A 226,966-nucleotide genomic window follows, 5' to 3' on the forward strand; every position below is an offset into this window, starting at 1 on the left:
GACCGCTGAAACACGCGGGGCTGTCATTGTCGATTGGTCTGGCGGCCTGTCTGAACGCCGGGCTGCTGTACTGGCAGCTGCGCAAGCAGGATATCTTCACACCGCAGCCGGGCTGGGCAAGCTTCCTGCTGCGTCTGGCGATTGCGGTAGTGGTGATGGCGGCCGCGCTGGTTGGCATGTTGTATGTCATGCCTGAGTGGGCGCAGGGCACCATGCCTTACCGCCTGATGCGTCTGATGGCCGTGGTGGTGGTCGGTGTGGTGGCGTACTTTGCCACGCTGGCAGTGCTTGGCTTCAAAGTGAAAGAGTTCACCCGCCGCACGGTATAAACGCCAAAAGGGGAGTTCACCAGAAGGTGCTCCCCGCTTCATGACGTGCCGCTACTGCGTCAAATCGAAATCTTTTTCCCGCCCGTGATACGTGCCGTGGCCGTCTGACCATCCGCACCGTACAGCCCCGGCTCTTTATAGGGCTTTAACACCTCAAGCGCCTGCTGATTACGGATAATCTGACCTTCCAGCAGCCAGCCGTTATGCTGGTTGAGATCGCGAAGATGCTGGGTTTTTTCTGTAATGGTCTGCCAGCGTTCATTGATCTCATCATTGGCGCTGCGTTTCGCGTCTTGCTCAGCGCGTCGCTGTTTTTCCAGATAATCCAGGGTCGCCAGCAGCGAGCTTTTATCTTCAGTTATGCGTTGCAACGCGCTGCCGTTGATTTGACCAGAAGAGAGGTGGTGCTGTTCTGCATCCATCACCGTTTTCAGGTCGTTCAGGACCACCGTCATCTGATCCAGTATTTCTGACAGTCGACTCATACGGTTAGTTACTCTGGAGGAAACTCTGTGCGTCCTGAATCAGCGCATCAGCGATTTTGCTGGTATCCATTTTCAGTTCGCCGTTACGGATAGCCGTTTTCAGCGCTTCAACACGTTCCATGTTGATATCGCTGCTGCCTGGCTGCATCAGCTTCGACTGGGCATCGCTCAGCGTGACGCTGGTGCTGTTAGCCGTCGACGTTTTTTCCAGACGCGTTTTTTGCGGGGCAGCCTCATTCGTTTCGCGAGGTTGTACAGTGCTAACCGGCTTCAGGGCTGATGTACGATCAATGCTCATAGTGTTGTCCTCATCGAGGGTTCGCGGCGTTTGCGCCTGACATCATCATTTGTTGAATATTTATCGGCAGTCGCCGCGAAATCTTTAAAAAGATTACAGGTTAATCAGAATATTCCCATCAGGACCGACCGTGCCGCTGACCACCTGGCCTGAGGACATTCTGACCCGGGCATTTTGCGCCACTGCGGCATTATTCAGCGCTTTTCCTTCACTGTTGATACTAAAGCCTTCGCCATTGGCGACCACCATCACCTGTTGACCCGCTTTCACCCGCCACGCCTGGCGCAGCATGGATAGCTGTATCGCCTGTCCAGGGGCGACATCGCGCAGGCTGACCGCCTCCTGAGCCTGGTTGATATCCAGCATCGTCCGCGGTGGAAGCTGATCCAGACGGCCTCGCTTCAGCGTTACGCTGTCAGGTTGCAGCAGGCTGCCCCGGGGAATGGGAACGGCGGCGACAACATAATTGCCCGTCGCCTGAACCGCAACCTGTAAGTAGCGTTTTTCATTGGCGCAACGCGCCAGCACGTTCACGTTGCCCCATAAGCGGGTGCTGCCGGTCACGCTAAATGACGGGGCTTCGCAGGAAGGGTAAAGGTTAGGCGGGGTGCGCACGGTCACGCGTACGTCATCGCTGAAACCGGCCAGCTTCTGCGCAAAGAATGCATTGAGCTGGTCCTCTAACCCCTCAGCCTGCACCAGAGGGCTTAAAAGCAGTAGGGTCGCCGCCAGGCCACGTTTAAAAGTCCGCATCGCACGTTCCACCATGTCCAGAATTTAGCAAATTCTACCCGCAGTGGTTTTCCATCAACGCAACAAATAGCGACGCATTTTGCGCTTATTCCGTCGATAGGGGAGACGGGGTGAGATTTAAGCTGTGAACTGAAATTTTCTCATCAGCGGAGGAGACATGCTCGATAAACTCGACGCCGCGTTACGTTTTCAGCAGGAAGCGCTCAATTTACGCGCCCAGCGGCAGGAGATTTTAGCCGCCAATATCGCCAACGCGGATACCCCCGGGTATCAGGCGCGCGATATTGATTTTTCCAGTGAACTCAAAAAAGTGATGGAGCGTGGACGTGCCGAAGGAACGGGTGTCTCACTGGCCCTGACATCCTCACGTCATATTCCCGCTCAGGCGATGACCGCGCCAACGACCGACCTGCTTTACCGTATTCCCGATCAGCCCTCGCTTGATGGTAACACCGTCGACATGGACCGGGAGCGCACACAGTTTGCCGATAACAGCCTGCAATACCAGACAGGTCTGACGCTACTCGGCGGGCAAATTAAAGGCATGATGACCGTCCTACAGGGGGGCAATTAGTAAATGGCCTTGCTGAATATTTTTGATATCGCCGGTTCGGCATTAACGGCGCAGTCCAAACGACTGAACGTGGCCGCCAGTAACCTGGCCAACGCCGACAGCGTGACCGGCCCTGACGGGCAACCGTATCGCGCTAAACAGGTTGTCTTCCAGGTTGATGCTGCACCGGGTGCGGCAACGGGCGGCGTAAAAGTGGCGGACGTGGTTGAGAGCCAGGCACCCGACAAGCTGGTTTACGAGCCTGGCAACCCGCTCGCGGATGCCAGCGGCTACGTGAAAATGCCGAACGTGGATGTGGTCGGGGAGATGGTGAACTCCATGTCCGCGTCGCGCAGCTACCAGGCAAACGTCGAAGTGCTTAATACCGTGAAGAGCATGATGCTCAAAACACTCACTCTCGGCCAGTAAAGGAGACACGCATGTCCATCGCCGTAAACGTGAATGACCCGACAAATACCGGCGTCAACAGCACCAGCAGTGCGACCGGTTCCAGCTCTCTCACCGGGAGCAATGCCTCCGATTTACAGAGCAGCTTTCTGACCCTGCTGGTGGCGCAGCTGAAAAATCAGGACCCGACCAATCCGATGCAGAACAACGAACTGACCACGCAGCTTGCGCAGATCAGTACCGTCAGCGGCATTGAGAAACTGAACACCACGCTCGGCTCGGTCTCCGGTCAAATCGATAACAGCCAGTCCTTGCAGGCCGCCAACCTGATCGGTCACGGGGTGATGATCCCGGGGACCACGATTCTGGCGGGCACCAGCACTACCGATGGCACGTCTACCACCACCACGACGCCGTTTGGCGTTGAGTTGCAGCAGCCGGCCGACAAAGTCACCGCCACAATCAAAGACGCCAGCGGCAACGTGGTGCGCACGATTGAGATTGGCGAGCTTAAAGCGGGCGTTCATACCTTTACCTGGGATGGCAGCCTGACCGACGGCACTAAAGCGCCTAACGGCTCGTATCAGGTTGCGATTAGCGCCAGCAACGGCACCACTCAGCTGGTGGCTCAGCCGCTACAGTTTGCCCTGGTTCAGGGCGTCATCAAAGGTAGCGATGGTAACAAACTGGATTTGGGTACCTCCGGTTCCACCACACTCGACGAAGTTCGGCAGATTATCTAAGCCTTCATACTTATCAGGAGTAAGTCATGGCCTTTTCTCAAGCGGTCAGCGGCCTGAATGCTGCGGCCACCAACCTGGACGTCATTGGCAACAACATCGCCAACTCCGCGACCTATGGTTTTAAATCCGGTTCTGCGTCTTTTGCAGATATGTTTGCAGGCTCTAAAGTGGGCCTGGGCGTGAAGGTGGCGGGTATCACCCAGGACTTCACCGACGGGACGACCACCAACACCGGTCGCGGTCTGGACGTCGCCATCAGCCAGAACGGTTTCTTCCGTATGGTGGATGCCAACGGTTCCGTGTTCTACAGCCGCAACGGCCAGTTCAAGCTGGATGAAAACCGTAACCTGGTGAACATGCAGGGGCTTCAGTTAACCGGTTATCCGGTTGCCGGCACGCCTCCTACGGTGCAAACCGGTGCGAATCCGCAGGCGATCTCCATCCCAACGACGCTGATGGCGGCGAAGTCCACCACCACGGCCTCTCAGCAGATCAACCTGAACTCCACCGATACCGCGCCAACCGTCGCCTTCGATCCGTCCAACCCTGACTCTTACAACAAGAAAGGCACCGTGACGGTGTTTGACAGTCAGGGTAATGCGCACAACATGAACCTGTTTTATGTCAAAAACGAGACGCCAGCTAACTCCTGGAAGGTGTATTCGCAGGACGGCAGCGTAGCGGGAGATGCAGCGAAACTGGCAACCACGCTGACCTTTAACGAGAGTGGTGTGCTGACGGGTGGCGATGATATCAAGATCACAACGGGCACCGTTCCGGGCGCGACGCCAGCCACGTTTGACATGAGTTTCGCCAACTCCATGCAGCAAAACACCGGTGCGAACAACATCGTGGCGACGAGCCAGAACGGCTATAAGCCGGGCGATCTGGTGAGCTACCAGATCAACGATGACGGTACCGTTGTCGGTAACTATTCGAACGAACAGACCCAGGTGCTGGGCCAGATCGTGCTGGCAAACTTCGCCAACAACGAAGGCCTGAAATCCGAAGGGGATAACGTCTGGTCTGCCACGCAGTCTTCCGGGGTTGCCCTGCTGGGAACCGCGGGTTCCGGTAACTTCGGCACGCTGACTAACGGTGCGCTGGAAGCCTCCAACGTCGATCTGAGTAAAGAGCTGGTGAACATGATCGTCGCGCAACGTAACTACCAGTCCAACGCGCAGACCATCAAAACCCAGGATCAGATCCTCAACACGCTGGTTAACCTGCGTTAAGCAGCTGACGGGAAAGCGCAATGGATCACGCAATATATACAGCGATGGGCGCAGCAAGCCAGACGCTCAATCAGCAAGCTGTTACCGCCAGCAACCTTGCGAACGCTTCCACGCCAGGTTTTCGTGCGCAGCTCAACGCGCTGCGTGCGGTGCCGGTAGAAGGGCTGTCATTGCCCACGCGTACGCTGGTCACCGCCTCCACGCCGGGCGCCGACATGACGCCAGGTCAGATGGATTACACCGCGCGTCCGCTGGACGTTGCCCTTCAGCAGGACGGCTGGCTGGCGGTGCAAACGGCTGACGGCGGGGAAGGGTATACCCGCAACGGTAATATCCAGGTGAGCGCCACCGGGCAGCTGACGATTCAGGGGCATCCGGTGATGGGCGAAGCCGGTCCGTTGACGGTGCCGGAAGGGTCAGAGCTGACCATTGCGGCAGACGGGACGATCTCGGCGTTAAACCCGGGCGACCCGGCGAACACCGTTGCGCCTGTCGGTCGTCTGAAGCTGGTGAAAGCGGAAGGCAACGAAGTGCAGCGTGGCGATGACGGGATGTTCCGTCTGACCCAGGCGGCGCAGGCCACGCGTGGCGCCACGTTACAGGCCGACCCGACCATCCGCGTGATGTCCGGCGTGCTGGAAGGCAGTAACGTCAAACCGGTGGAAGCCATGACCGACATGATCGCCAGCGCCCGCCGCTTCGAAATGCAGATGAAAATCATCAGCAGCGTCGATGAAAACGCAGGCAAGGCTAACCAACTTCTGGCTATGAGTTAACAGGACTCCCTATGATCAGTTCTTTATGGATCGCGAAAACCGGTCTGGACGCACAGCAAACCAATATGGATGTGATTGCCAACAACCTGGCAAACGTCAGCACCAATGGTTTCAAGCGCCAGCGTGCGGTTTTCGAAGATTTGCTTTATCAAACGATTCGTCAGCCAGGGGCGCAGTCTTCTGAGCAAACCACGCTGCCGTCCGGTCTGCAAATTGGTACCGGCGTGCGCCCGGTCGCCACCGAGCGTCTGCACAGCCAGGGCAACCTGTCCCAGACCAACAACAGTAAAGACGTTGCCATTAAAGGTCAGGGTTTCTTCCAGGTGCAGCTGCCTGACGGGACCTCCGCCTATACCCGCGATGGTTCGTTCCAGGTGGATCAGAACGGCCAGCTGGTGACGGCGGGCGGTTTCCAGGTTCAGCCTGCGATCACCATCCCGGCGAACGCGCTGAGTATCACCATTGGTCGTGACGGCATCGTCAGCGTCACTCAGCAGGGTCAGGCCGCGCCGGTCCAGGTTGGACAGCTCAACCTGACCACCTTCATGAACGATACCGGACTGGAAAGCATCGGCGAGAACCTCTACACCGAAACGCAGTCTTCCGGCACGCCAAATGAAAGTACCCCGGGCCTGAACGGGGCGGGGCTGCTGTATCAGGGGTATGTGGAAACCTCGAACGTTAACGTGGCGGAAGAGCTGGTGAATATGATCCAGGTCCAGCGCGCCTATGAAATTAACAGTAAAGCAGTGTCGACGACCGACCAGATGCTGCAAAAACTGACGCAACTCTAAGGTGTAGCCCGGTGCGGTAAACGTCGCACCGGCTCCCTGTTTTCGAAGATGAAGGCAATGCAAAAAAACGCGGCGTTTCGTTATCCGATCCTGACTGTTCTGGCCGTCACCCTCAGCGGGTGTGCCTGGATCCCGTCTAAACCATTGGTACAGGGTGCGACTACCGCCCAACCCGTTCCCGGCCCCGCGCCGGTGGTGAACGGCTCTATTTTCCAGACCGCGCAGCCGATTAACTACGGTTATCAGCCGCTGTTTGAAGACCGTCGTCCGCGTAACGTTGGCGATACGCTGACCATTGTGTTGCAGGAAAACGTCAGTGCGAGTAAGAGTTCGTCGGCGAACGCCAGCCGCGACGGCAAAACCAATTTTGGCTTCGACACCGTGCCGCGCTATCTGCAAGGGCTGTTCGGCAACGCCCGTGCGGATGTGGAAGCCTCCGGCGGCAACACCTTTAACGGTAAAGGTGGTGCGAACGCCAGCAACACCTTCAGCGGAACGCTGACGGTTACGGTTGACCAGGTTCTGGTGAACGGCAACCTGCACGTGGTGGGCGAAAAACAGATCGCCATTAACCAGGGTACGGAATTCATTCGCTTCTCCGGTGTGGTTAACCCTCGCACCATCAGCGGCACCAACACCGTACCGTCCACCCAGGTGGCGGATGCGCGCATTGAGTACGTCGGCAACGGCTACATCAACGAAGCGCAAAATATGGGCTGGCTGCAACGCTTCTTCCTTAACTTATCGCCGATGTAAGCGAGGTGACCTATGTATAAATTTCTCTTCGCCGTGGCGCTGTCGCTGGTCGCTACCGTTGCGCAGGCCGATCGCATACGCGATCTCACCAGCGTGCAGGGCGTGCGCGAAAACTCCCTGATTGGCTATGGCCTGGTGGTGGGGCTGGATGGGACGGGTGACCAGACGACCCAGACGCCGTTCACCACCCAGAGCCTGAACAATATGCTCTCGCAGCTCGGTATTACCGTACCGGCCGGGACCAACATGCAGCTGAAAAACGTGGCGGCCGTGATGGTGACCGCGTCTTATCCGGCCTTTGCGCGTCAGGGGCAGACCATCGACGTGGTTGTCTCGTCGATGGGTAACGCCAAAAGCCTGCGCGGCGGTACGTTGCTGATGACGCCGCTGAAAGGCGTCGACAGCCAGGTGTATGCTCTGGCGCAGGGCAACATTCTGGTTGGCGGAGCAGGCGCGTCGGCGGGCGGCAGCAGCGTGCAGGTGAACCAGCTGAACGGGGGACGTATTACCAACGGCGCGATCATCGAACGTGAGCTGCCGACCCAGTTCGGCACCGGCAACACCATTAACCTGCAACTGAATAACGAAGACTTTACGATGGCGCAGCAGATCGCTGACACCATCAACCGCAGCCGGGGCTACGGCAGCGCCACCGCGCTGGATGCCCGTACCGTACAGATCCGCACGTCAACCGGCAGCAGCAACCAGGTGCGGTTGCTGGCCGATATCCAGAATATGGAAGTGAACGTGCCGGTGCAGGATGCGAAAGTCATTATCAACTCCCGTACCGGCTCGGTGGTGATGAACCGCGAAGTGACGCTGGACAGCTGCGCCGTGGCGCAGGGCAATCTCTCCGTCACGGTTAACCGCTCGGCCAACGTCAGCCAGCCGGATACCCCGTTTGGTGGCGGTCAGACGGTAGTGACCCCGCAAACGCAGATTGATTTGCGACAGAGCGGCGGTTCGTTGCAGAGCGTGCGCTCCAGCGCCAACCTGAACAGCGTGGTGCGTGCTCTGAATGCGCTGGGTGCAACGCCAATGGATCTGATGTCCATTCTGCAATCCATGCAAAGTGCAGGCTGCCTGCGCGCCAGACTGGAAATCATCTAAGTGCTGACCGATAGCAAACTGTTGACCAGTGCCGCCTGGGATGCCCAGTCGCTCAACGAGCTGAAAACCAAAGCGGGCAAGGATCCGGCGGCGAATATCCGCCCGGTGGCCCGTCAGGTGGAAGGCATGTTCGTACAAATGATGTTGAAAAGCATGCGTGAAACCCTGCCGAAAGATGGCATGTTCAGCAGCGATTCCACGCGGCTTTACACCAGCATGTACGATCAGCAGATTGCCCAGCAAATGACCGCCGGAAAGGGGCTCGGCCTGGCGGACATGATTGTGAAGCAGACCGCAGCCGCTCAGGGGCTCCCGCCTGAAGAGGCCCCGCCGCAGGTGCCGCTGAAGTTTGATCTGGAAAAGGTGACCAGTTATCAAAATCAGGCGCTGACGCAGATGGTGCGTAAGGCGATGCCGAAGCCGGCAGAAACGCGTGACGAGCCGCTCTCCGGCGACAGCAAAGACTTCCTGGCGCAGCTCTCCCTGCCGGCGCGTCTTGCCAGTGAAGAGAGCGGCGTGCCGCACCATCTGATTCTGGCGCAGGCGGCGCTGGAGTCGGGCTGGGGGCAACGTCAGATCCGCAGGGAGAACGGTGAGCCGAGCTTCAACATCTTTGGCGTGAAGGCCACCTCCAGCTGGAAGGGGCCGACCACGGAAATCACCACCACCGAATATGAGAACGGTGCGGCAGTGAAGGTGAAAGCCAAATTCCGCGTCTATAGCTCGTATCTGGAAGCGTTGTCGGATTATGTCGGGCTGCTGAGCCGGAATCCGCGCTACACCGCCGTGACCCAGGCCGCCACGCCAGAGCAGGGCGCTCAGGCATTGCAGAATGCTGGCTACGCGACCGATCCAAATTATGCGCGCAAGCTGACCAGCATGATCCAGCAGCTGAAATCCATGTCTGAGAAGGTCAGCAAAGCGTATAGCACAGATCTCGAAAATCTGTTCTGAAAGTTCTCAAGTCCCGGTGGAGGTTGCCGATAACCTTCATCAGGACTCGTGTCTGAACGTATAAAAGGAACCCCCATGTCCAGTTTGATTAACAGCGCCATGAGTGGCCTCAGTGCTGCGCAGTCGGCACTCAATACCGTCAGTAATAATATTTCAAGCTACAACGTGGCAGGTTATACCCGCCAGAGCACCATTCTGGGGGCATCAAACAGCACCCTGACCGGCGGTGGCTGGGTGGGTAACGGGGTCTATGTCTCCGGTGTTCAGCGTGAATATGATGCGTTTATCACCAACCAGCTGCGCGCGGCGCAGAACCAGAGCAGTGGGCTGACCACGCGCTACCAGCAGATGTCAAAAATTGACGACGTGCTTTCTGATACCACGAACTCGCTTTCTGCCAACCTCCAGGATTTCTTTAAAAGCCTGCAAACGCTGGTGAGTAACGCAGAAGATCCGGCTGCACGCCAGACGGTACTCGGGAAGGCGGATGGTCTGGTAAACCAGTTTAAAACCAACGATCAATATCTCCGCGATCAGGATGCGCAGGTCAATACGGCGATTTCTACCAGCGTCGATCAGATCAATAACTACGCGAAACAGATTGCCAATCTTAACGATCAGATCTCCCGGCTGACTGGCGTCGGTGCGGGCGCATCCCCGAATGAACTGCTCGATCAGCGCGATCAGCTGGTGAGTGAACTGAACAAGATTGTCGGTGTGGACGTCACCGTACAGGACAGCGGCACCTACAACATCTCTATCGCCAATGGTTACACACTGGTACAGGGCAGCAACGCCAGCCAGCTGGCGGCGGTGAAATCCAGTGCGGACCCAGCGCGTACAACAATTGCGTATGTGGATACCGCAGCGGGCAACGTGGAGATCTCAGAAAAACAGATCACCACGGGGTCGCTTGGGGGGTTGTTAACGTTCCGTTCTCAGGATCTGGATCAGGCGCGAAACACCCTTAACCAGATGGCGCTGGCGTTTGCGGATGCCATGAATACCCAGCACCAGGCTGGCTTTGATGCCAACGGGGATGCAGGCGGCAAGCTGTTTGATTTTGGCTCGCCGGCAGTGCTGAGTAACGGTAAAAACACCGGAAGCGCGTCCGTTACGGCCACGATGACGGACAGTACAAAGGTTCAGGCGACAAACTATAAAGTTGAGTACAACGGTACTGACTGGACAATCACGCGTCTGTCGGACAACACCAGCTTCACGGCCAAGCCTGACGCCAGCGGTAATCTGTCGTTTGATGGTCTCAACGTTAAGATTAGCGGCTCAGCCGATAATAAAGACAGTTTCATCGTCAAACCGGTGAATGACGTCATTGTGAATATGGACGTAGCGATCAGCGACGAATCCAAACTGGCGATGGCCTCCGCGAAAGGAAGCGGCGAAAGCGACAATACCAATGGCCAGAAGCTGCTGGATTTACAGAGCGCCAAATTGGTGGGAGGGAACAAAACCTTTAACGATGCTTATGCCGCGCTGGTCAGTACGGTGGGCAGCACCACGGCGTCGCTGAAAACCAGCAGCGAAACCAAAGTTAACGTGGTGACGCAGCTGACCAAACAACAGCAGTCAATCTCCGGGGTTAACCTGGATGAAGAGTATGGCAACCTGCAACGCTATCAGCAGTACTATCTGGCGAATGCGCAGGTGCTGCAAACGGCGAGCACGCTGTTTGATGCATTGATCAATATCCGCTAAGGCTGAGGCATAAAAAATGCGTATTAGTACTCAAATGATGTATGAGCAAAGCATGCGCGGCGTGACGAACTCCCAAAGTCTCTGGCTCAGCTACGGCGAGCAGATGTCTACGGGGAAGCGCATCAACCGTCCGTCTGACGATCCGATTGCCGCCTCGCAGGCCGTTGTGCTCTCTCAGGCCCAAACGCAAAACAGCCAGTATGCGCTGGCACGTTCTTTCGCTACGACGAAAGTCTCGCTGGAAGAGAACGTGTTATCGCAAGTGACAACCGCCATCCAGGCTGCTCAGGAAAAGATTGTCAATGCGGGCAACGGTACGTTAAGTGACGATGACCGCGCTTCGCTGGCCACAAACCTGCAAGGTATTCGCGATCAGCTCATGAACCTGGCTAACAGCACGGACGGTAACGGTCGCTATATTTTTTCCGGTTACAAGACCGAAGCGGCGGCTTTCGACCAGGCTACGGGTGATTATAAGGGCGGCGGAACGCCAATCAGCCAGCAGGTTGACTCCGCGCGCACGATGCAAATTAGCCATACGGGCACTGAAGTTTTCGATAGCTTCACCAGCAATGCGAAGCCAGAGCCAGATGGTAGTGCGCCGGAAACGAATTTGTTCAAGATCCTTGACTCCGCAATTGAAGCGCTGAATACGCCGATTGGGGAGGATGAAACGAAAGCCGAGGCGTTTACGGCGGCTATTGATAAAGCCAACCGTGGCCTGAGCAACTCCCTCAACAACGTGCTGACCGTGCGCGCCGACCTCGGCATCAAGCTGGATGAACTGGGCAAGCTGGATGCTCTGGGTGAAGACCGCGCGCTGGGTCAGACGCAGCAGATGAGTAACCTGGTTGACGTGGACTGGAACTCGGTGATTTCGTCCTACACCATGCAGCAGGCGGCGTTGCAGGCCTCGTATAAAGCCTTTAGCGATATGCAGGGTATGTCTTTGTTCCAGATGAACAAATAAGACTCTGACCTGTTTGACATGTCTTGAAACTGGGCATGTTTTGACTGCCCAACCCGTCCGGGTTGGGCATTTTTTTTACACACTTTCTGCCTGTGCGGACAGCACCCGGGCGCTTTCAATCACTCTGATAGCCAGCGCAATGGCACCACACAGGGTTGCCAGAGCCACCACGCCAGACCAGCCTGCCAGCGTATAGATATTGCTGCCTAATGCCGAACCCAGCGCCATTCCGATGAAAATGACGGTAAACAGCAGGGCGTTCAGGCGTCCGCGGGCCTGCGGCTCAAGGCTATAGACCAGGTTCTGGTGGGCCACGAGGCTGGACTGCAAGCCGAGATCGAAACCGACCGCGGAGAGGGCAATCAGGATCAACTGACCGTGTACACCCAGTGCCGGCATCAGGAACATCAGGGCAAACGAGAGGGTCACCAGCGCGGCACCCAGCTGGGTCACTTTACCGGCGCCCAGCTTATCGGCAAGACCACCCACCAGCGGTGCGGCCAGCGCGCCAGCGGCTCCGGCAATACCAAAACCACCCGCTACGGCGCTGCCAAGGTGATACCGTTCCAGCAGCATGACCGCCAGCGTTGACCAGAATGCGCTAAAGGCAATCGACAGAGAACCCTGGGCCAGCGCGGCCCGACGCAGTGCCGGGTAACGACGCCAGAGGTGCTCCATGGAGCGCATCAGCGCCGGGTAGCTCAGCGTGGAGTGAACGGCGAAGCGGGGAAGCAGGGCCCACATCACCACGCCGATAAAGGCAATACTTGCGGCGGCCAGCTGATACATCACCCGCCAGCCAAAGGCCTCACCCACCACGCCGCTCACGGTTCTGGAGAGCAAAATCCCCAGCAGCAGGCCGGTCATCACCGTGCCGACCGTTTTTCCCTGTTTACCTTCCGGCGCGAGGATCGCTGCGGCCGGGACAATATCCTGCGCCATGGTGGCGGCCATGCCAATCAGCAGGCTGGTGAGCAGCAGGGAGTGCAGTTGTCCGGTCAGGCTACAACCCAGCAGGAACAGCGCCAGGGCCGCACTTTTTATCAGGATCAGCGTTCTGCGGTCATGACGATCGCCGAGCGGGAGCAGAAACAGGATGCCTAAGGCATAACCCGCCTGGGTAAGCGTCGGGACCATGCCCATGCCTTCGATGCTCAGATGCAGGTCTGAGCCCATCAGCGGCAGCAGAGGCTGGGCATAATAGATGGATGCCACGCTAAAGCCCGCACCGAGCGCCAGCATTAGGATTACCCAGCGGCTTACGGCCCGGGTGGTGGTTGTGTTCATAAGATGTTCCTCATTCGTCGTGTGCGGCTATTTTTTATCAGTACGCCTTGCGACGGTAGCGGGCGCGGTGGTAAAACGCTTATACGTGTGGCGTATGGGTAAAAATGGTATGAAAAGGTCTGAGCGTATAGATCGGGTAGAACTGATGCGAACGTTTGTTCGCATTGTGGAGGCGGGGTCTCTTTCTGCGGCGGCACGTCAGCTGGCAACAACCCAGGCCACGGTGAGCCGACGGTTGCAGTCGCTTGAGACCATGCTGGGAGTACGCCTGATGCTGCGCACAACCCATACGACCCGGCTGACCGATGACGGCGAACGCTGCTATCAGCATGCCCGACGGGTGATTGACAGCTGGCTGGCGCTGGAAGACGAGGTAGGGCAGACGGAAGATGAACCGGTTGGGGTGCTGAGGGTGCGCGCCCCGCACGCGTTTGGCCAGGATCAGCTTCTGAAACCGTTAACCGAATTTTTACAGCGCTATCCCCAGCTTTCTGTAGAGTGGATGCTCAACGATCGCTCGGTTGATTTCCTCGGCGACAACCTTGACTGTGCTATTCGGGTGGGTGTGGAAGTCGATCCGGCAACCGTGTCCGTGCTGCTGGCTGAAGTGCCGCGCTCGGTGGTGGCTTCACCGGAATTACTGGCCCGTTATCCCGCGGTTAAAACGCCGGAAGATTTGCAACCGCTTCCCTGGATTGCCATCAGCTCTTTTTATCAACGCCATGTGGAGCTTTTCCACGATGCATCATCTGCCCCGGCGCGGGTTACCATTACGCCACGGCTGAGTACCGACAGCCTGTATGTGGCGCGCAATACGGCACTCACCGGGCTGGGCGTGGCGGTGGTATCCAGCTGGACAGTACAGGATGATATTCAGGAAGGACGACTGGTGCATCTACTGCCAGAGTGGCAGCCGGCAGCGTTACCGGTACATCTGGTTTACCCCTGGTCTCGTTATTATCCGGCGCGCTTGCGGCGTTTTCTGGAGCTGATGCGGAAGATAATGCCGGAGGTCACCGGAATGAGAAAGCCCCTGCAATAGCCATAAAAAAGCCGACCCGAAGGTCGGCTTTCAGTCTTAGCGTGCGTTATTCAACAGGCTGAGGACGAGTAGCTGGCGCAGTAGCCATGTGCGTTGCACTGTGACCACCGGCAGCACCTTTGCCTTCGAAGTTGAATGCCGGACGAACCCAGTCGCTATGGCGTGGCGCTTCAGGTACATACTCAGGTGCCGGGGCGCGAGTCATCGGCGCGGTAGCAACGTGAGCAGGCGCTGGAGCGGCAACGACCTCAACCGGCTCGGATTTCACTTCAGCCTCATTGACCTCTTCGACAACAGGCTCAACCTGAATCTCGACGTCCTGAACAACCTCTTCCGTCACCGTTTCGACGGCAACGTCTGCGGGCTCTTCTGCTGTGGAGACTGGTTCAGCTTCCTCCGCGACTTCTTCAGCCACCACGGTATCTTCTTCGGCAATGATCTGCGGGGCGGCATCAACCGGCGCAGCAATCACTTCAGGATGGGTCGTTTCCACTTCCACAGCCTGCGGTGCCGCCGTGTCAACAACTTGCGGTTCAACCACGGTTGCCGCTTCAGTCACGACGTCTTCCACCGCTGCTACCGGTGCAATCACCTCTTCGGTCACAGCCTGTTCTTCAACAGCCTGCTCTGAGCGAGCAACCGGATAACGGATCCAGACTTTACCGGATGCCATCTCAGGTGACGCGCACGCCACGGTCAGCGGCATTGGCGACTGAGTCGGGTAACGCTCGTCACGGTAGCGACGACGACGCTGGCCGCTCACGCGCAGGTGACGTGGAGAACGGCGGGAGCGACGCGGCATACCTGCGTTGTCACGGTTTTCGCTGCTTTCGTCCTGCTCAACCTGATTTTCCACTACGGCTGGCAGGTCAACTTTCGCGACCTGGGTACCCGTTGTGCTTTCTGCTGCTTCAACCGCGATAACGTCGTTTTCTTCCGTCTGAACAGCACCCACACGTACTTTCTGGGCCAGCTGACGCTGCTTGCGACGCGGCATAACCTGAGTACGCTCTTCCTGCTCCGTGTCCTGCTGTTCAACAGGCGCTTCGCGGTTCAGGTTTTTGACTTCCTGCTGGGCCTGGCGTTTCTCGTCGTTACGACGACGGTTACGCTCGCGGCGAGGCTGCTGCTCGTCACGCTGTTTGCTCTTCTCGGACTCATCGCCCGCCTGCTGGCGAATCTCACGATCTTCAACGTTCTGCTGTTGCTTCTCGCGACGGTTGCGACGGTTGTCCTCGCGTTGTTCACGACCTTCGTTGTTCTCGGAACGATTATCACGGCGCTCGTTACGATCGCTACGGTCGTTGCGGTCATTACGATCGCGACGATTGTTCTGACGCTTACGACGGTCCTGCTGACGCTCTGGTTTCGCTTCTTTTGGCGCTTCTTTCGGCTGCTCAGGCTGAACTTCTTCGCCAGCAAACATTTTTTTCAACGCGCCGAAGATGCGGCTCAGGAGACCCGGCTGCTCAGGCTGCGCTTTTGGCGCGGCAGGGGCCGCCTTTTGCACGGCAGGTTTTGCCGCTGGTTTTTCCAGCGTCGCTTCCGGTGGGGCTTCAGGCATGATGAAGGTTGCTAATGCAGGCTGCTCAGGCAGTTTACGCTCGGCAGGCTCTTCATCCGATGGCAGCGCCATTTCTTCTTCATGCAGCTTCGGCAGCAGGTAGCTGAGGGTGCTTGTCTCTTCGCCTTTACGCACGCGCAGCACGTGATAGTGCGGGGTTTGCATCTCGTCGTTTGGCACGATGATGCAGCGAACGCCGCCCTGACGCGCTTCGATTGCGCTCACCGCTGCACGTTTTTCGTTCAGCAGGTAGGAGGCAATCGGCACCGGAACGATGGCGTGAACCTCTTTGGTGTTCTCTTTCAGCGCTTCTTCTTCAATCAGACGCAGAATAGAGAGGGAGAGCGATTCATTGTCACGCACGGTACCCGTACCGGAACAGCGCGGGCAGACGTGATGGCTGGACTCGCCGAGTGACGGGCTCAGACGCTGACGGGACATTTCCAGCAGGCCGAAGCGCGAGATATGGCTAATCTGGATACGTGCGCGATCCTGGCGTACCGCTTCACGCAGACGGTTTTCAACCGCACGCTGGTGGCGAACCGGGGTCATGTCGATGAAGTCGATAACAATCAGACCACCCAGGTCGCGCAGGCGGAGCTGGCGGGCGATTTCATCAGCGGCTTCAAGGTTGGTGTTGAAGGCGGTCTCTTCGATGTCGCCGCCGCGGGTTGCACGCGCGGAGTTGATGTCGATAGCGGTCAGCGCTTCGGTAGTATCGATAACGATAGAACCGCCGGACGGCAGACGCACTTCACGCTGGAAGGCAGACTCGATCTGGGATTCAATCTGATAGTGGCTGAACAGCGGGATTTCACCGGTGTACAGTTTAATTTTGCTGGTGAAATCCGGGCGACCCAGCGCGGCGATGTGCTGGCGAGCCAGCTCAAGCACTTTCGGGTTATCAATCAGAATTTCACCGATGTCCTGACGTAGATAATCACGGAAGGCACGCACAATAACGTTGCTTTCCTGGTGGATCAGGAACGGAGCAGGACGGCTCTCAGCCGCTTTCTTGATGGCTTCCCAGTGCTTCAGACGGAAGCTCAGGTCCCACTGCAACGCTTCGGCAGATTTGCCGACGCCTGCGGTGCGCACGATAAGGCCCATGCCGTCTGGCAGCTCGAGACTTGCCAGCGCTTCTTTCAGCTCGGTACGGTCATCGCCTTCGATACGGCGAGAGATGCCACCCGCACGCGGGTTGTTTGGCATCAATACCAGATAGCTTCCTGCCAGGCTGATAAAGGTGGTCAGTGCGGCACCTTTATTGCCACGCTCTTCTTTATCGATCTGGACGATAACTTCCTGACCTTCACGCAGAACATCTTTAATGTTCGGACGGCCATGGGAGTTGTAGTTTGCAGGAAAATATTCGCGGGCGATTTCTTTGAGAGGAAGGAAACCGTGACGCTCAGCACCGTAATCGACAAATGCAGCTTCAAGGCTTGGTTCAATGCGGGTGATTTTGCCTTTGTAAATGTTCGCTTTTTTCTGTTCGTGTCCAGGACTTTCGATATCCAGATCGTACAGGCGCTGCCCATCCACAAGGGCGACACGCAACTCTTCTTGCTGAGTTGCGTTGATTAACATTCTTTTCATCGTAACTTACTCGTTATTCTTACATTGACGACAAAGCTGCGGGCAAGGTGACGCTTTCCGGGGTATGAACCGATGGCCTCGTGTCTATTCACGTCGCCAACCTCACGGTTGTCGCTCGCTTAAGAGGCGCAGAGTGTCGGTTGCCTGTGTTTCATACGGAAACACAGCGCAATTATCAGGGGAATTGCCTGGGAAAACTCTCCAGAGAACAATCCTTATACCGGGAAGTACTGCAACCCGCAGCCCGCTAACTGCCTGAAAGATCAATACGTCTTACGCCATTGCTGCGTGGATGATCGGTCAGACAAAATTGGTCATTCCGTCGACATCCTTACAAAACCCGGATTTAACGCGGAAAACGGATTCATTATTCCACTGCTCGCCGGGTTATAGCAAGATGACTTTTACCAATTATCACCCGGTTACTCACAGTTTCTTCACTTCAACGGGGTGATTGGTTTAATAACCACCAAATCGATTGCGCGAAAGGGGAGTGGTCCGGATAAAAGTAAATATAAGCATAGAAAAATGAGTGGCGCTAATGTCTGACGCTATTTAGAATCGCCAACCATGAAAACAGAGACTCCAGCCGTAAAAATGGTTGCCATCGCCGACGACGAGGCGGGGCAACGTATCGATAATTTTTTGCGCACCCAGTTGAAGGGCGTGCCAAAAAGTATGATTTATCGCATCTTGCGTAAGGGCGAGGTGCGGGTGAACAAAAAACGCGTGAAGCCAGAGTATAAGCTCGAGGCGGGCGATGAAGTCCGGATTCCACCGGTACGTGTTGCAGAGCGTGAAGAAGAGGTCGTTTCTCCGAAGCTGCAAAAAGTCGCGGCCCTGAGCGACGTTATCCTTTATGAGGACGACCACATTCTGGTGCTGAATAAACCGTCCGGAACGGCGGTACACGGGGGGAGCGGTCTGAGCTTCGGCGTGATTGAAGGGTTACGCGCGCTGCGCCCGGAAGCGCGTTTCCTCGAACTGGTTCACCGTCTTGACCGCGATACCTCTGGCGTGCTGCTGGTGGCGAAAAAACGTTCTGCGCTGCGTTCTTTGCACGAGCAACTTCGTGAAAAAGGGATGCAGAAAGATTACCTGGCGCTGGTTCGCGGCCAGTGGCAGTCCCACGTGAAAGTGGTGCAGGCGCCGCTGCTGAAAAATATTCTGCAAAGCGGCGAGCGCATTGTTCGTGTTAATCAGGAAGGGAAACCGTCTGAGACGCGCTTTAAAGTTGAAGAGCGCTACGAATTCGCCACGCTGGTGCGCTGTAGTCCGGTGACGGGGCGTACCCACCAGATTCGCGTCCATACCCAGTTTGCGGGCCATCCGATTGCGTTTGATGACCGCTATGGCGATCGCGAATTTGATAAGCAGCTGGCGGGAACAGGGCTGTCGCGTCTGTTCCTGCACGCGGCAGCGCTGAAATTTACCCATCCTAATACCGGCGAAGTTATCCGTATTGAAGCGCCGCTGGATGAGCAGCTCAAACGCTGTCTGAAAGTTCTGCGCGGCTAAGGTAAATGTAAAACGGCAATGTATATTGCCGTTTTTTATGTTTGCCCCCTCTCCCTGTGGGAGAGGGCCGGGGTGAGGGCATCAGGCCACAGGGATCACATCGTCAGCGGATTACACTCTTCTCGCCTTAACATCTGGCACAGCGCAATCAGCGGCAACCCCACCAGCGTGTTGGGATCGCGGCCATCGAGCTTGTCGAACAACGCAATCCCTAGTCCTTCACTTTTAAAGCTCCCGGCACAGTTCAGCGGACGTTCCCGACGAACATAATCCATAATCTCCTGCTCGCTAAGATGACGGAAGTGCACATCAAACGGCTCGCACTCGGTTTGCAGATGACCGGAAGCCGAATTATAAAGCGCCAGGCCGGTATAAAAGGTCACGATACCGCCTCGCGCACGCAAAAGTTGCTGGCAGGCGTTTTCTTCCGTATGCGGTTTGCCGGTGATTTCGCCGTCCAGCACACAAACCTGATCGGAGCCTATAATCAGATGTGCGGGGTAACGTACGGCCAGCGACTGTGCTTTCTCTTTCGCGAGACGGGTAACCAGATGACGCGGTGACTCGCCCGGCTGTGGCGTTTCATCCACCTCCGGCGCAGCGCATTCAAACGGGATCCCGAGCTTTTCCAGCAGCATTCGGCGATAAGGTGAAGTGGAAGCAAGGACGAGATTTGGCATATTTTTATCACCAGATATAGCGTATCGATGCCAGCCATTTTAAACTACAGGCCGCAATGTGTGCGAATAATTGGCAAAAGGCAGCTCTGGTTGCCTTTTTCTTTGACTCTATGACGTTACAAAGTTAATATGCGCGCCCTATGCAAAAGGTAAAATTACCCCTGACTCTTGATCCGGTTCGTACGGCTCAAAAACGCCTCGATTACGAAGGAATCTATTCTTCCGATCAGGCTGAGCGTATTGCCGAATCTGTAGTCAGTGTGGACAGTGATGTAGAATGCTCCATGTCGTTCGCTATCGACAACCAGCGTCTCGCCGTGTTAACCGGTGATGCAAAGGTGACGGTAACGCTCGAATGTCAGCGTTGCGGGAAACCGTTTGTACAGCATGTTCACACAACGTATTGTTTTAGTCCGGTTCGTTCTGACGAACAGGCTGAAGCACTCCCGGAAGCGTATGAGCCGATTGAGGTTAACGAATTCGGTGAAATCGATCTTCTGGCGCTGGTTGAAGATGAAGTCATCCTCTCCCTGCCAGTCGTTCCGGTGCATGATTCTGAACACTGTGAAGTGTCCGAGGCGGACATGGTCTTTGGGGAACTGCCTGATGAAGCGCAAAAACCAAACCCATTTGCCGTATTAGCCAGCTTAAAGCGTAAGTAATTGAGGAGTAAGGTCCATGGCCGTACAACAGAATAAACCAACCCGTTCCAAACGTGGCATGCGTCGTTCCCATGACGCGCTGACCGCAGTTACCAGCCTGTCTGTAGACAAGACTTCTGGTGAGAAACACCTGCGTCACCACATCACCGCTGACGGTTTCTACCGCGGCCGCAAGGTTATCACTAAGTAATCACGCGTCAGCGTGATTAGGCTTAGTGAGGAACTTCCCCGTGCAAACGGGGAGTTTACCGAACCAGGCTGCGACGATACCTTGACACGTCTAACCCTGGCGTTAGATGTCATGGGGGGAGATTTTGGCCCTACCGTGACAGTGCCTGCAGCATTGCAGGCACTGAATTCTAATTCGCAACTCACACTTCTTTTAGTCGGTAATCCCGACACAATCACGCCATTACTTGCAAAAGCTGACTTTGAACAACGTTCGCGTCTGCAGATTATTCCTGCGCAGTCAGTTATTGCCAGTGATGTCCGGCCATCGCAGGCTATTCGTAATAGCCGCGGCAGCTCTATGCGAATGGCGCTGGAGCTGGTGAAAGAAGGGCGAGCGCAGGCTTGCGTCAGCGCGGGAAATACTGGCGCGCTGATGGGGCTGTCGAAATTATTGCTCAAGCCGATTGAGGGCATTGAGCGTCCGGCGTTGGTGACGGTATTACCGCATCAGCAGAAGGGCAAAACGGTGGTGCTGGATCTGGGCGCTAACGTGGATTGTGATAGTACAATGCTGGCTCAGTTTGCCGTTATGGGGTCGGTGCTGGCTGAAGACGTGGTCGGGATTAACAATCCCCGCGTTGCTTTACTGAATATTGGTGAAGAAGAGACCAAAGGCCTGGACAGTATCCGCGACGCTGCGGAAATACTCAAACAGGTCCCCTCCATCAACTATATTGGTTATCTCGAAGCCAATGAGTTGCTGACGGGCAAAACGGATGTATTAGTGTGTGATGGCTTCACCGGAAACGTGACGTTGAAGACCATGGAAGGGGTCGTACGAATGTTCCTTTCTCTGCTGAAATCGCAGGGAGAAGGTAAAAAAAGGTCCTGGTGGCTGATTTTATTAAAGCGTTGGTTACAAAAAAGCCTGACGCGGCGATTCAGTCACCTCAACCCCGACCAGTATAATGGCGCCTGTCTGTTAGGATTGCGCGGCATCGTGATTAAGAGTCATGGCGCCGCCAATCAGCGAGCATTTACCGTCGCGATTGAACAGGCAGTGCAGGCGGTGCAGCGACAAGTCCCTCAGCGGATTGCCGCTCGCCTGGGATCTGTATTAGCTAAAAGTGACTGAGCGTACATGTATACGAAGATTTTAGGTACCGGCAGCTACCTGCCAAAACAAGTGCGTACCAACGCCGATCTTGAAAAAATGGTAGATACGTCTGACGAGTGGATTGTCACGCGCACAGGTATCCGTGAACGTCGTATCGCCGCGCCAGACGAAACTGTGTCCACCATGGGCTACGAAGCCGCTCAGCGAGCGCTTGAGATGGCTGGCATTGATAAAGAACAGATCGGGCTTATTGTGGTGGCGACCACCTCTGCCACGCATGCCTTCCCAAGCGCAGCGTGCCAGGTGCAGAACATGCTCGGCATCAAAGGCTGCCCGGCATTTGATGTTGCAGCAGCGTGCGCGGGTTTCACCTATGCGCTGAGCATTGCCGATCAGTATGTAAAATCGGGCGCCGTAAAATATGCGCTGGTGATCGGCGCTGATGTGCTGGCGCGTACCTGCGATCCAACCGATCGCGGCACGATCATTATTTTTGGCGATGGCGCGGGCGCGGTGCTGCTGGGGCAGTCCGAAGAGCCGGGCATCATCTCCACGCACCTGCATGCCGATGGCCGCTACGGCGAGCTGTTAACGCTGCCTAACGCCGATCGCGTTAATCCGGACAGTTCGATTTACCTGACAATGGCAGGTAACGAAGTGTTTAAAGTGGCCGTGACTGAACTGGCTCACATCGTTGATGAGACGCTGGAAGCGAACAATCTGGACCGCGCCGCACTCGACTGGCTGGTACCGCATCAGGCGAACCTGCGTATCATCAGCGCGACGGCGAAGAAGCTGGGCATGTCTATGGATAACGTTGTGGTGACGCTTGATCGCCACGGCAACACCTCTGCGGCATCGGTACCGTGCGCATTTGACGAAGCGGTACGCGATGGACGAATTAAACGGGGCCAACTGGTCTTGCTTGAAGCCTTTGGTGGCGGTTTCACCTGGGGTTCCGCGCTGGTTCGTTTCTAGGATAAGGATTAAAAAATGACGCAATTTGCTTTTGTGTTCCCGGGACAGGGCTCGCAAACTGTTGGGATGTTGTCTGAAATGGCAGCAAACTATCCGGTTATTGAAGAGACTTTCCGTGAAGCCTCTGACGCGCTGGGTTATGATCTGTGGGCGCTGACCCAACAGGGCCCCGCTGAAGAGCTGAACAAAACCTGGCAGACTCAACCGGCACTGCTGGCAGCCTCCGTCGCATTGTGGCGCGTATGGCAGCAGCAGGGCGGCAAAGCGCCGACGCTGATGGCGGGTCATAGCCTGGGTGAATACTCTGCGCTGGTCTGCGCAGGGGTGATTGCCTTCGCTGACGCGGTACGCCTGGTTGAATTGCGTGGTAAATTCATGCAGGAAGCGGTGCCAGAGGGCACGGGCGGCATGTCTGCCATCATCGGTCTGGATGATGCTTCTATCGCTAAAGCCTGTGAAGAATCTGCTGAAGGTCAGGTCGTTTCTCCGGTAAACTTTAACTCGCCAGGCCAGGTGGTTATCGCGGGTCATAAAGAAGCGGTTGAGCGTGCAGGCGCTGCCTGTAAAGCTGCGGGCGCAAAACGTGCACTGCCCCTGCCGGTGAGCGTACCGTCTCACTGCGCGCTGATGAAGCCCGCTGCCGATAAGCTGGCGGTTGAGCTGGAAAAAATGACCTTTAACGCACCGACGATTTCCGTTGTGAATAACGTCGATGTGCAGTGCGAAACCGCGCCGGAGGCTATCCGTAACGCGCTGGTTCGCCAGCTCTACAGCCCGGTTCAGTGGACTAAAACCGTTGAATTTATGGCGTCTCAGGGCGTTGAACATCTGTATGAAGTTGGTCCAGGTAAAGTACTTACCGGTCTGACAAAACGTATTGTAGACACCCTGACTGCCTCGGCGATTAACGAGCCGGAAGCCATGAAAGCGGCACTCTCGCAATAAAAGAGGAATACCATGAGTTTTGAAGGAAAAATTGCCCTGGTGACCGGCGCAAGCCGCGGTATTGGGCGCGCTATTGCTGAAACACTGGTTGCGCGCGGCGCGACGGTGATCGGGACTGCGACCAGTGAGAATGGCGCACAGGCCATCAGCGACTATTTGGGTGCGAACGGTAAAGGTCTGGTACTGAATGTGACTGAACCAGCATCTATCGAATCTGTTCTGGAAAATATTCGCGCAGAGTTTGGCGAAGTGGATATTCTGGTCAATAATGCCGGGATCACTCGCGACAACCTGCTGATGCGAATGAAAGACGACGAGTGGAACGATATTATCGAAACCAACCTGTCATCTGTATTCCGTCTGTCAAAAGCGGTAATGCGCGCTATGATGAAAAAGCGTCATGGTCGTATTATCACTGTAGGTTCTGTGGTTGGTACCATGGGAAATGCTGGTCAGGCTAACTACGCTGCGGCGAAAGCAGGTCTGATCGGTTTCAGTAAGTCGCTGGCGCGTGAAGTCGCGTCCCGCGGAATTACTGTAAACGTTGTTGCTCCGGGCTTTATTGAAACGGACATGACGCGTGCGCTGACTGATGAGCAGCGTGCGGGTACGCTGGCGGCAGTTCCTGCGGGTCGTCTTGGCGACCCTAAAGAAATCGCCAGCGCGGTTGCATTTTTAGCCTCTGACGAAGCGGGTTACATCACTGGTGAAACCCTCCACGTCAACGGCGGGATGTACATGGTTTAATCACGATCGAAAATATTTGCGTTATTTGGGCAAATGGCCTCAAAATAACGTAAAATCGTGGTAAGACCTGCCGGGATTTAGTTGCAAATTTTTCAACATTTTATACACTACGAAAACCATCGCGAAAGCGAGTTTTGATAGGAAATTTAAGAGTATGAGCACTATCGAAGAACGCGTTAAGAAAATTATCGGCGAACAGCTGGGCGTTAAGCAGGAAGAAGTTGTGAACTCCGCTTCCTTTGTTGAAGACCTGGGCGCAGATTCTCTTGACACCGTTGAGCTGGTAATGGCTCTGGAAGAAGAGTTTGATACTGAGATTCCGGACGAAGAAGCTGAGAAAATCACCACCGTTCAGGCTGCCATTGATTACATCAACGGTCACCAGGCGTAAGTGAACATCTCCAGGCGGTCATTCGACCGCCTGAGTTTTATCTTTTGTTGTCCCACGAATCTCTTTTTTTATCCCTCCCTGGAGGACAAGCGTGTCTAAGCGTCGTGTAGTTGTGACCGGACTTGGCATGTTGTCTCCTGTCGGCAATACCGTAGAGTCCACCTGGAAAGCTCTCCTTGCCGGTCAGAGCGGCATCAGCCTAATCGACCATTTCGATACTAGCGCCTATGCAACGAAATTTGCTGGCTTAGTAAAGGATTTTAACTGTGAAGAGATCATCTCGCGCAAAGAACAGCGCAAGATGGATGCCTTCATTCAATATGGAATTGTCGCTGGCGTTCAGGCCATGCAGGATTCTGGCCTTGAGATTACGGAAGAGAACGCGACCCGTATCGGCGCCGCTATCGGCTCCGGGATTGGCGGTCTTGGTCTGATTGAAGAAAACCATACATCTCTGATGAATGGCGGCCCGCGTAAAATCAGCCCGTTCTTCGTTCCGTCTACGATTGTCAACATGGTGGCAGGTCACCTGACCATTATGTTCGGCCTGCGTGGCCCAAGCATCTCAATCGCGACAGCCTGTACGTCTGGCGTGCATAACATCGGCCAGGCCGCGCGTATCATTGCGTACGGCGATGCAGATGCTATGGTTGCGGGCGGCGCTGAAAAAGCCAGTACCCCGCTGGGCGTCGGTGGCTTCGGTGCAGCGCGTGCGCTCTCTACCCGAAACGATAATCCCCAGGCGGCGAGCCGTCCGTGGGATAAAGATCGTGATGGTTTCGTGCTGGGTGACGGTGCAGGCATGATCGTACTGGAAGAGTACGAACACGCGAAAAAACGTGGCGCAAAAATTTATGCTGAAGTTGTTGGCTTTGGCATGAGCAGCGATGCTTATCACATGACGTCTCCTCCAGAGAACGGTGCAGGCGCTGCGCTGGCGATGGAAAACGCCATCCGCGATGCGGGCATTACGCCGGCACAGATTGGCTACGTTAACGCCCATGGGACGTCTACCCCTGCGGGCGATAAAGCAGAAGCGCAGGCTGTTAAGTCTATCTTCGGCGAATCTGCTGGCCGCGTAATGGTAAGCTCCACGAAATCCATGACCGGTCACCTGCTGGGTGCTGCGGGAGCAGTAGAGTCAATCTACTCTATTCTCGCGCTGCGCGATCAGGCGGTACCGCCAACCATCAACCTGGATAATCCGGATGAAGGTTGCGATCTGGACTTCGTTCCTCACGAAGCACGCCAGGTTAGCGGTATGGAGTATACCCTGTGTAACTCCTTCGGCTTCGGTGGGACTAACGGTTCTCTGATCTTCAAAAAGGTCTGAGTCTGGTTAGTCGCTGACGATAAAAAAGGTCCGCTTGCCGGGCCTTTTTTATTAGGTGAAATCCCCTTGTCCGGCTGCTCACATCCTGCCAGACTGAGCCTCCACGCATAAGGAGCCACCATGTTTTTAATTAATGGCCTTGAGCAAGAAACGCTGCCGGCAAGCGACAGGGCGACCCAGTTTGGCGATGGCTGTTTCACGACTGCGCGTATTCTCGACGGTGGCGTGTGTCTGCTCGGGGCCCATATCCTTCGTTTACAAAAAGCCTGCGAAGTATTACTGATCCCCTTCTCGCAGTGGGACATTCTTGAAAGTGAAATGCGTCGGCTGGCGTCAGATAAAGCAAGCGGCGTCCTGAAAGTCATTATTAGCCGCGGGAGCGGTGGCCGGGGCTATAGCGGTTCTGCCTGTCTGCATCCTACGCGGGTCCTTTCCGTTTCAGATTATCCTTCCCATTATGCGCACTGGCGTGAAGAGGGCGTAGCCCTGGCGTTAAGTCCGGTACGTCTGGGGCGAAACCCGATGCTCGCTGGCATAAAACATCTCAACCGCCTTGAACAGGTGCTTATTCGTACTCATCTTGAGCAGACGGAGGCCGGGGAGGCGCTGGTTCTTGACAGCGAAGGGTACATTACGGAATGCTGTGCGGCTAATTTACTCTGGCGGAAGGGCAGTGACGTGTTCACGCCTTCGCTGGAGCAGGCCGGCGTCAACGGTATTATGCGGCAGTTTTGTCTGCACCAGCTGGCACGCGCAGGCTTTCGCGTTGTCGAAGTCCACGCTAAGGAAGAGGCGCTGCTGGCTGCCGATGAAGTTGTTATCTGCAATGCGCTGATGCCCGTTGTCCCCGTTCGCGCTTATGGCCGCAAATGCTGGTCATCCCGCGAGCTGTTCCAGTTTCTGGCCCCGTTATGTGAGCAAACCAGGTAGTCATGAAGAAAATGTTACGCTTTGTCCTCCTTCTTATCGTTGCGTTCGGTATCGCTGGCGGAGCGGGAGTGTGGAAAGTCCGTCAGCTGGCGGAGAGTCAGATCCTGATAAAAGACGAGACGATTTTTACCCTGAAAGCGGGGACCGGGCGGCAGGCGCTTGGTCAGCAGCTGTATAACGACAAAATTATCAATCGCCCACGCGTATTCCAGTGGCTGCTGCGTATTGAACCGGACCTGTCCCATTTCAAGGCCGGCACCTATCGCTTTACCCCTGGCATGACCGTGCGCGAGATGCTGCAACTGCTGGAGAGTGGTAAAGAAGCCCAGTTCCCGCTGCGTTTTGTGGAAGGTATGCGTCTGAGCGATTACCTCAGGCAGCTGCGGGACGCGCCATACATTAAGCATACGCTGAAAGATGACCGCTACCAGACCGTGGCAGACGCCTTAAAATTCGAACATCCCGAGTGGGTGGAAGGCTGGTTCTGGCCCGATACGTGGATGTATACGGCAGGCACGACGGATGTGGCCATTCTGAAGCGCGCGCACAACAAAATGGTCGCGGCGGTAGACGCTGCCTGGAAAGGGCGAGCAGAGGGCTTGCCTTATAAAGATCAAAACCAGTTCATGACGATGGCCTCGATCATCGAGAAAGAGACGGCCGTTGCTGCCGAACGTGACCAGGTTGCCTCGGTGTTTATTAACCGTCTGCGCATCGGCATGCGTTTGCAAACCGATCCTACCGTCATCTACGGCATGGGCGAAAACTACAACGGCAGGATTTCCAGAAAAGATCTGGAGACGCCAACGGCGTATAATACCTACGTGATTAGCGGCCTGCCGCCTGGACCGATCGCGACGCCGAGTGAAGCATCGTTGAAGGCCGCCGCGCACCCGGCCAAAACGCCGTATCTCTATTTTGTGGCTGACGGAAAAGGGGGGCATACGTTTAATACCAACCTGGCCAGCCACAATCGCTCCGTTCAGGACTATCTGAAGGCACTTAAGGAAAAAAATGCGCAGTAAATACATTGTCATTGAGGGACTCGAAGGGGCGGGAAAAACAACTGCCCGTAACGTGGTGGTGGATACGCTTACGTCGCTTGGCGTCGCCGACATGGTCTTCACCCGCGAGCCGGGCGGTACGCAGCTGGCGGAAAAACTGCGCAGCCTGGTTCTGGATATCAAATCCGTTGGCGATGAAGTTATTACCGACAAAGCGGAAGTGCTGATGTTCTATGCGGCGCGCGTTCAGCTGGTGGAGACGGTGATCAAACCCGCTCTGGCAGAAGGGAAATGGGTGATCGGCGATCGCCACGATCTCTCAACCCAGGCGTATCAGGGCGGTGGCCGGGGTATCGATCAGGCCATGCTGGCTACGCTTCGCGACGCGGTTCTGGGCGATTTCCGTCCTGACCTGACGCTGTATCTGGACGTGACCCCAGAGGTGGGCCTGAAGCGCGCCCGTGCCCGCGGCGAACTGGACCGCATTGAACAGGAGTCTTTTGATTTCTTTAACCGCACCCGTGCGCGTTATCTGGAACTGGCCGGGCAGGACAAGACCATTCGCACCATCGATGCGACGCAATCCCTTGAAGACGTTACGCGTGATATTCAGCAGACCGTTACGCAGTGGCTACAGGAGCAGCAGGCATGAAATGGTATCCATGGTTGCGCCCACACTTTGAACAGCTGATCGGCAGCTATCAGGTTGGTCGGGGGCATCATGCGTTACTGATCCAGGCGCTGCCGGGAATGGGTGATGATGCGTTGATTTACGCCATAACCCGCTTTCTGATGTGCCAACAGCCGGAAGGACATAAAAGCTGCGGTAAATGCCGGGGTTGCCAGCTCATGCAGGCGGGCACGCATCCAGACTATTACACCCTCGAACCCGAGAAGGGCAAAAATACGCTCGGTATCGACGCGGTGCGTGAGGTCAGTGAGAAACTGTACGAATATGCGCGTCTGGGGGGGGCGAAAGTGGTGTGGCTGAAAGACGCTGCGCTGCTCACGGAAGCCGCAGCCAACGCCCTGTTAAAAACCCTGGAAGAGCCGCCAGAGAATACCTGGTTTTTCCTCTCCTGCCGCGAGCCGGAACGCTTGCTGGCGACGCTGCGCAGTCGCTGCCGTCTTCACCACCTCGCTGTCCCTCAGGAATCCTGGGCGCTCGCCTGGCTTGAGCGAGAAGTGACGGTGTCACCAGATGCGGCGCGTTCGGCGTTGCGCCTGTGCAGCGGTGCGCCTGCGGCTGCGCTGGCCTTATTGCAGCCGGAGGTGTGGTCCCAGCGTGAAACGCTGTGTCGTGCGGTTGAATCAGCCCTCGACAGCCATGACTGGCTGAGCGTGCTGCCAGCGCTGAACAGCGATCAGGCTCCTGAACGGCTGCACTGGCTGGCCGCACTGCTGCTGGATGCGCTCAAAATCCAGCAGGGGGCGACGCTTCTGACTAACCCTGACGTGTGGGCGCTGGTCACCACGCTGGCGAATCGCCTGTCAGGGCAGTCGCTTCACGCAATCCTTCATGATATCTGCCAGAGTCGTGAACAACTTTTGACGGTAACCGGTCTCAATCGCGAGCTTTTACTGACCGACCAGTTACTGCGTATCGAACACTACCTGCAACCGGGTGTCATACCGCCGGTTTCCCACCTCTGAGAGAGACATTATGTTTTTAGTCGACTCACACTGCCATCTCGATGGCCTGGATTATCAATCCCTGCATAAAAATGTGGACGACGTGCTGGCGAAAGCCACCGCGCGCGATGTGAAATTTTGCCTGGCCGTGGCGACCACGTTGCCGGGTTACCGCTCCATGCGTGAACTGGTAGGCGAGCGCGATAATGTCGTCTTCTCCTGCGGCGTGCATCCGCTGAATCAGGATGAAGCGTACGACGTTGAGGATTTACGCCGTCTTGCCGCAGAAGAGGGCGTAGTGGCGATGGGCGAGACCGGCCTCGACTATTTCTACACCCCGGAAACGAAACCTCGCCAGCAGGAATCCTTCCGCAACCACATCCGTATTGGCCGTGAACTGAATAAGCCGGTTATCGTTCATACCCGCGATGCGCGCGCCGACACGCTGGCGATCCTGCGGGAAGAAAAGGTGACGGATTGCGGTGGCGTACTACACTGTTTCACTGAAGACAGAGAAACGGCGGGTAAGCTGCTTGATTTAGGCTTTTATATCTCGTTCTCGGGGATTGTAACGTTCCGGAATGCTGAGCAACTTCGTGATGCGGCGCGATATGTTCCGCTGGATCGTATTCTGGTGGAAACCGATTCCCCGTACCTGGCACCGGTGCCTCATCGCGGCAAAGAAAATCAGCCAGCGATGACCCGGGATGTCGCTGAGTATATGGCCGTTCTGAAAGGTGTCAGTATTGAAGAGCTGGCTCGCGTGACAACGGAAAACTTCTCCAGTCTGTTCCATATCGACCCCGCCCGCCTGCAATCTGTCTGATACGCCTGTTATTTTTAGGCTCGTAATTAATAAGTAAAACGAGTAAAGTTCACCGCCTCATTTGGGGCGGTGATGGCGTTTTTAGACACATCCAGACATGCTTTATGTAAATATCTGCAAGTTTTTTGGCCGTCTTGAACTGAAACGTGATAGCCGTCAAACAAACTCAGAGGGAATTATTTTACTCTGTGTAATAAATAAAGGGCGCTTAGATGTCCTGTCCACGGCGCGGTACTCCCCCCGGGCCAATGCGTGAAAACGTAAAAAAAGCACAAATACTCAGGAGCACTCTCAATTATGTTTAAGAATGCATTTGCTAACCTGCAAAAGGTCGGTAAATCGCTGATGCTGCCAGTATCCGTACTGCCTATCGCAGGTATCCTGCTGGGTGTCGGTTCTGCAAACTTCAGCTGGCTGCCAGCCGTAGTTTCCCACGTGATGGCCGAAGCAGGCGGTTCTGTTTTTGCTAACATGCCGCTGATCTTCGCTATCGGTGTTGCTCTGGGCTTCACCAATAACGACGGTGTATCCGCGCTGGCGTCCGTTGTTGCTTACGGCATTATGGTGAAAACCATGGCTGTGGTTGCGCCGCTGGTACTGCATTTACCTGCTGAAGAGATTGCCGCTAAGCATCTGGCGGACACCGGTGTTCTCGGTGGTATCATCTCCGGTGCGATTGCAGCGTATATGTTTAACCGCTTCTATCGCATCAAGCTGCCTGAGTATCTGGGCTTCTTCGCGGGTAAACGTTTTGTGCCGATCATTTCTGGTCTGGCCGCGATTTTCACCGGTGTGGTTCTGTCTTTCATCTGGCCACCAATCGGTACGGCAATCCAGACCTTCTCTCAGTGGGCGGCTTACCAGAACCCGGTTGTGGCGTTCGGTATCTACGGCTTCATTGAGCGCTGCCTGGTACCATTTGGTCTGCACCACATCTGGAACGTTCCATTCCAGATGCAGATTGGTGAATACACCAACGCAGCAGGCCAGGTGTTCCACGGCGACATCCCACGCTACATGGCGGGTGACCCAACGGCAGGTAAACTGTCTGGTGGCTTCCTGTTCAAAATGTACGGTCTGCCGGCCGCCGCAATTGCGATCTGGCACTCTGCTAAACCAGAGAACCGTGCAAAAGTGGGCGGTATCATGATCTCCGCAGCGCTGACCTCGTTCCTGACCGGTATCACCGAGCCGATCGAGTTCTCCTTCATGTTCGTTGCGCCGATCCTGTACATCATCCACGCGGTACTGGCAGGTCTGGCATTCCCAATCTGTATCCTGCTGGGTATGCGTGACGGTACGTCCTTCTCTCACGGTCTGATCGACTTCATCGTTCTGTCCGGTAACAGCAGCAAGCTGTGGCTGTTCCCAATTGTGGGTGCGGGCTACGCAGTGGTGTACTACACCGTCTTCCGCGTGCTGATCAAAGCACTGGACCTGAAAACGCCGGGTCGTGAAGATGCAACGGAAGACAGCAAAGCCGGTGCGACCAGCGAAATGGCGCCTGCTCTGGTAGCTGCCTTCGGTGGTAAAGAGAACATCACTAACCTGGACGCGTGTATCACTCGTCTGCGTGTGAGCGTTGCCGACGTTGCGAAAGTAGACCAGCCGGGTCTGAAAAAACTGGGCGCAGCGGGCGTCGTTGTTGCAGGTTCTGGTGTTCAGGCAATCTTCGGTACGAAATCCGATAACCTGAAAACCGAAATGGATGAGTACATCCGCAACAACTAAGCTGTGACCTGGGGAGACTAAGGCAGCCGAATGGCTGCCTTTTTTATTACTGCGGTTTGTGGTGCCGGGTGGCGCTGCGCCTTACCCGGCCTACGTGATGGGTAGGCCCGGTAAGCGCAGCGCCACCGGGCTTCTGTCACTCAGAAGTCGTAGCTCGCGCTCACCGAGACGTTCAGCGGCGCGCCATAAACCGCATACGATCCGACGTAGTCGTAATACTCTTTGTCGAACAGGTTGTTGACGTTCGCCTGCACCGCAAAATCTTTGGTGACCTGATAACGGCTGAACAGGTTCACCAGCCCATAGCTGCCTTGCTCCGCGCGGGAACGTCCTGCCGGGCCACCTTCCACGTCCGTCCACACTTTGTTCTGCCAGTTTACGCCACCGCCCACGGTCAGTTCCGGCAGCATTGGCAGCTGATAGCGGGTGAAGAGCTTCATGGTTGTGCGCGGCTGATCGGAGCTGACGGCGTTGCCATTCTTATCTTCTGCGATGTAACGCGTCGCGCCGAAGGTCAGCTGCCAGTTATCGGTCAGGGCACCGTTGAGCTCGAACTCGACCCCTTTGCTGACCACCCCGTCCAGCGATTCATAGATCGACTCACCGCTCGGCATGTAGGTATAGGTGTTGCTGGCTACGTTATCCTGCTCAATACGGAATATCGCCAGCGAGGTGGTGAGGCGGGTATTAAACCAGTCCGCCTTCACCCCGGCTTCGTAGCTTTTACCCGTGGTAGGGTCGAGATAACGTCCGCTGGCATCGCGCTTATCCTGCGGCTGGAAGATAGAGGTATAGCTGACGTAGGTCGACCAGTCCTCGTTGATGTCATACACCAGGCCGGCGTACGGCGTGACATCATCTTTGGTGCTTTCCAGACGGGTATTCGGCGATCCTGCCGGGTTATAACGAATGTTATATTGGGTGTAGCGCGCGCCCAGGATCAGGTGCAGCGGATCGGCCAGCGAGAAACGAGCCGACGAATAGGCTGAAGACTGGCGAATATCATCCTTGCTGTAGAGTTTCCACGGCGTCCACTGGGGATCGGCGATGTTCCCGTTCCAGTTCTTAAAGTTGCCGACATCAACCATGCCGTATACCGCATCCGGCATGGAGTTGTCGTAATGGTTACGCTGACGGCTGAAGCTGCCGCCGAACATCATTTCGTGCTGACGGCCAAAGAGATCGAAGCCGCCGCGCAGGAAGGCGTCAACCGCATCCTGTTTACGTTCCCCACGGTTCCAGCCGCCGTAACCCACCAGGCCCGCACCGGTCTCTTTATCCGGATAGCCGGACATATACATCAGTTTGGAGTCGAAGTTAGTTTCAGCGTGCATGCCGTTGATGTGCGCTTCCCAGCCATTATCGAAACGCTGAGTCAGGTTAGCGAAGATGCGGGTGCTGTCTTTATCTGAATAAGCCCAGTCAGGTGCGACGGTCTGGCTGCGATTGTAGTGGGTCTTACTTCCGTCGCTGTACCAGGTCGGCAGCCCACCCCATGTCGGGTCGGCGGTATGGCTTTCCTGATATTCATACCCTACCGAGAGGGTGGTGCTGTCGGTGACATCCGCGTCCATCACGCCGTAGAGGAATTTCTTCCGGTAGTGGTAGTTATCCACGAAGCTGTCGTTGTCCTGATAACCGGTGATCAGACGGCCTCGTACCTTACCTGACTCTACCAGCGGCGCCTGGAGATCCAGCACGTAGCGCTGCTTGTCCCAGCTGCCGTAGCTGGCGGAGACGTTACCTTTAAATTCCGGGCTGTCCGCGTGCTTACGCACCATATTAACGTACGCCGCCGGGTTGCCGGTGCCGGACATCAGGCCGGTGGCGCCGCGAACCACTTCGATGCGGTCATAAATCGCGGTATCCGCGGCGGTATCACCAAAGTTCCACACTTCACTGATGGAGGTTGGCAGGTCGTCATAGGCGTAGTTGCTGACGAAAAAGCCGCGTGAGTAAAACACGGTACGGTCGCTGTCCTGCACCTGGGCCGTAATGCCCGTGGTATTCGTCAGCACCTGTCCGATGGATTGCAGATTCTGGTCAGCCATACGTTGCTGGCTGATAACGCTGACGGACTGTGGGATGTCGCGGGGAACCAGCAACAGTTTGGTGCCGGTGGTGGTGGTTTTTACGCTGTAATCCTGATCCTGGCTGGCAGAAAGATCCTGTGTGTTGTCAAAACCCCCGTCTACGACGACGGTATCTTCGGTGGTTGAAGCAGCGAAAGCGGCGGTTGGCGTCAATGCCATAGCAATGCAGGCGGCCAGCAACGAAGGTGTTGCGGCAGGCTGATGTTGCCCATCCCTGGTGTGATTAATGAAAGACATCATCAAACCCTTAGTGAATGGTGAAGGTAATTCGCGACAGTCCCGCTAGCACGGGCTGACGTCGTTTTCTATGTTAAAAATGCGCATGAAAATGCAAATGCGAAATATACGCATTGTGATTAACGCTGTAAACAGATGTTTCGGAATGAACTGAAATAAGGTTTCAGAAAAGAAATGTCCTAAAGCGATGCCTCTTAAGCCAGATGGCGGATAATCAGGAAAGAAATCACGGGAGAAGGTTGAAAGGACAGGAGAAACTCGCTCATACTCTTGTCTTGTGTCACGCAGTAAATCAGACAATGTGTGTTAACAACGGACGCACGACGCCAGATTAAACTTAAAAGGAAAAGGTCATGGCTGAAGAAACGATTTTCAGTAAAATTATCCGCCGCGAAATTCCGTCGGATATTGTCTATCAGGATGAACTGGTCACGGCTTTCCGCGACATTTCTCCCCAGGCGCCGACGCACATCCTTATTATTCCCAATATTCTGATCCCGACCGTTAATGACGTTAAAACCGAGCATGAAGTGGCGCTGGGCCGTATGCTTACGGTAGCCGCGAAAATCGCAGAGCAGGAAGGGATTGCTGAAGACGGATACCGTCTGATCATGAACTGTAATCGCCATGGCGGCCAGGAAGTCTATCATATTCATATGCATCTGCTGGGTGGACGTCCACTGGGACCGATGCTGGCACATAAAGGTCTTTAATATGTTAACTGGGCGTATTGCAGCGCTGATCGTGACGCTGGTAATGGTTGGGTGCAGCGCGCGTCCCGCCATCCCGGTCAGTGAAGAACAGACGCTGGTGATGGAGTCCTCAGTGCTTGCTGCGGGCATCACGGCGGAGAAACCTTCGCTGACCATAAGCGAAATCCAGTCTTCAGCCTCCTCTACGCTCTATAACGAAAGGCAAGAGCCAGTGACGGTGCATTATCGCTTCTACTGGTATGACGTGAGAGGTCTTGAGATGCACCCGCTTGAGGCGCCGCGCAGCGTGACCATCCCGGCAAGATCGTCGGTCACGCTCTACGGCAGCGCCAGCTATCTGGGTGCACATAAGGTGAGACTTTATCTTTATTTGTAAGGAGTGAACCTTGATTAAAACAATGAGCCGTTATGCGCTCCTGAGTGCTTTTGCACTCTTTCTGGCGGGTTGTGTGACGCGAACGGAAGAACCAGCACCGGTAGATCAGGCGAAGCCGGGAACGGAACAGCCAACAACGCCAGCGCAGCCTGTTCCAACCGTGCCGTCTGTACCGACCATTCCGGCGCAGCCTGGCCCGATCGAACATCCGGACGACAGTGCACAGCCTGCGCCGCGAGTACGCCACTATGACTGGAACGGCGCAATGCAGCCGATGGTGGGCAAAATGTTGCAGGCACAGGGCGTTACGCCCGGCAGCGTGCTGCTGGTGGACAGTGTGAACAACCGTACAAACGGTTCCCTGAATGCGGGAGAAGCGACGGAAACCCTGCGCAACGCGCTGGCAAACAACGGTAAATTTACGCTGGTCTCAGCTCAGCAGCTCGCGGTCGCCAAGCAGCAGCTTGGTCTGTCGCCTCAGGACAGCCTGGGTTCGCGCAGTAAAGCGATTGGTATCGCCCGCAACGTTGGCGCGCAGTATGTCCTTTATTCTAACGCGACAGGCAACGTGAACACGCCGTCGTTGCAGATGCAGTTAATGCTGGTTCAGACCGGCGAAATTATCTGGTCAGGTAAAGGTGCCGTTACGCAACAATAAGCGCACGCGTCATGATGTCCTGACGCGTTATTTCCCTCAGTACCATGTTATCGCGCCGCAAGCCCCCGCCGGGCTTGGCGGCGCGAGTTGCATTATTGAGCGTGGCGACCATCGGCTGGTTTTACGTCAGCATCACGATGCCGCCGCGCCTGCCTCCCATTTTCGTCGCCAGTTCCGCGCCCTGAAGCGCCTGCCCGCCGACCTTGCGCCACAACCTCATCTCTTTATCAGAGACTGGATGGCGGTGGCGTTTATTGCGGGTGAGATCAAAAGCGAGCTTCCCGATACGCCTGCACTTGCAGCCATGCTGTATCATCTGCATCGCCAGCCGCGTCTGGGCTGGCGGGTAACGTTACTTCCTTTGCTGGATCACTACTGGCAGCAGGCTGCGCCTGGACGACGCACGCCCTACTGGCTGGCGCAGCTTAAGCGGCTGCGTAAAGCGGGAGAGCCGCAGGCGTTACGTCTGGCGCCGCTGCATATGGATGTCCACGCGGGGAATATCGTTCATACCACGGCAGGCGAGAAACTTATCGACTGGGAATATGCCGGAGACGGTGACGTGGCGCTCGAACTCGCAGCGGTCTGGATGCCTGATGAGGCGTCGCGCGAGCAGCTGATAACCGCCTATGCCCGAAACACCAACATCAATGCGCTCACCCTTGCGCGGCAGGTCGCGCGCTGGCGTCCGTGGGTTTTGATGCTGATGGCGGGATGGTTTGAAATGCGCCTTCAGCAGACAGATGACAAACAATTTATTGCGCTGGCAAATGATGCCTGGCGTCAGTTACAAACGAAAGGATAAGAGAGGTTGGTGTGGGTCCAGTAATGTTGGATGTTGAAGGGTTTGAGCTGGATGCGGAAGAGCGCGAAATTCTGGCGCACCCGCTGGTAGGGGGGCTGATTCTTTTCACCCGCAATTATCATGATCCGGCACAGCTACGCGAGCTGGTTCGCCAGATCCGTGCGGCGTCGCGCAATCACCTGGTGGTGGCCGTAGACCAGGAAGGTGGGCGTGTGCAGCGTTTCCGCGAAGGGTTTACTCGTTTACCCGCCGCGCAATCTTTTGCTGCGCTGCTGGGGATCGAAGAGGGCGGTCAACTGGCGCAGGACGCCGGCTGGCTGATGGCCAGCGAGATGATCGCCATGGATATCGACATCAGCTTCGCCCCGGTGCTGGACGTAGGACACATTAGCGCGGCAATTGGTGAGCGTTCGTATCATGACGATCCGCGTATTGCGCTGGCAATGGCGACGCGCTTTATTGACGGTATGCATGCTGCGGGCATGAAAACCACCGGCAAACATTTCCCGGGCCACGGGGCGGTGACGGCGGATTCCCATAAAGAAACCCCGCGCGATCCGCGCCCGGAAGCAGACATTCGCGCTAAAGACATGTCGGTTTTCCGCTCGCTGATCGCGGATAACAAGCTGGATGCCATCATGCCTGCGCACGTCATCTACAGTGAGGTCGATCCGCGTCCGGCCAGCGGCTCTCCACACTGGCTGAAAACCGTACTGCGTCAGGAATTAGGCTTCAATGGCGTAATTTTCTCTGACGATTTATCCATGGAGGGGGCGGCGATTATGGGTAGCTATGCCGAACGTGGGCAGGCTTCGCTGGATGCGGGTTGCGATATGATCCTCGTCTGCAATAATCGTAAAGGGGCGGTGAGCGTGCTGGATAACCTGTCGCCGATCAATGCTGAACGTGTTACACAATTGTATCATAAAGGTTCATTTAGTCGTCAGGAGCTGATGGACTCGGCGCGCTGGAAAACGGTAAACGCCCGGCTTGAAGCCCTGAACGAGCGCTGGCAGGCACATAAAGCAGCCCTTTAATTCATCCCGGAAGGCGTAGCGTGGTGAGACGATGATCATTTATTTACACGGTTTTGACTCAAACAGTCCTGGTAATCATGAGAAAGTGCTGCAATTGCAGTTTATCGATCCGGATGTCCGGCTGATCAGTTACAGCACACGTCATCCGAAGCATGACATGCAGCATCTGCTTAAAGAAGTGGATAAAATGTTGCAGCTCAATATCGACGATCGCCCGCTGATCTGCGGCGTGGGGTTAGGAGGATACTGGGCAGAGCGCATCGGTTTTTTGTGCGATATCCGTCAGGTCATTTTTAATCCTAACCTGTTTCCGAACGAAAACATGGAAGGCAAAATCGATCGCCCGGAGGAGTACGCCGACATCGCAACTAAATGCGTGAGCAATTTCCGTGAAAAGAACCGCGATCGGTGTCTGGTGATCCTCTCCCGCAACGATGAAGCGCTGAACAGCTCCCGCGCCGCCGAGCTTCTGCACCATTACTACGAAATTGTCTGGGACGAAGAGCAGACCCACAAGTTCAAAAACATTTCCCCGCACTTGCAGCGTATTAAAGCCTTTAAAGCGCTGGGCTGATCTCCCTGAACCTGATAAAGGCCCGGTACGTGAAAGCGTACCGGGCCTCTTTTTTGTCAGAGTTGTCTACTTTTAAACCATCAAAACTTGATACATATCAATTTTGGTATGACCAATGCGCCTGACGTGCTATTCTCAATGAATCTGAATGGTTTCAGTGCAGTAACCTGTTGTTAATTAAGGGTTATTTATATAACTTTTAATTAACAATTGGTTAATAATTTGAGGGGGTCACGTTGACTACGCCATTGAAAAAGATAGTGATTGTCGGCGGTGGTGCTGGCGGACTGGAGCTGGCGACACAGCTGGGTAAGAAGCTGGGTCGCGGTAAGAAAGCCAAAATCACGCTGGTGGATCGTAACCACAGTCATCTGTGGAAGCCGTTACTGCACGAAGTGGCGACCGGGTCGCTGGATGAGGGCGTGGATGCGCTGAGCTATCTGGCGCATGCGCGTAACCACCATTTCCAGTTCCAGCTGGGTTCGGTGGTGGATATCAATCGTGAAAACAAAACCATCACGCTGGCTGAGCTGCGTGATGATAAAGGCGAGTTGCTGGTTCCTGAGCGCAAGCTGGCCTATGACACGCTGGTGATGGCCCTGGGCAGTACCTCCAATGATTTCAACACCCCAGGCGTAAAAGAGCACTGCATCTTCCTGGATAACCCGCATCAGGCGCGTCGTTTCCATCAGGAGATGCTTAACCTGTTCCTGAAGTACACCAACAACATGGGTGCTAACGGCAAGGTCAACATTGCTATCGTGGGCGGCGGCGCAACGGGCGTTGAATTATCGGCGGAGTTGCACAATGCGGTCAAACAGCTGCACAGCTACGGCTACAAAGGGCTGACTAACGAAGCGCTGAATGTGACGCTGGTGGAAGCTGGTGAACGTATACTGCCTGCGCTGCCGCCGCGTATTTCCGGCGCGGCGCACAACGAGCTGACCAAACTGGGCGTGCGCGTGCTGACCCAGACCATGGTGACCAGCGCGGATGAGGGCGGCCTGCATACCAAAGACGGCGAATACATCCAGGCCGACCTGATGGTCTGGGCTGCGGGGATCAAAGCGCCTGATTTCATGAAAGATATCGGTGGGCTGGAGACGAACCGCATTAACCAGCTGGTGACAGAGCCGACGCTGCAAACCACGCGCGATCCGGACATCTTCGCCATTGGCGACTGTGCCTCCTGCGCACGTCCGGAAGGCGGATTTGTACCGCCTCGCGCTCAGGCCGCACACCAGATGGCAAGCCTCGTGCTGCATAACATCCTGGCACAGATGAAAGGCAAACCGATGAAAGCCTATGTCTACAAAGACCACGGCTCTCTGGTGTCGCTCTCAAACTTCTCCACCGTGGGCAGCCTGATGGGTAACCTGATGCGCGGCTCCATGATGGTGGAAGGGCGCATTGCCCGCTTCGTGTACATTTCTCTGTACCGTATGCACCAGATTGCGCTGCACGGCTACTTCAAAACCGGCCTGATGATGCTGGTTGGCCGCATCAACCGCGTGATCCGTCCACGCCTGAAGCTGCACTAATTTCTCTCTCCCTCCGGGCCCTCCGGAGGGAATTCTTAGCACATCATGCTGTGCATTTCCCTCCTGACGCTTAAGAGTTCTCTTAAACCCACGTTGTCCCGGCCAACAGCCCTGATTTTGATCCTTTATCTTATTGGCGAAGCGTTTATTGCGCTGCAAAATTGCTACCAATTGCAACAAAGGAGGAAGTCCCGTGAATAAATCAATGTTGGCGGGTATAGGGATTGGCGTCGCAGCTGCGTTAGGTGTGGCTGCCGTTGCCAGTCTGAACGTACTTGATCGTGGCCCGCAGTATGCGCAGGTGGTTTCCGCTACACCGATCAAAGAGACGGTCAAGACGCCTCGTCAGGAGTGCCGTAATGTTTCTGTCACCCATCGTCGTCCGGTTCAGGATGAAAACCGTATCGCTGGCTCCGTGCTGGGCGCGGTTGCTGGTGGGGTGATTGGTCATCAGTTTGGTGGCGGCCGTGGTAAGGATGTCGCGACGGTGGTTGGTGCGCTGGGTGGCGGTTATGCCGGTAACCAGGTACAGGGCGCGATGCAGGAAAATGATACCTACACCACAACGCAGCAGCGCTGTAAAACCGTGTATGACAAGTCTGAAAAAATGTTGGGCTACGACGTAACCTACAAAATTGGCGATCAGCAGGGCAAAATCCGCATGGATAAAGATCCTGGCACGCAGATCCCTCTCGACAGCAACGGTCAGCTGATACTGAATAACAAAGTGTAAAAAAGATGTTCTCTGAACTTAGCTCCTCATGCGCTCAGGCTGAGGAGCTTTTTTTTTGCGTCAGAGTTTAAGAAGTTCAGGCCACAGGCGCAGCGTTGTTTGCGTAATCCCCTGCAATTTTTCCAGCGTCGCGCCTTCACGGGCGCTGATGGACATCCCCTGTAAAATACAGCTCAGATACTGGGAAAGCTCCTGCGGACGGCAATGCGCCGGTATTTCGCCGCGCTGCTGACGCTGAGCCAGAAACGTGCTGAGCGTCTCCTCCTGCATCGCATGTCGCGATTTGACCGTGTTGGCAATCTCTTTAGACGATGCCGCGAGGGTCGCGGAGGTGTTGATCATAAAACAGCCCGCAGGCGTGTCCTTGCTGGTATAGCAGGTCGCGATTGCCGTGAAATAATCCTGCAATGCCTGCTCAACCGTTTTTTCTTCGCAGAACAGCTGGGCTTCATGTTTTGCCGCGAAGCGCGCGATGTATCTGTCCAGAACGGCCCGGAATAAGCCTTCTTTGTTGGTGAACTCTGCGTACAGGGTAGGGGCTTTCGCGCCCGTTGCTTCCACGAGATCGGAAAGCGACGTAGCTTCATACCCATGCTGCCAGAAGAGCGTCATAGCCTTATCGAGCGCCGCATCCCTGTCGAACACTTTTGGTCGGCCACGGCTTTTCTTCGCGCAACGCGTAACATCGGTTGTCATGTGCCGTTGGTCCTCTGTTGTTTTGTTGAATAGTCATTATAAAAATAAACGTCTGCAACGACCAGCGGTGATTTCTGAAAAATAATTTAATTTTATCTTTATGAAATATAAGGCAAATGAAATTAATTTAACGACCATTATAAAAATGGATTGACGTGTGACCTGGATCACATCTATCATTTACCTATCGATCGTTAACTAAATAACTAACGACCACTACATCATCTGCCTAAAGGTATAAAATCATGAAAAACGTTAAAACCCTCATCGCTGCCGCCGTTCTGAGTTCACTCTCTTTCGCAAGCTTCGCTGCTGTTGAAGTGCAATCCACGCCAGCAGACCAGCAGAAAGTCGGTACCATCTCAGCCACTGCCGGGACTAACCTGGGCTCTCTGGAAGATCAGCTGGCACAAAAAGCTGACGAAATGGGTGCCAAATCATTCCGCATCACCTCTGTGACCGGTCCTAACACCCTGCACGGTACCGCTGTTATCTACAAATAAGCGTAACGCAACCCTCCGTTATGCCACTGCAATAAAAACGCCCTGCTGATGCAGGGCGTTTGTCGTTATTACTGCTTTACATTGATTGCTGAGCAACCTCATGATGCCGCGTGACATCGGTTGGCATCCCCGAGCGCGCTTCCATCGCCCGCTCCATCACCGCGCCATCGGTATTGGCATTCGTTTTAAAGCTCACCATCGAGGCATTCAGATTAATCGGCAGCGTCTGCGGATCGTCATTGATGTTTTTCGATAGCGGCTGGTGGATCTCAACCAGACGGACGCCACCCGGCTCTTCAGACACTTTAATCGGCGTATTAATGATATTCACTTTCGTGCCAGGGGCGATCACGCGGTAGAGCGTTTTGATATCGTCATCGCGCAGGCGAATGCAGCCGGAGCTGACGCGCATCCCGATCCCGAAATCCGCATTCGTTCCGTGCAGAAGATAAACCCCACCGTATGCCGCCAGGCGAATCGCATGGTGCCCCATCGGATTATCCGGGCCAGCAGGCACCACGGCAGGCAGGTCGATACCTTGAGCTTTATAACGGGCGCGAATGTTTGCCGTCGGGGTCCAGGTTGGATTAGCGCGCTTATCAGAGACGGTGGTGACCATGGTAGGCGTGAGCGTATCGCCCCCCAACTGACCAATACCGATAGGGTAGACGGTCACTTCGTTCTTGCCCGGCGGGTAGTAATACAGACGCAGCTCGGCGAGGTTAATCACAATGCCCTGACGCGGCGCGTCCGGCAGGATGGTTTGCAGCGGAATCGTCAGTACGCTGCCTGCCCGGGGCACGTATGGATCTACGCCCGGGTTGGCCTGCAACAGCGCCAGGAACCCGACGTTATATTTTTTGGCAATCGCTTCCAGCGAACCGCCATCGTTTTCAACCACGTGAAAGCGGTTTTCACCTACGACGTTGCTGCCGGCAGGCGGAAGAGGCCAGGTATTGGCGCGAGCAGGGAGCGCGACGGCAACCGTCGCGGCCAGCGCAAACAGAGTTAACCAGCGGGTAAAACGCGAAGAAATCATCATTATCATAATCCATACAAATGATAAGGTTATTGTTTTATAAGGCGTTAATGATAATTATGGCGAATGTATAGTCGGGAAGTTCGGGCGAAGTGCAAAGAGTTTGTAAATTGTCCCCCCGCCAGCCGGGCGCTGGCGGGGGATACCGTTATGCGATGGCGTTCTCTTCCAGCTGACGCATAAAGTTACGCACCCAGTCCATGCGGGTTTTACGTTCCGTCAGATCCTGAGTAAATTTCAGACGCGTCGGGCCATCAAGACGGAAATGCTGCGGCTGTTTTTGCAGGAGGCCAATCAGCCACATCGGATCGACGTGGTTCTTCTCGGCAAACTCAATGACGCCGCCTTTCTCATTGCCTTCAAGTTTGCGAATGCCCAGCTTCTGCGCCTGTTGACGCAGGCGGGCAATATCCAGCAGGTTGCGCGCCGCATCGGGCAATATCCCAAAACGGTCAATCAGTTCGACTTTGATCTCTTCCAGCTCGCCTTCGCTTTTCGCGCTGGCAATGCGTTTGTAGAACGACAGACGGGTATTCACGTCAGGAATAAAATCATCCGGCAGCAGAGAAGGCATGCGCAGTTCCACTTCGATCTGCTGGCTGGTGAGATCTTCCAGAGACGGTTCACGTCCGGCTTTAAGCGCGTCGACGGCATTTTCCAGCAGCTCCATATACAGCGAGAAACCGATGGTTTCCATGGAGCCGCTCTGGTCTTCACCCAGCAGCTCACCGGCGCCGCGGATCTCCAGGTCGTGGGTCGCCAGCGCAAAGCCAGCGCCCAGATCTTCCAGCGAGGCGATAGCTTCCAGACGCTTTTGCGCGTCGGTGGTCATCGCCTTCGGATGCGGCGTCAGCAGCCAGGCGTAGGCCTGATGGTGTGAACGCCCGACACGCCCGCGCAGCTGGTGCAACTGGGCCAGGCCGAAGTGATCCGCACGTTCGATGATGATGGTGTTCGCCGTTGGAATGTCGATCCCGGTCTCAATGATGGTGGTACACACCAGCACGTTGAAACGCTGGTGGTGGAAATCGTTCATCACCCGCTCCAGCTCGCGCTCGCGCATCTGACCGTGACCAATGGCGATGCGCGCTTCCGGTACCAGCTCTGCCAGCCTGTCGGCGGCTTTCTGAATATTTTCAACGTCGTTATACAGGTAATACACCTGGCCGCCGCGCAGCACTTCGCGCAGGATCGCCTCGCGCACCACCAGATTGTCGTACTCGCGAACAAAGGTTTTCACCGCCAGACGGCGCGCCGGTGGGGTGGCGATTATCGACAGATCGCGCATGCCGCTCATCGCCATGTTCAGGGTGCGCGGGATCGGCGTTGCGGTCAGGGTCAGAATGTCGACGTCGGCGCGCATCGCTTTGATGCGCTCTTTATGGCGCACCCCGAAGCGGTGCTCTTCATCCACGATCAGCAGCCCCAGATCTTTCCACTTCACGTCGCTTTGCAGCAGCTTGTGAGTGCCGATCAGAATATCAATTTTGCCTTCGCTTGCCTGTTCCAGGATTTGCGTCTGCTCTTTGGCGCTGCGAAAACGCGACAGCATCTCTATGCGTACCGGCCAGTTGGCGAAGCGGTCGCGGAAGTTGTCGAAGTGCTGCTGGGCGAGGAGGGTAGTCGGCACCAGCACCGCCACCTGCTTGTTGTTTTCCACCGCCAGGAAGGCGGCACGCATCGCCACTTCGGTTTTGCCGAAGCCCACGTCACCGCAGACCAGGCGGTCCATGGCCAGCGGCTGGCACATGTCGCTCAGCACGGCGTTAATGGCCTGGGCCTGATCCGGCGTAGTTTCAAACGGGAAGCTGTCGCAGAACAGCTGATACTGCTCTTTATCATGCTTAAACGCATAGCCCTCTTTGGCCGCACGCTGGGCGTAAATATCCAGCAGCTCGGCGGCCACGTCGCGCACTTTTTCCGCCGCCTTCTGGCGCGCACGCGCCCAGGCATCGCCGCCCAGCTTATGCAGCGGCGCGTTGTCTTCCGCGCCCCCGGCGTAGCGACTGATCAGGTGCAGGGACGACACCGGCACGTACAGTTTGGCGTCGTTGGCGTAGGTCAGCATCAGGTATTCACCTTTGATGCCACCTGCTTCGAGGGTGGTCATCCCCTGATAGCGACCCACCCCGTGTTCAAGGTGAACGATCGGCTGGCCGGGGTGCAGTTCGGCAAGGTTACGGATCAGGGTGTCCGGGTTGATGGTGCGACGGCTGTCCTGACGACGGCGCGCGACGCGCTCGCCCAGCAGGTCGCTTTCACAAATCAACGCCAGGTTATTGAGCGTATCAATGAATCCGTGCTCGGCGGCGCCGATCATCAGGTAACGGCCATTTCCGGTCGCTTCGCTCAGACGAAGAATGCGCTTCGGCGCAACTTTGATCCGTCCCAGCAGTTCGCCCAGCGCTTCGCGGCGACCCTCACTTTCAACGGAGAAGACCACCGGCCCGGTGAAGGACTCAAGAAACTTGCGCAGATTATCAAGCGGGGATTTCTGCTGCGCCTGGACGGCCAGGTCAGGCAGCGTCCGGAACGCGAGATTGGTGTTCGCCGCCTTCTCGGTAAGCGCGTCGGTTTTGAGCTGCATGCGCGGCCAGCGTTTCAGCTCTGCGTTGAGCTCGTCGGTACGTAGCCACAGCATTTCCGGCGGCAGCAGCGGACGCATCGGGTCAACGCCCCGATTTTCAAAGCGGGCGCGCGTTTCGCTTTCAAAGCGGCTGGCGCTGGCATCGATATCCCCGGTGTTAACAATCAGTGTATTCGCCGGGAAGTAGCTGAACAGCGCCGGCAGCGGTTCGTTAAAGAACAGGGGCTGCCAGTACTCGATCCCGGCCGGAAGGGTGCCCTTGCTGACCTGCTGGTAGATATGTTCGGCATCACGCTTCACGTCGAACCTGTCGCGCCACTGGCTGCGGAACAGCTCGATGGCGGTTTTATCCGTCGGGAACTCATGGGCGGGCAGTAGGTTAATGGAGTCCACTTCCTCCAGCGTGCGCTGGGTGTCAGCGTCGAACACGCGCAGGCTGTCGATCTCATCATCAAAGAAATCCAGACGATATGGCCGATCGCTGCCCATCGGATAGAGATCCAGCAGCGCACCGCGCGTCGCGTATTCGCCGTGCTCCATCACCTGGTCGACATGTCGATAGCCGGCTCCGTCCAGCTGCACGCGCAGGGCATCGCGCGACAGGCGCTGGCCTTTTTTCATCACCAGCGCATGGCCGTGCAAATAGCTGTGCGGACAGACGCGCTGCATCAGGGTATTCACCGGCACAATCAGCACGCCGCGCTGCATGGTGGGAAGCTGATACAGCGTCGACAGGCGCGAAGAGATGATCTCCTGGTGCGGAGAAAAACTGTCGTAGGGAAGCGTTTCCCAGTCGGCCAGGCTGAATACCAGACTGTCGGTGAACTGACGAATTTCGTCGTGCAGGCGCAGAGCGTTTTGCATGTCCGGGGCAACCAGCACCACCGGCCCTGGATGCCGCTCAGCAATTTCCGCCACCAGGGTGGCGCAGGCCGCGCCCGTGAGTTCGCCCAGCTGGCGCTGGTCGCCCGCTTTGACAGGCAAGGAGTAACGATAGTGTTCAGGCATGGCTATGTCAGAGTCTCTTGGGGATATACCAACAATATTGGGGCATATCACTGATACGCAATGTCTTTATTATCCTCGATCGTTTTACATAAGCAAATCGTAACCGCACAAGAGGGAAAGTGCCCCCGGATGGGTAGAGGGTTCCTCAGTAATTTGAAAGCAGAAGCAATAACGTTGTCTTCAGACTAACTGAGGGCTTTCAGCGATGCCCTGGTCCGGCTGTAAATCGCTGAGGCGTTTCCTGAAGGCCGGGGCGAGGCGCAGGGATGCGCCGAGAGGGCGTGGCCTGCATGGATGCAGGCTCATGCCCGACCCGACAGCCGGAAGGAATAAGCCGAGGGTATCGCGAAGCGACGATTTACCGCCGGGAGCCCGGGTTGCCAGGGTGGTGGCGACTGAGCCACCCTGGCACGTTCACCGCTCGTGCGGTTATAGAATAGCAAGGAACATAAGGTGAACGGAACGAGCACCACAGCTGTATGTTCACCCTCACCCCAGCCCTCTCCCATAGGGAGAGGGAGCCGTCTGTGCAGGCCTTATTTTGTAGCCCGCATGGGACAGGGTTAGTTAGCGGGTCGTGGGCACGGGCGAAAGCCGCGCGGGAGGGGAGAAGAAAAGATCGCCAAAGAGGGCGGTTGAGAGCTTACGTGCCCCCAGCCCAACCAGCGTGCAGACGAGCAGGCTGATAAACGGGTAGACCAGAATCAGCGTTAACTCTGCCCAGATCGGCCAGTACGCCGCATTCATTTCGCGGATCATGAGCAGGCTAAACGCCTCAATTAAAATGCGGTGGGTGGTATAAATCGCGATGGTGTTTGAACCGATGACGTTCAGCAGATTATTGGGATGAACGGCATAACGCTGCTCGAAGCTGTAAAAGAGCTTCATGATAACCACGATTGACAGCAGAGAGAGCGGCAGAGGGACATTAGCGAACCACAGCACCACCGACACCGCACCAGAGGCGATGAGGATCAGCCAGCTGCGGCGCAAATTCATCCCTTTCATCCACGCCATCAACTGCGCGCCATACCATGCGCCGAGGCTGTAGTAGACCATGTTGCGCACCACGCTGTTCATTCCCCACCACGGTAACGGCAGGAAGTTGATGGCGATGCTTGCCAGCGCCAGAAGCCCCAGCATCGGCAGTTTCCAGCGGCTCAGCAGCTTACAGAGCGTAAAGTAGACCACTAAGGCGTACAAATACCATAGGCTGGTGCTGGCCGTGAGCATTCCCCGTACAAACCCTGAAACGGAATCGGCGTAGGCCGCATTGGATGCTGTCGCCAGCTCTCGCTCGGGGGCGAGCCAGGCATTCAGATGAGTCAGCGCCTGCCATTGCAGGACGCCCCACAGGGCCAAAACCCAGACAATGCTCCAGATCCGCTTGTCGAGACTGGTGCGCCAGTTCACCTCGTCAATATATCGACGGATCAAATAGCCGGAGATAAAGAAAAACACCGGCATACGGAACGGGGCAAGGTAAAGATTAAAGTAGACCCAGCATTTGGCGAGCAGGCCCGATAACGGATGCTGTAGCCCGTCCAGGTGAGGATAAAAGGTGATCACCGAGTGGTAAATCACCACCAGGCAGATACACAGACCTTTTATCTGGTTAATCCATAATGCTTTTTGTTTCATTGTGCGTGACGACCTTGTTGCCATAAACGAAAGGTCGATTGTTGTAAAATGAAACCCTGATGTAACGGGTAACAGTCTGTATCAGGACGATTTTCGGAAAAGGTGGAGGCTGTCTGGCGGAAGTTCAGTCAGTAGCATGATGATTTATCTGAATTTTTCGGAAAAATGATTACCGAATCTTACGGTTTCAGTCATTTACGCTTAGCGGATTCGCTTATATACTCGTGGGTCTGCTATCAGCAAACAGACGGATTTCATGTATCAACCTGTCGCACTCTTTATAGGCTTACGTTACATGCGTGGGCGCGCCGCGGACCGCTTCGGTCGCTTTGTCTCCTGGCTTTCGACTATTGGCATTACGCTTGGCGTGATGGCACTGGTGACGGTGCTTTCCGTCATGAACGGCTTCGAGCGCGAGCTGCAAAACAATATCCTGGGGCTGATGCCGCAGGCCGTTCTCTCTTCCACTCAGGGTTCCGTTAATCCGCAACAGCTGCCGGAAAGCGCGGTGAAGTTACAGGGTGTCACGCGCGTTGCGCCGCTCACGACGGGCGATGTGGTGCTGCAAAGCGCCCGTAGCGTGGCGGTCGGGGTGATGCTGGGTATCGATCCGGCGCAAAAAGATCCGCTGACGCCGTTCCTGGTCAATGTGAAACAAACCGACCTGGAAGCGGGTAAATACAACGTCATCCTCGGCGAGCAGCTTGCCGGGCAGCTCGGGGTCAACCGTGGCGATCAGCTGCGTGTAATGGTGCCGTCAGCCAGTCAGTTTACGCCGATGGGGCGTCTGCCAAGCCAGCGTCTGTTCAACGTGATTGGCACGTTTGCGGCGAACAGCGAAGTTGATGGTTACCAGATGCTGGTGAACATTCAGGACGCCTCGCGTCTGATGCGCTACCCCGCGGGGAATATCACCGGCTGGCGTCTGTGGCTTGATGCGCCGCTGAAGGTGGATACCCTTAGCCAGCAGACGCTACCGGAAGGGACGAAATGGCAGGACTGGCGCGACCGGAAGGGCGAACTGTTCCAGGCCGTGCGCATGGAGAAAAACATGATGGGGCTGCTGCTGAGCCTGATCGTGGCCGTTGCCGCGTTTAATATCATCACCTCGCTCGGGCTGATGGTGATGGAGAAGCAAGGCGAAGTCGCCATTCTGCAAACCCAGGGGCTGACTCCGCGCCAGATCATGGCGGTATTTATGGTCCAGGGCGCCAGCGCCGGCATCATCGGCGCGCTGCTCGGCGCGGCGCTGGGGGCGCTGCTCGCCAGCCAGCTCAACAATCTCATGCCGATTATCGGCGCGCTGCTTGATGGCGCGGCGCTGCCGGTGGCAATCGAGCCGCTCCAGGTGGTCGGTATTGCGCTGGCCGCGATGGCCATTGCGCTGCTTTCTACGCTTTATCCTTCCTGGCGGGCTGCCGCCACTCAACCCGCTGAGGCTTTACGTTATGAATAAGATCCTGTTGCAGTGCGACAACCTGTCCAAACGCTATCAGGAAGGCACTGTGCAGACCGACGTGTTGCACAATGTGAGTTTTAGCGTGGGTGAAGGCGAGATGATGGCGATTGTCGGCAGCTCCGGTTCCGGTAAAAGTACGTTGCTGCATCTGCTTGGCGGGCTGGACACGCCAACCGAAGGCGATGTGATCTTCTCCGGGCAGCCGCTGAGTAAAATGTCGTCTACGGCGAAAGCCGAGCTGCGTAACCGCGAGCTGGGCTTTATCTATCAGTTCCACCATCTGCTGCCGGACTTTACGGCGCTGGAAAACGTCGCAATGCCGCTGCTGATTGGTAAAAAGAAACCCGCTGAAATTAATGCCCGCGCCAGCGACATGCTAAAAGCGGTAGGGCTGGGTCATCGCGGAAATCACCGTCCGTCTGAGCTTTCCGGCGGTGAGCGTCAGCGTGTGGCCATCGCTCGTGCGCTGGTCAACAACCCGCGCATGGTGCTGGCGGATGAACCGACAGGTAACCTCGATGCGCGTAACGCAGACAGCATTTTCCAGCTTCTCGGCGAACTGAACGCCGCGCAGGGAACCGCGTTTCTGGTGGTCACCCACGATTTACAACTGGCTAAGCGGATGGGGCGTCAGCTGGAAATGCGCGACGGTCGTCTGAATGCTGAACTGACGCTGATGGGAGCGGAGTAATGGCTTCACCGTTATCGTTACTCATCGGGTTACGCTTTAGCCGCGGTCGTCGCCGGAGCGGGATGGTATCCCTTATCTCCGTGATCTCCACCATCGGTATCGCCCTGGGCGTGGCGGTGTTGATCGTGGGCTTAAGCGCCATGAACGGCTTTGAGCGTGAACTGAATAACCGCATTCTGGCCGTTGTCCCCCACGGTGAAATCGAGCCGGTTAACCAGCCGTGGTCCAGCTGGCGTGATGCCCTTAACAAAGTGGAAAAGGTGCCCGGCATTGCGGCGGCTGCACCTTACATCAACTTTACCGGGCTGGTAGAGAGCGGGGTAAACCTGCGCGCCATTCAGGTGAAAGGGGTAAATCCTCGTCAGGAAGAGCGTCTGAGCGCGCTGCCGCGCTATGTGCAAAATGGCGCATGGGCAAACTTTAAGGCTGGCGAGCAGCAGATCATCATGGGCAAAGGCGTTGCCGATGCGCTGAAGGTGAAGCAGGGCGACTGGGTCTCGATCATGATCCCGAACGCCAGCGCTGATCACAAATTGCAGCAGCCTAAGCGCGTCCGTCTGCACGTCACCGGTATTTTGCAACTGAGCGGCCAGCTCGATCACAGCTTCGCGATGGTGCCGCTGGAAGATGCGCGCCAGTATCTGGATATGAGCGACAGCGTGACGGGCATTGCCATTAAGGTCAACGATGTCTTCAACGCCAATAAACTGGTGCGTGACGCCGGCAGCGTGACCAATAACTATGTCTACATCAAAAGCTGGATCGGCACTTACGGGTATATGTACCGTGATATCCAGATGATCCGCGCGATTATGTATCTGGCGATGGTGCTGGTGATTGGGGTGGCGTGTTTTAATATCGTCTCGACGCTGGTCATGGCCGTTAAGGATAAGAGCGGCGACATCGCCGTGCTGCGTACCTTAGGGGCAAAGGACGGTCTTATTCGCGCCATCTTTGTCTGGTACGGTTTGCTGGCGGGGCTGTTTGGCAGCCTTTGCGGCGTGGCGATCGGCGTGGTGGTTTCCCTTCAGCTGACGCCGATTATTAACGGGATTGAAGCGCTTATTGGCCATCAGTTCCTGTCAGGCGATATCTATTTTATTGACTTCCTGCCGTCTGAACTGCACTGGCTGGACGTTATTTATGTGCTGGTTACAGCACTTTTACTGAGTCTGCTGGCAAGCTGGTATCCGGCGCGTCGCGCAAGCCGAATTGATCCGGCGAGGGTATTAAGTGGCCAGTAATTTCGTCATGGTTTAGCGGTCTTTTGGCCGCTGAATCAAACAGAGGAATGCATCATGTATTACGGATTTGATATTGGCGGCACCAAGATTGCGCTCGGCGTGTTCGATAAAGACCTTAAGCTACAATGGGAAACCCGCGTACCCACGCCGCGCGAAAGCTACGATGAATTTTTAACCGCCATTGCCGCGCTGGTGGCGCAAGCGGATGAACGCTTTGGCGTCAAAGGCAGCGTCGGCATTGGTATTCCGGGTATGCCCGAAACCGACGATGGCACGCTGTATGCTGCCAACGTTCCTGCTGCCAGCGGCAAACCGCTGCGTGCCGATCTTTCTGCTCTCCTTGAGCGCGACGTGCGCTTAGACAACGATGCCAACTGTTTTGCTCTCTCAGAGGCCTGGGACGACGAGTTTCGTCGCTATCCGCTGGTGATGGGGTTGATCCTCGGAACCGGTGTGGGGGGCGGGATAGTCATTAACGGTAAGCCCATTACCGGGCGCAGCTACATTACCGGCGAATTTGGTCATATCCGTCTGCCGGTGGATGCGCTGGATGTTGTCGGACGTGATTTCCCGTTGATCCGCTGCGGTTGTGGTCAGCACGGCTGTATTGAGAGTTACCTTTCAGGCCGTGGGTTTGCATGGCTTTATGAACACTTCTATCATCAGAAACATGACGCCCCCGAAATCATTACCCTGTGGGAACAAGGGGATGCGCAGGCGCGAGAGCACGTTGAACGCTATCTCGACCTGCTGGCCGTGTGCCTGGGGAATATCCTGACCATCGTCGATCCGGATCTGCTGGTGATCGGGGGAGGGCTGTCAAATTTCACTGCGATTACGGAACAGTTGTCCGGGCGTCTGCCCCGACATTTATTGCCGGTCGCCCGCGTGCCGCGCATTGAACGCGCGCGACACGGGGACGCAGGAGGCATGCGCGGAGCCGCATTCCTTCATCTCACCGATTAGTTTACGAGGTTATTATGCTGTCGCGTCGCCAGGGTCGACTCAGCCGTTTTCGCAAAAATAAACGCCGCTTACGTGAACGCCTGCGTCAGCGGATCTTTTTCAGAGACAGGATGATGCCAGAAGCGATGGATAAACCCAGAGTGGTGGTGTTGACCGGGGCGGGGATCTCCGCCGAATCCGGTATTCAGACCTTCCGCGCGGCGGACGGACTGTGGGAAGAACACCGAGTTGAAGATGTGGCGACGCCGGAGGGTTTCGCCCGCGACCCGGCGCTGGTACAGGCGTTCTACAACGCCCGCCGTCGCCAGCTTCAGCAGCCGGAGATTGCGCCGAATGCGGCGCACCTGGCGCTGGCAAAGCTGGAGGAAGCGCTGGGGGATCGTTTTCTGCTGGTCACGCAGAACATCGACAATCTTCACGAAAGGGCCGGAAACCACAACATCATTCACATGCACGGCGAACTGCTCAAGGTGCGGTGCGCATGGAGTGGTCAGGTGCTGGACTGGAAAGAGGACGTGCTGGACGAAGACCGCTGCCACTGCTGTCAGTTCCCTTCGCGTCTGCGTCCGCATGTGGTCTGGTTTGGCGAAATGCCGCTGGGAATGGATGAGATCTACAGCGCCCTGGCTATGGCGGACGTCTTTATCGCCATTGGTACCTCAGGACATGTCTATCCGGCGGCAGGATTTGTTCACGAAGCGCGACTGCAAGGTGCCCATACGGTGGAGCTTAATCTGGAGCCAAGCCAGGTTGGGAGCGAGTTTGAAGAGAAACATTACGGTCTGGCGAGCGAGGTGGTGCCAGCCTTTGTGGATAAACTCCTGAAGGGGCTGTAAGAGTAACGGGCGACATTGCGTCGCCCGTTATGCATTAACGGCCTGCTTTTAGCTTCTGATAATACTCTTCATACAGGCGGCTCGCGTCACCGACGTCGTTCTGCCATTCCCCTTTGCTGATGGTTTCAGCGTCCGGATAAAGCGATTTATCATTTGCCACTTCAGGGCTGAGCAGCTTCCGCGCGGCCAGGTTTGGCGTCGGGTAGCCGATGGTTTCCGCCACCTCTTTTGCCACATCCGGGCGCAGCAGGAAATTGATCAGCTTCAGAGCGCCCTCGACGTTTTTCGCATTCGCCGGGATCGCGAGGCTGTCCATCCAGAAGATGCCGCCCTCCTTCGGCCAGACCACCTCCAGCGGCGTCCCGGCCTGACGCGCCACAAACGCAGAGCCGTTCCAGACCATACCCAGATTCACTTCACCTTCCATATACGGGTTAGCCGGGTTATCCGAGTTGAACGCCGCCACGTTTGGCATCAGCTTTTTCAGTTCGTTATACGCCGCTTCGATCTCTTTCGGATCGGTGGTGTTACCGGAATAGCCGAGTTTACGCAGCGCAACCTGGAACACTTCGCGCGCATCGTCGGTTAACAGCAGGCTGCTTTTGTATTCCGGCTTCCACAGGTCAGCCCAGGATGAAACCGTTTTTGGATCAATGGCATCGCTGTTGACGCCAATTGCCGTCGCGCCCCAGATGTACGGAATGGAGTAGTCGTTGTTCGGGTCGAACGGCTTGTTTAGCATCTCAGGATCGAGGTTTGAAAAATTGGTTAGCTTCGTTTTGTCGATCTTCTGGATCATGCCTTCTTTGCGCATCTTGTCGACGAAATAGGTCGACGGCACCACCAGGTCATACGCGCCATCTTTATAGGTTTTGAGCTTGGCGTACATGGTTTCATTCGACTCGTAGGTCGAATAGATCACCTTGATGCCCGTCTCTTTGGTGAACTGCTCCAGCAGGCCCGGCGGCACATACTCGGTCCAGTTGTAGAAATAGAGCGTTTTGCTGTCATCAGCATGCGCGGCGCCCATTCCGAGCACTAATGCCGCAGCGGCAAGCATTTTTTTCATTTCTGTGTCCCCTGAGATTTTGTTTTATCACGAGCAATAACCTGGCTGGCAATCACCAGAACCAGCGATAACACCAACAGAATAGTCGCCAGCGCGTTCACTTCGGGTGAAACACCGACTTTAACCATTGAGTAGATCTTCAACGGCAGAATTTCATAGCTCGGCCCGGTGACGAAGGAGGACACGACCACGTCGTCCATCGACAGGGTAAAGCTGAGCAGCCATCCTGCTGCCACGGCGGGCATCGCCAGCGGCAGAATGATTTTGCGCAGAATGGTCATCTCGCTCGCACCCAGATCTTTCGCCGCTTCCAGCATGCGTACGTCGAACCCTTTCAGACGCGCGTAGACGGTTACCACCACAAACGGCAGACAGAAGGTGATATGCGAGAACAGCAGCGACCAGAAACCGAGCTGGACGCCCAGCAGCATAAACAGCACCAGCAGTGAAATGGCCATCACGATATCCGGGGACATCATCACCACAAACAGCATGCCACTGACGAACGGCTTACCGCGAAAACGGTAGCGGTACAGCGCCACGGCGGTCAGTGAGCCAATCAGCGTCGCGAAGGTGGCAGAAAATACCGCCATCGTCAGCGAGTGCTGAGCGGCCTGTAGCAGGCTGTCATTGTTCATCAGCAGGCCATACCATTTGGTGGTAAACCCTTGCCAGTTGATCCCAAAGCGTGAGCTGTTAAAGGAGTTCACGATCAAAATGATTATCGGAATATAGAGATACGCATAAATGGCGGTCATAAAACCGCCGCGAAGCAGTCGACCGATCATTCCAGCTCCACCTTCTTATTCAGCAGGCGTGAGGCACGCCAGTAAACCAGCAGCATCAGCCCCATCACCACCGTCAGCGTTATGCTGGTGGCCGAGCCGAACGGCCAGTCGCGGATATTCAGGAACTGGCTCTTAATCACGTTACCGATCAGCAGGTTTTTCGCCCCGCCCATCAGATCCGATACGTAGAACAGGCCCATCGCAGGCAGCATGACCAGCAGACAGCCGGCGATAATACCCGGCATGGTCAGCGGAATAATGATGCGGACAAAGGTTTGTAACTTACTGGCGCCCAGGTCTTTCGCCGCTTCCAGCAGCGGTTTATCGAGCTTTTCAATGCTGGAGTAGAGCGGCATCACCATAAACGGCAGCAGGATATAGACCAGGCCGACAATTACCGCGCCCGGGGTGAACATGATGCGGATCGGCGTCTCGATCACCCCCAGCCACAGCAGAAACTCGTTCAGATAACCTTTGGTGCTGAGGAAGATTTTCAGCCCGTAGATGCGGATTAACGAGTTGGTCCAGAAGGGTACAATCAGTAAAAACAGCAGCAGCGGCCGTACTTTTTGCGGCAGGCGGGCCAGGAACCAGGCGAATGGATACCCCAGCACCAGACAGGCGAGGGTAGCAATCAGCGCCATATTGAGCGAGTGCAGCAGCACGTCAAAATAGAGCGGATCGAGCAGGCGCGCGTAGTTGTCCAGCGTAAAGACCATCGCGACGAAGTTCGCGTCGTCGCGGGTCAGGAAGCTGGTTACGATGATCATCAGGTTGGGTAGAAAGACAAACAACACAAGCCAACCGACGATCGTGGCAATCACCACATTCTGGAACTTACTTGTGTTCTTCATCAGCCAGTACAACCTCCCAGCTTTCTACCCAGTTGATGACCATTTTCTGATCCAGCGAGTGGTCGAAGTCCGGATCGTCCTCGTTAAAGAACTCGCTGACCATCACCATTTTGCCGTTTTCCAGTTCCACAACGGATTCGAGGGTCATTCCCTTGTAGTTGCGTTCGCGAACGTAACCGATCAGACCTTCGACGTCAGCCGTGTCGTGGATCTCATCAACGCGGAGATCTTCCGGGCGCAGCAGGACGTTGAGCTTTTGACCCTTCTCGACGGCAAAGTTGACGGTAATATTGCATTCGCGGCCTTCCACGTTCGCGCGAACGCGCCGATCGTCCAGATGCTCGATCACCGTGGCGTTAAAGATATTGATTTCGCCAATAAAGCTGGCGACGAACAGGTTTTTCGGCTCTTCGTAAATTTCACGCGGGGTGCCATCCTGCTCAATCTTGCCGTCGCGCATCACCACGATACGGTCTGACATGGTCAGGGCTTCTTCCTGATCGTGCGTGACAAACACGAACGTGATGCCGAGCTTACGCTGAAGCGCTTTCAGCTCGTTCTGCATCTGCTTGCGTAGCTTGTAGTCCAGCGCGGAGAGGGATTCATCCAGCAGGAGCAGGCGAGGTTTGTTGACCACGGCGCGGGCAATGGCCACACGCTGCTGCTGACCACCGGAAAGTTGATGCGGCTTGCGCTGGGCGAACGCCTCCAGCTGTACCATACGCAGGGCTTCGGTAACCCGAGGTGGGATCTCGCTGGCCGGTGTTTTTTGCATCCGCAGGCCAAACGCCACGTTCTCAAACACGGTCATGTGCGGGAACAGGGCATAGCTCTGAAAGACGGTATTGACGTGGCGATCTTCGGCTGGAACCTGGGTTATGTCCTGGTTCTCAAGATGGATATGGCCGTTATCGACGCTTTCCAGCCCGGCGATAAGGCGCAGGACGGTGGTTTTGCCGCAGCCGGAGGGGCCGAGCAGCGTGAGAAACTCACCGTCATTGATGGTCAGATTAAGGTCGGAAATGACATCTTTGCCATCGAAACTTTTACGAATTCGTTCCAGTTGCACCAGCGGTGAAAGGGAACGGGGTTGTGTATTCAATTTTCGCGCTGTCCCATATAGACGCCTCAGGCAGCAGACTGAAGCGGGGTTTGTGTGTAACCACCTTGGTGACTCGTAATGAGGGCGGACATTCTACGGCAAACCCATTGAATCGCCAATCCTTCTCACTTATTCATAAGCTACATTTATTAACGCACAACGATATAAACGTAAAAAGTTCTCGTTTGCGGGATAAAAGTGACCTGACGCAATATTTGCGTTTTGCTGCTTAATGATAATGTTGTCACAAAAAGTGAGGGTGACTGCATGGATAAACTACTTGAGCGTTTCTTACATTACGTTTCGCTGGATACCCAATCTAAGCCGGGGGTCCGACAGGTGCCAAGCACCGAAGGCCAGTGGAAGCTGCTAAATCTGCTGAAAGAGCAGCTGGAGGCCATGGGGCTGGTTGATGTCACGCTCAGCGAAAAAGGGACCGTGATGGGAACGCTGCCGGCGAATATTGACGGCGATATCCCGGCAATTGGCTTTATTTCTCATGTCGATACCTCACCTGATTTTAGCGGTAAACACGTAAACCCGCAGATTGTTGAAAACTACCGCGGCGGTGATATTGCGCTGGGCATTGGCGACGAAGTGCTGTCGCCGGTGATGTTCCCGGTACTGCATCAGCTGCTGGGGCAGACGTTAATCACCACTGACGGCAAAACCTTGCTGGGGGCCGATGACAAAGCGGGCATCGCCGAGATCATGACGGCGCTGGCGGTGCTGAAGGGCAAAAATATCCCACATGGCGATATCCGCGTGGCCTTCACGCCGGATGAAGAGGTTGGAAAAGGCGCGAAACACTTTGACGTTGAGGCGTTTAACGCGCAGTGGGCCTACACCGTCGACGGTGGCGGCGTAGGTGAACTTGAGTATGAAAACTTTAACGCGGCATCGGTGACGATCAAAATCGTTGGGAATAACGTGCACCCGGGGTCTGCGAAAGGGGTGATGGTGAATGCGCTGTCGCTGGCTGCGCGTATTCATGCGGAAGTGCCCGCCGAAGAGAGCCCGGAGATGACGGAAGGGTATGAGGGTTTTTATCATCTGACCAGCATCAAGGGGACCGTGGACAGCGCGCAGATGCACTATATTGTCCGCGATTTCGACCGCAAAGCCTTTGAAGCACGCAAACGTAAGATGATGGAGATCGCGAAAAAGGTCGGCAAGGGGCTACATCCGGATTGCTATATTGAACTCATCATCGAAGATAGCTATTACAATATGCGCGATAAGGTGATGGAGCATCCGCATATTCTTGATATCGCCCAGCAGGCGATGCGCGATTGTGACATCGAGCCGGTGATGAAACCGATCCGTGGCGGTACCGATGGTTCACAGCTGTCGTTTATGGGCCTGCCGTGCCCGAACCTGTTTACTGGTGGATATAACTACCACGGCAAGCATGAATTCGTGACGCTGGAAGGGATGGAGAAAGCGGTGCAGGTGATCGTGCGGATAGCGGAGTTAACCGCGAAGCGGTAATGTTTTATGCCGGGTGGCGGCTACGCCTTACCGGGCCTACGGGTGCAATATGTAGGCCGGGTAAGGCGTAGCCGCCACCCGGCACATGAACAGGGAGTTCAAATGTCAAACTACCGCCGCCACTACATCCCCGGTGGGACCTGGTTTTTCACCGTCAATCTGCAAAACCGCCAGAGCGATTTACTTACTCGCCACATCGACAGCCTGCGTTCCGCTACCGCCACGGTTAAGCGTGCGAAGCCCTTTACCATTAACGCCTGGGTTATCCTGCCTGAACATATGCACTGTATCTGGACCCTGCCGGAAGGAGACAGTGACTTTTCAGCGCGCTGGCGCGACATCAAAAAAACGTTTAGCCGCAACATTGAAATGCGCCACGTCTGGCAAACGCGTTTCTGGGAGCACACTATTCGCAATGAGCAGGATTATCGGCGGCATATGGATTACGTCTACATCAATCCGCTGAAGCATGGCTATGTCGGGAAAGTCGTCGACTGGCCATATTCAACGTTTCATCGGGACGTGCGGGAAGGGTTATATCCGGCAGACTGGGCGGGTGAGATTGAGGATTTTGCGGCGGGGGAGCGGAAGTAAAACAAAGCCGGGTGGCGGCTACGCCTTACCCGGCCTACATTTCGATCGTAGGCCCGGTAAGCGCAGCGTCACCGGGCATTAAAGCGGCTCAGTCCTCAAAAAACCAGTACCCGCTGTTCACCAGCGCAGCCAGCATGGCGAGGAAGGAGGGATCGTCCAGTGCGTCGCCAAAGGTATCCGCAGTCAGCACCATATGGCTGGCAATCGCTTCCAGCGCCGGGCGATGAGGAGAGTCCAGGCGCTCGCCGTTGACGAATACCTCTTCGCCAATGCGCAGTACGCGTAATCCGCCCATACGAACCAGCTTATCGCCCTGCTGGAGCGCATCATAAATTTCATCTGCCTGATAAGGCGGCTCTGGCGGTGCGACGTCCAGTTCGTGACGCGACTGGCTGATAAACTCGCCAAACCACTGTCTGAAGTGCTCCGGTTCGTTGATCAGATCCAGCATCATCCCGCGCAGCTTATCCAGCTCCTCTGGCAGAATATCCGCCGGGTGTTCACGCGCCGGAACGTCCGGATCGCTGTAACGGTAGCTGCCCAGCTCACGCTGTAAAACATAGTCAGCAAATCCGCTGATCATCTCGCGCCCGCTTGGCGCGCGGAAACCAACCGAATAGTTCAGCGAGTTTTCCAGGGAATAACCTTCATGCGGGAAGCCCGGTGGGATATAAAGAATGTCGCCTGGCTCCAGCTCTTCATCAATGATCCCTTCAAACGGATCAACCTGGAGCAGATCCGGGTGCGGGCAGTGCTGCTTCATTGGCACTTTTTCGCCCACGCGCCAGCGACGGCGACCGGTACCCTGAATGATAAACACGTCGTACTGATCCAGATGCGGACCCACGCCGCCACCGGGAACGGAGAAGGAGATCATCAGATCGTCCATGCGCCAGTCTGGCAGGGCGCGGAAGGGACGCATTAAGGCTGCGGTGGGTTCGTGCCAGTTGTTGACCGCCTGCACCAGTAAAGACCAGTTGTTTTCGCCCAGGTGATCGTAGCTTTCAAAGGGACCGTGGCTGACCTGCCATTTCCCGTCCTGGTGGCTCACCAGACGGCTGTCTACCTCGTTTTCCATCGCCAGACCAGCGAGTTCGTCAGGAGAAATAGGGTCGATAAAATTGCTGATCCCGCGTTTAAGAACGACCGGGCGTTTTTGCCAGTAACGTTCAATAAATTCGGGCCAGTTAAGCGTTAATTGATAATCCATATTTTTGTATTCCGCAGGCTCTTACTGAGACGGATTATAACGGAAGCACCGCCCCCTGACTGCGAGATCCGCGTATTTTTCACATTTCGGGTCAACTATCGTTCGATACGGGATGCTGGCGGCCAAAAATGACTTCCATACGGGCACCGCCCAGCAAACTTTCACCGGTTTCAATCTTGCCCTCGTACTGATCGACAATTTCCCTGGCGACGGATAATCCGACGCCCTGGCCTGGCCGCAGCGTATCGGCGCGCTGGCCGCGATCGAACACCACTTCGCGTTTATTACGGGGAATGCCAGGACCATCATCCTCAACGATAATATGCAGTTCGTTATCCGTTACCCGCGCGGACACCTCGACAAACTCCAGACAATATTTGCAGGCGTTATCGAGCAGGTTTCCCATCACTTCCATAAAGTCATTTTTCTCACCGACAAAGCTAATTTCCGGTGAGATATCCAGACTGATGTTGACCCCTTTACGCTGGTACACCTTGTTCAGCGCAGAGGTGAGGTTATCCAGCAGCGGGGCTACCGGGTGCAGTTCACGGCTCAACAGGGCGCTTCCGGAACGCATGCTCGCGCGGTGCAGGTAATAGCCGATCTGCTGTGAAATACGGCTGATTTGTTCCAGCATCACCGGCTCGGCGTCATCCACGCTCATTTTCGAACTGCGCATGGAACGCAGGGTACTCTGCATCACGGCCAGCGGGGTTTTCAGGCTGTGCGTAAGGTCGGTGAGCGTCGTGCGATACTTGTCGTAGCGTTCACGTTCGCTTTTCAGCAGGCGGTTGAGGTTGCGCACCAGGCTGGTCAGCTCACGCGTGGTCTCCGGGTTTAGCTTCTCGCGGTGATGTTCCTCCAGCTCGCGCACCTCTTTGGCAAGGGATTCAATCGGGCGGAGGCTCCACCACGCAGCAACCCACAGGAGAGGGATCACCAGCAGCAGGTTGGCAGCCAGAACATACACAAACCAGTTCCAGACCATATACGAGCGTTTCAGCTCAACCGGTATGGTATCGATCACCACAATGGTTAACTGCGGCATGTTCAGGGTGGCGGGGTAAAGGTTGATGGCCACAGAGTGGGTCATCTCCGTGTCGTCATCTTCGGCACGGATCTCATTAAGCTTAATCTGTAAGGCACGATCGTCACGCAGCAGGCTGCTGGTGGAGTTGAGGTCGGCTTCTATTTCATGAAAACCGTTGGTTTTCAGCCATTCCGGACGGATGCGCTTTTTCAACCACGGGACATCGCGCTGGGCCCACAGCAATTTCCCTTTTTCATCATAGATCAGCGCCAGCGTCGGGCTCTGCTGATTCAGGTTTTCCGGCATCTCGACGGTGATTCGGTTGTTCTCCCACTTCGCCAGGGTATAAAACAGGTTACTTTCGCCGCGAAGCAGGCGGAAGGTGGTTTTATCGAAGCTCACGCTATAACCGACCAACGCCACCATCCCGTAAGAGAGCGACAGCACCAGCACGACGGCGGCGGTTGCCAGCAAAAAGCGAACCCGCAGCGAAAGGGGTAAAATGTGGCGCAATATCCCTTTCATTTAGCGTAATTCGAACAGGTAGCCCTGACCACGCACGGTGGTGATTACGTCATGCGGGTACTGCGCCTGAATTTTTTTACGCAGGCGACCCATCAGCACGTCAATGGTGTGGCTTTCGCGCAGCTCGGCATCCGGATAGAGCTGAAGCATCAGGGAATCTTTGCTCACCACTTTACCGTTGTTACGGATCAGCGTTTCCATGATGGTGTATTCGAATGCGGTCAGCTTGATCACTTCATCATTAATAGAAAATTCGCGGCGAGAGAGATCCACCTGGAACGGCGGCAGAGAGATAACCTGTGACGCCAGCCCGCTGTTGCGGCGCAGCAGCGCCTGCATACGCGCGGCGACTTCTTCAATATGGAAGGGTTTGGTCACGTAGTCATCCGCGCCAGCGCTCAGGACTTCAACCTTGTCCTGCCAGCCTTCGCGGGCAGTCAGCACCAGCACCGGCAGGGAAACGTCATGGCTACGCCAGCGGCGGATAAGGGACAATCCGTCTTCATCCGGCAGCCCTAAATCGACAATGGCGATGTCCGGCAGGTGTTCATTGAGATAATAATCGGCCTCTTTTGCGTCTTCAGCATCATCCACCTGATGACCCATCTCCTGAAGTTGAACTTTCAGGTGATGACGTAGCAATGCGTTATCCTCAACAACCAGTACGCGCATCATCACTTCTCCCTTTATAAATGGTATGAACAGTTTAACGCTGATTATCCAGGTTGACACCAGCGTGATGAAATTAAATGATTTTTTTCATGCTCCCGTACACAGGGGCATGACGCCAGGCATCTGATTATTAAGTATGTTGACCTGAGCCCGGTTCATATCGCCCACCCACCTCACGTAAGCCTCATGCGCCCCCAGCAGGGGCGGGTAATATAAACTGACTTGTTTTCGCAAGCTTTCGCAATCCCGATAAAACAGCCATCCGTTTATGAACTGTTGAAGGCGAGTCGCTTTTTAGACAGCACGGGCACGCCAGTTTTGTAAATATTGCCCTTTTTTTTGTAAGGATGTTCTCACTATGCCTGGCTTTGTCTACGCTTATTTTATGGTGCGAAATTAGATTTGCATAAGATGTGCCAGAAAAGCAGCATTTTTACACAACAAAACAGCAATATAGCGAGTAAAGAGGATTTTATGGAATGGAAGGTTGTTGAGACTATTGCGAGCCCGGAAAGCGGAACCATCTTTTGCAAAGTTGAAACACAGTATGGTCTGAATTATATCCTGTGGTTAAAGGGAGATTATTACGTTCGTACAGGTGAAATCATCACCACTTCAAACCAGGGGATCCTGATTAACGATCGGCGGCGTAGAGTATGGATAGCGCAGGCAATGCCCTTTACATCAATAGGCTGGATGGGGTTCAAACAGAAAAACGCGTGTCCAGGCAACCGACAGGAGATGGATCGCCCGTGCACGGCTGAAACCCCGTGCCAGTTCAAACTGTGCCCGTTCGGCTTAAAACGGTATATTCCGGAAAGTTATTCCACGGCAAAAAATAACATTCAGCCTGACGGCAGGCTCTAATCCCGGCAAAACAGATAATGTGACGTGAAATGTCGGCTCGATGATGTAAAGCAGCCCCCTTTCCAGGTGGAAAGGGGGAAGGGCGATTACTTCAGCTCGTCAACCATAGCGATAGCACGGCCAATATAGTTTGCCGGGGTCATCTCTTTCAGGCGCGCTTTTTCTTCTTCTGGCAGCGCCAGACCGTCGATAAACTGTTTCATACCTTCAGCATCAACGCGTTTACCGCGGGTCAGCTCTTTGAGTTTCTCGTACGGTTTTTCGATGCCGTAACGACGCATCACGGTCTGAATCGGCTCCGCCAGCACTTCCCAGTTGTGATCCAGCTCGTCCAGCAGACGGTCGCGGTTAACTTCCAGTTTGCTCACACCTTTCAGGGTGGACTGGTAGGCGATCAGCGCGTAGCCAATACCTACGCCCAGGTTACGCAGCACCGTGGAGTCAGTCAGGTCGCGCTGCCAGCGGGATACCGGCAGCTTGCTCGCCATATGCTGCAACACGGCATTCGCCAGACCCAGGTTACCTTCGGAGTTTTCGAAGTCGATTGGGTTCACTTTGTGCGGCATGGTGGACGAACCGATTTCCCCGGCGATAGTCTTCTGCTTGAAGTGGTTCAGAGCGATGTAACCCCATACGTCACGATCGAAGTCGATCAGGATGGTGTTGAAGCGCGCAATGCAGTCAAACAGCTCGGCGATGTAGTCGTGCGGCTCAATCTGGGTGGTGTACGGGTTCCACTGGATCCCCAGAGAGGTCACAAACTCTTCGCTGAACTGGTGCCAGTCCACTTCCGGGTACGCGGCGATGTGGGCGTTGTAGTTACCCACCGCGCCGTTGATTTTGCCGAGGATCTCAACCTGCTCCAGCTGACGATACTGGCGCTCCATGCGGTACGCCACGTTCGCCATCTCTTTACCCATGGTGGATGGGGTTGCTGGCTGGCCGTGAGTACGGGACAGCAGCGGAATGTCGCGGTATTCCACGGACAGCGCTTTCACCGCATCAATGATTTTACGCCAGTAAGGGAGTACTACCTCTTTCCGCGCGGTAGAGAGCATCAGCGCGTGAGACAGGTTGTTAATATCTTCAGACGTACAGGCGAAGTGAATAAATTCAGATACCGCGTGCAGGGCAGGGACGCTTGCCACTTTCTCTTTCAGGAAGTATTCAACCGCTTTCACGTCGTGGTTGGTGGTGCGTTCGATGGTTTTAATGCGCGCGGCATCTTCTTCGCTGAACTCAGCAACGATTTTATCAAGGTAATCGTTTGCCTCTGCGTCAAAAGCAGGAACTTCCTTGATTGCTGTCTGGGCGGCCAGCTTTTGCAGCCAGCGTACTTCAACCTGAACACGGAACTTCAGCAGGCCATATTCGCTGAAGATCCCGCGCAGCGCGCTGACTTTATCGCCGTAGCGTCCATCGACAGGGGATACGGCGGTCAGTGAGGATAATTCCATAATTCGCAACTCCGGGAGGTTAACAATGAGCAAGAATTTGTTTTGCCTGAGTCGTCAGGCGATGACGAGAAAACATTAACTGTAGGCGGCCACCGCCGACCTGTTGCCACAGCACGGCGGCACGGATGCCTGCCAGCAGCGAAGCGCGTACCTTCGCCTGTACCTGTGGGCTTTGCAATACGGCAGGCGAACCGGTGACCTGAATACGCGGGCCTAGCGGGCTAATCACGTCAACGTAGATACCGGCCATCGCGCTGAGCAGGGTCTCAGACTGGAGGTCAAAGTGGTCGAGCTGGCGCTGTAGCCCGGCGATGCGGTCGCCCAGGGTATTCATTGCGCCTTTTGCCGCATTAAGCTTACGTTCCAGTACCATCAGGCTTAAGGTGTAGCGGGTCAGTTCCGCGTTCAACCCCTGACGGTTGCTGGCGTTGAGCACGCCGAGCAGAGTTTCAAGACCGAGACGAAGATTGGTTTCACTGCCGCCAAAGACGCCCAGCGTGGAGCCTGGGTTAAGATCGATAACGCTGTTGAGTGAAACGTGCAGGGCATCAGCGTCGCAATGACCCTGATGCGCCAGCTGTTGCACCAGACGGGCTGACTGGCAAATTCCCGCCAGCGCCAGGGTGATGTCATAATAGTTCTTCGCCACACGGTCTCCTTTATGTGTGCAAACGGTTTAAACAGCAGGCAGCGGCAGGCGCTGTTCAATGATCCCACCGCCGAGGCAAATTTCGCCGCTGTAGAAAACAGCAGACTGGCCAGGGGTAACGGCGGAAACCGGCTCGTCGAAACGCACGTCAATGCGATCGTCATCCAGTGCGGTTACGGTGCAAGGGATGTCCGTCTGGCGGTAGCGCGTTTTCACTGTGCAGCGTAGCGTGCCTTTCAGCGGCTCGCGATCGACCCAGTGCAGCTGTTGCGCGATCAGTCCAACGGACATCAGGCGCGGGTGGTCGTGACCCTGAGCCACAACCAGAATATTGTTTTCGACGTCTTTGTCGACCACGTACCACGGATCTTCGCTGCCCTCTTTGGTGCCGCCGATACCCAGACCTTTACGCTGGCCGAGAGTGTGGTACATCAGCCCCTGGTGCTGACCAATCTCATCACCGTCAACGGTGACGATTTTGCCCGGCTGTGCAGGCAGGTAGCGCCCCAGGAACTCGCGGAATTTACGCTCGCCGATAAAACAGATACCGGTGGAGTCTTTTTTCTTCGCGGTGATCAGATCCAGATCTTCAGCAATCTTACGCACTTCCGGCTTTTCAAGCTCGCCGACCGGGAACAGGCTCTGGGCAATCTGTTCGTGGCTCAGCGTATAGAGGAAGTAGCTCTGATCTTTGTTGCCGTCCAGGCCGCGCAGCAGCTGGCTTTTGCCATTCACATCCGCGCGACGCACGTAGTGGCCGGTCGCAATGTAGTCTGCGCCCAGGTCTTCCGCGGCGAATTCCAGGAAGGCTTTGAATTTGATCTCTTTGTTGCACAGGATATCCGGGTTTGGCGTGCGGCCCGCTTTGTACTCTTCGAGGAAGAGTTCAAAAACGTTGTCCCAGTATTCTGCGGCAAAGTTAACGGTGTGCAGTTCGATGCCGAGCTTATCGCACACGGCCTGCGCATCGGCGAGATCCGCAGCGGCAGTGCAGTATTCCTCGCCATCGTCTTCCTCCCAGTTCTTCATGAACAGGCCCTCCACCTTATAGCCCTGTTGCTGCAACAGGTAGGCGGAAACGGAGGAATCGACACCGCCGGACATGCCGACGATTACTTTTTTCTGGCTGTTATCTGACATGGAATACTCACGACATTGAACTTCAAGGCGGCGTATTCTATCACGCCCCCCCACCATTGACACCCTCTCTAAACGGCCAGTTAAATTCTGCAATGACATCCAGCGGCAGGCGCGCCGCAGACTGCCAGCAGCGGATGCTTTCCGCCACCAGCGGTGAACGCAGGTTTGGCGCGTTCAGGATCTCCTCGGCAGTCACCCACAGGCAGCGATCGATATCGTCGTCGTGCGGTTTAGTGGCGCACGTTTCGTTAAGTTCAACGGCGAATAAGAAGCGCAGGAAAGGCGTCTGGTCAGGCGCTATCCACTGATGCATACGGATAAAATGCTGCGGTTCGGCGCGGATACCCGTCTCCTCCCACAGCTCACGGGCTGCCGCCTGGCGTAAGGTTTCATTGGCTTCAAGATGCCCGGCAGGCTGGTTCCACAGCGCTTTGCCGTTGATGGTCTCTTCCACCACCAGGAATTTCCCCTGCGCATGGACCACGCAGGCGACCGTAACATGAGGTTTAAACATCAGTTCTCCTTAGGGGTAACATCCCGCCATTCCCCGTTTGCCAGCGAGTCCAGCGTGTAGCTGCCCATGGCATAGCGAATGAGTCGCAGGGTAGGGAAGCCCACATGCGCAGTCATGCGCCTGACCTGTCGGTTGCGGCCTTCATAAAGGGTGATTTTAAGCCAGCTGGTGGGAATGGATTTCCGCTCACGAATCGGCGGGTTGCGCGGCCACAACCACTCGGGTTCATTCACGCGCTCAATACCAGCCGGCAGGGTGGGACCGTCGTTCAGCGTTACGCCGTTACGCAGTTTTGCCAGCGACGCGTCGTCCGGCTCGCCTTCAACCTGCACAAAGTAAATTTTCCCGGTACGCTTGCCCGGCTGAGTGAGCCTGGCCTGGAGCACGCCGTCATTGGTGAGCACCAGCAGCCCCTCGCTGTCACGATCCAGACGTCCCGCCGCGTAGACTCCCTGTACAGGGATAAAATCCTTCAGCGTGCTGCGCCCGGCCTCGTCGGTGAACTGCGGCAATACATCGTAGGGTTTATTGAACAGTATGACCCGCGTTGGCTGGGGTTCTGGCGTTCTTCTGGTGGCTTGTCGTGAGCTGAATCGCTCAACCCGGTGTTTTCTAAAAGAAGTTTTCGTCATGGTATTTTCAGGCGTTATCAATTGCCGCATTATAGCCTAATAACGAAGACCTTTCATGGCGTCGGACAATCAGGTACTATCGGAAGGCTCATTACAATTTATTAACATAAGATCAGTAACAACCAGAAGCGCTCGAAGGAGAGGTTAATGGAAAGCAAAGTAGTTGTTCCGGCGGAAGGTAAAAAGATCACCCTGCAAAACGGCAAGATTAACGTTCCTCACAACCCGATTATCCCGTTCATTGAAGGCGACGGTATCGGCGTAGACGTTACCCCGGCAATGCTGAAAGTGGTTGATGCCGCTGTTGAGAAAGCCTACAAAGGCGAGCGTAAAATTTCCTGGATGGAAATTTACACCGGTGAAAAATCGACTCAAGTTTATGGCCAGGACGTCTGGCTGCCAGCCGAAACGCTGGACCTGATCCGCGACTATCGCGTTGCTATCAAAGGCCCTCTGACCACGCCAGTTGGCGGCGGCATTCGCTCCCTGAACGTGGCGCTGCGTCAGGAACTGGATCTGTATGTGTGTCTGCGTCCGGTGCGTTACTACCAGGGCACCCCAAGCCCGGTTAAGCACCCGGAACTGACCGACATGGTTATCTTCCGTGAAAACTCAGAAGACATCTACGCCGGTATCGAATGGAAAGCGGACTCTGCTGATGCAGAAAAAGTGATTAAATTCCTGCGCGAAGAGATGGGTGTGAAGAAAATTCGCTTCCCTGAGCATTGCGGCATCGGCATCAAGCCGTGCTCCGAAGAAGGGACCAAGCGTCTGGTGCGTGCCGCCATCGAATACGCTATCACCAACGATCGTGACTCTGTGACCCTGGTTCACAAAGGCAACATCATGAAGTTCACCGAAGGCGCGTTCAAAGACTGGGGCTACCAGCTGGCGACCGAAGAGTTCGGCGGTGAACTGATCGACGGCGGCCCATGGCAGAAAATTAAGAACCCGAACACCGGTAAAGAGATCATCATTAAAGATGTGATTGCCGATGCGTTCCTGCAACAGATCCTGCTACGACCTGCTGAGTATGACGTGATCGCCTGTATGAACCTGAATGGTGACTACATCTCCGATGCGCTGGCCGCACAGGTGGGTGGTATCGGTATCGCCCCGGGCGCGAACATCGGTGACGAGTGCGCCCTGTTCGAAGCAACTCACGGTACTGCACCTAAATACGCAGGCCAGGACAAAGTCAACCCAGGCTCTATCATTCTGTCCGCAGAGATGATGCTGCGTCATATGGAATGGTTCGAAGCCGCAGACCTGATCGTTAAGGGTATGGAAGGCGCGATTAACGCGAAAACCGTCACCTATGACTTTGAACGTCTGATGGAAGGCGCTAAACTGCTGAAATGCTCAGAGTTTGGCGACGCGATTATCGCGAACATGTAATCCACTCGCTGGGTTAAATGACAACGGGAGCCTGAGGGTTCCCGTTTTTTATGCACACAAGACGGAAACAACGCTATGACCCATGATATCCCGCTCAAGTATTATGACATCGTCGACGAGTATGCGACCGAAACGGCGAAACCGGTAGAAGAGGCAGAGCGTACGCCGCTGGCACACTATTTCCAGCTGCTGCTCACTCGCTTATACAATAATGAGGAAATCAGTGAAGAGGCGCAGCGGGAGATGGCTGTCCAGGCGGAGATAGACGAAGCGCGCATTGACGATATTGCGAACTTCCTGAATCAGTGGGGCAATGAATAACGCGTCATCGCGCTGAGTCTGCCAGCAGCCTGGCGAGGTCGTGCCGGGTTAGCGACTTTGAAAAGTACCAGCCTTGTACGAGGGCATCGGGGTATCTCTGCGCGATGAACTGATATTGCGTTTCGCTTTCAACCCCTTCAAAAACCAGGGTTTTGTGCAGTTTAGCGAGCGCGTCGCTGAAGATCACCAGGATATCCTGTTTATAGTGCTCGCTGATGCCGTCCACTAACGACTTATCCACCTTGATTTCGTCATATTTGAGATTTGATAGCCTGGCCAGATTAGAGTTTTGCACACCAAAATCGTCTATTGAAATTTTGACGCCTGCCGATTTAAGCTCCTCACAAAACTCTTCAAGGATGGCCGCGGTGGAAACGCCATTCTCGGATAACTCAACTTTGATTAGCGATAAGGGAATCGCGTTCTCTGAGCATTCATGACGTAATACCGCCAGGAATTTGCCATCTTCAATTTCCGTCCGGCCAACGTTCAGTGAAATCATTAACTGATGTTCAGCGGCCAGCGCGGCAATTTCCGCCAGGGATTTCTTTATCATGTTCTGATAATAAACGTTATACAGGCCAATTTTTTTAATTAACGGGATAAACAGCTCAGGAGAAACCTCTTTGTGATTGTTATCCTGCCATCTTGATAACACTTCAACCCCGACGATTTTCTTATCAGCAACCCGAATAACAGGCTGAAAATGAACGCTGATGGTATTCGCTTTTACCGCTTTGACCAGCGTTCGCTCCAGAGAACGTCGGTCTTCATAAAGTCGAAGAGAAAACAGCGTCAGGGATACCCAGATAAAGTATAAAAACAGGCACAGAAGCACCATCACTACGTGGGAGAGCGAAGCCAGTCCGGCATCATGGTGTGTGACGGTAACGCACAAATCCCAGCGTGTACTGCACTCCGTCACAGCCAGCGTAAATAACAGAGACTGTAAGCGGCTGAGGTTTTCTGATGGCGGCGTAACGGTGAAAAAGGTGCGGCCGAAATCTTTAGTGGAAGAAAGAAGCGAATAGTTGGCGGTAACGGGGGCAAATTTATCGTAGGCTGAACGGGAGGTGAAGATAATAAGGTGGTTATAGATTGTCGCATTGCCGACAAAGAAATCTTTCTGCGAAAACTGCGCCAGGCTGAATCCGTTCTGGGTATTATGCAGCTCAGAGGGAAGGGCGATGGGATTTGCCAGCTTGCCCCAAAACGCGGTGCAGGTGATTTTCCCCTTTTCAATAAACCCCACATCGGCGAAATAGAGACTTCGCATCTTTAATTTTCGGTAGACGTTCAGACTGGCGCTATCGCATCCCTGCGCGGAGGTATTTTTAAGCGTACTGGCGATATTTTGCGTTAACTCTTCAGAATAGCTTAAGAGCGTGTGGGAGATCTCCCTCTGCCGGTTCTTTTGCTGCTCAGCGATAATGGCGTTAACCGCATACAGCGACAGGACGACCATAAAGGTTGAGATGATAGCAACGGCAATGGCCTTCTTCATTTTCCTGTTGTCCCACCACGTCCTGAGGTGCAGGGATCTTAACACAGGTCATAAAAGCTACAAGTATGAGAGTTGAGGCTGCACGGAATCGAAAGGAAAGCCACCATGCCAGGCTCCTTTCATCTCAGAACCACTCAAACCGTGTTGAGAGCAGTAGCAGTAACGTACTGGCAGAAACAAGATTAAGGCAGATGACAAACTTGCTTGATACGTTCATGTTATCAACGTTTTTGTTGTTCAGTAGCCACAGAGAATAGCGTTTCACCTCCACTGAAGAAACGCCAGATTTTGGTGGGTTCGGGCAAAAAAAAGCCCACTCAAGAGTGGGCAAGAAATACTGGAAGCAATGTGAGCAATGTCGTACTGAATACCTGAGTGATTTCCTCAACTATTCAGTAATGAGAAAGATAATCTTTCTCAGTAAAAGATGCAACCCCACGATGAGTGTGGAACGGCATTTTTTTACTGCTCATATTTTAATCAAACGAACCGTGTGATTCTTATCACAAATTTCCTTTCTCAGATCCTGTGCTATCCTTTTCTGTGTCGTTGATTTAATGACAAAAACCATACAGAGAGGAAAGCTATGGGAATTTTATCCTGGATTATCTTTGGGCTGATTGCGGGGATCCTGGCGAAGTGGATTATGCCGGGCAAAGATGGCGGCGGTTTCATCGTCACGATCATTCTGGGGATTGTGGGTGCAGTCGTCGGTGGCTGGATCAGTACCCTGTTCGGCTTTGGCAGAGTTGATGGCTTCAACTTCGGCAGCTTTGTCGTCGCGGTGATTGGCGCCCTGGTTGTTCTGTTTATCTACAGAAAAATCAAAAGCTAAATCTGACCTGAGTTAAAAAAGGCTGCCTGACGGCGGCCTTTTTACTTTGGGCGTTACCACCAGCCCAACTGCGTACCGGCGACGGCCACGATGGCGACAATCAGCATGATGATGGTCGTTTTTCTCATTTAAGCCCCCGGCGCGGCGTAACCACCAAGGAAAAACCAGCCTAAAAACACCACCGCCGTGATAAAAATAACCACCGGAAAGAGGATCCCTATTCTCATGCCATCACCTGTTTGAGTTTGTATAAGGCCGTAGAGTGTACGATTTTAATCTAACGCGACAAAGCCTGTTTTGCTTTTTCCTTTTTTATCCTGATACATCGCGAGGTCTGCGGTGCGCAGGGCGCTATCTTCATCAGTGCGGTGAGGATCAACAATAACGACGCCAAGGCTTGCGCCGGGATAAATAATAGTGGCATTACCCAACCCGTATTCGCCCGCGATGAGACCATTGAGGCGGGTTTTGATTGCGTTGACCCCTTTGCTGGCGTCGCCATCATCGCTGTGACTCAGGCTGGCAACCAGAAATTCATCGCCGCCGAGCCGGCCAATAATCTCATCCTGCGTTTGCTCGTGAGTCAGCCGCTTGCCGACCTGTACAAGGAAGCGATCGCCCGCCTCATGCCCGTACTGGTCATTGATTCGCTTGAAATCATCGAGGTCAATAAAGGCCATCATGACGTTGTGGTTAAGGTGGCGCGCCAGTGAGAACAGGGTGGTAAGGTTTTCAAAAATGGCGCGACGATTCGGCAGGCCGGTGAGGGCGTCGGTGTAAGAGTGGGCAATGAGCGCCGCATTTGCTTCGCGAAGCTGAAGCACAAGCGACTCTTTCTGAATGTACTGACCAATTAAACCGGCAAAGAGTCTGATCACCTGCTCGCCACGCTCGCTGAACTGTTTCTGTGCGGTGCTGGCCGCGCAAAGCGTGCCATACAGAGAACCGTCAGCCAGGTGAACCGGCACGCTCATATAGGTTGTAATGCCCAGTGCTTTGGCCGCTTCACACTCCGGCCAGCGGTCGGGCACCTCGTTACTGAACAACGTGTCGCTGTCGATGGCGCGCTTACACAGTGTTTCGTCCCAGGGCACGCTGAACCCTTCAGGGATCTGCATTTGCTTGCTGTTACGGGCATATAAAATGTGCTGCAAACGCGCATTGATATCGACTTTCGTCAGGTAGGTTGATTCCATATCCGTCACAATTTCCAGCATTTCCAGTAGCTGACGCACCAGACTGTCGAGAGATTGCTCAGTGGAGAGGGTTTCTGAAACACGGGCAAGAATGATATCTGACATGAGGCAGGATGACTCCCATGCAGAAGACCTCTGTATCTGCATGTTATGCTGAAAATATAGACTCCAGCCATAGTAAAACATGAACAGGATTAATTTTATAGATTCTTCTGGAGGCGGATGAGGGTGAGGCTAAAAAAAGCCCCGATGTTGAGATCGGGGCAAAACATCTTGATTACGGAATGATGTTCTCTGGTCAGTGTGAGAACAGGCATCACTATAAGGGGGAATCGTGCAGGTTTAATGGAGAAATCATGGAGAAAACGGCGATGACCCGTTACTCTGACGTTTTTACACCCTGAAGGATCACGATAATGAAATATCTTCTCCTGGCGCTGGTTTTACCGCTGGCCGCCTGCTCAACAAAGACAACCCCTCCTGATGCGCCTCAACCGCCGCACGCTATTGGTATGGCAAACCCGGCGTCAGTGTACTGTCTGGAGAAAGGGGGAGAGCAAATCCCTGTTCAAAGCCCGCAGGGCGTACGTACCGAGTGCAAATTGCCAGGCGGGGAAGTGATCGATGAATGGGATCTCTACCGCCGCGATCACCCGCAACCGACCAGATGACAACGGCAATAAAACTGCGATACACTTCTCTTTAGGATTATTCTTAGCCAGTTTCTGGCAGTACGTTTGCGAGAAGAAGTATGTTTCAGTTAAAACCGGGCAGCATGGCGATGATCGTGGGTGCGCGTACGGCGGCAGGCCGTCGAAATATCGGTAAATCCGTCGAGCTGTTTGGACTTTGTCAGCCGGGCCAGCGTTTTGTGAACCCGGTTAACGGCGTCATGACGCAATTACCCGCCACGTCAGCGCGTGCGCTGTGGCTGGTCACTGGTGATGTTTATGCCTTTGATAACCAGCACGGTTTTGCGTTTGTTCGCCCGGAACATCTGATGCCGCTTACTCCCGACGAGATGCCACACAACGTGGATGAGCTGGCGATCGGTTAATCACAGTTTACGCAGCCAGTCCGCCAGAACCTGCGCGTGATTCTGCTCCGTATTTTTCGCCCCATAGAGTAGCGTCACGGTCTGCTGTTTGGCGAGAGCCGCCAGGCGTTTGCCTTCATCCTGATGCTGCGCCAGCTCTTTACGATAGGCTTCACTGAACGCGGTGAAATCTATCGTTTCACTGTGAAAAGCTTTTCGCAGTTCGCTGGACGGCGTTAGCGCTTTACACCACTCATCGCAGGCGAGGTCGGTCTTTTTTATCCCTCGCGGCCAGAGTCTGTCGACCAGGATCCGGTAACCGTCTTTTGAGGTCGCCTGCTCATACACGCGTTTACATTGAATCATGGGTCCTCCTCATTTCCTTACGACGTTCTGCAAGAACACTATAGCACCCGGCTTTTATCCACCCAATTTAAGGTATTGTGATAATTGCAAAAGATCGGTAGTCTGAGGTTCCTTATGTTATCTGAAAATCCTCCGGCATAAGGAATCTCTGATGGAACTCTCCCCGGTTAAAACGACGCTGCGCATTGCGCTGGTTGGTGATTACAATCCCGATGTTATTGCGCACCAGGCGATCCCGCTGGCGATTGACGACGCCGCTGCGGTTCTGGATCTCACCGCTGATTATGACTGGCTCGCCACGCCTGAGCTGACCAGCGCCGAAGACCTGGTCGGGTATGATGCCATCTGGCTGGTACCGGCAAGCCCGTATAAAAACACCGAGGCGGCGTTTATTGCGGCCCGTTACGCGCGTGAGAACAGCATCCCCTTTCTCGGCACCTGCGGCGGGTTCCAGCATGCGCTGATTGAGTATGCGCGTAATGTACTGGGCTGGCACGATGCAGGCCATGCCGAAACCGACACCGAGGGAAGGATGGTCATTGCGCCGCTGACCTGCTCGCTGGTGGAAAAAACCGACGCGATCGAGCTGCGGAATAACACGCTGATTGCTAAAGCGTATGGCAAGCCGGAAATTCAGGAGGGGTATCACTGCAATTACGGCGTCTCACCTGAGTTTGCCGACCAGCTTGAGCGGGGCGACATGCGCGTAACGGGCTGGGACGAGCAGGGCGAGATCCGCGCGGCAGAGCTGGTAACCCATCCTTTCTTTGTCCTCACCCTGTTCCAGCATGAGCGGGCCGCGCTGCAAGGGCGCCCGGTCGTGCTGGTACAGGCCATGCTGCGGGCGGCGCAGGGATAAAAAAAGCAGACCTCCGGGTCTGCCTTGAATGTCAGCGGGGTGTGATCTCCCGGTCACGCCCGGCAAGCATACCGCATAACGCCATCACCACCGCGGCCAGCGCGCAGGCGAGCAGCGGAATGCGCCAGTCTCCGGCGGTATCATGAATTTTCCCCATCAGCGGTGGGCCACAGGCCGCCAGAAGATAGCCAATCGACTGTGCCATGCCGGAGAGCGCTGCGGCCTGATGGGCCGAGCTGGCGCGCAGCCCGATAAACGTCAGGCCGAGGATCATGGTGGCGCCGGATCCAAAGCCAAACACCAGCGTCCAGACGACGGCCAGCCCCGGCGCGAACCAGAACCCGGCCGCGCTGACGGCGCACATCAGGGCGACTAGCCCGGCAATGCCACGCTGATCGTTAAGACGGTGCAGGATCAGCGGAATGGCGAGACCGGGAACCGCGGTCGCCAGCTGGAGAAGCCCGTGCATGGAGCCAGCCTGCGTTTCGCTGTAGCCATGGCTAAGCAAAATCGCGGGTAACCAGCCGATAATGACGTAGTAAATCAGCGAGTTAATGCCCAGAAAAAGCGTCACCTGCCAGGCGAGCGCCGAGCGCCAGATAGCCCGATTGTGCAGCGCGCCCGCTCCGGTCAGGGTGGCGGCCGGCTTCTGGCGCCATTGCGGTAACCACAGCAGCAGCGCCACCAGCGGGAAGAACATCAGCATCAACAGCGCCCCGTGCCAGCCACCACTCCCCAGCGACAGCGGGACGATCAGCGCCGACCCTGCGGCGGCAGCGGCTCCCATCGTCAGCGAATAAGCCCCCGTCAGTTTTGCGACCTGGCCCGGAAAATCACGTTTGATTAAGCCAGGTAACAGGACATTGCCCAGCGCAATCCCACAGCCCACGATCGCCGTACCGATAAACAGCAGCGAGGCCGACGGCAGCGAACGTACGCCAATCCCGATGCAAATCAGCAGCAGAGCGATAAAAAGGCTGCGCTCCATGCCCAGGCGCCGGGCGACGCCTGCGGCAAGGGGAGAGATAAAGGTGAAGGCCAGCAGAGGCAGCGTCGTGAGCAGGCCGGTTTGCGCCGTGCTTAAGCCATAGTCCTGTCGGATAGTGTCGAGCAGGGGGGCGACACCGGTAAAGGTGACGCGCAGCGTCGTGGCAATCATCAGGATGCCTGCAATCAGCAGCGCACCCTGTTTCCCGGAAGGTTGAATAGCAGTAGTCATTATTGTCTCTTACGTTCAGGCGAGCGCATACCATACCGATTTAAGTCGTGGTTGAAATCAGGCTAAAATGACAGTTTATCGCTAATATCGGACAACTTTATGTACGGACTGGGGCTCGACGGCTACGATCCCGATAGCCAGCACGACGCGGCGGTGGCCTTTCGCATCCGCGTGGTGGCACAGGAACAATATATTCCGCTGCATCAGCACCGCAAAGGGCAGCTGATTATGGCGCTGGGTGGCGCGATCACCTGTGAAGTGGAGAACGCGATGCTGATGGTGCCGCCCCAGTATGCGGTGTGGATCCCAGGACAAACGCCGCACAGCAACAAGGCGACGCCCGGCGCGCAGCTCTGTCTGCTGTTTATTGAACCCGGTGCGCTCGAATTACCGACGCGTACCTGTACGCTGAAAATATCGCCTCTGGTGCGGGAGCTGGTGCTGGCGCTTGCGGACAGGTCACGGGAGGAACTGCCTCTTCCCGCTACCGGAAGGCTGGTTGACGTCCTGTTTGATGAACTGCCCCTGCAACCGCAGGAGCATCTACAGCTGCCGGTATCTCCGCATCCAAAAATTCGCCTGATGAGTGAGACCATGGCAAACGAACCTGCCGCCTGGCAGACGCTGGCGCAGTGGGCCAGCCACTTTGCCATGAGCGAACGCAATCTGGCGCGGCTGGTGGTGAAAGAGACTGGCTTGAGCTTTCGCCGCTGGCGGCACCAGCTCCAGCTGATTGTCGCATTGCAGTTTTTGATCGGCGGAAAGTCGGTTCAGCAGGCGGCGCAGGCGCTGGGGTATGACTCCACCACCGCCTTCATCACCATGTTTAAGAAAGGACTGGGACAGACGCCCGCCCGCTATATCGCCAGCCTGACTACGACTTCCCGATAAACAGCGAAACCAGACCGGCAGCAATCAGCGGGCCAACCGGCACGCCACGAAACAGCGCCACGCCTAACACGGTGCCCACCAGTAGCCCGGCCACCAGCGAAGGCTGGCTGCTCATCAGCGTCACGCCGCGCCCGCCAAGCCACGAAACAAAAACGCCCACCGCAATCGCCACCAGCGATTTCCAGTTTACAAAGGAGTGCAGCAGCGTTGAGGCCGGTAGCGTTCCGCTGGCAATCGGGGCCATCACGCCGATGGTCAAAATAATGATCCCGATGGTAAGCCCCTGTTTTTCTATCCACGGGAAGAAGGTATTCAACGGTGTGACGCGAACAATGATCAGGACCAGAATAGAAATCGCGACGGTGGTGTTGTGGCTGACAAAACCCAGAGCAGCCAGGGCCAGAAGTATGAGCAGAGTAGGGTCGAACATGACGGGATCCTTGCCAAAAATAGTAAGCCTGCTTACTTTACGCGCAAACGCGACGGCAGGCAGGCTTTACTGAAAAAATTGTCTATTTTTGGGCACTTGCCTGACGTCAGTCCACCAGCTGCTGGATAAGTGGACTTCCTTCGCGGATAAACACCGGGATGGTTTCCAGCGCCGCAGGCACCCGGATATGCTCCCCACCGGCGTAGCGCTCACCGTTGAGAGCGATCCAGCTATTGCCCGTCGGCAGCCAGACATCGCGCTCACGCTGACCGGCCTGCATAACCGGCGCCACCAGAAGATCTTCGCCAAACAGATACTGATCTTCACACGTCCAGCTCTGCTTATCCTGCGGATAGTGCCAGAACAGCGGACGCATGAGAGGGTCTCCGTGCAGATGAGCCTGCTGGTACAACGCGTCAATATACGGGCGCAGGGTTTCGCGCACGGTAAGCCAGTGCTGCATGATGGCGTAATTCTCTTCTCCGTAACTCCACAGCTCATTAGGCGAACCGCTGTTACACTGAGGAATGCCGTCACGGTAGCGCTCCGGGGGCTGGATCTGCGGTACGCGATAGCCGTGCATGCGCAGAACCGGTGTAAACACCGCCCACTGGAACCAACGGATCAGCAATTCGTGGAACGCCGGGTCGTTAACGTTCCCTCCCTGGAAGCCACCGATATCGGTTGTCCACCATGGGATCCCCGCCAGCCCCATATTCAGTCCCGCGGCGAGTTGATTGCGAAAAGCATGGAACGAGGAGTGGACATCACCCGACCACGCCAGCACGCCGAAGCGCTGGCTGCCTGCCCAGGCGCAGCGTACCAGGTTAACAATGTCGGTTTCACCATTTGCCTGGAGCCCATCGTAAAAGCACTGCGCAAAGTCACGCGGGTAGCGATTGCCCACTTCCAGCACCGGACCGGCGTGGTAGCGATAGTTGTCAAAATCATAGGCGCGGTATTCCGGCTCCGCTTCGTCCAGCCAGAACAGCTTAATGCCCATGTCGTAGTAATTTTTCTTCACCGTATCCCAGACGAATTTCCGCGCCTCAGGATGGGTCGCATCAAAGAAGGTGGTATTGCCCATAAAATCGAGGTTGACCTGCACGCCACGTTCACTGCTGACCAGCCAGCCTTTGGCTTTCATCAGCGGGTAGAGAGGGCTGCGCGCCTCTACCGTTGGCCACACCGACACCATCAGCGCAATACCCATTTCGCGCAGCTCGTCGACCATCCCTTCAGGATCGGGCCAGTCTACGGGGTCGAAGCACCAGGTGCCCTGATTCGGCCAGTGGAAGAAGTCAATGACCATCACCGACAGCGGCAGATTACGGCGGCGATACTCCCGCGCAACCTCCAGCACCTCCTGCTGGGTGCGGTATCGTAATTTGCACTGCCACAGCCCGCTGATAAACGCCGGGGCGGGGGGCGGAGTACCGGTGGCTTTCACATACTGGCGGGTGATATCCGCCACCGTGTCGGCGGCGGTGATCCAGTAGTCCATTTCTCCTGTGACGCGGGCGCGCCATTCCGTCTGATTTTTTGCAAAGCTGGCTTCACCAATCGCCGGGTTGTTCCACAGCAGGCCATAGCCAAGGCTGGACTGCATAAAGGGCACGCTGGCCTGGGAGTTGCGCTGCGCCAGTTCCAGCGTACAGCCTTTCAGATCCAGCCACGGCTGTTGATACTGACCCATGCCATAGATGCGTTCATCCGGACGCGATTCAAACCGGACGGTGAGCTGATATTTGCCCCCCATTAGCGGCTTAAATTCGCGGCCATCCAGCTTCAGGGCGCTGACATATTTATCCTGGCTCTTCTCGCTGGCACCGATACCCACCGTTGAACGCTGGCGCCACATCTCTTCCAGCAGCAGTTCGCCGCGCTGATTGTAGAAGGCCAGCTGACCTTTAAGGTTCAGCGTCGCGGTAATATTGCCGTTGCGCAGCGTCAGGCTTTCCGCTTCGGCGACAATCTCAGCCTGGCAAGGGGCGGCGGGCAACAGTGCCTGTAAGGCGTCATCAAAAGCCGGGGAGCAGGTGGCCCTGACGCGCAGGCTGTTTTCACCCCACGGTTCAATACGCAGGATCTGGCGTTCAAAACGCCATTCGATACTGTTGGAATGTTGGATCAGCTCACTCATGGAAAACGCGTCCTTCTAAACAGGGTGTTTGGCAAGATGGATGGATTGCATTGTGCTGTCGTCGAGCTTGTACCAGCGCAGCGTGGCAAACGCGCAGAGTGACAAGACGCCAGGCACGACGGTGAAGAGGGCGATGATGCAGTACATGGCCGTGGTGGTCTGTTCCGGGGCGTTGGCGACATAGCCGCTTAAGCCCAGCGTCCAGCCAACAATCGCGCCGCTGATCGCCATTCCCAGCTTGAGTACGGCGAGGAAGGTGGAGAAGATCACGCCGTCCATGCGTTTGCCCTGTTTCCATTCGCCGTAATCGGCGACGTCCGCCATCATTACCCACATCAGCGTGGTGGTGGCCTGGTAAAGGGTGGAGACGATAAACGTCATGGGCACCAGAATAAGCACTGACTTAGGCGCAAAGAACAGGGCGATGCTGAGTACCCCCGCCAGTACGGAACAATATCCAAACATCTGTACTTTGCTGACGTTCTGCGTCAGACGTTTGGCCAGCGCACTGCCTGCGGCTTTCCCGAGAATATGCGCCCCGAGCATCTACATAAAATAGCTTGCGCTACCGAGATAATAAGTGACGAAATACATCATTGCGCCAAGGCGAATAACGCCAAAACCAATGTTGGTTATTACCAGGACGGCGACAACCCGCCATTGGTCGTTTCGTAATAAATCCCGCAGTTCCGCAAGATAATTATTGTGGGTAGCGGGAGCCTTAATTCGTTCACGCGTATTGGCGAAGCAGATCCAGAACATGATGACCGCGATGGTCGCCATAATGGCCATCGCCCAGCGGTAGCCCAGTAATTTATCATCGCCGCCTAAAAACTCTGCCAGCGGCATCATAAAGAATGTCGACAGCGCGCCACCCAGCGTGGCCAGGAAAAAGCGATAGGACTGGAGGGAAATTCGCGCATCGTTGTCGGGCGTGATCACCGCGCCCATGGAGCAATAGGGAATATTGATTGCGGTATACATCAGCATCATCAGGGTATAGCTGACGGTGGCGAAAATCATTTTACCGTGCAGATCGAGCGATGCCGGCACGGCGTAGGTCAGCAGACAACTTGCGCCAAAGGGCAGCGCCAGCCACAGCATCCAGGGGCGGAATTTGCCCCAGCGCGTGCGCGTCCTGTCTGCGATATAGCCCATCGCCGGGTCTATGACGGCATCGGCGGTTCTCGCCAGAAGAAACATGGTGCCCACGAATGCGGCAGGTAGCCCCACCACGTCCGTATAGTAAAACGTCAGAAAAATAATGACGTTATCCAGCCCAATATGGCTCGCCATATCGCCTAACCCATAACTGATCTTTTCTTTACGGGTAATTATTTCGGTCATTGTATTCACCTTGCCAGTGTAAGGTTTATTTTTGAGGTGCTCCGTAAACAAGGTTAACCATGATGAAAAGGTTAACAATTGCGAGATCTGGCATCGGGGTTACGTAAATTTCTTTTCGTGATACCGGTAACAAATAAAGTATTTAAACAGTGACTTTATACGGTGGAGGATAGGTAACAGCGAATCGTTTCAGCGAAAAAATAGTCATTTCACGGACGCGTCATTGTCATTTAACTGTCATTGTGCAGGGGTAAAAAAGAGGCAAATGGGCAAAGCAGAGGGCATCATGAACGATCCTATGTTTGTCGAAACGCTGATTATCTCCTCATCGTTTTTTATTATCGCGATTATTTTGATTGCTTCCGTGCTGCTGCTGGAAAACGGCTGACCGTTAGCCAGCCGCTGTATTTATTGTTTACGGAACGTCACCAGTTCAGGACGGGCGATACGCAGATAGTCCTGGGTGTCCATAATCACCGACTTTTCCAGCAGGCCGGCGTTAAAGGCGATCTCGTCGAAGCGCTCAAACAGCAGCGGATCGGCGACCAGCGTCAGATCCGGATGAAAGCTGAAGGGGGGAATGGCGCCGAAAACGCAGCCGGTAAGCGCATCCACTTCTGCCGGACTGGCGAGCGAGGCCTTTAGCCCACCGAAATGACTGGCCAGCAGGCTCAGATCGGCCTGCCGATCGGCGGCGAGGATTGCCAGAATATGTTTCTTAACACCGTTGCCTTTTACCTTGCAGACCAGTGCTTTTGCACCCTGTCGCAGATCGGTTCCGCGAATTTCACTGACCGCTTCGCATTTCCCAACGGCCTCATGCGCCACCATGCGAAAGCGCGCCTCCTGCTCGGTTAATAAGCTGATTAGCCGCTGATGGGGCGTCGTCCCGATCACGTCATCAGACATAACGATTTCACCTGTGATTTGCCAATACGTAGCTTGCTACATTAGCACGGGACGGAGAGGGCTGAAAGAAAACAGCCAGCGGGTGCGCTGGCTGTTGGGTCATGCGTTGCTGGTGGACGACTGTTTCTGGAACAGTTCCCGGAAGACCGGGTAGATGTCATCCTGGTCACGAATGTGCTGCATCGCAAAGTTATCGAACATCGCTTGCAGATGCTCATACTCACGCCACAGCGTCTGGTGGGCGCGACGGGTAATTTCAATGTAGCTGTAGTAACGCACCACCGGCAGGATCTTCTTCGCCAGAATTTCATGACACAGCGGCGAGTCATCCGCCCAGTTATCGCCATCCGATGCCTGCGCGGCGTAGATATTCCACTGCGCCGGATCGTAGCGCTCCTTCACCACCTCGTCCATCAGCTTCAGGGCGCTCGACACGATGGTGCCGCCGGTCTCCTGCGAGTAGAAGAACTCATGTTCATCCACCTCTTTCGCCTGAGTGTGATGGCGGATGTAGACCACCTCCACGTTCTTATACGTTCTGCTCAGGAACAGATAGAGCAGAATATAAAAACGCTTAGCCATATCCTTGGTGGCCTGATCCATTGAACCTGATACGTCCATCAGGCAGAACATCACCGCCTGACTGGAAGGCTCCGGCCGTTTTTCGTAGTTCTTGTAGCGCAGGTCGAACGTGTCGATAAACGGCACCCGGTCGATCTTCGCCCGCAGTTCGGCGATCTCTTTTCGCAGGCGCTCCTCTTCCAGCAGTTGCGCGGGTTCCGTGTTTTCCACCACTTTCAGGCTGGTTTCCAGCTCGCGCAGTTCGCGCCGTTTGCCTGCCGTCATCGCCGTGCGTCGCGCCAGTGAGTTTTGCAGTGAACGCACCACGCTGATGTTGGCGGGTACCCCGTTTGCGGTATAACCCGCGCGATGGGTTTTGTATTCGTTGAGCTGACGGTGCTGATTCTTTCTCAGATTCGGCAGGGCCAGATCCTCAAACAGCAGGTCGAGATATTCGTCTTTTGAAATCTGGAAGACGAACTCGTCCTGGCCTTCACCGTCCTGGCTGGCCTGCCCCTGACCGCTGCCAGAACCGCCGCCTCCGCCTTGGGGCCGCTCGATTCTGTCATTCTGGACGAAGTGGTCATTACCTGGGTGCACGCGATGGCGAAGGCCGCCACGCCCCTGATGAAACATCGGTTCGCTGATGTCATCGTTAGGGATGGAGACGGATTCGCCGCTGTCGACGTCGGTCACCGAGCGTTTGTTGATGGCCTCGGAGATCGACTGTTTAATTTGCGCTTTATAACGGCGCAAGAAGCGCTGGCGATTCACCGTGCTCTTGTTTTTGCCGTTAAGACGCCGGTCAATAAACCAGGTCATATATCCCCCGTACTGCATTTGCCAACTTGCAGCGTCCGTAAGTACCGGACATTTTGTTGGCCCGGTAAGCGCGTTACCGGGCACTTGTTTTAAGACGATTTACGCACGCGCAGATACCATTCACAGAGCAGGCGGACCTGTTTGCGGGTATAGCCTTTCTCCATCATACGGTCGACAAAATCGTCGTGCTTTTTCTGCTCGTCGGTTGAGGTTTTGGCGTTGAACGAGATGACCGGCAACAGCTCTTCCGTGTTAGAGAACATTTTCTTCTCTATAACCGTGCGCAGTTTTTCGTAGCTGGTCCAGTTCGGATTGCGGCCGTTGTTATGCGCTCTGGCGCGCAGCACGAAGTTCACAATCTCGTTTCGGAAGTCTTTCGGGTTGCTGATCCCGGCTGGTTTCTCGATTTTTTCAAGTTCCGCGTTCAGGGATTCACGGTCAAACAGCTGGCCGGTATCCGGGTCGCGATACTCCTGATCCTGGATCCAGAAGTCAGCGTAGGTGACGTACCGGTCGAAGATGTTCTGGCCGTATTCGGAATAGGATTCCAGGTAGGCGGTCTGGATCTCTTTGCCGATAAACTCGGCGTATTTCGGGATCAGGTAGCCTTTCAGGAACTCCAGGTAGCGTTCAGCCTGCTCCTGTGGGAACTGTTCACGTTCAATTTGCTGTTCCAGCACGTAGAACAGATGTACCGGGTTGGCGGCCACCTCCGCGTGGTCGAAGTTAAAGACGCGGGAGAGGATCTTAAACGCGAAACGCGTCGACAAACCGTTCATCCCTTCGTCGACCCCGGCGTAATCGCGGTATTCCTGGTACGATTTCGCTTTCGGGTCGGTATCCTTCAGGCTTTCGCCGTCATACACGCGCATTTTTGAGTAGATGCTGGAGTTTTCCGGCTCTTTCAGGCGCGACAGGATCGAGAAGCGCGACAGTGTTTCCAGCGTTCCCGGTGCGCAAGGGGCATGGACCAGCTCACTGTGGTTGAGCAGTTTTTCGTAAATCTTGATCTCCTCGGAGATTCGCAGGCAATAAGGCACTTTGACGATGTACACACGGTCAAGGAACGCCTCATTGTTTTTGTTGTTACGGAAGGTCACCCATTCAGATTCGTTAGAGTGGGCAAGGATAATCCCGTTAAACGGCAGGGCGGAAATGCCTTCCGTCCCGTTGTAGTTCCCCTCCTGGGTGGCGGTCAGCAGCGGATGCAGCACTTTGATTGGTGCTTTAAACATCTCGACAAATTCCATAATCCCCTGGTTGGCGCGGCACAGCGCACCGGAATAGCCGTAGGCATCCGGGTCGTTTTGCGCGTGATGCTCCAGCTTACGGATATCGACTTTACCCACCAGCGCCGAGATATCCTGGTTGTTCTCGTCACCGGGTTCAGTTTTAGCGATGGCGATCTGCTCGAGGATAGACGGCCACACTTTCACGACGCGGAATTTGGTGATGTCCCCGCCAAACTCGTGCAGACGTTTTGCCGCCCACGGCGACATGATCGTACCGAGATAGCGATGCGGAATGCCAAACTCTTTTTCCAGAATTTGCGCATCCTCTTGCGGATTAAACAGGCACAGTGGATGGTCATTGACCGGGCTGCGTTCGCCGTTGGCGCTCAGCACATAGATCGGCACGCGCTGCATCAGCGCTTTCAGCCGTTCAGCCAGGGAGGATTTACCCCCACCGACAGGACCCAGCAGATAAAGGATCTGTTTCTTCTCTTCCAGCCCCTGAGCGGCATGCTTCAGGTAGGAGACGATCTGCTCAATGGCGTCTTCCATGCCATAGAACTCTTCAAACGCCGGGTATCGGGCGACCACCCGATTCGAAAATAGACGGGAAAGCCGTGGCTCCAGGGCAGTATCAACCATGTTTGGCTCACCAATAGCCATCAATAGCCGTTCTGCCGCATTGGCATAGGCACTGCGATCTTGCCGACAAATGGTAAGAAACTCCTGCAGTGTGAACTCTTCGTCCTTGGCAGCTTCGTAGCGCTGGCGATAGTGATCGAATATATTCATGGCATGCCGTCCTTTCGTTTTTTAGCACAGGATAAGAGCCGTTCGTATGAGTAGTGGAGGCTCCCGGAAGAGAATTTTTCGCACCTCACTGCCAGAGCAGCAACCTGTGTGCCAGGTCGAAGGCTATGAACCGCAGGGTGTTCAGCAAAATCTCTTCTTAAATTAAAGCGTAGATGGCAATTGCAAAACTTGCATACGGATAAAATCTACTTTCAATGACATATCAATAACTCATCCAAAAATTTCCACTGCGGTTATAAGCGAAAAGTGGGTTTTTCATTTATCGGTCACATAAATGAAAGTGGGATGTCATCTGAAAAATGAAAAATAACGGGTTAATCAAACGGATTAGCGCGCAAAAAATTTTGGGATGTACGGGAATGGCGGTTACACTTCACCCGCTGATTATTTGACTACAGGAAAGAATGGATTGTGACCAAACTCAAACTTCTGGCATTGGGCATCCTTGCCGCTACCGCAGCGAGCACCGTACAGGCTAAGAGCCAGTGGACTGTTGGCGCGGGTGCTGGCGTGATTAACAGCCCGTACAAGCAGTATGACCGCGACGTTTATCCTGTCCCCGTTGTCACCTATGAAGGCGATAACTTCTGGTTCCGTGGGTTGGGCGGTGGCTACTATCTGTGGAACGATACGGCCGATAAGCTCTCCATCATGGCCTATTACGATCCAACGCACTTTAAACCAGGCGATAGCGACAGCAATGCGCTTCGTCAGCTGGACAAACGCAGAAGCTCACTGATGGCGGGGCTTTCTTATGTCCATAATACCGAGTATGGCTTCCTGCGCACTGCGCTGGCGGGCGATACCCTGGACAACAGCAACGGCTTTATCTGGGATCTGGCGTGGCTTTATCGCTATACCAACGGCGCAGTGACGCTGACGCCGGGTATCGGTGTGCAGTACAGCAGCGAGAATTACAACGACTACTACTATGGCGTGTCTAAAGCGGAGTCTCGCCGCAGTGGTCTGAAGAGCTACAGCGCGGATGATGGCTGGGACCCGTACCTGGAACTCACCGCTTCGTATAACTTCCTCGGTGACTGGAATGTGTACGGTACTGGCCGTTACATTCGTCTGAGCGATGAAGTGAAAGACAGCCCGATGGTCGACAAGTCCTGGTCTGGCATCTTCTCCGTGGGTGTGACCTACAAGTTCTGACCAGAACGTGATGCATTAAAACGGGGCGCTAGCGCCCCGTTTGTTTTTTTATGATGCCTGAACAATATTAGCGCTTCACAATCTTGATCGTCTGGCCTAAGCGGGACGGTTTTTCTTCGCTGGTTTTCTGCGGCGCGGTCACGCACGCGGTTTCCACGCACACGAAGGTCTTGTAACCGTCATCCGGAATATCCGCCATGCTGACGGAAAGGGCAGGGCCCGGGTTCCAGCCCACCACGTTGCTGTGGTGGTGATGAACCACATCAATACCGCGGTTCAGCGCGCTGTCGTGGATGACGCTACAGGCTTCCGGGTGCAGATACACGCGGTCGGTACGATCCGGGAAAGTCTGCACGCCGTCGTCCAGCTTGCCTTCTTTCGCGTTATCCACTTTGTCGATAAAGGTATCGCCAAGTCCGCTCACCTTAATGGCCTGAATGTCGCCTACGTTGAAATAGGTGTGCAGGGCGGACGTTGTTTCGAACTCGCCGTGCGCTTCCAGTTCAATCTCGCAGGTTTTACCCAGCTTGAAGCGGGCATACAGGGTGAACTCGTGTGGCCACAGGGCACGCGTTTCATCATTCGCCTGGAGTTCAAAGGTCAACACCGCACCGTTTTCATCTTCGTTGTGGGCTTTCAGCGTCCACTGCTGGTTACGGGCGAAACCGTGAGACGGTAATCCCTGCTGCGCTGACGGGCCAAACCATGGCCAGCAGATCGGTACGCCGCCGCGGATCGCCGCCCCTCTTTTGAACGAGGTGGCCTCGCTCAGCCACAGGCCTTCTTCTTCACCTTCTGGTTTCCAGGAGAGCAAGTGGGCACCATTGAGCGCTACGGAGGCTTTAACGCGCGGATGATCAACGACGATGATATCGGCACCGTCGATCTGACGGCGGGAGAGCACAGGGGTAAGTTGTTCGACTACCGGAAGTGCAAAAATTTTATTAATCATTAAGCAATCCTCTGTCTAAAAACAATAAAAAAGGCGACCGAAGTCGCCTTTTAGGATCAAGCACTCATCTCAACTTATTTGGAGATGTGAGCGATCAGGTCCAGTACTTTGTTAGAGTAGCCAGTTTCGTTGTCGTACCAGGAAACCAGTTTCACGAAGTTGTCGTTCAGTGCGATACCTGCTTTAGCATCGAACACGGAAGTGCACACTTCGCCGTTGAAATCGGTAGATACAACGTCGTCTTCGGTGTAACCCAGAACGCCTTTCATTGGGCCTTCGGAAGCAGCTTTGATTGCTTTCTTAATTTCTTCATAAGAAGCAGCTTTTTCCAGACGAACGGTCAGGTCAACAACGGATACGTTAGGAGTTGGAACGCGGAACGCCATACCAGTCAGTTTGCCATTCAGTTCTGGCAGTACTTTACCTACTGCTTTAGCAGCACCGGTAGAAGATGGGATGATGTTCTGAGCCGCGCCACGGCCGCCGCGCCAGTCTTTGTGAGACGGGCCATCAACGGTTTTCTGAGTAGCGGTGGTTGCGTGAACGGTAGTCATCAGACCTTCGATGATGCCGAAGTTGTCGTTGATAACTTTAGCCAGCGGTGCCAGGCAGTTGGTGGTGCAGGATGCGTTGGAAACGATGTCCTGGCCAGCGTAAGTTTCGAAGTTTGCACCGCGAACGAACATTGGGGTGTTGTCTTTGGAAGGACCAGTCAGAACAACTTTCTTCGCACCCGCAGTGATGTGTTTACGTGCAGTTTCGTCGGTCAGGAAGATACCGGTAGCTTCAGCTACAACGTCAACACCGATTTCGTTCCATTTCAGGTTAGCTGGGTCTTTCTCAGCAGTAACGCGGATGGTTTTGCCATTAACAACCAGGTGGCCGTCTTTCACTTCAACGGTGCCGTCGAAACGACCGTGAGTTGAGTCGTACTTCAGCATGTACGCCATGTATTCAGCGTCCAGGAGATCGTTGATACCAACGATTTCGATGTCAGAACGTTTCTGAGCAGCACGGAAAACAATACGGCCGATACGGCCAAAACCGTTGATACCTACTTTGATAGTCATATATTCCACCAGCTATTTGTTAGTGAATAAAAGGTTGCCTGTAAAATTACAAAAACCTTACGCAGCGTCAAGCGGAATCGTGTCAATCATTGCGACAAATCAATCCTGTGACTAACGTTTGTGCGACTGACTCGCCTCACTTTCCCTTTGAGCTAGCAACCACATGGGGGCTGCGCCCGGAATTTTAAAGGCCTCGCAGGATTAAAATGTGAAATTGATCACAATTGCCTGACCGCCTTTTCGCGACACATAAGTTTAGAACAAAAGTGCACGCGCGGGTGTTAATGTTTTGTTAGAATCTGGGTTAAAAGATGTCTGTTTCAACAGCGAGATGTAAGCATATGTCGAACCAACGTAACCCCGACGATTTGAAAAAAAACCTTACAGAGATGCAGTATTACGTGACGCAAAATCACGGCACAGAACCGCCGTTTTCCGGGCGTTTGCTGCACAATAAACGGGAAGGCGTTTACCACTGCCTGGTGTGTGATGCACCGCTGTTTAACTCCCAGACTAAGTACGATTCTGGCTGCGGCTGGCCGAGCTTTTACGAGCCTGTCAGCGATGATGCGATCCGCTACCTGACGGACACCTCGCACGGCATGGTACGCACCGAAATTCGTTGCGGGAACTGTGACGCCCATCTCGGGCATGTCTTCCCGGATGGCCCGCAGCCGACGGGGGAGCGTTTCTGCGTAAATTCGGCTTCCATGAGCTTTACCGATGATGAAAACGGCGACCAGACCAAGGGTTGAAAAAACGATTCAGCAAATTATTCCTTTGAAAGGGAGAGATCATGAATATTGATGACATGATTGCAGGTATGACCCCGGAGGTTTATCAGCGTCTGGTAACGGCCGTTGAGCTGGGAAAATGGCCGGACGGTGTGGCGCTCACACCTGAGCAAAAAGAGAACAGTTTGCAGCTGGTGATGCTGTGGCAGGCGCGTCACAATACCGACGCCCAGCACATGACCATCGACACTAACGGTCAGATGGTGATGAAAAGCAAGCGCGAGCTGAAAGAAGAGTTCGGCATCGCGCCGAAGCCGATTGCGACCTTCAAATAAAGCTCCCATGTAGGCCGGGTAAGCGCTAGCGCCACCCGGCACACTACATCTTAGTGCGGGATCCCAAGCGACTCCGCCAGCTGTTTCGCGAGCTGGTTTTCGTCGTCAGCCCCATACTCCCAGAACATGGCGCCAGCCAGACCTTTCTCCTTGATGTAATCCGCTTTGATCGCCACGGAACGCGGGTTCTCATAGGAAATCGCAAACAGCGTCTTCCCGTCGGCGGATTTCACCGACAGCCACGGCACCTTCGCCTGTTCGTCCCAGTGCTCGGTAAAGCGTTTCTGCGGATCGTTCAGCAGCTTGCGGACGATATCGTTGTATTTCACATAGGTATCTTTGGTCAGATCATAGCCAAGCGATTTGAACAGGCCCAGTTCCTGCGGCCTGAAGTAGGGCTGGGTGACCGGATTGTTTTGTGCGTCCGGTTTGCTCCAGTCGATACCCGGTTCAACGGCGCGCTTCGGTACTCGACCGTAAAAACCGATCCCGAGGTTCATCTGCTGCGGCTTCAGGCCGGCGGCAAGGTAGTTATTAACGACGAAATCGACGCTGTATTTGTCTGCGGCAGCCACCGTTGGCCAGGCGCTGGAGTCATACAGATTCGCGTTAAAATACTGAGTACCGTACGCCATGTCGTAGGTCATCAGGTTGATGTAATCGAGCAGGGGGGCAATGGCTTTCACATCCACCCAGCTTTTCGGACTTTCCGCATTCGCGCCCACCGCAATCGTGACCAGCTTTTTCTTACCAAACGCGTCACGCATCTCTTTTAACAGCGCGGTGAAATTATCCCGGTCGGCAGAGGTGCTCTCGACCAGTCCCCAGGCGCCGTTGACCGGATATTCCCAGTCCAGGTCGATCCCGTCCAGGCCGTATTTACTGACGATCTCCTGCGCGGAGCGAATAAATACCGCGCGACTCTCTTTGGTTGCCGCTGCGCCAGAAAAACCACGCGCGCCCCAGCCGCCAACGGAAAGCAGGACTTTCAGGTTCGGGTTTTGTTTACGAAGCTGAGGAAGTAACGCCAGATCGGATGCCACCTTAGGTGATAACCAGATTTGATGCAGTTTTGCCGGATCTTTCAGCGCGGGGTTGGTTTCGTCTTTCTCGTTGTTATAGACCAGACCAAACGAGTAGTTGAGGTGGGTGATCTGGCGGACGTCGAGTTTATTAATATCACCACCCGGTCCGGCGGTAACATCGCCACCGCCATTGAAGTAGCCCACGGACATCAGGGGCGCGGCGGAAGCCAGTGACGCGCAAAGCAAGGGTAATGCTGCCAGCAAGGGCAAACGTTTCATATAATTTCCTCTTTGACTGAATAAAAATAACCACGCCACAGAAAAGGCGTGGCGAAAAAACAGCCTGAAGAGAATAGCATCGCCGTTTCGCTTGTGATGCGAGGGAGTTCACTTTATGGGAGATCGGTGAGGGGGTTTGCCGGGTGGCGGCTTCGCCTTACCCGGCCTACAAAACCAGGCTGGGTAAGGCGAAGCCGCCACCCGGCTAAAAAAACTTACGCCTGCGTCTCTATCCAGTCAGCCAGCGTATACAGCGTTGCGCCTTCTGCGGCCATATCCATAAACGCCTGGGCGCTGTCCTGCGGCTGAATATTCACCCCGCGACAGCCGTCGGTGATGACATTCACGGTATAGCCCAACTGGAGCGCATCCAGCACGGTGAACTTCACGCAGTAATCCGTCGCCAGGCCCAGCACAATCAGCTCGGTGATCTCATGGTGGCGCAACCACGCGTCCAGCGCCGTCTTCTGACGATGACCGTTATCAAAGAACGCGCTGTAGCTGTCGATGGTTGGGTTTTCACCTTTGTGGAACACCGCGTCGATGGCCTTCTGGTTCAGCAGCGGATGCAGCTCAGCGCCTTCCGTCTGCTGCACGCAGTGATCGGGCCAGAAGGTTTGCGCCAGCCCGTCCAGTTCGCCCTGGCTGTAAGGCTCAACGTTGTGCTGGCTGGCAAAGCTGCCGTGGTTTGCCGGATGCCAGTCCTGACTCGCCACCACCGCTTCACCACGAGCTTTACACCACTCAATCAGCGAATTCGCGACGTCTACGGTGCTGTCGCCTTCCGCGACGGCCAGCGCACCGCCCGCACAGAAATCATTTTGCAAATCGACCAGTAACAGGGCGCGTTGCTTCATGGGACCTCCTTATTCGTCCGGCGTCAGTTCACCGCGCAGGTTTTGCATCATGGCGCGGCGAATGGAATCAATATCCAGATCCTGACTCAGTAAATAGTGAAGTTTAGTCAGCGTTGCCTCAACGGTCATATCGAAACCACTGATCACGCCTGCGTGAGCCAGAGCATTACCGGTGGCGTAGCCGCCCATATTGACTTTGCCGGACATACACTGGGTGAGGTTGACCACCACAATCCCGCGATCGCTCGCCTCCTGAAGCTCTTTCAGGAATTCACCGTTCTGCGGGGCGTTACCCACACCATAGGAGCGCAGTATTAGCGCCTTTACCGGCTGGCGCAGGAAGTTGCGCACCACGTCGGCGGAAATACCCGGATAAATCGTCACCACGCCGATCGGCTGCGGGGTGATCGGGTGAACGATCAGTTCGCCTGCGGTATTCGGCGCGGGCGGCGTGCCCAGACGACGGATATGGATCCCCGCTTCCAGCAGCGGTTGCAGGTTAGGTGAGGCAAAAGCGTCAAAGCCATCGGCGTGTGCTTTAGTGGTACGGTTCCCGCGGTACAGCCGGTTGTTGAAGAACAGCGTTACCTCGTTGATCGGGTAATTAGCGGCCACGTACAGGGAGTTAAGCAGGTTGATCTGCCCGTCTGAACGCAGTTCCGCCAGCGGGATCTGCGAGCCGGTCACGATGACGGGCTTGCTCAGGTTCTCCAGCATGAAGGAGAGCGCCGAGGCGGTGAACGCCATGGTGTCGGTGCCGTGCAGGATCACGAAGCCGTCGTACTGGTCGTAATGGGCTTTAATATCGTCCGCAATATGCTGCCAGTCTTCCGGCGTCATGTCGGAGGAGTCCATCAGCGGCTCATATTCGTGGATGGTAAAGTCCGGCATTTCCGGACGGTGGAATTCAGGCATCAGCGCCAGCTGGCGCTGCAAGTGGCCGGAAACCGGGATATAGCCATTTTCTGAGCGCTGCATACCGATGGTACCGCCGGTATAGGCGACATAAATTGATTTCTTCTGCATGGTAATGAGTTCTTGTTCTTCAAAAGAAAAAATCCCCTCTTCACGGGAAGAGGGGACGATTTTTAACGCACGTTCGCACAGGTCAGGCAAAACGCGTAGCGGCTTTGTGGATCATTAAAGGCTGCGAGCTTGTCGCTCTCTGCTCTCATGGCTTTCGCCGCGGTCGCCACCGGCGCCGGCAGATAAGCCTGAAGCGCGTCCGGCAGCATGGCACGAACGGAGCCGGACATGCTGTCCATGACCATATCGAAGAACGTCGGTTCGTCCTGATAATAGTCCACGTGCCACTGCTTGAGCTTCGCCAGCTCCGCCGCTTTCTTCACGGCGTCGTCGAAGTCACCCAGGCTGTCTACCAGGCCGTTGCTCTTCGCGTCCTGGCCGGTCCAGACGTGGCCCTGAGCGATCTGGTCAATCTGATCGGGCGTCTTTTTACGCGAGTCCGCAACCAGCGTGATGAAACGTTTATAGCCACTCTCAATGCTGAGCTGCATCATCTCAGACACCTCAGGCGGCAGGGATTTGGTAACGGACACGTCCGCCAGCGGCGAGGTGGAGACGCCGTCGGTGTGGACGCCGAGATAATCCAGGCTGTTCTCTACGGTGTTGATCACGCCGAAGATGCCAATCGAGCCGGTCAGCGTGCTTGGGTTAGCCACAATGTAGTTGGCTGGCGTCGAGATCCAGTAGCCCCCGGAAGCCGCCATGCCGCCCATCGAGACCACTACCGGCTTGCCTGCGGCGCGCGCGGCGGCCAGTTCAGCACGGATTACTTCAGAGGCGCTGACGCTGCCGCCAGGGCTGTTCACCCGCAGGACAATCGCCTTCACTTTCGGATCCAGGCGCGCATCGCGGATCTGCGACGCGGTGGTGTCCCCGCCGACGTTCCCCGGCGTTTCTTCGCCATCCATAATGGCCCCGTTAGCAAACACCACGGCGATGCTGTCACCGCTGTCGTCCGGCTTTTTCGCGGCGTAGTCATACATGCTGATGGCGCTGTAGTTTTTATCCTCTTTACTCCAGCCGAACTGTTTGGTCAGCGCTTTTTCAATTTCAGCGCTGGAACCCAGCTGATCGACCAGTTTGTTATCAAGCGCGTATTTCGCTGTATCGCCGTCCACCTTGCGCAGGCCGTCCAGCACGCCGCGCGCGCCCGGGAAGACCTGCTCAGCGGTAATCTGACGGTTAGCGGCAATGGTGCCGAGGTAGTTCTGCCACAGCTCGCCAATCCAGCGGCTGTCCGCTTCACGGGCGGCAGGGGACATATCATCGCGGATAAACGGCTCCACGGCGGATTTATAGGTCCCGACGCGGAAGACGTGGGTGGTGACCTTCAGCTTGTCGAGCAGCGATTTGTAGTACAGACCGTTAGTGGCGAAGCCATGCAGATCGACCGTGCCCTGTGGCGAAAGCCAGATCTTATTGGCAAAGCTCGCCAGATAATATTGTCCCTGGGTGTAGCTGTCGCCAATGGCAATAACCGGTTTACCGCTGTCGCGGAATTCGCGCAGCGCTTTACCGATGTACTGCATTGACGGCTGATCGGCGCCGGCAAAATCTTTCAGGTCCAGCACGATACCGGTAATGTTACGATCGTCTTTAGCCTGACGGATGGTGTCGACAATATCAAACAGGGAGTTTTCCTGAAGACGGTCTGACGTTGCGCCGAACAGCTGGCGGCCAATCACGCCCAGACGGTTGCTGGTCGATGGCTTATCAACAATCACCCCGGTGATATCGAGTAACAGCGCGCCGCGCGTCGAATGCTGCGACTGGTTTGCGTTGCTGATATGCATCCAGATACCTGCGCATACCAGGACCAGGAAGATGAAGAAGATGTTCATCACCAGGTTGCGGACGAAGTTGAGCAGTCGCCACGTCCATTTAAAGAAACCGGCAAAGATTCGCCAAAGGGTTCGCATGTATTCTCCCTAACCAGAAAAGGACTGTTTCCGTCGCCACGGGACGGTAATGTGCGGTTATCGTAATGACCCAACCGCCACTTGTCAGCAGGAATCGCCTGCCACGCTGTAACAAATTCTGCTGTCGTGTTAATTTTGTGAGTAAATTTCATGAAAGGAGTTAACCAATGGACGCACTTGAACTGCTTGTTAACCGTCGTAGCGCTTCCCGCCTGGCCGAACCGGCACCCGTCGGCGAGCAGCTGGAAAACATTCTGCGTGCCGGAATGCGTGCGCCGGACCATGGCACATTGCAGCCGTGGCACTTCTTTATCATTGAAGGCGAAGGGCGCGACCGCTTCAGCCAGCTGCTGGAGCAGGGGGCTGTTGCCGCAGGCCAGGATGAGAAGGGGATTGATAAAGCCCGCAACGCGCCGTTCCGTGCGCCGATGATCATCGCGGTAGTCGCAAAATGTCAGGCCGATCATAAAGTGCCGGTCTGGGAGCAGGAGATGTCTGCCGGTTGCGCGGTAATGGCAATGCAGATGGCCGCCGTCGCGCAGGGCTTTAACGGCATCTGGCGTACCGGGCCGCTGACCGGGAGCACCGCCGTGCGGGAAGGTTTCTCCTGCGGCGAACAGGATAAAATTGTCGGCTTCCTCTATCTCGGCACCCCGCAGCTTAAAGCCTCCAGCACCATTAGCGTGCCGGACACCACGCCTTTCGTCAGCCGTTTTTAATCACCCGCGCTAAACTGTCTGGATTCTGAGCATCCGCCGCAGAATTCAGACAGTCATACTTACCTCTTTATGGAATGAGCGCTACCATAGCGCGATTGAGATGACAGGAGACGTCCATGAGCGAGCAAACCATTCGTTTAACGCAATACAGCCACGGAGCCGGTTGCGGTTGTAAAATTTCCCCGAAAGTGCTGGAGACCATCCTGCACAGTGAGCAGGCGAAGTTTGTCGACCCGAACCTGCTTGTCGGTAACGAAACGCGTGACGATGCAGCGGTTTATGACCTGGGTAACGGCACCAGCATTATCAGCACCACTGACTTCTTTATGCCGATTGTCGACAACCCGTTCGACTTCGGGCGCATTGCGGCCACCAACGCCATCAGCGATATCTTTGCGATGGGCGGTAAACCGATCATGGCGATCGCCATTCTGGGCTGGCCGATTAACACCCTCCCGCCGGAGATTGCCCGCGACGTGATCGAAGGCGGACGCTTTGCCTGCCAGCAGGCGGGTATTGCCCTGGCCGGTGGTCACTCTATCGATGCGCCGGAGCCGATTTTCGGCCTGGCCGTCACCGGCGTGGTGCCGACCGAGCGCGTGAAGCGCAACAGCACGGCGCAGGCGGGCTGCAAACTGTTCCTCACCAAGCCGCTGGGCATTGGCGTACTGACCACTGCCGAGAAGAAATCCCTGCTGAAGCCCGAGCATATCGGTCTGGCAACGGAAGTGATGTGCCAGATGAACCTCGCCGGTGCGGCATTCGCCAATATCGACGGCGTGAAGGCCATGACCGACGTGACCGGTTTTGGTCTGCTGGGGCACCTCTCTGAAGTCTGTCAGGGCGCGGGCGTGCAGGCGCAGGTCTGGTATCAGGATGTGCCGAAGCTGCCGGGCGTGGAAGAGTACATTGCTCAGGGCGCGGTGCCGGGCGGGACGCAGCGCAACTTCGCCAGCTACGGCCATTTAATGGGCGAAATGCCGGAAGCGTGGCGTAACCTGCTGTGCGATCCGCAAACCTCCGGCGGCCTGCTGCTGGCGGTGACGCCGGAAGCTGAAGCTGACGTTCAGGCGACGGCTGCCGAGTTTGGCATCACCCTGACGGCCATTGGTGAGCTGGTGACCGCCCGCGGTGGTCGCCCGATGATTGAGATCCGTTAATTCGATGCGGTTGTTTATTGCCGAAAAGCCGAGTCTGGCGCGTGCCATCGCCGACGTGCTGCCTAAACCGCATCGCAAAGGTGACGGCTTTATCGAATGCGGTAACGGGCAGGTGGTCACCTGGTGTATCGGTCACCTGCTTGAGCAGGCGCAGCCGGATGTCTACGACAGCCGCTACGCCCGCTGGAATCTCAACGATCTGCCGATTGTGCCGGAAAAGTGGCGCCTGCAACCGCGTCCTTCCGTCACCAAACAGCTCAACGTTATTAAGCGCTTCCTGCATGAGGCGACGGAAGTGGTCCACGCGGGTGACCCGGACAGGGAAGGGCAACTGCTGGTCGATGAAGTGCTCGACTACCTGGAACTGGCGCCGGAAAAGCGCCAGCAGGTGCAGCGCTGCCTGATCAACGACCTTAACCCGCAGGCGGTGGAGCGGGCGATATCGCGCCTGCGCGCCAACAGCGAATTTATTCCCCTGTGTGTCTCTGCGCTGGCGCGTGCCCGTGCGGACTGGCTGTATGGGATCAACATGACCCGCGCCTACACCATTCTCGGGCGCAACGCGGGTTATCAGGGCGTACTCTCCGTCGGTCGTGTCCAGACACCGGTGCTGGGGCTGGTGGTGCGTCGCGACGAAGAGATCGAAAATTTCGTCGCCAAAGACTTCTTCGAAGTCAAAGCGCATATCGTCACGCCGAAAGACGAACGCTTTACCGCCGTCTGGCAGCCAAGCGATGCCTGTGAGTCATATCAGGACGAAGAGGGACGGCTGCTGCATCGCCCGCTGGCGGAGCACGTGGTCAACCGCATTACCGGCCAGCCCGCAATCGTCACCAGCTATAACGACAAACGGGAAACGGAGCCCGCACCGCTGCCGTTCTCCCTTTCGGCGTTGCAGATTGAGGCGGCTAAGCGCTTTGGTCTTAGCGCGCAGAACGTGCTCGATATCTGCCAGAAGCTCTACGAAACCCACAAGCTGATCACCTATCCGCGTTCGGACAGCCGCTATCTGCCGGAAGAACACTTCGCCGGACGCCACTCGGTGATGAATGCCATTGGCGTCCATGCGCCGGATCTGTTGCCGCAACCGGCGGTAAACCCGGATACCCATAACCGCTGCTGGGACGATAAAAAAGTCGATGCTCACCACGCGATAATCCCGACGGCGCGCACCAGCAACGTCAACCTGACCGACAACGAAGCAAAGGTCTATAACCTGATCGCGCGTCAGTATCTGATGCAGTTCTGCCCGGACGCGGTGTTCCGCAAGTGCGTTATTGAACTGGAAATTGCCAAAGGCAAATTTATCGCCAAAGCGCGTTTCCTCGCGGAAGCGGGCTGGCGCACGCTGCTCGGCAACAAAGAGCGTGACGAAGAGAACGACGGCACGCCGCTGCCGGTCGTAGCCAAAGGCGACGAACTGCTGTGCGAGAAGGGCGAAGTGGTTGAACGACAAACCCAGCCGCCGCGCCACTTCACCGATGCGACGCTGCTTTCGGCCATGACCGGGATCGCCCGTTTTGTGCAGGATAAAGATCTGAAGAAGATCCTGCGCGCCACCGACGGTCTGGGCACGGAAGCGACCCGCGCGGGGATCATCGAACTGCTCTTTAAGCGCGGCTTCCTGGAGAAAAAGGGACGTTACATCCACTCAACAGAGCCGGGACGGGCGCTCATCCACTCCCTCCCTGAACTGGCGGCCAGACCGGACATGACCGCGCACTGGGAGTCGGTGCTGACGCAGATCAGCGAAAAGCAGTGCCGTTATCAGGACTTTATGCAGCCGCTGGTAGGGACGCTTTATCAGCTGATTGACCAGGCGCGCAGTACGCCAGTGAAGCGATTCCGGGGAATGGTCGCCCCGGGCGGCGGGGCGAAGAAACCGTTCAAAAAGAAGAAAAGCGCGGCCAAAAATACAACCGCTTAAACCGTAGGCCGGGTAAGGCGAAGCCGCCACCCGGCATGAAGGGTGGCGTTTACTCGTTCAGTGCGCCATAGATCTGATCGACAATCCATCCATATGTTGCCGCAGGTAAGGTCCCGCTGACAAAAACATTCGGATTCATTTTAGGATCAGCGACGGGGGAGTGTGGTCGGTTGCCCAGAATGACAATCGCCATACGTTTTACGGGATCAATGGCGGTGAGCGTGCCTGTCCAGCCCGTATGCCCATAGGTTTGAGGGCTTGCCAGTACGCCAAAGGTTGGGGTCATAGAGGAATTACCGTTAACCCTCCAGCCCAGTCCAAAGGTGACATCTGCTGCCGAGCTACGGGTAAACTCATCTACTGTACTCTGATCAAATAACGTAACGTTGCCATAATGTCCCCCGTTAAGCATGGTCTGCATCAGAACGGCAATATCATGTGTATTTGAGAACAGACCTGCGTGACCTGAAACGCCCCCCATGGAATACCATGCCTTTTCATCATGAACCTGGCCCCAGAGGGTGGTGGTACGAATATTCGGAAAGCTGATTACACCATCCCGGGTGTTACCGTTAAGTTCGGTGGCGGCAATTTGCGGTTGCTTAAAGCCTTTTAAAAGAGGGTTAAACACCGTGTGCTTCAGGCCGAGCGGCTGGTAAATATGTTTCTCAACATACACATCAAGCGGCATTGCGGTAACGGACTCGATGATAAATCCGAGGATCATGTAATCGACGTCGCTGTAGACATGTTTTGTACCTGGCGAATAATCAAGCGGCGTTCGCTTAATCATCTCCAGCGTGGTCTGTTTATCCTGAGAGTAGAGGCTGCCTGCAACACGCTTGTTTGGATATTGTGGATCGGCCGGGAAGCCGGCGGTATGATGCAAAATATCAATAATTCGCAGGGCATCTTTTCCTTTAATCTTCTCTGTGGGTTGATCTGTGAATCCGGGTATGTATTTCGTGACCCGATCGTTGACATTAATTTTGCCGTCGTAAACCAACTTCTGAAGCGCGAAATTCGTGGCGTACATTTTTGTGTTGGAAGCCAGATCGTACATTGTCTCTGTTGTCGCGCGTAGCGGATTACCCATCAAATGGGAGTCGTCGTATTTTTTTGCATAACCCCAGGCTTTTTGAAAGACGATATGATTGTCTTTTATCACGACGACGTTCATACCCGGATACCCGGCGTTGATCTGATCCTGAATCCAGCTATCCAGTTTTTTCAGTTTATCGATATTAAAGCCCACGCTTTCCGGCTGTGCATTCGTCAGAACCGGATAGTTGTTCGCAAAAACAGAAGCCGATAAAGCAAGTAAAGAGGCAAAAAAAGCATGTCGTTTCATGGTTGATCCCTCAATGTAAATCCACATTCTTGCAGCCAAAAAGAAGGGTTATAATAAAACCGCATACCCAGGAAATCACTATACCTACACCATAAACTGCAATAGCTGGAAATATACCTTTTGCTGAGGTCATAAGCGGCAAAGCTACCAGGCCAGATGGCCCGAACGCGCTGTTCAGGCCGACCGGGAGCCCTAACCATGCAATAGTTCCAATGAATAACCCGCCTGCTGCGCCGCCTATACAGGCCGTAATAAAAGGCTTCATCCGTGGTAGTGTAACGCCATAAATAAGCGGCTCACCGACACCCAATATACCGGGGATGATTGCTCCCCGAATTTGTGTACGCAGCGTGGAAGAAACGTCTGCTTTCCAGTATAACGCCAGCGCGGCACCTACTTGTCCAGCTCCAGCCATTGAGAGGATGGGGAAAAGAGAATTAAACCCCTGAGAGTCCATTAACGCGAGATAAACAGGAATAAATCCCTGATGAACGCCAAATACCACAGCAATCAGGAAAACGCCTGCCAGTACAGCGCAGCCCAACGGATTACTGTTAAGGTGTATAAACAGCCAGGACATCCCCTGAAACAACCAGACACCAATGGGCATGATCACAATATATGTCAACACAGCGGTGAAAATGAGTGTCAGCATCGACGTTAAAATCATGTCCAGCTCATCGGGAATAACGTTTCTTATAACGCGCTCGATCTTCGCTCCGGCCCATGCTGCCAGCAGCACGCCGATGATATTTCCGCGCGGGTCGATAGTGAGACCAAAAAAATCCTGTAGTCCGGAATAATAGCCTACTGTGGCTGACGGGTTATAACCGAGAATAAACAGTGCCGCGATGATTGCACCGTTTACGCCAGTACCGCCGAATGCCTTTTGCGCATTGTATCCCACTAAAATCACAAGAAAGGTGAAGAGTCCTTTACTAAAAATTTTCAAGAAATTTAGCGCATCAGGGAGTGTTCCTTTAGCTTCTGGCGCAATATGCATTAACGTCCCTAACAACGTGGCGATACCGAGCATCAAACCTGACGCGATAAAGCCCGGAATCAGGGGAGTAAAGATAGTGGCAAAGTTTGCCAGGAATTGTTGCAAAGATGATTGCTGCTTGCTCTTGAGCTGACTTTTGTTTTCAGCGGCTATTGCATGCAAATCTTTTTTGTCCAGCAGATTATTCATGCTATCTGCCGCTCTCTGCGCTTTACCAACGCCAAAAATGACCTGCACTTCGTTGCCGTTTATGACAACACCACTGACACTCTCTGAGAGTTGTTCTTTCACATGGTGTGCTATTAACGTTGTATCCGCCACTTTCAGACGCAAGCGGGTCATGCAATTGCCACAATGCAGAATGTTGTTTTTGCCACCTGCCAGAACAATAATTTTCGTGAGTAGATCGGTGCTAATATGTTTAGACATTATTTCGCTTCCTTAGAAATGGCCGCCCGTATATAACCCCCGTTTTTCGACAGCAACGCTTGGGCGTCATCGGCGGAACACTGCCTCAAAATCATTACAATGGCTGATTTACAGTTTCGGTTTGATTGCTTTAACGCATTTTCTGCATCGCGCCGTGAGCAGGCAGTAGCATCGGTAACGATCTTAATTTGCCGTTCAAAGAGCTTTCGGTTAGAAGCGACAACATCAACCATCAAATTGCCATACACTTTTCCCATTTTTATCATTAAACAGGTTGAAAGCATGTTGAGGATCAGCTTTTGCGCGGTCCCGGCTTTCATACGCGAGGATCCCGTTATCACTTCTGAGCCTACAACAGGCGTTATGGCAACACTGGCGTATTCAGCAATTTCACTGCCGGGGTTACATGCGATGGAAATAACATTGCAACCTATTACATTGCGTGCGTGCGCTAGCGCGGACACGACATATGGCGTACGTCCACTTGCAGCAATACCCACGACAGTATCAGCCACAGAGAGGTCAATAGCGGTCAGGTCGTGAATTGCCGCCTGGCGGTTATCTTCAGCCCCCTCTACGGCTTTCAGGATTGCAGTATGACCACCGGCAATAATTCCCTGCACCAGTTCGCTTTTTACGCCATAGGTTGGCGGACATTCACTGGCATCAAGGATCCCTAATCGTCCGGAGGTGCCTGCGCCAACATAGATTAAGCGACCGCCCTTTGCGACGGCTTTAGCGATTAACTCCACAGCGGCTGCAATATCCGGTAAACACTTTTCTACCGCGAGGGCCACTTTTTGATCCTCCGCATTGATCACCCTGCACATTTCAAGTGTGCTTAGTCGATCAATTTCCATAGATGCTGGATTAGCGTTTTCAGTCACCATCTTGCTCAAATCTAAATTCATATTAATCTCTTAATTGTTTAACAACCATTTCATGAATGAGAGTTTCTGTTTATCAGGTAAGCCAAGATAGGCCGATTTAACCTGATCAAGGTTATCTGTGCTGTCTTGTTTTATATCGTCGATTTGATTTTTATCCTCAGCGAGGAATGAACTGAAATCAGAAAAAATGTTAATGCTCTCTGGAAAAACTTTTTCCATGGTAAAGGGGATGGCTGTATCATTGGCCTTCAGCATAAATTGTGGATTGCGAGCCTGGTCTATAACCTCCTTTTCATCGATGACCTTCGGGGTGGTAAGTATGAGTTTTTCTCTGCCGCTATAGTTAAATGTAAATATATAAGGTGCTGAGGTCATTCGCCCTTTACCTTGATTGACGGATTCCGGATTGACGGAACTATCGAATTTAATGACAAGCTTTTGCTCGCCGTCTGGTAGAGTCAGACTCTTTGAAAAGAGAGATAGCTTACAATCTTTAGCGGCCAGAACAACAATGTTTTCACCCAAGTCAAGTGTGACCCTGGCGCATGCAAATCTCGACATAAAAAATAATAATAGTAATACTTTCATAGATAACTCCTGTAAATAAGAGTAACCGCGACACCCTTATATAAGGCGACATAGAGTGCCTGATTAGCATTTAAAATTCATAGCGCAATCCGAGGTGGAAATAGTCATCTGCCGGGTCGCTACCACCAAAAGAAACGTTGTCGCCAGTAACCCTGTTGGTGCCGGCTTCACCATTGCGCCAGGAATACGAGGCATAAACTGAGCTTTTTGCGGTGGCTTTGTACTGAACTTCAAAGGTCGCATCCCGAAGCTTAAGTCCGTCACCGTCATGATTTTCTAAATGACGATAGCCGGTCCGGAGCCACCATTCAGACGTCAGCGACCAGACAATTGTTGCTTCGTAATCTTTATCAGTGCTGTCCGGACGGCCATCAAGATACTCAACAGTATCTTCGGAATAGAGTAGACCAAACATAAAATCACCCAAATAATAACGAGTACCTACTCCCCACATCTGGTATTTATCAGCATCATCATCAGATTGCGCGGAGGTCTCATCATGACTGGCCTGCGATTGCTGCACGGCGATAACAGGCTGAAGCTTGCCCGCAAAGCCGAGATCGAGTGTATAACGCAGAGCAGTATTTATGCCGTAATCAAGGTCAGATGAATTATTGCCAATAATCCACGCACTGGATACGTCAAGATTTCCTAACGTATTCTGGTACTGTATGGTGCCATCCTGGCGGAAAACCTGAACAGCCGTGGGATCGATAAAATTTGCCTGGCGGGCCATAGCAACGTCTGACGAGGCAAATACATCACCAATGTCTGTAAACATAATCAGGCCGGATGAAACGCGTCCTGCTGTGATTTTACCGTACTCGGCGAAGTCAACGCCTGCCCAGACATATCGTGCGGTCAAATCGTCTGGGTCCTCCGCTTTGATATTGTTTGCGTATTCGGCTGCATTCACCTGGTATTGTGTAAAACCAATCACGGCAAATTTGTCATCAATCATCTGGCGTGCCGAGAAACCAATTCGACCATCAAAATCGCCTGAAACGTCACCTGTTTTTTTATCTGATACGTTAAAACCAAGGCGCCCGTAAAGGTCAATGTTAGAGCCATCGTTAGCCTGATAAATGACGGCTGCATGGCCTGAAGAAGCAAGTGTGATTAATAACCAGGATAAATGTTTCAGTCCATTTCTCATAAATAAATCCTATTCTTAGTAGAGTGGTATGATGTTTGTTCATGGGAATTGTTGATCGTTTTAAATCCATTTTAAATGGAATCATAAATTCCTTTTAAATGTTTGTGATGACTGTCAAAATTTATATTTGAGGTTTTGATCGTTATGTGTTGTATTTATCTTTAAGAGAGAATACATTGTTTTTTTAGATGTTATAGGGGTGGTTTATGAGTTATTTGAAAAAAATAAGAATGGATTATAATAATTATACTGATACAGAGAAGAAAATTGCTCTATACATCATCAATCATCTTGATGCTTTCAAAGGATGTTCTTCCCACTCAATCGCGCTAGCATTGTGTGTCGCCCAATCATCTATTTCGAAGTTTGCCAAAAAACTCGGTGCTCACGGCTTCGCCGATCTAAAATTGATGCTGATAGAAGAATACAGCAGAGAAAAAAGTGCAAAAGCTGATTATAGTCTTCACAGTACTATTCATAGCTCTGACCCTTTAAATGTAATAGCTGATAAGTTAATTGCAGAAAAAGTTCATGCATTAAGAGAAACGACAGTAAATATGGATTTTGTAAAACTGGAAAAGATAATAGGAATAATAGATAAGGCGAGGCATATACAAATTGTTGGTCTCGGAGGCTCTGCGCTGGCTGCAAAAGATCTCGCTTTTAAATTATTAAAAATTGGCTATCGTGTAACATGTGAGATTGATACACATGTGCAAATATCTGTTGCTCAGGCTTTGAATAAAGATGATATACAAATTTCCTTGTCTTACTCAGGTAAGAAAAAGGAGATATTGATCGCCGCAGAAGCGGCAAAAGAGAAAGGCGCGAAGATCATAGCTATAACATCACTGGCAAATAATCCTTTGCGGGAGAGGGCTGATTATATTCTGGAGACGGTATCGAACGAAGATGAATGGCGCAGCTCATCGATCTCTTCCCGAACTGCCCAAAATTGTATAACAGATTTGTTATTTGTCGGACTGCTACAGCGCAATGACAGGCACTCACTCAACATGATAGAGCGCAGCCGTGAACTTATTAACCGGCTTGAGTAATGACCCGGTAACGCCAGCGCTTACCGGGCCTACAAGGGCGAGAATGCAGCGAAACTAAATCACACCCTGTCCGATCATCGCATCGGCCACCTTCACGAACCCGGCGATATTCGCCCCGCGCACGTAGTTAGTTTGCGAGGCCTCGCCGCCGTACTCCACGCAGGAGTGATGAATATCGAGCATAATGTGGTGCAGACGGGCATCCACTTTCTCTGCCTTCCAGCCCATTCTCGCGGCGTTTTGCGCCATTTCCAGACCGGATGTTGCCACGCCGCCAGCGTTCGCCGCCTTGCCTGGTGCAAACAGCACGCCCGCGTCCAGGAACAGGTCGGTCGCTTCAATAGTGGTGGGCATATTTGCCCCTTCCGCTACCGCTTTCACGCCATTGCTAATCAGCGTCCGGGCGGCATCCACGTCCAGTTCGTTTTGCGTCGCGCACGGCAGGGCGATATCCACCGGCACGCCCCACGGCTGTTTACCTTCCAGATAGGTCAGGCCAAACTCACGGGCATAATCCGCTACCCGACCGTCACGGCTGGCTTTGATTTCGCACAGACGCGCCAGTTTTTCTGCCGTAAAGCCAGCTTCATCCACCACGGTACCGCTGGAGTCGGAGGCGGTCACCACGCGCGCGCCAAACGCCATCGCTTTCTCGATAGCGTACTGCGCCACGTTGCCGGAGCCGGAGACCGCCACGCGCATTCCCTCGAAGCTCAGCCCGTGACGCTTAAGCATCGCTTCAGTGAAATAGACCAGACCATAACCCGTCGCTTCCGGGCGAATCAGGCTGCCGCCAAACGACAGGCCTTTGCCGGTAAAGACGCAGGCGCTGTTGTTGGAGAGCTTTTTCATCATCCCGGCCATAAAACCCACTTCACGCCCCCCCACGCCGATATCCCCGGCAGGAACGTCGGTGTCCGGCCCAAGGTGGCGATAGAGTTCAGTGACCAGCGCCTGGCAGAAGCGCATCACTTCGCCTTCGCTCTTGCCTTTCGGATCGAAATCACTCCCGCCTTTACCGCCGCCCATCGGCAGGGTAGTGAGCGCATTTTTAAAGGTCTGCTCGAAGCCAAGGAATTTCAGAATCGACAGGTTCACCGAGGGATGGAAGCGCATTCCGCCCTTGAACGGCCCAATGGCGGAGTTAAACTGCACGCGCCACGCGCGGTTGACCTGCACCTGATTGCGGTCGTCCACCCACGCCACGCGGAACTGGATGACGCGCTCCGGCTCTACCAGACGTTCAAGCAGCGCCATCTGACGGTAACGCGGATTTTCCTCAAGGAAGGGCCACAGGGTGGTCATGACTTCACGAACGGCCTGGGCAAACTCGCTTTGGTGCGGGTCGCGCTGCTGAACATGGGCAAGAAAGCTTTCCAGAGAGCGTGTCTGATCCATAGATATAAGAACCTCTTATATAATTTATGCGTGTGGCGTAGATGTTTTGTGTCGTTTTTTTGACTATACCACCCGCACCGCTTTGAGAGGCAAGCAGAAATTTATGCCGCAAGGGAAATTAATGACAGGGCGCTCGTCATAACCAAAAGCGATGACGAGATAAATTAAAGATCCCATCCGGATCGACCGTTATAGATATAAACGATGCAAAGGAAATAAAGTCTATGAACCGTTACGCAATGGCCGCGTTATGTTTGATGGTGTCCGCCGGGGCACAGGCTGACCGCATTCGCCCGGATGTCGAGGTCAACGTGCCGCCAGAGGTTTTTAGCGCTGGCGGCCAGCGTGCGCAGCCGTGTAATCAGTGCTGTATCTATCAGGATCAAAACTATTCCGAAGGCGCAGTAGTCAGGGCGGATGGCGTACTGTTGCAGTGCCAGCGTGATGAACGCACCCTCAGTACAAACCCGCTGGTCTGGCGTCGCGTAAAAGAATAAACGCTTCCAGCAGCGGTATATCCGCCGGGGCTAAAGCATACTTGAACGCGTCTTCTGGCGTGCACCATACCAGCGCCGAGTGATAATGCGCCTTCAGCTGACCGCTAAATTCAGGCACATGCCAGGCGTGGAGGTGAATCAGCCGCTGCGACACCTCCCGCTGGTGGCTTGCCACATACCGCGCGGGCACGGCTTCAATGCCGAGTTCTTCGCGCAGTTCGCGGATCAGCGCTTCCGGCTGGGTCTCACCGGCTTCAACCTTCCCGCCCGCAAATTCCCACATTCCTGGCTGATCGGCATGTTCGGGACGCTGCGCCAGCAAAATCTTGCCCTCTTTTTCGAGGATGGCCGCAACCACATCGAGTGTTTTCAGCATGTTCGTCAATAATTAATAGCGAAAAACGACATATTATCGTGCCCTTCCAAAGAGTCCAGTCATCAGGAGAATCAGGTGAAAGAGACATCCGCCTGGGTTGCGCCCATGGAAACCCTTCCCGTCAGCCTCAGCCCCATCGCCGCCATGCAGAAAAAACACTTCGGCGCGGTGCTGAATCCCACGCGCTGGTGGGGGCGTATGCCGCGTCTTTTCTGGCTGGTGGCGCTGTTTGTCGGCTATCTGGAGCGGCGCAAGGCGCGTTTGACGCCGGTTCTGCGATCGCTGCTAATGACGCGGGTCTCGCAGATCTGCCACTGTGCATTTTGTATTGATGCCAACAGCCTGCGTCTGGCCGAGCGGAGCGGGGCGCTGGATAAAGTGCAGGCCGTCAGCGACTGGCAAAATTCCGCCCTGTTCAGCGAAGAGGAGCGCGCGGCGCTGGCCTATGCGGAGGCGGTCTCCGCCACGCCGCCTGAGGTGGATGAAAATATTAAAAGCCTGCTGAAGCGCCACTTTACAGAAGAGACCATCACCGAAATGACGGCTCTGATTGCCTTTCAGAATCTTTCCGCCCGCTTTAACGCCGCGCTGGATATCCCGGCTCAGGGGCTGTGCGCCACGTTTAAAGGTAAACCGCATGCTGGATAAACATCTGCACCCCCGGCTGAAACCCGGGTTAAATCAGCTGGCCGCCGCGCTGGATAGACCTTTTATCACGCCTGATGGCTTAACCCTCGCCGGGTTTGCGATTGGCGTGCTGGCGTTACCGTTTCTGGCGCTGGGCTGGTATCCGGCGGCGCTGATCGCCATTGTGCTGAACCGGCTGCTGGATGGTCTGGACGGCGCGCTGGCGCGTCTCCGTGGCCTGACGGACGCGGGAGGATTTCTTGATATCGCCTTCGACTTCCTGTTCTACGCCCTGGTGCCGTTTGGCTTTGCGCTGGCCGCTCCGGCTGATAACGCGATCGCCGCCGCCTGGCTGCTGTTCGCGTTTATGGGGACGGGCAGCAGCTTCCTGGCCTTTGCCGCGCTGGCGGGGAAGCATGATATCGACAACCCCGGCTATGCGCACAAGTCGCTTTATTATATTGGAGGATTAACGGAAGGAACGGAGACCATCGCGCTGTTTGTGCTGTGCTGCCTGTTTCCGGCGCATTTCGCGCTGTTTGCCTGGACGTTTGGCGCGTTGTGCTGGCTGACCACCACAACGCGCATCTGGAGCGGTTACATCACGCTGAAATCACTTCCCCGCTAGCGTGCGCTTTCCGGTCCGCGCTCCCCGGTGGAGACCGGGTTCTGCGGATGGCTGCTCCATTCGTACCAGCCGCCGTCGTAGACGGCAACGTTCTGCCAGCCCATCGCGCGGGCGTACATAAAGGCTTCAGACGCGCGCCAGCCGGTACCACAGTAAAACGCAACGTGCTGCTCCGGCAGGATATTCCACGTTTTCCACATGGCGGCAATATCATCGGCGCTGCGCATGGTGCCATCCGGATTGTGGAAATCTTCCATGTGGGTCGCGTCGCTGCCCGCATGGCCCCAGCGCGCACCGGCAATCTCACCTTTTGGCTTGATATAGCTGTAGCCGCTGGTTTCACCGATAAACTCTGGCCAGGAACGAATGCTCACCAGCGAGGCGTCCTGACGGTGCAGCATTCCCCGGGCCTGCTCCATATCCACCATCAGCCGGGGCTGGCCCGGGATCGGCGCGCCAAAATCAGGGGCTGGCTTCACCTTTGCAGGCGTTCCGCGCTCAACGGGTAGGCTGGCGTCGGACCACGCCTTCCAGCCGCCATCCAGAATTCGCACATCCTTCACGCCCGCGTAGAGCATGATCTGCGCCACGCGCGCGGCGGCATACACGTCGCGACCGTACAGAATGACGGTGGTATCGTGACGGATCCCGTGCTTCGCCAGCATCGCTTTCAGCTTTTCGTCAGAGACCTTATTCCACAGCGGTTCGCTTTCCACTTCATTGGTGTCGATATAGCCCGCACCGGGAATGTGGCTCAGGAGATAAAGCTTCGGCGCACCCCAGCCAGCCTCGATCACCTTCCACTCTCCGGCTGGTGCGGCGGTAACGGGTTTGCCCTGCTGCAACTGGCGGATCCACTGCGGATAAACCAGCTGTTCAAAATGCGCCAGACGTTGCAGACGGTCGGATTGTTGCAGGGCATCGCTCAGGGTGGAGACGTGGGTAAAGCCCGCTTTCTCCAGCCGCGTTTTGACGGTCTGGTTGTCATCATCGTTGCCATAGAGCGCAACCGGCATGTCTGGTGTAAGCCGATGCTGTTTTGCCCAGCCGCTGAGCTGTTCATCGCTCATTGCCCCAAGCCAGCTGGCAGAGAGATTAAGCGCGGCGGGTTCATGCCCGGACGTTCCGCTCAGGGTCTGCGGCCAGCCGTTATAGAACGCACTGACGCGCGTATCAATTACCGCGCCGTTTTGCGCCTGGAGCTGGTCCAGCGTGAGGGAGTGGGGCATATCAGCCGCCGTGGAGGAGAGTGAGGCGAGGCCGCAGATCAGGGCCAGCGCGGTCAGTTGAGAAACACGTTTCATCGAAAAACCTGACGTCATTAAAAGAGGGGGGCATTGTCGTCTCTCCTGAAGCCAAAAACATTGCGTTAGCACATTATTGCCAGCGAGAAATCTCAATCACCTCTCCGCCGGGCGGAATATCGTCCTCATCATGCGTGACCAGCACCATCGGGATCCTGCGCTGGCGAGTGACCTCGAATACCCTCGCCCGGAATGAGGCGCGCAGCGTTTTATCCAGTCGACTGAACGGCTCGTCGAGCAGCAATGCCTGCGGCTGGGCGAGAAGGGCGCGCAACAGGCTGATCCTGGCGCGCTCGCCGCCGGACAGGGTCGCCGGATCGCTGGCGTAGTGGTTTGCCAGCCCGGCAGTCTCCAGGGCCTGTTCTACCGCGTTGCGGCGGGCGCGCCCGACGATGTGTGCCGGCAGCGCCAGCATCAGGTTTTGCCCCACGCTGAAGGCGTCAAACAGCAGGGCATCCTGAAACAGAATGCCGATCCCGCGCGTTTCCACGGGGAGCAGATCGCAGCGGCGATCGTTCAGCCACAGCTCGCCGTGCGCCTTAAAATCAGCGGATAACGCCCCCACCATCCAGGCGAAAAGGGTCGATTTCCCGCTCCCGGAGGGGCCCATCAGCGTGACAATCTCCCCCGCCGGGACGCGGAAGTTGACCTCACGTAAGAGTGGCGCAATGGTGAGATTTTTCACGTTCAGCATTAACGTAATCCTTGTCTGTGACGGCCCACGAGCCGGGAGAGCAGCGCGGCAAGGGCAAATACGCTGCTGGTCAACAGCAACAGACCCAGCGCCCGGCTGGCGAGGATCGGAATGCTGCCGCCGCTGCTGAGGGCGACCGCCTCCGTCGTCAGAGTAGTAAAACGTCCCGCTCCCAGCCAGAGGGTGGGCATGTACTGGGCCATGCTCACGGAAAAGCCGGTGGCAAAGGCCAGCAGGGCCGGACGAACCATCAGGGGGCATTTCACCAACCAGAAAATTTTCGCCTGTCGCCAGCCCAGCGTTCTGGCGGTGAGGATAAGCCGGGGATCGAGCCTGCGCCAGGCCGGTTGCAGCACCAGGAGCATCCACGGGAGAACCCAGAGCATATGGCTCCAGAGCACCGCAGCGTACTGGCCGTCGATTCCCAGCCACAGCGCCACGGCATACTGCCCGGACACGAGGGGCAGCGCCGGGAGGGCGAGCGGCAGCCAGATCCACACCGCACCGCGCTGGGGTCCCCACTCAAGCCAGAGCATGAGGATGGCCAGCGCTGTCAGGCTGGACAGCAGTCCCAGTGAAAGGCTGTCGCTGACGGGGCCGATGTCGTCCCGGCGTGCCAGCATCAGCAGAACCAGCGCACAGAGCACGCCGCACAGCGGCAGTAACCCGCCCAGCGTCCGTGCGGGCAGCGCAGTATGCGAAGCGCGACGAACCCCGGAGGGAGCACGCTGGGCGCGCCGCCATGCCGTCCAGAAGCCGTATCCCACCGTGGCAAGCGCGGCCAGCAGCAGGAGCAACACCAGACACAGTAACGTTCCCTTTGTTTGCTGCTGCGCATCGCCCTGTGTGAGCCACTGCCAGGCCAGTACCGCCAGCGTAGGCGGGTTGCCCGGCCCGAGCACGATCGCCACATCCACCACCGAAAGCGACCAGGCGAGCACCGCCAGCATCACGGAGCCCAGCGCGGGGGCGATTGCCGGGAGGACGAGCCAGTTGAGCGCCTGCATTCGTCCGTAGCCGAAGGTATGCAGGACGATTTTCTGCTGTGCGAGACGCTTTTCAGGCAGCGCGGCGTAGATTGCCCACAGAACGAACGCGCTCTCTTTGACCGCAAGCGTCAAGCCAAGCCCGATACCGTAGCGGTCAAGCTGCGGCGAACAGACCGTACAGATCCGGTAAAACTGCCCCCCTTCCGCAAACAGCAGCAGCACGCTGGTGGCGAAGGCGACGTGCGGCACGGCTAACAGCCACGGCAGACGGGTGCTAAGGCGCTGCCAGCCTTCACCCGGCCAGAGAAGCGCAAGCAGGGTCAGGGCGATAAACAGTGAGCCCAGCGTCGCGATAAGCGTGGAAACCAGCGTGGCGGCCAGCGCCTGCGGCAGCTGCGGGTCGGCAAACAGCGTCGCCCAGTTGCCGGGAGAAAACGCCGGGGCCAGCAGCATGCCGCTGGCGGGAAGCAGTGGCAGATAGATGACCGCCATTGCCGCCCAGACCAGCCCGCTTAGCGGGTTCCGTAGCGGCGAAGCCATTCCTGCTCCAGGGCGTTAACCCAGGCGGCGTGAGGTTCGGGAAGTACATCAGGCGTGCCTGAGGGGGTAAAGGCGCTAAGCTGTTTTGCCGCTTTCGCAGGCAGTTTTTCGCCATCCAGCACGCTCGGGTCACCCCAGACGGCAGGATTAGCTTTGCGGATCTGCGCCTGCGGTGACAGCAGGAAATTCGCCACCACCTTCGCGCCTGCGCTCGCGCTGGCGTTTGCCGGGATAGCGACAAAATGGACGTTGCCGATCATGCCTTTGAGAAAGCCGAAACTGTAGCTGTCGGCAGGCAGTTCACCGCTCGCCACCTTTTGCATCGCATGGGCGGGGTTAAAGGTGAGCGACAGGTTCAGGCTGCCGCTGGCCAGCAGCGTATCCATGCGCGCAGGCGACGGAGGAAAATCGTTCCCTTCGCGCCACAGCAGGGGGTGCAGCGTATCAAGGTAATCCCACAGCGGCGCGGTGACCTGCGCAAAGGTACTGTCTGGCGCGTTTTTTAACGCCTCCGGATGGGCGGTCAGCGCCAGCAGTAGCTGCTCAAGAAACGCCGTGCCGGTAAAATCCGGCGGTCGCGGATAGCTCACCTTGCCAGGGTGCTGTCGGGCGTATACCAGCAGCGCGTGGGGATCTGCCGGTGGTGTCGGCGTACTCGCTTTACGGGCGATAAAGGTTAATTGCGCGCCGCCCCACGGGGATTCTGCCCCATCGGTCGGGATGGCAAAATCTTCCGTTACCGGTTTACGGGTATCGACGTAGCGCCAGTTGGGCAGGGTTTGCGCCCAGCCGGTGAGCAGCAGGTTTGCCGCTTTCAGGTTGCGGAAGTTTTCCCCGTTTACCCAGAGCAGATCCACCGACCCGTTACTGCTACGTCCTGCGGCATGTTCCGTCTGGATCCGCTTCACCGCGTCGGCGGCATCGGCCAGATGAACGATCTTCAGGTTGATGGCGTAGTGCGTTTTCATCTCGCCGCTTACCCAGTCGAGGTAGCGGTTAACGGCCTCGTCACCGCCCCAGGCGTTAAACCAGACGGTCTGCCCGGTGGCCTGTTGCTGAATGGATTGCCAGCTCTCTGCGGCGAAGGCAGAGGTTGCCAGCAGCAGACTCGTCAGAAACGCGCAAAAACGCACCCGGCGCATAATGCCTCACTTTTTAATCGAAGGGATGTAACGGGAAAACAGCCAGCGAGTGACCAGCGGTAATAACCCTAATAGTGTAAAGGCGAACAGCAGTCCCGGCGACAGAATATCGCGCAGCGAGGTGAGTTTCCCCAGCTCGCGTCCGGCGTTCAGATAAATGACGGTGGCAGGCAGCATTGCAAGCTGGCTGACCCACCAGTAGTGACGCACCCTGAGACGGGTTAGCCCCATCAGCAAATTGACCAGAAAGAACGGGAACAACGGCATCAGGCGCAGGGCAAAAAGGTAGCGCGCGCCGTCGCGATCCATCCCCGCATCTATCGTGCTCATCTGTGCGGCAAAGCGCCGTTGCACCCAGTCGCGCAGCAGATAACGGCTGACGAGCATGGCAAGCGTGGCGCCGAGCGTCGAGGCAAATGACACCAACAGCGTCGCCTCCCACAGGCTGAAAAGCGCCCCGCCGAGCAGCGTCAGAAGCGCGGCTCCGGGGATCGACAGCGCGGAGAGCAGAACGTAAACCGCAAAATAGACTAGCGCGCTCTGAAGAGGCGCCTGCTCCACACGATCGAGCAACGTTTGCTGGTGCATTTTTAGCGTGTCGAGGGAGAGCATGCCTGGAGGAAGCAAAACAACGGTCAAAACAAATGCGCCCAGAAGGGCGCACAGGAGACTGATTTTTTTAATATTCACTGAAGTTTACAGCTTGAACGTTGCCCATACCGGCGCATGGTCGGACGGCTTTTCCATGCTGCGGATGTCATAGTCGATACCGGTTTCGATGCAGCGTTCGGCCAGGGGGGCGCTCGCCAGCAGCAGATCAATACGCAGGCCCCGGTTGTCATCGAAGCCTTTAGAGCGATAGTCAAACCACGAGAAGCGATCCTGCGTCGCCGGGTTAGCCGTGCGGAAAGTATCCACCAGCCCCCAACCCAGCAGGCGCTCCATCCACTCGCGCTCCTCCGGCAGGAAAGAGCATTTGCCGGTGCGCAGCCAGCGCTTACGGTTCTCTTCGCCAATACCGATATCCAGATCCGTCGGGCTGATATTCATGTCGCCCATGATCAGCACCGGGTTTTCTTTTTTGAGTTCGGTTGTCAGGTAGTTTTGCAGATCCTGATAAAACTTCGCTTTGGCCGGGAACTTGGTTTCATGATCGCGGCTTTCACCCTGCGGGAAATAGCCATTGATGACGGTCACATTGCCGAGCGCGGAAGGAATTTCCGCCATAATAATGCGGCGTTGCGCCTCTTCATCGTCACCCGGGAAGCCACGACGCACCGACACTGGCGTATCTTTGGTCAGCAGCGCAACGCCGTAGTGACCTTTCTGACCGTGGTAAAAAACGTTATAGCCCAGCTTCGCTACCTCTTCGAGCGGGAACATATCGTCGTGAACTTTTGTCTCCTGCAAGCCGATCACATCTGGCTGATGTTGCTCAACAATCGCTTCAAGCTGGTGAGGGCGGGCACGCAGGCCGTTGATATTAAAAGAGACAAATTTCATAGTCGCTGCCAATGCAAGGTGAATAGTGCAAGGATGGTAGCAGAATTTACGTCGTCTGTTATCCGCTTCGCCCAATTACTGCGACAGATAATGCCGACGGTGCAATATTTGCACCATTTCGGCGCGTTTTGCCCTCGAGCAGGGCATAAAGGACCGATAAATTTCGTGAGCGATCACAATTCCAGGATTATATTTGGCCTCTGCATACTCTTTCTTGTTTTCATGCGGCAAAGCGCCGCTTGTCGTAAAAATATTCACTATTTATGCATTAACAGTGAATAACTCCATATTTTAACTCATTGATATTGTGTTACCCCAACCCGTTTATGCATTTTTATCGCTGGCTGGCACGAAGGCTGCAATCTACATTCACAGTGCAAACACTCAATTATTTAACATTTAAACAACCTTTTATTTACCGGATGAGGTCGCTATGTCTCTGTCAGTTACGCGTGAAAATTTCGATGAATGGATGATGCCGGTATACGCTCCGGCGGCTTTTATTCCGGTACGTGGGGAAGGCTCTCGCCTGTGGGATCAGCAGGGCAAAGAGTATATCGACTTTGCGGGTGGGATTGCGGTGAATGCGCTGGGGCATGCAAACCCGGCGCTGCGGCAGGCGCTGAATGACCAGGCAGCGAAATTCTGGCATACCGGCAACGGTTATACCAACGAACCGGCATTGCGTCTGGCGAAGAAGCTGATCGACGCCACCTTCGCAGAAAAAGTCTTTTTCTGTAACTCCGGCGCGGAAGCGAACGAAGCGGCGCTAAAGCTGGCGCGAAAATATGCGCACGATAAATTCGGCGCGCACAAGAGCGGCATCGTAGCCTTTAAAAATGCCTTCCATGGCCGCACGCTGTTTACCGTCAGCGCGGGTGGTCAGCCCTCATATTCTCAGGATTTTGCGCCGCTGCCGCCGGATATCCGGCATGCGGCGTATAACGATTTACACTCTGCCAGCGAGCTGATTGACGACACCACCTGTGCGGTGATTGTCGAGCCCATGCAGGGGGAAGGCGGCGTCATGCCCGCCCAGAAAGCGTTCCTGCAAGGGCTGCGCGAGCTGTGCGATCGGCATAACGCGGTCCTGATTTTTGACGAAGTCCAGACCGGCGTGGGCCGCACGGGTGAGCTGTACGCCTACATGCACTATGGCGTGACCCCGGATGTGCTCTCAACAGCCAAGGCGCTCGGCGGCGGTTTCCCGGTGGGGGCGATGCTGACCACCGATAAATTCGCCAGCGTGATGACCGTGGGCACCCATGGCACCACATACGGCGGCAACCCGCTGGCAACCGCTGTCGCCGGACAGGTGCTGGATATCATCAACACCCCTGAGGTGCTTAACGGCGTGAAGCAGCGTCACCAGTGGTTTGTTGAGCGCCTTACTGCCATCAATAACCAGACCGGCTTGTTCAAAGAGATCCGCGGTCTGGGGCTGTTAATAGGCTGTGAGCTTGCCCCTGAGTTTGCCGGCAAAGCGAAGCTGATTTCACAGGAAGCGGCAAAGCAGGGCGTAATGGTGCTGATTGCCGGTGCTAACGTGGTGCGGTTTGCCCCTGCGCTGATCGTCAGCGAGGAAGAGGTCAGAACCGGGTTAGATCGTTTTGCGCTGGCCTGCGAACAGGTGAAGTCCGGGGTGTCATCATGATGGTCATCCGTCCCGTTGCGCACGGCGATCTCGCCGGGCTTATGCAGCTTGCCGGTAAGACAGGGGGCGGGCTAACCTCGCTGCCTGCCGATGAAAAAACGCTGTCGGCGCGCATTGAGCGCGCCCTGCAAACCTGGCAGGGGACGTTGCCAAAAAGCGAACAGGGCTATGTGTTCGTGCTGGAAGATACCGACACGGGAACCGTGGCGGGGATTTGCGCCATTGAGGTGGCCGTCGGGCTTAACGATCCGTGGTACAACTACCGCGTCGGCACGATGGTCCACGCCTCGAAAGAGCTGAACGTTTACAACGCGCTGCCGACGCTCTTCCTCTGTAATGACCATACCGGCGCCAGCGAACTCTGCACCCTGTTTCTCGATCCGGACTGGCGCAAAGAGGGCAACGGTTATCTGCTCTCCAAATCGCGCTTTATGTTTATGGCCGCCTTTCGCGACCGCTTCAACGAAAAAGTGGTCGCGGAGATGCGCGGCGTGATTGATGAGACGGGCTACTCGCCGTTCTGGGAGAGTCTGGGCGAACGCTTCTTCTCCATGGAATTTAGCCGGGCGGATTACCTGTGCGGTACCGGTCAGAAGGCGTTTATCGCCGAGCTGATGCCGAAGCATCCTATTTATACCCATTTCTTAACCCCGGAAGCGCAGGCGGTGATCGGCGAAGTTCACCCGCAAACCGCCCCGGCTCGCGCAGTGCTGGAGAAAGAGGGATTTCGCTACCGTAACTACGTCGACATTTTCGACGGCGGCCCGACGCTGGAATGCGACATTGACCGCGTTCGCGCCATCCGTAAAAGCCGCCTGGTTGAGGTCTCGGAGGGCCAGCCCGCGCCGGGCGAGTGGCCAGCCTGCCTGGTCTCTAACGAGAATTACACCAACTTCCGCGCCATGCTGGTGCGAACCAACCCAACATGCGAGCGTCTGGTACTGACGGCTGCGCAACTGGATGCCCTGAAATGTAACGCTGGCGACACGGTTCGCCTGGTGCGGCTCTGCCCTGAGGAGAAAACAGCATGACTCTATGGATTAACGGTGACTGGGTAACGGGCGAAGGTGACGCGCGGACAAAAACTAACCCGGTCGGCCAGGAGGTGCTCTGGTCGGGGAACGACGCCAGCGCCGGGCAGGTTGAGCAGGCCTGCCAGGCTGCACGCCGCGCGTTTCCGGCATGGGCGAAACGGCCATTCTCCGAGCGCCAGGCGCTGGTTGAGAAATTTGCTGCGCTGCTGGAGGCCAATAAAGCCGAGCTGACCCGCATCATTGCCTGCGAAACCAGCAAGCCGCGCTGGGAGGCAACAACCGAAGTCACGGCGATGATCAACAAAATTGCGATATCGGTGAAGGCGTACCATACCCGCACCGGCGAGCAGCATACCGGTATGCCAGACGGCGCCGCCACGCTGCGCCACCGTCCGCACGGGGTGCTGGCGGTGTTTGGCCCGTATAACTTCCCCGGACATCTGCCGAACGGGCACATTGTGCCTGCGCTGCTGGCGGGGAATACCGTCATCTTCAAGCCGAGTGAGTTAACCCCCTTAACCGGAGAAGCAGTCATAAAACTCTGGGAGCAGGCGGGGCTGCCGCCGGGGGTGGTGAATCTGGTGCAGGGCGGGCGTGAAACAGGTCAGGCGCTGAGTGCGCTGAGCGACATTGACGGTCTGCTGTTCACCGGCAGTGCCGGAACAGGCTATCAGCTGCATCGCCAGCTGGCGGGGCAGCCGGAAAAAATTCTGGCGCTGGAGATGGGCGGCAACAACCCGCTGATTGTGGAAGATCCGGATGATATCGATGCCGCGGTCCATCTGACCATTCAGTCGGCGTTCATTACCGCCGGACAGCGCTGTACCTGCGCCCGCCGCCTGCTGGTTAAACGCGGCGCGCAGGGGGATGCGTTCCTGAAGCGTCTGGTGGAGGTGAGCGCGCGTCTGGTTCCCGCGAAATGGGATGCCGAGCCGCAGCCGTTTATCGGCGGGCTGATCTCCGCGCAGGCGGCGCTGAACGTGCTGAAAGCGTGGCAGGAGCACGTGGCGCGCGGGGCGAAAACCCTGCTGGAGCCGAAGCTGGTTCAGCCGGGCACGTCGCTGCTGACGCCGGGGATTATTGAGATGAGTGCGACGAGCAACGTGCCGGATGAAGAGGTCTTTGGCCCGCTGCTGTGCGTCTGGAGCTATGACGATTTTGAGTCGGCGATTGAGATGGCCAACAACACCCGCTACGGCCTGTCGAGCGGCTTGATATCGCCGCATCGCGAGAAATTCGAACAACTGCTGCTGGAAGCGCGCGCCGGGATCGTGAACTGGAACAAACCGCTGACCGGTGCGGCGAGCACCGCGCCGTTTGGTGGCGTAGGGGCGTCGGGCAACCATCGCGCCAGCGCCTGGTATGCCGCCGATTACTGCGCGTGGCCGATGGCAAGCCTGGAAACCCCGGCGCTGACGCTGCCGGAGACGCTGAATCCGGGGCTGGATTTTACAGAGGGTGACGCCCATGAAAGCGCGTGAGGTTAACTTTGACGGCCTCGTGGGGCTGACGCACCACTATGCCGGGCTGTCGTTCGGTAATGAAGCCTCGACGAAGCACCGTTTCCAGGTCTCGAACCCGAAGCTGGCGGCGAAGCAGGGGCTATTGAAAATGAAGGCGCTGTCCGATGCCGGTTTCCCGCAGGCGGTGATCCCGCCGCAGGAGCGCCCAAACGTGGCCGTGCTGCGCCAGTTGGGGTTCAGCGGTACGGATGAGCAGGTGGTGGAAAAAGCAGGCACGCAGACGCCACACCTGCTTTCGGCGGCCAGTTCAGCCTCCTCGATGTGGGTGGCGAATGCCGCCACCGTTGCGCCGTCGGCGGATACGCTGGACGGCAAAGTGCATCTGACCGTTGCTAACCTGAACAACAAATTCCACCGCGCCAGCGAAGCGGAGACCACCGGGCGCGTGCTGCGCGCCATTTTTAATCATGAAGCGCATTTCGAGGTACATTCGGCGCTGCCGCAGGTCGCGATGTTTGGTGATGAAGGGGCGGCAAACCACAACCGTCTGGGCGGCGACTATGGCGAGCCGGGTTTGCAGCTGTTTATCTATGGACGGGAAGAGGGCGGCCACGCCGCGCCGGTTCGTTATCCGGCGAGACAAACTTTAGCCGCAAGCCAGGCGGTTGCGCGGCTGAACCAGGTTAATCCTTCTCAGGTGATTTTTGCCCAGCAAAATCCGCAGGTGATCGACCAGGGCGTGTTTCATAACGACGTCATTGCTGTTTCCAACCGTCAGGTGCTGTTCTGCCACGAGCAGGCGTTTGCCCATCAGGAAAAGTTGCTGGCCACGCTGCGCGAACGCGTGCCGGGATTTATGCCGATTCAGGTGCCCACGCAGGCGGTAAGCGTGCAGGATGCGGTCGAAACGTATCTGTTCAACAGCCAGCTGCTGAGCCGGGATGACGGCAGCATGATGCTGGTGCTGCCGCAGGAGTCCCGCAACCATCAGGGCGTCTGGCGCTATCTCAGCGAACTGGTGCAGGCGGATAACCCGATTGATGAACTGCGCGTGTTTGATCTGCGGGAAAGTATGGCCAACGGCGGGGGACCGGCGTGCCTGCGACTGCGCGTGGTGTTAACGCCGGAGGAGATGCAGGCCGTGAATCCGGCGGTGATGATGAACGACACGCTGTTCAATACCCTCAATGACTGGGTGGACCGCTATTATCGCGACCGTCTGGTTCAGGCCGATCTGGTTGACCCGCAGCTGCTGCGCGAAGGCCGCGAGGCGCTGGATGCATTATCGACCATCCTGCAACTGGGATCGGTTTATCCGTTCCAGCGCTAAGGAGACGATATGGAAAATTTACTGGCGCTGACGCTGGCCGAAGAGACACAGGAGCGGCAAGAGGGGGAAGGCCCCTCGTTCCACTGGCGATGGCTGGGGCCGGGCGTGCTTGAACTGACGCCGACGGGGGAATATGACCTGTCGCTGCTGCTTTCGACCGGCATTCACGGAAACGAAACCGCGCCCGTGGAGATTGTCGATCTTTTGCTGCGCGCGCTGTATCGCGCAGAGATCACGCTGCACTGCCGTCTGCTGGTGGTACTGGGAAATCCGCCTGCGCTGGCGCAAAATAAGCGGTATCTCGTGAGCGACATCAACCGCATGTTTGGTGGTCGCTGGGCGCAGTTTCCACAGAGTGATGAGACGACACGCGCGCAATGGCTGGAGAAGATGGTCACGGCGTTTTTTGCCGGGGCGGGGGAAACGCGCTGGCACCTCGATCTGCATACGGCCATTCGCGCCTCGTACCACGTGCGTTTTGGCGTGTTACCGCAGCGTCATCAGCCGTGGGATGAGGCGTTTCTGACCTGGCTTGGCGACGCAGGGCTGGAGGCGCTGGTCTTCCACCAGACGCCAGGCGGCACGTTTACCCACTTCACCTGCGAGAATGTTGGCGCGTTATCCTGCACCCTGGAGCTGGGAAAAGCGCTGCCGTTCGGGCAAAACGACCTGACGCGTTTTGCCCCTACGCATCAGGCGCTTCGGGCGTTGCTCGCCGGGGTTGCACCGGAACCCTCCCGGGAACCCGTTGTGCGCTATCGGGTCGTGCAGCAGATCACGCGTCAAAGCGAGGCTTTCCAGCTACATATGGCGCCCCATACGCTGAACTTTACGCCATTTCGCCAGGGCGTCCTGCTGGCGGAAGATGGTGAGACGCGCTATGCGGTACAGAAATCCACGGAATATGTTTTATTTCCTAATCCGTCGGTCGCGTTTGGTTTGCGAGCTGGCCTGATGCTGGAAAAAATGCCCTGATCGTCTCCCCTCGCGCAGACCGGAGGGGAAATGAAGAATAAATTTCTTAGCGTTAAAAGCGCTCTGGTATTGTTTGCGGAATATTCCTGGGGAATTGCTTTATTATTAAACGGCACTTCGCTATACTTCTCCATAATCTCTTTAAAATCATCCTGTTGAATATTTCTGTTTCATCTCTCCACGCTTTTTCCTTAATTTCTCCACAATTGGCGAAAAGTTGTTTTTTACACTTTCATTGTTTTACCGTTGCTCTGACTAATTGACGATAAACCCCGTAAAGTTAATCTCGTCAACACGGCATAGCGCCGAAGAATAACTGAAAGTAAGGAAAGACATTATGCGTAAATTAACTGCACTGTTTGTTGCCTCTACCCTGGCTCTGGGCGCTACCAGCATGGCGTTCGCCGCCGATACCGCGACCACTACCGCCGCGCCGACGGAAGGCAAAATGATGATGCATCATAAAGGCAAGCCGGGTATGCACCATGAGATGATGATGTTTAAAGATCTGAACCTCACCGATGCGCAGAAGCAGCAGATCCGCGACATCATGAAAAGCCAGCGTGACCAGATGAAACGTCCTCCGCTGGAAGAGCGCCGCGCAATGCATGACATCATTGCCAGCGACAGCTTCGATAAAGCAAAAGCGGAAGCGCAAATCGACAAAATGGCCGAGCAGCATAAAGCGCGCATGCTGGCCCACATGGAAACCCAGAACAAGATTTACAACATTCTGACGCCGGAACAGAAAAAGCAATTTAATGCCAATTTTGAGAAGCGTCTGACAGAACGTGCAGCGCCGGAAGGTAAAATGCCTGCACCAACCGAATAATCGGTTCACTCTCTTAAGACCGCCGGGCTCCTGTCTACAAAAGCGAAAACGCTGTGGACAGGACCGGCGGTTTTTCTTTTATCCCATGCCTAAGGTCTGGCCTGACTGCTGCCGATAATACGTCTGTGAAAATGCCCTGGCGCACGGTGCGTCCTTCAGGAGTGGTCATGGAATTCTTTGATATCCGTAAAATGCCGGTCAGTCTCTGGCGTAATGGTGCGGGTGAGACGCGTGAGATTTGCTGTTTTCCTCCCGCGACGCGGGATTTTTTCTGGCGGGCCAGTATTGCCTCCATCGCCAGTAACGGCGAATTTTCCGCGTTCCCGGGCGTTGACCGGGTGATTACGCTGCTGGAGGGCGGCGAGGTGACCCTGGATGCAGGCAGGGCGTTTTGTCATACCCTGAAGCATCATCAGCCTTACCGATTTGCGGGCGATCTGGCGGTGAAAGCCGTGCTCACAGAGGGGCAGATGTCGATGGACTTCAACATCATGACCCGACGGGATTGCTGCCAGGCAAAGGTGCGCGTTGCTACCCGGACGTTCACTACCTTCGCGTCACGCGGTGGGGTGGCATTCGTATTAAGCGGCGCCTGGCAACTGGGCGACAAATTACTGACCGCCGATCAGGGCGCCAGCTGGGAAGCGGGCAGTCATACCCTCCGTTTACTGGAAACGAAGGGGTCGCTGCTGTTCAGTGAAATTACCTGGCTGCCGGGTCATTGAGGACGATGATCTCATATTTTCCGGTTAACAGTGGCTTGCAGAGAATTTTGTAACCATCCTGATCGAAACCGGCAGGGGTGCGCAGCAGAGCGGTAGCGTCATCCAGATTTTCAACGGCGCCGAGCCAGAGCCAGTTGCGGATGATGTGATAGTGCGTCATCCCATCGCGGGTTTCTTTCAGCGCCACCGCGCCTTCCCACGGCCAGCAGTTAACGCTGATAGAGGCAAGGCCAGCCATAAACCGGGCATGATGTTCTTCAACGCTCTCTTTTCCACAGCACGCCCCGGCGCAGCGTTTCAGCGCTGAGCGGAAACAGGCGCGACCACGGGTGGTGGCTTCCAGTCCTAACAGGCCGTAACAAAGCTGTAATTCATCAGCCAGGGATTGCAGGGTTTGCAGTGCGGCACGTTTGTTGGCAAACAGACCGTAAAGATTGGGTTCATGCGAAAAATCCACTTCCCGGGCATAAACGACCTGCGGTTTTCCTGCGTTAATCTGCAAGGAACACAGCTGGCGGTTGCGGCGCAGGCGTTTGTTAAACAGCGGCTGCTGTTCCTTGATGAGCCGGGCTTCGAGCAGAAGCGCGCCCAGTTCGCCTGCCGTCTCGATCCAGGTGATCCGCCGGGACTGCCTGAGCATCGATGCTTCATCCGGCGTACGCAGGTGCGACATCACCCGGCTGCGGATATTCACGCTTTTGCCGATATAGAGCGGCATGGTGTCGCTGTCGCCGTGGAAGAAATAGACGCCAGGCTGTTTAGGCAGTGCCTCAAGCCAGGGGCGAAGATGCTCGGGATATTCGTAGATAGCCGCCGCTTCAAACTCAAGACGCGGGGCGGATTGACGCCTGCTCACATACTGCTCCATATACTGTTCAGGCATACAGTGTAGCAGGTGTTCGGTGGTTAAAAAAGAGCCGGGTGGCGGCTACGCCTTACCCGGCCTGCAAAGCGGAGTTACCGTTTTGCTTTTACTTTTTCCAGAAATCATCAAACACCGTAATGGGCGGACGGCGCTTATGCTCGGTTTTCAGATACCAGCCTTCGATAATTTTAGCGGTACCTTCGTCGAGCGTTTTGCCTTCCAGATAATCATCGATGTTGTCATACGTAACGCCCAGCGCCGCTTCATCCGGCAGGGAAGGGCGATCGTCCTCCAGGTCCGCCGTTGGCGCCTTCTTATACAGGTGCTCCGGGCAGCCCAACGCCGCCAGCAGTTGCTTACCCTGACGCTTGTTCAGGCGGAAGAGGGGGTTGATATCCGTGCCGCCATCGCCGTATTTGGTGAAGAAGCCGGTGATAGCTTCCGCGGCGTGGTCGGTGCCGACCACGACCCCTTTAGTCATCCCTGCGATACTGTACTGTGCTTTCATGCGCTCACGGGCTTTCTCGTTGCCGCGGACAAAATCGCTCAGTTCAATGCCGGCTTCACGCAGGGCCTGCTCGCTTGCCAGTACCGAACCTTTAATATTTACGGTAAGAACACGGTCCGGCTGAATAAACGCGATTGCATCCTGACAGTCCTGCTCGTCAGCCTGCACGCCATACGGCAGACGTACGGCAATAAATTGCAGCGCGGTGTCACCGGTCTCGTCACGCAGCTCGGAGATGGCCATCTGGCTCAGCTTACCGGCCAGAGTGGAATCCTGACCGCCGCTGATACCCAGCACCAGCGTCTTCAGGAAAGGGTGTGCAGACAGGTAAGCTTTCAAAAAATCAACGCTACGACGGATCTCTTCATTGGCATCAATCGCAGGTTTCGCGCCCAGCGCCTGAATAATTTCTTGTTGCAGAGCCATTACGCCCTCCCTATGCAGAACCAAACAGAAAGTGTGATCTGTTAAAACTAACCCTTTGTCGGGGAAACGACAAGGATCACAGTTTTGAGTGTACTGTTTTACAGCGATTTAGCAGCTTACCGTTGTTTTATTAGAATTTTCCGAAATTCGTCTGGCGTAACTCGCAAAGTTGAACAATAGTAATTTTTATCCCATGCTTAGTTAACACGCTGATAAACAAGAGGACGGAATATGAACAAGAACGTAGCAGGAATTTTAAGCGCAGCGGCGGTACTGACTATGCTGGCAGGGTGTACAGCTTACGATCGCACTAAAGATCAGTTCACACAGCCAGTGGTAAAAGACGTCAAAAAAGGCATGACGCGTTCCCAGGTTGCAGCCATTGCCGGTAAACCTTCTTCAGAAGTCACTATGATCCACGCGCGTGGTACCTGCCAGACCTATATTCTGGGTCAACGTGATGGTAAGGCAGAGACCTATTTTGTCGCCCTGGATGATACGGGTCACGTGATCAATTCTGGTTACCAGACCTGTGCCGAATACGACACCGACCCACAGGCACCTAAGGCACAGTAAGCCTGCTTGCCTGAGAGCGTTAACAAACCGGCCGGAAGGCCGGTTTTTTTATGCATACGTGAATCTTATTTCTTGGCGCGAATTATTTGCCTGAAATGTGAAGGTAGTCAACAAGCCAGGTCAATGAGAGACAATTTCAGTCTATCCAGAATTATCCCCTCCCTGTACCATTGCGTATACTCACTTCAACGACAAACAATGTTCAGCACACTGCCCGTCAGCCAGGATAGCGAGTCGAGTGATAGCGAGACGGCGGGTAGCCAAACAAGAGGGAAGTTATCATGGAAAAGAAACATATCTATCTGTTTTGCTCTGCGGGCATGTCCACTTCGCTGCTGGTTTCCAAAATGCGCGCGCAGGCCGAAAAATATGAAGTCCCTGTGGTGATTGAGGCGTTTCCGGAAACGCTGGCGGGCGAGAAGGGTCAGACAGCCGACGTTATTTTACTCGGGCCGCAAATCGCTTATATGCTGCCAGAAATTCAGCGTCTGCTACCCAATAAGCCGGTCGAAGTGATCGATTCCGTTTTATACGGCAAGATTGATGGTTTAGGTGTATTAAAAGCTGCCGTTGCGGCGATTAAAAAAGCTGCTAATTAATTTTTTATTTTTCCCGTCAAAGAGTTATTTCACACACAATACGCCGTAACGGTCGTTGCGGCATTTAAGGGTATTTTCCTATGAGTAAAGTCATCGCTTCACTTGAAAAGGTACTCCTTCCTTTTGCTGTTAAAATAGGAAAGCAGCCTCACGTTAATGCCATTAAGAACGGCTTTATTAAATTAATGCCGTTGACATTAGCCGGGGCAATGTTCGTTTTAATTAACAACGTTTTTCTGAGCTTTGGAGAAGGTTCCTTTTTTTATTCATTAGGAATTAGGTTAGATGCTTCAACTATTGAAACCCTTAATGGTTTAAAAGCCATTGGCGGCAACGTATACAACGGTACGTTGGGTATTATGTCGCTAATGGCGCCTTTCTTTATCGGAATGGCGCTGGCGGAAGAGCGTAAAGTTGATCCGCTGGCGGCAGGCTTACTGTCCATTGCCGCGTTCATGACCGTCACACCGTACAGCGTGGGTGACGCTTACGCCGTTGGCGCAAACTGGCTGGGTGGGGCAAACATCATTTCCGGTATTATTATCGGGCTGGTGGTGGCCGAAATGTTCACCTTCATTATTCGCCGTAACTGGGTTATCCGCTTGCCGGATAGCGTTCCTGCCTCCGTTTCTCGTTCATTTTCCGCGTTGATTCCGGGCTTCATTATTCTCTCCATCATGGGGATTATTGCCTGGGCGCTCTCTCACTGGGGAACTAACTTCCACCAGATCATTATGGACTCTATCTCAACGCCGCTGGCGTCGATGGGTAGCGTGGTCGGTTGGGCGTATGTCATCTTTACCTCCCTGCTGTGGTTCTTCGGCGTGCATGGTTCACTGGCACTGGCGGCGCTGGACAGCGGTATTATGACCCCGTGGGCACTGGAAAACGTCGCGCTTTACCAGCAGTACGGCTCCGTCGATGCGGCGCTGGCGGCCGGTAAAACCTTCCATGTGTGGGCGAAGCCGATGCTTGACTCCTATATCTTCCTGGGCGGTACCGGGGCGACGTTGGGTCTGATCATCGCGGTCTTTATTGTCTCTCGCCGCGCCGACCATCGTCAGGTTGCGAAGCTGGCCCTGCCGTCAGGCATCTTCCAGATTAACGAGCCGATCCTGTTTGGTCTGCCAATTATCATGAACCCGGTGATGTTCATTCCCTTCATCCTGGTTCAGCCGCTGCTGGCCGCGATTACGCTGACGGCGTACTACCTGGGCATTATCCCGCCGGTGACCAACATTGCGCCGTGGACGATGCCGGCTGGTCTGGGCGCGTTCTTCAACACCAACGGTAGCGTGGCGGCCTTCCTGCTGGCGATATTCAACCTCGGGATTGCAACCCTGCTTTACATGCCGTTCGTGGCGATTGCGAACAAGGCCGCAACGGTTATCGATGAAGAAGAGAGCGAAGAGGATATCGCCCTCGCACTGAAATTCTAAAATTGCACGGCGCGGGGCAACCCGCGCCAGCGGAAAGGAGCTTAAAGATGTTAGATTTAGAGAGTATCATTGCCGAAGAAACCGCAGAGAACGATCTGGAAGAGGTGGTGATGGGCCTCATCATCAACTCCGGGCAGGCACGTAGCCTGGCGTATGCGGCGCTTAAGCAGGCTAAGCAGGGCGACTTCGTTGCCGCGAAAACCATGATGGAGCAGTCCCGTACGGCGTTAAACGAAGCGCATCTGGTGCAGACGAAGCTCATCGAAAGCGACCAGGGCGAAGGGAAGATGAAAGTGAGTCTGGTGCTGGTACATGCGCAGGATCATCTGATGACCTCCATGCTGGCACGCGAGCTGGTCGCGGAGCTCATCGAGCTTCACGAGAAGATGCAATAAGTCAGTTGAAGTAGCAGGAGGTCAGCACGATGGAAATCAAAACCGCACATGAGCAACAGCTGTTTAATGGCAAAAATTTTCACGTGGTGATTTACAACAAAACGGAGAGCGCCAGCGGTCTGCACCAGCATGACTACTACGAGTTCACGATTGTTCTGACCGGCCGCTACTATCAGGAGATCAACGGTAAGCGCGTCCTGCTTGAGCGTGGCGATTTCGTCTTCCTGCCAATGGGATCTTATCACCAGAGCTTTTATGAGTTTGGTGCGACGCGCATTTTGAACGTGGGCGTCAGCAGACGCTTCTTTGAGAAGCACTACCTGCCGCTGGTGCCGTTCTGCTTTGTGGCGTCACAGGTGTATCGCGTTAAAAATGAGTTTATGACCTGGATTGAAACGGTTATCGCCTCGCTGAATTTCCGCGACAATGAATTTGATGAATTTATTGAAACCGTGACGTTCTACGTCATGAATCGCCTCCGCCATCACCGTGAAGAACAGCAGGTGGTGGATGATATTCCTCAGTGGCTGCGCAGTACCGTGGAGCTGATGCACGATAAAGGACAGTTCAGCGATAACGCCCTGGAGAATATGGTGGCGCTGTCGGGTAAATCGCAGGAATATTTGACGCGCGCCACGCAGCGTTATTACCGTAAAACGCCTGTGCAAATCATTAATGAAATCCGCATTAACTTTGCCAAAAAACAGCTGGAAATTACTAACTACTCTGTCACCGATATCGCTTACGAATCGGGTTACAGCAGCCCCAGCCTGTTTATTAAAACCTTTAAAAAATTGACTTCATTCACACCGAACAGTTACCGCAAAAATTTAACGGTAATTAATTAACTTTCGGCGGTTTATCCGCCAGGAACAGTGACGTAATGGCTTGCCCAAATAGCGGGAAGAGTACGCTATACCTTGCAGGCGATTAACCTGATACGCTAAGGGAGATATTATGCAACAGAAATTAAAAGTCGTAACCATTGGTGGCGGCAGCAGCTATACCCCGGAATTACTTGAAGGTTTCCTGAAACGGTATCATGAATTACCGGTCAGCGAATTATGGCTGGTGGATGTTGAAGAAGGTCAGGAGAAGCTGAATATTATTTTTGAACTGTGCAAACGCATGGTTGAAAAAGCGGGCGTGCCCTTAACCGTGCATAAAACGCTGGATCGCCGCCTGGCACTGAAAGATGCTGACTTCGTGACCACGCAGCTGCGCGTCGGCCAGCTGAAGGCGCGTGAGCTGGACGAGCGCATTCCGCTGAGCCACGGTTATCTGGGCCAGGAAACCAACGGGGCAGGTGGCCTGTTTAAAGGCCTGCGTACTATTCCGGTCATTTTTGACATCATTAAAGACGTGGAGGAGATCTGCCCGAACGCCTGGGTGATCAACTTTACCAACCCGGCCGGGATGGTCACCGAGGCAGTCTATCGCCACACCGGTTTCAAACGCTTTATCGGCGTCTGCAATATTCCGATTGGCATGAAGATGTTCATCCGCGATGTACTGGAACTGACCGATAACGATGATCTCTCCATTGATCTGTTCGGCCTGAATCACATGGTCTTTATCAAAGATGTGATAGTGAACGGGCAATCGCGCTTTGCGGAACTGCTCGACGGCGTCGCCTCTGGTCGCCTGACCGCGGCCTCGGTGAAAAACATTTTCGATCTGCCGTTCAGCGAAGGGCTGATCCGCTCCCTGAATCTGCTGCCGTGCTCGTATCTGCTCTACTACTTCAAGCAGAAAGAGATGCTGGCCATTGAAATGGGCGAATACTACAAAGGTGGCGCACGCGCTCAGGTTGTACAGAAAGTAGAGAAGCAGCTTTTTGATTTGTATAAAGATCCGAACCTGAACGTCAAACCGAAAGAGCTGGAGCAGCGCGGCGGGGCATACTATTCGGATGCCGCGTGTGAAGTGATTAACGCCATTTACAATGACAAGCAGGCCGAGCACTATGTGAACGTTCCCCATCACGGGCACATCGACAATATCCCGGCAGACTGGGCCGTTGAGATGACCTGCATTCTTGGGCGCGAGGGTGCAAAACCACATCCCCGCATTACCCACTTCGACGATAAGGTGATGGGCCTGATTCACACCATCAAAGGCTTTGAAGTGGCGGCGAGCAATGCGGCCCTGAGCGGCGAACTGAATGACGTGCTGCTGGCGCTGAACCTCAGCCCGCTGGTGCATTCTGACCGTGACGCTGAAAAACTCGCGGGTGAGATGATCCTGGCGCATGAAAAATGGCTGCCAAACTTTGCTGCAACGGTTGAGAAACTGAAACTCACACACCGTTAAGAGGAGGCGCGATGGAAAACCTGCTGATCGTCAATGCCGATGATTTTGGCCTGTCAAAAGGGCAGAACTACGGCATTATTGAAGCCTGTCGCCGGGGCGTCGTGACCTCTACAACAGCGCTCATCAACGGTGAGGCGGTGGAACATGCGGCGCAGTTAAGCCGTGAGCTGCCCGAGCTGGGCGTGGGCATGCACTTTGTGCTGACGCTTGGGTTGCCCCTTTCGCCAATGCCGGGCCTGACGCGCGACGGCCAGCTGGGGAAATGGATTTGGGAAATGGCGGAGCAGGGCGCTCTGCCGCTCGATGAGATTGCCCGCGAGCTGGATTGCCAGTTTAACCGCTTTGTGGATGTGTTTGGCCGCGAGCCTACCCATATTGACAGCCATCATCATGTGCATATGATCCCGGCGATTTTCCCGCTTGTGGCAGAGTTTGCGCAACGTAAAGGCGTGGCGATGCGCGTGGATCGGGAGGTGCGCGGATTGCCGGACGTCGCGATGACGTCAACGGAGGGGTTCAGCAGCGCATTTTATGGCGACGAGATCGACGAAGCGCTGTTCCTGAAGGTGCTGGATGAGTCCGCCGCAAAAGGGGAGCGCTCGCTCGAGGTAATGGCGCACCCGGCGTTTGTCGATAACATCGTACGTAAGAGCGCCTACTGCTGGCCGCGTCTGGCGGAACTGGATGTGCTGACGTCGGCGTCGTTGAAGTACGCGATTGCCGAGCGTGGATATCGGTTGGGAACTTTCGCGGATCTTTAAGATAAAGCCCGGTGGCGGCTTCGCCTTACCGGGCCTACAACACCAGTCGAAATGTAGGCCGGGTAAGCGCAGCGCCACCCGGCATTTTTTACGCCGGTATCTGGTCAATCTTACTGCTGCGCGACCATACGCGGTGGGCGGCAAGCAGGTCAAACAACCGGGTCATAAACGCATCGTCAATGTTATCACCTTCGACAATGCCTTCTTCCCCTTGATCCGGTACCTTCAGCAGAGATTTAAACTTCCGCGCATCGCCTGCCAGGGCGATTGGCTTCAGGTGCTTATAGGCTTCCAGCAGATAATAGGCGGCATCACCGTTACCGAGCAGGCTCTCAACGTCGCCGCACGGCATAATCACCGCGTCAACCGTCAGCGACGGTGCCCCGGCGAAGGTCGCGGCAATTGGCAGGACAGAGCCATCGTCGGCTGTCACTTCACCCATGCGGGAGTAAAGCAGTTTGGCATGTACGCCCTGGGTTTTGAGCGCCTTCATGATCCCCAGCACGTCGCTGGCGCGCGGTTTATCGTTCAGCAGGATAGCCACTACGCGGCCTTTAATTGACCCGCCAGGTACCGCGTACAGGCTCAGGGACGGATCCTTCTTCAGCCCGTTCACGTCTTTTGGCGGTGCGGCATGGCATTGCTCGTCAGTCAGCGTGATGCCGAGATTATTCGCCACGCCCTGAGCAAGCTGGATATCAATATGCGCCAGATGGTCGACCACGCGCTCGCGAATGTAGGTACGCACCACTTTGCTCAGCTCAAAGCTGAAACCGCCGATAATGTGCTGCTGTTCAATCGGGGTCTGGCTGTTCCAGAACAGGCGAGGCTGAGCGTAATATTCGCCGAATGACGGGCTGCGCTCGCGAATTTTTGTTCCGTCCACGCGCTCCTGATACGACTCAAATCCGCCACGTTTTGGCCCCGGCGGGGTTTCACGCGGCCAGTTATCGTTAATGGAGTTTGGCTCGTAGTTCGCCGGGTTGGTATCGATATCCTGGCGATGCATCCCGTCACGCTGGAAGTTATGGTACGGGCAGGTCGGACGGTTGATAGGAATTTCGTGGAAGTTCGGTCCACCGAGACGGCTGATCTGCGTATCGGTGTAAGAGAACAGACGGCCCTGTAGCAGCGGATCGTTGGTGAAATCCAGCCCCGGCACAATATGGCCCGGGTGGAACGCAGCCTGCTCATTCTCCGCGAAGAAGTTATCCGGGTTGCGGTTAAGCACCATTTTGCCCACCAGCTGAACCGGCACCAGCTCTTCAGGAATAAGCTTGGTCGGGTCGAGCAGGTCGAAGTCGAATTTGAACTCGTCCTCTTCCGGGATCAGCTGTAATCCCAGCTCGTATTCCGGGAAATCACCGGCTTCAATGGATTCCCACAGTTCGCGACGGTGGAAGTCCGGATCGCGCCCGGTCAGCTTCTGCGCTTCATCCCACACCAGGGACGCTTTCCCCGCGACCGGTTTCCAGTGGAAACGCACAAACGTCGCTTTACCTTCAGCGTTAATCAGACGGAAGGTATGAATACCAAACCCTTCCATGGTGCGATAGCTGCGTGGGATCCCCCGGTCAGACATCGCCCACATCACGTTGTGAAGGGTTTCCGGTTGCAGGGAGACGTAGTCCCAGAAGGTGTCATGCGCACTTTGTCCCTGCGGTATGGCCCAGTGTGGCTCTGGTTTTACCGCATGGACAAAGTCAGGGAACTTATGCGCATCCTGAATGAAGAAAACCGGGGTGTTATTCCCGACGAGGTCGAAAATGCCCTCTTCGGTATAGAATTTGGTGGCGAAGCCGCGGATATCACGCACCGTATCGGCCGAACCCGCGCCGCCCTGTACGGTAGAGAAGCGCACAAATACCGGTGTGATTTTGTTCGGATCGGAAAGGAAATCCGCCTTCGTGATCGCCTTCAGGCTCTTGTACGGCTGGAAATAGCCGTGCGCCGCGGAGCCGCGAGCGTGAACGATACGCTCAGGGATACGCTCATGGTCGAAATGGGTGATTTTTTCCCGCAGGATGAAATCTTCCAGCAGCGTCGGGCCGCGCGTTCCGGCGCGCAGGGAGTTCTGGTCATCGGCGATACGCACGCCCTGATTGGTGGTCAGCGCATAGCCTTCACCCCCTTTGCGGTGCGGGTCGAGAGATTTTAACTTCTCGTTATCCGCATCGGGCGACTTCACGCTTCCCGGTGCAGTAGGTTGCTCGCCCGGCGCGGACAGGCCCGGCGACGGTTTATGAGAGCCATCCGCAGGGGCGAGTGAGTCCATTCCCGGTTGAGATTCTTCGGTGCCATGAATAGGGGCTTGATGGGGTTTATCATTGTTCGACATTGCACGATTCTCCTTTGTTCGTTCCTGAAAACCCTATTAAGGATAGAACAATGTGATGAATTAGCAGGCGAACTAAGCGTTTTCAGATAAGTGACTAGCGAAAGGAGCCATCTGCCTCACGTCAGGCGCGACGGGTGGGGGGAGAATCGGCTATCATAGAAATTTCCTGCTTTAAGAATTTGCTTTAGTGAACCCGTCGCTTATGAAACCTCTTCGTCAACAAAACCGCCAGGTTATTAGCTATATGCCCCGCGTTGAACCCGCGCCGCCTGACCATGCCCTGAAAGTGGATGGTTTTCGCGATGTCTGGATGTTACGGGGTAAATACGTTGCCTTCGTGCTGATTGGCGAGCACTTCCGTCGCTCCCCTGCGTTTACGGTGCCGGAATCGGCGCAGCGATGGGCTGTGCAGACCCGCCAGGATGAAGAGGTTGAAGAATAACAGCCATAAAAAAACCGCCCGCAGGCGGTTTTTTTATTTCAGCCGTGATTAACGATGGGCCAGTTCCGCATCTTCTTCACTGTCGAGAATCGTTTTGTCGGTCTGCTTCAGCCACTGGCTGGTCAGGGTACCGGCGGTCATTGAGCCACTCACGTTCAGGGCGGTACGCCCCATATCGATCAGCGGTTCAACAGAGATCAGCAGGGCAACCAGCGTCACCGGCAGTCCCAGCGCAGGCAGAACGATCAGCGCAGCGAAGGTCGCGCCGCCGCCCACGCCTGCAACACCGGCGGAGCTAATGGTCACGATACCCACCAGCGTCGCAATCCAGACCGGATCCAGCGGGTTAATCCCCACGGTTGGGGCAACCATCACGGCCAGCATCGCCGGGTAGAGACCCGCACAGCCGTTCTGCCCGATGGTGGCGCCAAAGGAGGCCGAGAAGCTGGCGATAGACTCCGGTACGCCCAGACGACGGGTCTGTGCTTCCACGTTCAGCGGGATAGATGCCGCGCTGGAACGGCTGGTGAAGGCGAAGGTCAGCACCGGCCAGACTTTGCGGAAATATTTCAGCGGGCTAACGCCGTTCACGCCCAGCAGGATACCGTGCACCACAAACATAATGCCCAGCCCCAGATAAGAGGCGATCACAAAGCTGCCAAGCTTGATGATGTCTTGCAGGTTAGAGCCTGCCACGACTTTGGTCATCAGCGCCAGGACACCGTACGGCGTCAGCTGCATGACCAGACGCACCAGCTTCATCACCCAGCTTTGCAGGGTATCGATGGCTGTCAGAACGCGCTCGCCTTTCGGCGCATCGTCCTTCAGCAGCTTGAGCGCAGCCACGCCCAGGAATGCCGCGAAGATCACCACGCTGATAATGGAGGTTGGGCTTGCACCGGTCAGGTCAGCGAACGGGTTCTTCGGAATGAAGGAGAGCACCATCTGCGGAACGGTCAGATCGGCCACTTTACCCACGTAGTTGGTCTCAATCGCCGTCAGACGCGCGGTTTCAGCGCTACCCTGCACCAGACCTTCAGCAGTCAGGCCAAACAGATTGGTTACCAGCACACCCACCAGCGCCGCAATCAGCGTGGTGAAGAGCAGGGTACCAATGGTCAGGAAACTGATTTTACCCAGTTGAGAGGCATTATGCAGGCGGGCTACGGCGCTCAGAATAGAGGCGAATACCAGCGGCATAACGATCATTTGCAGCAGCTGTACATAGCCGTTACCGACGATGTTGAACCACTGAATGGAATCTTTCAGTACCGGGCTATCGGAGCCGTAAATAGCGTGTAAGGCCAGGCCAAACACCACGCCCATGACCAGACCGACCAGTACCTTTTTCGCCAGGCTCCACTGTTGGTGGCGAGCCTGGGCGAGAAGCAATAGCAATACGACGAACACAACAATGTTCGCGATGAGTGGAAAATTCATCCCCGTTCTCCTGATTTATTATACGGTCGGTTTTTACCGAACCTGTTGGCGCAAGGTTATCAGAAGTGTGATGTCGCGCTTATATCCATATGGAATGGTTTATGACAAAAGTGATTATATTGTCGTTTTAATGTTCAATCTGGTGATTAATAAAACGATTGAACTGAAGTTGCAGCGAGTTGATCATCTGCGATGACCAGCGCACTGCACCATTTTCGGGCAATGTCTGCGGCATCCACACGGCATACGCAAACAGCGCCATACACAGAACGCGCTCCAGCTGGTTGCCTTTTTGCGGCACGAGGATTGGCAGACGGAAACGCCAGCGGCAGGGCCAGAGCAGCGGTACACCTGCTGGCGTCAGCATATCGGCGAGGATATGGCTTAAGTAGCCGAGCACCATGCCCTGAATGGCATCCGCCGGGACGATCCAGCTCTCCGGAACCTTCAAATAGAAGAGTGTAAGCAGGCCGAATACGGCCAGCAGGCTGTGGGTAAACCCGCGATGACCAAAGGCTCTGGCGATGGGTTTTGAAATCCACTTCAGCCGCTGGCCAAGGAATGACTTTGGATGATCTATGTCCGGCAGGAGGCAGGTCAGCACGGCGGAAGGGACAATATGCCACCAGTCCCCCTGTGCCAGCACAGGGGTCAGTTCAGCGTTTTTGGCAAACACTGCACAGGCAAGTGAAAAAAGCAGGTGGCCTTCCGCCGTCATGATAAAACCCGGTAAACTGTCGATTCATACAGTATAGGGTTTTTATACAGTGTGTGAAAGAGGTGACGGTGTAACTCTTTGTCACAAACGCACGGTTAGCGCGCCAGCCAGCCACCGTCTACGGCGAGGGTATGACCGTTAACGTAATCAGAGGCCGACGAGGCCAGGAACACCACCGGACCCTGTAAATCCTTCGGCAGACCCCAGCGACCCGCCGGAATACGGTCGAGGATCGCCTGGCTGCGCTGCTCATCATCGCGAAGCTGCCGGGTGTTATTGGTCGCCATATAACCCGGCGCAATAGCATTCACATTAATGCCCAGCGTTGCCCATTCGTTCGCCAGCAGGCGGGTGAGGCCCAGCACGCCGCTTTTGGACGCCGTATAGGAGGGCACCCGGATGCCGCCCTGGAAGGAGAGCATGGAGGCAATGTTAATAATCTTGCCGCCCTGACCCTGCGCGATAAACTGTTTCGCCACTGCCTGAGAGAGGAAAAAGACCGATTTCAGATTGAGATCGATGACCTCGTCCCAGTCCTTCTCGCTAAATTCCAGCGCATCGGCACGGCGGATGGTGCCGGCGTTGTTAACCAGAATATCGATGCGGCCCATCTCAGCGACTGCGGTATCCACCACGCTCTGAATACTCTCCTGTTTGCCAAGATCGGCGCGAATCGCGATAAAGCGTCGTCCCAGCGCCGTAACGCGCGCTGCCGTTTCGTCAGGAACCTTGCGGTTAACCCCCACGATATCGCATCCTGCCTGGGCGAGGGCAATGGCCATACCTTGCCCCAGACCGGTATCGCACCCGGTCACCATCGCCACTTTTCCTGCCAGAGTAAAAGCATCCAGTATCATACGCGCCTCAGAAGTCAGGTTATTGTCATTCTGCACGTAAGAATAGGAGTCTGGAATGAGAAAAGCAAATAAAGTAAAACGTTGTTTTGATTTGGCGATGCAGGCAGCCGAAGCTGCCTGAAAGAGCGTTACTCCCCGCGCAGATGGCGGGCAGTCAATTCTTCAAGAGACGTCAGCCTGACGTCCGCGAGGGCAAAACGGGGATCGTGTCGGCCTTCTTCAGCCGGCACAACGATGGAGCGCATACGTGCGGCTTTGGACGCCACCATGCCGTTAACCGAATCTTCCAGCGCCACACAGGTAAGTGGATCCAGCCCCAGTTTCGCGGCGCAGTCCATATATACCTGCGGATGTGGCTTGCTGTAAGGAAGCTTTTCGGCCGAGGCCAGCGCGTCGAAGCTGTCGCGCAGCCCGAACATCGTCAGCACTTTTTCCAGCATATGCAGCGGTGAGGCGGAGGCCAGCCCCACTTTCAGCCCTTGCGCCTTACACAGGGCGATAGCGTCGCGTACGCCCGGCAACAGCGGCTTATACTCTTCTACGAGGGAGATAGCGCGGTTGATAATGCGCGCCGTAACTTCGTCGCGATCCGGGCCAACCCATGGCTGGTGGGCATACCAGAGGTCAACCACCATATCGATGCGCAGCCCCAGGGTATCGGGAAGCTCGTTACGACGACTGATATCGACGCCGAGGCTGGCCATCACGTCCAGTTCAGCCCGATCCCACAGGGGTTCGGAATCAATCAGCAATCCATCCATGTCAAAAATAGCGGCAAGTATCTGGCGCGGGGTCGACATTACAACATCTCCTTATCTTGGGGGTAAGACAAACGGTGCTAAGCACAAGCAATTTAGCATATTGCATTCAAAGAGCGGGCGAAAATGACCGACAGCAGGTAGACTTAGGCACAAATAACGCGTCTTTATGAAGAGGAACTAATGACGTATCAACAAGCTGGACGCATCGCGGTCTTAAAACGTATTGCTGGTTGGGTTATTTTCATTCCCGCCCTGATTTCAACGCTGATCTCCGTACTCAAATTTATGTACGATCACAGCGAAAAACAGCCGGGCATCAATGCCGTCATGCTTGATTTTGCGCACGTCATGATTGAGATGATGCGGTTTAACACCCCGTTCCTGAACGTCTTCTGGTTCAACTCGCCCACGCCGGATTTTCACCACCAGCTGAATGTCGGTTTCTGGATAATCTATGCGTTGATATTTATCGCGATGGCGTTGCAGGCCTCCGGCGCGCGCATGAGTCGCCAGACCCGCTTTTTGCGCGAAGGGGTGGAAGACCAGCTGATCCTTGAGAAGGCGAAAGGCCCTGACGGGATGAGCCGCGAGCAGATCGAATCGCGCATTGTCGTTCCGCGGCATACCATTTTTGTGCAGTTTTTCCCGCTCTACATCCTGCCGGTCATTATCATTGTGGCCGGGTATTTCTTCTTTACGCTGCTTGGCTTCCTGTAAATCCTAAGGGAAGGGGCGTGAAGCCGCCCCCTCTCGCTATGCCGCCAGAATGCGGTCCAGCGCCCGCTGGGCATTCACCAGATGACTCCCGCCAAACAAAATAGCCCGGTTTATCAAGGTGTACAGCTGATAAACCGGCTGACGGTCAAGGAAACCCGCAGGTAACGGCGAGACAGACTGATAGCCATCATAAATTTGCGGCGGCTGTTCAGGGTGCAACGGCAGCATTGCGAGGTCACATTCTCTGTCGCCCCAGTAGCAGGCCGGGTCAAATATATAGGGACCATCAGGCCCAAGTGCACAGTTGTTTGACCATAAATCTCCGTGCAGAAGGGAAGCCTGAGGCTGATGCGAAGCCAGACGCTGCTGAATGTGTTCAACAATCGCGTCGATGTTGCCGAACGCTAATCCCTTTTCAGCGGCCAGCTCCAGCTGCCAGCCGATGCGCTGCTCGGCGAAAAAGGTCGACCAGCGGCGCTGCCATGCGTTTGGCTGTGGGGTAGTGGAGAGGTCGTTATCAAAATCGAGCCCGAACTGAGGTTGATCGCTCCACTGGTGCAAACGGGCGATCTGTTGCCCGAGAATAAAGGCGTTGTGCGCATCCAGAGGGCGCGCGGGAAGATAGTTCATCACCAGAAAGCTATAGTCACGATCGCTACCGACGGCTAAAACCTGCGGAACGGTGACTGTTTTACTGCGCGATAACAGCTCAAGCTGATCGGCTTCGGCAGTAAAAATGGGGAGCAACTCGCGCTCATCACATTTAACGAAAAGATCGCGCCCGGCGTAACGTAAATGCCATGCGGCATGGATCTCTCCGCCTGGCAGTTCGTTACGCAGTTCAATTTCACCTTCACCCAGTTGCTCACTTAAAAGATGACTGATAGCCTGCCACATGATGTCTCTCCCATGTTGTCTGCCAGATCATAAAGTTAGCGCAAAACGGCTATAAAAAAACAGGAACTAACGCACAACTGAGCGGTTTAATTTTGTACAGGGCACTTATTGTTCTTTTTTATGCCAGTTTTCCCAGCTATCCACATCAATTTCCGTGGCTTTGTCAGTCACGCTTTCCACCAGGCTACTGGCCAGCGCCTTCACCTCTTCCTGACTCAGCGGGCTTATCAGGCCAAATGCCAGCGAGCCGAGATCGTGAATATTGCCCTCATCGTCCGTCAGCGTGAGCAGAAAATTGGCGCGCGTGAACGCGTTGTTGAGTTCATTCAGTTCGGTCAGCGACGCCTCATGAATATTTACGGTTACGACGTAGCGGGTGATATCACCACTGCTCATAATTCACCTCGTTGTTATCCTGAAAGTTTTCTTAGCATAGTCGATATGCCCTGTTTAGCGACTTCCCCCTCCATGAGAAGGGGAAGCAGGTTCAGCTTCTCGCCAGGTAATCGACAATTTTCTGGGTATCCGCAAGCGAACACAGACGCGTTCCCTGGTTTATGGTGGCTGCACTCCCTGCCGCGACGCCATAGCGTGCCATCTCCAGAAGCGAAGCGCCCTGCGCCAGCTTAAGCACCATCGCGCCAACCATACTGTCACCGGCACCCACGGTGCTCTGGCTTTTCATCGGCGGTGGCACAACCTGCACAAAGCCCGTCTTGTCGACGGCCAGCGCACCCTGAGGACCGAGAGAAACCACAACGCGATGCGCTTTGCCCGTACGTACCAGCTCTTCTGCGGCAGTACGCACGTCATCAGGCTGGCTGAGTTCGCGATTAACCAGGGCACTGAGCTCTTTCTGGTTAGGTTTAACGAGTTCAAGTTGTCCGGGTTCTAACGCCGCCTTCAGGGCTTCGCCCGAGCTATCGACAATGCAGCGGATGCCGCGCTGGAGCGCCGCCTGAACCAGCGCCGTCAGTTTTTCTGTTTTGACGCCCGGCGGCAGGCTACCGCTGATCACCAGTAATGAGCCGCTTTCAATGGTCAGCACTTTCTCTTCCAGTTGACGAAACTCATCATCGCTCAATTTCGCCCCCGGCATAACAAAACGATATTGCTCGCCGCTGGATTCAACATGGACATGCAGATTCTGCCGGGTCCAGTCTTTAGCGTCGACGGTGTCTACGGCCACCTGTTCATCTGCCAGCAACGCAACCAGATGTTCTCCCGTGGCGCCGCCAGCGGGGAAGATGGCGGTGGCTTTTCCGCCGAGATGGGTAATAGCTCGCGCCACGTTAATGCCGCCGCCGCCCGGCTCAAACACCGGCGCGCTACAGCGCAGCTTACCTTCCGGGTAGATTTGCGGCGTCATGGTCGCGGAGTCGAGGGAAGGGGAGAGTGTCAGCGTATAAATCGAAGCCATCATGACCTCCTTTTATCATGGGTTCTTTTAAGCCTGGCACCGTTTGGCAGGAAGGCAACGTAAATAACAGTATGATTTTAAATATGAATGCTGACAAATAATCTGTGCCGGGCATATAAAATAAAACGCGTTTTGGGATCGTTCTTATTCAAAAAATGAAAGAAGAAAATATTGCTATGTTATTTGCGGCTTTTTATAATTTGTTACCTTTCTATGGTCGCCTTGTCATTGATCCGCAAGAAAGTTTCCGAGACCGTGACGGTCTCTTTTTATGTTGTACGGACTCCTTAAATAAAATGAAGCTTTTGAAGACAGTACCCGCAGCACTGATGCTGGCGGGTGGCGTATTTGCGTCACTGAATGCAACCGCCGATGATACCGTTTTTACTGTCATGGACGATCCCTCCACTGCCAAAAAACCCTTTGAAGGTAACGTGAATGCCGGGTATCTGGCGCAATCCGGTAACACGAAAAGCTCCTCCCTGACCGCAGACAGCACCCTGACCTGGTACGGCAACACCACGGCCTGGTCGCTGTGGGGAAATGCGAGCAACACCTCTGCTAACGATCAACGCTCATCGGAGAAATACGCGGTAGGCGGACGTAGCCGATACAACATGACCGATTATGACTACCTGTTCGGGCAGGCGAGTTGGCTGACTGACCGCTACAACGGCTATCGCCAGCGTGATGTCGTAACTGCGGGTTATGGTCGTCAGTTCCTCAATGGGCCGGTGCACAGCCTGCGTTTTGAATTCGGTCCGGGTGTCCGTTACGACGAGTACACCAACGGCGAAGATGAAACCCAGCCGCTGGGTTATGCATCGGGCACCTATGCATGGCAGATGACGGACAACGCAAAATTCACCCAGGGTGTGTCGGTGTTTGGTGCTGAAGATACAACGCTGAACTCAGAAAGTGCGTTGAATGTGGCCATCAACGAACACTTTGGACTCAAGGTGGCGTACAACGTAACCTGGAACTCATCCCCACCTGATTCTGCGCCGGAACATACCGATCGCCGAACCACGATTTCTTTAGGTTATAAAATGTAATATCGTCGGGCCGGGATTATTCTCGGCCCGTTTTTTATTTTCTGAAACTGTGCTTATTTATATTAAACGGCGTTTTAAAATAATGGGTCTGGTTTCATCTTCATAATTTCTCCATAATTAGCCGACCAGGGCTTATTCAGTTTATTTGACACGAATTGATAAATAATTTGACTAGGCAAGAATGTGATCCAGATCTACACTTACGGCACAGGCGAAAAACTCGCCTCAGGCATATCGCATTAAATAAGTATGAGAATAAAATTATGAAAAAAATCAAAACCGCTACAGCAGCGATGGTGCTTTCCGCACTTTCATTTGGCGTATTTGCTGCTGATAATATGACGCAACCTGCCAGTGACGTTAACAGCCCAATCGGGATCGCTAAAGCCTCGGATGTAGAAGCAGGCTCCAACATTGCCCCTGGCTCTCAGTCTACCGGCCAGTCAATGAATGATGCATTTGATGTACACAAGCTGGTGGCGGGTGAGTGGTCCTGATATTTCAACTGCCACGTGTGACGGAATATATACGCTGTCACAGCCTGTCGAAAACCGGATTATGACGTACCGGTTTTGGACCATAAATTATCGTAAAGATAGTTAAGATTTATTCAGTAAATTCACGGCACGTTTTCGCTGACAAAATATTAGCCCCAGATCATTGCGGCCCAGCGCAGCAGCAACATCGCGCCGCAAATAGCAATTAACACCACGACCATTTTCCAGTGCTTCACGGCAAATCTTTTTGTTGGCATAACCTAATCCTTGTCAGTTGATACCCTTAGTCTACCAAAATCTGCGCCAGAAAGCGCTCAACCCTGGACAACAGGTTATGCCGGAACACCGGTTCGGCTTAAAACCAATGGAATCTGTCAGCCAGAATTAATACCAGGCAAGCAGCGGAAAGTAGATTCAATATCACAACGGTTCTGCTGGATACATTCATGTGATACCCCTTCGATGTTTAAAGGACCAAGTCAAGAATAGCTCAGCACTTTCGGATTGCGAGCCTCCGTCAGCAAAAGTTCATGAACGCAGACAAAAGGATGAACGGTTCAAACGGTCTCAGAAGGTGCATTCGCCCTTTCAATAGTGTTACCATTACCCTGCTTGCCGTAAATTCGCATTTATCTGAATCGGCAGGTGCATGATGACGAACCAATTTGACGATTGTTGGTCAGATGGTTTCGTAATCTACTGTTTAATCACGATTATTTTCTTTGTATATGCTCTTATGTGTGGGGCATCACTGCAAATAAGGATATAAAATGCCTGTAATTACTCTTCCTGATGGCAGCCAACGCCATTTCGACCATGCTGTTAGCCCAATGGATGTTGCCCTGGATATCGGTCCTGGACTTGCAAAAGCAACCATCGCAGGTCGCGTAAACGGTGAGCTGGTAGACGCGTCCGATCTGATTGAAAGCGATGCAACGCTTGCGATCATCACCGCGAAAGACGAAGAAGGTCTGGAGATCATTCGTCACTCCTGTGCGCACCTGTTAGGCCATGCTATTAAGCAGCTGTGGCCAAACACCAAAATGGCAATCGGCCCGGTTATCGACAACGGTTTCTACTACGACGTTGACCTTGACCACACCCTGACTCAGGAAGATATCGACGCGCTCGAAAAACGTATGCACGAGCTCGCTGAAACCAACTACGACGTCATCAAGAAGAAAGTCAGCTGGCACGAAGCGCGTGAAACCTTCGTGAAGCGCGGCGAGAGCTACAAAGTCTCGATTCTTGACGAAAACATTTCTCATGATGACAAGCCTGGCTTGTATCATCACGAAGAATACGTCGACATGTGCCGTGGACCGCACGTGCCGAACATGCGCTTCTGTCATCACTTCAAACTGATGAAAATCGCAGGCGCTTACTGGCGTGGCGACAGCAACAACAAAATGTTGCAGCGTATTTATGGTACCGCGTGGGCCGATAAGAAAGCCCTGAACGCGTACCTGCAACGCCTGGAAGAGGCGGCTAAGCGTGACCACCGTAAAATCGGTAAGCAGCTTGACCTGTATCATATGCAGGAAGAAGCGCCGGGGATGGTGTTCTGGCATAACGACGGCTGGACCATCTTCCGTGAACTGGAAACGTTCGTGCGCTCCAAGCTGAAAGAGTACCAGTATCAGGAAGTGAAAGGCCCGTTCATGATGGACCGTGTGCTGTGGGAAAAAACCGGCCACTGGGACAACTACAAAGATGCGATGTTCACCACTTCGTCTGAGAACCGTGAATACTGCATCAAGCCAATGAACTGCCCGGGCCACGTTCAGATCTTCAACCAGGGTCTGAAATCCTACCGCGATCTGCCGCTGCGTATGGCGGAGTTCGGTAGCTGCCACCGTAACGAGCCATCAGGTGCGCTGCACGGTCTGATGCGTGTTCGTGGCTTTACTCAGGATGATGCGCATATCTTCTGTACTGAAGATCAGGTCCGTGAAGAAGTTAACGCCTGTATTCGTATGGTCTACGATATGTACAGCACCTTTGGCTTCGAGAAGATCGTGGTCAAACTCTCAACGCGTCCGGAAAAACGTATCGGCAGCGATGAGACATGGGATCGCGCAGAAGCAGATCTCGCCGTCGCGCTGGAAGAGAACGGTATTCCGTTCGAATACCAGCTGGGCGAGGGCGCATTCTACGGTCCGAAAATTGAATTTACCCTGTATGACTGCCTCGATCGCGCATGGCAGTGCGGAACGGTACAGCTGGACTTCTCCCTGCCGCAGCGTTTAAGCGCCTCTTATGTTGGCGAAGACAACGAGCGTCAGGTGCCGGTTATGATTCACCGTGCGATTCTCGGTTCACTGGAGCGCTTCATTGGCATCCTGACCGAAGAGTTCGCGGGCTTCTTCCCAACCTGGCTTGCGCCAGTGCAGGTAGTGGTGATGAACATAACCGATTCTCAGGCGGATTACGTTAAAGAATTGACGCAGAAACTACAAAATGCGGGCATTCGCGTAAAAGCAGACTTGAGAAATGAGAAGATTGGCTTTAAAATCCGCGAGCACACTTTACGTCGTGTCCCGTATATGTTGGTCTGTGGTGATAAAGAGGTGGAAGCAGGCAAAGTTGCCGTTCGCACCCGCCGTGGTAAAGACCTGGGGAGCCTGGACGTAAGTGAAGTGATTGAGAAGCTGCAACAAGAGATTCGCAGCCGCAGTCTTCAACAACTGGAGGAATAAGGTATTAAAGGCGGAAAACGAGTTCAAACGGCACGTCCGAATCGTATCAATGGCGAGATTCGCGCCCAGGAAGTTCGCTTAACAGGTCTGGAAGGCGAGCAGCTGGGGATTGTGAGTCTGAGAGAAGCGATCGAAAAGGCTGAAGAAGCTGGAGTAGATTTAGTTGAAATCAGCCCTAACGCCGAACCGCCAGTTTGTCGTATCATGGACTACGGCAAGTTCCTTTATGAAAAGAGTAAGTCTTCTAAGGAACAGAAGAAGAAGCAAAAAGTTATCCAGGTTAAGGAAATTAAATTCCGTCCTGGTACCGACGATGGCGATTATCAGGTAAAACTCCGCAGCCTGATTCGCTTTCTGGAAGATGGCGATAAGGCCAAGATCACGCTGCGTTTCCGCGGTCGTGAGATGGCCCACCAACAGATTGGTATGGAAGTGCTTAACCGCGTCCGTGACGATCTGAGTGAACTGGCAGTAGTCGAATCCTTCCCTACGAAGATCGAAGGCCGCCAGATGATCATGGTGCTCGCTCCTAAGAAGAAACAGTAAGGCCTTCAAGCAGCAAAATCTGTGGAGCCTTCGGGCCCCATAGGTTTTGTTCGCCTATGTTTCGTTTATTTAACAATGCGAAGTGGAAGTTATTAAAATGCCAAAAATTAAGACCGTACGCGGTGCTGCTAAGCGCTTCAAAAAAACCGGTAAAGGTGGTTTTAAGCACAAGCACGCTAACCTGCGTCACATTCTGACTAAGAAAGCTACCAAGCGTAAACGTCACCTGCGTCCAAAAGCCATGGTTTCTAAAGGCGATCTGGGCCTGGTCATCGCGTGCCTGCCGTACGCATAAGTCGTTAACGTTTAACTTTTTTAACTTAGAATAGATACAGGAGAGCACACATGGCTCGCGTAAAACGTGGTGTAATTGCACGTGCACGTCACAAGAAAATTTTGAAACAAGCTAAAGGCTACTACGGTGCGCGTTCACGCGTATACCGCGTTGCCTTCCAGGCTGTTATCAAAGCAGGTCAGTACGCTTACCGTGACCGTCGTCAGCGTAAGCGTCAGTTCCGTCAACTGTGGATTGCGCGTATCAACGCAGCAGCACGTCAGAACGGTATTTCTTACAGCAAATTCATCAACGGCCTGAAAAAAGCCTCTGTTGAAATCGACCGTAAGATCCTGGCTGACATCGCAGTATTCGACAAAGTAGCGTTCACCGCTCTGGTCGAAAAAGCGAAAGCAGCACTGGCATAAGCCAGTTGAGAGAGGGGGCTTTGCCTCCTCTTTTCATTTAACACCATCAGAAGATTGACATTTATCCGTGCAGGCTTTTCAATAAGGTCTTAACGGTTTTTACCCTACAAGGTAACGCAAGCATGAATGCTGCTATTTTCCGCTTCTTCTTTTACTTTAGCACCTGACTTCAGGAGGCTAGCGCGTGAAAGATGAAACGAAAAACAGCGCCAGATAAGCCTCCCGATGGAGGCTTTTTTTGTGCCTGAAGTTAAGAGAATACGTCCAACAATTCGGTGTCTGCACCGACATAATGAGGAAAACCATGTCACATCTCGCAGAGCTGGTTGCCAGTGCAACGGCCGCCATTAACCAGGCCTCAGATGTTGCCGCGTTAGACAATGTCCGCGTCGAATATCTGGGCAAGAAAGGGCATTTGACCCTTCAGATGACTACCCTGCGTGAACTGCCAGCAGAGGAGCGCCCGGCAGCCGGTGCAGTGATTAACGAAGCCAAAGAGCAGGTACAGCAGGCGCTGAACGCGCGTAAAGCCGAGCTGGAAAGCGCAGTACTGAATGCGCGTCTGGCGGCAGAAACGATTGACGTTTCTCTGCCGGGTCGTCGTATTGAAAACGGCGGTCTGCATCCGGTTACCCGTACTATCGATCGTATTGAAAGTTTCTTCGGTGAGCTCGGCTTTACCGTGGCGACTGGCCCGGAAATTGAAGATGATTACCACAACTTCGATGCCCTGAACATTCCTGGCCATCATCCGGCACGTGCTGACCACGACACTTTCTGGTTTGACGCTACCCGTCTGCTGCGTACTCAGACTTCCGGCGTTCAGATCCGTACCATGAAGGAGCAGGAGCCGCCAATCCGCATCATCGCGCCGGGTCGCGTATACCGTAACGACTACGATCAGACCCACACCCCAATGTTTCACCAGATGGAAGGTCTGATTGTTGATAAAAACATCAGCTTTACCAACCTGAAAGGCACGCTGCACGATTTCCTGAACAACTTCTTTGAGGAAGATTTGCAGGTTCGCTTCCGCCCGTCCTACTTCCCGTTCACCGAACCGTCTGCGGAAGTTGACGTGATGGGTAAAAACGGCAAATGGCTGGAAGTGCTGGGCTGCGGCATGGTGCATCCAAACGTGCTGCGCAACGTGGGTATCGATCCGGAAGTGTATTCCGGCTTTGCGTTCGGTATGGGTATGGAGCGTCTGACCATGCTGCGCTACGGCGTAACCGACTTACGTGCGTTCTTCGAAAACGATCTGCGTTTCCTCAAACAGTTTAAATAAGGGCAGGACAGAACAATGAAATTCAGTGAACTGTGGTTACGCGAATGGGTGAACACCACGCTGGACAGCGACGCGCTTTCCAACCAGATCACCATGGCGGGTCTGGAAGTTGACGGTGTAGAGCCGGTTTCTGGCGCCTTCACCGGCGTAGTCGTGGGTGAAGTGGTTGAATGCGGTCAGCACCCTAACGCTGACAAACTGCGCGTAACAAAAGTCAATGTGGGCGGTGACCGTCTGCTGGATATCGTCTGCGGTGCACCAAACTGCCGTCAGGGCCTGAAAGTGGCCGTGGCGACCGTCGGTGCGGTGCTGCCGGGCGATTTCAAAATCAAAGCGGCTAAGCTGCGCGGTGAGCCGTCTGAAGGCATGCTGTGCTCCTTCTCCGAACTGGGTATTTCCGACGATCACTCCGGCATTATTGAACTGCCGCAGGATGCGCCAGTTGGTACCGATATCCGCGAATACCTGAAGCTTGATGACAACACCATCGAAATCAGCGTAACGCCAAACCGTGCTGACTGTTTAGGCATCATCGGTGTGGCCCGCGACGTGGCCGTGCTGAACCAGACTGAACTGAACGTGCCGGAGATCGCTCCGGTTGAGGCAACCATCAGTGACGTGTTGCCGATACAGGTGGACGCGCCTGAGGCCTGCCCACGCTACCTCGGTCGTGTGGTGAAAGGTATTAACGTTAAAGCGCCAACCCCGCTGTGGATGAAAGAGAAACTGCGTCGCTGCGGTATCCGTTCTATCGATGCGGTCGTCGACGTCACCAACTATGTTCTGCTGGAGTTGGGCCAGCCAATGCACGCCTTTGATAAAGATCGTATCGAAGGTGGGATCGTCGTGCGCATGGCGAAAGAGGGCGAAACCCTGGTTCTGCTGGACGGCAGCGAAGCGAAACTGAACGCTGACACCCTGGTGATTGCCGATCACAACAAAGCGCTGGCGATGGGCGGGATCTTCGGCGGCGAGCACTCTGGCGTCAACGACGAGACGCAAAACGTCCTGCTGGAATGCGCGTTCTTCAGCCCGCTCTCCATCACCGGCCGCGCACGCCGTCACGGTCTGCACACTGATGCTTCTCACCGCTACGAGCGTGGCGTGGATCCTGCGCTGCAATACAAAGCGATGGAGCGTGCGACTCGCCTGCTGATCGACATCTGCGGCGGCGAAGCGGGTCCGGTTATCGATGTGACCAACGAAGCGACGCTGCCGAAGCGTGCGACCATTACCCTGCGCCGCAGCAAACTGGATCGTCTGATTGGTCACCACGTTGCCGATGCGCAGGTGACCGACATTCTGACGCGTCTGGGCTGCGAAGTTACTGAGGGTCAGGACGAGTGGAAAGCCGTTGCGCCGTCCTGGCGTTTTGACATGGAGATCGAGGAAGATCTGGTGGAAGAAGTGGCCCGCGTTTACGGCTACAACAACATCCCTGACGAGCCGGTGCAGGCGGGTCTGGTGATGGGCAGCCATCGCGAGGCCGATCTGTCTCTGAAGCGTGTGAAAACCATGCTGAACGACAAAGGCTACCAGGAAGTGATCACCTACAGCTTCGTTGATCCTAAGCTGCAACAGCTGATCCACCCGGGTCAGGAAGCGCTGATTTTGCCAAGCCCGATTTCCAGCGAGATGTCAGCGATGCGTCTGTCCCTGTGGACGGGACTGCTGGGTACTATCGTTTATAACCAGAACCGTCAGCAAAACCGCGTGCGTATTTTCGAAAGCGGTTTGCGCTTTGTACCGGATACTCAGGCGAATTTAGGCATCCGTCAGGATCTCATGCTGGCCGGCGCCATCAGCGGTAACCGCTTTGAAGAGCACTGGGACCTGGCAAAAGGGACGGTTGATTTCTACGATATGAAGGGCGATCTGGAAGCGATTCTCGATCTGACCGGTAAATTATCCGAAATTGAATTCCGCGCAGAAGCGATTCCAGCCCTGCATCCGGGTCAGAGTGCGGCGATCTATTTAGACGGCAAACGTGTTGGTTTCATTGGGGTTGTTCACCCGGAACTGGAACGTAAGCTGGATCTGAATGGCCGTACCATCGTATTCGAACTGGAGTGGAACCCGGTTGCAGACCGCGTCATTCCTCAGGCGCAGGACGTCTCCCGCTTCCCGGCAAACCGCCGTGATATCGCGGTTGTGGTCGCTGAAAATGTGCCCGCAGCAGATATTTTGGCCGAATGTAAGAAAGTTGGCGTAAATCAGGTAGTTGGCGTAAACTTATTTGACGTGTACCGCGGCAAGGGCGTAGCAGAAGGTTTCAAGAGCCTCGCTATTAGCCTTATCCTTCAGGATACCAGCCGTACACTCGAAGAAGAGGAGATTGCCGCTACCGTCGCCAAATGTGTAGAGGCATTAAAAGAGCGATTCCAGGCATCATTGAGGGATTGAACCTATGGCGCTTACAAAAGCTGAAATGTCAGAATATCTGTTTGATAAGCTTGGGCTTAGCAAACGGGATGCCAAAGAGCTGGTAGAGCTGTTTTTCGAAGAGATCCGTCGTGCTCTGGAAAATGGTGAGCAGGTTAAACTCTCCGGTTTTGGCAATTTTGATTTGCGAGACAAAAACCAACGTCCGGGCCGTAACCCGAAGACGGGGGAAGATATTCCCATTACAGCCCGCCGCGTGGTGACCTTCAGACCCGGACAGAAGTTAAAAAGCCGTGTCGAAAACGCAACGCCCAAAGCAGAGTAATATGAACTAACTAAAAAGGCCGCTCACGCGGCCTTTTTTCTTTGCGCTATTTGCTAAACCCGCCGTAAAATCAATGATATCTCAACCGGATAACCTATCGTCTATGCTTGATCTTGCCCGCCGCCAGCACCGCTCCGATCTTCGCCGCCTGTGTCTGCTCGGGGTGCTGTTGATTGTCGCCACCACCGTCAGCCTGTGTGCGGGCGATCGGTGGCTGGGGCCGGAAAGCTGGTTTACGCCTGAAGGACAACTCTTTGTCTGGCAGATCCGCCTGCCGCGGACGCTGGCTGTCCTTTTAGTCGGCGCTGCGCTGGCGCTGTGCGGCACGATCATGCAGGCATTATTTGAAAACCCTCTGGCGGAACCCGGGCTTCTCGGGGTGTCAAATGGCGCAGGCGTCGGGCTTATCGCCGCCGTGATGCTGGGGGGAGGCGAGCTCTCCGGCTGGGGGATTAGCCTCAGCGCCATCCTTGGCGCGCTGTTGATAACCCTTATCCTTTTGCGCTTTGCCCGCCGCCACTTATCCACCAGTCGGCTGCTGCTTGCGGGGGTAGCGTTGGGGATCATCTGTAGTGCGCTGATGACCTGGGCCGTCTACTTTTCTACCTCCTTCGATCTGCGCCAGTTAATGTACTGGATGATGGGGGGATTTGGGGGTGTTGACTGGCGTCAGGGGTGGCTGATGGTGCTCCTGATCCCGGTCATCCTGTGGACGGCGTTCCAGGCGCAGCCTCTTAATATTCTCGCGCTGGGCGAAACGTCTGCTCGCCAGCTCGGGATGTCGATTGGATTCTGGCGCAACGTGCTGGTTATCGCCATTGGCTGGATGGTAGGCGTAAGCGTGGCGCTGGCGGGGGCGATTGGCTTTATTGGGCTGGTGATCCCGCATATGCTGCGCCTGTGCGGCATTACGGACCACCGAACCCTGCTCCCGGCCTCGGCGGTTGCCGGGGCGGCAACGCTGCTGATTGCCGATATCATCGCCCGGCTCGCCCTGACGGCCGCTGAGTTGCCCATAGGCGTGGTGACCGCAACGCTGGGCGCACCGGTCTTTATCTGGCTACTATTAAAAGCTGGACGTTAAAACACAACCTGTAAGTCAACCTGAGGGAATGCTATGCAGCCTGATATTCTGAATACCGAAGTGACGACCATTGACGGCGAGAAAACCACGCTGGAAGGCTACAAGGGCAAGGTGCTGCTCATCGTGAACGTGGCATCGAAATGTGGCCTTACTCCGCAGTATGAACAGCTGGAAAACATTCACAAAGCCTGGGAAAAAGACGGCTTTACCGTACTCGGCTTCCCGTGCAACCAGTTCCTGGGCCAGGAGCCGGGTAGCGAAGAGGAGATTAAGACCTTTTGCAGCACAACCTATGGCGTGACGTTCCCGATGTTCAGCAAAATTGACGTGAACGGTGAAAATCGTCATCCGCTGTATGCCAAACTGGTGGCCGCGGCGCCGACCGCCGTTGCGCCTGAAGAGAGTGGTTTCTATGAGCGTATGGCAAGTAAAGGCCGTGCGCCGCTCTATCCGGATGATATTCTGTGGAACTTCGAAAAATTCCTGATTGGCCGTGACGGTGAGGTTGTGCAGCGTTTTTCGCCTGACATGACGCCTGAAGATCCTATCGTGATGGAATCAATCAAGCTGGCGCTGGCGAAATAATGACGCTGCTGATGCAGCTCACGGACGTTGCCGGCAAGGGGCGTCTTGAGCCTGTTACCGCCGAAGTCAACGCAGGTGAAATCCTTCACCTGGTTGGGCCAAACGGCGCCGGAAAAAGCACGCTGCTGGCGCGCATGGCTGGGCTGACCAGCGGGGAAGGGGAAGTTACCTTCCTCGGGCAATCGCTCGTCAACTGGCTACCCGCTACACTTGCCTCCCGTCGAAGCTACCTGGTTCAGCAGCAGGTTCCGCCCTTTGCGATGCCCGTCTGGCACTACCTGACGCTGCATCTGCCTGATAAAAATCAGGTGGGATTGCTCAACGAGGTTGCTGTGTCGCTCGGGTTAGACGACAAGCTAACCCGGCAGGCAAATCAACTTTCCGGCGGCGAGTGGCAGCGCGTGCGTCTGGCCGCCGTCATCCTTCAGATCCATCCGGCGGGAAATTCTCACGGGCGGTTGCTGCTGCTGGACGAGCCGATGAGCGGGCTGGACGTTGCCCAGCAGGCAGCGCTGGATACCCTGCTCAGCGCGCTGTGTCGCAAGGGGATTGCCATTGTGATGAGCAGCCATGATTTAAACCATACGTTGCGCCACGCGCATCGGGTGTGGTTGCTGGCGCGTGGCAAGCTGATTGCCAGCGGAACGCGCGACAGCGTGCTGACGGCCGCCAATCTTGCGAGCGCTTACCACATGTCGTTCCGGAGGCTGGATATTGAAGGCCACAAGATGCTCATTTCCACGGCGCAGGAATAACCTTTCTTGCACAGCTGCATAGATGCACGCTAAATTACCGAAAGAACAAAAAAAGCAGAGGATTCGTCTGAAATGCGATTCTGGTTTCTCCTTGTTGCGGCGCTCTTTCTTGCAGGATGCAGCAGCCATCGTGCACCTCCGCCCAACCCACGGCTTTCCGATTCCATTACGGTCATTGCCAGCCTGAACGATCAGCTCAGCAACTGGCGCGGCACACCTTATCGCTACGGCGGCATGAGCCGGGGCGGGGTGGATTGCTCGGGATTCGTGCTGATGACCTTCCGCGATAAATTTGACCTCCAGCTTCCGCGTGAAACGCGTATGCAGGCGAAAATCGGCACTGAAATTGATAAAGACGAGCTCCTGCCCGGCGATCTGGTCTTTTTTAAAACGGGCTCCGGTGAAAGCGGCCTTCATGTCGGCATCTATGATACCGATAATCAGTTCATTCATGCCTCGACCAGCCGTGGCGTGATGCGCTCCTCTCTGGATAATGTTTACTGGCGTAAAAACTTCTGGCAGGCCAGACGTATTTAACCGCTGCATAAAAATGCAGTGCGGAGGGCCTGGCGGTGAAAATAGACGTCAGGCTTTTCTTGCGGGTTGATTAAAGTTAAATTTTTGCCCAATTATTTATGTCCGCATGTGCCTGTTTTATCTAAAACTGGCTATTATTCAATAACCAGGATAAAATTAATTTAGATTCAGGGAAAAATCTGAAAATTAATACGGAAAGAATGAAATTAATCTTATTAAAATCAAGACAGTGGAATTGTGCCTGCAATTGCTCCAGGATGTTCTCTCTCATCTTTAATGCAGGACAAGCGCGATGATTATTACGCTAGATAATGCTTACCAGTCTGAACTTTTACTCCTTCCGGCGCGTGATAGTGCAGGTTTGCTTAAAGGTTTAGAGATTTTGGTTAACTTTACTGGCGTGGGTGCGGACGTACGGATCCCGACTGAACTGGTTATCCCACATCTTTCTCAGGAAGATGAATTAGCGCTGTTTCAGGAGAAACTGCAATTACTCGATACCTGTAAGCTATTTTTTATTCAGCATCAGTTAATTGCATGGATCAATATTACACCTGCAATTGTTGAGTTTTTATTAACTAATGAGAACGCTGTTTCAATCCTCGAGCGTTATCCGTTTCTTGAGTTTACTGTTAATGAGAACTATCCAGGTTTAAATAACGGGAAAGACGATCCCTGTCTGGCAAGAATGGCGATCCATTTCCCCTTAGTACTGGCTAACTTTGGTGCAGGGGCATCTTCCCTTAAACCGGTTTATGATGGTCTGTTCAAACGGGTGATTCTGGATAAAAACTTTATCCAGCAGCGCGCGTCGGCACTCTCGTTTGAGCCTTTTATGCGCGCCATTCTCTGGCAGATCGCGCCGCATTGTCAGTCGGTCATGGTCTCGGGAATTGACGATCACGGCATCTTAGAACGCGTGCTGCCCTTCAATTTCGGTGCAATGCAGGGAAGCCTGTGGCCTGCCGTCCCGGCAGAGCGGGTCACGACTCTCGTTCAGCAATAACCCCTTTCTTCGCCCGTGTTTACGTCCAGGGAAACCCTCTACACTTAAAGCAGGAGGACTTATGACCCTGTCTTTTACTGCTCACTGGCACGATGAATTACCCGGCTTTTACACCGCGCTTAAGCCAACGCCTTTACAGAACGCGCGTCTTATCTGGCATAACGATGCATTAGCAGATTCGCTTGGCATCCCTGCGACGCTTTTTCAGCCAGAAAAAGGCGCCGGCGTCTGGGGCGGCGAAACGCTGCTTCCGGGAATGAAGCCGCTGGCTCAGGTCTACAGCGGACATCAGTTTGGCGTCTGGGCGGGACAGCTCGGCGATGGCCGCGGCATCCTACTGGGTGAACAGGTTCTGCCGAATGGCGAAACGCTCGACTGGCACCTGAAAGGGGCAGGGCTAACCCCGTACTCACGCATGGGGGATGGCCGCGCGGTGCTGCGTTCAACCATCCGTGAAGGTCTGGCTTCCGAGGCGATGCATGCCCTGGGGATCCCTACCACACGCGCGCTGTCCATTGTCACCAGCGACACGCCGGTGGCCCGCGAAACGATGGAGCAGGGAGCGATGCTGGTCCGCGTGGCGGAAAGTCATCTGCGTTTCGGTCATTTTGAACACTTCTACTATCGCCGCGAGCCGGATAAAGTCCGCCAGCTTGCCGATTACGCCCTTCGCCGTCACTGGCCGCACCTGCAAAACGAGCCGGACCGCTATGTTCTCTGGTTCCGTGATATTGTCGCGCGCACCGCCTCAATGATTGCCCGCTGGCAGGCCGTCGGCTTTGCCCACGGGGTGATGAATACCGACAACATGTCCCTGTTAGGGCTGACGTTTGACTACGGTCCGTACGGCTTCCTTGATGACTATCAGCCGGGTTACATCTGTAACCATTCGGACTATCAGGGGCGTTACCGTTTCGACAACCAGCCTGCGGTGGGGCTGTGGAACCTTCAGCGGCTTGCGCAAAGCCTGTCGCCGTTTATCGACGTCGATGCCCTGAACGATGCGCTGGACAGCTATCAGGAGATCCTGCTGCGGGAATATGGTGTGTTAATGCGCAACAAGCTGGGGCTGATGACGCAGGAAAAAGGCGATAACGCGCTGTTGAATGGGCTGTTTGCCATCATGGTGCGTGAAGGCAGCGACTATACCCGAACCTTCCGTATGCTGAGCCAGACCGCGCAGCAGAGCGCCGCGTCACCGCTGCGCGACGAGTTCATCGATCGTCAGGCGTTTGATGACTGGTTTGCCGTTTACCGGACGCGTTTACAGCAGGAACAGATTGATGACGATACCCGCCAGACGCGGATGAAGGCGGTTAACCCGGCGATGGTGTTGCGCAACTGGCTGGCGCAGCGGGCCATTGAGCAGGCAGAGCAGGGGGACTATACCGAGCTGCATCGGCTGCATATCGCCCTGCGCACGCCGTTTGCCGACCGGGAGGATGACTATGTCAGCCGCCCGCCGGACTGGGGCAAGCGGCTGGAAGTGAGCTGCTCAAGCTAAGGGGCGAGAAAAACCTGCGGCGCGGCGTGCGCCGGATGTCTGCCGACGTGCACCTGCGCACCGTACCAGTGTGCCAGCGCGTCGGCCTGCAAAACCGTCTCCGGTATGCCCTGAGAAACAATCCTGCCGTTGTGTAACAGCAGGATCCGGTCCGACCATAATGCGGCAAGATTGAGATCGTGCAGCACCACGCAGGCGTGAAGATGGCCCTGACGAGTCAGCGATTTCAACAGGCGCAGCAGATGCTGCTGGTGGTAGAGATCCAGCGCTGAAGTGGGTTCGTCGAGAAACAGCCAGCCGCGCGGCGTTCCATCACGCCACAGCTGCGCCAGCGCGCGGGCGAGCTGGACGCGCTGCTGTTCGCCCCCCGAGAGGGCATGATAACGCCTGCCGGCCAGCGGCAGGCAACCGGTCAGCTGCAACACCTCACGCACAATCGACGGTTCCGGGTGACGCGTCCAGGGCGCACGCCCCATGCCAACGATCTCCTCCACCTGCCAGTCAAATCCAGGCTGAGACTGCTGGCGCATCACTGCCCGATAGCGGGACAGCGTCTGCGGATGCCATTCATCCAGCGCTTTTCCCGCCAGCGAACAGCCGCCGCTGTCGGGTTTCAGGTAGCCGGTCAGCAGCCGCAGCAGCGTGGATTTCCCCGCGCCGTTGGGGCCGATCAATGTAACCAGCTCTCCCTGCGACAGTGACAGCGAAACGTTATCTGTCAGCGTGCGGCCAGATCGGATAAAAGTAAGATTTTCAGCCGTATAACGTTCAGCCATGCTGTTCTCCACGACGAAAAATGAGCCATAAGAACCAGGGTGCACCAAGGATACTGGTGAGCAGGCCGACCGGCATTTCTGCCGGAGCGACCAGGGTGCGCGCGACCGTATCCGCCACCAACAGCAGTAATGCGCCCGCGAGTACTGTGCCGGGGAGGGTTGCCCGGTGATCGGCGCCCAGCCACATGCGCATCAGGTGCGGCACCACGAGTCCGACAAAGCCAATCACGCCGCTGACGGCGACAGCCGCAGCGACCAGCAGGGCGCTGCATAACAGTAATATTCGCTGTACAAGGGCAACGTCCACGCCAAGGTAATGCGCTTCCTCCTCACCCAGTTGCAGTAAATTTAACGCGCTGGCACAACGCCAGATCGCCAGAACGGCAGGCACCATCAGCGAGGTCACGGCGAGCAGCGTTGACCACTGTGCCTGACCAAGACTTCCCATTCCCCAGAGTGAAAGCTGACGCAGCTGGGCGTCATTGCTGACCCACGAAAGCACACCCACTGCCGCACCGCACAGGGCATTGATGGCGATACCCACCAGCAACAGACGTGACAGAGAGGGGTCACGCTGCTTGCTGAGCAGGAAGATCACGCCAGTGGCTGCCAGCGCCCCAAGAAATGCCGCCAGCATAGGGGCGTAAAGCATCACCAGCGCGGGCAGCGAGAGCGGGAGCACCACCCACAGGGCGACGGCCAGCGCCGCACCGCTGCTGATCCCGAGCAGGCCCGGGTCGGCCAGTGGATTGCGGAACAGCCCCTGCATGACGCAGCCGGCGAGCGCCAGCGACCCGCCAATCACCAGCGCCAGCAGCACGCGAGGCAGACGGATGGTGAGCCAGATCTGGCGTAGCGTCTCATCGCTGCCGCTCCACAGCACGTTCACCGGCAGGCGTAACGCCCCAAAACCGGTGGCCATGAACGTCATGACGGTAAGCAACCCCGCCAGAAGCCATAACGATAACGTGATGCGCCGGGACATCAGGGCAGTTGCTCCGCTCTGGCACGCAGCTGTTGTATGGCTTTCGGCGTGCGGACGCTGAAGCCCAGCAGGGCCATGTCATCAATAGCCAGCACCTGCTTGCTTCGTCCCGCTGGCGTTTGCGCCAGGCCGGGCAGTTTCCACAGATTTTCTTCGCCGCCCAGCGCGTTAAGGCCGTCCTGCGAAATCACCACCAGATCCGGCTGGCTGGCCATCACCCCCTCCTGTGAAAGCGGTTGATAGCGGGTAAAGCCCTGCATGGCGTTCTGCAACCCGGCGGCGCGTATTGCCGCATCCGCGCCGGTCTGTTGCCCGGCCGCCATTGCGGTCATTCCGCCGTGGCTGAGGATAAACAGCACCCGCTTGTTGAGCGATGTTGAGGGCAGTGCCGCCAGCGCCTGACGCAGCGAGCTGCGCAGGGTTTCCCCTTGCGCCTCATTATGCGTCGCCTGAGCTATCACCCGTACTTTTTCGTCAATCGCGCGCAGGTCAGGCGTGCCGGGAACGGTAACCACCCGGACGTGGCTCTGTTCAACCTGTTTCAGCGCCAGAGAGGGCTGCGCCTGGTCGCTTGCCAGCACCAGCGTCGGGCGTACGGACAAAATCCCCTCCGCATTCAGCTGGCGAAGATACCCCACGTCAGGCAGCGCGTTTGTCGCCTGCGGCCACTGGCTGGTACTGTCGCGCGCAACCAGAGAAGACTCCGCGCCGAGGGCGTAGACGATCTCCGTCACGTCGCCGCCGAGGGCGACAATTCTCTCCGGCGCGGCGACGGCGACCAGCGGCAGGACGCTTAGCAGGGCAAACCATTTTTTCATGCGGCCAGCCCTTCTGGCGTCAGGGCGTCAATCTGGCGGCGCCACTGGCTCTGCTCAGGCTCGCCTTCGGTACGCTGCCCGTAGAGCTGGGCGATCTGAGTGCCGTCCGCAGCAAACAGCTCCAGGCTGGTAACGTGTCCGTCCGCCGTAGGCTTACGCGTTACCCACGTCTCGGCGATAGTCTCCTCCAGCAGATGCAGGGTAAAGGTTGGGTTGAAGATGTTCAGCCAGCCCTTCATGGGCGTCAGTTTTTCCACCACACCGGTGAAGATCTGCACGCAGCCGCGGTTGCCGACGAAGATCATGATTTCGTTTCCGTCCTGTCGCGCCGTCTCCAGCAGCTGTGCCAGCGCGCTGTTATCCACCTTACAGGCCAGATCGTCACTCACCAGACGAAACGCCTGCTGGCGGCTCAGGTTATGGCGCTTCAGTAAGCTAAAGAACTGATGCACGTCGGTCATGGCGCGCCACTCTTTCTCCACCGAGCCTGCATCAGCACCGTCGGAATGCGCAGGGGCATCGACAGCCTTCAGTGCCAGAGTGGGGTTATCGGCAATGATAAAACGGGTCAGCACATCGCCCCAGGCGGCAACGTCGGTGTGATCCGTGGTGTAGACCTTCAGTAAAGCGTCGCCCTGATGATCGAAGAACTGAATGCTCTGACGTTCGCCGCGGGAGGTCGTTTCACTTATGTGAAACGCGCTCGCCCACTGGTTGAGGAACAAACGCAGATCCAGCGCGCGCGGATTTAGCACCAGCCCGGCGTGGCCGCCGAGGTGCTGGTTAGTAAACGCCCCGACCTGTTCGTGAACGGCGTATTCGTTACGGCAGATGCATTTGGTTTCCCCCACCGACTCCAGCGCTGCCAGAATCTCACGGATTTCATCGCGCAGCCGCCAGGCGTCGTGTCCAACGCGCGCAAATGCCAGCTCTGCTTCGCTGATGTGCATTAATCCGGCGATATCACGGGCGTACTTACCCGGATGTTCTTCTTTAAGCTCAAGCCAGCGTGTGTAGTGACCCATAATCTTATCCTTCTGAATCGTTGCCCCGAAGGGAATTACCATTGATAACTGACGAAGATCTTGCCGTTGCGGCCATCCTGCGGGATGCCCTGTGGTGACCAGTAGGCTTTGTCGAAGGCGTTCCCCAGCACGAGGGTGGTGGTGATGCCTTTGAACTGCTGCTGACCTTTATAGCTGACGTAGAAATCATTCACTGCGTAGCCAGGCTGCTCGCTGTAGCTGCTGCTGATGTGCGTTGAACGTTCGACGAAGGTGCCGATCCAGCCCACGGAGAAGCCGCTTTGCGCCACGGGGATATCCAGCTTGCTGGTGACGGTGTCCGGGTTGATGCTGGAGATGTATTCGCCCGTGTCGGTATCTTTCCCGCGCGTGCGGTTGTAGGCCACGTCCAGGTTGAACAGACTGGTCGCGTAGGTCGCCATCATGTCCCAGCCCCAGATTTTGGCATTTGGTACGTTATAGGACATGGTGGTGGCCGCCGCAAAATCGACGGTAGTGGAGATGTAATCTTTCGCTTTGGTGTCGAAGTAGCTGGCTTTGAACTCCAGCGCGTCGTTGGCGAGCAGCAGATCGTCAAAACGTAGCCCAAAACCGAACTCCTGGGTTTCGTTAGTTTCCGGACGCAGGTTCGGGTTCGGCACCCAGTAGTTGGTGTAGAAGCTGCCGATAGAGAAGTGCTTCGAGTCGTTATACATCTCGCCCATCGTTGGCGCGCGGAAGGCCTGGGCGTAAGAGCCGAACAGCATCAGCCAGTCGGTTGGACTCACGGTTAACCCGGCGCGTGATGACCACTTATCCGCATCCACGTCGTCGTAACCGTCGCTGCTGCCGCGGTAGTTGTCGTAACGCGTCCCGCCGAGAAGCGTTACCGGCAGGTCGCGCAGAGTGATTTCATCCTGCAACCAGCCGGAGCTGAAGTCGATCTTTGCGTCCGGGAAGCCGGTGGTCGCGCCGCCAGGGTGTTGCTCCTGACGATAGTATTCCCCGCCGTAGGTCAGCAGGTGCGAGGCGAAGGAGTCGCTGAACAGGCGGGTGCGGTTTTCCACTTTGCCGCCTTTGGTAGTCTGCTTACGGAACTCGCCGCTGGCGTCGATGTTCTGGGCGTTGATCCGCGCTTCGGACCAGTAAATTTTCGCATCGGCGTTCAGCCAGTCGTTTCCGGCTGGCGCAATGCGGTAGCCAAGCTGGGCATCGCGCTGAATGGTGGAACGATCGGTCATCGGGTTACTGCTGCTGGCATCCGTGGTCTGCGGATTTTTCGGCTCCTGCGCGTCGTTGTTGTAGTAGCGCAGGGAGCCACTCAGCGTCTGCGCCGGATCGATTTTCCAGCTGCCTTTCGCCAGCATATTGTTGATGGATTCGTCGTTTGGCGCCCTCGCGCCGTCACTCTGGCGAATGTCGCCGCGATCGCGGCTGGACCAGGAGACCAGACCGTCCAGGGTATCGGTGCGGCCATAGGCGCTGGCACCCATCCCGATGCTATGATCGCCCGTTGCACCGGTAGCAAATACGCGATAGCCGCTGTTTTTACCTGCATCCAGCAGATCGCTGGCGTCGACGGTGTCATACGAAATTACGCCGCCCAGCGCGCCGCTGCCGTACAGCAAGGCGGAAGGACCACGTACTACTTCAATACGTTTGATCAGCGCCGGATCGAGGAACGTGCTGTTCAGGTGTCCGGTATCAGTGCCCTGGCGCACGCCATCCACCAGTATCAGCACGCCACGGCGGTCATAGCCCCGGAGGTTAACGTCCTGACCGTTGGTGCGCCCGGTGCCGTCCAGCGTCAGACCGGGCACCTTGCGCAGCAGGTCGGCGGCGGAGCTGGCGGTCTGGTTTTCCGGCGCGGTGGCGTCAATCACGCTCACCATCATGGGGGCTTCAAAGGCGCTGCGGGCATTGCCGGTGGCGGTGACGGTGATCTCGTCTGCGGCGGCAAACGTAACGCCCGGCAGGGTGCTGACAATCGCCAGCGCCAGAAGAGACGGGCGTAAAGACGCGGATTGCAGGTGTGGCATAGCAACTCTCCATAAGAATTGAAAAGCGCTGGCTGCCTGGGGATCACCTGGGTGGCTGGCGAATGTGTTGTCTGGTTTATTTAGTCAGGATCAGTTTTCCGGCATTGGTCTGGCGCAGCAGGTAGTGCTGGCCGTCATGCTCGATAATGACCCGTCCCTCCTCACCCAACAGGCTTTTGCTGTCGATTCGGCGATCGGTGGGAGCAGGGGACGGCGCTGTGTGTGTTTTTGTTGGCGTTGCCGCGCTGTTATCGGTCGGTGACATAATGTTTATAAATAACAATCAATGTAACAATGATAATCATTATCAATAAACTGCAAATTCACGGCAAGCGTTTTTGTGAAAATTGTGTGACGGGATCAAATTTGGGGGAGAGGTGCGGTCTGATGCCCTCACCCCGACCCTCTCCCACGGGGAGAGGGAGAAGGGCACGTACCGTAGGCCGGGTAAGCGCAGCGTCACCCGGCAGGATTTTAAAAGCGTGTGTCCACGGCTGAAGCCAGCTTCTCCAGCAGCAGCTCGCTGTCTTCCCAGCTCAGGCACGGGTCGGTGATTGACTGGCCGTAGACCATTTGCTGTCCGGCGACGATTTTCTGCGTGCCTTCTTTGATAAAACTCTCCGCCATAATTCCTGCAATGGCGGTCGAGCCGCTGCGGATCTGCTGGCAAACTTCCTCGCAGACGTCCAGCTGGCGGCGGTGCTGTTTCTGACAGTTGCCGTGGCTGAAATCCACCACCAGATGCTCCGGCAGGTCAAATTCCGCCAGCGTTTCGCAGGCGGCGGCAATATCTTCTGCATGGTAATTCGGTTTTTTACCGCCACGCATAATGATATGTCCGAACGGGTTGCCGCTGGTCTGGTAGATGGTCATCTGGCCGTTTTTATCCGGGGAGAGGAACATATGGCTGGCGCGTGACGCGCGGATGGCATCTACGGCAATTCGGGTATTGCCGTCCGTTCCGTTTTTGAAGCCCACCGGACAGGAGAGCGCCGACGCCATTTCACGGTGGATCTGGCTTTCGGTGGTACGTGCGCCAATCGCGCCCCAGCTAATGAGGTCGGCAATAAACTGTCCGGTCACCATATCCAGAAATTCGGTGGCAGTTGGCACGCCCAGCTCGTTAACCTGTAACAGCAGCTTGCGCGCCAGCGTAATACCGTGATTCACCCGGTAGCTACCGTTCAGATCGGGATCGGAAATCAATCCTTTCCAGCCCACGACGGTACGCGGCTTTTCAAAGTAGGTACGCATCACGATCTCCAGGCGATCCTGATACGTGCCGCGCAGCGTCTGAAGGCGTTGTGCATAATCCATTGCCGCGTCGAGGTCGTGGATGGAGCAGGGGCCAATCACCACCAGAAGACGTTTGTCTTCACCATTGAGAATTTTTTCGATGCGGCGACGGGAGGCCGTCACATGGTCCGCCACCTCGGCGGAAACGGGATGCAGCCGGGCCAGTTCAGCCGGTGTGACCAGGCTATCAATGCGCGCGGTGCGCAGTTCGTCGGTTTTATTCATGGAATGTCTCAGAAATTTTTTGCTTCATCGGCAGACTACCGGGAAGTGATGGGCATCACCTTAAACCAATCCCTGCTGATTTCAAGTTCGGGGCACGTCGCCCCGAGGATGGCGTAATAATAACTGAAACTGGATTAATGTACTAGCATATTAGTACATGCGGCGATTCAGCCCCATGATATCGAGGATCTTGGTGGCAATTTCTTCTACTGAATAGTTGGTACTGTTCAGCCAGGGAATTTGATTTTTCCGGTACAGCGCTTCGACTTCGGAGACTTCCATTCGGCACTGGCGCATCGAGGCGTAGCGGCTGTTCTCGCGACGTTCTTCGCGGATCGCTGCCAGTCGTTCCGGGTTGATGGTTAGCCCAAACAGCTTATGCTGGAGCGGCTTGAGCGCGGCGGGCAGCACCAGGTTATCCATATCATCGGCAATAAAGGGGTAGTTGGCCGCACGAATGCCAAACTGCATGGCCAGGTAAAGGCTGGTGGGGGTTTTACCGCAGCGCGACACGCCGAGCAAAATCACCTGCGCCTGGTCGAGATTGCGCAGGGAGATCCCGTCGTCGTGCGCCAGGGTGTAGTCAATGGCGGCAATACGCGCATCGTATTTGGTCAGGTTACCGGGGTTCAACCCGTGGGTACGGTGGGCGATCGGCGTCGGGTCGAGCTTCAGCTCGCTTTGCAAGGGAGCAACCAGCGCCTGCACGATGTCCTGACAGAAGCCCTCGCTTTGCAGAATGATGTTGCGGATCTCAGGGATCACAATGGAATAGAACACCAGCGGACGAACGCCGGTCTGCTGGTAAATGGCGTCGATCTGGTCCTTGACCGCTTTGGCCCGGCTCTCATTTTCCACGAACGGCAACGTGATGCTGTTTATCGATACCGGAAACTGCGACATCACCGCGTGTCCCAGCACCTCGGCGGTAATCGCCGTCCCATCAGAAATATAAAAAACGTGGCGATCGACAGCATTATCCATTTTATCCACCCTGAATAGCGTACGTAATTGCCTGAAAGCATAAATTAAAAAAGTTAATTTCACAGCAAAGAACTTATCTGAATTTAAAATGAAATGGTGTTTTTGATTTTCCTGAAAAGTGGATTTCATTTTTCGAATAGCGGCTTTATTTCTATGGTTTTTGCCGGAATCTATAGGAATCATCGGGTTAGCGAGTGCCGGGAAACTGTCCGAAAAGTTGAAAATTTAAATTGCTTACACGATTCACCGTTTTTTTAGCGGAAATAAATATGCCAGTATAAATACGTAGTCAGGTGTTTCTTACTCCGATCAAATATCACAAAAGGATTGTTTCGATGTCCAACAATGGCTCGTCACCGCTGGTGCTTTGGTATAACCAACTCGGCATGAATGATGTAGACAGAGTTGGGGGCAAAAATGCCTCCCTGGGTGAAATGATTACAAATCTGTCCGGTATGGGTGTCTCCGTACCTAACGGGTTTGCCACAACCGCCGATGCGTTTAACCTGTTTTTAGACCAGAGCGGTGTAAACCAGCGCATTTACGACCTGCTGGATAAAACGGATATTGATGATGTCACCGAGCTTGCCAAAGCCGGCGCGCAAATCCGCCAGTGGATTATCGACACACCTTTCCAGCCGGAACTGGAAAAAGCCATTCACGACGCCTACAACCAGCTCTCCGCTGACGATGCGCAGGCCTCCTTTGCCGTGCGTTCTTCTGCAACCGCAGAAGATATGCCCGATGCCTCGTTCGCCGGACAGCAGGAAACCTTCCTGAACGTTCAGGGTTACGATGCGGTGCTGGTGGCGGTGAAGCACGTGTTTGCTTCCCTGTTTAATGACCGCGCCATCTCCTATCGCGTGCACCAGGGCTACGACCATCGCGGCGTCGCGCTCTCCGCAGGCGTACAGCGCATGGTGCGCTCCGACGTGGGCTCTTCCGGCGTGATGTTCTCTATCGACACTGAATCCGGCTTCGACCAGGTGGTGTTTATCACCTCCGCGTGGGGTTTGGGCGAGATGGTGGTGCAGGGGGCGGTGAACCCTGACGAATTCTACGTGCACAAGCCTACGCTGGCGGCTAACCGTCCGGCAGTGGTACGTCGCACCATGGGCTCGAAAAAAATCCGCATGATCTATGCTCCGACGCAAGAGCATGGCAAACAGGTCACCATTGAAGATGTGCCGCAGGAGCAGCGGGATCGCTTCTCACTGACCGACGCCGAAGTGGAAGAGCTGGCGAAGCAGGCGGTGCAGATTGAAAAACACTATGGCCGTCCAATGGACATCGAGTGGGCGAAAGACGGACACACCGGCAAGCTGTTTATCGTGCAGGCGCGTCCGGAAACCGTCCGTTCACGTGGTCAGGTCATGGAGCGCTACACCCTGCACGCGCAGGGCAAAATTGTCGCGGAAGGCCGCGCAATTGGTCACCGCATCGGTGCCGGTCCGGTGAAAGTGATCCACGACATCAGCGAGATGAACCGCATTCAGCCTGGCGACGTGCTGGTGACCGATATGACCGACCCGGACTGGGAACCGATCATGAAAAAAGCGGCTGCCATCGTCACCAACCGCGGCGGCCGTACCTGTCACGCGGCTATTATCGCCCGTGAGCTGGGGATCCCAGCGGTAGTCGGCTGCGGTGACGCCACCGAACGCATGAAGGACGATCAGAAGGTGACGGTCTCCTGTGCCGAAGGCGATACCGGCTACGTGTATGCCGATATCCTCGATTTCAGCGTGAAAAGCTCCAGCGTGGATACCATGCCGGACCTGCCGCTGAAGATCATGATGAACGTCGGTAACCCGGACCGCGCGTTTGACTTCGCCTGCCTGCCGAACGAAGGCGTGGGCCTGGCGCGTCTGGAATTTATTATTAACCGTATGATTGGGGTGCACCCGCGCGCGCTGCTGGAGTTCGACGACCAGGACGCAAAACTGCAAAACGAAATCCGCGAGATGATGAAGGGTTACGACTCGCCGAGAGAGTTCTATGTGGGTCGTCTGACGGAAGGGATCGCCACGCTCGGCGCGGCCTTCTACCCGAAACGCGTGATCGTGCGTCTGTCGGACTTTAAGTCCAACGAATACGCCAACCTGGTGGGCGGTGAACGCTACGAGCCGGAAGAAGAGAACCCGATGCTGGGCTTCCGCGGCGCCGGACGCTACGTGTCGGAAAGCTTCCGCGACTGCTTCGCGCTGGAGTGCGAGGCGGTAAAACGCGTGCGCAATGACATGGGGCTGACCAACGTGGAAATCATGATCCCGTTCGTCCGTACTGTGGATCAGGCGAAAGCGGTGGTGGATGAGCTGGCGCGTCAGGGGCTGAAGCGCGGCGAGAACGGGCTGAAGATCATCATGATGTGTGAAATTCCGTCCAACGCCCTGCTGGCCGAGCAGTTCCTGGAGCACTTCGACGGCTTCTCCATTGGCTCGAATGACATGACGCAGCTGGCGCTCGGCCTGGACCGCGACTCCGGCGTCGTCTCTGAGTTGTTCGATGAGCGTAACGAGGCGGTGAAAGCGCTGCTCTCCATGGCCATCCGCGCGGCGAAGAAACAGGGTAAATATGTCGGCATTTGCGGGCAGGGTCCTTCTGACCATGAAGACTTTGCGGCCTGGCTGATGGATGAGGGGATTGATAGCCTTTCCCTGAACCCGGACACCGTGGTGCAGACCTGGCTGAGCCTGGCAGAGCTGAACAAGTAAAACCTGCATAACCTGAAAAAGGCGAGGATATCAGTCCTCGCCTTTTTTATTTTCCTGCGAATATGCTCGCCATCACAAATAAAGCAAAAAACCAAATATCATAATTTATCTGTTAATTTAGACAATTGTTAGCGGGCAGGGCGTTGCTAATACTTGAGCCTTACCGCGTACATCCGTCGGGATGATGCGCGACTGGTTGAAATACGTTTTAACCTGATAAAAAGGCAAATAACAATGACAATCTCCTCTGTATTACGTACCAAAGATAAAATAGGTTATGGCCTCGGCGATATGGCCAGCGCGCTGGTCTGGCAAACGGCAACGTTATTTCTCGCTTATTTCTATACGGACGTATTCGGTTTGCCTGCCGCCATTATGGGCACCATGTTTTTAGTGGTGCGCGTGGTCGATGCGTTTGTCGACCCGTGCATTGGCGCGCTGGTGGACCGCACTCAGACCCGCCACGGTCGTTTTCGTCCCTGGCTGCTCTGGTTTGCCATTCCGTTTGGCGTGAGCTGCCTGATTACCTTCTACGTACCGGATGCCGGGGCGACGGCAAAAATTGTCTATGCCTGCGTAACCTATGCCATCCTGAGTCTGATCTATTCCGCGATTAACGTCCCTTACTGTGCCATGCCTGGCGCGCTGACGCTCGACCCGCGCGAACGCCACTCGCTGCAATCCTGGCGCTTTGGCCTGTCGTTTATCGGCGGGTTGATTGTAACCGTCATCGCGCTGCCGCTGGTCTCATTATTAGGCCAGGGGAATGTGCAAAAAGGCTATTTCTATGCCATGAGCCTGATGGGGCTGCTGGGTATTGTTTTATTCTTCTGCTGCTTCTTTATGACCCGGGAGCGTTACTCGCCGCGCAATGACACCTCCGGCTCGATGCTGACGGATTTAAAACTGCTGGCCGCCAATAGCCAGTGGCGAATTGTTTTTCTGTTTAATATTTTACTGTTAACCGCCGTCGTGACGCGTGGCTCTGCGACCATGTATTACGTTAACTATGTTCTGTTACGTCCGGAACTGGTTTTTGCCTTTATTGTTTCCGGCATGGTGGCCTCCTTAAGCGGCGCATTATTATCTGAACGCCTGCTGGGGAAATTTGACCGGGTGCGTGCCTATCAGTGGACCATTATTTCTTTCGTTATTTTTGGCGCGCTGATTTTCTTCATTCCGCCTTCACAGGTGTGGCTGATATTCGGTCTGAATATTGTGTTTAGTTTTATTCAGAACCTGACCACGCCGCTGCAATGGACCATGTTCTCCGATGTGGTGGACTACGAAGAACACCGTAGCGGCCGCCGCCTGGACGGGCTGGTCTTTTCTACCGCCCTGTTTGCCATCAAGTTTGGGCTGGCGCTGGGTGGGGCGGTGGTCGGTTGGGTGCTTGGCATGGTGGATTACGCGCCGGGTCAGGCAAACCAGGCGCCTCACGTTCTCGCAACCATCAATGCCCTGTTCACCCTGATCCCCTGCGCGCTGTTCCTCTGCATGGTGGCGCTCCTTGCCATCTACAAACTTAACAGCCGGCTGGTGGACAGCATCGCCCGCGAGCTGGCCAGCAAACGCGATAGTCGAAACGATACGGGGCAGCTCAGCCCGGCAACCCAATCCGCACTACAGGAGTAAACCATGACTGCGATCTACAAGGACGCGGGACGTTCCGTACACGAGCGTGTCGCTGATTTACTGGCGCGTATGACGCCGCAAGAGAAATTTGCCCAGATGCACGCGTACTGGCTGATCCTCGATGAACATGGCAATCACCGCGAGCGCAGCGATCTGAGCGATGAATTCGCCGGCGTGAGCGAACAGGCGTCCCTCAGCGAAAGACTGAAGCTCGGCGTCGGGCAGATCACCCGCCCGCTCGGCACGCACATTGTTGATGCAAAAACCGGCGTGCGTGCCGCCAACCGCCTGCAACGCATGATGATGGAGGAGACCCGGCTCGGCATTCCGGCGCTGTTTCATGAGGAGTGTCTGGTGGGGCTGCTGTGCAAAGATGCAACGCTGTTCCCGTCGTCGCTGAACTACGGTTCTACCTGGGACCCGGCGCTGGTGCAGCGCGCGGCGGAGCAGATTGGCAAAGAGGCCCGGTCTGTCGGGTGCCAGCAGGGGCTGGCCCCGGTGCTGGATGTCTCGCGCGATGTGCGCTGGGGACGGACGGAAGAGACCTTTGGGGAAGATCCGTGGCTGGTAGGGGTGATGGCGACGGCGTACGTGAAGGGGTTGCAGGGCGATAAGCGCGATCTGCTGGCGACCCTGAAACATTACGTCGGCCACTCCTTCAGCGAAGGGGCGCGCAATCATGCGCCGGTCCATCTCGGTTTCAGCGAGCTTAACGATACCTTCCTGCTGCCGTTTGAGATGGCGGTAAAGCTGGCCAACGCCGGTTCGGTGATGCCAGCCTATCACGACATTGATAATCAGCCAGGGCACAGCGACCATTTTCTGCTCACCACCGTGCTGCGTGAACAGTGGGGCTTCGACGGCATTATCGTGGCGGATTACGGCGGCGTCAGCCTGCTGCACCAACACCACGGGATTTCTCACGATCCAGCACAATCGGCGGCGCTGGCGTTTAACGCCGGGCTGGACGTGGAACTGCCGAAGGATGACTGCGCGCGTCATCTGGCGGAAGCGGTAGAGCGTGGGCTCATCTCAATGGCGAAAGTGGATGAGATTGTGGCGCGCGTGCTACGTGAAAAATTCCGTCTCGGGCTGTTTGAAAAACCGTACGCCGACGAAGAAGGTATCGATTTGCAGAATGAGGCGACCCGGCAGGTGGCGCGCGAGGTGGCAACAAAATCGATCACGCTGCTGGAAAATAACGGCATTTTGCCCCTCGGCGGAAAACCCCGTGTAGCGGTAGTGGGGCCGACGGCGGACGATCCACTGGCGTTACTGAGCGGCTACAGCTTCCCGGTTCACCTGATTATCAGCGATATGGTTGAAGAGACCTCGCAGGTGACTACCCCGCGCGCGGCGCTGGAACAGTACCTTGGCGCATCACAGATACGTTACGCCAAAGGGTGTCACATTATCGAAAAACGGATGGCGGGCGCACCGGTGTTCCCGGGCGACAGCGGCGGTAAGCCGATGCAGCAATCGCCGGTTTCACAACGCACGGATTTGATCCCCGACGCCGTGAGCGCGGCAAAAGAGAGTGACGTGGTGGTGGCCTGCGTGGGCGACCTCGCCGGGCTATTCCAGAGCGGCACCGTGGGGGAAGGTTCGGATACCGATTCGCTGGATCTGCCGGGCGTGCAGCAACAGCTGCTGGAGGCGCTGGTGGCAACCGGTAAGCCAGTGATTGTCGTCATGACGGGTGGGCGTCCTTATAACCTTCAGGGGCTGGAAGAGAAGGTGGCCGCGCTGATGATGGCCTGGGCGCCGGGGCAGGAAGGGGGCTGGGCGATTGCCGATGTCTTAACCGGCCGCGCGGAGCCGCAGGGCAGGCTGGTAGTGAGCGTGCCGAAAAACGCCGGGGCGATGCCGTACTACTATAACCACAAGCTGAAAAGCGGCGGCACGCCGTTTGCGTTCCATTTCGGCGCACTTTACCCGTTCGGTTACGGTCTCGGCTGGACCCAGTTTCGCTGGGGCGCGGCCCGACTGGCGGAAAGCCGCGTCCCGATCGACGGAGAGGTGGCGTTAAGCGTCGATATCACCAACACCGGCGAGCGCAGCGGCAGCGAAGTGGTACAGGTGTACGTACGCGATAAGGTCGCCACGCAGGTGCGTCCGCTTCAGGAGCTGAAAGCGTTCCAGCGCGTTACGCTTTCACCGGGAGAAACCGCCACGCTGACCTTTACCCTGCCGGTGGAGATGTTTAATTTCACCCGCCGGGACGGGAAGCGGATTGTCGAGCCAGGGGAATTTGAGCTACAGGTTGGCGCGTCCTCGGCGGATATTCGCGAGGTGGTGAACGTGCTGGTGACCGGAGAGACGCGGGTGCTGGCGGGGGAATGGCGCATGCTAAGCCGCTGTGACATTACACGGGCGTAAAAAGGATAAAAAAAAGCCCATCGTGGGAGATGGGCAAAGACTACACACAGCAATTCGTTGTTTCACTCAGGGGATTTCCATGCTTATAAATCAAGGAGTTGATTTATAACCGTGTCTTAATAGTAGGCATGCCAGGATTTTGAGTCGATCGGATTCGTCTCAATAGTTAAAGGCAGGTAAAGATTTCTTGAAGAGAATGACGGTTTTAGGCAGGAAAAGGCGGGTCTGACCAGTGTGCAGAGAATAAATAGTTTAGCAACGTTTAAGTATTGCTGTGGAGAGTGTAGGCCGGGTAAGCGTTAGCGCCACCCGGCCTGGGTTCTTACTGCGCGTTCTTATCTTCCAGCTCTTCAAGTTCGCTTAAGATGACGTCCGGATCGGTTCCCGGCGGCGGCACTTCATGCACCCAGGCGGAGAAGAGACGCCAGGTTACCGCAAGCAGCACCGGACCGATGAACAGGCCAATCATGCCGAAGGCAATTAACCCCCCGATGACCCCGGACAGGATCAGAATTAGCGGCAGGTCAGCGCCCATGCGGATGAGGAGGGGACGGATCACGTTATCCATGGTGCCCACCACGCAACTCCAGACCAGCAGCACCGTGCCCCAGGTCGTATCCCCCGTCCAGTAAAGCCAGATAATGCAGGGAACCAGCACCAGCAGCGGACCGAGCTGAGCCAGACAGGTCATCAGCATGACGACGGTGAAAATGGTGGCATAAGGTACGCCGGAAATTGCCAGCCCGATTCCGCCAAGTACAGCCTGCACCAGCGCTGTGACCACCACGCCGAGCGCTACCGCGCGGACGGCCTGGGCTGCCAGCAGCACGGCCGCATCGCCGCGTTTACCTGCCAGTCGGGTGGCGAAATGACGTACCCCCAGCGCAACCTGCTCGCCGCGCCAGTACAGCAGGGCGCTGAAGACCAGCATCAACGTACAGTGCATCATGAAGCGACCAATGTGCGCAGCCTGCCCCACAAACCAGGTGGTGGTTGTGCCGATGTACGGACGTACTTTGGCCATCAGCGCGCTACCGCCCATCTCCAGCAGGCTGTGCCAGCCGCTGTACAGTTTTGCGCCCAAAACAGGAATGCTGTTCAGCCACGCGAGATCCGGCAGCGTCATATCACCGCTGGTTACCGCGCGAATAACCGGGCCGCTACTGTCAACCAGGCTGTTAACCAGCAGTGCAATGGGAATAATAAACAGCAGGAACAACAGCAGCGTCATCACCAGCACGGCCAGGCCGCGGCGACCAAACAGCAGTTTCTGCAAACGTAAGAGTAAAGGCCAGGTTGCGACGACGACGGTCGCAGCCCAGGCAAATCCGAGCACGAAAGGACGAACAATCCACAGACACGCAATAATCATAATGGCTAAGAACAGCACCGACAGCAGTATCTGCGCGACATCCCTGGGCTGACGAAGATTGACCATAAACGAAACTTTCCTTAAATGAACACCAGCAAGGCTGATGGGAATATAAACCGCATCTCTCTAATCATTAGTGATTTCAGCGATTTTTGACAGGCGGATTTTGCCCGTAATTCTACGAAGCACATAAGAAAAAAATGTGATAAAACTTTCCAGACACAACGCAAACGATTTCACACTATTCTCATTAGGGTCGACAGCAATGATCCCACAGATTTCTCAGGCACCGGGCGTCGTTCAGCTGGTGCTTAATTTTTTGCAGGCACTGGAGCAACAGGGTTTTACAGGTGACACCGCCACCGATTATGCCGACAGGCTGACGATGGCGACCGATAATAGTATTTACCAGCTTCTTCCCGATGCCGTCGTTTTCCCGCGCTCTACCGCCGATGTGGCGCTCATCGCCCGTCTGGCGTCGCAGGAGCGTTTCAGCACCCTGGTCTTTACCCCACGCGGCGGCGGGACGGGTACCAACGGGCAGGCGCTGAACCAGGGCATCATCATTGATATGTCCCGCTATATGAACCGCATCATTGAGATCAACCCGGAAGAGGGGTGGGTGCGAGTGGAAGCGGGGGTGATCAAAGATCAGCTGAATCAGTTTTTGAAACCTTACGGCTATTTTTTTGCGCCAGAGCTTTCCACCAGTAACCGCGCGACCATTGGCGGGATGATCAACACCGATGCCTCGGGGCAGGGCTCGCTGGTCTACGGCAAAACCTCCGATCACGTTATGGGTGTGCGGGCGGTGCTGTTGGGGGGCGATATCCTCGATACCCAACCGATGCCGATCGAGCTGGCCGAAACGCTGGCAAAAGAGAGCACCACCAGCGGACGGATTTATCGTACCGTGCTGGAGCGCTGCCGCGAAAATCGCGAACTGATCCTCAACAAATTCCCGAAGCTTAACCGTTTCCTGACGGGCTACGATCTGCGCAATGTCTTTAATGACGATCTGAGCCAGTTCGATCTTACCCGCGTACTGACCGGGTCAGAAGGGACGCTGGCCTTCATCACCGAAGCGCGTCTGGATATCACCCGGTTGCCAAAGGTGCGCCGTCTGGTGAACGTCAAATACAACTCCTTTGACTCCGCGCTGCGTAATGCACCGTTTATGGTGGAGGCGCGGGCGCTGTCGGTGGAAACCGTCGATTCAAAAGTTCTGAACCTGGCCCGGGAAGATATCGTCTGGCATTCGGTGAGCGAACTGATTACCGACGTGCCGGATAAAGAGATGCTCGGCCTGAACATCGTCGAGTTCGCCGGGGATGACGCAGAGCTGATTGAGAGCCAGGTGAGCACGCTCTGCCAGCGTCTGGACGAGCTGATTGCCCAGGGGGAAGGCGGCGTCATTGGCTGGCAGCTGTGTAACGATCTCTCCGGCATCGAACGAATCTACGCGATGCGTAAAAAAGCGGTGGGGCTGCTCGGCAACGCGAAAGGGGCGGCGAAGCCGATTCCGTTTGCGGAAGATACCTGCGTGCCGCCGGAGCACCTTGCAGATTATATTGTGGAGTTTCGCGCGCTGCTCGACAGCCATGGTCTGAGCTATGGCATGTTCGGGCACGTGGACGCGGGTGTGCTGCACGTGCGCCCGGCGCTGGACATGTGCGATCCGCAGCAGGAGATCCTGATGAAGGAGATCTCCGACGAGGTCGTGGCCCTCACGGCCAAATACGGCGGCTTGTTATGGGGCGAGCACGGCAAAGGATTCCGCGCCGAGTACAGCCCGGCGTTTTTTGGTGAACAACTTTACGCCGAACTGCGTAAGGTGAAAGCCGCTTTTGATCCCGATAACCGTCTTAACCCGGGAAAAATCTGCCCGCCGGAGGGCATTGATGCGCCGATGTTGCAGGTGGACGCCGTCAAGCGCGGCACCTATGACCGACAAATTCCGATTGCGGTACGCGCTTCCTGGCGCGGCGCGATGGAGTGCAACGGCAACGGGCTATGCTTCAACTTCGATGTGAAAAGCCCGATGTGTCCGTCGATGAAAATCACCAGCAACCGCATTCATTCCCCGAAAGGGCGTGCCACGCTGGTGCGCGAATGGCTGCGCCTGCTGGCCGACCGCGGCGTTGACCCGCTCAAGCTGGAACAGGAGCTGCCGGAAAAACGCGCCAGCCTGCGCGGGCTTATCGAACGCACCCGCAACAGCTGGCATGCGAACAAAGGCGAATACGATTTCTCGCATGAGGTGAAAGAGGCAATGTCCGGCTGCCTGGCGTGCAAGGCGTGTTCAACCCAGTGCCCGATTAAAATTGACGTACCGGAATTCCGTTCCCGCTTCCTCCAGCTGTACCACACGCGTTATCTGCGCCCGATGCGCGATCATCTGGTGGCGACGGTGGAGAGTTACGCGCCGCTGATGGCCCGTGCGCCAAAAACCTTTAACTTCTTTATCAACCAGCCGCTGGTGCGCAAACTGTCTGAAAAACATATCGGCATGGTGGATCTGCCGCTGCTGTCGGTGCCATCGCTCCAGCGTCGGCTGGTGGGGCACCGCTCGGCGAACATGACCCTGGAACAACTGGAAGCATTAAGCCCTGAGCAGAAAGCGAAGGTGGTGCTGGTGGTGCAGGATCCGTTTACCAGCTATTACGATGCCCAGGTGGTGGCCGATTTTGTCCGACTGGCCGAGAAAATCGGCTACCAGCCGGTGGTGCTGCCGTTCTCGCCGAACGGCAAGGCGCAGCACATTAAAGGCTTCCTCACCCGCTTTGCGAAAACCGCGCAGAAAACTTCAGATTTTCTGAATCGCGTGGCGCAGCTCGGCATGCCGATGGTGGGCGTCGATCCTGCGCTGGTGCTCTGTTACCGGGATGAATATAAGCAGACGCTCGGCGATAAGCGCGGTGATTTTCAGGTCTTACTGGTACACGAGTGGCTGCCTGCGGTGCTGACGCAAACGCCCTCTCAGGAGGTGAGTGGAGAATCCTGGTACCTGTTTGGGCACTGCACCGAAGTGACGGCGCTGCCGACGGCGCCTGCCCAGTGGGCTTCTATCTTTGCCCGGTTTGGCGCGAAGCTGGAAAGCGTCAACGTGGGCTGCTGCGGTATGGCCGGAACCTACGGCCATGAAGTCAAAAACCACGCTAATTCGCTCGGCATTTACGAGCTGTCGTGGCATCAGGCGATGCAGCGCCTGCCACGCAACCGCTGTCTGGCGACGGGCTACTCCTGCCGCAGCCAGGTGAAACGGGTGGAAGGTAACGGCGTCCGCCATCCATTGCAGGCTTTACTGGAGATTATCGGATGATCTGGAAACGTGCGGTCACGCTGGAGGCCTTAAATGCCATGGGCGCGGAGAACATGGTCGGTTTGCTGGACATCCAGTTCACGCGCATTGGCGACAACGAACTGGAAGCGACCATGCCAGTAGACAGCCGCACTCATCAACCGTTTGGCCTGTTGCACGGCGGCGCGTCCGTCGTGCTGGCCGAAACGCTGGGGTCGGTGGCGGGCTACCTTTGTACGGAAGGAGAGCAGAAGGTGGTGGGTCTGGAGGTCAATGCCAACCACATCCGCTCTGTTCGCAGCGGGCGCGTGCGCGGCGTCTGCCGGGCGCTGCATGCCGGAAGCCGTCATCAGGTATGGCAGATTGATATTCTGGACGAGCAGGATCGCCTGTGTTGTTCATCCAGGCTGACGACGGCCGTTGTGTAAAGTTTCCGGATGTCTTGCTTTTGGTTAAAAATTAGCCGCTTGATTGTGATATACTGGTCACGTTTTGAACATAAGCGAGGACATCATGGATACTGAAATAACCCCAACACAGCTGGCAATTGAATATTTACGTCGCGATAAAAGCAATCTGTCTCCCGCGCAGTACCTGAAAAAGCTGAAACAGCTTGAGCTGGAATTTACGGATTTGCTGGCGCTCTCTTCAAACGAACTGAAAGAAGAGATCTACTTTGCCTGGCGGTTGGGCGTTCACGTCCATTAAGCAGTGAAGAAAAGGCCGCAAGCGCGGCCTTTTTTGTGTCTGACATTCAGTATCTGGCAGGCAGTTTGTTAATTTTAATCAGCCGGCCTTCTTCCATTTCGATGAACCCGCCCGTTTTCAGGTCAGCCAGGATCCGCATTACGCCGCTGCGGGAAAGCTGGGTTTTATCCCTGATATACCTTTCCGCCGTCACGCTGCGTCGGTAGCTGTCATCTTCCTGCATCAGCAGCACGAGCTGCTGGCGAATCATCTCGTACGCGGTTGGCGCGCCTTTCGGCATGACGTTGTGATAGAGGCGGTTATAGACAAACATCAGATGATTAGAAAGCAGCCCCCACAGCGCCTTCTCTTTGATAATTTCAGCCACTCGATCGGTCGTGAGCACACCAATCAGGCAAGGCGTAACCGTTCGGAGGTAGTCATTAAAATAAATGTCCGTCAGGTTAGCGAGGCCAAACAGGGCGGGACTGCGCGCCGTCGAAAGCATCATGTCGTCGCTTCTTCTGTATATGGCGACCGTGCCATCAAGAATTAAATAACACATGCTCTGCCCGTCAACCTGGAGATCAAGTTGCTCGCCGGGATCGGTTTTATGCGTGGCGCAGTGTGCCTGTAAATGAGAAATCAGTTCCTGAGCATAGGGAGAGCCGCGATGCGATGGTTTGTCAGAAGACATGGCGTTAACCTGAAAAGAGACTGTACTCTCTATAGTGTCGCTCTTCTTTTCCACCTTCTCCAGAGATAAATACAGCCTCAGTACTTACGAGGTAAGTGATGGATCTCAACTAGTACGCCACGCTCCATGGTGATGTATTTCCCCGTCCGCAACTCCGCGAGGATCCGCATAATGCCGCTGCGTGAAAGATAGGTGCGGCTTTTGATATAGGCCGCGGCGGTAATGTTTTGTCTTATGGCTTCCGGCTCCTGCATCAACTCAACCAGTTGAAAGCGGATAATGTCATAAGCCGACATTTGCGATATCTGGGCGCAATGTTCGTAGACGCGCGATGCGGTATAGATCAGCAGGTTTGAGAAGTGCTCCCATAAATTCTGTTGTGCGACAACATGATTGAAACACGCCAGCGAAACGCTGGCCACCTCTGAAGTTTCCAGCGCTCTGACGTACAGGTGTTCAGACGATAACTGGCTGCTCACGCCGAGTATAAATGGCGCGGATTCAGAATTTAAGACGATACCGTCCCCGCGACGGTGCAACGCCACGCTGCCATGCAACAGTAAAAAGCATTGACGGGTATCGCCGGAGCAATAATGGATAATTTCTCCTCTGGCAATAATGCCTCTCTCCGCATGCGGCAAAACATTATCGATTATTTTTTCAATGTGCTTAAAAGGCTTAGCGCCGAGCACTGTTGACTTATCAATTTCTGACTCAGGCGCGAACCGGGTATTCATGTGAGACCTCACTGACTGATGCGATCATTTTTTGATCGGCATAAAGAATTATCTTAAAAACCAGCAGGTCAGGGAATGTTTGCGGCGAGTCTAATTATAGACTCGCCTGTTTTTGAGTGTTAATTAATTGAAATTGAAACCTTTTTCATTCAGGTCTAAAAGTAGACTTTGGCCATTATTCTTAAGGTGTTTCCGAGTGAATATGTTTTGTAATTGTTAAAAGAGGATCCACAGCTAGACCTCAAAATTGATTGTATGCGCAAAAAGAGTTGTATAAATTTTGACTCGTCGGAGGGGTTTTATTTCTTTAACTGAATATCGGTAATAACTAGAGTAATACGGGATATAAAATTATGAATAAAAAATTGATGATGGCAATGTTAGCGGCAGGTTCTGTACTCACCATGACCAATGCATTCGCAGCGGCCGGTACCGTTAATTTTAACGGAAATATTCTGGATTCTGCCTGCGACGTTGATGTGGCATCCCAGAATCAGGTGGTGGTATTAGGCGATTATTATAAAACGGAATTCCCGACAACCGGGGCGAGAACGGCTGCGACGCAGTTTAATATTATTTTGAAAAACTGTCCGGTAACGGTCACCAATGCAAAAGTCCGTTTTGACGGTACGCCGGATTTAGCCAACGCCAGCCTGCTGGCGATTGATACGTCCGTGGCGGGGGCGGCCACCGGGGTGGCGATTAACCTGATGACGGCAGATAAAGCCGATCTGCCGCTGCACGGCAGCAACAGCTATATCTACCCGCTCAGCAGTACGGCTGATAATACGCTGAACTTCTACGCGCAGTATATCTCCACCGCGGCATCCGTGACCGCGGGCCCGGCTAACTCAGTCGCAAACTTCTCTGTGGTGTACAACTAAGTCATTGCAGTAATCAGCAGGGGGCCGCCCGGCCCCTTGTTTTATGAGGTATTAAAATGCGTTTTATCACGACAACGGGCCTGGCTATGGCGCTGTTACCGCTGACGTTAACATCCGCCAGTGCAGGAGTAATTATTGGCGGCACCCGTATTATTTTTGATGGGGCTAAAAAAGAGGCATCAATAGGTATTACGAATCCTGATAACGTTCCTTATTTAATCCAGTCGTGGATAGATGTTCAGGATGAGCAATCGGGTAAAGCGCCTTTTATTATTACGCCACCGCTGTATCGGCTGGACGGCGGGCAAAAAAACCTTGAGCGTATTGTCATGACAGGCTCGCTGCCTCAGGGGCAGGAGAGTTTATTCTGGCTGAACATTAAAGCTATTCCGTCAGCCTCAAAGCAGATGAACTCGCTGCAAATTGCCGTCAAAACGCGCATCAAATTAATTTATCGGCCAGAGACTCTTCGTGCGTCTACCCCCGAGGAGCAAGCCAATAAATTAACCTGGCGTCGTGCGGGGAATACCCTTCAGGTTAATAACCCTACGCCGTACGTTATCAATTTCAATGAAATTACGTTAGGTAATAAGAAACTTGACGATGTCACGTACGTGATGCCTTCAGGCTCAGCCCGTTTTCCGTTACCGAATGGAACCAGTGGCAATACGCTGACGTTTAAAGTCATTAACGATTATGGCAGCCCTGGCGAATTACACCGGGCCAGTTTGTGATCCTTACGCGTTAATCAGGTGTTCGTCATGACAACGGCATTAAATACAATGCAGCCTGCGCGCCTGGCAATATTTATTGCCCTCGCGCTTGCTGGTGTCTCTCCCACACTGTATGCCAGTGAGACGTTTTTAATACGGAACTGGTAGAGCTGGATAATCCCGGAATGGGGAAAGCGGATTTATCTGCCTTTGAATCCGGCTCGCAGGCGCCCGGGACATACCACGTTGATATTATTCTTGACGATCGGCTGCTGGAAACGCGGGATATTCGTTTTATGGCAGTGAAGGATGCGAACGGCAGTGAAACGTTGCAGCCGTGCCTGAGTATCGGGCAGTTAAAAGCGTGGGGCGTGAAAACGGCGCTTTTCCCGCAGCTCGACGCCGGGGAAGGAGAATGCGCCGATCTCAGGGCGATTCCACAGGCCAGCGCGGATTTCCAGTTTGGCGCCCAGCGTCTGGCGATCAGCATTCCACAGGCGGCCATAGACCTGCCAGCAAGAGGTTACGTTCCGCCGGATATGTGGGATGAAGGCATTACCGCGGCGATGCTCAACTACAGCCTGAGCGGGGCAAACAGCCGGGCAAGAAGCGGGGCAGGCACCCGCAGCGACAGCCAGTATGCAAACCTGCGGCCGGGGATCAACGTCGGTCCCTGGCGGTTACGCAACTACACCACCTGGTCCCGCGATGCGTCCGGCCAGGATAAGTGGGACAACGTCTATACCTGGATGCAGCGCGCAATTATTCCCCTGCAAGCCCAGCTTACGCTCGGAGACAGTTCCGCGCCTGCCGATGTCTTTGACAGCATGCCGTTTCGCGGCGTCCAGCTGGCGTCCGACGACGATATGCTGCCGGATTCCCTGAAAGGCTATGCGCCGGTGGTGCGCGGTATTGCGCGAACTAACGCGCAGGTCGTGGTGCGTCAGAATGGCTATCAAATCTACCAAAGTTATGTGGCGCCGGGTGCGTTTGAGATCGCGGACATGTATCCCACCGGCGGCGCGGGCGATCTTGATGTGACGATCGTCGAAGCTGATGGCAGTGAGCAACATTTCACCCTGCCGTACGCTTCGCTGCCGGTCCTGCAACGGGAGGGGCGCCTGAAATATGCTCTTACCGCCGGGCAGTATCGCTCGTATAACCGTAGCGTGGAGAAAACCCCCTTCGGGCAATTGACCGGAATTTACGGCCTCCCTCACGGTATTACGCTCTATGGCGGCGTCCAGGAGGCAGATAAGTACCAGTCGGCGGCTCTGGGGGTGGGCAAGAATATGGGCGATCTCGGGGCGATATCCGCAGACGTCACTCAGGGCTGGTCAACGCCGGAGCATGCCGTGAAAACAAACGGTCAGTCGTGGCGGGCCCGATACAGCAAGAATTTTATTAATACCGGGACGAACTTTTCGATTGCCGGGTATCGCTACTCGACCCGCGGCTATTACGGGATGCAGGACGTCCTCGATTCGTACGGCGACAGCAGCGCGCTTCAGGACAGGCGACGTAACCGTGCCGAGCTGACGATGAGCCAGACGCTGGGGGACAACCTGGGCGCGCTTACCCTCAGTGCGGCGCGGGAAGATTACTGGAATGACGGTAAGTCGATGGCTTCGTGGAGCGTCGGCTATAGCAACTACTGGCACAACATCAGCTATGGCCTGACATGGACCTACAGCAAAAATGTCCGCTCAGCGTCAGAAACCCGCGACAGCCAAAAAAACGCTGACCACGACCAGCTTCTGGCGTTCAACATCAGCATTCCGCTGGATAAATTTTTGCCGCAGACATGGGCTAACTATGGCATGAACGCCAGCGGGAATAACGGGACGACGCATAACGTCGGCCTGAACGGGGTAGCGCTCGAGAACCGTGCCCTGAGCTGGAACGTACAGCAGGGATACGGCACAGAGGGCGTGGACTATACCGGCAATGTTAACGCGGACTACAAAGGCGCCTATGGCGAAGTCACGGCAGGTTATGGTTATGACAAAAACAGTGAACGCCTGAATTACGGGCTGCAAGGCGGCATTCTCGCCCATGCTGATGGCATCACGCTTTCCCAGCCGCTGGGGGAGACCAGCGTCTTAATCAAAGCCCCCGGCGCCCACGACGTGGATATCCGCAATCAGCCCGGTGTACGGACAGATTTTCGCGGATATACGGTCGTGAGCAACCTTTCTGTCTACCGGAAAAACGATCTCACCCTCGACCCGGAAACGATGCCGGACGATGTCGAGCTGGAGATCAACACCCGCACGGTGACGCCGACGCGGGGAGCGGTGGTGAGAGCCGATTATCTGCCGAAGTCAGGTCGCCGGGTGCTGATGACCTTGACCGACAGCGACCGCGCCGTTCCGTTTGGGGCGGTGGTCACCCTTGTGGGTGATGACAGCGGCAGTTTTATTGTCGGCGATCGCGGTCAGGTATATTTAACCGGGATGCGCGAGCAGGGAACGTTAGTCGCTACATGGGGAAGTCAATCCAGTCAGCAATGCCGCGCTGATTTCACGCTGCCGAATCACTCAACGTACGGTGGGATCGCTGATATGCGCGCCACCTGCCGTCAGGAACGCTAACATGAAATGTCTTAACGCGATGCTGCTGCTCTGTTTGCTCGCGGCGGCAAATATGGCTCGTGCCGGTACCTGCACCACCATCACCCCGCAGCTTTCAACCCTGTCCGTGGGGACGATCAACGTGCAGCGCGATGCGCCTGTCGGCACGGTGGTATTTTCTGGCGCGGCGTCAGCCACAGGCTCCTATCTTACCGGGTGTACTAATCCGCTGATGCTGGGATTCAGCCTGCGCTACAACGGCGCCACGTTGAGCAGCTACGGCAACCATGTTTACAACACGAACGTCAGCGGGATAGGGATACGCTTTTCTTCCAACGGCTATTTTGAAAACCCGAGCAATACGTTCTCGTACAATGCGCAGACCTCCTATGTGGACTGGTACGGCGGGAGGATTGAACTGGTGGTGACGGGGCCGGTCTCATCGGGGGCATTAACGCCGGGGACGATCGGTGTCGTGACGCTTCAGGGAAGCGATGGCCTCTACCGTGACGGTCTGACCACGCAGCTCACCTCCGGCACCATCAATGCTCTGGCGTGCACGGTGAATACGGCCCAGCTGACGTTTCCGATAGGGGATATTCCCGCCTCGGCGTTCGGCTCCACGGTGGGCACCACGCCAGCGGGAGCACAGAACACGCAAAACCTGGGCCTGACCTGCGCCGCCGGAACCAATATTACGGTCTCGCTCAGTGGAATACAGAACCCGGACAGCGCCAATACCAGCGTGATGGCCTTAACCGGGCAGGGAAATGCCGGCACTGCGAAAGGGGTGGGGGTGCAGCTTATCTATAACGGTGCACCGCTGGTGATGAACAGCCGACTATTCTTGCGGCAGTCTGCCGGGGGGCAAGAGACGTTGCCATTAACGGCCCGGTATTACCAGACGTTAACCCGCGTGGAGTCAGGTTCAGCGAATGCCTCCGCCACCCTTAATTTGACCTACCAGTAGCAGGTAAGAAGATGAAAATAAGATGCAGGACACTGCTTTTACTTGCCTTACTCAGCGGGAAGGTATGCTCCGCTGATAGCGTCAACATCGGTGTGACGGGAAATATCGTTGCGTCGCCGTGCATATTTAATGGCGGCAGTAACAGCCTTGATGTCAACCTGGGCAATATTCAGGCAACCAATATGGCGACGCCGGGCTCAACATCGGATCCGGTGCCTTTCAGTCTGCTGTTTACCCAGTGCCCAACCGGAACGCAGAGTGTGACCGTCGCTTTCACCGGCAGCCCCGATCCCGAGGCGGGTGCGGACTATTTTATGAACAGCGGTTCGGCCACGCATGTGGCGATAGCCATGCGCGATGCCCAAACCGGCGCGCTTAAAGGAACAGGCACCAGTATGACCCAGACCATTGCCGCGGACAGAACCGCGACAATGGCTATGCTGGCCTCGGTAAAATCTATGCCGGGAGGCGCCACGCCGGGGAGCATCATTGCGGTTGTGGTGATGACGATGCAGTACAACTGAATGCCGGTGATAAGCCTTTTTTAAAGACGTTGGTGTGAACTATGTTAAATATTCTGATTCAGGAAACGGATCTGTTTTTTCAGGCTGGGCTACAGAGCTTTTTCGACGATTTTTTTAAGCATAACTTTCATCGCTCCATCACATTTCACCTGGCGCTGACCAATGAAAACGTCAGCCAGGCCGATATTATTGTTCTTTCATTATGTCAGGGGGAAACGCTGACCTGTTTTCCGGAGTTACTGGCCAGGCAAAAAGGAATTGTGATAGGTCTCGTCGACGATGAGCTGCGTTTTTCGGCGCTGCCTTCCTGCTTTCAGGACATTATTTTTCTTCCGCGCCGGGCGTCGCTTGATCGTATTAGCGGCGTTCTGTTTATCGCGTGGTTCAGGACGCAATTACCAGGTTACACGTTGAATAAAAAGACCTGTTTCGACTGCCAGCATAAAGGGTTATCCCGGCAACAGATTCGTATTATGGTCAATTTTTACCGGGGGCTGTCGGTGGTGCAGACCGCGAACGCGTTGAAGATGAGCGAAAAAACGGTCTTTACCCATAAATATATGATGATGCAGAAATTTAATCTGCGAAGCGATTACGAGCTGATCGTACTGTTGAGAAGGCTGATGGAGAAAAAGAGCCGTCCGAACCTGCTTCGCGATTACCTGGAAAATAATTATGCACAACAAATAGCCTAAAACGGCAGCGGATAGCGGGCCGGGCAGCGATAGCTACCCGGCAATGCATTTAAACATTAACCGCAGCGATCAACCGCGTCTTCATGGTCTGGTATGCGGAAGCCGCAAAATCCTCCGCCCAGCGCTGGTCCTCGATCGCCTCCAGCTGCACGGCGCAATACTTCGTTTCCGGCGTTCTGGAGATCGGGTCGAGATTATCCTGCGTCAGCTCATTACAGGCGCCAATCCACCACTGGTAGGTCATATAGATTGCTCCCGCATTGATGCGCTCGCTGATGCTGGCGCGGGTGATCACTTTACCCCGGCGTGAACGTACCCAGACCAGTTGGCCCTCGGCAATCCCCCGTTCATCCGCGTCGGCCGGGTTGATCTGCACCCGGCCCGGCTCGTCGGCCAGGCTTTGCAGCGCCGCGCAGTTCCCGGTCATTGAGCGACAGGAGTAGTGACCCACTTCGCGTACCGTGCACAATACCAGCGGGTAATGCGCATCCGGTATCTCCGCCGGGGCGCGCCAGGGGGCGGCAAATAGCTGGCCTTTGCCAGTGGGGGTGTCGAACTGATTATCCTTGTACAGGTAGGGAGTGCCGGGATGATCGAGGGTTGGACAGGGCCACTGCACATGACCCATCTCGCCCATTTTTTCGTAGGTCACGCCGTAGAAGAGGGGGCACAGCTCGCGCATTTCGTCCCAGATCTGCTGGTTATCCTCGTAATGCATGGGATAACCCATCTCCGTGGCCAGCAGGCTGATGATCTCCCAGTCGCGCTTCACGTTGCCGCTGGCCTCAATGGCTTTGCCGAAACGCTGGAAGCCGCGATCGGCACAGGTGAACACGCCGGCGTGTTCTCCCCATGAGGTGGCAGGGAGCAGCACGTCAGCCACCTCTGCCGTTTTGGTCATAAAGATGTCCTGAACCACCACAAAATCGAGCGCCTCAAAGCCGCGGCGGACCAGTCCCAGATCGGCTTCTGTCTGAAGCGGATCTTCCCCCATGATGTAATACGCTTTAATCTTTCCTTCCAGCGCGAGATGTGGCACTTCGGTGATACGCGTCCCGACGCGATCGTCCATCCGGTTGACATTGATTTTCCACGCATCGGCAAATTTCAGTCTGACCGCCGGGTCAGTGACGTCCTGGTAGCCGGGGAACATATTGGGCAGAACGCCCATATCGCAGGCACCCTGAACGTTATTTTGCCCGCGAACCGGACCCACGCCGACGGCAGGGCGGCCCAGGTTGCCGGTCAGCAGCGCCAGGCTGGAGAGACCTTTCACCACATCGACCGCCTGACCAAACTGCGTGACGCCCATCCCCCACATCACCGTTGCTGAAGGCGCCGCTGCGAACATGCGCATTGCCTGACGAACATCCCGCGCGCGGATCCCCGTCAGATGTTCAACCTGCTCGGGTGCGTAATCTTTTACCGTCAGCCGGTACGCCTCAAGCCCTTCGGTAAAGCGGGCAACGTAGTTTTTGTCGTACAGTTCCTCTTCCAGCAGGACATAGCCAAAGGCATTGACCAGCGCCATGTTACTGCCATTTTTTAGCTGAAGATGAAGATCGGCAATGCGTGCCGTTTCAATATGACGCGGATCGCAGACGATGATTTTAGCGCCATTTTCACGTGCTTTAAGCACACGTCGGGCGACGATGGGGTGAGAGTCGGCGCAGTTATAGCCGAATACCAGCAGGCATTTTGAGTTTTCAATATCATTAATGGAATTGCTCATGGCGCCGTTGCCGAGGGTCTCCTGTAAACCGGCAACGGACGGACCGTGACAGACGCGGGCGCAGCAGTCGACGTTGTTAGTATTCAGCACCGCACGGGCAAATTTTTGCATCACATAGTTGGTCTCATTGCCCGTTCCCCGTGAGGAACCCGTGGTCATAATGGACCGAGGGCCATACTGTTCTTTGATGCTTTTAAGCCTGTGAGCGGTATAACGAATGGCCTCTTCCCAGGTAACAGGGGTAAAGGCCTCGCCTTTGCTGTAGCGGATCATGGGCTGCGTCAGACGGGGGGTAAGCAGCCGTGTGTCGTTAAGAAAGTCCCAGCCGTAGAACCCTTTCAGGCAAAGCGTGCCCTGATTGGTTACGCCATCAGCGGCTTCGGCACGGATAATCCGGTTATTTTTAACGACGAGGTTTAGTTTGCAGCCTGCACCGCAGTAAGGGCAGACGCTGGCGATTTTTTTCATCAATAACAGACCTGTTAAGAAATGAAGCAATGTTTACTGGAAAGCCCAGTCCCTTAGCGGACTAAGCAGGATCCATGCCACATTCAGCGTTCTTGATTAACAGGGCGTTAGAGGAGAGGGGGTGTGTCATCGTCAGTCTGTTCGTCAGAATTGACGATGACACGCTATCCGTAGGGATGGGGGAGGCGTTAAAGATCGTCCATGGTGTAACCGACGACAATTTCCAGCGTCTTGCGGATCACATCCGCCTTAACGACATCGTCGGTGGATTCCAGCGCCTGGATTAGCCAGAGAATGATCGCTTTGTTGGTCAAATGACCTTCGGAAGCGAGAACACAACGAACCGCAGTCGAAAAAATGGCAGACTCTTCAGCAAAGCGATCGCCTGCGTGACGGAAATACTCCGACAACGCGCTATCTAAAAAGGCCGAGTGGTATTCGGGTTGAAGCTGAATATTTTGTCTCATTTGTTCTCACCGTAGCTGTAAAGTTGTAGTCAATGTATCTTTTTAGGATCGGACGGTTTTCCATTTCCAAATAACGGCACTACATTGTCTCGGTTATTTTTGAGAGATCCCTCTCTCTGTATTCGTCCTTGTGCGGTTCTGCGACCTTTAAAAGCGAGCGTACCAGAGCTGATTTCAGCTATCACTCGCGCTAATGTCTCCCGCCGCTGGGGATCCGTTTCATATGCTTGCATGTTACGCAGACGCTGAACCAATCCCTCGGTCGTCACGGGACCGCGCTCCTTCAAAAGTGAAAGAGCGGCTTCTCCAATAAGCTGGTCGATCAGTCTGTCTGCATCACTGCTGTTCATGACATTAACGTTCGAAGAGCAGGCCAAGAAGCATGTGATAATGATGTTCCTCTTCCGGGCCATTGGCCTTTTCAAGGCGACTCAACAGTTTTGTGCAGAGCGATTTGCGATTCAGATTTCGCCCGTCGCTGAGAATTTCAACAACAACCTGACCCAATGTTTCCTGTTGGGTTGGAAGCGCGGCTTTTTCGAAATACTGCGCAATCGCTGTTGCCGAGTCTGCGAGGTGTCCGTTCTGCTGCATGTTTCGCTCCTGTAAATTTTCGTAATCAGTAACGTTACATTTAAGGTATACATAATTTTCAAATCTGTACATTTAAAATGTACAATTTTTTAAAGATTTTATAATATATTTTTTAAAATCATTATTTATCAGGTGCTTATTCTTATACGATTTACTGCGGGATTCACAAGATATATTGTACAATCCGAAGCGGCGTTGCAGAGTTGTACAAGCCCGTAAATGACGCAAAAAAGCCGTGTAAATCGTTGAGATGTAAATTATTTGTTGGGCAATTAATGTGCTATAACAGAGTTCTCCCCACGTGTTTTCGTGGTCACCCCCTCAATCTTCAGGATTAGCATGCTCACAACCATCATTTACCGCAGTCATATCTGCGAGGACGTTCCAGTTAAAGCGCTGGAAGACATGGTCGCTGCTGCAAATTGTCGAAATCGCCAGTTCGATGTGACGGGGATTTTGCTGTTTAACGGCACACACTTTTTTCAGTTACTTGAAGGGCCCGCTGATAACGTTAAGGAGATCTATGAGCTCATCTGCCGTGACCCACGGCATCACAACGTGGTCGAATTATTAAGCGATCACGGGCCTTCAAGACGTTTTGGCAACGTGGGTATGGAGCTCTTTGACCTTCGTCAGTACGATACCGACGAAGTGCTGCAACAGGTTCTTGATAAAGGCACAACCCGCTATCAGCTGACCTATAACGATCGCGCCCTGCAATTTTTCCGCACCTTCGTTGAGTCTACTGAAAAATCCAACTACTTTGAGCTGCCTCCGGCTGACGCCTGGGAATTTGTCACCGAAAACACGCCGTTATCCTCCCAGCCGACAGTAGTGGCAAAGGGCGCGGACTGTAGTTTCGCATTTCAACCTATCGTCGATCCGTTTATGCAGCAGGTAGTTTCCTGGGAAGCCCTGATCCGCACGCCGTCCGGTGAGTCCCCGGAAAGCTATTTTGCCAACCTGTCGCGTGAGGGGCTGTACGAATCGGATCTGAAGAGTAAGCAGGTGGCTTTGTCGATGGCCAGCGCGCTGGGCCTACAGACTCAAACGTTATCCATCAATCTGCTGCCGATGACGCTGGTCAATGTTCCTGGCGCCGTCGATTTTTTACTGACGGCAATTGAGGCGAACGGTTTTGTGCCGGAGCAAATTGTAGTCGAGTTCACCGAGAGCGAGGCGATCTCGCGCTTCGAAGAGTTCACCAGCGCGGTCAGACAGCTTAAAAGCGCCGGGATCAGCGTGGCCATCGATCACTTTGGCGCGGGATTCGCCGGTCTGCAACTGCTGGCCCAGTTCCAGCCGGACAGAATCAAGATCAGCCGTGATTTGATTGCCAACGTACACAAGAGCGGCCCGCGTCAGGCTATTATTCAGGCGATCATTAAATGCTGTGCGTCTCTGGAAATTCTGTTCTGTGCGGTAGGCGTAGAGCTGGCTGAAGAATGGATGTGGCTGGAATCTGCCGGGGTTTCTCAGTTCCAGGGACACCTTTTCGCCAGCCCGCGTCTGGGGGGCGTTCCGGCGATTGCCTGGCCTGATAAAAAGTACGATTTATAAAAACCTGTACGTAACTGTTAAGAGTAACCTGTACGTACGGCGAAATTTATACAACAATACATTAACGAGTGAGTGGTTCATTGAGCCATTCACTTGTCTCAGAACGAGGAGTTAGTTATACAAATGATTTGTACAATCTGATAAGGTTGGTTTGGTTAGGTATGGAAGTAATGTGCGTGAGGGAGTTAATGGCCTATTACAGTATCGGCGAAGTGGCCGAACGATGCGGTATCAACCCCGTTACGCTGCGTGCCTGGCAGCGCCGTTATGGATTGTTGAAGCCGCAGCGAAGCGAAGGGGGTCATCGTCAGTTTGACGATGAAGATATCCTGCGTATCGAAGAGATCAAGCGCCTGATGAAAACGGGTGTTTCGGTCGGTAAAGTAAAAGCGCTTCTTGAAAATACAGAAGTGATGACTCAGGGTAACTGGGCATCGTTTCAGGAAGAGATGTTAACCGTTCTGCGCTATGCCAGCCCGGCAAAACTGCGTGCCAAAATCGGCGAATTCCGCCGTGACCATGCGATGGATGTTCTGATAGATAACATCATCACCCCTGTGCGTCAGCGAATGAACCAGGACCAGAATACGGTGCGTCACATGGCGAGCCTGCTGGACGGTGTCCTGATTGAGTTTGCCGTTGCAAGCCTGGGTGAGTCGCGAAAAAAAGCAGGTAAGGATGCGCTGCTGATTGGGTGGGAGTGCGACGACCGTACGCATTTGTGGCTGGAAGCGGCCCGTCTTGCCTACAAAGGATGGCATATCGACGTGCTGGCTGAGCCGATTGATTCTCCACGTCCTGAACTCTTCCCCGGGCAAAAAATCTTCGTCTGGACCGGTAAAGCGCCTACGCCTCGTCAACAGGAGCAGCTCGACCACTGGCGTGAACAGGGTTTCGCCGTTTCGTTCCATCACTGATGTTAAGGGGGCCGACGGTAAACCGCCAGCGCGGGATTTTTGCTTTCTGGCGATACGACAGGGGTATTCGCAAAGATGCATTGCATCAGTACCCCTGTCATATCGTCGATCATTTGTCGCCAGCAACATTTCGCGTGTACTGTGCAGCTGTAACTGATTGCACTTTCCACGCCCCGTTTTCTTTGACCATGCAGTCAACGACAACATGCTCCTGTTTCTTGCCGAACGCGATGTAAACGTTCACGCAAACCGGATCGGAATCTACAGCGATGGCGGCGACATTCGCTGACCAGTCATCACGAATATCCTGGGCCTTTAAAAACAAATCAGCGTCGTAAAATACGTCACTTTCTTCTCCGTATCCTGGATCCTGCGTATGCCGCAGTTTTTTCATCGTTGACGCTGTGACGAATTTATCGATCTCGTTCCCGTCCAATATTGGGTAAATGTCCTTTGCTATCTGACTGACATACCATTTATTGAACTTCACGGCCTGCTCAGCAGGGCCGAGTGGTTTCGCATTAGCTACAGCAGACACCATGCAGAGTAAAAGTAATATTTTCTTCATTACGGATGCCTGTAAATTGTGATTTTTGGCTGAATTTTTCGGTACGTCGGGCCAGGGTAGAGTGTTCTTTGTTTGAAATCGGAATACCAAGTTCCGGATCCGTCATAAATGCATGCGTGCCCGTGCTGATTCTCACCGGGTAGCGCATCAATAACAGCAACATCACCTTCCAGAAGGGTTCCGTATGCTTTTTTGAAGCCCGCCTTTTCGAGAGAACGCCAAAAGTCTTTGGCGTCAGCACCTTCAATTTTCAACCCGCCTGCACGTATCGCGGCAGCTACCGCGCGGGCGCAATAACCACCACTTTCATGATGGGCACGGCTGCGAGCATATGAAACAGCCTCATGTTTATTCCATGACATAAAATTTCCTTATCAGCTGAATGGTTAACAAGGGAAACATTACGTCGAAAAGGGATGAGTTTATGTAATTAATCATGATCGGAATTTAACCACTATCAGACTGATAAATAATGGTTAACTTATCCATCAAACGTCTTTATGCGCGCCCAGGTAAGGCAAAAAAGGATTAAAAAGAACCTGTCTTAAGGGGGAGGCATACGTAAAAAATGTTTATGGTGCCTGCGCGTACTTTAGCTATCTCAAAAATAGGTATTTCCAATACAATTTTTATCATTGCCCGTCATCTTACCGTCTTTCTTATGAAATGCATTATTTATCAATGCATTGAACAAATCTAACCATCCCATCCGCATCCCGTCACAGGGTCTATGCTTAATGAAAGTAGCCAAAAAGGGCGGTTTAGCCCAAAGCCCCTGCTCGCAGGGGGTTGAAGTGATAATCGTTATCACTAACATGGTGTTATGCCCTGGTGGCTTATCAGATGAGGTGGACCTATGGAACTGCATTCAGAAACCTTCAATCCGGCCGATTTTGCCTGGCGTGGCTTAACGCTGACGCCCGCGGCGGCGGCGCATATTCATGAGCTGGTGGCAAAAAATCCCGACATCCTCGGCGTACGCTTAGGCGTTAAGCAGACTGGCTGCGCGGGATTTGGCTACGTGCTGGATACCGTAACCGAACCTGAAAAGGACGATCTGGTCTTTGAAACCGACGGTGCAAAGTTATACGTCGCGCTACAGGCGATGCCGTTTATCGATGGAACCGAAGTCGACTACGTTCGGGAAGGTTTAAACCAGTTATTCAAATTTCATAACCCGAAAGCCCAGAACGAATGCGGCTGCGGCGAAAGCTTTGGGGTATAGGCGGTACTATGTCTCGTAATACTGAAGCAACGAGTGATGTAAACACCTGGAGCGGCGGACACCTCAACTATAAAGAGGGTTTCTTTACGCAGCTGCAAACCGATGAGCTGGCGAAAGGCATCAACGAAGAGGTCGTGCGCGCCATTTCGGCGAAACGTAACGAGCCGGAGTGGATGCTGGAGTTTCGCCTGAGCGCATTCCGCGCGTGGCTGGAGATGGAAGAACCCCACTGGCTGAAAGCGCATTACGATAAGCTGAACTATCAGGATTATAGCTACTACTCCGCGCCCTCCTGCGGCAGCTGTGATGACACCTGCGCCTCGCAACCTGGTGCCGTTCAGCAAACCGGCGCGGAGAACAGCTTCCTGAGTAAAGAGGTGGAAGAGGCGTTTAATCAGCTCGGCGTGCCCGTTCGCGAGGGGAAAGAGGTGGCGGTAGACGCCATTTTTGACTCCGTCTCGGTGGCAACCACCTACCGTGAAAAACTGGCGGAGCAGGGGATCATTTTCTGTTCCTTTGGTGAAGCCATTCACGATCACCCCGAGCTGGTGAAAAAGTATATTGGTACCGTGGTGCCGAGTAACGATAACTTCTTCGCGGCACTGAATGCGGCGGTGGCGTCAGACGGCACCTTTATCTACGTGCCGAAAGGCGTGCGCTGCCCGATGGAGCTCTCGACCTATTTCCGCATCAACGCGGAAAAAACCGGCCAGTTTGAACGCACCATCCTGGTGGCCGATGAAGGCAGCTACGTTAGCTACATTGAAGGGTGCTCCGCTCCTGTGCGCGACAGCTACCAGCTGCACGCGGCGGTGGTAGAGGTGATCATCCATAAAGATGCGGAAGTGAAGTACTCTACGGTACAGAACTGGTTCCCGGGCGACGGCAACACCGGTGGTATTCTGAACTTCGTCACCAAACGCGCGCTGTGCGAAGGCGAAAACAGCAAAATGTCCTGGACGCAGTCAGAAACCGGCTCCGCCATTACCTGGAAATACCCGAGCTGTATTCTGCGCGGCGACAACTCCATCGGTGAGTTTTACTCCGTGGCGCTGACCAGCGGTCATCAGCAGGCCGATACCGGCACCAAGATGATCCACATCGGTAAAAACACCAAATCGACCATCATCTCCAAAGGGATCTCTGCCGGTCACAGCCAGAACAGCTATCGCGGGCTGGTGAAAATCATGCCGACGGCAACCAACGCGCGTAACTTCACCCAGTGTGACTCCATGCTGATTGGCGCGGACTGCGGGGCGCATACCTTCCCGTATGTCGAATGCCGCAATAACAGCGCCCAGCTTGAGCATGAGGCAACTACGTCACGTATTGGTGAAGATCAGCTTTTCTACTGCCTGCAACGCGGGATCAGTGAAGAAGATGCGATTTCAATGATCGTTAACGGCTTCTGTAAGGACGTGTTCTCTGAACTGCCGCTGGAATTTGCCGTTGAAGCCCAGAAACTCCTCGCCATTAGTCTTGAACACAGCGTCGGTTAAGGAAAGCACATGTTAAGCATTAAAGATTTACAGGTTAGCGTGGAAGAGAAAGAGATCCTGCGTGGCCTCAATTTTGACGTCAAACCGGGTGAAGTTCACGCCATCATGGGGCCAAACGGCTCCGGGAAAAGTACGCTTTCAGCGACGCTGGCAGGACGCGAAGATTATGAAGTTACCAGCGGCTCCGTTGAGTTTAACGGCAAAGATCTGCTGGAGATGTCGCCGGAAGAGCGTGCCGGCGAGGGCATCTTTATGGCCTTCCAGTATCCGGTGGAAATTCCGGGCGTCAGCAACCAGTTCTTCCTGCAAACCGCGCTGAACGCGGTGCGCAAGTATCGCGGCCTTGAGGCACTGGATCGCTTTGACTTCCAGGATCTGATGGAAGAAAAGATTAAGCTGCTGAAAATGCCGGAAGATCTGTTGACCCGCTCGGTAAACGTGGGTTTCTCCGGCGGTGAGAAGAAACGTAACGATATTCTGCAAATGGCGGTTCTGGAACCGGCGCTGTGCATTCTCGATGAGACCGATTCAGGGCTGGATATCGATGCCCTGAAGATCGTTGCCGACGGGGTGAACTCCCTGCGTGACGGCAACCGCTCATTTATCATCGTAACTCACTATCAGCGAATTCTGGATTACATCAAACCGGACTATGTCCACGTGCTTTACCAGGGACGCATTGTGAAATCCGGTGACTTTACGCTGGTTAAACAACTGGAGGAGCAGGGTTATGGCTGGCTTACCGAACAGCAGTAATGCACTTCAGCAGTGGCACCGGCTGTTTGAAGCGCAGGGTGGAGCACGCTCTGAACAGGCTCAGCACCATCTCCAGCAGATGCTGCGTCTCGGTTTACCGACGCGTAAACATGAGAACTGGAAATATACCCCGCTGGATGGCCTGCTGAACGGCGAGTTTGTCACCCGTCTGGCGCAGGTCAGCCCCGATCAGCGCGACAGGCTGGCGCTGAGCGTGGATGCTGTGCGTCTGGTGTTTGTCGACGGTCTGTTCCGTGCGGAGCTGAGCGACAGCGTGCAGGAGAGCGGGTTCGATATCGTCATTAACGATGAACGTCAGTCGCTGAACGCGCCCGTTCAGCCTGAAGTCTTCCTGCACCTGACAGAGAGCCTGTCGCAGTCTGTCACCCATATTCGCGTTAAGCGTAACCAACGCCCGGCGAAACCGCTGCTGCTGATGCATATCACCCAGGGCGTTGCGGGTGATGAGATTAACACCGCCCACTATCGCCACCATCTTGAGCTGGAAGAAGGGGCGGAGGCTACGGTGATCGAGCATTACGTCAGCCTTAACGACACCCGTCATTTTACCGGTTCGCGTCTGACGATGAACGTGGCGGCCAATGCCCAGCTGCACCACATCAAGCTGGCGTTTGAAAATCCGCTCAGTCACCACTTCGCCCACAACGATATTCTGCTGGGCCAGGATGCCGCGGCGTACAGCCACAGTTTTCTGCTTGGCGGCGCGGTGCTGCGCCACAATACCAGCACCCAGCTGAACGGTGAAAACACTACGCTGCGTATTAACAGCCTGGCGATGCCGGTGAAGTCAGAAGTGTGCGACACGCGCACCTGGCTTGAGCATAACAAAGGCTACTGCAACAGCCGTCAGCTGCACAAAACCATCGTCAGCGACAAAGGACGAGCGGTGTTTAACGGTCTGATCAACGTGGCGCAGCACGCCATCAAAACTGACGGGCAGATGACCAACAACAACCTCTTGCTGGGGCGTCTGGCAGAGGTGGACACCAAACCACAGCTGGAAATCTATGCGGACGACGTGAAATGCAGCCACGGCGCGACGGTCGGGCGTATTGACGATGAGCAGATGTTCTACCTGCGCTCGCGTGGGATAGACCAGCAGGCCGCGCAAAAGATGATTATTTACGCCTTTGCGGCTGAGCTGACGGAAGCGCTGCCCGATGGCGGACTTAAACAGCAGGTGCTGGCCCGTATCGGTCAGCGGCTGCCTGGAGGCGAAGCATGACATTTCCCGTAGAGAAAGTCCGGGCAGATTTTCCGGTACTGACCCGTGAAGTGAACGGTCTGCCGCTGGCCTATCTCGACAGTGCGGCCAGCGCGCAAAAACCAAATCAGGTGGTGGATGCGGAAGCCGAGTTTTACCGCCACGGTTATGCGGCGGTACATCGCGGGATCCACACCCTGAGCGCCGAGGCGACCCAGCGCATGGAAAACGTGCGCACGCAGGTTGCGGCCTTCCTCAACGCGCGTTCGCCGGAAGAGCTGGTGTTCGTGCGTGGCACCACCGAAGGGATCAACCTGGTGGCTAACAGCTGGGGCAATGCGCAGGTGCACGCGGGGGATAACATCATCATCACCCAGATGGAGCACCACGCCAACATCGTGCCCTGGCAGATGCTCTGTGAGCGTGTGGGGGCGCAACTGCGGGTGATCCCCCTGAATGAAGACGGCACGCTCCAGCTGGAAAAGCTGGACGCCCTGCTGGACGACAGAACGCGGCTGGTGGCGGTGACCCACGTTTCAAACGTGCTGGGGACGGAAAATCCGGTGGCGCTGATCGTCGACAAAGCCCATCAGGTTGGTGCGAAAGTGTTGATTGATGGTGCCCAGGCGGTGATGCACCATGCGGTTGACGTTCAGGCCCTGGACTGCGATTTCTACGTCTTCTCCGGGCACAAGCTGTATGGCCCGACGGGCATCGGCGTGTTGTATGTGAAAGAGGACATTCTCCAGGCCATGCCGCCGTGGGAAGGGGGCGGGTCAATGATCGCCACCGTCAGCCTGACGGACGGCACAACCTACGCCCGTGCGCCCTGGCGCTTCGAGGCGGGTACGCCCAACACGGGCGGGATCATCGGGCTGGGCGCGGCCATTAGCTACGTCTCTGAAACGGGGCTGGCGGCGATTCAGGAGTACGAACAGCAGCTGATGCATTATGCCTTGCAGGAGCTGGCCAGCGTCCCGGAACTGACCTTATATGGCCCTGCTGACCGTCTGGGTGTGATAGCCTTCAACCTCGGCAAGCATCACGCCTATGATGTAGGCAGTTTCCTTGATAATTACGGCGTCGCCGTACGTACCGGGCATCACTGCGCGATGCCGCTGATGGCGTATTATCAGGTACCGGCTATGTGCCGCGCATCGCTGGTGATGTACAACACAACGGAAGAGGTCGACAGACTGGTGGCGGGACTAAAACGTATTCACCAGCTGCTTGGCTAACGGAGAGGCGAGAGATGGCAGATTTGCCGGACAGAGATAAATTGCTGCGCAACTTTGGGCGTTGCGCGAACTGGGAAGAGAAATACCTTTATATTATCGAGCTGGGCCAGCGCCTGCCGCCGCTCAGCGAAGAGGCGCATAACCCGGACAACATCATTCAGGGCTGCCAGAGCCAGGTCTGGATCCTGATGCAGCAGACGGATGAAGGCGTAATTCAATTACAGGGTGACAGCGATGCCGCCATTGTGAAGGGGCTTATTGCCGTCGTATTTATTCTTTATCACCAGATGTCGGCGCAGGATATTGTCGCCTTTGACGTTCGCCCGTGGTTTGAAAAAATGGCCTTAACTCAACACCTCACCCCTTCCCGATCCCAGGGGCTGGAAGCGATGATCCGCGCCATACGCGCCAAAGCCGCAATCCTTAGCTAAACTGACAGAACAGCATTCATTCTGTTTCGCGGGGTGGTTTCCACCTCGCTGGTTTTTCAGCTTTCTGACGTTTGGTCAGTGAATAAGGAATCTCAGCATGAAGCGCGCGTCTCTAATAACTCTATTACTCCTTGGTTCGCTCAGTGCTGTTAATTCAGCCTGGGCGGTTGATTATCCTTTACCGCCCGCAGGCAGCCGCCTGATTGGGCAAAACCAGACATACACCATTCAGGAAGGTGACAATAAACTTCAGTCTATCGCTCGTCGCTTTAATACCGCCGCACAGCTGATCCTTGAAACCAATAATACCATTGCTCCGGTGAACCCTGCGCCAGGAACGGTCATTACCATCCCTTCCCAGATGCTACTGCCAGACACCGAGCGTGAGGGCATTGTGGTGAATCTGGCGGAGCTGCGTCTTTACTTCTATCCGCCTGGCGAAAATATCGTGCAGGTCTATCCGCTGGGTATTGGTCAGCTTGGGCTGGAAACACCGGTCAGCACCACCCGTGTGAGTCAGAAAATCCCTAACCCTACCTGGACCCCCACAGCGGGCATCAGAGCGCGCTCACTGGCCCAGGGCATTAAACTGCCGCCTGTGGTACCCGCAGGGCCAAATAACCCGCTGGGGCGCTTTGCGCTGCGTCTGGGTATCGGGAATGGGGAATATCTTATTCACGGCACCAGCGCGCCGGACAGCGTAGGGCTGCGGGTCAGCTCGGGCTGTATGCGAATGAACGCGCCGGATATCAAAGCGTTGTTTGAGCAAGTGCGCGTCGGCACGCGGGTGCAGATCATCAATGAGCCGGTGAAGTTCTCCGTCGAGCCGGACGGCAAACGTTATATCGAGGTGCACAGGCCGCTGGCGCAGGCTGAGGGCGAAAACCCACAGACGGTGCCGTTCACGCACTCGGCGGCGTTTACCGCCTTTGCAGCGGAGTCAGGTAGCGATAAAACGCAAATCGACAAGGCCCTGGCGCGCAGAGCGGGGATCCCGGTTACCGTGTCAGCAGGCAGTGGTTCTTCAGCCAGCAATTCTGTCCTGTCGGTACAGAACAGTCGTGTCTCAGCGGCGGTGGCGGAAGGCGAGGGAGGGAAAGCGCTTCAGTAGAGGTTTGACGAAGGCAAAAAAAATGGCGCACAATGTGCGCCATTTTATTAACAGGTACTATTACTTACGGTATTTAGTAGCCTGGTTGTCCAGACGCTGGTTAGCGCGAGCTGCGTCGTCTTTAGCAGCCTGAACGTCGGAACGCATTGCGTTCACGTCGTTGCTCAGCTGGTCAACTTTAGCGTTCAGAGTCTGAACGTCAGAAGACAGCTGATCGATTTTAGCGTTGCTGGAGCAACCTGCCAGCAGAGTAGAACCCAGGATTACCGCGCCCAGTACCAGTTTAGTACGATTCATTATTAATACCCTCTAGATTGAGTTAATCTCCATGTAGCGTTACAAGTATTACACAAAGTTTTTTGGGTTGAGAATATTTTTTTGATGGGATTACGCCTATTTTTGATCGTTCGCTCAAAGAAGCAACGAAATCGGCAATTTTGACGAAAAAGCTATGTTAAAAAAGGCATTTTTCATCGGATTCATCTTAGATAAATCGCGATTAAATAGAAAAACCCGATTTGCTTTTTGAATAGTTCTGGTTAAAGGCGGGAATAAAAAAAGCGCCCCGAAGGACGCTTTTTAACAAAACAATAATTTGTTCGTGAAATATTACAGCACGTGGACAGATGCAGTGTTGGTGGTGCCGCTTGGAACCAGCGCGCCAGAAACCATAACCACCACGTCGCCTTTCTGGGCCAGGCCACAATCAACCAGTTCCAGAGCCACTTCTTTACCCAGACGATAGAAATCATCGGTAGAGGCAATCTCTTTCACCAGGTGTGGGATCACACCTTTGCTCAGCACCAGCTGACGCGCGGTAGTTTCGTTGGTGGTCAGCGCCAGAATGGTCGCATCCGGGAAGTATTTACGCACGGCACGCGCAGATTTACCACCCTGGGTCGCCACGACAATCAGTGGGGCTTCCAGTTTCTCAGCGGTTTCTACCGCACCACGGCACACGGCTTCGGTGATGCGCAGTTTACGGCTGTCGTTGTTGTAATCCAGACGGCTTTTCATCACGCGGTCGGTACGCTCACAGATGGTCGCCATGATGCCGACCGCTTCCAGAGGGTATTTCCCTTTTGCAGATTCGCCAGACAGCATAACGGCATCGGTACCGTCGAGGATGGCGTTTGCTACGTCGCCTGCTTCAGCGCGGGTAGGGCGTGGGTTTTTGATCATGGAGTCCAGCATCTGCGTTGCGGTGATAACCACTTTACGCGCGCGAACACATTTCTCGATCATCATCTTCTGCGCGAAGATCACTTCTTCAACCGGGATTTCAACGCCCAGGTCGCCACGCGCTACCATGATACCGTCAGACGCTTCGAGGATTTCGTCGAAGTTGTTCAGGCCTTCCTGGTTTTCGATCTTGGAGATGATCTGAATGTTCTCGCCGCCGTGCGCTTTCAGGTGCTCACGGATCTCAACCACGTCAGAACGTTTACGGATAAAGGAGGCAGCAACGAAGTCCACGCCTTGTTCGCAGCCGAAGATCAGGTCTTGTTTGTCTTTTTCAGCCAGCGCTGGCAGAGCAATGGACACACCCGGCAGGTTAACGCCTTTGTTTTCGCCCAGATCGCCGTTGTTCAGCACTTTACAGATAACCTTGTTACCTTCGATCGCCGTCACTTCCATGCCGATCAGGCCGTCATCCACCAGCACGGTGTTGCCAACGGACAGATCGCTGGTGAAGCCTTCGTAGGTCACGGCAACGATTTCGTTGTTACCCACAACGGATTTGTCGGTGGTGAAGGTGAAGGTCTGGCCCGCTTTCAGGGAAACGTCGTTACCGCCTTCCAGTTTGATGGTGCGGATTTCAGGACCTTTGGTGTCGAGCAGGATTGCCGCTTTTTTCCCGGTCTTGCTCATCACGTTGCGCAAGTTCTGAATACGCTGACCGTGTTCAGCATAGTCGCCGTGGGAGAAGTTCAGACGCATCACGTTCATGCCGGCATCCAGCATTTTGCTCAGCATCTCTTCGGATTCGGTTTTCGGGCCGATAGTACAAACAATTTTCGTCTTTTTCATGACAGTCTTAGTCTTTAAGTTGGGAAGGATATGGAAATCTCGCTCCGGGGGCGCACCGCCGCGGAGTCAAACCTGTGTTGCGAAAGAGTATATGACACGCACTAAGAATAGGTGACATCAAATGAGCGTGCAGAAGAAAGTGTGCCTGAGTGCCAGCCCAACGAAGGAGAGGAGAAGTTGTACGTTGTTTTTTGTATTCCAAGCGCTGAAACCATTCACCAGGGATTTGGCGCGCATTATACGCTGATTTACAGTAAAAAGGAAAATGGAAACAGCGTTTCAAAACAATCTGTGCAGATTCACATAAGTTTGTTATCAAGGCGTTAAGGTCTAATGTCATCTTATGACGGCAGGCGCAACGCCCGCCGTTTTTTGCTCACTTTTCCAGCGCCTGCTGAAGGTCGGCGATCAGATCCTTCGCATCCTCAATCCCCACCGACAGGCGGATAAGCTGCGGCACAATGCCGTTTGCAAGACGCTGCGCCAGTGGTATGGAGGCGTGGGTCATGCTGTAGGGCTGGCTCACCAGACTCTCCACACCGCCCAGACTTTCCGCCAGGGTAAAGAGCTTTAGGTGACGGATCACCTCTGTCGCGCGTTGCGTATCGCCTTTAATCACAACGGAGATCATGCCGCCCGGCAGCGCCATTTGTCTGCGTGCCAGCGCATACTGGGGATGTGACGCCAGCCCGGGATAGAACACGCGGTCTACCTGAGGATGCTGCTCCAGCCATTGCGCAATTGCCAGTGCGTTGGCGCTGTGCTTCTCAACGCGCAGTGAGAGGGTGCGAATCCCCCGCAGCGTCAGGAAACTGCTGAACGGATCCAGAACGCCGCCAACCGCGTTTTGCAGATAGCCCAGACGCTCCGCGAGATCCTTATTTGCCCCGACAACAGCCAGCCCGGCAACCACGTCTGAATGACCGTTGAGATATTTAGTGGCGGAGTGGACCACTATATCGAACCCCGCCTCCAGCGGCCGGTGAATGACCGGGGAGGCGAAGGTATTATCCGCCACGCTGATCGCATTATGGCGCCGGGCAATGTCCGCGATGGCCTCCAGGTCGGCCAGTTTCAGCAGCGGGTTCGTTGGCGTTTCCACCCAGATCATGCGCGTGTCCGGGCGAATGGCGGCCTCAAGCCCGGCTACATCGTCCGGCTTAACCCAGCTCACCTGTAACCCGGTGCTGCGCTTGCGCACGTTTTCGATCAGGCGATACGTACCGCCATACACGTCGTCAATGGCGACGATATGGCTGTCTTTATCCAGCAGTTCGAGCACGGTGGAAATGGCTGCCAGCCCTGACGCGAAAGCGTACCCGCGCGTGCCGCCTTCCAGTTCGGCGATGGCGGTCTCCAGCGCGTGGCGGGTTGGATTGCCGCTCCGGGAGTATTCGTAGCCGGTATGTTCACCCGGTGCCGGTTGCGCAAACGTCGACGTGGCGTAAATTGGCGGCATCACGGCGCCGTGCGGGTCGTGATACTCACCGCTGTGAACGCTGAGGGTGGCCAGGTTTTTCATCTTTTGCTCCTTTTATTTTGTCAGGCGGTTACGCCAGGCGGTGAGTACGTCACTGCGTGTGATCAGACCCAGAAAGCGATCTTCGTCATAAATAATCGCCACCAGGCCACGGTCAAAGATGGCGTACAGGGCGCTCTCCGGGGCCTGCTTATCCAGATATTCGACCTGACGCGTCATGGCTGCCGTCACGGGGAGTGAGAAGCGATCGGCATCTCCCCCGATGTGTCGCAGCAGGTCCCACTCGTCAATGATGCCGACGACCTTGTCGTTATCGAGCACCGGCAGCTGGGAGATGTCGTACAGGCGCATGCGGGCCAGCACGGTGGAAAGCGTGTCGTCCGGGGCGGCAGTCACCGTCGCGCCTTCATCGTGGCGCAGGGCAATATAGTCCGAGAGATCGCCTGCCTGCGGACGCGAAATCAGCCCCTGCTGGCGCATCCAGTCGTCGTTGAACATCTTCGAGAGGTATTTATTGCCGCTGTCGCAGGCGAAGGTGACCACACGTTTTGGCGTAGTCTGCGCCTGGCAATATTTCAGCGCCGCCGCCAGCAGCGTGCCGGTGGAGGAGCCTGCCAGGATCCCTTCCGTTTTTAGCAGATCGCGGGCGGTGGTGAACGCCTCGCGATCGGTAATGCGCCAGGCGCGGTTAACCCCTTCGATGTGCGCCAGCGGAGGGATAAAGTCTTCGCCAATCCCTTCAACCAGCCACGATCCGGCATCGTGATGGCGTCCGTTTTCAACCTGGTCCGCCAGCACCGACCCGGCCGGATCGGCAAGCACAAATTCCGTCTGCGGCGAATGTTCTGCAAACCACGCCTGTAAGCCACCCAGCGTACCGCCGGACCCCACGCCGACGACGATGGCATCGATCTGGCCGTCAAGCTGTTCAAACAGTTCCGGTGCGGTAGTGGTGCGGTGCGCCAGCGGATTGGCCGCGTTATTGAACTGATCAATATAAAACGCGCCTGGCAGTTCGTTCGCCAGCCGCCGGGCATAATCCTGGTAGTAGGCCGGATGCCCTTTATTCACATCTGAACGGGTCAGCACGACCTGCGCCCCTAACGCGCGCAGGTGGAAAATCTTCTCGCGGCTCATTTTGTCCGGCACCACCAGGATCAGCGAGTAGCCCTTCTGCGCCGCAATCAACGCCAGCCCCAGGCCGGTGTTCCCCGCCGTGGCTTCAATAATGGTGCCGCCGGGCCGTAGCTGGCCCGTACGCTCGGCTTCATTAATCATCGACAACGCGACGCGGTCTTTAATCGAGCCGCCGGGATTCTGGTTTTCCAGCTTCAGAAACAGCGAGCAGGGGCCGGTGTCCAGCTTGTGCAGCTGGATGAGCGGCGTACGGCCAATCAGTTCGGTGACGGAGTGGTAAAGCGTCATGGTCATGTCCTGTGAAGAGGTGATGACCGGATGATAGAACCATGAAATTTTCTCAATAAAGAACCTTTCACTGAGTTTTAGAACGGAAAGGAATAATCCTTGTGTTTTCAGATGGAAAGACAGCAAGACGTAAAGTTGTCCGGATGTGAGGATGGCTATATCCGCATAAAGTGCTGCAAAATTAGCCGATTTCGTCGGGTGAGTAAGACCTGATATGCAAATGGCAGATAATTATTGCTTATATTCATCTAAATGCTTTTCACCCGCCAGTTCGCTGCTTATTCCTGAGCGTTATAAGAAATTCTTTTTTGGTCATTTAAAAGCTGATAACGGCTGTTTACTATCTTTTGGACATCCATACTGCTAAACCGCTATATGCGAAACGGATAACGAATAAGAATGATTGTACTCAGCAATATTTCGAAGGTTTTTGACAACGGGAAACAGGCGCTGACAGCCGTAGATAACGTCAACCTGACGATAGAGCAGGGACAGATTTACGGGATCATCGGTTACAGCGGGGCCGGGAAAAGTACGCTGATCCGTCTGCTGAACGGTCTGGAAAAGCCCAGCGCCGGCAGCGTCACCATTAACGGTCAGGATATCTCCGCCGCGAAGGGAGAAGCGCTGCGTCAGGCACGCCTGAAAATCAGCATGGTGTTCCAGCACTTTAATCTGCTTTGGTCGCGCACGGTGAAGGAAAACATCGCCTTTTCAATGCAAATTGCCGGTGTGCCAAAAGCGCAAATTCAGGCTCGCGTTGCCGAGCTGGTGGAGCTGGTCGGCCTGAAGGGGCGCGAGAATGCCTACCCATCCCAGCTGAGCGGCGGGCAAAAACAACGTGTGGGCATTGCCCGCGCGCTGGCCAATCATCCGGACGTACTGCTGTGTGACGAAGCCACCTCGGCGCTGGATCCGCAGACCACCGATCAGATCCTCGATCTGCTCCTGGACATTAACCGTCGCTTTGACCTGACCATCGTACTCATTACGCATGAGATGCACGTGGTGCGCAAAATCTGCGACCGCGTGGCGGTGATGGAAAACGGCAAGGTGGTGGAAGAGGGGGACGTGCTGAGCGTGTTTACGCATCCGCAGCAGCCGATCACCCGGCAGTTTGTCCGCCAGGTGAGCCAGTACGCGGAGGAAGAGACCTTCAATACCGAACTGGCAAACGATCTGGAAGGCACGGTAATCAGGCTGACCTTCACCGGGCACAGCACGCACAGGCCGATCGTCGGTGAACTGACCCTGCGCTACGGCCTGCCGTTTAACATCCTGCACGGCAAAATGACGCAAACCGCCCACGGTGTTTTCGGGCAGCTCTGGGTGCACGTGGTGGCATCGGACGAACAACTGAACAATATCCTCGCCGACCTGAAGCAAAGCGATATTGAAGGCGAGGTAATCAAGCATGGCTGAAGAACTCTTTCCGCACCTGAAGTGGGATCAGCTTTGGGCTGCAACCCAGGAGACGCTTTACATGACCGCGCTTTCCGGCGTGGCGACGTTTGTCCTGGGGATCGCGCTCGGTCTGGCGCTGTTTTTAACCGCCCGCGGCGGGTTATTCCACAACCGCACGGTCTACAGCGTGATGTCGATTGTGGTGAACGTGTTCCGCTCGATTCCGTTCATCATTCTCATCGTCCTGCTGATCCCGTTCACCAAGACCGTTGTGGGAACCATTCTCGGCGCTAACGCTGCGCTGCCCGCCCTGATTGTGGGCGCGGCGCCGTTCTACGCCCGTCTGGTCGAGATTGCCCTGCGAGAAGTGGACAAAGGAGTCATTGAGGCCACGCGTTCGATGGGCGCGCGGCTGAGCACGTTAGTGTTTCGGGTTTTATTGCCGGAATCTTCACCCGCACTGGTTTCAGGTATGACGGTGACGCTGATTGCGCTGGTGAGCTACAGCGCAATGGCAGGGGTGATAGGTGCCGGCGGTTTGGGAAATCTGGCTTATCTGGAAGGATTCCAGCGCAACCATGGTGACGTCACGCTGGTGGCAACGGTGACCATTCTGATCATCGTGTTCATTATCCAGTTCTGCGGCGATGCCATTACTTCACTGTTAGATAAACGCTAATAAATACACACAGGAACCACATCATGAAAAAGACACTGACACTGATCGCCGCCGCAACCCTGAGTGCCCTGAGCTTTGCCTCCTGGGCGGACACGCTCACCGTGGGGGCGTCCAACACTCCGCACGCGGAAATTCTGGAGCAGGCTAAGCCGATTCTGGCGAAGCAGGGGATCGATCTGGAGATTAAACCGTTCCAGGACTACATTCTGCCAAATACGGCGCTGGCGGGGCATGACATTGACGCAAACTATTTCCAGCACATCCCTTACCTGAACAGCGTCCTGAAAGATCACGCGGGCGATAAGGATTATGACTTTGTCAGTGCGGGCGCAATCCACATTGAGCCGATCGGTATCTATTCGAAAAAATACAAATCGCTGAAGGATCTGCCGGAAGGCGGCAAAATCATCATGCGTGATGCGGTTTCCGAGGAAGGGCGTATTCTCTCCATCTTCGAAAAAGAGGGCGTGATCAAGCTGAAGCCAGGCATCGATAAAGTGACCGCGCGCATCAGCGATATCGTGGAGAACCCGAAAAAGCTGCAATTCACCCCTAACGTCGAGGCATCTCTGCTGCCGCAGATGTACAACAACGACGAAGGTGCTGCGGTGGTGATCAACGCCAACTACGCAATTGATGCCGGTCTGGATCCGGTGCACGATCCAATTGCGGTTGAAAGCGGTGAGAATAACCCGTACGCCAACATCATTACCGTTCATCGCGGTGACGAGAAGAAGAAGGATATCGTCGCGCTGGTGAACGTGCTGCACTCCAAAGAGATTCAGGACTGGATCCGCACCAAATACAAAGGCGCAGTCATCCCGGTAAACAACTAATCTCCTGATTTTCCAGACGAAGCCCGGCGAACTACACGCCGGGCTTCTTTTTTGTATCCAGCCGACGAATGATTTAAGCTGACGGTTTAGGGCAACGGAGTGATGGCAATGGGCAATGTGACCAAAGACGAAGCGCTGTACCAGGAGATGTGTCGGGTGGTAGGCAAGGTCGTTCTCGAAATGCGTGATTTAGGGCAGGAGCCGAAACATATTGTCATTGCGGGCGTTCTGCGTACCGTGCTGGCGAACCAGCGCGTTAAGCGCAGTGAGTTGACCACCAAAGCGATGGAAACGGTGGTTAAAGCGCTGGCCGGCTGACGCGCCAGCGCTTCGCGAGCAGCTCAAGCGAGCAGCAGAGCAGGTAATAGATTACACCCGTGAAGATAAAAATGGCCGCCGGGTAAATTTGCACCCGGTTGTTGATCTGTCCCGCCACCGTGGTCAGTTCAGGAACGTTCACGATAAACGCCAGCGACGTATCCTTCAGCAGGCTGATAAAAATCCCCACCAGCGACGGCAGAATATTTCTCAGCGCCTGCGGCAGCAGCACGCGCCACAGCGTTTGCTGCGTACTGAACCCTTGAGAAAGTGCGGCCTCATTCTGGCCCGACGGCAGGGCTCTCAGTCCGGCTAACACCGAATGCATCACCGCAGCCGCGGTAAACCAGGCCAGCGCCAGCGTGACGGTCGTCGCGCCCGGGAGATCCCTGCTGGTTATCAGTGGCAGCAGATACCACATCCAGAATATCACGAAGATCAGGGGGATCCCGCGAATCAACTCTGCCCACGCAAACAGCGCACTGCGCACCACGCCGGGATAGCGCCAGGCGACGCAAGCCAGCACAATCCCGCCGGGCAGGGCAAGCGCGGCGGCGCCTGCGGCCATCAGCAGTGAGAGCAGTACGCCGCCGGGTTCTCCCGCAGCCGCACGTCCCCAAAGCAGATAATCCAGGTTTTCGACAACAACGTTAAATCCGGGGATCATGATTTTTCCTCCCTGAATGGGGGCCGAGGCGCACCAGCACGCTTCCCGTCACCATCCCGGTAAGCAAGTAGAGCACCGTACCGACGGTGAAGGCTTCCAGTGCATGGGCGTTGTAACTTTCTATCTGGCGGACCTGGTAGGTCAGTTCGGCGAAGCCAATCCCGCTCGCGAGCGAGGAGAGCTTCATCAGGTTAAGGTACTGGCCGACGACGGGCTGCCAGGCGTTAGCGAGCCCCTGAGGCAGAAGAATGTAGCGAAACAGACGCCATGAGGAAAATCCCTGGGCGAGCGCCGCCTCCCGTTGCCCGGCAGGTACGGAATGCAGCCCCGATTCGACTTCTTCAATTAAAAACGCCGAGGTAAAGACGCCTAACCCCCAGGCGGAGCATAAAAACTCGGGCGTAAACCACCAGACGTCACCGGGCAAAATGGACCAGCTGTGGTCTGCGTTCACCGCGTCACGCAGCCCCTGCGGCAACCCGTTCCAGGCGGCGAAATACCAGAACAGCAGCTGTACCAGCAGCGGCGTATTGCGAAACAGCGATACCCAGCCGCTGACGATCATTGTCCCGAAACGTCCCCCGGAAAGCCGCAAAAGCATAAAGAACAAGGCGAGCAGGCTGGCCAGCATAATCCCCGCCAGCGTCACCCACAGAGTGGTGAGAAATCCGGAGAGGATCCAGTGCAGGGGCTGTCCGGCCAGCACCCCCTGCCAGTCCAGAGCAGGCATTACAGTTGCTCCTGATGCAGCGGATCCAGCACTTTTTGCAGGAACCGCCTCGCACGGGGATGCGACGGTTGATTGAAAAATTGCGCCGGGGGCGCGGTTTCCAGAATTTTTCCGCCGTCGATAAAGACGATTCGATCGGCAATTTCCCGGGCGAACTGCATCTCATGGGTGACGACAATCATGGTGATCCCGCTGTGGGCGAGGGTTTTCATCACAAACAGCACTTCGCCAATCATCTCCGGGTCGAGTGCCGATGTCGGCTCGTCAAAGAGAATGATTTGCGGCGACGAGGCCAGAGCACGGGCAATTGCCACGCGCTGCTGCTGTCCGCCGGAAAGTTCAGCGGGGAAGCGGTGCGCCTTCTCCAGCATGCCGACCTTCTCCAGCAGCGCCAGCGCGCGCTCCTGGGCGGGCAGGGGTTTCCAGCCGTGAACGTGCTCCAGTGCCAGGGTGATGTTCTGGCTGGCGGTAAGGTGGGCATAGAGATTGAACTGCTGGAACACAAACCCGACGCGGCTGCGTAACTGACGTAGCCTGCTGCCGGAAAGCTGTCCGGTCGGCTTGTGGTCGACCAGAATCTCCCCGCCGCTCAGGCTCTCAAGCTGGTTGATAAGCCGAATCAGGGTCGATTTTCCGGAACCCGAAGGGCCGAGAATGGCAACCACTTCACCCGGCATGATGGTGAGGTTAATGTCGGTTAAAACCGGATGGTCGCCGTAGCGTTTGTCCACATGGCGAAACTCAACGCTGGCCTGTTCCAGACGTGAAAAATCCGCGGCATTGGCCGCGGAGCGTGAAAATAAACCTGAGAGCATTTTACCGGGCTTCTATTTTAAAGTTACGAGGCTGTGGAGCAGGGGTGCCTGGACCAAACCAGACGTCATAGATTTTTTCCGCCTGGCCGTTTTTCTCCAGGGTTACCAGCTCATCGTTAACGGCTTTCAGCAGCGCCGTTTCACCCTTTTTGACCCCCACGCCAATCTCTTCTTTACTGAGCAGGTCGGGCAGGATTTTGAAGTCGGCTTTATCCGGCGCCTGCGCCAGCAGACCGGCCAGAATGGTGCTGTCCTGGGTAATGGCCTGCACGTTGCCATTGCGCAGCGCCGTCAGCGCCAGCGGGATGTCATCGTAAGAGAGGACGCGGGACTGCGGAAAACGCTGGTGCAGCGCCTGTTCGCCCGTCGTACCTTTTACGGCGCCAATGCGTGCCCGGCTATAGTCATCAAGCTTGTCCGGTGATTTTGCCGGAACCAGAAACTGCTGGCCGGTGACGAAGTAAGGCGTCGAGAAATCAATGACCTGTGCGCGTTCCGGGGTGATCGTGATATCCGCCACGATGAGATCCGCTTTTCCGGACTGTAGCAGCGGTATACGGTTAGCCGGATTAGTGGCGACCAGTTCAAGCTTGACGCCGAGCGATTTCGCCAGCGCTTTGGCGAAGTCCACGTCGTAACCCACGATCTCATGCGTTTTGGCATCAATCGAGCCAAAGGGTGGATTGGCATCAAACGTGGCCACTTTCACCACGCCTGCTGCCTTGATATCCGCCAGCCGATCGGCCTGCGCCTGCGCTGAAACCAGGCCCCAGGCTGCCACTAATCCCAGAACCTGCGCCCGTTTTTTAAACCCTTTCATTTTTGCAGCCATAGTCATACGCCATCCCGTTGTTTTTGTTTTACCCCGTTACGCTCCCATAAAGGAAAGCTATCGCCAAATAAGAAATCGTTCTTTGCTATGAGAAAAAAAGCATGAGTGAACAAGGTGTTAAAGAAGAGAGCAGACGGCGGGGCGCTATTTGCAGATCCTGCACATCGACAGTGGATTTTGATATTTCCCCCGGGCGCAATTTGGGTGTTTAACTGAGAACAGGTTAAGCGAGAAGGGTAATGACGATGAAAAAATGGATAAGCACGTTACGGCGGTTTTTTGCGCCCCGACCAGTGAATGCGGAGAACAGCGCGCAACGTGTTCTTGAGTCAATACTGCCTGTCGCCAGCCTGTATGGCGTGGACGTAGCCAACATCGACCCGGAGTGGTTCCATGATAAAACGTCACGCTGAACTGCGCCGGACGCGCGAAATGTACTGGAATGAGCTGTGCGTGGTGTCTGTAAAGCGAGGATGAAGGGAAAAATACCCAGGCTAATCCTCGGTAAATGATGGCCGTTTTGTTACCACTATCTCCTTTCACAGATGGAGATAATAATGAAACGGACAGTATTAACCCCCGCGCTTTCTGCCACCGCACTTCTGCTTACCATGCAGGCGGCATACGCTGGTCCACAGGCGCATGTTGTATGCAGTTATTCCCACACCCTCGGCGATGATGCCATTATGATGTTCGGCATGCCCAACGAGGCTATGCTGCACGATTTTTTTGGTAACGTGCACGCGGATGCTTACTCCAGCCGTGAATCGCTTCGTACCCAGGAAAAGACCACCTGCGATAACAAAGCAGACAGCTCGGCCTACTGGGCTCCGTCGCTAAAATTGCCGGACGGAACGGTGGTCAAACCCGCCTATCAAAAAACCTATTATCAGGCATCGAACGTTGACGCCTGGCCGCTGCATCCGTTCCCGGCGGGGCTGTCGCTGCTGGCGGGCGATCATCATGGCACCGCGCCAAATCCGCATATCACCTTTTTATGCGCCAATGGCAAGGGCTACACCACCAGAACGGGTGAAGTCTGCGGCTTACGCAAGGCGAAGGATGCCGTACAGTTTAATATCGGCATTCAGTTCCCGAACTGCTGGGACGGGGTCAACCTGAAGCCCGCCCACGGCCTGGCTAACGCCACCTACGATACGAAAGGACAGTGTCCGTCCGCCTTCCCGGTGAAGATCCCGACGGTGAACATGAATATTGCATACGTGCTTCCGACAATTAGCTCTCTGGATACCAGCAAAGTCCAGCTTTCCCTCGACCCCATCATGCATGGCAGTGAGCGTGAAGAGCGGTGGGGGAGCCTGTATACGGCGCATGCTGACTTCATGAACGGCTGGACGGAAGATGCCGCGCGCTTTATGACCGACCTGTGCATGAACCGGGGAATGGATTGTGGCACCACCGTGCCGTATGGTTATTCAAAAGCGAAGGCTAACGTCTGGCTCAGCAGCATGGAACCGGCACTTTCACAGCCCGATCCCCAGGTCTTACTGGTGCAGGATAACTGGAAGAACGGTGGACGCACGAAAAACAGCGAAACATTGTCGCTGGTGAAGTTCAACATCCCTCCGCTGCCTGTCGGACAGGATCCTGCCAAGTTTAAATACCGCGTGAGAATTTATGGCGGGAAAGTGGAAACTGACGGCGCGGATCAAATCTTCTTCTATCCGGCGAGTAATGACTGGGAACCGGCCACCGTGAGCTGGCAGTCACGACCGTCCTGCAACTATCGCTCGGATGCGGTGCTGTACCTGAACCACTCCCGGGAATACCGGATGGTGGACGTGGATAAAGCGGTGCGCAAGGCGCTGGCAGAAGGGAAAACCGACATTTCGTGGTATATCGGCGGCGATCGTCAGGGAAATCACTATCAGTTTGAGACGGGGTCATCTCCCCAAAGCCTGATCCTGATGCTGACCGGGTTTAGCAAAACGCCGGAGATCTGATAGCGGGTAGCAAAAGGCATTCATAAAAAAAAAGCACCGGGGAGCCCGGTGCTTTTTCTTCAGATCTTGCAGGCATCGCCGCAGTCGTCATCGGCGACAATCGCCTGGGCTTTTTTATCCGCATCGTCGAGACGTTCCGCGTTGCGCTCTTCTGCTTCATCCAGCCCGTTAAAGACTAAGTTATCGAGATCAATTTCCATGTGCCACCTGCGTTATTCAGTTTTTGATACTGGCATAGTATAAGTCAAAAAAAGCGGGCCAGGCACCCCTCAGCACATATGGATAATCCCTGCCATACTCAGTGATTTATTGCTGAGGAAAGCCGATGATTACACTCTGTAAAACCTGCGGTACCGCTTACGATGAACAGCCCAAAAACTGCCCGATTTGCGACGATGAGCGCCAGTATGTCCCGGTGACGGGCCAGACATGGACGGACTTCGACAGCCTGACGACCACGCACACCAACAAATGGCAACAGCTGGAGCCGCAGCTGTTCAGCATCAAAACTGTTCCCTCTTTTGCCATCAACCAGCGGGCGCTTCTGCTGCGTACGCCACAGGGCAATGTTCTGTGGGACTGCATCGCCAATCTTGACCCGGCGACCAGAGCGTTAGTTGACGCGCTCGGGGGGATCAGCGCGATCGCGATTTCGCACCCGCATTACTACACCACCATGCAAGAGTGGGCCGCGGCGTTTAACGCACCGATCTACCTGCACGCCAGCGATCGGCAGTGGGTGATGCGTGACAGCCCGGCGATACGCTTCTGGGAGGAGGACGCCCTGGAGATTATGCCTTTGGTGACTCTTCTGCGGCTGGGCGGGCATTTTGCAGGCGGCACGGTGCTGCACTGGCAGTCTGGCGACGGCGTGCTGCTGGCCGGTGATATTTTGCAGGTTACGCCCGGTAAGGACGCCGTGTCGTTTATGTGGAGTTATCCGAATATGCTGCCACTGCCTGCCCGCACAGTTGAGTCGGTGATTGGCCGACTGACAGGGAAAACGTACCAGCGCCTGTACGGGGCCTTTGAAGGGCAGAACATCCCGGCGAACGCGGATGAGATCGTGCAGCGGTCGGGCCAGAAATATATTGCTTGTCTCGGCTAAGGCGCGGTGGTTAAATTTTACGAGTGTGATCGCGATCATACCTAAACTAAAACAGATAAAAGAGAAATGGCTATGCAACATATCATTGAAGGTTTTCTCAGCTTTCAAAAAGAGATTTTCCCGCAACGTAAAGAGCTTTTTCGTAGTTTAGCGTCCAGTCAGAATCCCAAAGCGCTGTTCATCTCCTGCTCCGACAGCCGTCTGGTTCCGGAACTGGTTACGCAACAGGAGCCAGGACAGCTCTTTGTCATTCGAAACGCGGGCAACATTGTGCCACCGTTCGGGCCGGAGCCTGGCGGTGTCTCTGCGACCATCGAATATGCTGTTGTTGCCCTGGGCGTGACCGATATCGTTATTTGCGGCCACTCCAACTGCGGCGCGATGAAGGCGATTGCTGACAACGCCGATCTGGAGCCGATGCCGGCCGTTTCCCACTGGCTGCGCTATTCTGATGCGGCAAAAGCGGTGGTTGAGAAGAAAACCTGGGATAAGCCAATCGATAAAGTGAATGCGATGGTGCAGGAGAACGTCTTTGCGCAGCTGAGCAACATCAAGACCCATCCGTCGGTGGCGGTAGGCCTGCGCAACAACGCTATTCGCCTGCACGGCTGGGTATATGACATTGAAAGCGGCAAAATCCTTGCCCTGGACAAGAACACTAAATCGTTCGTGTCGCTGTCGGAAAACCCGGACGTCTTCTTCGAGTAACCCGCCCCGCAGGGCAGGGAAGCTCTGTTAAAATTCCATGAATGGTAACTTCCTTCGCACGCCCGACGCAGGTTTTCCAGCCGCTTTCGCCATCGCTTTACCAATTTCAGCGCACTCAGACAAACCCTGAACAAAGGGATGATCGTGCATCAGCCAGGGGATCGCCCCAAAAGCGATGCGCCCCCGCAGTGATGCAGGCGCCAGCAACGTATAGTCTTCCCCCGCGTCCGGGACGTCATCGCCGGTTTCCGCAAGCTGTTTACGCAGGGTGGGGAAGGGAATGTCCTTGTTTTTGAGCGGCTTTTGCCCGCGCGCATCAATAAACACGTCGAAGCGGTAACGCTTTTCTGCCGTGGTGATGACGGTCTGATCGCTGCCGATATCCAGGTCGTAATCATCACCGAGTGCGACCACGCTAATGATCCCTGCCTCGCGCAGCGCCAGTAACCGGCGGATAGACTGCGGTGGAATGGCGGCATAATTATCAATAAACACACGCTCCAGCCCGGATTTAAACCGCTCTCTGTCATGCTCACTGAGTGAAGGGACGATGGCCTGAACCACTTCATGCAAACGAAGCACGGTATAGCGCCAGGCAACGGTGCGTTTTTCGCGCTTGTTGCGCTCCACTTCTTTCAGATTCGCTTCGGCCCAGGTGAAAGGGCCATGCTTTTTACGATCCTCAAACCAGACATCACGAAGCGTGTCGGCATTCAGCGTACCGAGCGATATCGCCTGGCACCAGCGCGGATCGGCCAGCTCGAGCTCTTTCACCATCAGCGCAAAGATGCGGTCAAGCAGCCCGTCCGGGCCTTTGGCGATTTCGCTTTCCGCCACAGACTCCGTTAACACGGACAGCGGTTCATAAGGGATAGGGCAGTAAAAGTCGGCCTCCGGCAGAACGCCCGTGCGGGACATCAGCGTGATTTTTAGCCCTTCGCTGCCTTTATTGACAACGAACTGCTCCCCGCTAAACCGGCCATGCTGCATCACAACCGCCATTGCAGCGTCCAGCCCGCTCAGGGAGGTCCCCATGATCCCCACCTCACAGGCTCGGATCTCCGCGTCCATCAGCCCTGACCATGGGCTTGGGAAATATGCGCGGGTGGTTTCATCTTCATCAGGCCAGACGTGGCCGGTGGCAACAACCGCAAGATCAAACCGCCTTGAGAAAGGGGCATCGTTCACTGAAAGGGCCACGCCGTCTGCATCAGCCTTAATATCCGTGACTTCTGCGTTGGGGTGCACCTCGACATGAAAGCCCGACTTTTTCGCCTCAGCAACGACGGCGAGAAACCGATCGTGAAAATATTCACCCAACAGAATACGCGGCAGGAATTGCCGGTCGTGCAGTTTCTCACTGTCGACGTTATAGCGGGCAAGATGGGCCGCACTCTGCTGTTTGAGCCAGTCGAGATAGGTAATAAAAATGGGCGGGATTTCGATACTGGCGATGTTCGCCAGCATTAGCCGGGAATTATCCTCGTCGCTGTAGGGCATCCCGACACCGGGTTGGTCTGCCTTTTCGAACACGGTGATCGAAAGCGGTGCTGCGTTGTTAAGAAGTGAGTAAAAGGTATAAATCCCTGTTGGACCTGAGCCGATAATGGCGATTTTTTTCATCGAAAGCGTTCCTGCATTTCTGAACCATAAAATAAGCGTAGCAGGAGAAAGGTTAAATCATTCAATGAAGGAAAAAATTAAGACGTTTTGAAGAGGAATTTTGCACCATTTCAGGACTGAAATGGTGCGTCCGAGTGGACTCGAACCACCGACCCCCACCATGTCAAGGTGGTGCTCTAACCAACTGAGCTACGGACGCAGAATGGTGCGTTCAATTGGACTCGAACCAACGACCCCCACCATGTCAAGGTGGTGCTCTAACCAACTGAGCTATGAACGCATTGTGTTGTCGGTGACAACGGGGACGAATATTAGCGGCACAGCCCCAAGGTGGCAAGAGGGAAAATGCATTTTTCTCTCTGATTTCACGCGATTGCTTCATTACCGCGCAAAGTGAAGAGAAAGTAGCCGCCAGCCGGCGGCTACTTTGTCATTAACGTGCAGCGCGCTGCAAAATTACCGCAGACGGCTGACGTTGCAGGAAGCGCATGCGCAGCATCATCATAATGGCCGCAGACGTTAAGCCGATGATAAAGCCCATCCAGAATCCGGCTGGCCCCATGCGATCCACCACCAGATCCGTGAGCGCCAGAATGTACCCGCACGGCAGACCCAGCACCCAGTAAGCGATAAAGGTGATAAAGAAGATGGAACGCGTATCTTTATACCCACGCAGCACGCCGCTGCCAATCACCTGGATGGAGTCAGAGATCTGATAAATGGCCGCCAGCAGCATCAGATGCGAGGCCAGGGTCACTACCTCCGGGTTGTCGTTATAGAGCAGGGCAATTTGCTCACGCAACAGCACGGTAAAGAGCGCGGTACAGACTGCCATGCAGACGCCGACGCCAAGGCCGGTGCGGGCTGCCGTTTGTGCGTCCAGCGTCGAGCCTTGCCCCAGACGGAAGCCCACGCGAATCGTCACCGCAGCAGCCAGGGACATCGGCAGGACGAACATCAAAGAGCTGAAGTTCAGGGCGATCTGGTGTCCTGCGACATCAATAATCCCTAACGGCGAGACCAGCAGGGCGACGACGGCAAACAGCGTCACTTCGAAGAACAGCGCCAGCGCAATGGGTAACCCCAGCTGAATGAGACGGGTCATGAGCGTCCAGTCGGGTGCGCTGAACGAGGTGTCGTTACGAATGTCACGCATGGAACGCGCATGTTTAATGTAGGTGAGCATACAGCCGAACATCACCCAGTACACCGCAGCCGTCGCCACGCCGCAGCCCACGCCGCCGAGTTCCGGCATGCCAAAATGACCGTAAATGAAGATATAGTTCACGGGAATGTTCACCAGCAAGCCGATAAAGCCCATCACCATGCCCGGCTTGGTTTTTGCCAGCCCTTCACACTGGTTACGTGCCACCTGGAAGAACAGATAGCCGGGCGCGCCCCAGAGCAGGGCGCGCAGATAACCGACCGCCTTATCCGCCAGCGCCGGGTCGATATTATGCATGGCGCGAATAATATACCCGGCGTTCCACAGGACGATCATAATCAGGACGGAGACCCCCCCGGCCAGCCAGAAGCCCTGGCGCACCTGATGGGCCACGCGGTCGCGTCGACCGGAGCCGTTAAGCTGCGCGATAACGGGCGTCAGCGCCAGCAGCAGGCCGTGACCAAAAAGAATGGCCGGAAGCCAGATTGAGGTTCCGATCGCCACGGCGGCCATATCGGTGGCGCTGTAACCACCGGCCATTACCGTATCCACAAATCCCATTGCGGTTTGGGCTACCTGCGCGACGATCACCGGTATGGCCAGTGCCAATAACTGACGCGCTTCGATCATATACTTCTGCACGTGAACACCTTTGTATTGTAGTTATTTGAGAGACTAAAAAGGCCGCCGTTACTGGCAGCAAGAAGAAAAAACAGAGGGATGCCAGCTATTGTAGCGGGGTTTAACTAATTATCTAGTGAAAAAATCGCCAGAAATTGCGCATCACTGGCAACCTGTTTTTTCAACTGTTATTGTGGTGGGATTATACGGTGTCATCGCCGTTCGGAATGAACAGGAGCTGTAAGCATGTTTACTGGTATTGTGCAGGGCACTGCCAAAGTGGTGTCCATTGATGAAAAACCGAATTTCCGCACTCACGTAGTTGAGCTGCCTGAATATATGCTCGACGGCATTGAAACCGGGGCGTCGATAGCGCATAACGGCTGCTGCCTGACGGTGACCGAAATTAACGGTAACCAGATAAGCTTTGATTTAATGAAAGAGACGCTGCGTATCACTAACCTGGGTGAGCTGGTGGTGGGAGATATCGTCAACGTTGAACGCGCGGCGAAATTCAGCGATGAGATTGGCGGGCATCTGATGTCGGGCCATATTATGACCACCGCAGAAGTGGCGAAAATCGTGACCTCGGAAAATAACCGTCAAATCTGGTTTAAGGTGCAGGATCCGTCATTAATGAAATACATCCTTTATAAAGGATTTATTGGCATCGATGGGATTAGTCTGACCGTCGGTGAAGTGACGCCAACGCGTTTTTGCGTGCATTTAATTCCTGAAACGCTGCAACGTACTACGCTTGGCGCAAAAAAACTGGGGCAGCGCGTAAATATCGAAATTGATCCCCAGACCCAGGCGGTCGTGGATACCGTTGAGCGCGTGCTGGCGGCGAAAGAGGCGGCGATAATAAAGACCGTGGAAGAAGAATAAAAAATAACCCCGGTTAACCGGGGTTATTTTTTCAGCGAGCCACACGCAAACCGTGCTCAATCCCACGACTAAACACCACCTGCCAAAGCTGTATATCCCGCGCACGGAACGCGCCCGCACAGGCATTCAGATAATAGCTAAACATCCGTTTGAATCGTTCCGAATAGTGGTCGGCGATTTCAGGCCATGCAGCCTGGAAACGTTCATGCCAGGCCATCAGGGTGGTGTCGTAATCTGCGCCGAAGTTATGCCAGTCTTCCACAATAAAATGCGGTTCGCTGGCGTTCGCAATCTGGCGAACAGAGGGTAAACAGCCATTCGGGAAGATATATTTGTTGATCCAGGGGTCCACATTGTTATCGGTGCGTTTAGAGCCGATGGTGTGTAGCAGGAAAATTCCCTCAGGCTTCAGGTTACGATCGGCGACCTCGAAGTAAGTCTTGTAGTTCTTCGGCCCCACGTGCTCGAACATACCTACGGAAACAATGCGATCGAACTGCTCGTTCAGGTCGCGGTAGTCCTGAAGCCGAATATCAACATCCAGACCCAGACAGCGTTCCTGCGCCATCTTCTGCTGTTCAGCCGAAATCGTGACGCCGACTACGCTGACGCCGTAATTTTTAGCCATAAACCAGGCAAGACCACCCCAGCCACAGCCGATGTCCAGCACACGCATACCGGGCTGTAACTGCAATTTATCGCAGATCAGTTGCAGCTTGTCCTGCTGCGCCTCTTCCAGGGTCGTCGCTTTTTTCCAGTATCCGCAGGAGTACTGCATTAAAGGATCGAGCATACGGCTGAACAGATCGTTGCCCAGGTCGTAATGCTCTTTACCGACGATCCACGCCCGTTTTTTACTTTGCAGATTGAACAGGCGGGCGGAGGCAATGCGTAAGGTATCTTTGAAATGACGAGGGAGCTGTTTTTCAAGACCGGCGCGTAATACGCTGGAGAAGAACATATCCAGCCGCTCACACTCCCACCAGCCGTCCATATAACTTTCACCCAGCCCTAACGACCCCTCCTGTAACACGCGTTTGAAAAAATCGGGATGCTTTATCTGGGGATCGGAGGGGGATGAGCCATTAATCGTAATGCCCGCACGTCCCAACAGTTCACTGACGATCCGGGACCAGTTATCGTCCGGAACGCTGACTTCTTCTATACACGATGAACTCATAGCTTCTCCATCACCTTGCTGTGATCAGAACCTTAAAACAGCGTAGACGCTTTTTTGGTTTGTGAGAAATCTCACGGTAAATGCCCGCGAGGCTAATATCCGACGTAGAACAGAGGAAGGGAGATAACCCTTGCCGAAATGCCTTCCATGGTAAAACGGGAGCGCTCCGGCTCCCGTTAACACTTAATATTTATCGTATTTAATCGAACCAAATTTAGTATAGGCCGCAAAATTTGGTGATTCAACAGAAAATTGTTAGCAACCTAATCACTGGTATTTAACATAGTTTCCCGCGCAATCAGGCGTGCGACGTTTCTGTCTGCGCGTTTTCACTCTGCTCGCGATGGGCTGAGGACTGCATGCGATAGCCCAATCCCGCCAGCGCAACGGTGACCAGCATCACGCTGGTAGTGGTGAGCAGCGGGGTTGCAATCAACGCAGAGACCACGAGACTTGCCAGGAAGCACAGGCCAAGTTGCAGGGTATTTTGCAGCGCGGCAGCGCGGCCTGTCGCCTGCGGAAATGGACGCAACGCCTGGGCTACAACAATAGGGTAGATGGCCCCGTTAGCGATCGCCATGACGCAAAACGGAATCAAAATTTCTGCAAGCCCGGCGCCGGGAATAAAGCCGACAGCCCAGGTCGCAATCACGCTTAGCGCATACAAAACCAGCAGCCAGGGCAGCATCTGTTGGCCTTCCCATTTTTGCAGCGCGGCGCGACAGCCATAGCCACCCACCAGGAAGGCAATGGTCTGTGGTACATAGCTCAGGCCGATAGCCGCCGGGCTGTAGCCCATGTCATGCAGAATGAACGGCGAACCGGTTAGCCAGGCAAAGAAGCTGGCAGAGCAGGCAGCATAAATAAGCACGTTACCGCGATAGGCTTTCGACCGCAGTAAAGAGGTAAAGGTGATGGGCTTTGCGTCCGGATGCGTCTCTTTTTTATGCGCAGGTTTAAGCCCGAACGCAGGCAGCATCAGGACCAGCGTAATAGCAAAGAGCGTGGCAAAAATGGCCTGCCAGTCGAAATGCGCCAGGATCCAGCTGCCCAGTAATGGGGCAAGCGCCGGCGACAGGCCGACCAGCGGCATAATGGTGGCGAATATGCGGTTAGTGCGCGAGGCGGGGTAGTAATCGGTCACCAGCGCCTGCCAGGTCACCGCTGCGGCGCAGACACCGACCGCCTGAATAAAGCGCAGCGCCAGCAGCCAGGCAGCATCGCGGACCCACAGCATGCCCAGACAGCCTACGGCAAAAATCGCCAGCCCCAACAACAGGACGGGCTTACGGCCAAAACGATCCGAGAGCGGCCCCCACAGCAATTGCGCAAAAGCAAAGCCGGCGAGGAACAAACTTAAACTGGCGCTGATGGCGGCGGCAGGGGTTTGCAAATCTTCCTGCATCGCGGCGAACGCGGGCAGATACATATCGGTCGCCAAAAAGCCCAGCACGCTTAAGCCGCCGAGCCAGACTAAAAATCCTTTCCTGGGTTGCACTTTTTTTCTCCTGAGGAGGCAGGTGTACGTTGGCGCAGAGTGTAGGGAGTGCAAAGCGGCTTGTGAAACGCTAATATTTGGCGGGTGCATTCAAAAAATTTGCAGGCTAAAGATGTGGTCAGATTATTCCCTTGAAGTGGTTGATGCCGTGGCGCGTAACGGCAGCTTTACCGGTGCCGCCCAGGAGCTGCATCGCGTTCCCTCGGCTATCAGCTATACGGTGCGCCAGCTGGAAGCGTGGCTGGCGGTCCCGCTGTTCGAGCGGCGCCATCGCGACGTGGAGCTCACGCCTGCCGGAGCGTGGTTTTTGAAGGAAGGGCGGTCTGTTATCAAAAAAATGCAGATCACCCGTGAGCAGTGCCAGCAGATCGCCAACGGCTGGCGCGGGCATCTCGCTATCGCGGTGGATAACATCGTTAAGCCGGAACGGACCCGGCAGATGATCGTCGATTTCTATCGTCATTTTACCGACGTCGAACTGCGTGTTTCGCAGGAAGTGTTCAACGGCGTCTGGGATGCGCTGGCGGACGGCAGGGCGGAGATGGCGATTGGTGCAACCCAGGCGATCCCGGTTGGGGGGCGCTACGCGTTTCGCGACATGGGCATGCTGAGCTGGACCTGCGTGGTCGCACGCGATCACCCGCTGGCGGCGCTGGAAGGTCCGCTGAGCGATGACACCTTACGCAACTGGCCCTCGCTGGTGCTGGAAGATACCTCCCGCTCGCTACCCAAGCGCATTACCTGGCTGCTGGATAATCAGCGCCGCGTGGTCGCGCCGGACTGGGAGTCGTCGGCCACCTGTCTGAGCGCGGGGCTGTGCGTTGGCATGGTGCCGGTGCATTTTGCGCGCCCGCGCATCGATGCGGGAGAGTGGGTGGCCTTGACGCTGGAAAACCCCTTCCCGGATGCCGCGTGCTGTCTGACGTGGCAGCAAAACGACGTCTCGCCCGCCATGGCCTGGCTGCTGGATTATCTGGGCGACAGCGAAACGCTGAACCGGGAGTGGTTGCGGGAACCAGCATAGCTGGTCCCGTAAAGTGATTAACGACGGTAGTCGCGGAACGGACCGTCCGCAACGGAACGGCGTTCTATCAGGCGCGGGTGAACTTCAATGGACTGGGACTGTTCACGCTTGTTGACGATCCTGTCCAGCAGCATATTGAAGGCCGTTTCACCCAGCGAATCTTTCGGCTGGTGAATGGTGGTCAGCGCCGGGGTAAAGAAGCGGGCGTTGCGCACGTTGTCATAGCCGATCACCGAGATATCCTGCGGGACGCGCAGGCCGAGTTCATCCGCCGCGCAGAGCGCGCCCATCGCCATGATGTCGCCGCCGCAGAACACCGCGGTAGGGCGATGCGGCTGGGAGACGATCTGCTGCATGGCGCGATAGCCCGACTCCGGCTCGAAGTCGCCCTGAACAATCCAGTTTTCCGGCACGGTGATCAGCGCCTCTTCCATCGCTTTCATGAAACCGGCCAGACGGCCAGCTCCGGTGTTACGCTCCAGCGGACCCGGGATCACGCCAATTTCACGATGACCGCGTTCTACCAGATAACGCCCCGCCATGTAGCCGCCTTCAAAGGCGTTATCAATAACGGAGTCGGTGAAGTCTGCGCGCGCTTCGCCCCAGTCCATGACCACCATCGGAATGTGGCGATACTCTTCCAGCATGGAAAGGACCGACTCAGGGTATTCAGAACACATTACCAGCAGGCCGTCGACGCGCTTTTGCGCCATCATTGACAGGTAAGCGCGCTGTTTTTCAATGTTGTTCCACGCGTTGCCCAGAATCAGGGTATAGCCTTTCTGGAAGCAGTTTTTTTCAACGGCTTCGATGATTTCAGCAAAGTAGGCCGCTTCACTGCTGGTGGCCAGCAGGCCAATCGATTTGGTGTGATTAACCTTCAGGCTGCGGGCGACGGCACTTGGCGAGTAGTGCAGCTCTTTGATTGCCGCCCAGACGGCATTACGCGTCTCTTCAGCGACGAAACGCGTTTTGTTAATAACATGTGATACGGTTGTAGTGGAAACGTTTGCGCGTTTTGCTACGTCTTTAATTGTTGCCATTAAATGTCACTCCAGACCATATCCTAAGCTCCTGAAAAAATTGAAGGTAAACGTTTGCCTTCTCTCACCCTTATCACGCAAACATGAGTTGCGACACGCCGGGAAAACGACACAGGACGTCAGGAGGGGGTCAGTGGCCGGTACGCTAATAAATTTAGCGTGGAATTTTGTCCTATCTTGATGAAAAGGGGAAGAGGTAAAGTGGATATCCGCTTAAATCCTGGAAGATTTTTGACCTAAACTGTGTAAAAATGAGCAAGCTCACTTTTCGTAGGGTGAATAAAAGGAGAAAAATTGATGAGTACCGATCTGAAGTTTTCGCTGTTTACCACCATTGTTGTTCTTGCCCTGATTGTTGCGGGTGGTTTAACCGCTGCGCTGCACTGATTCAGGAGGGGGGAGAACCTTCTCCCTCTCTTGCCGCTATTGTTACCTCTCCGGCAAAAATCTTTTGCCAAAATGTTAACTTCTCATTTTTTGTGATTGATGTCATGCTTTTGACTTCTTAGTTCTGTGCCGGGTTATGGCACGGTATCCGGAGTCTCTTCATGAAAATCAATTTTCCCCTGCTGGCCCTGGCGATTGGCGCCTTTGGGATTGGCACCACTGAATTCTCCCCGATGGGGTTATTGCCTGTTATCGCCCGGGGCGTGGACGTCTCAATTCCTGCGGCCGGTATGTTAATTAGCGCCTACGCGATTGGCGTGATGGTGGGCGCGCCGCTGATGACGCTGCTGCTTTCCCACCGCGCTCGCCGCAATGCGCTGATTTTCCTGATGGCGATTTTCACTCTCGGAAATGTGCTTTCCGCGATTTCGCCCGATTACACCACTCTGATGCTTTCGCGCATTCTGACCAGCCTCAACCATGGCGCCTTCTTCGGACTGGGCTCGGTTGTTGCCGCCAGCGTGGTGCCAAAACATAAGCAGGCCAGCGCGGTAGCCACTATGTTCATGGGCCTCACCATCGCTAATATCGGCGGCGTTCCCGCTGCCACCTGGCTGGGAGAAGCCATCGGCTGGCGTATGTCTTTCCTCGCAACCGCCGGACTGGGCGTGGTCGCGATGGTTGCGCTGTTCTTCTCACTGCCGAAAGGAAGTGCGGGAGAACGTCCGGAAGTACGTAAAGAGCTGGCGGTGCTGATGCGTCCTCAGGTGTTGTCCGCGCTGCTTACCACGGTACTGGGGGCCGGGGCGATGTTTACGCTCTACACCTATATCTCCCCGGTGCTGCACGACATTACCCACGCAACGCCACTCTTTGTTACCGCGATGCTGGTGCTGATTGGTGTCGGGTTCTCGATTGGCAACTATCTCGGCGGGAAATTTGCCGACCGCTCCGTCAGTGGAACACTGAAAGGTTTTTTAACGCTGCTGATTGTCATCATGGTGGCGATTCCGTGGCTGGCGCGTAACGAAGTGGGTGCCGCGATTGCCATGGTGGTGTGGGGCGCCGCAACCTTTGCCGTGGTGCCACCGTTGCAGATGCGCGTAATGCGCGTTGCGCACGAAGCGCCGGGGCTCTCTTCGTCGGTGAATATCGGTGCGTTTAACCTGGGCAATGCGCTGGGGGCCGCAGCGGGCGGGGCGGTGATCTCAGGTGGTTTGGGTTACAGCTTTGTGCCGGTGATGGGGGCGATCATTGCTGCACTCGGCCTGCTGCTGGTGATGATGTCTGGTCGTAAACAGCCTGAAGCGGTGTGTACGGCGGAATAAACAAAAACGCAGAAGGGCTGCCCCTTCTGCGTGTCTCTTACGCGGCGAAGTTCTTCGCAACAAATTCCCAGTTAACCAGTGCCCAGAAGTGTTCCAGGTAGTTCGGGCGCGCATTACGGTAATCAATGTAATAGGCGTGTTCCCATACGTCCACGGTCATCAGCGGCGTGGCGCTGCTGGTCAGAGGGGTACCCGCATTAGAAGTGGAAACGATAGCCAGTTTGCCATCAGCCTCTTTTACCAGCCAGGTCCAGCCGGAGCCAAAGTTTTTAACGGCTGCGTCAGTAAACTTCGTTTTAAAATCCGCGAAACTGCCGAACGCGGCGTTAATCGCTGCCGCCAGCTCACCGGCAGGTTCTCCGCCTGCATTGGGGGCCAGGCAGTGCCAGTAGAAGGTGTGGTTCCACACCTGTGCGGCGTTGTTGAATACGCCGCCGTCTGAACTGCGCACGATCTCTTCCAGCGTTTTGCCTTCAAAATCGGTGCCCTTGATCAGATTGTTCAGGTTGGTGACATAGGTCTGGTGATGCTTGCCGTAATGGTACTCCAGGGTTTCCGCGGAAATGTGCGGGGCCAGGGCGTCTTTTGCATACGGTAGTGCAGGTAATTCGAACGACATTGCTTCTCTCCTTATAGTTTTATACGTTGCCAATAACCCTACAGACAACAAGGACAGAATAGCAAATTGAAAGGGTATGCAAAAGAGGAACTTACCCTGCCATGGAGGCGGCAGGGCAGGGTTTAGCGAATGGTTTTTGGCGTCATCACGCGGCGCGCACCCACATAGTGGCGCACCCAATAATCTTCGCTGAGGGAGGTGATCTGAATGTCCTGACCGCTGCGCGGTGACTGGATAAATTTACCGTTACCCACATACACCCCAACGTGATCGGCCGTACCGCGTCCCTGGGTGCGGAAGAACACCAGGTCGCCATTTTGCAGTTCGCCACGGTTTACAGGGGCGGCGTCGCGCAGATGGTACATCTCATTGGCGGTGCGCGGAATGCGAAACTTCACCAGATCTTTATAGGCATAATAAACCAGCCCGCTACAGTCAAAACCGGTGCGCGGAGAGGTGCCACCCCAGCGATACGGTTTACCTATTTGCCCCATCAGTTTGTTCATCGCCGTTTTTTGCGCTTTCTGCATACGCGCTTTATGCACGTCAGCCAGTTTCGTCACTTTTGCGCATTTCGTTTTATGGCCTTTGCGCACGGTGCATTTTTCATTCACCAGGCTGGCGGTCGTGCGGGTGGTTTTGTGCGTGCCGGAACGGAGAGTTTTGGTTTTACTGGAGGCGGTCTTTTTGGTCTGAGCGGTGGTTTTCTTCTTTACTGTTTTACTGGTGGTTTTTTTCTTACGTTCTGTGGTTTTTGCCAGATGCGATTTTTGTACAGCAGAATGCCGCGCCTGTTCAGAGGCGTTCGCCGCTGGCGTAAATGAGAGTGTGGTAAACAGTAAAGCACAGAGCGTCATCGAGATTTTAGTTATCCGCGCCACTGGGCAGTCCCCTGATAAATGCAGGCCACAATGCATACCCGCGTGAGATTTACAAAACCTGTCGATTCTAATCCATAAAATCAGAAGAAGTTAATAGCATTTTTCATTCAAAAATTATGTTTCGTTAGCAAGTGCAAAAAAATTCACCATTCTGACGCACTCCTGTTCGTTCCTTAAGCAAAACCGCACCCCGTCTGGGGATAAACGACATTAGCAATGCAACTTTATGCGATAAGCGATAAAATAATTAGACGTGACAAAAATGTTATTTTCCGATGTCGGCCTGACCCGCTACAATGTCAGACTGATGCCGTAACAGAAGTTAAAGGAAGCAAGACATGAGCACCACTATTGAAAAAATTCAGCGCCAGATCGCTGAAAACCCGATTCTCCTGTACATGAAAGGTTCTCCGAAGCTGCCAAGCTGCGGCTTCTCCGCGCAAGCGGTTCAGGCGCTGTCCGCCTGTGGTGAGCGTTTTGCTTACGTTGATATCCTGCAAAACCCGGACATTCGCGCTGAACTGCCAAAATACGCCAACTGGCCGACCTTCCCACAGCTGTGGGTTGATGGTGAACTGGTTGGCGGATGCGACATCCTGATTGAAATGTATCAGCGCGGCGAACTGCAACAGCTGATCAAAGAGACTGCGGCGAAGTATAAAACCGAAGAGCCGGACGCAGAGTAAGTTTTCTGCGGATATAAAAAAGCGACCACATTATGTTGGTCGCTTTTTTTTGTCCTGCGGGGCTGTTGATTACCCAACCTACGATTGAAGATCGGCCTCGTCGCCCATTGGCAGCGGCCAGCCGCCCAGACGTTTCCAGCGGTTGACGATCTCACAGAACAGCTCCGCCGTACGCTCGGTGTCGTATAACGCGGAATGCGCCTGGGTGCCGTCAAACGCAATACCCGCTGTGATGCAGGCTTTAGAGAGCACGGTTTGCCCCAGCGCCAGGCCGCTCAGTGCGGCGGTGTCGAAGGTCACAAACGGATGGAATGGATTACGCTTCAGCGAGGCGCGCTCGGCGGCAGCCATAGTGAAGCTGTGATCAAAGGTGGCGTTGTGGGCCACCATGATGGCGCGGCTACAGTCATTCTCTTTCATGCCTTTGCGCACCATTTTGAAAATAGCGTGCAGCGCCTCGTATTCGCTTACCGCTCCGCGCAGCGGGTTTGTCGGATCGATACCGTTAAAGGCCAGCGCCTCTGGCTGTAAGTTTGCCCCTTCAAAGGGTTCAACGTGGAAATGCAGCGTGGTGTCCGGTACAAGCCAGCCCTGTTCATCCATCTTCAGCGTGATGGCGGCAATCTCAAGCAGCGCATCGGTTTTAGCGTTAAATCCGGCTGTTTCTACATCAATGACAACGGGATAAAAACCACGAAAACGGTCGCACAGACCGGTAAATTGAGCGTTATCGGACATCAGGGTCTCTTACAAGGGGGAAAAAGCAGTGCGCATTATGGCAAATTTTGAGAGGGGATGCAGCAAAACAACGGGCGCATAGTGCGCCCTGCGGGATCAATCGCCCAGACCGCGACCAGCGTCTTTGGCTTCAATCAGTTCGATTTTATAACCGTCCGGATCTTCCACAAACGCAATTACGGTGGTACCGCCTTTAACCGGACCGGCTTCACGGGTGACGTTACCGCCATTGCTGCGGATACGTTCGCAGGCTTCGGCGGCGTTATCCACTTCCAGCGCGATGTGGCCGTAAGCCGTACCCAGCTCATAGCTGTCCACGCCCCAGTTGTAGGTCAGCTCGATGACCGCTTCATCAGATTCCGGGCCGTAACCGACAAACGCCAGAGAGTATTTATATTCCGGATTTTCGCTGGTGCGCAGCAGCTTCATGCCCAGAACGTTAGTGTAGAAATCGATGGAACGTTGCAGGTCGCCAACGCGCAGCATGGTGTGAAGTAGGCGCATAATTTCCTCATTAACCAGTGGAATGGATTATCTTTTTGAACAGAAACGATGTTTTAGTATAGCGGCGAAAGGTCGCCGCTATCAATGTACAAAGCGGAATTACAGTGAAGGGTAGTCGGTATAACCTTCCGCGCCGCCGCCATAGAAGCTTTCAGGACGCTGCGGGTTCAGTTCGGCTTTTTTCTGCAAACGGGCAACCAGATCCGGGTTAGCAATGTAGTCACGGCCAAAGGCCACGGCGTCGATCAGGC

Annotated in this window: 230 protein-coding genes, 2 tRNA genes, 1 other RNA gene, 2 pseudogenes and 1 other annotated feature (2 of these 236 running past the window's edge); of the genes and pseudogenes, 129 read left to right on the forward strand and 106 right to left on the reverse strand. The window is 55.1% G+C overall.

Annotation, left to right across the window (positions count from 1 at the left end; genetic code table 11):
* Window positions 1-329, forward strand: the 3' portion of a protein-coding gene (gene murJ, locus RS584_RS08155; RefSeq protein WP_023303424.1) for a murein biosynthesis integral membrane protein MurJ. The gene continues 1,207 nt to the left of window position 1, outside the view; the window shows 329 of its 1,536 coding nt (coding positions 1,208-1,536); its start codon lies beyond the left edge, outside the window; its stop codon occupies window positions 327-329.
* 59 nt (window positions 330-388) lie between these two features.
* On the opposite strand, the gene flgN is transcribed toward murJ, so the two are convergent.
* From flgN to flgA, 3 genes are all read right to left on the reverse strand, one after another.
* On the reverse strand, window positions 389-814 hold the full coding sequence (gene flgN, locus RS584_RS08160; protein WP_003858003.1) for a flagella biosynthesis chaperone FlgN: 426 nt from the start codon (window positions 812-814) through the stop codon (window positions 389-391).
* Window positions 815-818: 4 nt separating this feature from the next.
* Window positions 819-1,112: a flagellar biosynthesis anti-sigma factor FlgM gene (gene flgM / locus RS584_RS08165; protein WP_003858002.1), complete on the reverse strand. Its 294-nt coding sequence runs from the start codon at window positions 1,110-1,112 to the stop codon at window positions 819-821.
* 93 nt (window positions 1,113-1,205) lie between these two features.
* Complete coding sequence (gene flgA, locus RS584_RS08170; RefSeq protein ID WP_023296301.1) at window positions 1,206-1,865, reverse strand: flagellar basal body P-ring formation chaperone FlgA; 660 nt, start codon at window positions 1,863-1,865, stop codon at window positions 1,206-1,208.
* A 157-nt stretch (window positions 1,866-2,022) separates the two neighbouring features.
* Between flgA and flgB the strand changes: the two genes are divergently transcribed.
* From flgB to flgL, 11 genes are all read left to right on the forward strand, one after another.
* The gene (gene flgB, locus RS584_RS08175) at window positions 2,023-2,439 is read left to right on the forward strand and encodes a flagellar basal body rod protein FlgB (protein ID WP_003857999.1); all 417 of its coding nucleotides are present in this window, start codon (window positions 2,023-2,025) and stop codon (window positions 2,437-2,439) included.
* Window positions 2,440-2,442: 3 nt separating this feature from the next.
* Window positions 2,443-2,847 (forward strand): flagellar basal body rod protein FlgC, encoded by a 405-nt coding sequence (flgC, locus tag RS584_RS08180; RefSeq protein ID WP_003857997.1) that lies wholly within the window; start codon window positions 2,443-2,445, stop codon window positions 2,845-2,847.
* A gap of 11 nt (window positions 2,848-2,858) precedes the next feature.
* Entirely contained in the window at window positions 2,859-3,569 is a 711-nt protein-coding gene (gene flgD / locus RS584_RS08185) for a flagellar hook assembly protein FlgD (protein WP_315749304.1), read from the forward strand.
* A 26-nt stretch (window positions 3,570-3,595) separates the two neighbouring features.
* A complete protein-coding gene (gene flgE / locus RS584_RS08190; RefSeq protein WP_015570832.1) occupies window positions 3,596-4,804 on the forward strand; it encodes a flagellar hook protein FlgE in 1,209 nt (402 codons plus the stop codon).
* 20 nt (window positions 4,805-4,824) lie between these two features.
* Window positions 4,825-5,580, forward strand: coding sequence for a flagellar basal body rod protein FlgF (locus RS584_RS08195; RefSeq protein ID WP_003857990.1), 756 nt, complete (start codon window positions 4,825-4,827; stop codon window positions 5,578-5,580).
* 11 nt (window positions 5,581-5,591) lie between these two features.
* On the forward strand, window positions 5,592-6,374 hold the full coding sequence (flgG, locus tag RS584_RS08200) for a flagellar basal-body rod protein FlgG (protein ID WP_000625853.1): 783 nt from the start codon (window positions 5,592-5,594) through the stop codon (window positions 6,372-6,374).
* A 57-nt stretch (window positions 6,375-6,431) separates the two neighbouring features.
* Complete coding sequence (flgH, locus tag RS584_RS08205; RefSeq protein ID WP_003857987.1) at window positions 6,432-7,130, forward strand: flagellar basal body L-ring protein FlgH; 699 nt, start codon at window positions 6,432-6,434, stop codon at window positions 7,128-7,130.
* Between the two features lie 12 nt (window positions 7,131-7,142).
* On the forward strand, window positions 7,143-8,240 hold the full coding sequence (locus tag RS584_RS08210; RefSeq protein ID WP_017384733.1) for a flagellar basal body P-ring protein FlgI: 1,098 nt from the start codon (window positions 7,143-7,145) through the stop codon (window positions 8,238-8,240).
* Window positions 8,241-9,194 (forward strand): flagellar assembly peptidoglycan hydrolase FlgJ, encoded by a 954-nt coding sequence (gene flgJ, locus RS584_RS08215; RefSeq protein ID WP_017384732.1) that lies wholly within the window; start codon window positions 8,241-8,243, stop codon window positions 9,192-9,194. It begins immediately after the preceding gene.
* Window positions 9,195-9,269: 75 nt separating this feature from the next.
* Window positions 9,270-10,910, forward strand: a complete 1,641-nt coding sequence (flgK, locus tag RS584_RS08220; protein ID WP_032104082.1) for a flagellar hook-associated protein FlgK — start codon at window positions 9,270-9,272, stop codon at window positions 10,908-10,910.
* Between the two features lie 16 nt (window positions 10,911-10,926).
* The gene (flgL, locus tag RS584_RS08225; protein WP_017384730.1) at window positions 10,927-11,880 is read left to right on the forward strand and encodes a flagellar hook-associated protein FlgL; all 954 of its coding nucleotides are present in this window, start codon (window positions 10,927-10,929) and stop codon (window positions 11,878-11,880) included.
* 75 nt (window positions 11,881-11,955) lie between these two features.
* On the opposite strand, the gene RS584_RS08230 is transcribed toward flgL, so the two are convergent.
* A complete protein-coding gene (locus RS584_RS08230; RefSeq protein WP_315749307.1) occupies window positions 11,956-13,167 on the reverse strand; it encodes an MFS transporter in 1,212 nt (403 codons plus the stop codon).
* A gap of 94 nt (window positions 13,168-13,261) precedes the next feature.
* Here RS584_RS08230 and RS584_RS08235 point away from each other — a divergent pair, with 94 nt between their 5' ends.
* A complete protein-coding gene (locus RS584_RS08235) occupies window positions 13,262-14,209 on the forward strand; it encodes a LysR family transcriptional regulator (protein ID WP_315749309.1) in 948 nt (315 codons plus the stop codon).
* A gap of 46 nt (window positions 14,210-14,255) precedes the next feature.
* Here RS584_RS08235 and rne read toward each other — a convergent pair whose 3' ends face one another.
* The gene (gene rne / locus RS584_RS08240; RefSeq protein ID WP_315749311.1) at window positions 14,256-17,372 is read right to left on the reverse strand and encodes a ribonuclease E; all 3,117 of its coding nucleotides are present in this window, start codon (window positions 17,370-17,372) and stop codon (window positions 14,256-14,258) included.
* Window positions 17,373-17,942: 570 nt separating this feature from the next.
* Here rne and rluC point away from each other — a divergent pair.
* Window positions 17,943-18,890, forward strand: a complete 948-nt coding sequence (gene rluC / locus RS584_RS08245; RefSeq protein WP_003857970.1) for a 23S rRNA pseudouridine(955/2504/2580) synthase RluC — start codon at window positions 17,943-17,945, stop codon at window positions 18,888-18,890.
* Window positions 18,891-18,985: 95 nt separating this feature from the next.
* Here the strand turns inward: rluC and RS584_RS08250 are convergent, their stop codons facing one another.
* Entirely contained in the window at window positions 18,986-19,570 is a 585-nt protein-coding gene (locus RS584_RS08250; protein WP_017693639.1) for a Maf family protein, read from the reverse strand.
* Window positions 19,571-19,710: 140 nt separating this feature from the next.
* Between RS584_RS08250 and yceD the strand changes: the two genes are divergently transcribed.
* From yceD to ptsG, 14 genes are all read left to right on the forward strand, one after another.
* The gene (yceD, locus tag RS584_RS08255) at window positions 19,711-20,232 is read left to right on the forward strand and encodes a 23S rRNA accumulation protein YceD (protein ID WP_003857966.1); all 522 of its coding nucleotides are present in this window, start codon (window positions 19,711-19,713) and stop codon (window positions 20,230-20,232) included.
* 16 nt (window positions 20,233-20,248) lie between these two features.
* Window positions 20,249-20,422 carry a 50S ribosomal protein L32 gene (rpmF, locus tag RS584_RS08260; RefSeq protein WP_003857964.1) on the forward strand — a complete coding sequence of 58 codons (174 nt, stop codon included), beginning with the start codon at window positions 20,249-20,251 and terminating at the stop codon, window positions 20,420-20,422.
* Between the two features lie 81 nt (window positions 20,423-20,503).
* Window positions 20,504-21,538: a phosphate acyltransferase PlsX gene (gene plsX, locus RS584_RS08265; protein WP_315749313.1), complete on the forward strand. Its 1,035-nt coding sequence runs from the start codon at window positions 20,504-20,506 to the stop codon at window positions 21,536-21,538.
* Between the two features lie 6 nt (window positions 21,539-21,544).
* Window positions 21,545-22,498, forward strand: a complete 954-nt coding sequence (locus tag RS584_RS08270; RefSeq protein ID WP_003857960.1) for a beta-ketoacyl-ACP synthase III — start codon at window positions 21,545-21,547, stop codon at window positions 22,496-22,498.
* Between the two features lie 15 nt (window positions 22,499-22,513).
* On the forward strand, window positions 22,514-23,443 hold the full coding sequence (fabD, locus tag RS584_RS08275; RefSeq protein WP_015570824.1) for an ACP S-malonyltransferase: 930 nt from the start codon (window positions 22,514-22,516) through the stop codon (window positions 23,441-23,443).
* 12 nt (window positions 23,444-23,455) lie between these two features.
* The gene (gene fabG, locus RS584_RS08280; RefSeq protein WP_003857956.1) at window positions 23,456-24,190 is read left to right on the forward strand and encodes a 3-oxoacyl-ACP reductase FabG; all 735 of its coding nucleotides are present in this window, start codon (window positions 23,456-23,458) and stop codon (window positions 24,188-24,190) included.
* A 154-nt stretch (window positions 24,191-24,344) separates the two neighbouring features.
* Window positions 24,345-24,581 (forward strand): acyl carrier protein, encoded by a 237-nt coding sequence (gene acpP, locus RS584_RS08285; RefSeq protein WP_003857954.1) that lies wholly within the window; start codon window positions 24,345-24,347, stop codon window positions 24,579-24,581.
* A 91-nt stretch (window positions 24,582-24,672) separates the two neighbouring features.
* Window positions 24,673-25,914 carry a beta-ketoacyl-ACP synthase II gene (gene fabF / locus RS584_RS08290; RefSeq protein WP_032104090.1) on the forward strand — a complete coding sequence of 414 codons (1,242 nt, stop codon included), beginning with the start codon at window positions 24,673-24,675 and terminating at the stop codon, window positions 25,912-25,914.
* A 120-nt stretch (window positions 25,915-26,034) separates the two neighbouring features.
* Window positions 26,035-26,844 (forward strand): aminodeoxychorismate lyase, encoded by an 810-nt coding sequence (pabC, locus tag RS584_RS08295; protein WP_315749315.1) that lies wholly within the window; start codon window positions 26,035-26,037, stop codon window positions 26,842-26,844.
* A gap of 2 nt (window positions 26,845-26,846) precedes the next feature.
* Entirely contained in the window at window positions 26,847-27,869 is a 1,023-nt protein-coding gene (yceG, locus tag RS584_RS08300; protein ID WP_193041533.1) for a cell division protein YceG, read from the forward strand.
* Window positions 27,859-28,500 carry a dTMP kinase gene (tmk, locus tag RS584_RS08305; protein ID WP_015570821.1) on the forward strand — a complete coding sequence of 214 codons (642 nt, stop codon included), beginning with the start codon at window positions 27,859-27,861 and terminating at the stop codon, window positions 28,498-28,500. The genes yceG and tmk overlap by 11 nt, the downstream gene beginning before the upstream one ends.
* The gene (holB, locus tag RS584_RS08310; protein WP_032670124.1) at window positions 28,497-29,501 is read left to right on the forward strand and encodes a DNA polymerase III subunit delta'; all 1,005 of its coding nucleotides are present in this window, start codon (window positions 28,497-28,499) and stop codon (window positions 29,499-29,501) included. Before tmk ends, holB begins: the two co-directional genes overlap by 4 nt.
* A gap of 10 nt (window positions 29,502-29,511) precedes the next feature.
* A complete protein-coding gene (locus RS584_RS08315) occupies window positions 29,512-30,306 on the forward strand; it encodes a metal-dependent hydrolase (protein WP_315749319.1) in 795 nt (264 codons plus the stop codon).
* A gap of 297 nt (window positions 30,307-30,603) precedes the next feature.
* Window positions 30,604-32,037: a PTS glucose transporter subunit IIBC gene (gene ptsG / locus RS584_RS08320; protein WP_003857942.1), complete on the forward strand. Its 1,434-nt coding sequence runs from the start codon at window positions 30,604-30,606 to the stop codon at window positions 32,035-32,037.
* Between the two features lie 140 nt (window positions 32,038-32,177).
* Here ptsG and fhuE read toward each other — a convergent pair whose 3' ends face one another.
* Window positions 32,178-34,367: a ferric-rhodotorulic acid/ferric-coprogen receptor FhuE gene (gene fhuE, locus RS584_RS08325; RefSeq protein ID WP_032670937.1), complete on the reverse strand. Its 2,190-nt coding sequence runs from the start codon at window positions 34,365-34,367 to the stop codon at window positions 32,178-32,180.
* A 353-nt stretch (window positions 34,368-34,720) separates the two neighbouring features.
* Between fhuE and hinT the strand changes: the two genes are divergently transcribed.
* From hinT to RS584_RS08365, 8 genes are all read left to right on the forward strand, one after another.
* Entirely contained in the window at window positions 34,721-35,080 is a 360-nt protein-coding gene (gene hinT / locus RS584_RS08330; RefSeq protein ID WP_006809243.1) for a purine nucleoside phosphoramidase, read from the forward strand.
* Window position 35,081: 1 nt separating this feature from the next.
* Window positions 35,082-35,456 (forward strand): YcfL family protein, encoded by a 375-nt coding sequence (locus RS584_RS08335; RefSeq protein WP_003857939.1) that lies wholly within the window; start codon window positions 35,082-35,084, stop codon window positions 35,454-35,456.
* Between the two features lie 13 nt (window positions 35,457-35,469).
* Window positions 35,470-36,114, forward strand: a complete 645-nt coding sequence (lpoB, locus tag RS584_RS08340) for a penicillin-binding protein activator LpoB (RefSeq protein ID WP_126340294.1) — start codon at window positions 35,470-35,472, stop codon at window positions 36,112-36,114.
* Window positions 36,095-36,919, forward strand: a complete 825-nt coding sequence (gene thiK, locus RS584_RS08345) for a thiamine kinase (RefSeq protein ID WP_315749321.1) — start codon at window positions 36,095-36,097, stop codon at window positions 36,917-36,919. Before lpoB ends, thiK begins: the two co-directional genes overlap by 20 nt.
* A gap of 11 nt (window positions 36,920-36,930) precedes the next feature.
* Window positions 36,931-37,956, forward strand: a complete 1,026-nt coding sequence (gene nagZ / locus RS584_RS08350; protein ID WP_315749323.1) for a beta-N-acetylhexosaminidase — start codon at window positions 36,931-36,933, stop codon at window positions 37,954-37,956.
* 31 nt (window positions 37,957-37,987) lie between these two features.
* A complete protein-coding gene (gene ycfP / locus RS584_RS08355) occupies window positions 37,988-38,530 on the forward strand; it encodes an alpha/beta hydrolase YcfP (protein WP_315749325.1) in 543 nt (180 codons plus the stop codon).
* 236 nt (window positions 38,531-38,766) lie between these two features.
* On the forward strand, window positions 38,767-40,071 hold the full coding sequence (locus tag RS584_RS08360; RefSeq protein ID WP_017693633.1) for an NAD(P)/FAD-dependent oxidoreductase: 1,305 nt from the start codon (window positions 38,767-38,769) through the stop codon (window positions 40,069-40,071).
* 193 nt (window positions 40,072-40,264) lie between these two features.
* Window positions 40,265-40,804, forward strand: coding sequence for a glycine zipper 2TM domain-containing protein (locus RS584_RS08365; RefSeq protein ID WP_017384715.1), 540 nt, complete (start codon window positions 40,265-40,267; stop codon window positions 40,802-40,804).
* Between the two features lie 60 nt (window positions 40,805-40,864).
* On the opposite strand, the gene RS584_RS08370 is transcribed toward RS584_RS08365, so the two are convergent.
* Complete coding sequence (locus RS584_RS08370; protein ID WP_015570813.1) at window positions 40,865-41,500, reverse strand: TetR/AcrR family transcriptional regulator; 636 nt, start codon at window positions 41,498-41,500, stop codon at window positions 40,865-40,867.
* A 245-nt stretch (window positions 41,501-41,745) separates the two neighbouring features.
* Between RS584_RS08370 and bhsA the strand changes: the two genes are divergently transcribed.
* Complete coding sequence (gene bhsA / locus RS584_RS08375) at window positions 41,746-42,003, forward strand: multiple stress resistance protein BhsA (protein ID WP_006809234.1); 258 nt, start codon at window positions 41,746-41,748, stop codon at window positions 42,001-42,003.
* 76 nt (window positions 42,004-42,079) lie between these two features.
* On the opposite strand, the gene RS584_RS08380 is transcribed toward bhsA, so the two are convergent.
* The 3 genes from RS584_RS08380 to RS584_RS08390 all read right to left on the reverse strand — a co-directional run bounded on the left by RS584_RS08380 (window position 42,080) and on the right by RS584_RS08390 (window position 48,278).
* The gene (locus RS584_RS08380) at window positions 42,080-43,045 is read right to left on the reverse strand and encodes a L,D-transpeptidase family protein (RefSeq protein WP_023303432.1); all 966 of its coding nucleotides are present in this window, start codon (window positions 43,043-43,045) and stop codon (window positions 42,080-42,082) included.
* A 145-nt stretch (window positions 43,046-43,190) separates the two neighbouring features.
* Window positions 43,191-46,637 (reverse strand): transcription-repair coupling factor, encoded by a 3,447-nt coding sequence (gene mfd, locus RS584_RS08385; RefSeq protein ID WP_315749327.1) that lies wholly within the window; start codon window positions 46,635-46,637, stop codon window positions 43,191-43,193.
* 567 nt (window positions 46,638-47,204) lie between these two features.
* Window positions 47,205-48,278 (reverse strand): acyltransferase family protein, encoded by a 1,074-nt coding sequence (locus RS584_RS08390; RefSeq protein WP_017693630.1) that lies wholly within the window; start codon window positions 48,276-48,278, stop codon window positions 47,205-47,207.
* Between the two features lie 256 nt (window positions 48,279-48,534).
* Here RS584_RS08390 and lolC point away from each other — a divergent pair, with 256 nt between their 5' ends.
* The 5 genes from lolC to cobB are packed head-to-tail and all read left to right on the forward strand — an operon-like array spanning window position 48,535 to window position 53,474.
* Window positions 48,535-49,734 carry a lipoprotein-releasing ABC transporter permease subunit LolC gene (lolC, locus tag RS584_RS08395; RefSeq protein WP_017384712.1) on the forward strand — a complete coding sequence of 400 codons (1,200 nt, stop codon included), beginning with the start codon at window positions 48,535-48,537 and terminating at the stop codon, window positions 49,732-49,734.
* Window positions 49,727-50,428, forward strand: a complete 702-nt coding sequence (gene lolD, locus RS584_RS08400; RefSeq protein ID WP_315749330.1) for a lipoprotein-releasing ABC transporter ATP-binding protein LolD — start codon at window positions 49,727-49,729, stop codon at window positions 50,426-50,428. Before lolC ends, lolD begins: the two co-directional genes overlap by 8 nt.
* A complete protein-coding gene (lolE, locus tag RS584_RS08405) occupies window positions 50,428-51,672 on the forward strand; it encodes a lipoprotein-releasing ABC transporter permease subunit LolE (protein WP_017384711.1) in 1,245 nt (414 codons plus the stop codon). Before lolD ends, lolE begins: the two co-directional genes overlap by 1 nt.
* Window positions 51,673-51,726: 54 nt before the next feature.
* Entirely contained in the window at window positions 51,727-52,638 is a 912-nt protein-coding gene (gene nagK, locus RS584_RS08410; protein WP_047062615.1) for an N-acetylglucosamine kinase, read from the forward strand.
* A gap of 14 nt (window positions 52,639-52,652) precedes the next feature.
* Entirely contained in the window at window positions 52,653-53,474 is an 822-nt protein-coding gene (cobB, locus tag RS584_RS08415) for a Sir2 family NAD+-dependent deacetylase (RefSeq protein WP_006809226.1), read from the forward strand.
* Between the two features lie 34 nt (window positions 53,475-53,508).
* Here the strand turns inward: cobB and potD are convergent, their stop codons facing one another.
* The 4 genes from potD to potA are packed head-to-tail and all read right to left on the reverse strand — an operon-like array spanning window position 53,509 to window position 57,317.
* The gene (gene potD, locus RS584_RS08420) at window positions 53,509-54,543 is read right to left on the reverse strand and encodes a spermidine/putrescine ABC transporter substrate-binding protein PotD (RefSeq protein ID WP_015570806.1); all 1,035 of its coding nucleotides are present in this window, start codon (window positions 54,541-54,543) and stop codon (window positions 53,509-53,511) included.
* A complete protein-coding gene (potC, locus tag RS584_RS08425) occupies window positions 54,540-55,331 on the reverse strand; it encodes a spermidine/putrescine ABC transporter permease PotC (RefSeq protein WP_015570805.1) in 792 nt (263 codons plus the stop codon). The genes potD and potC overlap by 4 nt, the downstream gene beginning before the upstream one ends.
* Window positions 55,328-56,185, reverse strand: a complete 858-nt coding sequence (gene potB, locus RS584_RS08430; protein WP_017693625.1) for a spermidine/putrescine ABC transporter permease PotB — start codon at window positions 56,183-56,185, stop codon at window positions 55,328-55,330. Before potB ends, potC begins: the two co-directional genes overlap by 4 nt.
* Window positions 56,169-57,317, reverse strand: coding sequence for a spermidine/putrescine ABC transporter ATP-binding protein PotA (potA, locus tag RS584_RS08435; RefSeq protein ID WP_162837483.1), 1,149 nt, complete (start codon window positions 57,315-57,317; stop codon window positions 56,169-56,171). The genes potB and potA overlap by 17 nt, the downstream gene beginning before the upstream one ends.
* Before the next feature lie 237 nt (window positions 57,318-57,554).
* Here potA and pepT point away from each other — a divergent pair, with 237 nt between their 5' ends.
* Both pepT and RS584_RS08445 read left to right on the forward strand, forming a co-directional pair.
* Window positions 57,555-58,778, forward strand: a complete 1,224-nt coding sequence (gene pepT / locus RS584_RS08440) for a peptidase T (RefSeq protein ID WP_006809220.1) — start codon at window positions 57,555-57,557, stop codon at window positions 58,776-58,778.
* A gap of 102 nt (window positions 58,779-58,880) precedes the next feature.
* Window positions 58,881-59,372 (forward strand): REP-associated tyrosine transposase, encoded by a 492-nt coding sequence (locus RS584_RS08445; RefSeq protein ID WP_315749334.1) that lies wholly within the window; start codon window positions 58,881-58,883, stop codon window positions 59,370-59,372.
* 88 nt (window positions 59,373-59,460) lie between these two features.
* Here the strand turns inward: RS584_RS08445 and RS584_RS08450 are convergent, their stop codons facing one another.
* The 3 genes from RS584_RS08450 to phoP all read right to left on the reverse strand — a co-directional run bounded on the left by RS584_RS08450 (window position 59,461) and on the right by phoP (window position 62,809).
* Complete coding sequence (locus tag RS584_RS08450; RefSeq protein ID WP_315749336.1) at window positions 59,461-60,582, reverse strand: cupin domain-containing protein; 1,122 nt, start codon at window positions 60,580-60,582, stop codon at window positions 59,461-59,463.
* Between the two features lie 91 nt (window positions 60,583-60,673).
* Window positions 60,674-62,137 carry a two-component system sensor histidine kinase PhoQ gene (phoQ, locus tag RS584_RS08455; protein WP_015570801.1) on the reverse strand — a complete coding sequence of 488 codons (1,464 nt, stop codon included), beginning with the start codon at window positions 62,135-62,137 and terminating at the stop codon, window positions 60,674-60,676.
* Complete coding sequence (gene phoP, locus RS584_RS08460; protein ID WP_026094318.1) at window positions 62,138-62,809, reverse strand: two-component system response regulator PhoP; 672 nt, start codon at window positions 62,807-62,809, stop codon at window positions 62,138-62,140.
* Between the two features lie 411 nt (window positions 62,810-63,220).
* On the opposite strand from phoP, the gene RS584_RS08465 reads away from it, so the two are divergent.
* A complete protein-coding gene (locus RS584_RS08465; protein ID WP_032619916.1) occupies window positions 63,221-63,676 on the forward strand; it encodes an anti-adapter protein IraM in 456 nt (151 codons plus the stop codon).
* 86 nt (window positions 63,677-63,762) lie between these two features.
* On the opposite strand, the gene purB is transcribed toward RS584_RS08465, so the two are convergent.
* The 5 genes from purB to rluE are packed head-to-tail and all read right to left on the reverse strand — an operon-like array spanning window position 63,763 to window position 68,098.
* The gene (purB, locus tag RS584_RS08470; protein ID WP_315749339.1) at window positions 63,763-65,133 is read right to left on the reverse strand and encodes an adenylosuccinate lyase; all 1,371 of its coding nucleotides are present in this window, start codon (window positions 65,131-65,133) and stop codon (window positions 63,763-63,765) included.
* 19 nt (window positions 65,134-65,152) lie between these two features.
* On the reverse strand, window positions 65,153-65,782 hold the full coding sequence (gene hflD / locus RS584_RS08475) for a high frequency lysogenization protein HflD (RefSeq protein ID WP_006809213.1): 630 nt from the start codon (window positions 65,780-65,782) through the stop codon (window positions 65,153-65,155).
* Between the two features lie 27 nt (window positions 65,783-65,809).
* On the reverse strand, window positions 65,810-66,922 hold the full coding sequence (mnmA, locus tag RS584_RS08480) for a tRNA 2-thiouridine(34) synthase MnmA (RefSeq protein ID WP_032103856.1): 1,113 nt from the start codon (window positions 66,920-66,922) through the stop codon (window positions 65,810-65,812).
* A 40-nt stretch (window positions 66,923-66,962) separates the two neighbouring features.
* Complete coding sequence (locus RS584_RS08485) at window positions 66,963-67,436, reverse strand: NUDIX hydrolase (protein WP_063933334.1); 474 nt, start codon at window positions 67,434-67,436, stop codon at window positions 66,963-66,965.
* On the reverse strand, window positions 67,436-68,098 hold the full coding sequence (gene rluE / locus RS584_RS08490) for a 23S rRNA pseudouridine(2457) synthase RluE (protein WP_017693618.1): 663 nt from the start codon (window positions 68,096-68,098) through the stop codon (window positions 67,436-67,438). The genes RS584_RS08485 and rluE overlap by 1 nt, the downstream gene beginning before the upstream one ends.
* Before the next feature lie 117 nt (window positions 68,099-68,215).
* Between rluE and icd the strand changes: the two genes are divergently transcribed.
* Window positions 68,216-69,466 (forward strand): NADP-dependent isocitrate dehydrogenase, encoded by a 1,251-nt coding sequence (icd, locus tag RS584_RS08495; RefSeq protein WP_003857898.1) that lies wholly within the window; start codon window positions 68,216-68,218, stop codon window positions 69,464-69,466.
* A gap of 75 nt (window positions 69,467-69,541) precedes the next feature.
* On the forward strand, window positions 69,542-69,787 hold the full coding sequence (locus tag RS584_RS08500) for a YmjA family protein (RefSeq protein ID WP_022650806.1): 246 nt from the start codon (window positions 69,542-69,544) through the stop codon (window positions 69,785-69,787).
* A 4-nt stretch (window positions 69,788-69,791) separates the two neighbouring features.
* On the opposite strand, the gene RS584_RS08505 is transcribed toward RS584_RS08500, so the two are convergent.
* Complete coding sequence (locus tag RS584_RS08505; protein ID WP_193041543.1) at window positions 69,792-71,291, reverse strand: cyclic diguanylate phosphodiesterase; 1,500 nt, start codon at window positions 71,289-71,291, stop codon at window positions 69,792-69,794.
* 124 nt (window positions 71,292-71,415) lie between these two features.
* Complete coding sequence (yncL, locus tag RS584_RS08510) at window positions 71,416-71,508, reverse strand: stress response membrane protein YncL (protein WP_071524166.1); 93 nt, start codon at window positions 71,506-71,508, stop codon at window positions 71,416-71,418.
* Between the two features lie 369 nt (window positions 71,509-71,877).
* Between yncL (RS584_RS08510) and RS584_RS08515 the strand changes: the two genes are divergently transcribed.
* Window positions 71,878-72,126, forward strand: a complete 249-nt coding sequence (locus RS584_RS08515) for a GlsB/YeaQ/YmgE family stress response membrane protein (RefSeq protein WP_003857896.1) — start codon at window positions 71,878-71,880, stop codon at window positions 72,124-72,126.
* Window positions 72,127-72,179: 53 nt separating this feature from the next.
* Here RS584_RS08515 and yoaJ read toward each other — a convergent pair whose 3' ends face one another.
* Genes yoaJ through RS584_RS08525 form a run of 3 tightly spaced genes read right to left on the reverse strand, consistent with a single transcriptional unit; the run spans window position 72,180 to window position 73,427 of the window.
* Complete coding sequence (gene yoaJ, locus RS584_RS23380; protein ID WP_015570794.1) at window positions 72,180-72,254, reverse strand: protein YoaJ; 75 nt, start codon at window positions 72,252-72,254, stop codon at window positions 72,180-72,182.
* Entirely contained in the window at window positions 72,255-72,353 is a 99-nt protein-coding gene (locus RS584_RS08520) for a YoaK family small membrane protein (RefSeq protein WP_015570793.1), read from the reverse strand.
* Between the two features lie 45 nt (window positions 72,354-72,398).
* Window positions 72,399-73,427, reverse strand: a complete 1,029-nt coding sequence (locus RS584_RS08525; RefSeq protein ID WP_315749343.1) for a sensor domain-containing diguanylate cyclase — start codon at window positions 73,425-73,427, stop codon at window positions 72,399-72,401.
* A 311-nt stretch (window positions 73,428-73,738) separates the two neighbouring features.
* On the opposite strand from RS584_RS08525, the gene RS584_RS08530 reads away from it, so the two are divergent.
* Together RS584_RS08530 and RS584_RS08535 are read left to right on the forward strand one after the other, a co-directional pair.
* Window positions 73,739-73,993 carry a DUF333 domain-containing protein gene (locus RS584_RS08530; protein ID WP_015570791.1) on the forward strand — a complete coding sequence of 85 codons (255 nt, stop codon included), beginning with the start codon at window positions 73,739-73,741 and terminating at the stop codon, window positions 73,991-73,993.
* Window positions 73,994-74,073: 80 nt separating this feature from the next.
* The gene (locus RS584_RS08535) at window positions 74,074-74,379 is read left to right on the forward strand and encodes a hypothetical protein (RefSeq protein ID WP_015570790.1); all 306 of its coding nucleotides are present in this window, start codon (window positions 74,074-74,076) and stop codon (window positions 74,377-74,379) included.
* Here RS584_RS08535 and RS584_RS08540 read toward each other — a convergent pair whose 3' ends face one another.
* Window positions 74,380-74,724 (reverse strand): DUF488 domain-containing protein, encoded by a 345-nt coding sequence (locus RS584_RS08540; RefSeq protein ID WP_045339680.1) that lies wholly within the window; start codon window positions 74,722-74,724, stop codon window positions 74,380-74,382. It lies immediately after the preceding gene.
* A 151-nt stretch (window positions 74,725-74,875) separates the two neighbouring features.
* Here RS584_RS08540 and RS584_RS08545 point away from each other — a divergent pair, with 151 nt between their 5' ends.
* On the forward strand, window positions 74,876-75,583 hold the full coding sequence (locus RS584_RS08545; protein WP_017384697.1) for a CTP synthase: 708 nt from the start codon (window positions 74,876-74,878) through the stop codon (window positions 75,581-75,583).
* Between the two features lie 31 nt (window positions 75,584-75,614).
* On the opposite strand, the gene RS584_RS08550 is transcribed toward RS584_RS08545, so the two are convergent.
* Window positions 75,615-76,802 (reverse strand): CynX/NimT family MFS transporter, encoded by a 1,188-nt coding sequence (locus tag RS584_RS08550; protein ID WP_315749347.1) that lies wholly within the window; start codon window positions 76,800-76,802, stop codon window positions 75,615-75,617.
* Between the two features lie 99 nt (window positions 76,803-76,901).
* On the opposite strand from RS584_RS08550, the gene RS584_RS08555 reads away from it, so the two are divergent.
* Window positions 76,902-77,693: an AraC family transcriptional regulator gene (locus RS584_RS08555; RefSeq protein WP_017384695.1), complete on the forward strand. Its 792-nt coding sequence runs from the start codon at window positions 76,902-76,904 to the stop codon at window positions 77,691-77,693.
* On the opposite strand, the gene RS584_RS08560 is transcribed toward RS584_RS08555, so the two are convergent.
* The 3 genes and pseudogenes from RS584_RS08560 to RS584_RS08570 all read right to left on the reverse strand — a co-directional run bounded on the left by RS584_RS08560 (window position 77,677) and on the right by RS584_RS08570 (window position 81,613).
* On the reverse strand, window positions 77,677-78,123 hold the full coding sequence (locus RS584_RS08560; protein WP_003857881.1) for a DUF441 domain-containing protein: 447 nt from the start codon (window positions 78,121-78,123) through the stop codon (window positions 77,677-77,679). The two genes, RS584_RS08555 and RS584_RS08560, sit on opposite strands and share 17 nt — an antisense overlap.
* Before the next feature lie 106 nt (window positions 78,124-78,229).
* Window positions 78,230-80,266: a glycoside hydrolase family 31 protein gene (locus tag RS584_RS08565; protein ID WP_315749349.1), complete on the reverse strand. Its 2,037-nt coding sequence runs from the start codon at window positions 80,264-80,266 to the stop codon at window positions 78,230-78,232.
* A gap of 15 nt (window positions 80,267-80,281) precedes the next feature.
* Window positions 80,282-81,613, reverse strand: a pseudogene (locus tag RS584_RS08570) (glycoside-pentoside-hexuronide (GPH):cation symporter).
* 286 nt (window positions 81,614-81,899) lie between these two features.
* Here RS584_RS08570 and yoaI point away from each other — a divergent pair.
* The gene (yoaI, locus tag RS584_RS08575) at window positions 81,900-82,001 is read left to right on the forward strand and encodes a small membrane protein YoaI (protein ID WP_017384693.1); all 102 of its coding nucleotides are present in this window, start codon (window positions 81,900-81,902) and stop codon (window positions 81,999-82,001) included.
* A gap of 20 nt (window positions 82,002-82,021) precedes the next feature.
* Here yoaI and RS584_RS08580 read toward each other — a convergent pair whose 3' ends face one another.
* The 3 genes from RS584_RS08580 to yeaG form a co-directional block, all read right to left on the reverse strand.
* Window positions 82,022-82,522 carry a YbaK/prolyl-tRNA synthetase associated domain-containing protein gene (locus tag RS584_RS08580; protein WP_193041549.1) on the reverse strand — a complete coding sequence of 167 codons (501 nt, stop codon included), beginning with the start codon at window positions 82,520-82,522 and terminating at the stop codon, window positions 82,022-82,024.
* 99 nt (window positions 82,523-82,621) lie between these two features.
* The gene (locus tag RS584_RS08585; RefSeq protein WP_017384692.1) at window positions 82,622-83,905 is read right to left on the reverse strand and encodes a YeaH/YhbH family protein; all 1,284 of its coding nucleotides are present in this window, start codon (window positions 83,903-83,905) and stop codon (window positions 82,622-82,624) included.
* Window positions 83,906-83,994: 89 nt separating this feature from the next.
* Entirely contained in the window at window positions 83,995-85,929 is a 1,935-nt protein-coding gene (yeaG, locus tag RS584_RS08590) for a protein kinase YeaG (RefSeq protein WP_006809140.1), read from the reverse strand.
* A gap of 432 nt (window positions 85,930-86,361) precedes the next feature.
* Between yeaG and RS584_RS08595 the strand changes: the two genes are divergently transcribed.
* Complete coding sequence (locus RS584_RS08595) at window positions 86,362-87,108, forward strand: MipA/OmpV family protein (protein WP_315749352.1); 747 nt, start codon at window positions 86,362-86,364, stop codon at window positions 87,106-87,108.
* Between the two features lie 67 nt (window positions 87,109-87,175).
* On the opposite strand, the gene RS584_RS08600 is transcribed toward RS584_RS08595, so the two are convergent.
* The gene (locus RS584_RS08600; protein ID WP_315749354.1) at window positions 87,176-88,060 is read right to left on the reverse strand and encodes a D-hexose-6-phosphate mutarotase; all 885 of its coding nucleotides are present in this window, start codon (window positions 88,058-88,060) and stop codon (window positions 87,176-87,178) included.
* A 74-nt stretch (window positions 88,061-88,134) separates the two neighbouring features.
* Entirely contained in the window at window positions 88,135-89,130 is a 996-nt protein-coding gene (gene gapA / locus RS584_RS08605) for a glyceraldehyde-3-phosphate dehydrogenase (RefSeq protein ID WP_006809136.1), read from the reverse strand.
* Window positions 89,131-89,471: 341 nt separating this feature from the next.
* Here gapA and msrB point away from each other — a divergent pair, with 341 nt between their 5' ends.
* Both msrB and RS584_RS08615 read left to right on the forward strand, forming a co-directional pair.
* Window positions 89,472-89,885 carry a peptide-methionine (R)-S-oxide reductase MsrB gene (gene msrB / locus RS584_RS08610; protein WP_047727413.1) on the forward strand — a complete coding sequence of 138 codons (414 nt, stop codon included), beginning with the start codon at window positions 89,472-89,474 and terminating at the stop codon, window positions 89,883-89,885.
* 41 nt (window positions 89,886-89,926) lie between these two features.
* Window positions 89,927-90,199, forward strand: coding sequence for a YeaC family protein (locus RS584_RS08615; protein ID WP_017384688.1), 273 nt, complete (start codon window positions 89,927-89,929; stop codon window positions 90,197-90,199).
* A 50-nt stretch (window positions 90,200-90,249) separates the two neighbouring features.
* Here RS584_RS08615 and RS584_RS08620 read toward each other — a convergent pair whose 3' ends face one another.
* The 4 genes from RS584_RS08620 to sppA form a co-directional block, all read right to left on the reverse strand.
* The gene (locus tag RS584_RS08620; RefSeq protein ID WP_315749356.1) at window positions 90,250-91,503 is read right to left on the reverse strand and encodes a glycoside hydrolase family 18 protein; all 1,254 of its coding nucleotides are present in this window, start codon (window positions 91,501-91,503) and stop codon (window positions 90,250-90,252) included.
* 215 nt (window positions 91,504-91,718) lie between these two features.
* Window positions 91,719-92,360 (reverse strand): bifunctional nicotinamidase/pyrazinamidase, encoded by a 642-nt coding sequence (gene pncA / locus RS584_RS08625; RefSeq protein ID WP_193041551.1) that lies wholly within the window; start codon window positions 92,358-92,360, stop codon window positions 91,719-91,721.
* 9 nt (window positions 92,361-92,369) lie between these two features.
* Window positions 92,370-93,386, reverse strand: coding sequence for an asparaginase (gene ansA, locus RS584_RS08630; protein WP_023303507.1), 1,017 nt, complete (start codon window positions 93,384-93,386; stop codon window positions 92,370-92,372).
* 62 nt (window positions 93,387-93,448) lie between these two features.
* The gene (gene sppA / locus RS584_RS08635) at window positions 93,449-95,305 is read right to left on the reverse strand and encodes a signal peptide peptidase SppA (protein ID WP_045141479.1); all 1,857 of its coding nucleotides are present in this window, start codon (window positions 95,303-95,305) and stop codon (window positions 93,449-93,451) included.
* A gap of 167 nt (window positions 95,306-95,472) precedes the next feature.
* Here sppA and RS584_RS08640 point away from each other — a divergent pair, with 167 nt between their 5' ends.
* From RS584_RS08640 to RS584_RS08650, 3 genes are all read left to right on the forward strand, one after another.
* Window positions 95,473-96,024 (forward strand): NAD(P)H nitroreductase, encoded by a 552-nt coding sequence (locus RS584_RS08640; RefSeq protein WP_039271074.1) that lies wholly within the window; start codon window positions 95,473-95,475, stop codon window positions 96,022-96,024.
* A gap of 116 nt (window positions 96,025-96,140) precedes the next feature.
* The gene (selD, locus tag RS584_RS08645) at window positions 96,141-97,184 is read left to right on the forward strand and encodes a selenide, water dikinase SelD (RefSeq protein WP_017384682.1); all 1,044 of its coding nucleotides are present in this window, start codon (window positions 96,141-96,143) and stop codon (window positions 97,182-97,184) included.
* A 4-nt stretch (window positions 97,185-97,188) separates the two neighbouring features.
* Complete coding sequence (locus tag RS584_RS08650) at window positions 97,189-99,111, forward strand: DNA topoisomerase III (protein WP_063138734.1); 1,923 nt, start codon at window positions 97,189-97,191, stop codon at window positions 99,109-99,111.
* A gap of 49 nt (window positions 99,112-99,160) precedes the next feature.
* Here RS584_RS08650 and pbp4b read toward each other — a convergent pair whose 3' ends face one another.
* From pbp4b to RS584_RS08675, 5 genes are all read right to left on the reverse strand, one after another.
* Window positions 99,161-100,462 (reverse strand): penicillin binding protein PBP4B, encoded by a 1,302-nt coding sequence (gene pbp4b, locus RS584_RS08655; protein WP_315749363.1) that lies wholly within the window; start codon window positions 100,460-100,462, stop codon window positions 99,161-99,163.
* Window positions 100,463-100,472: 10 nt separating this feature from the next.
* A complete protein-coding gene (gene murP / locus RS584_RS08660; RefSeq protein ID WP_315749365.1) occupies window positions 100,473-101,894 on the reverse strand; it encodes a PTS N-acetylmuramic acid transporter subunit IIBC in 1,422 nt (473 codons plus the stop codon).
* Window positions 101,894-102,784, reverse strand: coding sequence for an N-acetylmuramic acid 6-phosphate etherase (gene murQ, locus RS584_RS08665; protein WP_315749937.1), 891 nt, complete (start codon window positions 102,782-102,784; stop codon window positions 101,894-101,896). The genes murP and murQ overlap by 1 nt, the downstream gene beginning before the upstream one ends.
* A gap of 30 nt (window positions 102,785-102,814) precedes the next feature.
* Entirely contained in the window at window positions 102,815-103,372 is a 558-nt protein-coding gene (locus tag RS584_RS08670; protein WP_315749366.1) for a DUF2057 family protein, read from the reverse strand.
* A 70-nt stretch (window positions 103,373-103,442) separates the two neighbouring features.
* Entirely contained in the window at window positions 103,443-104,528 is a 1,086-nt protein-coding gene (locus RS584_RS08675; protein ID WP_315749368.1) for a porin, read from the reverse strand.
* Window positions 104,529-104,734: 206 nt separating this feature from the next.
* Between RS584_RS08675 and RS584_RS08680 the strand changes: the two genes are divergently transcribed.
* Window positions 104,735-105,586 carry an SIS domain-containing protein gene (locus RS584_RS08680; RefSeq protein ID WP_023296337.1) on the forward strand — a complete coding sequence of 284 codons (852 nt, stop codon included), beginning with the start codon at window positions 104,735-104,737 and terminating at the stop codon, window positions 105,584-105,586.
* A 54-nt stretch (window positions 105,587-105,640) separates the two neighbouring features.
* Here RS584_RS08680 and gdhA read toward each other — a convergent pair whose 3' ends face one another.
* On the reverse strand, window positions 105,641-106,984 hold the full coding sequence (gdhA, locus tag RS584_RS08685; RefSeq protein WP_315749371.1) for an NADP-specific glutamate dehydrogenase: 1,344 nt from the start codon (window positions 106,982-106,984) through the stop codon (window positions 105,641-105,643).
* A 224-nt stretch (window positions 106,985-107,208) separates the two neighbouring features.
* Here gdhA and RS584_RS08690 point away from each other — a divergent pair, with 224 nt between their 5' ends.
* Window positions 107,209-107,481 carry a YnjH family protein gene (locus RS584_RS08690; protein ID WP_003857857.1) on the forward strand — a complete coding sequence of 91 codons (273 nt, stop codon included), beginning with the start codon at window positions 107,209-107,211 and terminating at the stop codon, window positions 107,479-107,481.
* Here RS584_RS08690 and RS584_RS08695 read toward each other — a convergent pair.
* Entirely contained in the window at window positions 107,441-107,857 is a 417-nt protein-coding gene (locus tag RS584_RS08695) for a pyrimidine (deoxy)nucleoside triphosphate diphosphatase (protein ID WP_315749373.1), read from the reverse strand. The two genes, RS584_RS08690 and RS584_RS08695, sit on opposite strands and share 41 nt — an antisense overlap.
* A gap of 75 nt (window positions 107,858-107,932) precedes the next feature.
* On the opposite strand from RS584_RS08695, the gene RS584_RS08700 reads away from it, so the two are divergent.
* Complete coding sequence (locus RS584_RS08700; RefSeq protein WP_315749375.1) at window positions 107,933-108,505, forward strand: carboxymuconolactone decarboxylase family protein; 573 nt, start codon at window positions 107,933-107,935, stop codon at window positions 108,503-108,505.
* Window positions 108,495-109,112: a CDP-alcohol phosphatidyltransferase family protein gene (locus RS584_RS08705; RefSeq protein ID WP_315749377.1), complete on the forward strand. Its 618-nt coding sequence runs from the start codon at window positions 108,495-108,497 to the stop codon at window positions 109,110-109,112. Before RS584_RS08700 ends, RS584_RS08705 begins: the two co-directional genes overlap by 11 nt.
* On the opposite strand, the gene RS584_RS08710 is transcribed toward RS584_RS08705, so the two are convergent.
* The 6 genes from RS584_RS08710 to xthA form a co-directional block, all read right to left on the reverse strand.
* Window positions 109,109-110,416, reverse strand: a complete 1,308-nt coding sequence (locus RS584_RS08710; RefSeq protein WP_032670808.1) for a sulfurtransferase — start codon at window positions 110,414-110,416, stop codon at window positions 109,109-109,111. The genes RS584_RS08705 and RS584_RS08710 overlap by 4 nt on opposite strands.
* Window positions 110,417-110,489: 73 nt before the next feature.
* Window positions 110,490-111,110, reverse strand: coding sequence for an ATP-binding cassette domain-containing protein (locus tag RS584_RS08715; protein WP_315749380.1), 621 nt, complete (start codon window positions 111,108-111,110; stop codon window positions 110,490-110,492).
* The gene (locus RS584_RS08720) at window positions 111,110-112,639 is read right to left on the reverse strand and encodes a thiamine ABC transporter permease (protein ID WP_315749382.1); all 1,530 of its coding nucleotides are present in this window, start codon (window positions 112,637-112,639) and stop codon (window positions 111,110-111,112) included. Before RS584_RS08720 ends, RS584_RS08715 begins: the two co-directional genes overlap by 1 nt.
* Window positions 112,612-113,781, reverse strand: coding sequence for an ABC transporter substrate-binding protein (locus RS584_RS08725; protein ID WP_305766602.1), 1,170 nt, complete (start codon window positions 113,779-113,781; stop codon window positions 112,612-112,614). Before RS584_RS08725 ends, RS584_RS08720 begins: the two co-directional genes overlap by 28 nt.
* 6 nt (window positions 113,782-113,787) lie before the next feature.
* A complete protein-coding gene (locus tag RS584_RS08730; RefSeq protein ID WP_086524408.1) occupies window positions 113,788-114,471 on the reverse strand; it encodes a TVP38/TMEM64 family protein in 684 nt (227 codons plus the stop codon).
* A gap of 6 nt (window positions 114,472-114,477) precedes the next feature.
* Window positions 114,478-115,284, reverse strand: coding sequence for an exodeoxyribonuclease III (gene xthA / locus RS584_RS08735; RefSeq protein ID WP_015570756.1), 807 nt, complete (start codon window positions 115,282-115,284; stop codon window positions 114,478-114,480).
* Window positions 115,285-115,717: 433 nt separating this feature from the next.
* On the opposite strand from xthA, the gene RS584_RS08740 reads away from it, so the two are divergent.
* The 7 genes from RS584_RS08740 to ves all read left to right on the forward strand — a co-directional run bounded on the left by RS584_RS08740 (window position 115,718) and on the right by ves (window position 123,297).
* Window positions 115,718-116,938, forward strand: coding sequence for an aspartate aminotransferase family protein (locus RS584_RS08740; protein WP_032104258.1), 1,221 nt, complete (start codon window positions 115,718-115,720; stop codon window positions 116,936-116,938).
* Window positions 116,935-117,969 (forward strand): arginine N-succinyltransferase, encoded by a 1,035-nt coding sequence (gene astA, locus RS584_RS08745; protein WP_015570755.1) that lies wholly within the window; start codon window positions 116,935-116,937, stop codon window positions 117,967-117,969. Before RS584_RS08740 ends, astA begins: the two co-directional genes overlap by 4 nt.
* Window positions 117,966-119,453, forward strand: a complete 1,488-nt coding sequence (gene astD / locus RS584_RS08750; protein ID WP_315749385.1) for a succinylglutamate-semialdehyde dehydrogenase — start codon at window positions 117,966-117,968, stop codon at window positions 119,451-119,453. Before astA ends, astD begins: the two co-directional genes overlap by 4 nt.
* Window positions 119,440-120,765, forward strand: coding sequence for an N-succinylarginine dihydrolase (gene astB, locus RS584_RS08755; protein ID WP_023303517.1), 1,326 nt, complete (start codon window positions 119,440-119,442; stop codon window positions 120,763-120,765). The genes astD and astB overlap by 14 nt, the downstream gene beginning before the upstream one ends.
* Before the next feature lie 9 nt (window positions 120,766-120,774).
* Window positions 120,775-121,740: a succinylglutamate desuccinylase gene (gene astE, locus RS584_RS08760; protein WP_315749387.1), complete on the forward strand. Its 966-nt coding sequence runs from the start codon at window positions 120,775-120,777 to the stop codon at window positions 121,738-121,740.
* 337 nt (window positions 121,741-122,077) lie between these two features.
* Window positions 122,078-122,572, forward strand: a complete 495-nt coding sequence (gene spy / locus RS584_RS08765; protein WP_015570753.1) for an ATP-independent periplasmic protein-refolding chaperone Spy — start codon at window positions 122,078-122,080, stop codon at window positions 122,570-122,572.
* Window positions 122,573-122,739: 167 nt separating this feature from the next.
* Window positions 122,740-123,297 (forward strand): environmental stress-induced protein Ves, encoded by a 558-nt coding sequence (ves, locus tag RS584_RS08770; protein ID WP_017384666.1) that lies wholly within the window; start codon window positions 122,740-122,742, stop codon window positions 123,295-123,297.
* Here the strand turns inward: ves and cho are convergent.
* Both cho and nadE read right to left on the reverse strand, forming a co-directional pair.
* Window positions 123,275-124,153: an excinuclease Cho gene (cho, locus tag RS584_RS08775; RefSeq protein WP_063136382.1), complete on the reverse strand. Its 879-nt coding sequence runs from the start codon at window positions 124,151-124,153 to the stop codon at window positions 123,275-123,277. The genes ves and cho overlap by 23 nt on opposite strands.
* A gap of 115 nt (window positions 124,154-124,268) precedes the next feature.
* Window positions 124,269-125,096 carry an ammonia-dependent NAD(+) synthetase gene (nadE, locus tag RS584_RS08780; protein WP_003857837.1) on the reverse strand — a complete coding sequence of 276 codons (828 nt, stop codon included), beginning with the start codon at window positions 125,094-125,096 and terminating at the stop codon, window positions 124,269-124,271.
* A gap of 231 nt (window positions 125,097-125,327) precedes the next feature.
* On the opposite strand from nadE, the gene osmE reads away from it, so the two are divergent.
* The 7 genes from osmE (at window position 125,328) to chbG (ending at window position 131,179) form a co-directional block, all read left to right on the forward strand.
* Window positions 125,328-125,672, forward strand: a complete 345-nt coding sequence (osmE, locus tag RS584_RS08785; protein ID WP_003857836.1) for an osmotically-inducible lipoprotein OsmE — start codon at window positions 125,328-125,330, stop codon at window positions 125,670-125,672.
* A gap of 281 nt (window positions 125,673-125,953) precedes the next feature.
* The gene (gene chbB, locus RS584_RS08790) at window positions 125,954-126,271 is read left to right on the forward strand and encodes a PTS N,N'-diacetylchitobiose transporter subunit IIB (protein WP_015570750.1); all 318 of its coding nucleotides are present in this window, start codon (window positions 125,954-125,956) and stop codon (window positions 126,269-126,271) included.
* A gap of 80 nt (window positions 126,272-126,351) precedes the next feature.
* Entirely contained in the window at window positions 126,352-127,710 is a 1,359-nt protein-coding gene (chbC, locus tag RS584_RS08795; RefSeq protein ID WP_017384664.1) for a PTS N,N'-diacetylchitobiose transporter subunit IIC, read from the forward strand.
* 47 nt (window positions 127,711-127,757) lie between these two features.
* Entirely contained in the window at window positions 127,758-128,105 is a 348-nt protein-coding gene (gene chbA, locus RS584_RS08800) for a PTS N,N'-diacetylchitobiose transporter subunit IIA (RefSeq protein ID WP_315749390.1), read from the forward strand.
* 29 nt (window positions 128,106-128,134) lie between these two features.
* Entirely contained in the window at window positions 128,135-128,953 is an 819-nt protein-coding gene (chbR, locus tag RS584_RS08805) for a transcriptional regulator ChbR (protein WP_017384663.1), read from the forward strand.
* Window positions 128,954-129,062: 109 nt separating this feature from the next.
* Window positions 129,063-130,418, forward strand: a complete 1,356-nt coding sequence (locus RS584_RS08810; protein WP_017384662.1) for a 6-phospho-beta-glucosidase — start codon at window positions 129,063-129,065, stop codon at window positions 130,416-130,418.
* 11 nt (window positions 130,419-130,429) lie between these two features.
* On the forward strand, window positions 130,430-131,179 hold the full coding sequence (gene chbG / locus RS584_RS08815; protein ID WP_315749392.1) for a chitin disaccharide deacetylase: 750 nt from the start codon (window positions 130,430-130,432) through the stop codon (window positions 131,177-131,179).
* 88 nt (window positions 131,180-131,267) lie between these two features.
* On the opposite strand, the gene katE is transcribed toward chbG, so the two are convergent.
* Complete coding sequence (katE, locus tag RS584_RS08820) at window positions 131,268-133,517, reverse strand: catalase HPII (RefSeq protein ID WP_017384660.1); 2,250 nt, start codon at window positions 133,515-133,517, stop codon at window positions 131,268-131,270.
* 202 nt (window positions 133,518-133,719) lie between these two features.
* On the opposite strand from katE, the gene cedA reads away from it, so the two are divergent.
* Window positions 133,720-133,959, forward strand: coding sequence for a cell division activator CedA (gene cedA / locus RS584_RS08825; protein WP_315749394.1), 240 nt, complete (start codon window positions 133,720-133,722; stop codon window positions 133,957-133,959).
* A gap of 48 nt (window positions 133,960-134,007) precedes the next feature.
* Here the strand turns inward: cedA and tcyP are convergent, their stop codons facing one another.
* From tcyP to hxpB, 4 genes are all read right to left on the reverse strand, one after another.
* Window positions 134,008-135,399: a cystine/sulfocysteine:cation symporter gene (gene tcyP / locus RS584_RS08830; protein WP_315749396.1), complete on the reverse strand. Its 1,392-nt coding sequence runs from the start codon at window positions 135,397-135,399 to the stop codon at window positions 134,008-134,010.
* Window positions 135,400-135,526: 127 nt separating this feature from the next.
* The gene (locus tag RS584_RS08835; protein WP_193041560.1) at window positions 135,527-136,117 is read right to left on the reverse strand and encodes a metal-dependent hydrolase; all 591 of its coding nucleotides are present in this window, start codon (window positions 136,115-136,117) and stop codon (window positions 135,527-135,529) included.
* A 95-nt stretch (window positions 136,118-136,212) separates the two neighbouring features.
* The gene (gene kduD / locus RS584_RS08840) at window positions 136,213-136,974 is read right to left on the reverse strand and encodes a 2-dehydro-3-deoxy-D-gluconate 5-dehydrogenase KduD (protein ID WP_193041561.1); all 762 of its coding nucleotides are present in this window, start codon (window positions 136,972-136,974) and stop codon (window positions 136,213-136,215) included.
* 128 nt (window positions 136,975-137,102) lie between these two features.
* Window positions 137,103-137,774 carry a hexitol phosphatase HxpB gene (gene hxpB / locus RS584_RS08845; protein WP_003857825.1) on the reverse strand — a complete coding sequence of 224 codons (672 nt, stop codon included), beginning with the start codon at window positions 137,772-137,774 and terminating at the stop codon, window positions 137,103-137,105.
* A gap of 141 nt (window positions 137,775-137,915) precedes the next feature.
* Here hxpB and RS584_RS08850 point away from each other — a divergent pair, with 141 nt between their 5' ends.
* On the forward strand, window positions 137,916-138,452 hold the full coding sequence (locus RS584_RS08850; protein ID WP_015570741.1) for a YniB family protein: 537 nt from the start codon (window positions 137,916-137,918) through the stop codon (window positions 138,450-138,452).
* A gap of 36 nt (window positions 138,453-138,488) precedes the next feature.
* Here the strand turns inward: RS584_RS08850 and RS584_RS08855 are convergent, their stop codons facing one another.
* The 3 genes from RS584_RS08855 to pfkB form a co-directional block, all read right to left on the reverse strand.
* Entirely contained in the window at window positions 138,489-139,349 is an 861-nt protein-coding gene (locus tag RS584_RS08855; protein WP_015570740.1) for a fructosamine kinase family protein, read from the reverse strand.
* Between the two features lie 105 nt (window positions 139,350-139,454).
* Entirely contained in the window at window positions 139,455-139,745 is a 291-nt protein-coding gene (gene ghoS, locus RS584_RS08860) for a type V toxin-antitoxin system endoribonuclease antitoxin GhoS (RefSeq protein WP_003857822.1), read from the reverse strand.
* Window positions 139,746-139,836: 91 nt separating this feature from the next.
* Complete coding sequence (pfkB, locus tag RS584_RS08865; protein WP_017693589.1) at window positions 139,837-140,769, reverse strand: 6-phosphofructokinase II; 933 nt, start codon at window positions 140,767-140,769, stop codon at window positions 139,837-139,839.
* A gap of 296 nt (window positions 140,770-141,065) precedes the next feature.
* On the opposite strand from pfkB, the gene RS584_RS08870 reads away from it, so the two are divergent.
* Both RS584_RS08870 and RS584_RS08875 read left to right on the forward strand, forming a co-directional pair.
* Window positions 141,066-141,824, forward strand: coding sequence for a YdiY family protein (locus RS584_RS08870; RefSeq protein ID WP_026080717.1), 759 nt, complete (start codon window positions 141,066-141,068; stop codon window positions 141,822-141,824).
* A 263-nt stretch (window positions 141,825-142,087) separates the two neighbouring features.
* A complete protein-coding gene (locus RS584_RS08875) occupies window positions 142,088-142,321 on the forward strand; it encodes a hypothetical protein (protein ID WP_015570736.1) in 234 nt (77 codons plus the stop codon).
* Between the two features lie 149 nt (window positions 142,322-142,470).
* On the opposite strand, the gene yniD is transcribed toward RS584_RS08875, so the two are convergent.
* Window positions 142,471-142,578, reverse strand: a complete 108-nt coding sequence (gene yniD, locus RS584_RS08880) for a small membrane protein YniD (RefSeq protein WP_003857815.1) — start codon at window positions 142,576-142,578, stop codon at window positions 142,471-142,473.
* Between the two features lie 98 nt (window positions 142,579-142,676).
* Window positions 142,677-142,769: a stress response membrane protein YncL gene (yncL, locus tag RS584_RS08885; RefSeq protein WP_071842885.1), complete on the reverse strand. Its 93-nt coding sequence runs from the start codon at window positions 142,767-142,769 to the stop codon at window positions 142,677-142,679.
* A 322-nt stretch (window positions 142,770-143,091) separates the two neighbouring features.
* Between yncL (RS584_RS08885) and thrS the strand changes: the two genes are divergently transcribed.
* From thrS to selO, 14 genes are all read left to right on the forward strand, one after another.
* Window positions 143,092-145,020 carry a threonine--tRNA ligase gene (thrS, locus tag RS584_RS08890; protein WP_315749399.1) on the forward strand — a complete coding sequence of 643 codons (1,929 nt, stop codon included), beginning with the start codon at window positions 143,092-143,094 and terminating at the stop codon, window positions 145,018-145,020.
* A 3-nt stretch (window positions 145,021-145,023) separates the two neighbouring features.
* A complete protein-coding gene (infC, locus tag RS584_RS08895; RefSeq protein ID WP_023616141.1) occupies window positions 145,024-145,566 on the forward strand; it encodes a translation initiation factor IF-3 in 543 nt (180 codons plus the stop codon).
* Between the two features lie 97 nt (window positions 145,567-145,663).
* On the forward strand, window positions 145,664-145,861 hold the full coding sequence (gene rpmI, locus RS584_RS08900; RefSeq protein WP_001124225.1) for a 50S ribosomal protein L35: 198 nt from the start codon (window positions 145,664-145,666) through the stop codon (window positions 145,859-145,861).
* A 50-nt stretch (window positions 145,862-145,911) separates the two neighbouring features.
* Window positions 145,912-146,268 carry a 50S ribosomal protein L20 gene (gene rplT / locus RS584_RS08905; protein ID WP_000124850.1) on the forward strand — a complete coding sequence of 119 codons (357 nt, stop codon included), beginning with the start codon at window positions 145,912-145,914 and terminating at the stop codon, window positions 146,266-146,268.
* Window positions 146,269-146,385: 117 nt separating this feature from the next.
* Window positions 146,386-146,510: a sequence feature (Phe leader region), on the forward strand.
* Window positions 146,391-146,435: a pheST operon leader peptide PheM gene (gene pheM, locus RS584_RS08910; RefSeq protein ID WP_001386830.1), complete on the forward strand. Its 45-nt coding sequence runs from the start codon at window positions 146,391-146,393 to the stop codon at window positions 146,433-146,435. (Overlaps the previous feature by 45 nt.)
* Window positions 146,511-146,572: 62 nt before the next feature.
* The gene (pheS, locus tag RS584_RS08915) at window positions 146,573-147,556 is read left to right on the forward strand and encodes a phenylalanine--tRNA ligase subunit alpha (RefSeq protein WP_003857809.1); all 984 of its coding nucleotides are present in this window, start codon (window positions 146,573-146,575) and stop codon (window positions 147,554-147,556) included.
* Window positions 147,557-147,571: 15 nt separating this feature from the next.
* The gene (pheT, locus tag RS584_RS08920) at window positions 147,572-149,959 is read left to right on the forward strand and encodes a phenylalanine--tRNA ligase subunit beta (RefSeq protein ID WP_015570734.1); all 2,388 of its coding nucleotides are present in this window, start codon (window positions 147,572-147,574) and stop codon (window positions 149,957-149,959) included.
* Between the two features lie 4 nt (window positions 149,960-149,963).
* Window positions 149,964-150,263: an integration host factor subunit alpha gene (ihfA, locus tag RS584_RS08925; RefSeq protein ID WP_003857805.1), complete on the forward strand. Its 300-nt coding sequence runs from the start codon at window positions 149,964-149,966 to the stop codon at window positions 150,261-150,263.
* Window positions 150,264-150,366: 103 nt separating this feature from the next.
* Window positions 150,367-151,347 carry a vitamin B12 ABC transporter permease BtuC gene (gene btuC / locus RS584_RS08930; protein WP_315749401.1) on the forward strand — a complete coding sequence of 327 codons (981 nt, stop codon included), beginning with the start codon at window positions 150,367-150,369 and terminating at the stop codon, window positions 151,345-151,347.
* Window positions 151,348-151,380: 33 nt separating this feature from the next.
* Window positions 151,381-151,932, forward strand: coding sequence for a glutathione peroxidase (locus tag RS584_RS08935; RefSeq protein WP_315749403.1), 552 nt, complete (start codon window positions 151,381-151,383; stop codon window positions 151,930-151,932).
* Window positions 151,932-152,687 (forward strand): vitamin B12 ABC transporter ATP-binding protein BtuD, encoded by a 756-nt coding sequence (gene btuD / locus RS584_RS08940; protein WP_315749405.1) that lies wholly within the window; start codon window positions 151,932-151,934, stop codon window positions 152,685-152,687. The genes RS584_RS08935 and btuD overlap by 1 nt, the downstream gene beginning before the upstream one ends.
* A 72-nt stretch (window positions 152,688-152,759) precedes the next feature.
* Entirely contained in the window at window positions 152,760-153,224 is a 465-nt protein-coding gene (locus RS584_RS08945; protein WP_015570730.1) for an NlpC/P60 family protein, read from the forward strand.
* Between the two features lie 292 nt (window positions 153,225-153,516).
* On the forward strand, window positions 153,517-154,230 hold the full coding sequence (locus tag RS584_RS08950; RefSeq protein ID WP_032104825.1) for an EAL domain-containing protein: 714 nt from the start codon (window positions 153,517-153,519) through the stop codon (window positions 154,228-154,230).
* A 61-nt stretch (window positions 154,231-154,291) separates the two neighbouring features.
* Window positions 154,292-155,734, forward strand: a complete 1,443-nt coding sequence (gene selO, locus RS584_RS08955) for a protein adenylyltransferase SelO (RefSeq protein ID WP_315749408.1) — start codon at window positions 154,292-154,294, stop codon at window positions 155,732-155,734.
* Here selO and RS584_RS08960 read toward each other — a convergent pair.
* The 8 genes from RS584_RS08960 to ppsR form a co-directional block, all read right to left on the reverse strand.
* Entirely contained in the window at window positions 155,731-156,510 is a 780-nt protein-coding gene (locus RS584_RS08960; protein ID WP_193041962.1) for a heme ABC transporter ATP-binding protein, read from the reverse strand. The two genes, selO and RS584_RS08960, sit on opposite strands and share 4 nt — an antisense overlap.
* A complete protein-coding gene (locus RS584_RS08965) occupies window positions 156,503-157,495 on the reverse strand; it encodes a FecCD family ABC transporter permease (protein WP_017384648.1) in 993 nt (330 codons plus the stop codon). Before RS584_RS08965 ends, RS584_RS08960 begins: the two co-directional genes overlap by 8 nt.
* Complete coding sequence (locus RS584_RS08970) at window positions 157,495-158,313, reverse strand: hemin ABC transporter substrate-binding protein (protein WP_315749411.1); 819 nt, start codon at window positions 158,311-158,313, stop codon at window positions 157,495-157,497. The genes RS584_RS08965 and RS584_RS08970 overlap by 1 nt, the downstream gene beginning before the upstream one ends.
* A complete protein-coding gene (chuS, locus tag RS584_RS08975; protein ID WP_315749413.1) occupies window positions 158,310-159,338 on the reverse strand; it encodes a hematinate-forming heme oxygenase ChuS in 1,029 nt (342 codons plus the stop codon). The genes RS584_RS08970 and chuS overlap by 4 nt, the downstream gene beginning before the upstream one ends.
* 35 nt (window positions 159,339-159,373) lie before the next feature.
* Entirely contained in the window at window positions 159,374-161,356 is a 1,983-nt protein-coding gene (locus tag RS584_RS08980; RefSeq protein ID WP_047717788.1) for a TonB-dependent hemoglobin/transferrin/lactoferrin family receptor, read from the reverse strand.
* A gap of 76 nt (window positions 161,357-161,432) precedes the next feature.
* Entirely contained in the window at window positions 161,433-161,621 is a 189-nt protein-coding gene (gene hemP, locus RS584_RS08985; protein WP_015570723.1) for a hemin uptake protein HemP, read from the reverse strand.
* Between the two features lie 209 nt (window positions 161,622-161,830).
* Entirely contained in the window at window positions 161,831-162,877 is a 1,047-nt protein-coding gene (gene aroH / locus RS584_RS08990; RefSeq protein WP_015570722.1) for a 3-deoxy-7-phosphoheptulonate synthase AroH, read from the reverse strand.
* 150 nt (window positions 162,878-163,027) lie between these two features.
* A complete protein-coding gene (ppsR, locus tag RS584_RS08995; RefSeq protein WP_017384644.1) occupies window positions 163,028-163,861 on the reverse strand; it encodes a posphoenolpyruvate synthetase regulatory kinase/phosphorylase PpsR in 834 nt (277 codons plus the stop codon).
* Between the two features lie 335 nt (window positions 163,862-164,196).
* Between ppsR and ppsA the strand changes: the two genes are divergently transcribed.
* The 3 genes from ppsA (at window position 164,197) to RS584_RS09010 (ending at window position 170,589) form a co-directional block, all read left to right on the forward strand.
* Complete coding sequence (gene ppsA / locus RS584_RS09000) at window positions 164,197-166,575, forward strand: phosphoenolpyruvate synthase (RefSeq protein WP_017384643.1); 2,379 nt, start codon at window positions 164,197-164,199, stop codon at window positions 166,573-166,575.
* A 234-nt stretch (window positions 166,576-166,809) separates the two neighbouring features.
* Entirely contained in the window at window positions 166,810-168,210 is a 1,401-nt protein-coding gene (locus tag RS584_RS09005) for an MFS transporter (RefSeq protein WP_032648070.1), read from the forward strand.
* Window positions 168,211-168,213: 3 nt separating this feature from the next.
* The gene (locus tag RS584_RS09010; protein ID WP_315749417.1) at window positions 168,214-170,589 is read left to right on the forward strand and encodes a glycoside hydrolase family 3 N-terminal domain-containing protein; all 2,376 of its coding nucleotides are present in this window, start codon (window positions 168,214-168,216) and stop codon (window positions 170,587-170,589) included.
* A gap of 5 nt (window positions 170,590-170,594) precedes the next feature.
* Here the strand turns inward: RS584_RS09010 and rprA are convergent.
* Window positions 170,595-170,702: antisense sRNA RprA (gene rprA / locus RS584_RS09015), an RNA gene on the reverse strand.
* A 209-nt stretch (window positions 170,703-170,911) separates the two neighbouring features.
* Window positions 170,912-172,027, reverse strand: a complete 1,116-nt coding sequence (gene ydiK / locus RS584_RS09020) for an AI-2E family transporter YdiK (RefSeq protein ID WP_315749419.1) — start codon at window positions 172,025-172,027, stop codon at window positions 170,912-170,914.
* A 199-nt stretch (window positions 172,028-172,226) separates the two neighbouring features.
* Between ydiK and RS584_RS09025 the strand changes: the two genes are divergently transcribed.
* From RS584_RS09025 to RS584_RS09035, 3 genes are all read left to right on the forward strand, one after another.
* Window positions 172,227-175,283 carry an FAD-binding and (Fe-S)-binding domain-containing protein gene (locus RS584_RS09025; RefSeq protein ID WP_315749421.1) on the forward strand — a complete coding sequence of 1,019 codons (3,057 nt, stop codon included), beginning with the start codon at window positions 172,227-172,229 and terminating at the stop codon, window positions 175,281-175,283.
* The gene (gene menI, locus RS584_RS09030) at window positions 175,280-175,690 is read left to right on the forward strand and encodes a 1,4-dihydroxy-2-naphthoyl-CoA hydrolase (RefSeq protein ID WP_015570720.1); all 411 of its coding nucleotides are present in this window, start codon (window positions 175,280-175,282) and stop codon (window positions 175,688-175,690) included. The genes RS584_RS09025 and menI overlap by 4 nt, the downstream gene beginning before the upstream one ends.
* Before the next feature lie 85 nt (window positions 175,691-175,775).
* Window positions 175,776-175,970, forward strand: a complete 195-nt coding sequence (locus tag RS584_RS09035; protein WP_003857766.1) for a YdiH family protein — start codon at window positions 175,776-175,778, stop codon at window positions 175,968-175,970.
* A 46-nt stretch (window positions 175,971-176,016) separates the two neighbouring features.
* Here RS584_RS09035 and RS584_RS09040 read toward each other — a convergent pair whose 3' ends face one another.
* Together RS584_RS09040 and RS584_RS09045 are read right to left on the reverse strand one after the other, a co-directional pair.
* A complete protein-coding gene (locus tag RS584_RS09040) occupies window positions 176,017-176,646 on the reverse strand; it encodes a helix-turn-helix domain-containing protein (protein ID WP_193041967.1) in 630 nt (209 codons plus the stop codon).
* 77 nt (window positions 176,647-176,723) lie between these two features.
* Window positions 176,724-177,383 (reverse strand): winged helix-turn-helix transcriptional regulator, encoded by a 660-nt coding sequence (locus RS584_RS09045; protein WP_062937677.1) that lies wholly within the window; start codon window positions 177,381-177,383, stop codon window positions 176,724-176,726.
* Window positions 177,384-177,736: 353 nt separating this feature from the next.
* Between RS584_RS09045 and RS584_RS09050 the strand changes: the two genes are divergently transcribed.
* The 6 genes and pseudogenes from RS584_RS09050 to RS584_RS09075 all read left to right on the forward strand — a co-directional run bounded on the left by RS584_RS09050 (window position 177,737) and on the right by RS584_RS09075 (window position 183,742).
* Window positions 177,737-178,267 carry a fimbrial protein gene (locus tag RS584_RS09050; protein ID WP_103269965.1) on the forward strand — a complete coding sequence of 177 codons (531 nt, stop codon included), beginning with the start codon at window positions 177,737-177,739 and terminating at the stop codon, window positions 178,265-178,267.
* Window positions 178,268-178,323: 56 nt separating this feature from the next.
* Window positions 178,324-179,001: a molecular chaperone gene (locus RS584_RS09055; RefSeq protein WP_193041969.1), complete on the forward strand. Its 678-nt coding sequence runs from the start codon at window positions 178,324-178,326 to the stop codon at window positions 178,999-179,001.
* Between the two features lie 27 nt (window positions 179,002-179,028).
* Window positions 179,029-181,574, forward strand: a pseudogene (locus RS584_RS09060) (fimbria/pilus outer membrane usher protein).
* Between the two features lies 1 nt (window position 181,575).
* Window positions 181,576-182,523: a fimbrial protein gene (locus RS584_RS09065; protein WP_023296361.1), complete on the forward strand. Its 948-nt coding sequence runs from the start codon at window positions 181,576-181,578 to the stop codon at window positions 182,521-182,523.
* A gap of 11 nt (window positions 182,524-182,534) precedes the next feature.
* Window positions 182,535-183,047, forward strand: a complete 513-nt coding sequence (locus RS584_RS09070; RefSeq protein ID WP_045141507.1) for a fimbrial protein — start codon at window positions 182,535-182,537, stop codon at window positions 183,045-183,047.
* Between the two features lie 41 nt (window positions 183,048-183,088).
* Window positions 183,089-183,742: a helix-turn-helix transcriptional regulator gene (locus tag RS584_RS09075; RefSeq protein ID WP_032103715.1), complete on the forward strand. Its 654-nt coding sequence runs from the start codon at window positions 183,089-183,091 to the stop codon at window positions 183,740-183,742.
* A gap of 49 nt (window positions 183,743-183,791) precedes the next feature.
* Here the strand turns inward: RS584_RS09075 and fdhF are convergent, their stop codons facing one another.
* The 4 genes from fdhF to ycgZ form a co-directional block, all read right to left on the reverse strand.
* Window positions 183,792-185,942, reverse strand: a complete 2,151-nt coding sequence (gene fdhF / locus RS584_RS09080; protein WP_047062636.1) for a formate dehydrogenase subunit alpha — start codon at window positions 185,940-185,942, stop codon at window positions 183,792-183,794.
* 188 nt (window positions 185,943-186,130) lie between these two features.
* Complete coding sequence (locus tag RS584_RS09085; protein WP_032653318.1) at window positions 186,131-186,409, reverse strand: biofilm/acid-resistance regulator YmgB/AriR; 279 nt, start codon at window positions 186,407-186,409, stop codon at window positions 186,131-186,133.
* 29 nt (window positions 186,410-186,438) lie between these two features.
* Window positions 186,439-186,759, reverse strand: coding sequence for a hypothetical protein (locus RS584_RS09090; protein ID WP_045892962.1), 321 nt, complete (start codon window positions 186,757-186,759; stop codon window positions 186,439-186,441).
* 4 nt (window positions 186,760-186,763) lie between these two features.
* Window positions 186,764-187,003, reverse strand: a complete 240-nt coding sequence (gene ycgZ, locus RS584_RS09095) for a regulatory protein YcgZ (RefSeq protein ID WP_017384632.1) — start codon at window positions 187,001-187,003, stop codon at window positions 186,764-186,766.
* A 339-nt stretch (window positions 187,004-187,342) separates the two neighbouring features.
* Here ycgZ and RS584_RS09100 point away from each other — a divergent pair, with 339 nt between their 5' ends.
* Together RS584_RS09100 and RS584_RS09105 are read left to right on the forward strand one after the other, a co-directional pair.
* Window positions 187,343-188,563 carry a diguanylate phosphodiesterase gene (locus RS584_RS09100; protein ID WP_315749430.1) on the forward strand — a complete coding sequence of 407 codons (1,221 nt, stop codon included), beginning with the start codon at window positions 187,343-187,345 and terminating at the stop codon, window positions 188,561-188,563.
* Window positions 188,564-188,751: 188 nt separating this feature from the next.
* Window positions 188,752-189,480, forward strand: a complete 729-nt coding sequence (locus tag RS584_RS09105; protein ID WP_015570709.1) for a MerR family transcriptional regulator — start codon at window positions 188,752-188,754, stop codon at window positions 189,478-189,480.
* A 109-nt stretch (window positions 189,481-189,589) separates the two neighbouring features.
* Here the strand turns inward: RS584_RS09105 and RS584_RS09110 are convergent, their stop codons facing one another.
* Both RS584_RS09110 and RS584_RS09115 read right to left on the reverse strand, forming a co-directional pair.
* Entirely contained in the window at window positions 189,590-190,048 is a 459-nt protein-coding gene (locus tag RS584_RS09110; RefSeq protein ID WP_063132846.1) for a DUF3828 domain-containing protein, read from the reverse strand.
* Window positions 190,048-190,410: a CHAP domain-containing protein gene (locus tag RS584_RS09115; protein ID WP_315749433.1), complete on the reverse strand. Its 363-nt coding sequence runs from the start codon at window positions 190,408-190,410 to the stop codon at window positions 190,048-190,050. Before RS584_RS09115 ends, RS584_RS09110 begins: the two co-directional genes overlap by 1 nt.
* A gap of 494 nt (window positions 190,411-190,904) precedes the next feature.
* Between RS584_RS09115 and sufA the strand changes: the two genes are divergently transcribed.
* The 7 genes from sufA to RS584_RS09150 all read left to right on the forward strand — a co-directional run bounded on the left by sufA (window position 190,905) and on the right by RS584_RS09150 (window position 197,533).
* The gene (gene sufA / locus RS584_RS09120) at window positions 190,905-191,273 is read left to right on the forward strand and encodes a Fe-S cluster assembly scaffold SufA (protein ID WP_003857741.1); all 369 of its coding nucleotides are present in this window, start codon (window positions 190,905-190,907) and stop codon (window positions 191,271-191,273) included.
* An 8-nt stretch (window positions 191,274-191,281) separates the two neighbouring features.
* The gene (gene sufB, locus RS584_RS09125) at window positions 191,282-192,772 is read left to right on the forward strand and encodes a Fe-S cluster assembly protein SufB (RefSeq protein WP_003857739.1); all 1,491 of its coding nucleotides are present in this window, start codon (window positions 191,282-191,284) and stop codon (window positions 192,770-192,772) included.
* Window positions 192,773-192,781: 9 nt separating this feature from the next.
* Complete coding sequence (sufC, locus tag RS584_RS09130; protein WP_003857736.1) at window positions 192,782-193,528, forward strand: Fe-S cluster assembly ATPase SufC; 747 nt, start codon at window positions 192,782-192,784, stop codon at window positions 193,526-193,528.
* A complete protein-coding gene (gene sufD / locus RS584_RS09135; protein WP_315749435.1) occupies window positions 193,503-194,774 on the forward strand; it encodes a Fe-S cluster assembly protein SufD in 1,272 nt (423 codons plus the stop codon). Before sufC ends, sufD begins: the two co-directional genes overlap by 26 nt.
* On the forward strand, window positions 194,771-195,991 hold the full coding sequence (gene sufS, locus RS584_RS09140) for a cysteine desulfurase SufS (RefSeq protein WP_017693567.1): 1,221 nt from the start codon (window positions 194,771-194,773) through the stop codon (window positions 195,989-195,991). The genes sufD and sufS overlap by 4 nt, the downstream gene beginning before the upstream one ends.
* A gap of 14 nt (window positions 195,992-196,005) precedes the next feature.
* On the forward strand, window positions 196,006-196,422 hold the full coding sequence (gene sufE / locus RS584_RS09145; RefSeq protein ID WP_015570705.1) for a cysteine desulfuration protein SufE: 417 nt from the start codon (window positions 196,006-196,008) through the stop codon (window positions 196,420-196,422).
* A 97-nt stretch (window positions 196,423-196,519) separates the two neighbouring features.
* Window positions 196,520-197,533 (forward strand): L,D-transpeptidase family protein, encoded by a 1,014-nt coding sequence (locus RS584_RS09150; protein ID WP_315749438.1) that lies wholly within the window; start codon window positions 196,520-196,522, stop codon window positions 197,531-197,533.
* A 60-nt stretch (window positions 197,534-197,593) separates the two neighbouring features.
* Here RS584_RS09150 and lpp read toward each other — a convergent pair whose 3' ends face one another.
* From lpp to RS584_RS09170, 4 genes are all read right to left on the reverse strand, one after another.
* Window positions 197,594-197,830, reverse strand: a complete 237-nt coding sequence (lpp, locus tag RS584_RS09155; RefSeq protein ID WP_001082307.1) for a murein lipoprotein Lpp — start codon at window positions 197,828-197,830, stop codon at window positions 197,594-197,596.
* Between the two features lie 312 nt (window positions 197,831-198,142).
* Entirely contained in the window at window positions 198,143-199,564 is a 1,422-nt protein-coding gene (gene pykF / locus RS584_RS09160; RefSeq protein WP_015570703.1) for a pyruvate kinase PykF, read from the reverse strand.
* 376 nt (window positions 199,565-199,940) lie between these two features.
* Window positions 199,941-201,086, reverse strand: coding sequence for a PLP-dependent aspartate aminotransferase family protein (locus RS584_RS09165; RefSeq protein WP_315749440.1), 1,146 nt, complete (start codon window positions 201,084-201,086; stop codon window positions 199,941-199,943).
* A gap of 12 nt (window positions 201,087-201,098) precedes the next feature.
* Window positions 201,099-202,469: a pyridoxal-phosphate dependent enzyme gene (locus RS584_RS09170; RefSeq protein ID WP_017384623.1), complete on the reverse strand. Its 1,371-nt coding sequence runs from the start codon at window positions 202,467-202,469 to the stop codon at window positions 201,099-201,101.
* 399 nt (window positions 202,470-202,868) lie between these two features.
* On the opposite strand from RS584_RS09170, the gene RS584_RS09175 reads away from it, so the two are divergent.
* From RS584_RS09175 to fumD, 4 genes are all read left to right on the forward strand, one after another.
* Window positions 202,869-203,891 carry a methionine ABC transporter ATP-binding protein gene (locus RS584_RS09175; RefSeq protein ID WP_109937618.1) on the forward strand — a complete coding sequence of 341 codons (1,023 nt, stop codon included), beginning with the start codon at window positions 202,869-202,871 and terminating at the stop codon, window positions 203,889-203,891.
* Complete coding sequence (locus RS584_RS09180) at window positions 203,884-204,552, forward strand: methionine ABC transporter permease (RefSeq protein WP_017384621.1); 669 nt, start codon at window positions 203,884-203,886, stop codon at window positions 204,550-204,552. Before RS584_RS09175 ends, RS584_RS09180 begins: the two co-directional genes overlap by 8 nt.
* Window positions 204,553-204,575: 23 nt before the next feature.
* Entirely contained in the window at window positions 204,576-205,388 is an 813-nt protein-coding gene (locus tag RS584_RS09185) for a MetQ/NlpA family ABC transporter substrate-binding protein (protein WP_003857677.1), read from the forward strand.
* A gap of 108 nt (window positions 205,389-205,496) precedes the next feature.
* The gene (gene fumD, locus RS584_RS09190; RefSeq protein ID WP_315749943.1) at window positions 205,497-205,706 is read left to right on the forward strand and encodes a fumarate hydratase FumD; all 210 of its coding nucleotides are present in this window, start codon (window positions 205,497-205,499) and stop codon (window positions 205,704-205,706) included.
* Here the strand turns inward: fumD and RS584_RS09195 are convergent.
* Genes RS584_RS09195 through RS584_RS09210 form a run of 4 tightly spaced genes read right to left on the reverse strand, consistent with a single transcriptional unit; the run spans window position 205,687 to window position 208,750 of the window.
* Entirely contained in the window at window positions 205,687-206,373 is a 687-nt protein-coding gene (locus RS584_RS09195) for an amino acid ABC transporter permease (RefSeq protein ID WP_315749443.1), read from the reverse strand. The two genes, fumD and RS584_RS09195, sit on opposite strands and share 20 nt — an antisense overlap.
* Entirely contained in the window at window positions 206,357-207,103 is a 747-nt protein-coding gene (locus tag RS584_RS09200; protein ID WP_315749445.1) for an amino acid ABC transporter permease, read from the reverse strand. The genes RS584_RS09195 and RS584_RS09200 overlap by 17 nt, the downstream gene beginning before the upstream one ends.
* Window positions 207,103-207,918 (reverse strand): amino acid ABC transporter ATP-binding protein, encoded by an 816-nt coding sequence (locus tag RS584_RS09205; protein WP_315749447.1) that lies wholly within the window; start codon window positions 207,916-207,918, stop codon window positions 207,103-207,105. Before RS584_RS09205 ends, RS584_RS09200 begins: the two co-directional genes overlap by 1 nt.
* 1 nt (window position 207,919) lies before the next feature.
* Window positions 207,920-208,750: an ABC transporter substrate-binding protein gene (locus RS584_RS09210; RefSeq protein WP_315749449.1), complete on the reverse strand. Its 831-nt coding sequence runs from the start codon at window positions 208,748-208,750 to the stop codon at window positions 207,920-207,922.
* Window positions 208,751-208,995: 245 nt separating this feature from the next.
* On the opposite strand from RS584_RS09210, the gene RS584_RS09215 reads away from it, so the two are divergent.
* Complete coding sequence (locus RS584_RS09215; protein ID WP_032653328.1) at window positions 208,996-209,163, forward strand: hypothetical protein; 168 nt, start codon at window positions 208,996-208,998, stop codon at window positions 209,161-209,163.
* Window positions 209,164-209,307: 144 nt separating this feature from the next.
* On the forward strand, window positions 209,308-210,714 hold the full coding sequence (locus tag RS584_RS09220) for a DUF1996 domain-containing protein (RefSeq protein WP_315749452.1): 1,407 nt from the start codon (window positions 209,308-209,310) through the stop codon (window positions 210,712-210,714).
* A gap of 59 nt (window positions 210,715-210,773) precedes the next feature.
* Here the strand turns inward: RS584_RS09220 and RS584_RS09225 are convergent, their stop codons facing one another.
* Entirely contained in the window at window positions 210,774-210,914 is a 141-nt protein-coding gene (locus RS584_RS09225; protein ID WP_003857665.1) for a hypothetical protein, read from the reverse strand.
* 125 nt (window positions 210,915-211,039) lie between these two features.
* On the opposite strand from RS584_RS09225, the gene RS584_RS09230 reads away from it, so the two are divergent.
* Window positions 211,040-211,822, forward strand: coding sequence for an MBL fold metallo-hydrolase (locus RS584_RS09230; RefSeq protein ID WP_017384617.1), 783 nt, complete (start codon window positions 211,040-211,042; stop codon window positions 211,820-211,822).
* Window positions 211,823-211,894: 72 nt separating this feature from the next.
* The gene (locus RS584_RS09235) at window positions 211,895-212,530 is read left to right on the forward strand and encodes a carbonic anhydrase (protein WP_015570694.1); all 636 of its coding nucleotides are present in this window, start codon (window positions 211,895-211,897) and stop codon (window positions 212,528-212,530) included.
* Window positions 212,531-212,557: 27 nt separating this feature from the next.
* Here the strand turns inward: RS584_RS09235 and RS584_RS09240 are convergent, their stop codons facing one another.
* The 4 genes from RS584_RS09240 to mdtK all read right to left on the reverse strand — a co-directional run bounded on the left by RS584_RS09240 (window position 212,558) and on the right by mdtK (window position 215,960).
* Window positions 212,558-214,153 (reverse strand): FAD-NAD(P)-binding protein, encoded by a 1,596-nt coding sequence (locus tag RS584_RS09240; RefSeq protein ID WP_032670048.1) that lies wholly within the window; start codon window positions 214,151-214,153, stop codon window positions 212,558-212,560.
* A gap of 122 nt (window positions 214,154-214,275) precedes the next feature.
* A tRNA-Val gene (locus tag RS584_RS09245) sits at window positions 214,276-214,352 on the reverse strand.
* A 4-nt stretch (window positions 214,353-214,356) separates the two neighbouring features.
* Window positions 214,357-214,433 (reverse strand) — tRNA-Val (locus RS584_RS09250).
* Window positions 214,434-214,586: 153 nt separating this feature from the next.
* Window positions 214,587-215,960, reverse strand: a complete 1,374-nt coding sequence (gene mdtK, locus RS584_RS09255; RefSeq protein WP_017384611.1) for an MdtK family multidrug efflux MATE transporter — start codon at window positions 215,958-215,960, stop codon at window positions 214,587-214,589.
* 225 nt (window positions 215,961-216,185) lie between these two features.
* On the opposite strand from mdtK, the gene RS584_RS09260 reads away from it, so the two are divergent.
* Window positions 216,186-216,827: a riboflavin synthase gene (locus tag RS584_RS09260; protein ID WP_017384610.1), complete on the forward strand. Its 642-nt coding sequence runs from the start codon at window positions 216,186-216,188 to the stop codon at window positions 216,825-216,827.
* Between the two features lie 31 nt (window positions 216,828-216,858).
* Here the strand turns inward: RS584_RS09260 and cfa are convergent, their stop codons facing one another.
* Both cfa and punC read right to left on the reverse strand, forming a co-directional pair.
* On the reverse strand, window positions 216,859-218,007 hold the full coding sequence (cfa, locus tag RS584_RS09265) for a cyclopropane fatty acyl phospholipid synthase (protein WP_315749457.1): 1,149 nt from the start codon (window positions 218,005-218,007) through the stop codon (window positions 216,859-216,861).
* A gap of 298 nt (window positions 218,008-218,305) precedes the next feature.
* Window positions 218,306-219,505, reverse strand: a complete 1,200-nt coding sequence (punC, locus tag RS584_RS09270) for a purine nucleoside transporter PunC (protein ID WP_023296385.1) — start codon at window positions 219,503-219,505, stop codon at window positions 218,306-218,308.
* 112 nt (window positions 219,506-219,617) lie between these two features.
* Between punC and punR the strand changes: the two genes are divergently transcribed.
* Complete coding sequence (punR, locus tag RS584_RS09275) at window positions 219,618-220,529, forward strand: DNA-binding transcriptional activator PunR (RefSeq protein ID WP_049012597.1); 912 nt, start codon at window positions 219,618-219,620, stop codon at window positions 220,527-220,529.
* A 17-nt stretch (window positions 220,530-220,546) separates the two neighbouring features.
* Here the strand turns inward: punR and purR are convergent, their stop codons facing one another.
* Window positions 220,547-221,572 (reverse strand): HTH-type transcriptional repressor PurR, encoded by a 1,026-nt coding sequence (gene purR / locus RS584_RS09280; protein WP_003857634.1) that lies wholly within the window; start codon window positions 221,570-221,572, stop codon window positions 220,547-220,549.
* A gap of 297 nt (window positions 221,573-221,869) precedes the next feature.
* On the opposite strand from purR, the gene RS584_RS09285 reads away from it, so the two are divergent.
* On the forward strand, window positions 221,870-221,959 hold the full coding sequence (locus RS584_RS09285; RefSeq protein WP_003857632.1) for a YnhF family membrane protein: 90 nt from the start codon (window positions 221,870-221,872) through the stop codon (window positions 221,957-221,959).
* A 161-nt stretch (window positions 221,960-222,120) separates the two neighbouring features.
* On the forward strand, window positions 222,121-223,287 hold the full coding sequence (locus RS584_RS09290) for an MFS transporter (RefSeq protein WP_017384607.1): 1,167 nt from the start codon (window positions 222,121-222,123) through the stop codon (window positions 223,285-223,287).
* 37 nt (window positions 223,288-223,324) lie between these two features.
* On the opposite strand, the gene sodB is transcribed toward RS584_RS09290, so the two are convergent.
* Together sodB and RS584_RS09300 are read right to left on the reverse strand one after the other, a co-directional pair.
* Window positions 223,325-223,906, reverse strand: a complete 582-nt coding sequence (gene sodB / locus RS584_RS09295) for a superoxide dismutase [Fe] (RefSeq protein ID WP_315749461.1) — start codon at window positions 223,904-223,906, stop codon at window positions 223,325-223,327.
* Window positions 223,907-224,028: 122 nt separating this feature from the next.
* Window positions 224,029-224,787 (reverse strand): C40 family peptidase, encoded by a 759-nt coding sequence (locus tag RS584_RS09300; protein ID WP_045338780.1) that lies wholly within the window; start codon window positions 224,785-224,787, stop codon window positions 224,029-224,031.
* 338 nt (window positions 224,788-225,125) lie between these two features.
* Here RS584_RS09300 and grxD point away from each other — a divergent pair, with 338 nt between their 5' ends.
* Complete coding sequence (gene grxD / locus RS584_RS09305) at window positions 225,126-225,473, forward strand: monothiol glutaredoxin 4 (RefSeq protein WP_003832760.1); 348 nt, start codon at window positions 225,126-225,128, stop codon at window positions 225,471-225,473.
* 78 nt (window positions 225,474-225,551) lie between these two features.
* On the opposite strand, the gene rnt is transcribed toward grxD, so the two are convergent.
* The 3 genes from rnt to RS584_RS09320 all read right to left on the reverse strand — a co-directional run.
* Window positions 225,552-226,211: a ribonuclease T gene (gene rnt / locus RS584_RS09310; RefSeq protein ID WP_003857625.1), complete on the reverse strand. Its 660-nt coding sequence runs from the start codon at window positions 226,209-226,211 to the stop codon at window positions 225,552-225,554.
* Window positions 226,212-226,307: 96 nt separating this feature from the next.
* On the reverse strand, window positions 226,308-226,715 hold the full coding sequence (gene gloA, locus RS584_RS09315; RefSeq protein ID WP_315749463.1) for a lactoylglutathione lyase: 408 nt from the start codon (window positions 226,713-226,715) through the stop codon (window positions 226,308-226,310).
* Window positions 226,716-226,814: 99 nt separating this feature from the next.
* Window positions 226,815-226,966: the 3' portion of an alkene reductase gene (locus tag RS584_RS09320; RefSeq protein WP_015570682.1), read on the reverse strand. Its footprint extends 946 nt past the window's final position; 152 of the gene's 1,098 nt are visible here — the last part of the coding sequence; the start codon falls outside the window, past its right edge; its stop codon occupies window positions 226,815-226,817.

The sequence above is a fragment of the Enterobacter sp. DTU_2021_1002640_1_SI_PRY_ASU_LCPMC_013 genome, from assembly GCF_032389435.1.
Taxonomy (GTDB): Bacteria; Pseudomonadota; Gammaproteobacteria; order Enterobacterales; family Enterobacteriaceae; genus Enterobacter; species Enterobacter hormaechei_C.

Coding starts and splice junctions, on each gene's coding strand:
- ycfP (WP_315749325.1), top strand. CDS start 37,988: ATGATCATTTATTTACACGGTTTTGACTCAAACAGTCCTGGTAATCAT.
- RS584_RS09110 (WP_063132846.1), bottom strand. CDS start 190,048: ATGAAGAAAATATTACTTTTACTCTGCATGGTGTCTGCTGTAGCTAAT.
- aroH (WP_015570722.1), bottom strand. CDS start 162,877: ATGAATAAAACCGACGAACTGCGCACCGCGCGCATTGATAGCCTGGTC.
- RS584_RS08445 (WP_315749334.1), top strand. CDS start 58,881: ATGTCAAACTACCGCCGCCACTACATCCCCGGTGGGACCTGGTTTTTC.
- RS584_RS08725 (WP_305766602.1), bottom strand. CDS start 113,781: ATGCGCCGGGTGCGTTTTTGCGCGTTTCTGACGAGTCTGCTGCTGGCA.
- RS584_RS09240 (WP_032670048.1), bottom strand. CDS start 214,153: ATGAAAAAAATCGCCATTATCGGCTCAGGTCCAACAGGGATTTATACC.
- hemP (WP_015570723.1), bottom strand. CDS start 161,621: ATGTCACCGACCGATAACAGCGCGGCAACGCCAACAAAAACACACACA.
- potC (WP_015570805.1), bottom strand. CDS start 55,331: ATGATCGGTCGACTGCTTCGCGGCGGTTTTATGACCGCCATTTATGCG.
- tmk (WP_015570821.1), top strand. CDS start 27,859: ATGCGCAGTAAATACATTGTCATTGAGGGACTCGAAGGGGCGGGAAAA.
- RS584_RS08505 (WP_193041543.1), bottom strand. CDS start 71,291: ATGAAGAAGGCCATTGCCGTTGCTATCATCTCAACCTTTATGGTCGTC.
- flgD (WP_315749304.1), top strand. CDS start 2,859: ATGTCCATCGCCGTAAACGTGAATGACCCGACAAATACCGGCGTCAAC.
- RS584_RS09210 (WP_315749449.1), bottom strand. CDS start 208,750: ATGGCTGCAAAAATGAAAGGGTTTAAAAAACGGGCGCAGGTTCTGGGA.
- RS584_RS09230 (WP_017384617.1), top strand. CDS start 211,040: ATGATTACACTCTGTAAAACCTGCGGTACCGCTTACGATGAACAGCCC.
- ihfA (WP_003857805.1), top strand. CDS start 149,964: ATGGCGCTTACAAAAGCTGAAATGTCAGAATATCTGTTTGATAAGCTT.
- selO (WP_315749408.1), top strand. CDS start 154,292: ATGACCCTGTCTTTTACTGCTCACTGGCACGATGAATTACCCGGCTTT.
- fumD (WP_315749943.1), top strand. CDS start 205,497: ATGGGCAATGTGACCAAAGACGAAGCGCTGTACCAGGAGATGTGTCGG.
- flgC (WP_003857997.1), top strand. CDS start 2,443: ATGGCCTTGCTGAATATTTTTGATATCGCCGGTTCGGCATTAACGGCG.
- RS584_RS08620 (WP_315749356.1), bottom strand. CDS start 91,503: ATGAAACGTTTGCCCTTGCTGGCAGCATTACCCTTGCTTTGCGCGTCA.
- phoQ (WP_015570801.1), bottom strand. CDS start 62,137: ATGAAAGGGATATTGCGCCACATTTTACCCCTTTCGCTGCGGGTTCGC.
- RS584_RS08960 (WP_193041962.1), bottom strand. CDS start 156,510: ATGGCTGAACGTTATACGGCTGAAAATCTTACTTTTATCCGATCTGGC.
- RS584_RS09175 (WP_109937618.1), top strand. CDS start 202,869: ATGATTGTACTCAGCAATATTTCGAAGGTTTTTGACAACGGGAAACAG.
- RS584_RS08600 (WP_315749354.1), bottom strand. CDS start 88,060: ATGATTAATAAAATTTTTGCACTTCCGGTAGTCGAACAACTTACCCCT.
- RS584_RS08675 (WP_315749368.1), bottom strand. CDS start 104,528: ATGAGAAATGGACTGAAACATTTATCCTGGTTATTAATCACACTTGCT.
- chbA (WP_315749390.1), top strand. CDS start 127,758: ATGTTAGATTTAGAGAGTATCATTGCCGAAGAAACCGCAGAGAACGAT.
- yoaI (WP_017384693.1), top strand. CDS start 81,900: ATGAACGATCCTATGTTTGTCGAAACGCTGATTATCTCCTCATCGTTT.
- pepT (WP_006809220.1), top strand. CDS start 57,555: ATGGATAAACTACTTGAGCGTTTCTTACATTACGTTTCGCTGGATACC.
- RS584_RS08580 (WP_193041549.1), bottom strand. CDS start 82,522: ATGTCTGATGACGTGATCGGGACGACGCCCCATCAGCGGCTAATCAGC.
- RS584_RS08270 (WP_003857960.1), top strand. CDS start 21,545: ATGTATACGAAGATTTTAGGTACCGGCAGCTACCTGCCAAAACAAGTG.
- nagK (WP_047062615.1), top strand. CDS start 51,727: ATGTATTACGGATTTGATATTGGCGGCACCAAGATTGCGCTCGGCGTG.
- ptsG (WP_003857942.1), top strand. CDS start 30,604: ATGTTTAAGAATGCATTTGCTAACCTGCAAAAGGTCGGTAAATCGCTG.
- msrB (WP_047727413.1), top strand. CDS start 89,472: ATGTCGAACCAACGTAACCCCGACGATTTGAAAAAAAACCTTACAGAG.
- RS584_RS08565 (WP_315749349.1), bottom strand. CDS start 80,266: ATGAGTGAGCTGATCCAACATTCCAACAGTATCGAATGGCGTTTTGAA.
- flgL (WP_017384730.1), top strand. CDS start 10,927: ATGCGTATTAGTACTCAAATGATGTATGAGCAAAGCATGCGCGGCGTG.
- RS584_RS08705 (WP_315749377.1), top strand. CDS start 108,495: ATGCTGGATAAACATCTGCACCCCCGGCTGAAACCCGGGTTAAATCAG.
- RS584_RS08965 (WP_017384648.1), bottom strand. CDS start 157,495: ATGTCCCGGCGCATCACGTTATCGTTATGGCTTCTGGCGGGGTTGCTT.
- RS584_RS09040 (WP_193041967.1), bottom strand. CDS start 176,646: ATGTCTTCTGACAAACCATCGCATCGCGGCTCTCCCTATGCTCAGGAA.
- RS584_RS08970 (WP_315749411.1), bottom strand. CDS start 158,313: ATGAAAAAATGGTTTGCCCTGCTAAGCGTCCTGCCGCTGGTCGCCGTC.
- chbC (WP_017384664.1), top strand. CDS start 126,352: ATGAGTAAAGTCATCGCTTCACTTGAAAAGGTACTCCTTCCTTTTGCT.
- RS584_RS08740 (WP_032104258.1), top strand. CDS start 115,718: ATGTCTCTGTCAGTTACGCGTGAAAATTTCGATGAATGGATGATGCCG.
- spy (WP_015570753.1), top strand. CDS start 122,078: ATGCGTAAATTAACTGCACTGTTTGTTGCCTCTACCCTGGCTCTGGGC.
- yeaG (WP_006809140.1), bottom strand. CDS start 85,929: ATGAATATATTCGATCACTATCGCCAGCGCTACGAAGCTGCCAAGGAC.
- rluC (WP_003857970.1), top strand. CDS start 17,943: ATGAAAACAGAGACTCCAGCCGTAAAAATGGTTGCCATCGCCGACGAC.
- RS584_RS08875 (WP_015570736.1), top strand. CDS start 142,088: ATGAAAAAAATCAAAACCGCTACAGCAGCGATGGTGCTTTCCGCACTT.
- RS584_RS09205 (WP_315749447.1), bottom strand. CDS start 207,918: ATGCTCTCAGGTTTATTTTCACGCTCCGCGGCCAATGCCGCGGATTTT.
- astD (WP_315749385.1), top strand. CDS start 117,966: ATGACTCTATGGATTAACGGTGACTGGGTAACGGGCGAAGGTGACGCG.
- xthA (WP_015570756.1), bottom strand. CDS start 115,284: ATGAAATTTGTCTCTTTTAATATCAACGGCCTGCGTGCCCGCCCTCAC.
- astE (WP_315749387.1), top strand. CDS start 120,775: ATGGAAAATTTACTGGCGCTGACGCTGGCCGAAGAGACACAGGAGCGG.
- gapA (WP_006809136.1), bottom strand. CDS start 89,130: ATGACTATCAAAGTAGGTATCAACGGTTTTGGCCGTATCGGCCGTATT.
- pfkB (WP_017693589.1), bottom strand. CDS start 140,769: ATGGCTTCGATTTATACGCTGACACTCTCCCCTTCCCTCGACTCCGCG.
- RS584_RS08945 (WP_015570730.1), top strand. CDS start 152,760: ATGCGATTCTGGTTTCTCCTTGTTGCGGCGCTCTTTCTTGCAGGATGC.
- osmE (WP_003857836.1), top strand. CDS start 125,328: ATGAACAAGAACGTAGCAGGAATTTTAAGCGCAGCGGCGGTACTGACT.
- yceG (WP_193041533.1), top strand. CDS start 26,847: ATGAAGAAAATGTTACGCTTTGTCCTCCTTCTTATCGTTGCGTTCGGT.
- RS584_RS09090 (WP_045892962.1), bottom strand. CDS start 186,759: ATGAACAGCAGTGATGCAGACAGACTGATCGACCAGCTTATTGGAGAA.
- chbG (WP_315749392.1), top strand. CDS start 130,430: ATGGAAAACCTGCTGATCGTCAATGCCGATGATTTTGGCCTGTCAAAA.
- ppsA (WP_017384643.1), top strand. CDS start 164,197: ATGTCCAACAATGGCTCGTCACCGCTGGTGCTTTGGTATAACCAACTC.
- RS584_RS08535 (WP_015570790.1), top strand. CDS start 74,074: ATGTTTCAGTTAAAACCGGGCAGCATGGCGATGATCGTGGGTGCGCGT.
- RS584_RS09065 (WP_023296361.1), top strand. CDS start 181,576: ATGAAATGTCTTAACGCGATGCTGCTGCTCTGTTTGCTCGCGGCGGCA.
- btuC (WP_315749401.1), top strand. CDS start 150,367: ATGCTTGATCTTGCCCGCCGCCAGCACCGCTCCGATCTTCGCCGCCTG.
- flgE (WP_015570832.1), top strand. CDS start 3,596: ATGGCCTTTTCTCAAGCGGTCAGCGGCCTGAATGCTGCGGCCACCAAC.
- cfa (WP_315749457.1), bottom strand. CDS start 218,007: ATGAGTTCATCGTGTATAGAAGAAGTCAGCGTTCCGGACGATAACTGG.
- RS584_RS08720 (WP_315749382.1), bottom strand. CDS start 112,639: ATGGCTTCGCCGCTACGGAACCCGCTAAGCGGGCTGGTCTGGGCGGCA.
- pheT (WP_015570734.1), top strand. CDS start 147,572: ATGAAATTCAGTGAACTGTGGTTACGCGAATGGGTGAACACCACGCTG.
- RS584_RS09115 (WP_315749433.1), bottom strand. CDS start 190,410: ATGTCATGGAATAAACATGAGGCTGTTTCATATGCTCGCAGCCGTGCC.
- murP (WP_315749365.1), bottom strand. CDS start 101,894: ATGTCTAAACATATTAGCACCGATCTACTCACGAAAATTATTGTTCTG.
- selD (WP_017384682.1), top strand. CDS start 96,141: ATGAGCGAGCAAACCATTCGTTTAACGCAATACAGCCACGGAGCCGGT.
- ydiK (WP_315749419.1), bottom strand. CDS start 172,027: ATGGTCAATCTTCGTCAGCCCAGGGATGTCGCGCAGATACTGCTGTCG.
- flgN (WP_003858003.1), bottom strand. CDS start 814: ATGAGTCGACTGTCAGAAATACTGGATCAGATGACGGTGGTCCTGAAC.
- rpmI (WP_001124225.1), top strand. CDS start 145,664: ATGCCAAAAATTAAGACCGTACGCGGTGCTGCTAAGCGCTTCAAAAAA.
- RS584_RS08980 (WP_047717788.1), bottom strand. CDS start 161,356: ATGCCACACCTGCAATCCGCGTCTTTACGCCCGTCTCTTCTGGCGCTG.
- ppsR (WP_017384644.1), bottom strand. CDS start 163,861: ATGGATAATGCTGTCGATCGCCACGTTTTTTATATTTCTGATGGGACG.
- phoP (WP_026094318.1), bottom strand. CDS start 62,809: ATGCGCGTACTGGTTGTTGAGGATAACGCATTGCTACGTCATCACCTG.
- lolC (WP_017384712.1), top strand. CDS start 48,535: ATGTATCAACCTGTCGCACTCTTTATAGGCTTACGTTACATGCGTGGG.
- RS584_RS08695 (WP_315749373.1), bottom strand. CDS start 107,857: ATGCTGAAAACACTCGATGTGGTTGCGGCCATCCTCGAAAAAGAGGGC.
- fabG (WP_003857956.1), top strand. CDS start 23,456: ATGAGTTTTGAAGGAAAAATTGCCCTGGTGACCGGCGCAAGCCGCGGT.
- RS584_RS08210 (WP_017384733.1), top strand. CDS start 7,143: ATGTATAAATTTCTCTTCGCCGTGGCGCTGTCGCTGGTCGCTACCGTT.
- RS584_RS08640 (WP_039271074.1), top strand. CDS start 95,473: ATGGACGCACTTGAACTGCTTGTTAACCGTCGTAGCGCTTCCCGCCTG.
- RS584_RS08550 (WP_315749347.1), bottom strand. CDS start 76,802: ATGACTACTGCTATTCAACCTTCCGGGAAACAGGGTGCGCTGCTGATT.
- btuD (WP_315749405.1), top strand. CDS start 151,932: ATGACGCTGCTGATGCAGCTCACGGACGTTGCCGGCAAGGGGCGTCTT.
- acpP (WP_003857954.1), top strand. CDS start 24,345: ATGAGCACTATCGAAGAACGCGTTAAGAAAATTATCGGCGAACAGCTG.
- RS584_RS09100 (WP_315749430.1), top strand. CDS start 187,343: ATGCTCACAACCATCATTTACCGCAGTCATATCTGCGAGGACGTTCCA.
- hxpB (WP_003857825.1), bottom strand. CDS start 137,774: ATGTCGACCCCGCGCCAGATACTTGCCGCTATTTTTGACATGGATGGA.
- RS584_RS08450 (WP_315749336.1), bottom strand. CDS start 60,582: ATGGATTATCAATTAACGCTTAACTGGCCCGAATTTATTGAACGTTAC.
- RS584_RS09260 (WP_017384610.1), top strand. CDS start 216,186: ATGTTTACTGGTATTGTGCAGGGCACTGCCAAAGTGGTGTCCATTGAT.
- RS584_RS08560 (WP_003857881.1), bottom strand. CDS start 78,123: ATGTTCGACCCTACTCTGCTCATACTTCTGGCCCTGGCTGCTCTGGGT.
- RS584_RS09285 (WP_003857632.1), top strand. CDS start 221,870: ATGAGTACCGATCTGAAGTTTTCGCTGTTTACCACCATTGTTGTTCTT.
- RS584_RS08195 (WP_003857990.1), top strand. CDS start 4,825: ATGGATCACGCAATATATACAGCGATGGGCGCAGCAAGCCAGACGCTC.
- RS584_RS08615 (WP_017384688.1), top strand. CDS start 89,927: ATGAATATTGATGACATGATTGCAGGTATGACCCCGGAGGTTTATCAG.
- hinT (WP_006809243.1), top strand. CDS start 34,721: ATGGCTGAAGAAACGATTTTCAGTAAAATTATCCGCCGCGAAATTCCG.
- RS584_RS09200 (WP_315749445.1), bottom strand. CDS start 207,103: ATGCCTGCTCTGGACTGGCAGGGGGTGCTGGCCGGACAGCCCCTGCAC.
- RS584_RS08870 (WP_026080717.1), top strand. CDS start 141,066: ATGAAGCTTTTGAAGACAGTACCCGCAGCACTGATGCTGGCGGGTGGC.
- pykF (WP_015570703.1), bottom strand. CDS start 199,564: ATGAAAAAGACGAAAATTGTTTGTACTATCGGCCCGAAAACCGAATCC.
- astB (WP_023303517.1), top strand. CDS start 119,440: ATGAAAGCGCGTGAGGTTAACTTTGACGGCCTCGTGGGGCTGACGCAC.
- RS584_RS09075 (WP_032103715.1), top strand. CDS start 183,089: ATGTTAAATATTCTGATTCAGGAAACGGATCTGTTTTTTCAGGCTGGG.
- RS584_RS09105 (WP_015570709.1), top strand. CDS start 188,752: ATGGCCTATTACAGTATCGGCGAAGTGGCCGAACGATGCGGTATCAAC.
- flgK (WP_032104082.1), top strand. CDS start 9,270: ATGTCCAGTTTGATTAACAGCGCCATGAGTGGCCTCAGTGCTGCGCAG.
- RS584_RS09070 (WP_045141507.1), top strand. CDS start 182,535: ATGAAAATAAGATGCAGGACACTGCTTTTACTTGCCTTACTCAGCGGG.
- yncL (WP_071524166.1), bottom strand. CDS start 71,508: ATGAACGTATCAAGCAAGTTTGTCATCTGCCTTAATCTTGTTTCTGCC.
- RS584_RS08680 (WP_023296337.1), top strand. CDS start 104,735: ATGAGTTATTTGAAAAAAATAAGAATGGATTATAATAATTATACTGAT.
- rplT (WP_000124850.1), top strand. CDS start 145,912: ATGGCTCGCGTAAAACGTGGTGTAATTGCACGTGCACGTCACAAGAAA.
- RS584_RS08525 (WP_315749343.1), bottom strand. CDS start 73,427: ATGTCAGATATCATTCTTGCCCGTGTTTCAGAAACCCTCTCCACTGAG.
- flgG (WP_000625853.1), top strand. CDS start 5,592: ATGATCAGTTCTTTATGGATCGCGAAAACCGGTCTGGACGCACAGCAA.
- RS584_RS09235 (WP_015570694.1), top strand. CDS start 211,895: ATGCAACATATCATTGAAGGTTTTCTCAGCTTTCAAAAAGAGATTTTC.
- RS584_RS09290 (WP_017384607.1), top strand. CDS start 222,121: ATGAAAATCAATTTTCCCCTGCTGGCCCTGGCGATTGGCGCCTTTGGG.
- RS584_RS09005 (WP_032648070.1), top strand. CDS start 166,810: ATGACAATCTCCTCTGTATTACGTACCAAAGATAAAATAGGTTATGGC.
- pheS (WP_003857809.1), top strand. CDS start 146,573: ATGTCACATCTCGCAGAGCTGGTTGCCAGTGCAACGGCCGCCATTAAC.
- RS584_RS09170 (WP_017384623.1), bottom strand. CDS start 202,469: ATGACGCTTTACCACTCCGTCACCGAACTGATTGGCCGTACGCCGCTC.
- RS584_RS08670 (WP_315749366.1), bottom strand. CDS start 103,372: ATGAAAGTATTACTATTATTATTTTTTATGTCGAGATTTGCATGCGCC.
- RS584_RS09195 (WP_315749443.1), bottom strand. CDS start 206,373: ATGATCCCCGGATTTAACGTTGTTGTCGAAAACCTGGATTATCTGCTT.
- RS584_RS09055 (WP_193041969.1), top strand. CDS start 178,324: ATGCGTTTTATCACGACAACGGGCCTGGCTATGGCGCTGTTACCGCTG.
- menI (WP_015570720.1), top strand. CDS start 175,280: ATGATCTGGAAACGTGCGGTCACGCTGGAGGCCTTAAATGCCATGGGC.
- flgB (WP_003857999.1), top strand. CDS start 2,023: ATGCTCGATAAACTCGACGCCGCGTTACGTTTTCAGCAGGAAGCGCTC.
- RS584_RS08315 (WP_315749319.1), top strand. CDS start 29,512: ATGTTTTTAGTCGACTCACACTGCCATCTCGATGGCCTGGATTATCAA.
- RS584_RS08950 (WP_032104825.1), top strand. CDS start 153,517: ATGATTATTACGCTAGATAATGCTTACCAGTCTGAACTTTTACTCCTT.
- RS584_RS08530 (WP_015570791.1), top strand. CDS start 73,739: ATGAAATATCTTCTCCTGGCGCTGGTTTTACCGCTGGCCGCCTGCTCA.
- cobB (WP_006809226.1), top strand. CDS start 52,653: ATGCTGTCGCGTCGCCAGGGTCGACTCAGCCGTTTTCGCAAAAATAAA.
- RS584_RS08230 (WP_315749307.1), bottom strand. CDS start 13,167: ATGAACACAACCACCACCCGGGCCGTAAGCCGCTGGGTAATCCTAATG.
- RS584_RS08810 (WP_017384662.1), top strand. CDS start 129,063: ATGCAACAGAAATTAAAAGTCGTAACCATTGGTGGCGGCAGCAGCTAT.
- bhsA (WP_006809234.1), top strand. CDS start 41,746: ATGAAAAACGTTAAAACCCTCATCGCTGCCGCCGTTCTGAGTTCACTC.
- sufS (WP_017693567.1), top strand. CDS start 194,771: ATGACATTTCCCGTAGAGAAAGTCCGGGCAGATTTTCCGGTACTGACC.
- sufC (WP_003857736.1), top strand. CDS start 192,782: ATGTTAAGCATTAAAGATTTACAGGTTAGCGTGGAAGAGAAAGAGATC.
- flgH (WP_003857987.1), top strand. CDS start 6,432: ATGCAAAAAAACGCGGCGTTTCGTTATCCGATCCTGACTGTTCTGGCC.
- RS584_RS08390 (WP_017693630.1), bottom strand. CDS start 48,278: ATGAAACAAAAAGCATTATGGATTAACCAGATAAAAGGTCTGTGTATC.
- fhuE (WP_032670937.1), bottom strand. CDS start 34,367: ATGTCTTTCATTAATCACACCAGGGATGGGCAACATCAGCCTGCCGCA.
- gdhA (WP_315749371.1), bottom strand. CDS start 106,984: ATGGATCAGACACGCTCTCTGGAAAGCTTTCTTGCCCATGTTCAGCAG.
- flgM (WP_003858002.1), bottom strand. CDS start 1,112: ATGAGCATTGATCGTACATCAGCCCTGAAGCCGGTTAGCACTGTACAA.
- RS584_RS08935 (WP_315749403.1), top strand. CDS start 151,381: ATGCAGCCTGATATTCTGAATACCGAAGTGACGACCATTGACGGCGAG.
- RS584_RS08650 (WP_063138734.1), top strand. CDS start 97,189: ATGCGGTTGTTTATTGCCGAAAAGCCGAGTCTGGCGCGTGCCATCGCC.
- RS584_RS09050 (WP_103269965.1), top strand. CDS start 177,737: ATGAATAAAAAATTGATGATGGCAATGTTAGCGGCAGGTTCTGTACTC.
- sppA (WP_045141479.1), bottom strand. CDS start 95,305: ATGCGAACCCTTTGGCGAATCTTTGCCGGTTTCTTTAAATGGACGTGG.
- RS584_RS09045 (WP_062937677.1), bottom strand. CDS start 177,383: ATGAATACCCGGTTCGCGCCTGAGTCAGAAATTGATAAGTCAACAGTG.
- RS584_RS08690 (WP_003857857.1), top strand. CDS start 107,209: ATGAACCGTTACGCAATGGCCGCGTTATGTTTGATGGTGTCCGCCGGG.
- sufB (WP_003857739.1), top strand. CDS start 191,282: ATGTCTCGTAATACTGAAGCAACGAGTGATGTAAACACCTGGAGCGGC.
- chbR (WP_017384663.1), top strand. CDS start 128,135: ATGGAAATCAAAACCGCACATGAGCAACAGCTGTTTAATGGCAAAAAT.
- rpmF (WP_003857964.1), top strand. CDS start 20,249: ATGGCCGTACAACAGAATAAACCAACCCGTTCCAAACGTGGCATGCGT.
- icd (WP_003857898.1), top strand. CDS start 68,216: ATGGAAAGCAAAGTAGTTGTTCCGGCGGAAGGTAAAAAGATCACCCTG.
- RS584_RS08250 (WP_017693639.1), bottom strand. CDS start 19,570: ATGCCAAATCTCGTCCTTGCTTCCACTTCACCTTATCGCCGAATGCTG.
- RS584_RS08380 (WP_023303432.1), bottom strand. CDS start 43,045: ATGATGATTTCTTCGCGTTTTACCCGCTGGTTAACTCTGTTTGCGCTG.
- RS584_RS09215 (WP_032653328.1), top strand. CDS start 208,996: ATGAAAAAATGGATAAGCACGTTACGGCGGTTTTTTGCGCCCCGACCA.
- chuS (WP_315749413.1), bottom strand. CDS start 159,338: ATGGGTCACTACACACGCTGGCTTGAGCTTAAAGAAGAACATCCGGGT.
- grxD (WP_003832760.1), top strand. CDS start 225,126: ATGAGCACCACTATTGAAAAAATTCAGCGCCAGATCGCTGAAAACCCG.
- sufE (WP_015570705.1), top strand. CDS start 196,006: ATGGCAGATTTGCCGGACAGAGATAAATTGCTGCGCAACTTTGGGCGT.
- RS584_RS09150 (WP_315749438.1), top strand. CDS start 196,520: ATGAAGCGCGCGTCTCTAATAACTCTATTACTCCTTGGTTCGCTCAGT.
- RS584_RS08710 (WP_032670808.1), bottom strand. CDS start 110,416: ATGAAACGTGTTTCTCAACTGACCGCGCTGGCCCTGATCTGCGGCCTC.
- rne (WP_315749311.1), bottom strand. CDS start 17,372: ATGAAAAGAATGTTAATCAACGCAACTCAGCAAGAAGAGTTGCGTGTC.
- yncL (WP_071842885.1), bottom strand. CDS start 142,769: ATGAATGTATCCAGCAGAACCGTTGTGATATTGAATCTACTTTCCGCT.
- chbB (WP_015570750.1), top strand. CDS start 125,954: ATGGAAAAGAAACATATCTATCTGTTTTGCTCTGCGGGCATGTCCACT.
- pbp4b (WP_315749363.1), bottom strand. CDS start 100,462: ATGAAACGACATGCTTTTTTTGCCTCTTTACTTGCTTTATCGGCTTCT.
- RS584_RS09035 (WP_003857766.1), top strand. CDS start 175,776: ATGGATACTGAAATAACCCCAACACAGCTGGCAATTGAATATTTACGT.
- RS584_RS08540 (WP_045339680.1), bottom strand. CDS start 74,724: ATGATTCAATGTAAACGCGTGTATGAGCAGGCGACCTCAAAAGACGGT.
- RS584_RS08850 (WP_015570741.1), top strand. CDS start 137,916: ATGACGTATCAACAAGCTGGACGCATCGCGGTCTTAAAACGTATTGCT.
- RS584_RS08715 (WP_315749380.1), bottom strand. CDS start 111,110: ATGCTGAACGTGAAAAATCTCACCATTGCGCCACTCTTACGTGAGGTC.
- potB (WP_017693625.1), bottom strand. CDS start 56,185: ATGAAGAACACAAGTAAGTTCCAGAATGTGGTGATTGCCACGATCGTC.
- RS584_RS09225 (WP_003857665.1), bottom strand. CDS start 210,914: ATGGAAATTGATCTCGATAACTTAGTCTTTAACGGGCTGGATGAAGCA.
- flgA (WP_023296301.1), bottom strand. CDS start 1,865: ATGCGGACTTTTAAACGTGGCCTGGCGGCGACCCTACTGCTTTTAAGC.
- tcyP (WP_315749396.1), bottom strand. CDS start 135,399: ATGAATTTTCCACTCATCGCGAACATTGTTGTGTTCGTCGTATTGCTA.
- RS584_RS08835 (WP_193041560.1), bottom strand. CDS start 136,117: ATGACGGCGGAAGGCCACCTGCTTTTTTCACTTGCCTGTGCAGTGTTT.
- RS584_RS09220 (WP_315749452.1), top strand. CDS start 209,308: ATGAAACGGACAGTATTAACCCCCGCGCTTTCTGCCACCGCACTTCTG.
- sufD (WP_315749435.1), top strand. CDS start 193,503: ATGGCTGGCTTACCGAACAGCAGTAATGCACTTCAGCAGTGGCACCGG.
- RS584_RS08545 (WP_017384697.1), top strand. CDS start 74,876: ATGGAACTCTCCCCGGTTAAAACGACGCTGCGCATTGCGCTGGTTGGT.
- RS584_RS08515 (WP_003857896.1), top strand. CDS start 71,878: ATGGGAATTTTATCCTGGATTATCTTTGGGCTGATTGCGGGGATCCTG.
- sodB (WP_315749461.1), bottom strand. CDS start 223,906: ATGTCGTTCGAATTACCTGCACTACCGTATGCAAAAGACGCCCTGGCC.
- astA (WP_015570755.1), top strand. CDS start 116,935: ATGATGGTCATCCGTCCCGTTGCGCACGGCGATCTCGCCGGGCTTATG.
- RS584_RS08485 (WP_063933334.1), bottom strand. CDS start 67,436: ATGTTTAAACCTCATGTTACGGTCGCCTGCGTGGTCCATGCGCAGGGG.
- RS584_RS08335 (WP_003857939.1), top strand. CDS start 35,082: ATGTTAACTGGGCGTATTGCAGCGCTGATCGTGACGCTGGTAATGGTT.
- lolE (WP_017384711.1), top strand. CDS start 50,428: ATGGCTTCACCGTTATCGTTACTCATCGGGTTACGCTTTAGCCGCGGT.
- RS584_RS08855 (WP_015570740.1), bottom strand. CDS start 139,349: ATGTGGCAGGCTATCAGTCATCTTTTAAGTGAGCAACTGGGTGAAGGT.
- RS584_RS08370 (WP_015570813.1), bottom strand. CDS start 41,500: ATGACAACCGATGTTACGCGTTGCGCGAAGAAAAGCCGTGGCCGACCA.
- rluE (WP_017693618.1), bottom strand. CDS start 68,098: ATGCGGCAATTGATAACGCCTGAAAATACCATGACGAAAACTTCTTTT.
- RS584_RS08585 (WP_017384692.1), bottom strand. CDS start 83,905: ATGACCTGGTTTATTGACCGGCGTCTTAACGGCAAAAACAAGAGCACG.
- holB (WP_032670124.1), top strand. CDS start 28,497: ATGAAATGGTATCCATGGTTGCGCCCACACTTTGAACAGCTGATCGGC.
- gloA (WP_315749463.1), bottom strand. CDS start 226,715: ATGCGCCTACTTCACACCATGCTGCGCGTTGGCGACCTGCAACGTTCC.
- purR (WP_003857634.1), bottom strand. CDS start 221,572: ATGGCAACAATTAAAGACGTAGCAAAACGCGCAAACGTTTCCACTACA.
- murQ (WP_315749937.1), bottom strand. CDS start 102,784: ATGGTGACTGAAAACGCTAATCCAGCATCTATGGAAATTGATCGACTA.
- fabD (WP_015570824.1), top strand. CDS start 22,514: ATGACGCAATTTGCTTTTGTGTTCCCGGGACAGGGCTCGCAAACTGTT.
- RS584_RS08500 (WP_022650806.1), top strand. CDS start 69,542: ATGACCCATGATATCCCGCTCAAGTATTATGACATCGTCGACGAGTAT.
- RS584_RS08235 (WP_315749309.1), top strand. CDS start 13,262: ATGGGTAAAAATGGTATGAAAAGGTCTGAGCGTATAGATCGGGTAGAA.
- ycgZ (WP_017384632.1), bottom strand. CDS start 187,003: ATGCAGCAGAACGGACACCTCGCAGACTCGGCAACAGCGATTGCGCAG.
- RS584_RS09010 (WP_315749417.1), top strand. CDS start 168,214: ATGACTGCGATCTACAAGGACGCGGGACGTTCCGTACACGAGCGTGTC.
- potD (WP_015570806.1), bottom strand. CDS start 54,543: ATGAAAAAAATGCTTGCCGCTGCGGCATTAGTGCTCGGAATGGGCGCC.
- katE (WP_017384660.1), bottom strand. CDS start 133,517: ATGTCGAACAATGATAAACCCCATCAAGCCCCTATTCATGGCACCGAA.
- RS584_RS09165 (WP_315749440.1), bottom strand. CDS start 201,086: ATGAAAAACCTGGCCACCCTCAGCGTTCACAGCGGTGAGTATCACGAC.
- ves (WP_017384666.1), top strand. CDS start 122,740: ATGGAATTCTTTGATATCCGTAAAATGCCGGTCAGTCTCTGGCGTAAT.
- rnt (WP_003857625.1), bottom strand. CDS start 226,211: ATGTCCGATAACGCTCAATTTACCGGTCTGTGCGACCGTTTTCGTGGT.
- mfd (WP_315749327.1), bottom strand. CDS start 46,637: ATGCCTGAACACTATCGTTACTCCTTGCCTGTCAAAGCGGGCGACCAG.
- punR (WP_049012597.1), top strand. CDS start 219,618: ATGTGGTCAGATTATTCCCTTGAAGTGGTTGATGCCGTGGCGCGTAAC.
- RS584_RS09185 (WP_003857677.1), top strand. CDS start 204,576: ATGAAAAAGACACTGACACTGATCGCCGCCGCAACCCTGAGTGCCCTG.
- yniD (WP_003857815.1), bottom strand. CDS start 142,578: ATGCCAACAAAAAGATTTGCCGTGAAGCACTGGAAAATGGTCGTGGTG.
- purB (WP_315749339.1), bottom strand. CDS start 65,133: ATGGAATTATCCTCACTGACCGCCGTATCCCCTGTCGATGGACGCTAC.
- fdhF (WP_047062636.1), bottom strand. CDS start 185,942: ATGAAAAAAATCGCCAGCGTCTGCCCTTACTGCGGTGCAGGCTGCAAA.
- nadE (WP_003857837.1), bottom strand. CDS start 125,096: ATGGCTCTGCAACAAGAAATTATTCAGGCGCTGGGCGCGAAACCTGCG.
- cedA (WP_315749394.1), top strand. CDS start 133,720: ATGAAACCTCTTCGTCAACAAAACCGCCAGGTTATTAGCTATATGCCC.
- lpp (WP_001082307.1), bottom strand. CDS start 197,830: ATGAATCGTACTAAACTGGTACTGGGCGCGGTAATCCTGGGTTCTACT.
- RS584_RS09085 (WP_032653318.1), bottom strand. CDS start 186,409: ATGAGACAAAATATTCAGCTTCAACCCGAATACCACTCGGCCTTTTTA.
- mnmA (WP_032103856.1), bottom strand. CDS start 66,922: ATGTCAGATAACAGCCAGAAAAAAGTAATCGTCGGCATGTCCGGCGGT.
- pncA (WP_193041551.1), bottom strand. CDS start 92,360: ATGAAGCAACGCGCCCTGTTACTGGTCGATTTGCAAAATGATTTCTGT.
- ghoS (WP_003857822.1), bottom strand. CDS start 139,745: ATGAGCAGTGGTGATATCACCCGCTACGTCGTAACCGTAAATATTCAT.
- yceD (WP_003857966.1), top strand. CDS start 19,711: ATGCAAAAGGTAAAATTACCCCTGACTCTTGATCCGGTTCGTACGGCT.
- lolD (WP_315749330.1), top strand. CDS start 49,727: ATGAATAAGATCCTGTTGCAGTGCGACAACCTGTCCAAACGCTATCAG.
- RS584_RS09180 (WP_017384621.1), top strand. CDS start 203,884: ATGGCTGAAGAACTCTTTCCGCACCTGAAGTGGGATCAGCTTTGGGCT.
- RS584_RS09025 (WP_315749421.1), top strand. CDS start 172,227: ATGATCCCACAGATTTCTCAGGCACCGGGCGTCGTTCAGCTGGTGCTT.
- pabC (WP_315749315.1), top strand. CDS start 26,035: ATGTTTTTAATTAATGGCCTTGAGCAAGAAACGCTGCCGGCAAGCGAC.
- kduD (WP_193041561.1), bottom strand. CDS start 136,974: ATGATACTGGATGCTTTTACTCTGGCAGGAAAAGTGGCGATGGTGACC.
- RS584_RS08555 (WP_017384695.1), top strand. CDS start 76,902: ATGTACGGACTGGGGCTCGACGGCTACGATCCCGATAGCCAGCACGAC.
- ansA (WP_023303507.1), bottom strand. CDS start 93,386: ATGCAGAAGAAATCAATTTATGTCGCCTATACCGGCGGTACCATCGGT.
- thrS (WP_315749399.1), top strand. CDS start 143,092: ATGCCTGTAATTACTCTTCCTGATGGCAGCCAACGCCATTTCGACCAT.
- RS584_RS08465 (WP_032619916.1), top strand. CDS start 63,221: ATGTGCCAGAAAAGCAGCATTTTTACACAACAAAACAGCAATATAGCG.
- RS584_RS08520 (WP_015570793.1), bottom strand. CDS start 72,353: ATGAGAATAGGGATCCTCTTTCCGGTGGTTATTTTTATCACGGCGGTG.
- sufA (WP_003857741.1), top strand. CDS start 190,905: ATGGAACTGCATTCAGAAACCTTCAATCCGGCCGATTTTGCCTGGCGT.